This is a genomic window from Erwinia sp. E_sp_B01_1 (genome assembly GCF_036865545.1).
Taxonomy (GTDB): domain Bacteria; phylum Pseudomonadota; class Gammaproteobacteria; order Enterobacterales; family Enterobacteriaceae; genus Erwinia.
The window spans coordinates 4,081,545-4,312,230 of record NZ_CP142208.1 but is presented as its reverse complement, the minus strand read 5'-3'; the positions used below and the strand labels follow the sequence as shown (position 1 = coordinate 4,312,230).

190 protein-coding genes, 7 tRNA genes, 9 pseudogenes and 1 riboswitch (2 of these 207 only partly in view) are annotated in these 230,686 nt (G+C 53.1%); of the genes and pseudogenes, 110 read left to right on the top strand and 96 right to left on the bottom strand.

The window, feature by feature from the left end; genetic code table 11:
- Positions 1-926 carry the 3' portion of an elongation factor P--(R)-beta-lysine ligase gene (gene epmA / locus VRC33_RS20055; protein WP_338558750.1) on the top strand. The gene continues 52 nt to the left of window position 1, outside the view, so only the last 926 of its 978 coding nucleotides appear in the window; the start codon falls outside the window, past its left edge; the stop codon is at positions 924-926.
- A 34-nt stretch (positions 927-960) separates the two neighbouring features.
- On the opposite strand, the gene mscM is transcribed toward epmA, so the two are convergent.
- From mscM to rsgA, 3 genes are all read right to left on the bottom strand, one after another.
- Positions 961-4,299, bottom strand: a complete 3,339-nt coding sequence (mscM, locus tag VRC33_RS20050) for a miniconductance mechanosensitive channel MscM (protein ID WP_338558748.1) — start codon at positions 4,297-4,299, stop codon at positions 961-963.
- A gap of 9 nt (positions 4,300-4,308) precedes the next feature.
- Positions 4,309-5,208, bottom strand: a complete 900-nt coding sequence (gene asd, locus VRC33_RS20045) for an archaetidylserine decarboxylase (RefSeq protein WP_338558746.1) — start codon at positions 5,206-5,208, stop codon at positions 4,309-4,311.
- Between the two features lie 107 nt (positions 5,209-5,315).
- Positions 5,316-6,374, bottom strand: coding sequence for a small ribosomal subunit biogenesis GTPase RsgA (gene rsgA, locus VRC33_RS20040; RefSeq protein ID WP_338558744.1), 1,059 nt, complete (start codon positions 6,372-6,374; stop codon positions 5,316-5,318).
- Positions 6,375-6,469: 95 nt separating this feature from the next.
- On the opposite strand from rsgA, the gene orn reads away from it, so the two are divergent.
- From orn to VRC33_RS20020, 4 genes are all read left to right on the top strand, one after another.
- Positions 6,470-7,015 carry an oligoribonuclease gene (orn, locus tag VRC33_RS20035; RefSeq protein WP_338558742.1) on the top strand — a complete coding sequence of 182 codons (546 nt, stop codon included), beginning with the start codon at positions 6,470-6,472 and terminating at the stop codon, positions 7,013-7,015.
- A gap of 235 nt (positions 7,016-7,250) precedes the next feature.
- Positions 7,251-7,326 (top strand) — tRNA-Gly (locus VRC33_RS20030).
- A 31-nt stretch (positions 7,327-7,357) separates the two neighbouring features.
- Positions 7,358-7,433: transfer RNA gene (locus VRC33_RS20025), tRNA-Gly, on the top strand.
- A 32-nt stretch (positions 7,434-7,465) separates the two neighbouring features.
- Positions 7,466-7,541: transfer RNA gene (locus VRC33_RS20020), tRNA-Gly, on the top strand.
- Positions 7,542-7,923: 382 nt separating this feature from the next.
- On the opposite strand, the gene VRC33_RS20015 is transcribed toward VRC33_RS20020, so the two are convergent.
- On the bottom strand, positions 7,924-8,376 hold the full coding sequence (locus tag VRC33_RS20015) for a winged helix-turn-helix domain-containing protein (RefSeq protein WP_338558740.1): 453 nt from the start codon (positions 8,374-8,376) through the stop codon (positions 7,924-7,926).
- 803 nt (positions 8,377-9,179) lie between these two features.
- Between VRC33_RS20015 and VRC33_RS20010 the strand changes: the two genes are divergently transcribed.
- Positions 9,180-9,255 (top strand) — tRNA-Gly (locus VRC33_RS20010).
- A gap of 314 nt (positions 9,256-9,569) precedes the next feature.
- On the opposite strand, the pseudogene queG reads toward VRC33_RS20010, so the two are convergent.
- A pseudogene (gene queG, locus VRC33_RS20005) lies at positions 9,570-10,705 on the bottom strand (tRNA epoxyqueuosine(34) reductase QueG).
- On the opposite strand from queG, the pseudogene nnr reads away from it, so the two are divergent.
- From nnr to VRC33_RS19930, 15 genes and pseudogenes are all read left to right on the top strand, one after another.
- Positions 10,704-12,226 (top strand): annotated as a pseudogene (gene nnr, locus VRC33_RS20000) (bifunctional ADP-dependent NAD(P)H-hydrate dehydratase/NAD(P)H-hydrate epimerase). The pseudogenes queG and nnr overlap by 2 nt on opposite strands.
- Positions 12,223-12,699: a tRNA (adenosine(37)-N6)-threonylcarbamoyltransferase complex ATPase subunit type 1 TsaE gene (tsaE, locus tag VRC33_RS19995; RefSeq protein WP_338558738.1), complete on the top strand. Its 477-nt coding sequence runs from the start codon at positions 12,223-12,225 to the stop codon at positions 12,697-12,699. The pseudogene nnr and the gene tsaE overlap by 4 nt, the downstream one beginning before the upstream one ends.
- Entirely contained in the window at positions 12,696-14,363 is a 1,668-nt protein-coding gene (gene amiB, locus VRC33_RS19990; RefSeq protein WP_338558736.1) for an N-acetylmuramoyl-L-alanine amidase AmiB, read from the top strand. The genes tsaE and amiB overlap by 4 nt, the downstream gene beginning before the upstream one ends.
- 17 nt (positions 14,364-14,380) lie before the next feature.
- Positions 14,381-16,282: a DNA mismatch repair endonuclease MutL gene (mutL, locus tag VRC33_RS19985; RefSeq protein ID WP_338564592.1), complete on the top strand. Its 1,902-nt coding sequence runs from the start codon at positions 14,381-14,383 to the stop codon at positions 16,280-16,282.
- Positions 16,275-17,224: pseudogene (gene miaA / locus VRC33_RS19980) on the top strand (tRNA (adenosine(37)-N6)-dimethylallyltransferase MiaA). Before mutL ends, miaA begins: the two are co-directional and overlap by 8 nt.
- Positions 17,225-17,325: 101 nt before the next feature.
- Positions 17,326-17,634, top strand: a complete 309-nt coding sequence (gene hfq / locus VRC33_RS19975; RefSeq protein WP_338558734.1) for an RNA chaperone Hfq — start codon at positions 17,326-17,328, stop codon at positions 17,632-17,634.
- A 199-nt stretch (positions 17,635-17,833) separates the two neighbouring features.
- Positions 17,834-19,114, top strand: a complete 1,281-nt coding sequence (gene hflX / locus VRC33_RS19970) for a ribosome rescue GTPase HflX (protein WP_338558732.1) — start codon at positions 17,834-17,836, stop codon at positions 19,112-19,114.
- A gap of 70 nt (positions 19,115-19,184) precedes the next feature.
- The gene (gene hflK, locus VRC33_RS19965) at positions 19,185-20,435 is read left to right on the top strand and encodes an FtsH protease activity modulator HflK (RefSeq protein WP_338558730.1); all 1,251 of its coding nucleotides are present in this window, start codon (positions 19,185-19,187) and stop codon (positions 20,433-20,435) included.
- Between the two features lie 3 nt (positions 20,436-20,438).
- Positions 20,439-21,443, top strand: a complete 1,005-nt coding sequence (gene hflC / locus VRC33_RS19960; protein ID WP_338558728.1) for a protease modulator HflC — start codon at positions 20,439-20,441, stop codon at positions 21,441-21,443.
- Positions 21,444-21,507: 64 nt separating this feature from the next.
- Positions 21,508-21,708: a DUF2065 domain-containing protein gene (locus tag VRC33_RS19955; protein WP_338558726.1), complete on the top strand. Its 201-nt coding sequence runs from the start codon at positions 21,508-21,510 to the stop codon at positions 21,706-21,708.
- 97 nt (positions 21,709-21,805) lie between these two features.
- The gene (locus VRC33_RS19950) at positions 21,806-23,104 is read left to right on the top strand and encodes an adenylosuccinate synthase (RefSeq protein ID WP_338558724.1); all 1,299 of its coding nucleotides are present in this window, start codon (positions 21,806-21,808) and stop codon (positions 23,102-23,104) included.
- 190 nt (positions 23,105-23,294) lie between these two features.
- The gene (gene nsrR, locus VRC33_RS19945) at positions 23,295-23,738 is read left to right on the top strand and encodes a nitric oxide-sensing transcriptional repressor NsrR (protein ID WP_338558722.1); all 444 of its coding nucleotides are present in this window, start codon (positions 23,295-23,297) and stop codon (positions 23,736-23,738) included.
- Between the two features lie 19 nt (positions 23,739-23,757).
- A complete protein-coding gene (rnr, locus tag VRC33_RS19940; protein ID WP_338558720.1) occupies positions 23,758-26,265 on the top strand; it encodes a ribonuclease R in 2,508 nt (835 codons plus the stop codon).
- Between the two features lie 11 nt (positions 26,266-26,276).
- Positions 26,277-27,014, top strand: a complete 738-nt coding sequence (gene rlmB / locus VRC33_RS19935) for a 23S rRNA (guanosine(2251)-2'-O)-methyltransferase RlmB (RefSeq protein WP_338558717.1) — start codon at positions 26,277-26,279, stop codon at positions 27,012-27,014.
- A gap of 101 nt (positions 27,015-27,115) precedes the next feature.
- Positions 27,116-28,741: an isovaleryl-CoA dehydrogenase gene (locus tag VRC33_RS19930; protein WP_338558715.1), complete on the top strand. Its 1,626-nt coding sequence runs from the start codon at positions 27,116-27,118 to the stop codon at positions 28,739-28,741.
- Here VRC33_RS19930 and bsmA read toward each other — a convergent pair.
- A complete protein-coding gene (gene bsmA / locus VRC33_RS19925; RefSeq protein ID WP_338558713.1) occupies positions 28,718-29,044 on the bottom strand; it encodes a biofilm peroxide resistance protein BsmA in 327 nt (108 codons plus the stop codon). The two genes, VRC33_RS19930 and bsmA, sit on opposite strands and share 24 nt — an antisense overlap.
- Before the next feature lie 54 nt (positions 29,045-29,098).
- The gene (locus VRC33_RS19920; RefSeq protein ID WP_338558709.1) at positions 29,099-31,033 is read right to left on the bottom strand and encodes a Cache 3/Cache 2 fusion domain-containing protein; all 1,935 of its coding nucleotides are present in this window, start codon (positions 31,031-31,033) and stop codon (positions 29,099-29,101) included.
- Positions 31,034-31,199: 166 nt separating this feature from the next.
- Here VRC33_RS19920 and yjfP point away from each other — a divergent pair, with 166 nt between their 5' ends.
- Positions 31,200-31,943 carry an esterase gene (gene yjfP, locus VRC33_RS19915; RefSeq protein ID WP_338558706.1) on the top strand — a complete coding sequence of 248 codons (744 nt, stop codon included), beginning with the start codon at positions 31,200-31,202 and terminating at the stop codon, positions 31,941-31,943.
- A 29-nt stretch (positions 31,944-31,972) separates the two neighbouring features.
- On the opposite strand, the gene VRC33_RS19910 is transcribed toward yjfP, so the two are convergent.
- Positions 31,973-32,182, bottom strand: coding sequence for a hypothetical protein (locus tag VRC33_RS19910; protein WP_338558702.1), 210 nt, complete (start codon positions 32,180-32,182; stop codon positions 31,973-31,975).
- 356 nt (positions 32,183-32,538) lie between these two features.
- Here VRC33_RS19910 and rpsF point away from each other — a divergent pair, with 356 nt between their 5' ends.
- Genes rpsF through rplI form a run of 4 tightly spaced genes read left to right on the top strand, consistent with a single transcriptional unit; the run spans position 32,539 to position 33,982 of the window.
- A complete protein-coding gene (rpsF, locus tag VRC33_RS19905; RefSeq protein ID WP_067704133.1) occupies positions 32,539-32,934 on the top strand; it encodes a 30S ribosomal protein S6 in 396 nt (131 codons plus the stop codon).
- Positions 32,935-32,940: 6 nt separating this feature from the next.
- Positions 32,941-33,258: a primosomal replication protein N gene (gene priB, locus VRC33_RS19900; RefSeq protein WP_338558695.1), complete on the top strand. Its 318-nt coding sequence runs from the start codon at positions 32,941-32,943 to the stop codon at positions 33,256-33,258.
- A gap of 4 nt (positions 33,259-33,262) precedes the next feature.
- On the top strand, positions 33,263-33,490 hold the full coding sequence (gene rpsR / locus VRC33_RS19895; protein WP_002210155.1) for a 30S ribosomal protein S18: 228 nt from the start codon (positions 33,263-33,265) through the stop codon (positions 33,488-33,490).
- Positions 33,491-33,529: 39 nt separating this feature from the next.
- Positions 33,530-33,982: a 50S ribosomal protein L9 gene (gene rplI / locus VRC33_RS19890; protein ID WP_338558692.1), complete on the top strand. Its 453-nt coding sequence runs from the start codon at positions 33,530-33,532 to the stop codon at positions 33,980-33,982.
- 75 nt (positions 33,983-34,057) lie between these two features.
- Here rplI and VRC33_RS19885 read toward each other — a convergent pair whose 3' ends face one another.
- A complete protein-coding gene (locus tag VRC33_RS19885; protein WP_338558689.1) occupies positions 34,058-34,318 on the bottom strand; it encodes a helix-turn-helix transcriptional regulator in 261 nt (86 codons plus the stop codon).
- Between the two features lie 309 nt (positions 34,319-34,627).
- Positions 34,628-35,599, bottom strand: coding sequence for an octaprenyl diphosphate synthase (gene ispB / locus VRC33_RS19880; RefSeq protein ID WP_338558686.1), 972 nt, complete (start codon positions 35,597-35,599; stop codon positions 34,628-34,630).
- A 255-nt stretch (positions 35,600-35,854) separates the two neighbouring features.
- On the opposite strand from ispB, the gene rplU reads away from it, so the two are divergent.
- From rplU to fepB, 4 genes are all read left to right on the top strand, one after another.
- Positions 35,855-36,166 carry a 50S ribosomal protein L21 gene (rplU, locus tag VRC33_RS19875; RefSeq protein ID WP_338558684.1) on the top strand — a complete coding sequence of 104 codons (312 nt, stop codon included), beginning with the start codon at positions 35,855-35,857 and terminating at the stop codon, positions 36,164-36,166.
- 15 nt (positions 36,167-36,181) lie between these two features.
- Positions 36,182-36,439, top strand: coding sequence for a 50S ribosomal protein L27 (gene rpmA / locus VRC33_RS19870; protein WP_338558681.1), 258 nt, complete (start codon positions 36,182-36,184; stop codon positions 36,437-36,439).
- Between the two features lie 315 nt (positions 36,440-36,754).
- The gene (cgtA, locus tag VRC33_RS19865) at positions 36,755-37,942 is read left to right on the top strand and encodes an Obg family GTPase CgtA (protein ID WP_338558678.1); all 1,188 of its coding nucleotides are present in this window, start codon (positions 36,755-36,757) and stop codon (positions 37,940-37,942) included.
- A gap of 151 nt (positions 37,943-38,093) precedes the next feature.
- On the top strand, positions 38,094-39,065 hold the full coding sequence (fepB, locus tag VRC33_RS19860) for a Fe2+-enterobactin ABC transporter substrate-binding protein (RefSeq protein ID WP_338558675.1): 972 nt from the start codon (positions 38,094-38,096) through the stop codon (positions 39,063-39,065).
- On the opposite strand, the gene fes is transcribed toward fepB, so the two are convergent.
- Positions 39,048-40,283 (bottom strand): enterochelin esterase, encoded by a 1,236-nt coding sequence (gene fes / locus VRC33_RS19855; RefSeq protein WP_338567433.1) that lies wholly within the window; start codon positions 40,281-40,283, stop codon positions 39,048-39,050. The genes fepB and fes overlap by 18 nt on opposite strands.
- 161 nt (positions 40,284-40,444) lie before the next feature.
- Here fes and VRC33_RS19850 point away from each other — a divergent pair, with 161 nt between their 5' ends.
- Positions 40,445-42,658: a TonB-dependent siderophore receptor gene (locus VRC33_RS19850; RefSeq protein ID WP_338558667.1), complete on the top strand. Its 2,214-nt coding sequence runs from the start codon at positions 40,445-40,447 to the stop codon at positions 42,656-42,658.
- A 32-nt stretch (positions 42,659-42,690) separates the two neighbouring features.
- Here the strand turns inward: VRC33_RS19850 and pmrB are convergent, their stop codons facing one another.
- Genes pmrB through dacB form a run of 3 tightly spaced genes read right to left on the bottom strand, consistent with a single transcriptional unit; the run spans position 42,691 to position 45,850 of the window.
- Complete coding sequence (pmrB, locus tag VRC33_RS19845; RefSeq protein ID WP_338567432.1) at positions 42,691-43,749, bottom strand: two-component system sensor histidine kinase PmrB; 1,059 nt, start codon at positions 43,747-43,749, stop codon at positions 42,691-42,693.
- Entirely contained in the window at positions 43,746-44,408 is a 663-nt protein-coding gene (pmrA, locus tag VRC33_RS19840) for a two-component system response regulator PmrA (RefSeq protein ID WP_338558664.1), read from the bottom strand. The genes pmrB and pmrA overlap by 4 nt, the downstream gene beginning before the upstream one ends.
- A gap of 5 nt (positions 44,409-44,413) precedes the next feature.
- Positions 44,414-45,850 (bottom strand): serine-type D-Ala-D-Ala carboxypeptidase, encoded by a 1,437-nt coding sequence (dacB, locus tag VRC33_RS19835; RefSeq protein WP_338564373.1) that lies wholly within the window; start codon positions 45,848-45,850, stop codon positions 44,414-44,416.
- A gap of 248 nt (positions 45,851-46,098) precedes the next feature.
- Between dacB and greA the strand changes: the two genes are divergently transcribed.
- Positions 46,099-46,575, top strand: coding sequence for a transcription elongation factor GreA (gene greA / locus VRC33_RS19830; RefSeq protein WP_338558661.1), 477 nt, complete (start codon positions 46,099-46,101; stop codon positions 46,573-46,575).
- 124 nt (positions 46,576-46,699) lie between these two features.
- On the opposite strand, the gene yhbY is transcribed toward greA, so the two are convergent.
- On the bottom strand, positions 46,700-46,993 hold the full coding sequence (gene yhbY / locus VRC33_RS19825; protein WP_338558659.1) for a ribosome assembly RNA-binding protein YhbY: 294 nt from the start codon (positions 46,991-46,993) through the stop codon (positions 46,700-46,702).
- Positions 46,994-47,120: 127 nt separating this feature from the next.
- Here yhbY and rlmE point away from each other — a divergent pair, with 127 nt between their 5' ends.
- The 16 genes from rlmE to VRC33_RS19745 all read left to right on the top strand — a co-directional run bounded on the left by rlmE (position 47,121) and on the right by VRC33_RS19745 (position 65,141).
- On the top strand, positions 47,121-47,750 hold the full coding sequence (gene rlmE / locus VRC33_RS19820) for a 23S rRNA (uridine(2552)-2'-O)-methyltransferase RlmE (RefSeq protein WP_338558657.1): 630 nt from the start codon (positions 47,121-47,123) through the stop codon (positions 47,748-47,750).
- A gap of 56 nt (positions 47,751-47,806) precedes the next feature.
- Positions 47,807-49,741, top strand: coding sequence for an ATP-dependent zinc metalloprotease FtsH (ftsH, locus tag VRC33_RS19815; protein ID WP_338558655.1), 1,935 nt, complete (start codon positions 47,807-47,809; stop codon positions 49,739-49,741).
- Positions 49,742-49,849: 108 nt separating this feature from the next.
- A complete protein-coding gene (folP, locus tag VRC33_RS19810; RefSeq protein WP_338558652.1) occupies positions 49,850-50,686 on the top strand; it encodes a dihydropteroate synthase in 837 nt (278 codons plus the stop codon).
- A gap of 4 nt (positions 50,687-50,690) precedes the next feature.
- Positions 50,691-52,025 carry a phosphoglucosamine mutase gene (gene glmM, locus VRC33_RS19805; protein ID WP_338558650.1) on the top strand — a complete coding sequence of 445 codons (1,335 nt, stop codon included), beginning with the start codon at positions 50,691-50,693 and terminating at the stop codon, positions 52,023-52,025.
- 261 nt (positions 52,026-52,286) lie between these two features.
- A complete protein-coding gene (secG, locus tag VRC33_RS19800; RefSeq protein WP_338558648.1) occupies positions 52,287-52,619 on the top strand; it encodes a preprotein translocase subunit SecG in 333 nt (110 codons plus the stop codon).
- Positions 52,620-52,675: 56 nt separating this feature from the next.
- Positions 52,676-52,762 (top strand) — tRNA-Leu (locus VRC33_RS19795).
- A gap of 59 nt (positions 52,763-52,821) precedes the next feature.
- Positions 52,822-52,898 (top strand) — tRNA-Met (locus tag VRC33_RS19790).
- A 211-nt stretch (positions 52,899-53,109) separates the two neighbouring features.
- Positions 53,110-53,562: a ribosome maturation factor RimP gene (gene rimP, locus VRC33_RS19785; RefSeq protein ID WP_041692438.1), complete on the top strand. Its 453-nt coding sequence runs from the start codon at positions 53,110-53,112 to the stop codon at positions 53,560-53,562.
- Between the two features lie 24 nt (positions 53,563-53,586).
- Entirely contained in the window at positions 53,587-55,074 is a 1,488-nt protein-coding gene (nusA, locus tag VRC33_RS19780) for a transcription termination factor NusA (protein ID WP_338558641.1), read from the top strand.
- A gap of 24 nt (positions 55,075-55,098) precedes the next feature.
- Entirely contained in the window at positions 55,099-57,786 is a 2,688-nt protein-coding gene (infB, locus tag VRC33_RS19775) for a translation initiation factor IF-2 (RefSeq protein WP_338558639.1), read from the top strand.
- 68 nt (positions 57,787-57,854) lie between these two features.
- Positions 57,855-58,256 (top strand): 30S ribosome-binding factor RbfA, encoded by a 402-nt coding sequence (rbfA, locus tag VRC33_RS19770; RefSeq protein WP_338558636.1) that lies wholly within the window; start codon positions 57,855-57,857, stop codon positions 58,254-58,256.
- Positions 58,256-59,200, top strand: a complete 945-nt coding sequence (gene truB, locus VRC33_RS19765) for a tRNA pseudouridine(55) synthase TruB (protein WP_338558633.1) — start codon at positions 58,256-58,258, stop codon at positions 59,198-59,200. Before rbfA ends, truB begins: the two co-directional genes overlap by 1 nt.
- Before the next feature lie 108 nt (positions 59,201-59,308).
- Positions 59,309-59,578: a 30S ribosomal protein S15 gene (gene rpsO / locus VRC33_RS19760; protein WP_013204013.1), complete on the top strand. Its 270-nt coding sequence runs from the start codon at positions 59,309-59,311 to the stop codon at positions 59,576-59,578.
- 302 nt (positions 59,579-59,880) lie between these two features.
- Positions 59,881-62,019: a polyribonucleotide nucleotidyltransferase gene (gene pnp, locus VRC33_RS19755; RefSeq protein WP_338558624.1), complete on the top strand. Its 2,139-nt coding sequence runs from the start codon at positions 59,881-59,883 to the stop codon at positions 62,017-62,019.
- A gap of 126 nt (positions 62,020-62,145) precedes the next feature.
- Positions 62,146-63,030, top strand: a complete 885-nt coding sequence (nlpI, locus tag VRC33_RS19750; RefSeq protein ID WP_338558621.1) for a lipoprotein NlpI — start codon at positions 62,146-62,148, stop codon at positions 63,028-63,030.
- A 176-nt stretch (positions 63,031-63,206) separates the two neighbouring features.
- Positions 63,207-65,141 (top strand): DEAD/DEAH family ATP-dependent RNA helicase, encoded by a 1,935-nt coding sequence (locus tag VRC33_RS19745; RefSeq protein WP_338558618.1) that lies wholly within the window; start codon positions 63,207-63,209, stop codon positions 65,139-65,141.
- Between the two features lie 118 nt (positions 65,142-65,259).
- Here VRC33_RS19745 and VRC33_RS19740 read toward each other — a convergent pair whose 3' ends face one another.
- From VRC33_RS19740 to VRC33_RS19730, 3 genes are all read right to left on the bottom strand, one after another.
- A complete protein-coding gene (locus tag VRC33_RS19740; RefSeq protein WP_338577008.1) occupies positions 65,260-66,219 on the bottom strand; it encodes a luciferase-like monooxygenase in 960 nt (319 codons plus the stop codon).
- 251 nt (positions 66,220-66,470) lie between these two features.
- Entirely contained in the window at positions 66,471-67,349 is an 879-nt protein-coding gene (locus tag VRC33_RS19735; protein ID WP_338564372.1) for a U32 family peptidase, read from the bottom strand.
- An 8-nt stretch (positions 67,350-67,357) separates the two neighbouring features.
- Positions 67,358-68,353, bottom strand: a complete 996-nt coding sequence (locus tag VRC33_RS19730; RefSeq protein ID WP_338558613.1) for a peptidase U32 family protein — start codon at positions 68,351-68,353, stop codon at positions 67,358-67,360.
- 205 nt (positions 68,354-68,558) lie between these two features.
- On the opposite strand from VRC33_RS19730, the gene VRC33_RS19725 reads away from it, so the two are divergent.
- Positions 68,559-69,086: an SCP2 domain-containing protein gene (locus VRC33_RS19725; protein ID WP_338558610.1), complete on the top strand. Its 528-nt coding sequence runs from the start codon at positions 68,559-68,561 to the stop codon at positions 69,084-69,086.
- The gene (locus VRC33_RS19720) at positions 69,080-69,583 is read left to right on the top strand and encodes an N-acetyltransferase (RefSeq protein WP_338558608.1); all 504 of its coding nucleotides are present in this window, start codon (positions 69,080-69,082) and stop codon (positions 69,581-69,583) included. The genes VRC33_RS19725 and VRC33_RS19720 overlap by 7 nt, the downstream gene beginning before the upstream one ends.
- Here VRC33_RS19720 and VRC33_RS19715 read toward each other — a convergent pair.
- A complete protein-coding gene (locus VRC33_RS19715; protein ID WP_338558606.1) occupies positions 69,570-69,887 on the bottom strand; it encodes a GIY-YIG nuclease family protein in 318 nt (105 codons plus the stop codon). The genes VRC33_RS19720 and VRC33_RS19715 overlap by 14 nt on opposite strands.
- A 73-nt stretch (positions 69,888-69,960) precedes the next feature.
- Between VRC33_RS19715 and VRC33_RS19710 the strand changes: the two genes are divergently transcribed.
- Positions 69,961-70,389: a YhbP family protein gene (locus tag VRC33_RS19710; RefSeq protein WP_338558604.1), complete on the top strand. Its 429-nt coding sequence runs from the start codon at positions 69,961-69,963 to the stop codon at positions 70,387-70,389.
- A 30-nt stretch (positions 70,390-70,419) separates the two neighbouring features.
- On the opposite strand, the gene VRC33_RS19705 is transcribed toward VRC33_RS19710, so the two are convergent.
- The gene (locus VRC33_RS19705) at positions 70,420-70,941 is read right to left on the bottom strand and encodes a type 1 glutamine amidotransferase domain-containing protein (RefSeq protein ID WP_338558602.1); all 522 of its coding nucleotides are present in this window, start codon (positions 70,939-70,941) and stop codon (positions 70,420-70,422) included.
- A 167-nt stretch (positions 70,942-71,108) separates the two neighbouring features.
- Between VRC33_RS19705 and VRC33_RS19700 the strand changes: the two genes are divergently transcribed.
- Entirely contained in the window at positions 71,109-71,756 is a 648-nt protein-coding gene (locus tag VRC33_RS19700; protein WP_338558600.1) for an NAD(P)H-binding protein, read from the top strand.
- A gap of 72 nt (positions 71,757-71,828) precedes the next feature.
- On the opposite strand, the gene nrdG is transcribed toward VRC33_RS19700, so the two are convergent.
- On the bottom strand, positions 71,829-72,296 hold the full coding sequence (nrdG, locus tag VRC33_RS19695) for an anaerobic ribonucleoside-triphosphate reductase-activating protein (protein WP_338558598.1): 468 nt from the start codon (positions 72,294-72,296) through the stop codon (positions 71,829-71,831).
- On the bottom strand, positions 72,293-74,425 hold the full coding sequence (gene nrdD / locus VRC33_RS19690) for an anaerobic ribonucleoside-triphosphate reductase (RefSeq protein ID WP_338576827.1): 2,133 nt from the start codon (positions 74,423-74,425) through the stop codon (positions 72,293-72,295). The genes nrdG and nrdD overlap by 4 nt, the downstream gene beginning before the upstream one ends.
- A gap of 322 nt (positions 74,426-74,747) precedes the next feature.
- On the opposite strand from nrdD, the gene VRC33_RS19685 reads away from it, so the two are divergent.
- The gene (locus VRC33_RS19685; RefSeq protein ID WP_338558596.1) at positions 74,748-77,324 is read left to right on the top strand and encodes a DEAD/DEAH box helicase; all 2,577 of its coding nucleotides are present in this window, start codon (positions 74,748-74,750) and stop codon (positions 77,322-77,324) included.
- On the opposite strand, the gene VRC33_RS19680 is transcribed toward VRC33_RS19685, so the two are convergent.
- Positions 77,313-78,983 (bottom strand): alpha,alpha-phosphotrehalase, encoded by a 1,671-nt coding sequence (locus VRC33_RS19680; RefSeq protein ID WP_338558593.1) that lies wholly within the window; start codon positions 78,981-78,983, stop codon positions 77,313-77,315. The genes VRC33_RS19685 and VRC33_RS19680 overlap by 12 nt on opposite strands.
- A gap of 194 nt (positions 78,984-79,177) precedes the next feature.
- Between VRC33_RS19680 and VRC33_RS19675 the strand changes: the two genes are divergently transcribed.
- Complete coding sequence (locus tag VRC33_RS19675; RefSeq protein WP_338558590.1) at positions 79,178-81,568, top strand: family 20 glycosylhydrolase; 2,391 nt, start codon at positions 79,178-79,180, stop codon at positions 81,566-81,568.
- A 114-nt stretch (positions 81,569-81,682) separates the two neighbouring features.
- Here VRC33_RS19675 and ridA read toward each other — a convergent pair whose 3' ends face one another.
- The 4 genes from ridA to argF all read right to left on the bottom strand — a co-directional run bounded on the left by ridA (position 81,683) and on the right by argF (position 84,865).
- Positions 81,683-82,069 (bottom strand): 2-iminobutanoate/2-iminopropanoate deaminase, encoded by a 387-nt coding sequence (ridA, locus tag VRC33_RS19670; protein ID WP_338558587.1) that lies wholly within the window; start codon positions 82,067-82,069, stop codon positions 81,683-81,685.
- A 100-nt stretch (positions 82,070-82,169) separates the two neighbouring features.
- Complete coding sequence (gene pyrI, locus VRC33_RS19665; protein ID WP_338558584.1) at positions 82,170-82,634, bottom strand: aspartate carbamoyltransferase regulatory subunit; 465 nt, start codon at positions 82,632-82,634, stop codon at positions 82,170-82,172.
- A gap of 11 nt (positions 82,635-82,645) precedes the next feature.
- Positions 82,646-83,578 (bottom strand): aspartate carbamoyltransferase, encoded by a 933-nt coding sequence (pyrB, locus tag VRC33_RS19660; protein WP_338558580.1) that lies wholly within the window; start codon positions 83,576-83,578, stop codon positions 82,646-82,648.
- A 276-nt stretch (positions 83,579-83,854) separates the two neighbouring features.
- A complete protein-coding gene (gene argF / locus VRC33_RS19655; RefSeq protein ID WP_338558578.1) occupies positions 83,855-84,865 on the bottom strand; it encodes an ornithine carbamoyltransferase in 1,011 nt (336 codons plus the stop codon).
- 159 nt (positions 84,866-85,024) lie between these two features.
- Between argF and rraB the strand changes: the two genes are divergently transcribed.
- Both rraB and miaE read left to right on the top strand, forming a co-directional pair.
- Complete coding sequence (gene rraB, locus VRC33_RS19650) at positions 85,025-85,444, top strand: ribonuclease E inhibitor RraB (protein ID WP_338558576.1); 420 nt, start codon at positions 85,025-85,027, stop codon at positions 85,442-85,444.
- Between the two features lie 103 nt (positions 85,445-85,547).
- Complete coding sequence (gene miaE, locus VRC33_RS19645; RefSeq protein WP_338558574.1) at positions 85,548-86,315, top strand: tRNA isopentenyl-2-thiomethyl-A-37 hydroxylase MiaE; 768 nt, start codon at positions 85,548-85,550, stop codon at positions 86,313-86,315.
- 290 nt (positions 86,316-86,605) lie between these two features.
- Here the strand turns inward: miaE and VRC33_RS19640 are convergent, their stop codons facing one another.
- The 4 genes from VRC33_RS19640 to pepA form a co-directional block, all read right to left on the bottom strand.
- On the bottom strand, positions 86,606-87,109 hold the full coding sequence (locus VRC33_RS19640) for a GNAT family N-acetyltransferase (RefSeq protein ID WP_338558571.1): 504 nt from the start codon (positions 87,107-87,109) through the stop codon (positions 86,606-86,608).
- 153 nt (positions 87,110-87,262) lie between these two features.
- Positions 87,263-90,118: a valine--tRNA ligase gene (locus VRC33_RS19635; protein ID WP_338558568.1), complete on the bottom strand. Its 2,856-nt coding sequence runs from the start codon at positions 90,116-90,118 to the stop codon at positions 87,263-87,265.
- 5 nt (positions 90,119-90,123) lie between these two features.
- Positions 90,124-90,582, bottom strand: coding sequence for a DNA polymerase III subunit chi (locus tag VRC33_RS19630; protein ID WP_338558566.1), 459 nt, complete (start codon positions 90,580-90,582; stop codon positions 90,124-90,126).
- A 5-nt stretch (positions 90,583-90,587) separates the two neighbouring features.
- The gene (gene pepA / locus VRC33_RS19625; RefSeq protein WP_338558564.1) at positions 90,588-92,099 is read right to left on the bottom strand and encodes a leucyl aminopeptidase; all 1,512 of its coding nucleotides are present in this window, start codon (positions 92,097-92,099) and stop codon (positions 90,588-90,590) included.
- A 257-nt stretch (positions 92,100-92,356) separates the two neighbouring features.
- Between pepA and lptF the strand changes: the two genes are divergently transcribed.
- Together lptF and lptG are read left to right on the top strand one after the other, a co-directional pair.
- Positions 92,357-93,457 carry an LPS export ABC transporter permease LptF gene (lptF, locus tag VRC33_RS19620; RefSeq protein ID WP_338558561.1) on the top strand — a complete coding sequence of 367 codons (1,101 nt, stop codon included), beginning with the start codon at positions 92,357-92,359 and terminating at the stop codon, positions 93,455-93,457.
- Positions 93,457-94,533, top strand: a complete 1,077-nt coding sequence (gene lptG / locus VRC33_RS19615; protein ID WP_338558558.1) for an LPS export ABC transporter permease LptG — start codon at positions 93,457-93,459, stop codon at positions 94,531-94,533. The genes lptF and lptG overlap by 1 nt, the downstream gene beginning before the upstream one ends.
- A gap of 181 nt (positions 94,534-94,714) precedes the next feature.
- On the opposite strand, the gene VRC33_RS19610 is transcribed toward lptG, so the two are convergent.
- The 4 genes from VRC33_RS19610 to VRC33_RS19595 form a co-directional block, all read right to left on the bottom strand.
- Complete coding sequence (locus tag VRC33_RS19610; protein ID WP_338567430.1) at positions 94,715-98,491, bottom strand: S6 family peptidase; 3,777 nt, start codon at positions 98,489-98,491, stop codon at positions 94,715-94,717.
- 460 nt (positions 98,492-98,951) lie between these two features.
- Positions 98,952-100,241, bottom strand: coding sequence for a DUF445 family protein (locus VRC33_RS19605; RefSeq protein ID WP_338558556.1), 1,290 nt, complete (start codon positions 100,239-100,241; stop codon positions 98,952-98,954).
- Positions 100,242-100,286: 45 nt separating this feature from the next.
- Entirely contained in the window at positions 100,287-101,789 is a 1,503-nt protein-coding gene (locus VRC33_RS19600) for a helicase HerA-like C-terminal domain-containing protein (protein ID WP_338558552.1), read from the bottom strand.
- Positions 101,790-101,953: 164 nt separating this feature from the next.
- Positions 101,954-102,463: a DUF2501 domain-containing protein gene (locus VRC33_RS19595; RefSeq protein ID WP_338564370.1), complete on the bottom strand. Its 510-nt coding sequence runs from the start codon at positions 102,461-102,463 to the stop codon at positions 101,954-101,956.
- 408 nt (positions 102,464-102,871) lie between these two features.
- Between VRC33_RS19595 and VRC33_RS19590 the strand changes: the two genes are divergently transcribed.
- Both VRC33_RS19590 and VRC33_RS19585 read left to right on the top strand, forming a co-directional pair.
- Positions 102,872-102,956: transfer RNA gene (locus tag VRC33_RS19590), tRNA-Leu, on the top strand.
- A gap of 148 nt (positions 102,957-103,104) precedes the next feature.
- A pseudogene (locus VRC33_RS19585) lies at positions 103,105-104,356 on the top strand (integrase arm-type DNA-binding domain-containing protein).
- A gap of 71 nt (positions 104,357-104,427) precedes the next feature.
- Here VRC33_RS19585 and VRC33_RS19580 read toward each other — a convergent pair.
- The gene (locus tag VRC33_RS19580) at positions 104,428-106,329 is read right to left on the bottom strand and encodes a DUF262 domain-containing protein (protein ID WP_338558550.1); all 1,902 of its coding nucleotides are present in this window, start codon (positions 106,327-106,329) and stop codon (positions 104,428-104,430) included.
- A gap of 394 nt (positions 106,330-106,723) precedes the next feature.
- Positions 106,724-106,975 (bottom strand): ogr/Delta-like zinc finger family protein, encoded by a 252-nt coding sequence (locus VRC33_RS19575; protein ID WP_338558546.1) that lies wholly within the window; start codon positions 106,973-106,975, stop codon positions 106,724-106,726.
- Positions 106,976-107,084: 109 nt separating this feature from the next.
- On the opposite strand from VRC33_RS19575, the pseudogene VRC33_RS19570 reads away from it, so the two are divergent.
- Positions 107,085-108,542: pseudogene (locus VRC33_RS19570) on the top strand (primase-like DNA-binding domain-containing protein); the annotation flags it as partial.
- Between the two features lie 147 nt (positions 108,543-108,689).
- Here VRC33_RS19570 and iteS read toward each other — a convergent pair.
- The gene (gene iteS, locus VRC33_RS19565; RefSeq protein WP_338558544.1) at positions 108,690-110,954 is read right to left on the bottom strand and encodes a S8 family anti-phage peptidase IteS; all 2,265 of its coding nucleotides are present in this window, start codon (positions 110,952-110,954) and stop codon (positions 108,690-108,692) included.
- Entirely contained in the window at positions 110,929-112,083 is a 1,155-nt protein-coding gene (gene iteA, locus VRC33_RS19560) for an anti-phage ATPase IteA (protein ID WP_338558542.1), read from the bottom strand. Before iteA ends, iteS begins: the two co-directional genes overlap by 26 nt.
- A gap of 1,040 nt (positions 112,084-113,123) precedes the next feature.
- Here iteA and VRC33_RS19555 point away from each other — a divergent pair.
- From VRC33_RS19555 to VRC33_RS19540, 4 genes are all read left to right on the top strand, one after another.
- Entirely contained in the window at positions 113,124-113,567 is a 444-nt protein-coding gene (locus VRC33_RS19555; protein WP_338558539.1) for a hypothetical protein, read from the top strand.
- Entirely contained in the window at positions 113,561-113,911 is a 351-nt protein-coding gene (locus VRC33_RS19550) for a DUF1493 family protein (protein ID WP_338558536.1), read from the top strand. Before VRC33_RS19555 ends, VRC33_RS19550 begins: the two co-directional genes overlap by 7 nt.
- A gap of 287 nt (positions 113,912-114,198) precedes the next feature.
- Positions 114,199-114,558 carry a type II toxin-antitoxin system RelE/ParE family toxin gene (locus VRC33_RS19545; protein ID WP_338558534.1) on the top strand — a complete coding sequence of 120 codons (360 nt, stop codon included), beginning with the start codon at positions 114,199-114,201 and terminating at the stop codon, positions 114,556-114,558.
- A complete protein-coding gene (locus VRC33_RS19540) occupies positions 114,542-114,865 on the top strand; it encodes a DNA-binding transcriptional regulator (protein ID WP_338558531.1) in 324 nt (107 codons plus the stop codon). Before VRC33_RS19545 ends, VRC33_RS19540 begins: the two co-directional genes overlap by 17 nt.
- 169 nt (positions 114,866-115,034) lie before the next feature.
- On the opposite strand, the gene VRC33_RS19535 is transcribed toward VRC33_RS19540, so the two are convergent.
- Positions 115,035-118,352, bottom strand: a complete 3,318-nt coding sequence (locus VRC33_RS19535; protein ID WP_338558527.1) for an AAA domain-containing protein — start codon at positions 118,350-118,352, stop codon at positions 115,035-115,037.
- A 131-nt stretch (positions 118,353-118,483) separates the two neighbouring features.
- On the opposite strand from VRC33_RS19535, the pseudogene VRC33_RS19530 reads away from it, so the two are divergent.
- Positions 118,484-118,636, top strand: a pseudogene (locus tag VRC33_RS19530) (DNA methyltransferase); the annotation flags it as partial.
- A gap of 252 nt (positions 118,637-118,888) precedes the next feature.
- Here the strand turns inward: VRC33_RS19530 and VRC33_RS19525 are convergent.
- Together VRC33_RS19525 and VRC33_RS19520 are read right to left on the bottom strand one after the other, a co-directional pair.
- Positions 118,889-120,301 carry a carbohydrate porin gene (locus tag VRC33_RS19525; protein ID WP_338558525.1) on the bottom strand — a complete coding sequence of 471 codons (1,413 nt, stop codon included), beginning with the start codon at positions 120,299-120,301 and terminating at the stop codon, positions 118,889-118,891.
- A gap of 637 nt (positions 120,302-120,938) precedes the next feature.
- On the bottom strand, positions 120,939-121,307 hold the full coding sequence (locus tag VRC33_RS19520; RefSeq protein WP_338558523.1) for a TonB family protein: 369 nt from the start codon (positions 121,305-121,307) through the stop codon (positions 120,939-120,941).
- 163 nt (positions 121,308-121,470) lie between these two features.
- On the opposite strand from VRC33_RS19520, the gene VRC33_RS19515 reads away from it, so the two are divergent.
- Positions 121,471-122,766, top strand: a complete 1,296-nt coding sequence (locus VRC33_RS19515; protein WP_338558521.1) for a colicin-like pore-forming protein — start codon at positions 121,471-121,473, stop codon at positions 122,764-122,766.
- A gap of 372 nt (positions 122,767-123,138) precedes the next feature.
- Here VRC33_RS19515 and VRC33_RS19510 read toward each other — a convergent pair whose 3' ends face one another.
- Entirely contained in the window at positions 123,139-124,014 is an 876-nt protein-coding gene (locus VRC33_RS19510) for a LysR family transcriptional regulator (RefSeq protein ID WP_338558519.1), read from the bottom strand.
- A 123-nt stretch (positions 124,015-124,137) separates the two neighbouring features.
- Here VRC33_RS19510 and VRC33_RS19505 point away from each other — a divergent pair, with 123 nt between their 5' ends.
- Positions 124,138-124,359, top strand: coding sequence for a hypothetical protein (locus VRC33_RS19505; protein WP_338558517.1), 222 nt, complete (start codon positions 124,138-124,140; stop codon positions 124,357-124,359).
- Positions 124,360-124,424: 65 nt separating this feature from the next.
- Complete coding sequence (locus VRC33_RS19500; RefSeq protein ID WP_338558515.1) at positions 124,425-125,108, top strand: HAD family phosphatase; 684 nt, start codon at positions 124,425-124,427, stop codon at positions 125,106-125,108.
- A 131-nt stretch (positions 125,109-125,239) separates the two neighbouring features.
- Here VRC33_RS19500 and VRC33_RS19495 read toward each other — a convergent pair whose 3' ends face one another.
- Together VRC33_RS19495 and VRC33_RS19490 are read right to left on the bottom strand one after the other, a co-directional pair.
- Positions 125,240-125,821 (bottom strand): class I SAM-dependent methyltransferase, encoded by a 582-nt coding sequence (locus VRC33_RS19495; RefSeq protein WP_338558511.1) that lies wholly within the window; start codon positions 125,819-125,821, stop codon positions 125,240-125,242.
- Entirely contained in the window at positions 125,821-126,834 is a 1,014-nt protein-coding gene (locus VRC33_RS19490; protein ID WP_338558508.1) for an HNH endonuclease, read from the bottom strand. Before VRC33_RS19490 ends, VRC33_RS19495 begins: the two co-directional genes overlap by 1 nt.
- A gap of 566 nt (positions 126,835-127,400) precedes the next feature.
- Here VRC33_RS19490 and VRC33_RS19485 point away from each other — a divergent pair.
- Entirely contained in the window at positions 127,401-128,363 is a 963-nt protein-coding gene (locus tag VRC33_RS19485) for a hypothetical protein (RefSeq protein WP_338576824.1), read from the top strand.
- Between the two features lie 323 nt (positions 128,364-128,686).
- Here the strand turns inward: VRC33_RS19485 and VRC33_RS19480 are convergent, their stop codons facing one another.
- The 9 genes from VRC33_RS19480 to VRC33_RS19440 all read right to left on the bottom strand — a co-directional run bounded on the left by VRC33_RS19480 (position 128,687) and on the right by VRC33_RS19440 (position 135,825).
- The gene (locus tag VRC33_RS19480) at positions 128,687-128,989 is read right to left on the bottom strand and encodes a type II toxin-antitoxin system RelE/ParE family toxin (protein WP_338558502.1); all 303 of its coding nucleotides are present in this window, start codon (positions 128,987-128,989) and stop codon (positions 128,687-128,689) included.
- A complete protein-coding gene (locus VRC33_RS19475; RefSeq protein WP_338558500.1) occupies positions 128,989-129,369 on the bottom strand; it encodes a type II toxin-antitoxin system prevent-host-death family antitoxin in 381 nt (126 codons plus the stop codon). The genes VRC33_RS19480 and VRC33_RS19475 overlap by 1 nt, the downstream gene beginning before the upstream one ends.
- Positions 129,370-129,386: 17 nt before the next feature.
- Complete coding sequence (gene symE / locus VRC33_RS19470; protein ID WP_338558498.1) at positions 129,387-129,740, bottom strand: endoribonuclease SymE; 354 nt, start codon at positions 129,738-129,740, stop codon at positions 129,387-129,389.
- Positions 129,741-130,191: 451 nt separating this feature from the next.
- The gene (locus tag VRC33_RS19465) at positions 130,192-130,692 is read right to left on the bottom strand and encodes a hypothetical protein (protein ID WP_338558495.1); all 501 of its coding nucleotides are present in this window, start codon (positions 130,690-130,692) and stop codon (positions 130,192-130,194) included.
- The gene (locus VRC33_RS19460; protein WP_338558493.1) at positions 130,689-131,051 is read right to left on the bottom strand and encodes a tlde1 domain-containing protein; all 363 of its coding nucleotides are present in this window, start codon (positions 131,049-131,051) and stop codon (positions 130,689-130,691) included. The genes VRC33_RS19465 and VRC33_RS19460 overlap by 4 nt, the downstream gene beginning before the upstream one ends.
- Positions 131,052-131,098: 47 nt before the next feature.
- Positions 131,099-131,575 carry an Hcp family type VI secretion system effector gene (locus VRC33_RS19455; RefSeq protein ID WP_338558491.1) on the bottom strand — a complete coding sequence of 159 codons (477 nt, stop codon included), beginning with the start codon at positions 131,573-131,575 and terminating at the stop codon, positions 131,099-131,101.
- Positions 131,576-131,888: 313 nt separating this feature from the next.
- Positions 131,889-132,719 (bottom strand): hypothetical protein, encoded by an 831-nt coding sequence (locus VRC33_RS19450; protein WP_338558488.1) that lies wholly within the window; start codon positions 132,717-132,719, stop codon positions 131,889-131,891.
- The gene (locus VRC33_RS19445) at positions 132,716-134,320 is read right to left on the bottom strand and encodes a hypothetical protein (RefSeq protein ID WP_338558486.1); all 1,605 of its coding nucleotides are present in this window, start codon (positions 134,318-134,320) and stop codon (positions 132,716-132,718) included. The genes VRC33_RS19450 and VRC33_RS19445 overlap by 4 nt, the downstream gene beginning before the upstream one ends.
- 14 nt (positions 134,321-134,334) lie before the next feature.
- Complete coding sequence (locus VRC33_RS19440; RefSeq protein WP_338558484.1) at positions 134,335-135,825, bottom strand: OmpA family protein; 1,491 nt, start codon at positions 135,823-135,825, stop codon at positions 134,335-134,337.
- 839 nt (positions 135,826-136,664) lie between these two features.
- Here VRC33_RS19440 and VRC33_RS19435 point away from each other — a divergent pair.
- Both VRC33_RS19435 and VRC33_RS19430 read left to right on the top strand, forming a co-directional pair.
- Positions 136,665-137,018 carry a DUF2778 domain-containing protein gene (locus tag VRC33_RS19435; protein WP_338558481.1) on the top strand — a complete coding sequence of 118 codons (354 nt, stop codon included), beginning with the start codon at positions 136,665-136,667 and terminating at the stop codon, positions 137,016-137,018.
- Positions 137,019-137,145: 127 nt separating this feature from the next.
- Positions 137,146-137,385 (top strand): hypothetical protein, encoded by a 240-nt coding sequence (locus VRC33_RS19430; RefSeq protein ID WP_338558478.1) that lies wholly within the window; start codon positions 137,146-137,148, stop codon positions 137,383-137,385.
- A gap of 74 nt (positions 137,386-137,459) precedes the next feature.
- Here the strand turns inward: VRC33_RS19430 and VRC33_RS19425 are convergent, their stop codons facing one another.
- Positions 137,460-138,785, bottom strand: a complete 1,326-nt coding sequence (locus VRC33_RS19425) for an MFS transporter (protein ID WP_338558475.1) — start codon at positions 138,783-138,785, stop codon at positions 137,460-137,462.
- 181 nt (positions 138,786-138,966) lie between these two features.
- On the bottom strand, positions 138,967-139,959 hold the full coding sequence (locus VRC33_RS19420) for a LacI family DNA-binding transcriptional regulator (RefSeq protein WP_338558473.1): 993 nt from the start codon (positions 139,957-139,959) through the stop codon (positions 138,967-138,969).
- 308 nt (positions 139,960-140,267) lie between these two features.
- On the opposite strand from VRC33_RS19420, the gene idnO reads away from it, so the two are divergent.
- Positions 140,268-141,029, top strand: coding sequence for a gluconate 5-dehydrogenase (gene idnO / locus VRC33_RS19415; RefSeq protein ID WP_338558471.1), 762 nt, complete (start codon positions 140,268-140,270; stop codon positions 141,027-141,029).
- A gap of 237 nt (positions 141,030-141,266) precedes the next feature.
- On the opposite strand, the gene VRC33_RS19410 is transcribed toward idnO, so the two are convergent.
- Genes VRC33_RS19410 through VRC33_RS19400 form a run of 3 tightly spaced genes read right to left on the bottom strand, consistent with a single transcriptional unit; the run spans position 141,267 to position 144,916 of the window.
- Positions 141,267-142,670 (bottom strand): cytochrome c, encoded by a 1,404-nt coding sequence (locus VRC33_RS19410; RefSeq protein ID WP_338558469.1) that lies wholly within the window; start codon positions 142,668-142,670, stop codon positions 141,267-141,269.
- Entirely contained in the window at positions 142,667-144,322 is a 1,656-nt protein-coding gene (locus tag VRC33_RS19405) for a GMC family oxidoreductase (RefSeq protein ID WP_338558467.1), read from the bottom strand. Before VRC33_RS19405 ends, VRC33_RS19410 begins: the two co-directional genes overlap by 4 nt.
- Before the next feature lie 27 nt (positions 144,323-144,349).
- The gene (locus VRC33_RS19400; RefSeq protein WP_338558465.1) at positions 144,350-144,916 is read right to left on the bottom strand and encodes a sugar dehydrogenase complex small subunit; all 567 of its coding nucleotides are present in this window, start codon (positions 144,914-144,916) and stop codon (positions 144,350-144,352) included.
- Positions 144,917-145,418: 502 nt separating this feature from the next.
- Here VRC33_RS19400 and VRC33_RS19395 point away from each other — a divergent pair.
- From VRC33_RS19395 to VRC33_RS19380, 4 genes are read left to right on the top strand one after another with little or no spacing between them, the layout of a single operon-like run.
- The gene (locus VRC33_RS19395; RefSeq protein ID WP_338558463.1) at positions 145,419-146,315 is read left to right on the top strand and encodes an ABC transporter substrate-binding protein; all 897 of its coding nucleotides are present in this window, start codon (positions 145,419-145,421) and stop codon (positions 146,313-146,315) included.
- Positions 146,312-147,238: an amino acid ABC transporter permease gene (locus VRC33_RS19390; protein WP_338558461.1), complete on the top strand. Its 927-nt coding sequence runs from the start codon at positions 146,312-146,314 to the stop codon at positions 147,236-147,238. Before VRC33_RS19395 ends, VRC33_RS19390 begins: the two co-directional genes overlap by 4 nt.
- Entirely contained in the window at positions 147,231-147,992 is a 762-nt protein-coding gene (locus VRC33_RS19385; RefSeq protein WP_338558458.1) for an amino acid ABC transporter ATP-binding protein, read from the top strand. Before VRC33_RS19390 ends, VRC33_RS19385 begins: the two co-directional genes overlap by 8 nt.
- Before the next feature lie 24 nt (positions 147,993-148,016).
- Positions 148,017-150,314 carry a molybdopterin-dependent oxidoreductase gene (locus VRC33_RS19380; protein WP_338558456.1) on the top strand — a complete coding sequence of 766 codons (2,298 nt, stop codon included), beginning with the start codon at positions 148,017-148,019 and terminating at the stop codon, positions 150,312-150,314.
- 42 nt (positions 150,315-150,356) lie between these two features.
- Here the strand turns inward: VRC33_RS19380 and vapC are convergent, their stop codons facing one another.
- The 5 genes from vapC to VRC33_RS19355 form a co-directional block, all read right to left on the bottom strand.
- Complete coding sequence (gene vapC / locus VRC33_RS19375) at positions 150,357-150,755, bottom strand: tRNA(fMet)-specific endonuclease VapC (protein WP_338558453.1); 399 nt, start codon at positions 150,753-150,755, stop codon at positions 150,357-150,359.
- Positions 150,755-151,003, bottom strand: coding sequence for a type II toxin-antitoxin system VapB family antitoxin (gene vapB / locus VRC33_RS19370; protein WP_338564369.1), 249 nt, complete (start codon positions 151,001-151,003; stop codon positions 150,755-150,757). Before vapB ends, vapC begins: the two co-directional genes overlap by 1 nt.
- Before the next feature lie 187 nt (positions 151,004-151,190).
- Entirely contained in the window at positions 151,191-152,690 is a 1,500-nt protein-coding gene (locus VRC33_RS19365; RefSeq protein ID WP_338558450.1) for an MmgE/PrpD family protein, read from the bottom strand.
- Between the two features lie 94 nt (positions 152,691-152,784).
- Positions 152,785-153,951 carry an amidohydrolase gene (locus VRC33_RS19360; RefSeq protein WP_338567424.1) on the bottom strand — a complete coding sequence of 389 codons (1,167 nt, stop codon included), beginning with the start codon at positions 153,949-153,951 and terminating at the stop codon, positions 152,785-152,787.
- Positions 153,948-154,487 carry a GNAT family N-acetyltransferase gene (locus VRC33_RS19355; protein WP_338558447.1) on the bottom strand — a complete coding sequence of 180 codons (540 nt, stop codon included), beginning with the start codon at positions 154,485-154,487 and terminating at the stop codon, positions 153,948-153,950. Before VRC33_RS19355 ends, VRC33_RS19360 begins: the two co-directional genes overlap by 4 nt.
- A 320-nt stretch (positions 154,488-154,807) precedes the next feature.
- On the opposite strand from VRC33_RS19355, the gene VRC33_RS19350 reads away from it, so the two are divergent.
- The 3 genes from VRC33_RS19350 (at position 154,808) to VRC33_RS19340 (ending at position 158,585) form a co-directional block, all read left to right on the top strand.
- Positions 154,808-155,878, top strand: a complete 1,071-nt coding sequence (locus VRC33_RS19350) for an iron-containing alcohol dehydrogenase family protein (protein WP_338558444.1) — start codon at positions 154,808-154,810, stop codon at positions 155,876-155,878.
- Positions 155,879-155,930: 52 nt separating this feature from the next.
- Positions 155,931-157,238 (top strand): LLM class flavin-dependent oxidoreductase, encoded by a 1,308-nt coding sequence (locus VRC33_RS19345; protein WP_338558441.1) that lies wholly within the window; start codon positions 155,931-155,933, stop codon positions 157,236-157,238.
- A 126-nt stretch (positions 157,239-157,364) separates the two neighbouring features.
- A complete protein-coding gene (locus tag VRC33_RS19340; protein WP_338558438.1) occupies positions 157,365-158,585 on the top strand; it encodes an aminotransferase class I/II-fold pyridoxal phosphate-dependent enzyme in 1,221 nt (406 codons plus the stop codon).
- A gap of 98 nt (positions 158,586-158,683) precedes the next feature.
- On the opposite strand, the gene fucO is transcribed toward VRC33_RS19340, so the two are convergent.
- On the bottom strand, positions 158,684-159,835 hold the full coding sequence (gene fucO / locus VRC33_RS19335; RefSeq protein ID WP_338558435.1) for a lactaldehyde reductase: 1,152 nt from the start codon (positions 159,833-159,835) through the stop codon (positions 158,684-158,686).
- Positions 159,836-160,059: 224 nt separating this feature from the next.
- On the opposite strand from fucO, the gene VRC33_RS19330 reads away from it, so the two are divergent.
- Entirely contained in the window at positions 160,060-160,764 is a 705-nt protein-coding gene (locus VRC33_RS19330) for a tetratricopeptide repeat protein (RefSeq protein ID WP_338576821.1), read from the top strand.
- A gap of 79 nt (positions 160,765-160,843) precedes the next feature.
- On the opposite strand, the gene ampH is transcribed toward VRC33_RS19330, so the two are convergent.
- From ampH to VRC33_RS19300, 6 genes are all read right to left on the bottom strand, one after another.
- On the bottom strand, positions 160,844-162,037 hold the full coding sequence (ampH, locus tag VRC33_RS19325; protein ID WP_338558429.1) for a D-alanyl-D-alanine-carboxypeptidase/endopeptidase AmpH: 1,194 nt from the start codon (positions 162,035-162,037) through the stop codon (positions 160,844-160,846).
- Positions 162,038-162,419: 382 nt separating this feature from the next.
- A complete protein-coding gene (locus VRC33_RS19320; protein ID WP_338558426.1) occupies positions 162,420-163,982 on the bottom strand; it encodes a methyl-accepting chemotaxis protein in 1,563 nt (520 codons plus the stop codon).
- A 104-nt stretch (positions 163,983-164,086) separates the two neighbouring features.
- Positions 164,087-166,384, bottom strand: a complete 2,298-nt coding sequence (gene opgB, locus VRC33_RS19315; protein ID WP_338558424.1) for a phosphatidylglycerol--membrane-oligosaccharide glycerophosphotransferase — start codon at positions 166,382-166,384, stop codon at positions 164,087-164,089.
- A gap of 357 nt (positions 166,385-166,741) precedes the next feature.
- Complete coding sequence (locus VRC33_RS19310) at positions 166,742-168,247, bottom strand: FGGY-family carbohydrate kinase (protein WP_338567423.1); 1,506 nt, start codon at positions 168,245-168,247, stop codon at positions 166,742-166,744.
- Positions 168,248-168,260: 13 nt separating this feature from the next.
- Positions 168,261-169,106, bottom strand: coding sequence for an aldolase (locus VRC33_RS19305; protein ID WP_338558420.1), 846 nt, complete (start codon positions 169,104-169,106; stop codon positions 168,261-168,263).
- On the bottom strand, positions 169,078-170,856 hold the full coding sequence (locus tag VRC33_RS19300; protein ID WP_338558418.1) for a glycerol-3-phosphate dehydrogenase/oxidase: 1,779 nt from the start codon (positions 170,854-170,856) through the stop codon (positions 169,078-169,080). Before VRC33_RS19300 ends, VRC33_RS19305 begins: the two co-directional genes overlap by 29 nt.
- 330 nt (positions 170,857-171,186) lie before the next feature.
- On the opposite strand from VRC33_RS19300, the gene VRC33_RS19295 reads away from it, so the two are divergent.
- Positions 171,187-172,338, top strand: coding sequence for an autotransporter domain-containing protein (locus VRC33_RS19295; protein WP_338558415.1), 1,152 nt, complete (start codon positions 171,187-171,189; stop codon positions 172,336-172,338).
- A gap of 165 nt (positions 172,339-172,503) precedes the next feature.
- The gene (locus tag VRC33_RS19290) at positions 172,504-173,652 is read left to right on the top strand and encodes an alanine racemase (RefSeq protein WP_338558413.1); all 1,149 of its coding nucleotides are present in this window, start codon (positions 172,504-172,506) and stop codon (positions 173,650-173,652) included.
- 167 nt (positions 173,653-173,819) lie between these two features.
- On the opposite strand, the gene VRC33_RS19285 is transcribed toward VRC33_RS19290, so the two are convergent.
- Complete coding sequence (locus tag VRC33_RS19285; RefSeq protein WP_338558411.1) at positions 173,820-174,209, bottom strand: tautomerase family protein; 390 nt, start codon at positions 174,207-174,209, stop codon at positions 173,820-173,822.
- Between the two features lie 140 nt (positions 174,210-174,349).
- On the opposite strand from VRC33_RS19285, the gene VRC33_RS19280 reads away from it, so the two are divergent.
- Positions 174,350-175,273, top strand: coding sequence for a LysR substrate-binding domain-containing protein (locus VRC33_RS19280; protein ID WP_338558409.1), 924 nt, complete (start codon positions 174,350-174,352; stop codon positions 175,271-175,273).
- A gap of 133 nt (positions 175,274-175,406) precedes the next feature.
- The gene (locus VRC33_RS19275; protein WP_338564578.1) at positions 175,407-176,360 is read left to right on the top strand and encodes a WD40 repeat domain-containing protein; all 954 of its coding nucleotides are present in this window, start codon (positions 175,407-175,409) and stop codon (positions 176,358-176,360) included.
- A gap of 95 nt (positions 176,361-176,455) precedes the next feature.
- Here the strand turns inward: VRC33_RS19275 and rpoD are convergent, their stop codons facing one another.
- The 3 genes and pseudogenes from rpoD to rpsU form a co-directional block, all read right to left on the bottom strand.
- Positions 176,456-178,294: an RNA polymerase sigma factor RpoD gene (gene rpoD / locus VRC33_RS19270; RefSeq protein WP_338558407.1), complete on the bottom strand. Its 1,839-nt coding sequence runs from the start codon at positions 178,292-178,294 to the stop codon at positions 176,456-176,458.
- A gap of 181 nt (positions 178,295-178,475) precedes the next feature.
- Positions 178,476-180,220 (bottom strand): annotated as a pseudogene (gene dnaG, locus VRC33_RS19265) (DNA primase).
- Between the two features lie 112 nt (positions 180,221-180,332).
- On the bottom strand, positions 180,333-180,548 hold the full coding sequence (gene rpsU / locus VRC33_RS19260; RefSeq protein WP_001144069.1) for a 30S ribosomal protein S21: 216 nt from the start codon (positions 180,546-180,548) through the stop codon (positions 180,333-180,335).
- A gap of 303 nt (positions 180,549-180,851) precedes the next feature.
- On the opposite strand from rpsU, the gene tsaD reads away from it, so the two are divergent.
- A complete protein-coding gene (gene tsaD / locus VRC33_RS19255; RefSeq protein WP_338558404.1) occupies positions 180,852-181,868 on the top strand; it encodes a tRNA (adenosine(37)-N6)-threonylcarbamoyltransferase complex transferase subunit TsaD in 1,017 nt (338 codons plus the stop codon).
- A 99-nt stretch (positions 181,869-181,967) separates the two neighbouring features.
- Here the strand turns inward: tsaD and plsY are convergent, their stop codons facing one another.
- A complete protein-coding gene (gene plsY / locus VRC33_RS19250; RefSeq protein WP_338558402.1) occupies positions 181,968-182,585 on the bottom strand; it encodes a glycerol-3-phosphate 1-O-acyltransferase PlsY in 618 nt (205 codons plus the stop codon).
- Between the two features lie 107 nt (positions 182,586-182,692).
- Between plsY and folB the strand changes: the two genes are divergently transcribed.
- Together folB and bacA are read left to right on the top strand one after the other, a co-directional pair.
- Positions 182,693-183,052: a bifunctional dihydroneopterin aldolase/7,8-dihydroneopterin epimerase gene (folB, locus tag VRC33_RS19245; RefSeq protein ID WP_338558400.1), complete on the top strand. Its 360-nt coding sequence runs from the start codon at positions 182,693-182,695 to the stop codon at positions 183,050-183,052.
- A 143-nt stretch (positions 183,053-183,195) separates the two neighbouring features.
- Entirely contained in the window at positions 183,196-184,014 is an 819-nt protein-coding gene (gene bacA / locus VRC33_RS19240; RefSeq protein WP_338558397.1) for an undecaprenyl-diphosphate phosphatase, read from the top strand.
- Positions 184,015-184,060: 46 nt separating this feature from the next.
- Here bacA and VRC33_RS19235 read toward each other — a convergent pair whose 3' ends face one another.
- Complete coding sequence (locus tag VRC33_RS19235; RefSeq protein WP_338567422.1) at positions 184,061-185,287, bottom strand: multifunctional CCA addition/repair protein; 1,227 nt, start codon at positions 185,285-185,287, stop codon at positions 184,061-184,063.
- A gap of 133 nt (positions 185,288-185,420) precedes the next feature.
- Positions 185,421-186,041, bottom strand: a complete 621-nt coding sequence (locus VRC33_RS19230) for a TIGR04211 family SH3 domain-containing protein (RefSeq protein ID WP_338558395.1) — start codon at positions 186,039-186,041, stop codon at positions 185,421-185,423.
- 295 nt (positions 186,042-186,336) lie between these two features.
- On the opposite strand from VRC33_RS19230, the gene VRC33_RS19225 reads away from it, so the two are divergent.
- From VRC33_RS19225 to hldE, 3 genes are all read left to right on the top strand, one after another.
- A complete protein-coding gene (locus VRC33_RS19225) occupies positions 186,337-187,641 on the top strand; it encodes an inorganic triphosphatase (RefSeq protein WP_338558392.1) in 1,305 nt (434 codons plus the stop codon).
- A gap of 64 nt (positions 187,642-187,705) precedes the next feature.
- Positions 187,706-190,540 (top strand): bifunctional [glutamate--ammonia ligase]-adenylyl-L-tyrosine phosphorylase/[glutamate--ammonia-ligase] adenylyltransferase, encoded by a 2,835-nt coding sequence (glnE, locus tag VRC33_RS19220; RefSeq protein WP_338558388.1) that lies wholly within the window; start codon positions 187,706-187,708, stop codon positions 190,538-190,540.
- Positions 190,541-190,630: 90 nt separating this feature from the next.
- Positions 190,631-192,058, top strand: a complete 1,428-nt coding sequence (gene hldE / locus VRC33_RS19215; RefSeq protein ID WP_338558386.1) for a bifunctional D-glycero-beta-D-manno-heptose-7-phosphate kinase/D-glycero-beta-D-manno-heptose 1-phosphate adenylyltransferase HldE — start codon at positions 190,631-190,633, stop codon at positions 192,056-192,058.
- 72 nt (positions 192,059-192,130) lie between these two features.
- On the opposite strand, the gene VRC33_RS19210 is transcribed toward hldE, so the two are convergent.
- Complete coding sequence (locus VRC33_RS19210; protein WP_338558384.1) at positions 192,131-192,433, bottom strand: accessory factor UbiK family protein; 303 nt, start codon at positions 192,431-192,433, stop codon at positions 192,131-192,133.
- A gap of 147 nt (positions 192,434-192,580) precedes the next feature.
- Positions 192,581-192,733, top strand: a riboswitch (FMN riboswitch).
- A gap of 109 nt (positions 192,734-192,842) precedes the next feature.
- On the opposite strand from VRC33_RS19210, the gene ribB reads away from it, so the two are divergent.
- On the top strand, positions 192,843-193,499 hold the full coding sequence (gene ribB, locus VRC33_RS19205) for a 3,4-dihydroxy-2-butanone-4-phosphate synthase (RefSeq protein ID WP_338558381.1): 657 nt from the start codon (positions 192,843-192,845) through the stop codon (positions 193,497-193,499).
- 53 nt (positions 193,500-193,552) lie between these two features.
- On the opposite strand, the gene zupT is transcribed toward ribB, so the two are convergent.
- Positions 193,553-194,320, bottom strand: coding sequence for a zinc transporter ZupT (gene zupT, locus VRC33_RS19200; RefSeq protein WP_338558379.1), 768 nt, complete (start codon positions 194,318-194,320; stop codon positions 193,553-193,555).
- A gap of 195 nt (positions 194,321-194,515) precedes the next feature.
- Here zupT and ygiD point away from each other — a divergent pair, with 195 nt between their 5' ends.
- Complete coding sequence (gene ygiD / locus VRC33_RS19195) at positions 194,516-195,301, top strand: 4,5-DOPA dioxygenase extradiol (protein WP_338567421.1); 786 nt, start codon at positions 194,516-194,518, stop codon at positions 195,299-195,301.
- A 31-nt stretch (positions 195,302-195,332) separates the two neighbouring features.
- Here ygiD and VRC33_RS19190 read toward each other — a convergent pair whose 3' ends face one another.
- The 3 genes from VRC33_RS19190 to tolC form a co-directional block, all read right to left on the bottom strand.
- Complete coding sequence (locus VRC33_RS19190; RefSeq protein WP_338558374.1) at positions 195,333-196,493, bottom strand: glutathionylspermidine synthase family protein; 1,161 nt, start codon at positions 196,491-196,493, stop codon at positions 195,333-195,335.
- A 2-nt stretch (positions 196,494-196,495) separates the two neighbouring features.
- Entirely contained in the window at positions 196,496-197,164 is a 669-nt protein-coding gene (locus VRC33_RS19185; RefSeq protein ID WP_338558371.1) for a DUF1190 family protein, read from the bottom strand.
- Between the two features lie 142 nt (positions 197,165-197,306).
- Entirely contained in the window at positions 197,307-198,785 is a 1,479-nt protein-coding gene (gene tolC, locus VRC33_RS19180; protein ID WP_338558368.1) for an outer membrane channel protein TolC, read from the bottom strand.
- A gap of 213 nt (positions 198,786-198,998) precedes the next feature.
- Here tolC and nudF point away from each other — a divergent pair, with 213 nt between their 5' ends.
- The 7 genes from nudF (at position 198,999) to VRC33_RS19145 (ending at position 205,469) form a co-directional block, all read left to right on the top strand.
- Positions 198,999-199,634, top strand: a complete 636-nt coding sequence (gene nudF, locus VRC33_RS19175; protein WP_338558365.1) for an ADP-ribose diphosphatase — start codon at positions 198,999-199,001, stop codon at positions 199,632-199,634.
- Entirely contained in the window at positions 199,631-200,056 is a 426-nt protein-coding gene (locus VRC33_RS19170) for a DUF1249 family protein (RefSeq protein WP_338558363.1), read from the top strand. The genes nudF and VRC33_RS19170 overlap by 4 nt, the downstream gene beginning before the upstream one ends.
- Positions 200,057-200,094: 38 nt before the next feature.
- Entirely contained in the window at positions 200,095-200,922 is an 828-nt protein-coding gene (gene cpdA, locus VRC33_RS19165) for a 3',5'-cyclic-AMP phosphodiesterase (protein ID WP_338558360.1), read from the top strand.
- Positions 200,923-200,924: 2 nt separating this feature from the next.
- Positions 200,925-201,506: an esterase YqiA gene (gene yqiA / locus VRC33_RS19160; RefSeq protein ID WP_338558358.1), complete on the top strand. Its 582-nt coding sequence runs from the start codon at positions 200,925-200,927 to the stop codon at positions 201,504-201,506.
- Positions 201,507-201,559: 53 nt separating this feature from the next.
- Positions 201,560-203,455: a DNA topoisomerase IV subunit B gene (gene parE / locus VRC33_RS19155; protein ID WP_338558356.1), complete on the top strand. Its 1,896-nt coding sequence runs from the start codon at positions 201,560-201,562 to the stop codon at positions 203,453-203,455.
- Positions 203,456-203,610: 155 nt separating this feature from the next.
- Positions 203,611-204,246 carry a carbonic anhydrase gene (locus VRC33_RS19150; RefSeq protein ID WP_338558354.1) on the top strand — a complete coding sequence of 212 codons (636 nt, stop codon included), beginning with the start codon at positions 203,611-203,613 and terminating at the stop codon, positions 204,244-204,246.
- Positions 204,247-204,569: 323 nt separating this feature from the next.
- The gene (locus VRC33_RS19145; RefSeq protein WP_338558352.1) at positions 204,570-205,469 is read left to right on the top strand and encodes a LysR family transcriptional regulator; all 900 of its coding nucleotides are present in this window, start codon (positions 204,570-204,572) and stop codon (positions 205,467-205,469) included.
- Here the strand turns inward: VRC33_RS19145 and VRC33_RS19140 are convergent.
- From VRC33_RS19140 to VRC33_RS19130, 3 genes are read right to left on the bottom strand one after another with little or no spacing between them, the layout of a single operon-like run.
- Positions 205,464-206,393 carry a nucleoside hydrolase gene (locus VRC33_RS19140; RefSeq protein WP_338558350.1) on the bottom strand — a complete coding sequence of 310 codons (930 nt, stop codon included), beginning with the start codon at positions 206,391-206,393 and terminating at the stop codon, positions 205,464-205,466. The genes VRC33_RS19145 and VRC33_RS19140 overlap by 6 nt on opposite strands.
- A gap of 22 nt (positions 206,394-206,415) precedes the next feature.
- Entirely contained in the window at positions 206,416-206,724 is a 309-nt protein-coding gene (locus VRC33_RS19135; RefSeq protein WP_338558347.1) for an antibiotic biosynthesis monooxygenase, read from the bottom strand.
- 33 nt (positions 206,725-206,757) lie between these two features.
- On the bottom strand, positions 206,758-207,339 hold the full coding sequence (locus VRC33_RS19130; RefSeq protein ID WP_338558344.1) for an NAD(P)H-dependent oxidoreductase: 582 nt from the start codon (positions 207,337-207,339) through the stop codon (positions 206,758-206,760).
- 150 nt (positions 207,340-207,489) lie between these two features.
- On the opposite strand from VRC33_RS19130, the gene VRC33_RS19125 reads away from it, so the two are divergent.
- From VRC33_RS19125 to ftsP, 4 genes and pseudogenes are all read left to right on the top strand, one after another.
- The gene (locus VRC33_RS19125) at positions 207,490-208,257 is read left to right on the top strand and encodes a transporter substrate-binding domain-containing protein (protein WP_338558342.1); all 768 of its coding nucleotides are present in this window, start codon (positions 207,490-207,492) and stop codon (positions 208,255-208,257) included.
- Between the two features lie 142 nt (positions 208,258-208,399).
- Positions 208,400-210,673 carry a DNA topoisomerase IV subunit A gene (parC, locus tag VRC33_RS19120; protein ID WP_338558339.1) on the top strand — a complete coding sequence of 758 codons (2,274 nt, stop codon included), beginning with the start codon at positions 208,400-208,402 and terminating at the stop codon, positions 210,671-210,673.
- A gap of 196 nt (positions 210,674-210,869) precedes the next feature.
- Positions 210,870-211,606: pseudogene (locus tag VRC33_RS19115) on the top strand (1-acylglycerol-3-phosphate O-acyltransferase).
- 104 nt (positions 211,607-211,710) lie between these two features.
- Positions 211,711-213,132 carry a cell division protein FtsP gene (gene ftsP, locus VRC33_RS19110; protein ID WP_338558336.1) on the top strand — a complete coding sequence of 474 codons (1,422 nt, stop codon included), beginning with the start codon at positions 211,711-211,713 and terminating at the stop codon, positions 213,130-213,132.
- An 80-nt stretch (positions 213,133-213,212) separates the two neighbouring features.
- On the opposite strand, the gene dkgA is transcribed toward ftsP, so the two are convergent.
- Entirely contained in the window at positions 213,213-214,037 is an 825-nt protein-coding gene (dkgA, locus tag VRC33_RS19105) for a 2,5-didehydrogluconate reductase DkgA (RefSeq protein WP_338558334.1), read from the bottom strand.
- A 255-nt stretch (positions 214,038-214,292) separates the two neighbouring features.
- Between dkgA and VRC33_RS19100 the strand changes: the two genes are divergently transcribed.
- Positions 214,293-215,186 (top strand): AraC family transcriptional regulator, encoded by an 894-nt coding sequence (locus VRC33_RS19100; protein WP_338558332.1) that lies wholly within the window; start codon positions 214,293-214,295, stop codon positions 215,184-215,186.
- A 172-nt stretch (positions 215,187-215,358) separates the two neighbouring features.
- Here VRC33_RS19100 and VRC33_RS19095 read toward each other — a convergent pair whose 3' ends face one another.
- Together VRC33_RS19095 and metC are read right to left on the bottom strand one after the other, a co-directional pair.
- Positions 215,359-216,015, bottom strand: coding sequence for a DedA family protein (locus VRC33_RS19095; protein WP_338558330.1), 657 nt, complete (start codon positions 216,013-216,015; stop codon positions 215,359-215,361).
- A 113-nt stretch (positions 216,016-216,128) separates the two neighbouring features.
- A complete protein-coding gene (metC, locus tag VRC33_RS19090) occupies positions 216,129-217,319 on the bottom strand; it encodes a cystathionine beta-lyase (protein ID WP_338558327.1) in 1,191 nt (396 codons plus the stop codon).
- A 248-nt stretch (positions 217,320-217,567) separates the two neighbouring features.
- Between metC and exbB the strand changes: the two genes are divergently transcribed.
- Positions 217,568-218,302: a tol-pal system-associated acyl-CoA thioesterase gene (gene exbB / locus VRC33_RS19085; RefSeq protein WP_338558325.1), complete on the top strand. Its 735-nt coding sequence runs from the start codon at positions 217,568-217,570 to the stop codon at positions 218,300-218,302.
- Positions 218,303-218,307: 5 nt separating this feature from the next.
- Positions 218,308-218,730 carry a TonB system transport protein ExbD gene (gene exbD, locus VRC33_RS19080; RefSeq protein ID WP_338558323.1) on the top strand — a complete coding sequence of 141 codons (423 nt, stop codon included), beginning with the start codon at positions 218,308-218,310 and terminating at the stop codon, positions 218,728-218,730.
- 50 nt (positions 218,731-218,780) lie between these two features.
- Here exbD and VRC33_RS19075 read toward each other — a convergent pair.
- From VRC33_RS19075 to VRC33_RS19050, 6 genes and pseudogenes are all read right to left on the bottom strand, one after another.
- A pseudogene (locus VRC33_RS19075) lies at positions 218,781-220,108 on the bottom strand (MFS transporter).
- 119 nt (positions 220,109-220,227) lie between these two features.
- Positions 220,228-221,214 carry a spore coat U domain-containing protein gene (locus tag VRC33_RS19070; RefSeq protein WP_338558321.1) on the bottom strand — a complete coding sequence of 329 codons (987 nt, stop codon included), beginning with the start codon at positions 221,212-221,214 and terminating at the stop codon, positions 220,228-220,230.
- The gene (locus tag VRC33_RS19065; RefSeq protein WP_338558319.1) at positions 221,211-223,634 is read right to left on the bottom strand and encodes a fimbria/pilus outer membrane usher protein; all 2,424 of its coding nucleotides are present in this window, start codon (positions 223,632-223,634) and stop codon (positions 221,211-221,213) included. Before VRC33_RS19065 ends, VRC33_RS19070 begins: the two co-directional genes overlap by 4 nt.
- A gap of 3 nt (positions 223,635-223,637) precedes the next feature.
- Positions 223,638-224,351: a molecular chaperone gene (locus tag VRC33_RS19060; RefSeq protein WP_338564367.1), complete on the bottom strand. Its 714-nt coding sequence runs from the start codon at positions 224,349-224,351 to the stop codon at positions 223,638-223,640.
- Positions 224,352-224,381: 30 nt separating this feature from the next.
- Complete coding sequence (locus VRC33_RS19055) at positions 224,382-224,888, bottom strand: spore coat U domain-containing protein (RefSeq protein ID WP_338558317.1); 507 nt, start codon at positions 224,886-224,888, stop codon at positions 224,382-224,384.
- 37 nt (positions 224,889-224,925) lie between these two features.
- Entirely contained in the window at positions 224,926-225,492 is a 567-nt protein-coding gene (locus VRC33_RS19050; protein ID WP_338558315.1) for a spore coat protein U domain-containing protein, read from the bottom strand.
- A 546-nt stretch (positions 225,493-226,038) separates the two neighbouring features.
- Here VRC33_RS19050 and VRC33_RS19045 point away from each other — a divergent pair.
- On the top strand, positions 226,039-228,180 hold the full coding sequence (locus VRC33_RS19045) for an EAL domain-containing protein (protein ID WP_338558313.1): 2,142 nt from the start codon (positions 226,039-226,041) through the stop codon (positions 228,178-228,180).
- A 47-nt stretch (positions 228,181-228,227) separates the two neighbouring features.
- Positions 228,228-229,637, top strand: coding sequence for a PLP-dependent aminotransferase family protein (locus tag VRC33_RS19040; protein ID WP_338558311.1), 1,410 nt, complete (start codon positions 228,228-228,230; stop codon positions 229,635-229,637).
- Positions 229,638-229,662: 25 nt separating this feature from the next.
- Here VRC33_RS19040 and VRC33_RS19035 read toward each other — a convergent pair whose 3' ends face one another.
- Positions 229,663-230,145, bottom strand: coding sequence for a YlaC family protein (locus VRC33_RS19035; protein ID WP_338558309.1), 483 nt, complete (start codon positions 230,143-230,145; stop codon positions 229,663-229,665).
- Positions 230,146-230,410: 265 nt separating this feature from the next.
- Here VRC33_RS19035 and VRC33_RS19030 point away from each other — a divergent pair, with 265 nt between their 5' ends.
- Positions 230,411-230,686, top strand: partial view of a hypothetical protein gene (locus VRC33_RS19030; protein ID WP_338558306.1) — the 5' end (the start) only. The gene runs 312 nt beyond the window's last position; the window shows 276 of its 588 coding nt (coding positions 1-276); its start codon is at positions 230,411-230,413; its stop codon lies off the right edge, out of view.

Here is a 230,686-nt window from a genome sequence, read left to right as displayed (position 1 = left end):
AGCGTGCGGCGATTATGGCTGAGATTCGGCGGTTTTTCGCCGATCGTGGGGTATTGGAAGTTGAAACCCCGGCGATGAGCCAGGCCACGGTGACCGATATCCATCTGTTTCCTTTCCAGACCCGCTTCGTCGGGCCAGGTGCGGCTCAGGGGCTCGATCTCTACCTGATGACCAGCCCGGAATACCATATGAAGCGCCTGCTGGCGGCAGGCAGTGGACCGATTTTCCAGCTTTGCCGAAGCTTCCGTAATGAAGAGGCGGGGCGTCATCACAATCCTGAATTCACCATGCTGGAATGGTATCGTCCCCATTACGATATGTACCGGCTGATGAATGAGGTGGACGATCTGCTACAGCAGGTGCTGGAATGCGCGCCTGCCGAAACGCTTTCCTATCAGCAGGCTTTCCTGCGTCATCTGGAGATCGATCCGCTGTCTGCTGATAAAACCCAGCTACGGGAAGTGGCGGAGAAGTTGGGGGTTGGCGATCTGGCTAACCGTGAAGAAGATCGTGACACGCTGTTGCAGCTGCTGTTCGTGATGGGTGTTGAGCCGCAAATCGGCAAAGATAAACCCGCTTTCGTTTACCACTTCCCGGCCAGTCAGGCTGCTCTGGCGGAGATCAGCACTGAAGATCACCGCGTTGCAGAGCGCTTTGAGGTTTACTTCAGAGGCATAGAGCTGGCGAACGGTTTCCGCGAGCTCACAGACAGCCGCGAGCAGCGTCAACGTTTTGATCAGGATAACCGTAAGCGTGCGGCCCGTGGCCTGCCTCAGCAGCCGATTGATACCAATCTGCTGGATGCGCTCGCACATGGTATGCCGGACTGCTCCGGCGTGGCGTTAGGCGTGGATCGCATCGTGATGCTGGCGCTGAAGGCGGAATCGCTCAGCGAAGTCATTGCATTTTCAGTGGACCGTTGCTGATTTGCCGGGGCGGCATCACGCCGCCCCTTTGATATTACAACCCACCCGCTTTGTAAGTTCTTGCCGCCGGGGCGCCATTCTGGGTCGGCGTTTTACGCCCGATAGTCTCCATTCGCACCTGGAACGGTGGGAAAGGCATCTCCAGCCCGTGTTCCTGATATCCCCGCAGAATCAGCTGATGTAACTCATGCCGCAGTGGCATGCGGTGCCCCATCTCTGCAGCATGAATACGCAACTCAAACAGCTGAATACCCTGTTGCAGGTCAACCAGATAGGCTTCCGGCGGCGGGGTTTCCAGCACGTACTGGCAGCGTTTCGCCGCCGTCAGCAGCACATTAGTCACCTCTTCACTGTTTGCTTCAGCAGACGCCGGGATCGTCAGCACCACGCGGGTAACCGAATCCGACAGCGACCAGTTGATAAACTGTTCGGTGATAAAGGCCTTGTTAGGGACAATAATCTCTTTGCGGTCCCAGTCGGTAATGGTGGTGGCGCGTGTATTGATTTTGGTGATGCTACCGGTCAAATCACGGATCGTCACGGTATCGCCAATGCGGATCGGCTTCTCAAAAAGAATAATCAGACCAGAAATAAAGTTGGCGAAGATTTCCTGCAAACCAAACCCCAGCCCTACACCCAATGCGGCGACCAGCCATTGCAGTTTTGACCAGTCGACCCCAATCATTGAAAATCCGGCCAGTCCGCCCACCAGAATCAAAATGTATTTGGTCAGGGTGGTAATGGCATAACCGGTTCCGGGCGTAAGATTCAGGTGTTGCAGCAGGGCCAGCTCCAGCAGGGCAGGCATATTACGCACCAGTTGGGTGGTAATGATCAGGACCAGAATGGCTATCAGCACGGCCCCTAAGGTGATGGGTTGAAGACTCTCTACGCCCTGTACCGAGGTGCTGGCATCCCACAACCGGATGTTTTCCAAAAAACCAAACGCCGAATGAATTTCAGACCACAGAACAATGACCGAGATGAAGGCGATCAGCGTCAGAATCGAGCGAACCAGCCGCAGTGACTGGGCGCTGATAGCATCCAGATCGATAACCGGCTCTTCCACTTCCAGCGTGTCGGAGTTGCTCTGAGGAGCAACAGCGTCCTCTTCGCCTTTGGCGCGCTGAGCAAGAATTTCTGCGCGGCGGTTTCGGGCCCGATCAAAAGCAATGCGCCGCCGCTGAATCAGCATCCAGCGGCGAATAATATGGTAAATCACCAGCAGCAGGAACCAGATAGCTACGGAGGTTTCCAGCCTTGCCAGCAGTGCCTGGGCAGTAGCCAGATAGCCAATGCACGAGGCCAGCGCCGCGAACAGCGGAATGCAGATCATCAGATTCCACAGCAGGGTATTGATCAGGTTTTCGCCATTGCCTTCTTTATCGAGGTGCAAGGGTATTCCCGCGCGCTTCAGGCTTACGGTAACCAGGCTCAATGCCCCACAAATCAGGATAAAACAGAGCCGCCCCAGCGTGGAGGAGAACTGCCGGTCATCAAGGTTATCAAAGCTTATCAGCAACATGATCAGCGGCACGACCAGACCGATACAGAGCGTATAGAAGCGCATAGCTCGGGCCACACGAGCCTGTGGCCAACGGAAGTGAACGATGAACAACCCCTGCGATTGGGCAAAAGCCGCACTGATCATAAAGGCCCAAAGCAACGGCACCGTGGCGGTCACACCATCGCCAATCGCTACCGCAATGGGATAAGGCCAGGCATGTTGCAGGCCATAACCCAGCGCCATCCACAGCACCGGTAGCGGCAGGGCAACCAGAATTGACCAGAATACCGTGCGCATTGTCAGACCAAAGCGATCCTGCGTGACTTTGCCCACTTTACTGGCCGAACGGCTCATGAAATCGCGGTAGTGGCGGCGTGAACTCAGACTGAAGCCGACCAGCAGCACGGCAGCAATAATCGGAATGACGGTTTCCCTGCTGGTGAACATCATCACCATCGCGCCACCCAGCTGCCCCAGCGTATCCAGTGACAGCAGACTTTTAAGATCCCGCGCCAGATCGAACGGGAAGTTCAGGCTCAGGGCGTTGACGTCCGCAGTCCAGAACAGATAACGGTGCGTCGCTTCTTTCACCTCGTTCAGTGCATCTTCCAGCTGACCGTTAGCCACTTTCAGTTTGGTGACTTCCAGAATCAGGTTGTCACAGCCTGAGAGCAGCGAGCCAATCAGTTCGCGCTGGGTTTTGATTTGCGCATCGAGAATACGTTTTTGCGCAGCTGTCAGTGGGCTGCCATCATCCTGTTTGATCTGACGCAGTTGCTGCTGGCGCTCGATCAGATCTTCATAATGCAGACGCTGAACGCGCAGTTCGCCCATCTCATTATCAAGCTGCTGCGGTTTAGGCATATCCGGCAGGCGGGCAACTTGTGCCCGCAACGCTTCACCCAGAACGTTGGAGACGCCGAGCCATTGCGACTGCTCGCGAATGGTACTCAACGCCTGACGAACCTGAATTGTCTGATTGGTGGCCGTGCGCTGCTGCGAGGCAACCAGATCCATGCGCTGAGCCTGCTGGTTCAGATCGTTAGAGAGTTCACGGTTAACGCGAAACTGTTTACTGATATTTTCTGGCAAATCACCGCTGTTTTCTGCCAGTTGTTCCGTCCGTTCCAGCGCCAGCTCTGCTTCACGCTGTCGGCGGTTGTTGAGCTGATTACGTAAATCCTGCAGATAAGTATCAAGCTGGGAGGCTTTACGCTGATGCAGCTCACTGCGCATACGCGCCAGCTCCTGGCGATTGTTGGCCGAGAGTTGCGCCAGTTCCAGCTCGTCAACTTTGGCTTTTTGCGCCGCCGATTCGGCCTGGCGGGCAGCAAGCTGGGCCTGAGCTAACGGCGTGGTGGCGGAGGGTTGTCCCTGCAGGCGGCGCTCAATCTCGTTTAACGCCCGGCGAGCTTCCGTCTGCTGCTGTGGCAGTTGCGCCAGAGAATCACTAATCTCCCTGGCGCGATCCTGCTCCTGCTGAGCGAGACGGCCTTCTTCCAGTAGCTGACTGCTGACCTGCAGGATCTCCTGATCAAGCTCGGCAGCTGTCAGGGTATTGCCTGGGGTTTTCGGATTATCGGCCAGCGCCACGATCTGCTGGCGGAGATCGCGGGAGAGTTTGGGGAAACCGTCAATCACCTGCTGATAGTCATCTGAATTGGCCAGAGATTTTTGCCTCTCATCCAGCCAGTTCAGTGTGGACGTCAGGGCATCCACAGTTTCCGCCTGATTCGGCGTATTTTTGTCTGACTTCGCCTCATCAAGCTGCTGCTTGATTTGTGCGGAGTCGGGTGCGCTGGCGGCCCAGGCGGGCGGCTGGAGAAGAACCCAGCCTAACAAAACAGTAAGAATCAGGCGTAACATGCGTATCTGCTATGGGTGGTGTAAAACTTCTTCTGCACTGGTTTTCTGCAGTGCAATGGCAAGCGTCTGGCCCAGGCGCGTTTTGGTTTCTGGCGTCAGGCTCTCTGCCAGTTTGACTCTGTCCCTGGCAAACAGGTTGATCACTGTGGAACCAAGCTTGAAACGACCCATTTCCTGGCCTTTGAGCAGCACGACGGAACCTTCTTCCTCTGCACCTGGCCAGCTCCAGCGTTTGATCACGCCTTCGCGTGGTGGCGTGATTGTCCCGGCCCAGACCGTTTCGATGCTGCCTACGATGGTGGCACCGACCAGAATCTGTGCCATAGGGCCAAATTCAGTATCGAACAGGCAAATCACGCGCTCGTTACGGGCAAACAGATTAGGGATGTTCTGCGCGGTCAGCGGGTTAACGGAGTAGAGATCGCCCGGCACATAAATCATCTCGCGCAGGATGCCATTACACGGCATATGGACGCGGTGATAATCCCTTGGAGCGAGGTAAGTGGTGACAAACTCCCCATCAAGGAACATCTCTGTCATGGCCGCGTTGCCAGCGAGCAGCGCTTCCAACGAGTAAGTATGGCCTTTAGCCTGAAAAATCTGGTCGCCTTCAATATGTCCCAACTGACTGATTGCGCCATCGGCAGGCAATACCAGCAGATTGGGATCGGTTTCGATCGGGCGGGCTTCATCCTTTAATGGACGAACAAAAAAGTCATTAAAAGTGCGGTAGGTCGCCGTATCCGGTTTCTGCGCCTCGTTCATGTCAACTTTATAGAACCAGACGAAGGTGTCGATAACAGCTTTGGTCAACCAGCCTGCGCGCTTGCCTGCGCCCCAGCCAGCCAGTTCAGTCAGGCCTTTTTTAGGCAATATAGTATTCAGGCCGAGTTTAAGACGATCCAACACAGTAGCCTCCTGGCTTGATCAGACAAATAGAGAAACGGGGGCGGATTGTAACAGTGCCCTGGTGATTAGGCTATGTTGCCTGCCCGGGATGACCGGGCAGGCCAATATCAGTCACTGTTTTCTGAAAAACTACGCCGTGTTTTCAATTGCATATCAGACATGCTGTCCAGAATACGGTGGTAGCTGTCAAAGCGTGCTTCATCGATTTCACCCTTTTCAACAGCTTCGCGGATTGCGCACCCCGGATCGGTACCGTGTTTGCAATCGCGGAATTTGCAGTAACCTAAAAACTCACGGAATTCGACAAATCCCCGGGTGATTTGTTCCGGCTCAAGATGCCATAAACCGAATTCCCGGACGCCGGGGGAGTCAATGACATCACCGCCGTGTGGGAAATGATACAGACGGGAAGCGGTAGTGGTGTGTTGTCCCAGCCCGGAAACGTCAGAGACGTCGTTGGTAAGGATTTCACCCGCACTGAGTTCCAGCCCCAGCAGGGCGTTGAGTAAGCTGGATTTGCCGACGCCAGATTGCCCGGCAAAAATACTGATACGACCCGTCAGGGCGGTTTCGAGCTCTTCGAGTCCGTTTTTTTGATGGCTTGAAACCATCAGCACGCCGTACCCAATTTTGCGATAGATATCCATCTGCTCGTCAACGAACTTACGGCCTTCCTCATCCAGCAAATCCGTTTTGTTGAGCACCAGCAGAGGTTCAACGTCCAGCGTTTCACAGGCAACCAGATAACGGTCGATGATATTTAGCGACAACTCAGGCAGGATTGCGGAAACCACCACAATCTGATTGATATTGGCGGCGATCGGCTTAACGCCATCGTAGAAATCCGGGCGAGTCAGCACCGACGTCCGCTCATGGACAGCTTCGACGATGCCTTTAACGGTTGCTCCGCCTTCCACGCCCGGACGCCAGCGCACCCGGTCACCAGTGACCAGTGAGCGAATGGTACGGCGGATATTACAGCGGTGCACTGAACCATCCGCATCTTCCACATCGGCGTGCATACCAAAACGGCTGATCACTATGCCATCACGCACATCGCCAAACAGGCTGTCGTCGGGTTCTGGCTTATCCGCTCGTTTAAGACGGCGGTCGTGATTGGCACTGACGCGACGTTGCTGACCTTTGGACAGTTTGTTTTTACTCACTCTTCCTCACACGGTTGGCAGGCTTCGCCCTGACAGGGCAAAACGTTTATGATACACCCTAATGTTTGATGATATAAGCCACGGCGAGAATCCCTATGACTGCAAATGCCAATAACCTGATTTGGATTGACCTTGAAATGACCGGGCTGGACCCGGAGCAGGATCGTATTATCGAAATCGCCACCCTGGTGACCGATGCCGATCTTAATATACTGGCGGAAGGGCCGGTGTTTGCGGTGCATCAAAGTGATGCGCAGCTGGCGCTGATGGATGACTGGAATGTGAATACGCACACCAACAGCGGCCTGGTGGAGCGGGTGAAAGCCAGCCAGTATGACGACCGTGCGGCAGAACTGGCTACCATTGAGTTCCTCAAAGAGTGGGTACCCGCTAACAGCTCGCCAATTTGCGGCAACAGTATCGGGCAGGATCGCCGTTTCCTGTTCAAATACATGCCGGAACTGGAAGCTTACTTCCACTATCGTTACCTGGATGTCAGCACCCTGAAAGAGCTGGCGCGCCGCTGGAAGCCCGGAATTTTACCCGGCTTTAAAAAGCAGGGCACTCATCAGGCGATGGATGATATTCGCGAATCCGTAGCCGAACTGGCTTATTACCGTGAGCACTTCATCCAGCTTTAAGCGCTAAGCGAAGCGCGTCCGGTCAATGTTGTTGAGCTGTGAGGTCGGTTGCCGTTGATGAAATGACCTGGCTCAGGCCTGCTGGCGTTGAACTGCTGATTAAATTGTCATTTTGCCGATTTAATCAGCAGTCGGATAAGAAACCGCAAGTTTTTATCTCTACAGTCTTGCAGCAGATTTCATTTCTCGTATAATGCGCACCCCGTACCGAGAGACTTTTTACTCGTTACGCAGAGCGGGAATAGCTCAGTTGGTAGAGCACGACCTTGCCAAGGTCGGGGTCGCGAGTTCGAGTCTCGTTTCCCGCTCCAAATCGATTTACCGTAGTAAACCAGTACCCAAGCGGGAATAGCTCAGTTGGTAGAGCACGACCTTGCCAAGGTCGGGGTCGCGAGTTCGAGTCTCGTTTCCCGCTCCAAATCGATTTACCGTAGTAAACCAGTTACCCAAGCGGGAATAGCTCAGTTGGTAGAGCACGACCTTGCCAAGGTCGGGGTCGCGAGTTCGAGTCTCGTTTCCCGCTCCAGATTCTGGTTCCAGGCATGCTCCTGGTACCATCAGACCCCAAATCTCTCCCTTTTCGTAGTGCCATCCCCTGTAGAAAGTTTACGCTCGTGGTCCGATCTTACTGCCGTTACCCTGTAAAAATTTTACGCTCGTGATCCGATCTTATTACCGCCCCCTATAGCAAGTTTGCGCTCCTGGTCCGTTCTTAGTGCCTTTCCTCCTGGCAAGCTGAGCCCATGCTTCGATCAATTTGTTCCACGGGTTGTCAAAGTATGATGAATATGAAGAGCCTTTAGCCCTTCACTAAGCCGGGTGACCCGGAAGGTTTCGCCGGCAAACTCCTCTCAGGCATCACAGACAACGCAGATATCACAGACATTGCAGGGACATGAGTGTATGCGCTAGTTCTTAAGAAAGAATTGGCTGAGTCTCCGGTAGAGTTTTATGAAGGGATGCGGTTCTGCAGGCGTGATTGGAAATTCATTTTTTTCTTGCGGGGATATCTGAATCTTTTTAATCTCGGTCCCCTCAAATATTCCCCAACCCCTGCGCGGGTAAGTTTGAATGATATTCTGCTTAATACCAGCTTTATTCAACTGTTTACGCAGCTCAGAAATAGTCTGATAAAGGGTATTTGGGGTAACATCTTTCCCCTGATTTTCCCAGCCTGCTTCATAAAGAAGTTTATGGGTCACAATATTGTCAGAATGTGTAATAAAAAGGTCAAGACAACGAGAAGCAGTGCCATACATGCTGTATTCCCTTTTTGTCTCGCAAGAAATCAGTTTGTTTTGTTCTGGAAGAAAATCCACAACATTGTTAATGCGGTATCGGAAATTCCTGTTGTTTTCCATGACGTTAATTCTCCTTTGTACAACCTGACAGGGCGAGATTTTCTTACGATATTTCTGTGATAGCCTTATTCATTCACCTGCCACACCGGCCCCTGGTTTAATAAAACTTATAGATTGCAGGGGCACGCTGTCACTTCATTTTCTTTTGACGCAATTAAATTCAGGCAGTCTTGCTTAAAATAACTGGTCGTTATTGGGTTAAAGGAAGCCTATCGCTCTCTGGACACACCCTTTTCTTTTAAGTCATTCAGGTTAAGAGCATTTACCTTAAGTGGCTTTCTCCTGGCGTACTGTCATCAGACATTATCGGTAGGATCCTCTGAAACGTTAAGGATAAATCCCTTAATTAAGTTTAACTCAGAGGTTTCGCCGCGTGGCGGGAAGAATGAGGGGATAACTTAAGATTAAATTTCCTGAGCTTCATTTTTTAACTCAGAGGTTGTCCGCACAATTTCGAGTTTATCCTGAAAGGGCTATCCAGTCAGCCACTGGCTTTTGTATAAACGACGGGTTAACTCTGGTGCTGACAAAGGGGTTAAGTTCAGAATATCGCCGGGAAAGATAAAACTCTGCTGTTAAGGCTGCCTTAGAACCTGAGATCCCGGTTTGTCCGGTAAGTCACTGTTTTCCCGAGTTTCAGGACAGGCTTTCTTCCGGGATCCTGAAAAAGATCTTGTGATCCTGTAGTGAAGAGTCCATAATCAACTCCCTGTCGAATGAGTTCACCGATATAACCTTTAAAATCAACAACTTACAGCAAGTGCGATTTTTTAAGGTGGTTGAGTACAGGCAGAAATATCCAGGCGGGAATAGCTCAGTTGGTAGAGCACGACCTTGCCAAGGTCGGGGTCGCGAGTTCGAGTCTCGTTTCCCGCTCCAGATAATAATTTTTCTCACTTTCAGGGTTTTTTATCCACAGCGCCGGGTTTCATGCGCTATGGTTTTATTCGCCCTCCTCAAAAGTTCTTTAACAGAGTTATCCACAAGCCCAGGATCCGTTTCTGCTTTGCATAGACTGCGAAAAATCTCAGGTCTTTTTGGTATCTTGTTGTTATTATTGAAAATATTAATATTTCAAAATGTTATCCTGATCGCTTGCGCTTTCTGTGACACTTGAATGACAACAATTTTTTAATTTTATGCACAGCATGTGGACAACCTTTCTCACGGGCAAAAAAGCGCTGTTTGTTCATTTATGCATCGCGTGGTAATCCTTTTTCTACTGCCCTCACCAGTCTTTTCTGCTGCCCCTGTATTTCAATCGCATTTTCGCTTCTTTTTGCAAGCTGTCTGGTCATTGCCCAGCTGATATGCTCATCCAGCATGGCATTCTCTCCCTGACGGGCGTTTAGCGCGGCCACATTCTCTTCAGACCAGGGGGCATTGCCCAGGGCAACTGCAATGTTGCGTAGCCAGCGGAGATGGCCGATTCGTCGGATGGCTGAACCCTCAGTTATCCGTAGAAATTTGGCTTCATCCCAGCCAAACAGCTCGCTGAGAGGGGGGCATGGAGTACCGCGCGCGGGCTGAAGTCTTCTTCATCAGTCAACTGACCATAGCGGTTCCAGGGGCAGATCAGCTGACAATCATCGCAGCCGTAGATCCTGTTGCCGATAAGCGGGCGGAACTCCTCGGGAATTGCACCCTCCAATTCGATGGTCAGATAAGAGATACAGCGTCTGGCATCTACTTTGTATGGCTCTACAATTGCGCCGGTGGGGCAGATGGTCAGACAGGCGACACAACGTCCACACTGCTCTTCCTGCGGTTTATCAACCGGCAGTGGAAGATCGATCAGTAACTCCCCCAGAAAAAACCATGATCCAGCTTCACGGTTCAGGATCAAAGAGTGTTTACCGGTCCAGCCCAGGCCAGCCTTCGCTGCCAGCGGTCTTTCCAGTACCGGCGCTGAGTCGACAAAAGGGCGGAATTGCGTTTCAGAACAACGCTCACGGATCATGTCGCCGAGCTTTTTCAGGCGATTGCGTAATACTTTGTGATAATCACGGCCAAGAGCATAACGGCTGACATAGCCTAACTGAGGATTTTTTAAGGTGCTGGCGAAGGCCGCTTTGGCGGGCAGGTAATTCATGCGTACGCTGATCACCCGCAGCGTGCCGGGCAGTAATTCATGGGGACGGGCGCGCATCATACCGTGGCGCGCCATCCATTCCATCTCTCCATGGTATTGATTGTCCAGCCATGCCTGCAGACGAGGCTCTTCCAGGGTTAAATCGGTATCACAGATACCGACCTGCTGAAAGCCGAGTTCCTGCCCCCACTGTTTAATATCCCGGGCAAGTTGATGGAGATCGAGAGGATGCGACATGACTAACCTAAACAAACAAAGAAACCCCACCAGTTTACCCTATTCTGTCTGGCCTGTAGAGGCGATGGCCTCGCTGGAGCGTGAAGGTGCAGATACCTTGGGGCTGACGCTGTACGAATTGATGCAGCGGGCGGGGGAAGCCGCGTTCAACAAACTTCGGACTTTGTGGCCGGAGAGCGAGCATTGGCTAATTCTCTGCGGCCACGGGAATAATGGCGGTGATGGGTTTATCGTTGCCCGGCTGGCGCTTTCCGCTGGCCTCACCGTCACCGTTATTGCCTGCGAGGGAAGTAAGCCCTTACCTGAAGAAGCTGCGCAGGCACGAGAAGCCTGGCTGGCTGCAGGGGGGCCCCGCACGATCCCTCCTTTACCTGGCCAGATCGGGTAGACGTTATCGTAGATGCGCTATTGGGGACGGGTCTGAATCAGCCTCCCAGGGCTCCGTATGACGCGCTGATTGATCAAGCCAACCAGCACCCCTCTCCCGTGTTTGCTGTAGATATCCCCTCCGGGTTAGTGGCTGCTAACGGCACTGCTCCCGGTGCGGTAATGAATGCTGAGCATACCCTGACGTTTATCGCGTTAAAGCCAGGATTACTGACAGGCAAAGCCCGCGATTACACCGGCCAGCTGCATTTCCATGCTCTGAGTCTCGATCCCTGGCTTGAGGGACAGGTTGCGCCCATGGCCCGATACGACGCTTCTGCGTTGTCCCGGTGGCTCAGGCCACGCAGACCGACCTCGCATAAAGGCGATAATGGTAAGCTGGTGATCATTGGCGGAGACCATGGCACCGCAGGCGCCATCCGCATGACCGGTGAAGCGGCGCTGCGGGCTGGAGCAGGTCTGGTGCGAGTGCTTACTCACAAAGACAACATTACGCCCTTACTGACGGCACGCCCCGAGTTGATGGTGCAGGAACTGAATAATCAGGCTATCGATCAGGCGCTGGAATGGGCTGATGTGATTGTGATCGGTCCCGGGCTCGGACAGGGAGAATGGGGCAAGAAAGCGCTGCAAAAGGTAGAAAACTCTCAGAAACCCATGCTTTGGGACGCAGATGCGCTTAACCTGCTGGCAATCAGTCCCGATAAACGTCAAAATCGGATTATCACCCCCCATCCTGGTGAAGCCGCCCGCTTGCTAAACTGCAAGACCAGCGATATTGAGAGTGACCGCTTACATTCCGCCAGAGAACTGGTGAAACGCTACGGTGGCGTGGTGGTATTAAAAGGCGCGGGCACGCTTATCGCCAGCGAAACGGGCGATTTAGCCTTTGCCGATGTGGGCAACGCGGGAATGGCTTCTGGCGGCATGGGTGATGTCCTCTCTGGCATCATTGGCGCATTGTCAGGTCAGAAGCTTTCACTGTTTGATGCAGCCTGTGCCGGATGCGTAGCTCACGGTGCCGCCGCCGAAGCCGTTTCAGTGCGCTATGGCACGCGAGGCATGTTAGCGACCGATCTGTTTTCCGAGCTATATCTGTTTGTTAATCCTGAGATGCTGAATAGAAAAGAATGAAGACCTGTGTATTTGCATTGTCCGATGAAGCGGCAACCCTGACCCTGGGAGCCAGCCTGGCCCGTACCTGTGAAGGTACGGCAATGATCTATCTCTATGGCGATTTGGGTGCGGGAAAAACCACCTTCAGCCGCGGATTTCTGCAGGCGCTGGGGCATCAGGGTAATGTAAAAAGCCCGACTTACACGCTGGTAGAGCCTTATCTCCTGCCTGAGCGTCAGGTTTATCATTTCGATCTGTACCGGCTGGCCGATCCTGAAGAGCTTGAGTTCATGGGTATCCGTGACTATTTTGCCGGGGATAGCGTCTGTCTGGTGGAATGGCCACAGCAGGGAGCGGGGTTCCTGCCGGTGCCCGATATTGAACTGCACCTGAGCTATCAGGGCAAGGCGCGCCAGGCAGAGCTTAAAGCCTGCTCGGCCGCTGGCGAAAAGATGATTCAGCAGGTTGCCATGGAAAAGGGTTGTCAATGAGGATGCGCATGAAGTTTGGTTTGATACTGGCCCTTTTACTCACCACATTTACCAGTCTGGCCGCCAATTTATCTGATATCCAGGTTTCGAACGGGGATGATAAAGCGACAGTGACGCTAAGCTTCAACGGTCAGCCTGTTTACGGTTTTTTCCCGTTGCACAATCCTGAACGCGTAGTGCTGGATATTCGTCAAAGTGGCGTGGTGCAGGGGCTTCCTTTGAGTTTCAGCGGTGAAAACATCGTTAAACGCATTCGCTCAAGTACGCCAAAAGACAGTCAGAGTATACGCCTGGTGTTTGAACTGACCCAGTCAGGGAAAACGCGCGCGGTAACCCAGCGTAATGGCAACAACTACAACGTGGTGTTCACCATCAACGGTACGCGTCCGGCAGCCACCGCTGCGCAGCGTCGTCCGGCGGAAGTCAGTTCGGCATCCCGTTCCTCTTCTGCACCTAAAGAGAACCCGTTCAGCGGCAATCCGGTGACGGCTGTCAGCAGCGGTAATGAGGTTGCGGCACCTGGCCGTGCAGCCCGTTCAGTGGATGAATCAGTGATTGTGGCAATTGACGCGGGCCACGGAGGGCAGGACCCTGGTGCCATAGGCGCTGGTGGCCTCAAGGAGAAGAACGTCACTATTGCTATCGCGCGTAAACTGAAAGCGTTGCTGAATGTCGATCCTATGTTTAAAGGGGTGATGACGCGCGATGGCGACTACTTTATCTCGGTGATGGGGCGCTCAGACGTTGCCCGCAAGCAGAATGCTAACGTTCTGGTCTCCATCCATGCTGATGCGGCACCAAACCGCAGCGCTTCCGGCGCATCTGTCTGGGTGCTGTCAAACCGTCGTGCTAACAGCGAAATGGCCGGCTGGCTGGAGCAGCATGAAAAACAGTCTGAATTGCTGGGCGGAGCAGGGGATTTGCTGGCTAACAGCCAGGCCGACCCTTATCTGAGCCAGGCGGTGCTGGATCTGCAATTCGGTCACTCTCAGCGGGTAGGCTATGATGTGGCAGTAAAGGTTATCTCGCAGTTACAGCGCGTGGGTTCGCTGCATAAACGCCGGCCTGAACATGCCAGCCTGGGCGTTCTGCGCTCACCAGATATTCCGTCCCTGCTGGTGGAAACCGGCTTTATCAGTAATCCTTCGGAGGAGCGACTGCTTGGCAGTAGCGCATACCAGCAGAAGATTGCCGAGTCGATTTACAAAGGACTCCGCAACTACTTCCTGGCGCATCCGCTGCAATCCATCCCAAAGGAGGAAAACCGCCCCTTGCAGTCAGCATCGGCGGTTAATGTAGAACCCAATCCGGCCCCGGCCACGACGCAATACACTGGAGCGACTCAGCGGCACGTAGTAAAGCGGGGAGAGACGCTTTCCGGCATCGCGGCTCACTACGGCGTAAGCATGGCGATGTTACGATCGCTGAATACGCTGAAAAAGGATGTTGTATGGGTCGGTCAGAGGCTGAAAGTGCCGGCGGGTAGCCAGACTGCCAGCGTGGCAAAAGCGAATAAGCCGGTCAGACACAGAGTGGTGCGGGGTGATTCATTAACCGCCATTGCAGTGCATTACGGTGTCAGTGCGAAGTCCATCCAGCAGGCGAACAACATGCGATCGCAAAATGTCATGCTTGGACAGACGCTGACCATTCCAGCTTCTTAAACTATCAAGGAATTCTTATGCCGATTCAGGTCTTGCCTCCCCAGCTTGCTAACCAGATAGCTGCTGGTGAAGTGGTGGAGCGGCCAGCATCGGTAGTCAAGGAGCTGGTGGAAAACAGCCTGGACGCCGGGGCCACGCGTATTGATATTGAAATCGATAAGGGCGGCGCTAAGCTGATCCGCATCCGCGATAACGGCAGCGGCATCGGTAAGGACGAATTGTCGATGGCGCTGGCCCGCCATGCGACCAGCAAAATCACTTCGCTGGACGATCTTGAGGCCATTATGAGCCTGGGTTTTCGCGGGGAGGCGCTGGCCAGTATCAGCTCGGTTGCAAGGCTTACACTGACGTCGCGCACTGAAGCGCAGACTGAAGCCTGGCAGGCCTATGCGGAAGGGCGCGATATGGCGGTCACGCTGAAGCCGGCAGCGCACCCTGTGGGCACCACGCTGGAAGTGCTGGATCTGTTTTATAACACGCCAGCCAGGCGCAAATTCATGCGCACCGAAAAAACCGAATTCACCCATATTGATGAAATTATCCGCCGCATTGCGCTGGCGCGATTTGACGTGGCATTTTCGCTGACCCACAACGGTAAGCTGATCCGTCAGTATCGTGGCGTGACGGAAATCAGCCAGCGTGAGAAAAGACTGGGGGCGATCTGTGGTGCCTCTTTCCTCAATCATGCGCTGGAAATAGAGTGGCAGCATGGTGATCTGACTCTGCGGGGATGGGTTGCCGACCCGGCAGGGTCCCGTGCGATCACAGATTTGCAATATTGCTATGTGAATGGGCGCATGATGCGCGATCGTCTGATCAATCATGCTATTCGTCAGGCGTATCAGGACAAGCTCGGCGATTCCCACCAGCCAGCCTACGTGCTCTATCTGGAAATCGATCCGCATCAGGTGGATGTCAATGTTCATCCGGCCAAACATGAAGTTCGTTTTCATCAGTCACGACTGGTGCACGATTTTATCTATCAGGGCGTGGTCAGCGTGCTGCAGGAAACAGGAGTTGAAACCCTGCCTGCGGTTGACTCAGCTGCGCCTGCTGAGCGCTGGCAGCCTGAAAATCGTCAGGCGGCGGGCAGCAATCACTTCTCTGTGCCAGCGCCAGCGAAAACCCCTGGCGCTGGAGGCAGTTCAACAGCGGCCTCTTTTTCAGGAGCAGGGGAGCGTTCAACGCCTGCCTCCCGCTCCGGAGGAGGAAGCAGTGCCGCTTCTGGTGCAAACTGGCAGCATCAGGCGCCTGTTTATCAGAAGAAAGAAGGCAAGGTCTATCAGCAACTGTTACGGACGCCGGAAACCCCCAAAGTCCGCGAGCCTGCCGCCCAGGTTAATGAGCCACCTCTGAGTGGCCATAGCCAAAGTTTTGGTCGGGTCCTGACGGTGATACAGGACCATTTTGCCCTGCTGGAGGTCACCGGAAGACTGGCACTGATCAACCTGCCAGTGGCCGAGCGTTGGCTGAAGCAGGCGCAGTTAGATCCGGGCGAAGAGGGGCTCAAATCGCAGCCGTTATTAATTCCGGTTCGGGTTAAAATGGATAAGCCAGAGCGTGAGGCCGTCGGCCAGCATGCCAGGCTGCTAATCAAGATGGGGATAGAGTTGCAGGCTGATGCCCATCATGTGACCCTACGCGGTGTACCTTTACCATTACGCCAACAAAATTTACAAAACTTGATTCCAGAACTGTTAGGCTATCTCGCCCGGCAGCAGGATGTCTCCGCAACGCAGGTGGCGCAATGGTTAGCGCGTCATTCGGTAGCAGAACTTCCGCACTGGAATCACTCGCAGGCGATTGCATTGCTGGCCGAAGTTGAAAGGCTTTGTCCGCAGTTAATGAAGTCGCCACCTTCTGGATTATTACAGCACATCGATATTGAACTGGCGATGAACGCCCTGAAGCATGAGTGAAACATCCAAGGCTGGCCGGCCAAAGGCAATATTTTTGATGGGGCCAACGGCTTCCGGTAAAACCGCTCTGGCAATTTCATTACGTCAGACGCTACCGGTTGAGTTGATAAGCGTTGATTCCGCTCTGATTTATCGCGGTATGGATATTGGCACAGCCAAACCTTCCGCAGAAGAACGGCAGCTTGCGCCCCATCGTTTACTGGACATCCGCGACCCTTCTGAGGCCTACTCCGCCGCAGAATTTCGTCGGGATGCGCTGGCAGAAATGGCGGAGATTACCCAAAGCGGTCGTATTCCGTTGCTTGTTGGTGGCACCATGCTCTATTACAAGGCTTTGCTTGAAGGATTGTCGCCGTTGCCCCCGGCCGATCCGGAAGTGCGTCAGCGTATTGAGCAACAGGCGAGTGAACTGGGTTGGGATGCCCTTCACCGTCAATTATGTGAGATAGATCCCGTTGCGGGAAATCGTATTCATCCGAATGATCCCCAGAGACTCTCGCGAGCACTGGAAGTTTTTTTATTTCGGGTAAAACTTTAACGGAACTGACTAAAACTTCTGGCGAAGCGCTGCCATACGATGTTGTCCAGTTCGCGATTGCACCTCAGCAACGCGAAGTCATTCATCAACGTATTGAACTGCGTTTTCAGCAGATGTTAGCCTCAGGATTTGAAGCGGAGGCTCGGGCGTTATACGCACGAGGTGATTTGCATACGGACATGCCTTCCATTCGTTGTGTCGGTTATCGCCAGATGTGGTCATTTCTGGCTGGTGAAATCGATTACGATGACATGGTTTATCGGGGAATTTGCGCGACCCGGCAGTTGGCTAAACGGCAGATAACATGGTTGCGTGGCTGGAAGGATGTTCACTGGCTTGACAGCGAACAACCCGAAGCAGCCCGCGAGACCCTGTTACAGGTTCTTAGTGCGAAGCCTGGGTGATTGTGTACAATTAGTGCGTTATCGTGCGCAAATTTTTACGCAGTTTTCAGAGCGTTCATGCTCTTAAGTAGTAAACAACAAGCATATAAGGAAAAGATAGAATGGCTAAGGGGCAATCATTGCAAGATCCGTTCTTAAACGCGCTGCGTCGTGAACGTGTTCCGGTTTCGATTTATTTGGTTAATGGTATCAAACTGCAGGGTCAGATCGAGTCGTTTGATCAATTTGTAATTTTATTGAAGAACACTGTTAGCCAGATGGTGTACAAACACGCTATCTCGACTGTTGTTCCGTCCCGTCCGGTCTCCCACCATAGCAACAATGCGGGTGGCGGAAGCAGCAACTATCATCACGGCAGTAACCAGGGGGCTTCTACTCAGCCTCAGCAAGAGAGTGACGACGCAGAGTAATCACTGCTCTTTCAGGACGGGGAAGCTGTTCGTTCAGGTTCCCCGTCCTGGCAATCAGCCCGAACTGCTCTTCGCCGGATAGCGAGGCCAGCTCGCGCAAAAAATCGCCGCCCTTTTATGGGCGTGCATTTAAAATCTGATATTCACGCAGTACGCCCATCCGTGTCGCAGGTTTAATAAGGTTCTGAGAGGTTTTAGTTTGTTTGACCGTTATGATGCCGGTGAGCAGGCCGTATTAGTACACATCTATTTTTCCCAAGACCGGGATATGGAAGATTTGCAGGAATTCGAAACCCTGGTCTCTTCTGCGGGTGTTGAAGCGCTGCGTGTGATTACCGGCAGCCGGAAAGCCCCCCATCCCAAATATTTCGTCGGTGAAGGAAAGGCAGTTGAAATAGCAGAGGCCGTTAAAGCCAGTGGCGCTACAGTGGTGTTGTTCGATCACGCCCTTAGCCCGGCGCAGGAGCGTAATCTGGAAGCCCTTTGCGAATGCCGCGTCATCGATCGTACCGGTCTTATCCTGGATATTTTTGCCCAGCGCGCCCGTACCCATGAAGGTAAATTGCAGGTGGAGCTGGCACAGCTTCGCCATCTTGCCACGCGTCTTGTCCGTGGCTGGACCCACTTAGAGCGTCAGAAAGGTGGGATAGGTTTACGTGGTCCGGGTGAAACGCAGCTTGAAACGGACCGCCGTTTACTGCGTAACCGCATTACTTTAATTCTTTCGCGGCTTGAACGGGTTGAAAAGCAACGCGATCAGGGCCGTCAGGCGCGTAACAAAGCTGATGTGCCGACATTGTCGCTGGTAGGCTATACCAACGCCGGCAAATCCACTTTGTTTAACCGTATTACTTCGGCGGATGTCTATGTCGCCAACCAGCTCTTCGCCACCCTTGATCCGACGCTGCGTCGGATTGATGTTCGTGATGTGGGCGAAGTGGTGCTGGCTGACACCGTAGGCTTCATTCGCCATTTGCCACATGACCTGGTCGCCGCGTTTAAAGCCACGCTGCAGGAAACTCGTCAGGCCACGCTGCTGATTCATGTTATTGACGCTGCGGATTTGCGTGTCGATGAAAATATCGAAGCGGTGGAAGAAGTGCTGGAAGAGATCGAGTCCGATGAGATCCCAACGCTTCAGGTCATGAACAAAATCGACATGCTGGAAGATTTTGTTCCACGTATCGATCGTGATGAAGAAAATTTACCGGTCCGTGTCTGGCTTTCAGCCCAGACAGGGGAAGGCATTTCACTGCTGTTCCAGGCGCTGACCGAGCGGCTGGCGGGTGAAATTGCGCAGCATGAATTACGTCTGCCGCCAGAAGCAGGGCGGTTACGTAGCCGTTTTTATCAGCTTCAGGCGATAGAAAAAGAGTGGAATGAGGACGATGGTAGCGTAGGTTTGATTATACGTATGCCGATCGTTGACTGGCACCGTCTGTGTAAACAGGAGCCGGAGCTGGTGGATTACATTATTTAACTGATTTTGCCTGACACGCGTATCCCGGCCTTGGGATACCACCGCACACACAATTATATGGAGTATAAACATGGCGTGGAATCAGCCCGGGAATAACGGACAGGACCGCGACCCGTGGGGAAGCAGCAATAATCAAGGCGGCAACTCTGGGGGAAATAAGGGAGGGCGCGATAAGGGGCCTCCTGATTTGGATGATATTTTTCGTAAGCTGAGCAAAAAGCTTGGCGGTTTTGGCGGTGGTGGTAAAAACGATAACAACGGCGGGCAGCGTACGCCAGGCCGCAGTGGTCGTCTGATCGGTATTGTTGCTGTGGCAGCGGTAGTGATTTGGGCCGGGAGTGGTTTCTACACTATCAAAGAAGCTGAGCGCGGTGTGGTAACACGCTTTGGTAAATTCAGCCATCTGGTTGAGCCAGGCCTGAACTGGAAACCGACTTTCATCGATCAGGTTCGTGCGGTGAACGTTGAAGCAGTCCGCGAGCTTTCCGCTTCCGGCACCATGCTGACTTCTGACGAAAACGTCGTGCGCGTCGAAATGAACGTGCAGTACCGGGTGACCAACCCTGAGCGTTATCTGTTTGCTGTCACCAGCGCAGATGACAGCCTGCGTCAGGCCACAGACAGTGCTCTGCGTGGCGTCATTGGCCGCTCAACGATGGATCGCATTCTGACTGAAGGCCGTACCGTGGTGCGTAGCGATACTCAGCGCGAGCTGGAAGAGACCATTCGTCCGTACGATATGGGGATCACGCTGCTGGACGTTAACTTCCAGACGGCACGTCCACCGGAAGACGTGAAAGCCTCCTTCGATGATGCCATTGCCGCCCGTGAAAACCGTGAGCAGTCAGTTCGTGAAGCAGAAGCTTACGCGAATGACAAACTGCCTCGTGCACGTGGTGATGCGCAGGGAATTTTAGAAAAATCCCGTGCGTATAAAGCCCGTGTCACTCTGGAAGCCCAGGGTGAAGTAGACAGCTTTGCGCGTATCCTGCCGGAGTATAAAGCTGCGCCGCAGATTACCCGTGAACGTCTCTATATCGAAACCATGGAACGCGTGCTGGGTCATACCCGTAAAGTGCTGGTTAACGACAAAGGCAACAGCCTGATGGTGCTGCCACTGGACCAGATCATGCGTGGCCAGTCTGGCGGAGCTACTGGCAACAGCCGTGATGGCGGCAGCAGTTTACTGCGTATGCCTCCAGCGTCGGGCAGTAACAATGACCGCGCCACGGGCAGTTCGTCGTTCAGTCCGGACGACATCATGGATCAGCGCCGGGTAAATGCTCAGCGTAACGATACCCAGCGCGAAGGGAGAGAGTAAGCGATGCGTAAGCCATTAATCGTAGTATTGATTGTTGTGCTGGTGGTGCTGTACGCGTCACTGTTTGTGGTACAGGAAGGCCAGCGCGGCATTGTGATGCGCTTCGGTAAGGTCCTGCGCGATGACGAAAACAAGCCGCTGGTTTATGCGCCAGGTCTGCACTTCAAGATCCCGTTCCTGGAATCTGTGAAGTCGCTGGATGCCCGTATCCAGACTATGGATAACCAGGCTGACCGTTTCGTCACCAAAGAGAAGAAAGACCTGATCGTTGATTCTTATATCAAATGGCGTATCAGCGACTTCAGCCGTTACTACCTCGCTACTGGCGGCGGTGACGTGTCTCAAGCTGAAGTGCTGCTGAAACGTAAGTTCAGTGACCGTCTCCGTTCTGAAATTGGTCGCCTGGACGTTAAGGATATCGTCACCGATTCCCGCGGCCGTCTGACCACGGATGTGCGTGATGCGTTGAACACCGGTAGTGCTGGTCAGGACGATGAATTAGCCACGCCAGCAGCAGATGATGCTATTGCCTCTGCAGCAGCCCGCGTAGAGCGTGAGACGACGGGTAATGAACCCGCTATCAATCCGAACAGTATGGCGGCGCTGGGTATTCAGGTGGTGGATGTGCGCATCAAGCAGATCAACCTGCCAACTGAAGTTTCTGATGCGATCTATGCCCGTATGCGTGCCGAGCGTGAGTCCGTAGCCCGTAGCCAGCGTGCTCAGGGTGCGGAAGAAGCCGCGAAGGTGAGAGCGCAGGCAGACTATGAGGTTGAACGTACTCTGGCGGAAGCTCGTCGTCAGGCGTTGATCACTCAGGGTGAAGGGGATGCCGAAGCGGCGAAACTGTTTGCTGATGCGTTCAGCCAGGATCCAGACTTCTACGCCTTTATCCGTAGCCTGCGTGCCTATGAAAACAGCTTCAACAGCAACCAGGATGTAATGGTGTTGAGCCCGGACAGCGATTTCTTCCGCTTTATGAAATCGCCTTCTAACGCCACACGCTAAGAATCTGTTATAAAACCAGGGGCCGGATATTCCGGCCCCTTTTTTTGTTCTGGTGGAAAACACAATGAACCCAACCATTTGGATGGCACTGGCGCTGGTGCTGGTTTTAGAGGGTCTGGGCCCGATGCTGCTGCCGCGCATCTGGCGCCGGATGATTTCATCGATGACCCAACTGCCTGATACCCTGCTTCGTCGTTTTGGCGGTGGCCTTGTGGTGGCAGGAGCGGTTATCTACTACATGATAAGCGCACACAGCGGCAGTTAAATTTCGGGAAAAAAGTACGCAATCGTATGCTAAAAGAGCTGAAAGACGGATTTTACGGTGGTAGAATCCATTTTTAAGCAATCGGTGATTTTGAGAAATGGGTAAGAACGTCGTCGTACTGGGCACCCAATGGGGTGACGAAGGTAAAGGTAAGATTGTTGACCTCCTGACTGAACGTGCAAAATACGTTGTTCGTTATCAGGGCGGCCATAACGCTGGCCATACGCTAGTCATCAACGGTGAGAAAACCGTCCTCCACTTAATTCCATCAGGTATTCTGCGTGATAACGTGACCAGCATCATCGGCAACGGTGTGGTGCTGTCTCCTGCTGCGCTGATGAAAGAGATGAAAGGTCTGGAAGATCGCGGCTTCCCGGTACGTGAACGTCTGTTTATTTCTGAAGCCTGTCCGCTGATTCTTGAATACCATGTGGCGCTGGATGTTGCGCGTGAGAAAGCTCGCGGCGCGAAAGCAATCGGCACCACGGGTCGTGGTATCGGCCCGGCCTACGAAGATAAAGTAGCCCGCCGTGGCCTGCGTGTGGGTGACCTGTTCAACAAGGAAACCTTCGCCGCCAAACTGAAAGAAGTAATGGAATATCACAACTTCCAGCTGGTGAACTACTACAAAGAAGAAGCGGTAGACTACGATAAAGTGCTGAGCGATGTGATGGCTATTGCCGACATCCTGACCGGCATGGTAGTGGATGTTTCTGAACTGCTGGACGGCGCGCGTCAACGTGGCGACCTGATCATGTTTGAAGGTGCTCAGGGTACGCTGCTGGATATCGACCACGGGACTTATCCGTACGTGACCTCTTCCAACACCACTGCAGGTGGCGTGGCAACAGGTTCAGGTATCGGTCCTCGTTATGTCGATTACGTGCTGGGCATCGTGAAGGCTTACTCCACCCGCGTGGGTGCAGGTCCTTTCCCGACTGAGCTGTTCGACGAAACGGGCGAGTTCCTGTGCAAGCAGGGTAACGAGTTCGGTGCCACTACTGGCCGTCGCCGTCGTTGCGGCTGGCTGGATGCGGTTGCTGTTCGCCGTGCCGTACAGATCAACTCCCTTTCCGGCTTCTGCATGACCAAACTGGACGTGCTGGATGGCCTGAAAGAAGTGAAAATTTGTGTTGCTTACCGCATGCCTGATGGCCGAGAAGTGACCACCACGCCGCTGGCAGCAGAAGGCTGGGAAGGTATTGAGCCGATCTACGAAAGCATGCCTGGCTGGTCTGAAACGACCTTCGGCGTAAAAACGCTGGAAGGCCTGCCGCAGGCAGCGCGCGATTACATCAAGCGTGTAGAAGAAGTAACCGGTGTTCCGATAGACATTATCTCTACCGGTCCGGATCGTAGCGAGACGATGATCCTGCGTGACCCATTTGACGCATAAGTTATCTCAGGCCGGGCATTGCCCGGCCTTACTCTACCCGCCCGTGCTTCCCGCCTTTTTTCACATTATCAACACTTGCTTAAATAAATGGCCTCAATTGCAGAGGCTGGTTTATCATCATTGATAACATTCTCATTTTTGAGCGGATTACGGCAGCGCTTCTGGCGTTAGTCATGCTTCCGAGGTAACTGTGCAGCTAACGAGCTTTACCGACTATGGTTTACGTGCGTTGATTTACCTGGCTGCATTGCCTGAAGGGCAGCAGACCAGCATCACCGAAGTAACAGAGGCTTACGGTGTCTCACGTAATCATATGGTTAAAATAATCAATCAGCTTAGTCGGGCTGGCTATGTGGCTGCCGTGCGCGGCAAAAACGGCGGGATCCGCTTAGGTAAACCCGCCCGGGAAATCGTGATCGGTCAGGTCGTACGTGATATGGAACCGCTTCAGTTGGTGAACTGTCACTCCGATTTTTGCCACATCACTTCAGCCTGCCGCCTGAAGAAGGCGCTGCACGATGCGGTACAGAGTTTTCTGGCCGTGCTGGATGGCTACACGCTGGAAGATTTGCTGAAAGATAACCATCCGCTCTACAAATTATTGCTTGTGGAAAGACCTTCACTAAGCAATTGATGACAACGGAGGAACCGCTATGTCAAAAGATCCTTTTAAGGAACGGGAAGCTGAGAAATACGACAACCCCATTCCCAGTCGCGAATTTATTCTGGCTCACCTGGATAAACGCGAAAAACCTGCCAGCCGCGAAGAGCTGGCTGACGAACTTTCTATCTCTGGCGAAGAGCAAACCGAGGCGTTACGCCGCCGGTTGCGCGCTATGGAGCGTGATGGCCAGCTGGTCTTCACCCGCCGCCAGTGTTATGCCCTGCCAGAACGTCTGGACCTGCTACGCGGAAAGGTGATCGGCCACCGTGATGGCTTCGGTTTCCTGCGTATTGAGGGCAGTAAAGACGATCTCTATCTCTCTGCTGAACAGATGAAAATGTGCATGCATGGTGATGTTATCCTGGCACAGGCCATGGGTGCTGACCGTAAAGGCCGCCGTGAAGCGCGCGTGGTTCGTGTGCTTGAGCCACGTAACAATCAGATCGTCGGACGCTACTTTACCGAAGCTGGTGTGGGTTTTGTGGTCCCTGACGACAGTCGTCTGAGCTTCGATATTCTGATCCCGGCGGAAGAGCTGATGGGTGCCCGCATGGGCTTCGTGGTCGTGGTGGAGCTGGTTCAGCGTCCTACCCGCCGCAGTAAAGCCGTGGGCAAAGTGGTGGAAGTGCTGGGCGACAATATGGGCACAGGGATGGCCGTTGAAATGGCCCTGCGTACTCATGATATCCCCCACTCCTGGTCCCCAGAACTGGAGCGCCAGATTGCCAGTCTGAAAGAAGAAGTGCCGGAAGAAGCTAAAAAAGGCCGTGTGGATCTCCGCGATCTGCCGCTGGTCACCATTGACGGTGAAGATGCCCGCGACTTCGATGATGCTGTGTTCTGTGAAAGAAAACGGGGCGGCGGCTGGCGTCTGTATGTAGCCATTGCTGATGTCAGCTACTACGTTCGTCCGGGCACACCGCTGGATGATGAGGCGGTAAACCGTGGAACTTCAGTTTACTTCCCCTCTCAGGTTATCCCGATGCTGCCAGAGGTGCTTTCTAACGGACTCTGTTCACTGAACCCGCAGGTAGACCGCCTCTGTATGGTCTGTGAGATGACCATCTCTGCTACCGGTAAGCTGACCGGCTACAAGCACTACGAAGCGGTGATGAACTCCTGGGCGCGTCTGACTTACAACAAAGTGTGGAGCATCCTTCAGGGTAACCAGGAGCTGCGTGAACAGTATCAGCCACTGGTAAAAGACCTGGAAGAGCTGCACCGTATGTATCTGGTGCTGGAAAAGTCTCGCGAGCAGCGCGGCGGTATCTCTTTCGAAACCGATGAAGCCAAATTTGTCTTCAACGCCGATCGCCGCATTGAGCGTGTTGAGCAGGTTTCCCGTAACGATGCACACAAACTGATTGAAGAGTGCATGATCCTGGCGAACATCGCCTCCGCTCGTTATGTTGAGAAAAACAACGAGCCGGCCCTGTTCCGCGATCACGATCGTCCTGGCGAAGAAAATATCAAAAGCTTCCGCTCCGTTCTGAACGAGCTGGGCCTGACGCTGGGCGGTGGTAACAAGCCGCATCCGCTGGATTACGCAGAATTGCTGACGCAAATCTCCAGCCGTCCTGATGCTGAAATGTTGCAAACCATGCTGCTGCGCTCCATGAAGCAGGCGGTTTATGATCCGGAGAACCGGGGCCACTTCGGTCTGGCACTGGCGTCATATGCGCACTTCACCTCGCCAATTCGCCGCTATCCGGACCTGCTGCTGCACCGCGCAATTAAGTATCTGCTGGCAAAAGAGAACGGTACGCTGCAGGGCACCACTACGCCGACCGGTGGCTACCATTACGAGATGCAGCAAATGCTGCAACTGGGCCAGCACTGTTCCATGACCGAGCGTCGGGCAGATGAAGCGACCCGTGATGTTGCGGACTGGCTGAAATGTGACTTTATGCAGGATCATGTTGGAGAAAGCTTCTCCGGTGTTATCTCCAGTGTCACCGGCTTTGGCTTCTTTGTTCGCCTGACCGATCTGTTCATTGATGGTCTGGTACACGTCTCCACGCTGGACAATGACTATTACCGCTTTGATGCGGTGGGTCAGCGTCTGATCGGCGAATCCAGCGGTAAAACCTACCGCCTGGGCGATACCGTAGAAGTTCGCGTTGACGCTGTGCATATGGATGAGCGCAAGATTGATTTTGCGATGATCTCCAGCAGCCGTAAACCTCGTGGCGAAGGCAAAACCGAACGCGATCGCGCCAAGAAGCCCGCTTCTCAGAACAGCGGCAAGCGCCGTCGCGATCAGAGTAAAAAGGCTAACTTTGAGCCTGACAGTTCTTTCCGCGCGCCAAAACCTCAGGCAGCCCCGGCAGAAGAAGCCGGTGCGAAAAAAGAGAAGAAGCCGAGAAAACCTTCTGATAAAACCCGTAAAATCGCGGCCGGAACCCGGTCACGTCGCGCGGCAAAGAAAAAACTGATACCTCAGCCTAAACCTGTTGGGGCAGAAGGCTTCTGCCCCGGCATTAAAATGAATTTTTGAGTAACACATCAATGAGTGAAATTGTATTTGGACTCCACGCTGTTAAGGCGCTGCTCGACAGCAATCCTCAGCGCTTTCAGGAAGTGTTTATCCTTAAAGGGCGTGACGACAAGCGTCTGCAACCGCTGGTAAAAGAGCTGGAAGCACAGGGCATTGTGGTGCAGGTAGCCAGCCGTCAGTGGCTGGATAGCCAGGTTGAAGGCGGCGTGCACCAGGGCATTGTGGCGCGGGTGAAACCTGGCCGTCAGTATCAGGAAAATGATCTGCCGGATCTGCTGGCCAGTCTGGATTCGCCTTTCCTGCTGATCCTGGATGGTATTACCGATCCGCATAACCTGGGCGCCTGCTTACGTAGCGCAGATGCGGCAGGTGTTCATGCGGTTATCGTGCCACGCGATCGTTCGGCACAGTTAAATGCCACGGCCAAAAAAGTGGCCAGCGGGGCGGCAGAACATGTTCCGTTGATCACCGTAACTAACCTCGCCAGAACTATGCGCGTGCTGCAGGAAGCCAACGTGTGGATTGTCGGCACAGCAGGCGAGGCAGACCACACTGTTTATCAGAGCAAAATGACCGGCCCAATGGCGCTGGTGATGGGCGCGGAAGGAGAGGGTATGCGCCGTCTCACCCGCGAGCATTGTGATGAGCTAATCAGTATTCCTATGGCAGGTAGCGTCTCTTCACTGAACGTATCAGTAGCAACGGGCGTCTGCCTGTTCGAAGCGGTACGCCAGCGCAGCAGTAAGTAATTTCTCCGGGGCGTGACCTGCGCCCCGAATTTCCCCTCCATTTCTCGCCTGTTCTTCTCTGTCTCTCATACTGAATGAGTGTTAATGAAAAGGATGCCGCTATGGACTGGAAAACGCATACCGTTTTTAATCAGCCGCTTCCGCTGGCTAACAGCAATCTGTTTCTTTCGGATACTCCTCTGCGCGAAGCCGTACAGCGTGAGGGCGCCGGCTGGGACAGTGATTTACTGGCTTCAGTAGGGCAGCAACTGGGCAGTGCAGAATCGCTGGAACTGGGCAGGCTCGCCAACAACTACCCTCCCGAACTGTTACGTTACGATCCCTGCGGAGAACGGCTGGACGACGTGCGTTTCCATCCTGCCTGGCATTTGCTGATGCAGGGCCTGTGTGCCAACCGTGTCCATAATCTTCCCTGGCAGCAAAATGCACCAGAGGCGGCCTTTATCGCCCGTGCTGCCCGCTTTATTTTGCATGGCCAGGTTGAGGTGGGAAGTCTCTGCCCGGTGACGATGACTTTCGGCGCTATCCCGCTGTTACAGCAGTACCTTCCCGCCGTTTTCCAGGAGTGGCTCAAGCCGCTGATGTCCGATCGTTATGATGCCCATTTACAGGAAGCGCCGCTGAAGAAAGGGCTGCTGATTGGCATGGGAATGACAGAAAAGCAGGGAGGCACGGATGTGTTAAGTAATACCACTCGTGCAGAGCCTGTCGCCTCGCGCGGTAACGGCGAGTGTTACCACCTCACCGGGCATAAGTGGTTTTTCTCCGTTCCGCAAAGCGATGCTCATCTGGTTCTGGCTCAGGCAAAAGGCGGTTTATCCTGCTTTTTCCTGCCGCGTCTGCTGCCTGGTGGCGAGCGTAATGCGGTGCATATTGAAAGACTGAAAGAGAAACTGGGAAACCGTTCCAACGCCAGCAGTGAAGTGGAATTTTTCGCGGCCAGCGGCTGGCTGTTGGGGGAAGAGGGCGAGGGGATCAGGCAGATCCTTAAAATGGGAGGCTATACCCGGTTCGACTGTGCGCTCGGCAGCCACGCCATGATGCGACGCGCGTTTTCCGTCGCCCTGTATCATGCGCATCAGCGCCAGGTGCAGGGCAAGAATCTGGTAGATCAACCGCTGATGCGGCAGATGTTGTGCTCTCAGGCCTTGTTGCTGGAGGGTCAGACGGCCTTGCTGATGCGCCTTGCCCGTGCCTGGTCACAGGGCGGTGAGGAAGGGAAAATATTCAGCCGACTTTTTACCCCCGCCGCTAAATATGGGGTATGCAGGCGAGGGGTGAGTTTTGTGGCCGATTCGATGGAGGTGCTGGGAGGAATTGGCTATTGCGAAGAGAGCGAACTGCCCCGCCTCTACCGTGAAATGCCGGTCAACAGTATCTGGGAGGGATCCGGCAATGTGATGTGCCTGGACGTGCTGCGGGTGTTGAGTAAACAACCTGGTGTGATGGATCTTCTTACCGCTGAGTTTGACGAGGTCAAAGGAGTTAACCGCCACTTCGACACGTTGTGGCGGCAAACTAAATTAAGATTACGAAGACCGCAGGAAGCTCAGGCCCGACAGATTAGTGAAGGTCTCCTGGCGTTAGCCAGTGGTGTCCAGGTGATGACGCATCTGGAACCCGGGCTGGCGGATGCCTGGTGTGCTCAGATGCTGGACCGGCGGGGGCAGTCCCGCCTGCCAGAAAGCGTGGCGGCCCGCCTGTTATTGCGTGCCACCGGCGGTTGACGGGCCATAAAGAATGGCGGAGGAATACCACAAGCCCGGCATAACGGTCTCACTCACCATCTGGATATAATAATACGTTGCACCAGCCGCATTGGCTCTGGCCGCTATGGCGCGTTCAGCATCGTCGGGTGAGCCGCGTTCGGTTACGGTGATCGTCCCCAGTCTGGCCGTCAGGCTGAGGCTTTGTGCGCGGGTCACTTCCTGGGCCTGAGACGTCGGAGGCGGAGGGGGCTCAGGCCGGGTTTGCAACTGGCTACAGCCCAGGGTCAGCGTAACAAACAGTACAATCAGTAACCGGCTCATAGAGTGATCTCAGTGGTGGGATAGCTCATAGTGTAAGCTATCCCGGCATGTTTTTTAGCCTTTGAGCGTAAATACGCTGACCAGATGCGTAAGATGATGGCCTTTCCGGCTCAGCTCCTGGGCTGTCTCTTCTGAGGTGGAGACCAGTTCGGTGTTCTGATGCGTCGCCTGGCCGATTTGCGTCATGGCGATATTCACCTGACCGATGCCGGCGGACTGCTCTTTCGAGGCGATATTGATTTCGCTCATCAGCACCTTCACCTGCCCGATACGGCCAACAATATCCTCCATTGCCTGGCGGGTCTGTTCAGACAGGGCGTGACCCTGAACCACCTTACTCAGCGAGTTCTCGATCAGGCCATCAATTTCTTTGGCGGCCTGTGCACTGCGCTGGGCAAGAGCACGAACTTCTGCGGCTACTACGGCAAAGCCTTTACCGTGCTCGCCTGCTCGTGCCGCTTCCACGGCGGCGTTCAACGCCAGGATGTTAGTCTGGAAGGCAATGGACTCAATGACATGCGTGATATCAGCAATGCTTTGCGAGGCACTTTTAATATCGGTCATCGTCACTACAGAGCGGGAAACGGTTGCCCCTCCATTCTGTACGGCAGAGGCCGCCTCATCCACCAGCGTCAGGGCCTGCGAGACATTCGCGGCATTCTGCGCAACCGTAGCGCTCAGCTGTTCCATACTGGCTGAGGTCTCTTCCACGCTGCTGGCCTGGCGGGAAATCTGCTCGCTGATATTCTCGCTGCTGATGGCGATGGCATCCGTGCCGTTGCTGATCTCCTGCGCCGCTTCACGCACCTGGGAGACAATACGTTCCAGCCCATCGCCAATGCCGTTGATAGCCGTAATCAACTGACCTACTTCATCATAACGTCGGGTGCTTAGCGTAGCCTGCAGATTACCGGCTGAATAATGTTGCGCCAGTTCGATCACTTCCTGCAGTGGCTTGCTCAGCCATTTGCGGGTGGCGAAAACAAACCCCAGCGCGAAGATCAGCACCAGCGCGGCGCCAATCAACAGGAACATATTACGTGTTTGTTTGATCGGTGCCAGCAGGCTGGCTTTGTTGACTTCGCCCAGGATGACCCAGTTCCACTCTGGCAACTGATGCCAGGTCATAATTTGCGTTTCTCCCTCTTCACCCTGAGCTTCCACCGTTCCCGCTTCGCTGCTCATTAACTGCTGCTGCAGGGCGTCTGACCAGCGAGGCTTTTTGCCTTCTGCCGTGTTGTGGAACACGAAGTTACCGTGGTTTTTGCCTGCCGCTTTATCCAGCACGACAAAGTGACCGGTCTCCCCCAGTTTCTTATCCAGTACTTTCTGGCGGATTTCAGCATACTGTTTGCTGATGTCCACACCGACAAACAGAATGGCAATCACCTTGCCACTGTCATCTTTAACAGGCTGGTATTGGGTGATGTAGCGCTTGCCGAACAGCATACTCACACCCTGATAAATTTCGCCCTTCTGCACTGGCTTCCAGGCCGGGCTGATGTGATCAAGACGGGTACCGATAGCCCGTTCGCCATTCTCTTTGCGTAACGAGGTGGAGACACGCACAAAGTCATCGCCCAGCCGCACGAAGATGGTAGAAATGGCGCCGGTGCGCTGCTGAAAATCATCAACCAGCACCTGGTCCAGATTGAGGGTTTTCAGCCCGGCCCGTAAGGTGGGAGTCTGTTCAGCTCCTACGGTAATTTGCTGAGTCTCATCCAGCGTAAAACGCTTGGGTAAGAAACTCTGGAAAAGGGCGGTGTAGTTAGCCACCTCTTCACTTAATGTACTGTTAAACATGGCGGCCATATCGCCTATGCCACTGACCTGGTTATCCATATTTTCCTGAGTCAGGGTTTCGAGTTGTCTGGCAGCATTCTGGGTGAGCGCCAGCGTAAGAATGATGAACAGCACAGCGACACTAAATGAGGTGATCACTGAGAGCTTTACGCCAAGGCTCCAGCGTCGGAAAGCGATGAGATTCATGGTTTGCCTGTTAGAAGTTTAGGGGGCTTGAAACGGTTAACGGCAACATTCGTGAAACATTTAACATTTAATTTTGTAAGCAGGCTAAGGATTTTGCGAATAAACTCAAATACAAAGATTTTAAAATATTTTTTTAGATCCGTACCCAGGGTGTAAGGGAGGCTTAATGATTGAAATCGCCACAGAAATGTTCGCCGGTATTGAATGCCTGCACGCCACGCCTGCGGGCAAACGTCATACGCCTTTGCCCACGATTCTTTTCTGGCATGGTTTCACCTCATCAAAAGAGGTATATGCCTATTTTGCTGTAGAACTGGCGCAGGCTGGTTTTCGTGTGGTATTGCCCGATGCAGATATGCATGGTTCACGTTATAACGGTGACGCTGAGCTACGGTTCACCCGGTTCTGGGACATTCTGAAAGGAAATATTGACGAAGTGGAGCCCCTGGAAGCTGCACTCCGGCACCTCACCGAAGAGGGGCGGTTTGCCGTGGCGGGGGCATCAATGGGTGGCATGACGGCTCTGGGAGCGATGGCCCGCTACAGTCACATTGCCAGCGTGGCCTGCATGATGGGCTCGGGCTATTTTATGTCGCTCTCGCAGACGTTGTTCCCGCCGCTGGTGGCTACAACCCCGGAGCAGAAAAAAGAACTGGCTGAAAGAGTGGCCCACCTTGCTGAATATGATGTCAGTCACCAGCTGGAAAAAATGGCCGATCGGCCTTTGCTAATCTGGCATGGTGAAGCGGATGAGGTGGTCCCTGCTGCAGAAAGCAGCAGGCTGGAGAAGGCGATGCGTGAAGCGAAGCTCGATGCCAGGTTGACGTACATTACCGAAAAAGGCATCGGGCATCGCATCACTCCGCCAGCGTTGTCAGCAATAGCGGCATTTTTCAAACATCATCTATAAGTTCCGGGGGCATCCTGACGCCGTCACTGCTATAACTGTTTAGACAGTTGTCCTGCAACGGTTGAGGGATTGTCCTGCGAGGTTTTGTCTAACGGAGACGCAATCCGGTTTATATAGACGTAACTGTTCGCCGCTTCGCTGGTGTAGCTTTTCACCTGCTGCGCGCAGCCAGTTGTGCTGGCAAAGGCGGATGTGGAAAGGAAGAGACCTAGTAAGGTGGCGATTGCGATGGATTTCATAACTCATCTCCACAATCTGGTAGTTCAGTCTGACGCGAACGCCAGGGTCTTGTCATAAGCAACAGATATAGTTTAGTCCACCCTGGGCTAAAAGGTATTAGTAATTCTTGCTATTTCACATCTGCTTTTTTGACCACTTTTGAGAGTAAGTCAATGATATTGCTGATTCATGATGAACTCCCCCCAAAACTGACAAATAATTTACACCCGGCCACGACTTTACCTTGAGTTTGTCCGGTCCCGCCAGTATGATTACGCGTCAATTTTTTCGACCGCACAAACATACACGTTCCTTGCTTCCATGGGCCGCGGTTGACCCTGACAGGAGGCTGAATAATCCGTAAGGAGCAAATTCGATGCGTCATTACGAAATCGTATTTATGGTTCACCCTGACCAAAGCGAACAGGTTCCGGGCATGATCGAGCGTTACACTGGTGCTATCACTGGTGCAGAAGGCACGATCCACCGTCTGGAAGACTGGGGCCGTCGTCAGCTGGCTTACCCGATCAACAAACTGCACAAAGCACACTACGTTCTGCTGAACGTGGAAGCTCCGCAGGAAGCGATCGATGAGCTGGAAACTAACTTCCGCTTCAACGACGCCGTTATCCGCAGCATGGTTATGCGCGTTAAGCACGCGGTAACTGAAGCATCTCCGATGGTTAAAGCGAAAGACGAGCGCCGTGAGCGTCGTGAAGATTTTGCTAACGAAACCTCTGATGATGCAGATGCTGGGGATTCTGAAGAGTAATTTACCGTGACGGCTAATCGGCTGACGCTGTCTGGCACTGTGTGCAAGACGCCGATGCGTAAAGTCAGCCCGTCAGGTATTCCACACTGCCAGTTCGTGCTTGAGCATCGTTCAGAGCAGGTGGAAGCCGGTTTTACCCGGCAAGCCTGGTGTCGAATGCCGGTGATTATCAGCGGCAAAACCCATCAGGCCATTACTCAAAGTATAACGGTCGGCACGCTTCTTACCGTTTCAGGTTTCATTAGCAGCCATCAAGGGCGCAATGGACTGAATAAGACGGTGTTGCATGCCGAGCAGATTGAATTGATAGATTCTGGAGACTAGCCTAATGGCACGTTATTTCCGTCGTCGCAAGTTCTGCCGTTTCACCGCGGAAGGCGTTGTTGAGATCGATTACAAAGACATCGCAACGTTGAAAAACTACATTACCGAAAGCGGTAAAATTGTCCCGAGCCGTATTACCGGTACTCGTGCCAAATACCAGCGTCAGCTGGCTCGCTGCATCAAGCGCGCTCGCTACTTGTCCCTGCTGCCATACACTGATCGTCATCAGTAATCGGCCGCTGTCTATTAACGACTTTAAGAGGATAAGGTAATGCAAGTTATTCTGCTTGATAAAGTAGCAAACCTGGGCAGCCTGGGTGATCAGGTTAACGTTAAAGCGGGCTACGCTCGTAACTTCCTGGTTCCACAGGGCAAAGCTGTTCCTGCTACCAAGAAAAACGTTGAGTTCTTCGAAGGCCGTCGTGCAGAACTGGAAGCCAAACTGGCTGACGTTCTGTCTGCAGCTAATGCACGCGCTGAGAAAATCAACGCACTGGGCACCGTTACTATCGCGTCTAAAGCAGGCGACGAAGGTAAACTGTTCGGTTCCATCGGTACCCGCGACATCGCTGATGCAGTTACTGCAGCTGGCGTTGAAGTGGCTAAGAGCGAAGTTCGTATGCCGAACGGCGTTCTGCGCACCACCGGTGAGCATGAAGTGGACTTCCAGGTTCACAGCGAAGTCTTCGCTAAACTGACTGTAAACGTGGTTAACGAAGCTTAATCGCTGACTTTACCGCATAAAAACGCCGGCCTTGTGCCGGCGTTTTTGTTTCCGCTTTCCAGCATCCCGGCGCTTTTACTGCCTGATTAAGCGTTTACGATCGATCAACGTTTTCGTAGTGGCATCATAGTAGCGGCTTGGCCATATTTCAGCAGGATGGATGTTAAGCGCCTCTGCAATCAACCATTCTCCTTTCGGCCAGGGGCGAAACATGGCGTTTGCCAGCGTCGATGAACTTAATCCTGCCTTACGCGACAGCCCGGCAAGGCTGGTACCCCTCTTACGTAAACCCGCAATAATATCGGCGTTGTGCCAGTCTTTTTTACTGCTTACCATGCGTGTCTCCTCCATGTACACAGGTTTCCAAATGGGGCTAAACCCTGCCTTCCGGGTGTCAGTCAGAGAGTGACACCGGCTATGCAATCAAGACCGGGAAAAAAGTAGACCCCGTGTTTTATAGCAATAACTGGCTATAAATTTCTTATTATTTCTCAATAATGGCAGGATTTTGTGTGATGGTACGCAAAAGCCAAACGGCGATATCAGCCCTGACATTTTGTCGGACAGCGGGGAGGAAACTCAGCAGGGAGGGAGGAATAAATGGGAAGGAAGCTGGATAAAGCGCGGTCTCCCGCGCTCAGAGCATCAAAATTCGCGTTGAACTGACATATGGGCAAGCGCTTCAAGCGCGCTTCGCCAGGGGGACTCTGGTAAGGCTTTCAGCGCGGCGATAGCTTTATCAGCTTCGTTTTCCGCAGCCTGACGGGTCCATTCCAGGGAACCACACTGGTTCATGGTTTCCAGAACGGATTCCAGTAAATGACGACCATTTCCCTGCTCAATCGCTTCACGGATCATCTGTGACTGCTCAGGATTACCATTGCGCATCGCATGCAGCAAAGGCAGAGTCGGTTTTCCTTCGCTAAGATCATCCCCGACGTTTTTACCCAGAGTCTGGCCATCAGCGCTGTAATCCAGTAAATCATCGATTAGCTGGAAAGCCGTGCCGATATAGCGTCCATAGTCCTGTAACGCTTTCTCCTGCTCTTCAGAAGCTGAAGCCAGGATGGCTGAGGATTGGGCAGCAGCTTCAAACAGACGGGCTGTCTTGCTGTAAATCACCCGCATGTAACTCTCTTCGGTGATATCAGGGTCATTGCAGTTCATTAACTGCAGCACCTCGCCCTCAGCAATGACGTTTACCGCTTCCGACATCAGAGCCAGCACCCGGAGAGATCCCAGGCTGGTCATCATCTGGAAAGCACGCGTGTAGATGAAGTCGCCAACCAGTACGCTGGCCGCGTTGCCAAAGGCGGCGTTGGCTGTGGCTTTGCCCCGTCGCATATCTGATTCATCCACCACATCATCATGCAAAAGCGTGGCGGTGTGGATAAATTCAATCAATGCTGCCACGGTAACGTGTTGTTTTCCCGAGTAGTTTACGGCGCGTGCCGCCAGGACAGCGATCATCGGGCGGATGCGTTTACCGCCTCCGCTGATGATGTAGTATCCCAACTGATTGATGAGGGAAACCTCAGAATTCAGCTGTTCGAGTATGGTTGCATTGACGTCCGCCATATCCTGCGCGGTGAGTTCGTTTATCTGTTCTAAGTTCATCAGTCTGTTCAGCTATTGCTCAGTATGCTGCTATGATAAGCGTCTTTACCCGTGCCTGCGGCATGTAATGTATAACAGATTGTACTGGAAAATCGTCGCAACGAAACAATTGCCTGTGCTTTGCGTTTTTTTTCTGCAATACCCCGCATCAGGCACTTGTCATTACTCCGGAACTTGCGTAGAATTCGCGCCCTATTGTGAATATTTATAGCGCAGCCTGAAACCAAGACGGCAAGCGCGAGAGCGGAGTTTTATATGTACGCGGTTTTCCAAAGTGGTGGTAAACAACACCGAGTAAGCGAAGGTCAGACCGTTCGCCTGGAAAAGCTGGACATCGCAACCGGCGAAACGATTGAATTCGACCAGGTTCTGATGATTGCCAACGGTGAAGACGTAACAATTGGCGCGCCTTTAGTTTCAGGTGGCCTGATCAAAGCTGAGATCGTTGCACACGGTCGTGGCGACAAAATCAAGATTGTTAAATTCCGTCGTCGTAAGCATTATCGTAAGCAGCAGGGTCACCGTCAGTGGTTCACTGATGTGAAGATCACTGGCATCAGCGCCTAAGAGGAGAACTGACTAATGGCACACAAGAAAGCTGGCGGCTCCACTCGAAATGGTCGCGACTCCAATGCAAAACGCCTCGGCGTTAAGCGTTTCGGCGGCGAAGAAGTTCTGGCAGGTAGCATCATCGTTCGTCAGCGTGGCACCAAATTCCACGCGGGCACCAACGTAGGCTGCGGCCGTGACCACACTCTGTTTGCAACTGCAAACGGCAAGGTCCAGTTCGAAGTGAAAGGCCCGAACAACCGTAAATACATCAGCATCGTTGCTGAGTAAGGTTTTCGTGCCTGAAAGCGGTACCTGATACCGCTTTCTGCAGCGAATCAAAAAGCCCCGCTATGATTGCGGGGCTTTTTACATTCTGCATTTAACCCCGGCCACAGGCCTGTGGGTTCACAGCAAACCCCATTTTTGCTGTACACTTTATATTCAGCTGCACGATGTCTTTAGGCGGATTCCTGTAAGGGACTACGACGCAAAGGCAGGTTTGCGGCGCCAGACACCCTGTTTCCGTCATCGGGCACAAGACGGATCACACCCGGACAAGCGTTATCCTGCCAGTACCGGGCGAATGATTTACGGAGAAGTAACATGAAGTTTGTTGATGAAGCGACGATCCTCGTTGCTGCGGGCGATGGCGGCAATGGCTGCGTCAGTTTCCGTCGTGAAAAATATATCCCCCGTGGCGGGCCAGATGGCGGCGATGGTGGAGACGGTGCTGATGTTTACATGCAGGCTGACGAAAACCTCAACACGCTGATCGACTACCATTTTGCAAAATCTTTCCGTGCTGAACGTGGTCAGAATGGCCAGAGCCGTGACTGTACCGGCAAGCGCGGCAAAGATATCGTCATCAAAGTGCCTGTAGGTACGCGTATTATCGACCAGGGCACCGGTGAGACCTTGGGCGACATGATGACGCATGGCCAGATTCAGATGGTGGCCAAAGGCGGCTGGCATGGCCTGGGCAATGCCCGTTTTAAATCATCCATCAACCGTTCGCCGCGTCAGAAGACGATGGGAACGCCGGGCGAGAAGCGCGATCTGCAGCTTGAGCTGATGCTGCTGGCCGATGTCGGTATGCTGGGTCTGCCTAACGCCGGTAAATCCACTTTCATCCGTGCTGTTTCGGCTGCAAAACCTAAAGTGGCTGATTATCCCTTTACTACCCTGGTGCCGAGCCTGGGCGTAGTGCGTATGGATAATGAAAAAAGCTTTGTAGTGGCAGACATTCCCGGTTTGATCGAAGGCGCTTCTGACGGTGCTGGTCTGGGCATTCGCTTCCTGAAGCATCTGGAGCGTTGCCGTGTGCTTCTGCATACCATCGATCTGGCACCGATTGACGAATCCGATCCGGTTGAGAATGCGCGCGTTATTCTTGCCGAGCTGGAAAAATACAGCGAGAAGTTGTTCAGCAAGCCACGCTGGCTGGTCTTCAACAAAGTGGACCTGTTGGATCAGGAAGAAGCTGAATCACGCGCTAAAGCCATTGTTGAAGCGCTGGGCTGGACAGATAAATATTATCTGATCTCTGCAGCTAACCGTGCTGGCGTGAAAGACCTCTGCTGGGATGTAATGTCCTTCATTATCGCTAATCCAAAAGAAGCGGAAGAAGAGCAGAAGCAGCCTGAAAAAGTCGAGTTCATGTGGGACGACTATCACCGTCAGCAGCTGGAAGAGGCCGAAGCCGAGTCTGCTGTTGAAGTGGAAGATGACGACTGGGATGACGACTGGGATGAAGAAGACGACGAAGGCGTCGAGATTATCTACAAGCGTTAAACCAGAAGGGGACACTGTATGTGTCCCTTTTTTTGCCTGCCACAAAACCTGCCGTAATTAGCGCTTTCAAGTAATAAAGATAATCATTATCATTTGAATAATGCCCGACCGCTGTTTCCTGCTGTCGGTACCCTGTCGATGAGCCCTGATAATGATGAAACCTGCTTCTGCCCTGCGATACATGTTACTTTCCAGCCTGTTCTGCTGCGCCTTTAACTCCCATGCCGTTACCACTGAAGGGTGGCCGCGCAAGTTGCCCAGCCCCAAAGGTGAAGTTGTGCTGCAGCAGCAACCTCAGCGTATTGTTTCAACGAGTGTTACGCTGACGGGCTCGTTACTGGCCATTGATGCGCCAGTGATTGCCAGCGGCGTGACTCAACCAGGGCAACGTCTTGCCGATGAGCTGGGTTTCTTTCGTCAGTGGAGTGAGGTTGCCAGAACCAAAGGCGTTAAGCCGCTCCCCGTGGGGGAAGCCAGCCTTGAATCCATTGCTGGCCAAAACCCCGATTTGATTGTGGTCAGCGCAACGGGCAAAGACTCAGCGCTGGCTTTATACGATCGTCTTTCGCTGATAGCGCCCACGCTGGTCGTTAATTACGATCGACAAAGCTGGCAGCAGATAGAGCTGCTTCTGGGCCGGGCCACTGGTCATGAAGCCGGGGCTGAGAAATCAGTACGGTCTTTTCAGCGTCAGGTTGAGAAAGTCAGAGGAACTCTGGCTTTGCCGCCGCAGCCTGTGACGGCGCTGGTTTACAATCCGCACAGTCGTATTGCCAATCTCTGGACCCGCGATTCTGCTCAGGGACAACTGCTGAAATCGCTGGGTTTCACCCTTGCTCAGGTTCCCGTTGTGGTGGCTGATGCCCGTAAGCGGCTACAACGGCGGGATATCATCCCGCTCAGCGGAGAGAATCTGGTCACCGGAATTACAGGGCAGTCGGTGTTGATGTTTGCTACTGACGAGTCAGGGAAAGCGGCATTTTTGTCAGAGCCTTTACTGGCAGCTTCCCACGCGGTTCAGCATCAGCAGGTTTACACGCTGGGCAATGACAGTTTCCGTCTTGATTTCTACAGTGCGACGCATCTTGTGACGCGGATTGAACAGTTATTTACCCTTCACTGAATCAGACCAGAGCCATTTCAACCCGTCGGTGATCCCGCCGCGCCAGCACAGGGCATCGTGCCCACCATCGATTTCACGGTAACGGACGGTTTGTCCGGCTTTGATCAGTAAGGGATACAGTTGCCGGTTTGCTTGCAGAATGATTTTTTCATGCAGGCCGGCGTCGATCCCAATGCGTAAGGAGGGGTTTCCGGCCAGGCCTTGCTCAATTTGCTGGATCAAAATGCCCGGAGGCTGGTCTGGTTCAGAATACCGGTGCGGCCACCAGAAAGATCCAGACTGACTGAGTACGCAGCCAAATCGCTGCGGCCAGTTTACCCCTGCATAGAGCGCTGCCAGGCCACCAAAGCTCTGCCCAATCACCACTGTCTTTGCTGCTTCCTGTGAAAAAGCCAGCTCCTGCTGAAGCTGGGGCAGGAGTTCTTGCTGGATAGCCTCCCAGAATGCGGGGTAGCAGGGAAGTTCTTGTGACCGTAATTTATTACTGACTGAATCAATAAACAGATAAACGGCTTCAGGGATCTCTTCTCTCAGGGTCATCGCCCAAAGAGGGGCGGACAGCGGCTGGATTTTGGCCCAGAACATGCCATCCAGCAGGATAATCAGCGGACGCTGCGCGGGATTTTTATTGCCTGTGCAGAGAATCGCAACGTCTCTGCTGTTGCCAAGGACATCACTTTTCCAGCGACAGTACCTGAGTTGTTCCGATGGGCTCTCTTCAGGCAGGGTGCTCTGCTGCCACTCTGGCTGGGCAGGAGCGGCTGGCATATGCAAGGGAGAGACCCAGTGGCCGCGCGCGCTTTTCCAGCTACCCTGCGGATTAAACACATCGCGCTGAGTCAGCAAGAATTTATGCTTCCACCAGTTGCGAAGGGCATTCATCGTCAGGGGCTGCTCAGGGGTTTCTGTAGCGCTGTCGGGCATCAGAGAGTAGCTGCCTCGCCAGCATTCGCTGAGCGACAAATTGATTTGCCAGACATCAGTGCCCGTCACTCGTTCTAAAGAGGGGGGCAGAATGCCGCGGTGATGGTCAGTAATGCCGGTGATATTCAGCCAGACTTTGCGGGTGGAAGAATGCTTTTCATCTCCTTCGGGATCGCGCCAGAGGAAGGTCACTCCGGCACAGCCATTTTTCGTCTCTGCCACTACGGGGGTTCCCTGCTGAGCAATCCCCTGCCACCAGGCTGCGGAACCCATGGGGTGAATGGGTATTGTCATATATTTTTTCCTGTTACGGCGTGAACTTCTTGCTCAATATGAGAATGATTTAAATATCGTATTGATAAGTATTATCGTTTGCAATAGTCTGTTTCCGCGTATTAACACTTTCACCCCCTTCGGCTGGCGAAGGCGGGTCTTTTCGCAGGGAAATAGCTTCGATGTTCAAATTATCACGCCTCTCGCTGGTAGCGCTGGCTGGATGTGGGTGGGTGTCACTGGTACAGGCAGAGAATGGTGGCACTAACGAAGGTACGCTGATGGTCACCGCCGCAGAGCAGACGCTTCAGGCGCCTGGGGTCTCTACCATCACGGCTGATGAAATCAAAAAACACCCTCCCGCACGCGACCTTTCCGAAATTATTCGCACCATGCCGGGCGTTAACCTGACCGGCAACTCTACCAGCGGGCAGCGCGGAAATAACCGGCAGATTGACATCCGGGGGATGGGACCAGAAAACACGCTGATCCTGATTGATGGTATGCCGGTTTCCAGCCGAAATTCCGTACGGTTAGGGTGGCGCGGGGAACGCGATACGCGAGGCGATACCAACTGGGTTCCCCCTGAAATGGTTGATCATATCGAGGTAATCCGGGGCCCGGCGGCGGCAAGATATGGCAATGGCGCTGCGGGGGGAGTGGTAAATATCATTACTAAACAGACGCAAAATACATGGCACGGTTCATGGAATACTTATCTGAATCTGCCAGAGCACAAGGCTGAAGGATCCACAAAACGCAGTAACTTCTCTCTGACCGGTCCGCTGGCAGAAGATTTCAGTTTTACGCTTTATGGCAACCTCAGCAAAACTCAGGCTGATGCCCAGTTTATCAACAAAGGCCATCAGTCACTGCGTACCGGCACCTATGCGGATACGGTGCCTGCGGGCAGAGAAGGGGTAGAGAACAAAGATATTCACGGCAAACTGCGCTGGGTATTTGCGCCAGGGCAGGCACTGGAATTCAGCGCAGGCTACAGCCGTCAGGGAAACCTTTACGCTGGTGATACTCAGAATACCAATACCAGCGCGCTGGTTCAGGACAATTACGGCAACGAAACCAACCGGCTTTACCGTCAGGATTTTGCGGTGAACTGGACAGGCGTCTGGGATAATGGCGTCAGCACGCGAAGCTACGCGCAGTATGAAAACACCCGTAATTCGAGAATGAATGAAGGGTTAGCCGGGGGAACCGAGGGGATATTCTCCGACAGTGGATTCTCTACCATCCAGCTTGATGACGTTCTGTTGCACAGCGAAGTCAGCGTACCTTTTGAATGGCTGGTCAATCAGACGGCAACCCTGGGTACAGAATGGAACCAGCAGCATATGAAGGATGGCGCCTCTAATACTCAGGCCTTGTCCGGAGGAGGCATTGAAGGGATCGACAGCGCCAACCGCAGTCCGTACTCATCAGCAGAAATCTTTTCGCTTTTTGCAGAAGATAATATGGAGCTGACTGACAGTACCATGTTGGTGCCGGGCCTGCGTTTTGATCACCACAGCATTGTAGGAAATAACTGGAGCCCTTCTCTTAACCTTTCGCAGTCGCTCAACGATGACTTCACGCTAAAACTGGGTATCGCCCGCGCTTATAAGGCCCCCAGTCTGTACCAGACTAACCCAAATTATGTGCTTTACAGCCGTGGCCAGGGATGTGCGGACAGCTCAGGGGCCTGTTATCTGATGGGCAACGAGGATCTTAAAGCGGAAACCAGTATCAACAAGGAAGTGGGGATTGAGTATAAACATGAAGCCTGGCAAGCCGGTCTGACCTGGTTCCGTAACGATTACCGCAATAAAATCGAAGCGGGATATCTGCCCAGCGGCGTGTCCACTACCGGCAGCGCTGATATTTATCAGTGGGAGAATGTGCCAAAGGCGGTGGTGGAAGGGCTGGAAGGGACAGTGAATTTCCCGGTCAGCGAGTCCGTGACCTGGAATAATAACCTGACCTATATGCTTAAGAGTAAAAACAAAACTACCGGCGATCGCCTCTCCGTCATCCCCGAGTATACGCTGAATTCGACTCTTGCCTGGCAGGCTACAGAAGCGCTGTCCCTGCAAACCACCTTAACCTGGTATGGCCGACAAACGCCGAAGAAGTACAACTACAAGGGAGAGCCGGTGAGCGGTACGGAGAAATCCACCGTCAGCCCTTACTCCATCGTCGGCCTGAGCGGCACCTACGATATCAATAAGTACGCCAGCATCACGCTGGGACTTGATAATCTGTTGGATAAAAGGCATTACCGGGAAGGCAATGCGCAGACTACCGGCAATGCCAACACCGGTTCCTATATGTATGGCGCAGGAGCCAATACTTATAACGAATCTGGCAGAACCTGGTATATGAGCCTTAACACGCATTTCTGAGTATGCAGAACGGTGGGGAAGGATCCCCACCCTTAGCCATTCAGATTCTGCGGCAGCAGGCAGGTGGCATTCAGCCCACTGCGATCGCTGCGATTGATTAAACGCAGTTCACCATGATGAAGTTGTGCGATTCGCTGCACGATATTCAGCCCTAAGCCACTGCCGCCATAACGTTGATCCATCCGCCTGAATGCCTTCGTCAGATCTCCGGCGGTTGCAGGATCGATACCTGGCCCCTCATCCCGCACGGTCAGACTGCTTCCGGCATTTTCACGTTGCGCGATCAGGCAAATTTCACTTCCCTCCGGGCTGTATCTGGAGGCATTTTCCAGCAAATTACGCAGCATCAGGCGGAGCAAAACGGCATCCCCCTGCATTTCCTGAGCGAAGTCGCCAGATACGACCAGCGTTTGCTGACGCAGGGAGAGCATCTCCAGCATTTCACTCTCCAGCGGCCTGAAAATGGTTTCCCAACTGATGATTTGATAATGCCCGCTCGCCAGTGCCTGCCCGGCACGTGAAAGCATCAACAGCTGTTCAATCACATGCATCAGCTGGTCAATGCGCTGCACCAGCATAGGCCCCTGAGAGACCCCCTGTTGTTCAAGCAGCTCCAGATGCAGCCGCAGGCCGGCAAGAGGCGTACGCAATTCATGTGCAGCATCAGCCGTGAAAAGCCGTTCCTGCTGAAGGGTGTGGTCAAGCCGTCCCAGAAGCTGATTCAGTGCGCGCGTGACGGCAGCGATTTCGTCCATGTCTGAAAAGTGAGGCAGGGGGGTAAGGTTATCGGCGGAACGTTCAGAAAGGCTGTCCTGCAGGGATTTTAAAGGGCGGATAATCCAGCTGATAGCCCAGAAGGAGAGCAGTAAGGTAAAGCAAACCATTACTACGGAGGGCAGCAGCAGTGAGGCAATGGCTTCGCGGATTTCGCCCTCAACCCGTTCATTACGGGCATGGGCTGAGAGGGTCTCATTGACCAGAAAGCCAATCTGTTCCTGGCTTTCATGCCACAGCCAGGCCGCACTCATCATCTGGCAGCTTAGCAGGATCAACGCCAGCATAATTAACAAACGCCGACGCATACTGTTCAAGTACGTTCCTCCAGCCGGTAACCCACTCCGCGAACGGTTATGATGCGATCCTTGCCTAATTTCCTGCGCAGGTTGTGGATATGCACTTCCAGCGTGTTGGAGCCATTATCATCCTGCCAGCTGTAAAGATCTTGCTGTAACGTTTCGCGGTGTACCGTCTGGTCAATTCGCATCAAAAGCCGGGTAAGTAAGGCAAACTCTTTGGGCGTTATCTCGACGGAAAGACCGTTGAGATAAACCTGCTGTGAAGAAAGATTGAGCGAGAGATCCCCCTGCTGGAGCAGGTTATCGCTGTGTCCCTGATAGCGGCGGATCAACGCCCTGACTCTGGCCTTAAGCTCAGCAAGAGCAAAAGGCTTCACCAGATAGTCATCCGCTCCTGCATCCAGCCCTTCAACCCGGTCTTCAAGAGCATCCCGGGCGGTCAGAATCAATACCGGCAGATCGATATTCTCCTTACGCCATTGTCGCAGCAGCAGCCCGCCATCGCGATCGGGCAAGCCTAAATCGAGAATAATCAGGCTGTACTGGCTACTCTGGAGCAGGGCACAGGCCTCTGCTCCTTTGGTGGCGGCATCAACAGCGTAACCGTCGCTGGTTAATGCCTGTACCAGGCCACCCAGCAGCAGAGCGTCATCTTCAACAATCAGCAGTTTCATTAGCGTCAGTTGTTTTGATAAACATCTTTGTAAAGCCGGCTCTCAAAGCGTACCAGGGGGATACGGCGCTGACGCTGATCTTCCGGCGGAACGGCATAGCCCGAGAGGAACTGGACGAATGCCACACGTTGCCCGCTCGCTGTGGTCATAAAGCCTGCAAGGTTATACACACCCTGCAATGAACCCGTTTTAGCGGAAACTTTACCATCCACGCCTGCTTCATGCAGACCACCGCGATAGCGCAAGGTTCCGTCGTAGCCTGCCAGCGGTAACATGGAGATGAAATTCAGCTGTTGGTCATTTTGGGCAATGTACTGCAATACCTGCATCATAGTAGCGGGTGAGATCAAATCGTGCCTTGAGAGACCTGAACCATCGACCTGAATACTGTTGCCCAGGTCGACATTCGCTTTCTGACGCAATATCTGACGGACAGCATCAGATCCCGCCCGCCAGGTGCCCGGCACGCCAAACCGCTCATGGCCGATGGTGCGAAACACGGTATCGGCAATCATGTTGTCCGATTTCTTCAACATAATCTTCAGCAGGTCATGCAGCGGAGCAGACTGGGTTTGCGCCAGCACATTGCTGGCAGGCGGAGTAGCCCGGGCCTGACGAAGCAGATGGCCGGAATAATCGATATCCGCCGCCTGAAGTTCAGACTTCAGCAAGGCTCCTGCATAGCTTGCGCCATCCTGAATCGCAAAGGCCAGCGGCAGGGGCTCTGCTCGTTGCGTCATACACCCTGTCAGAGTGAAACGATTAAGTTCGCCCGGTACCACATCCAGTTCGCAATACTGCGCATCCGGCGAGCCCTTAGCCAGCGTTCGAACCTGGCTGAACATGTTCACTGGATAATAGGACGCCACGCGAATAAACGCATTGTCACCCGCATTGGGAGCACTGTAGAGCGAAACTGAGAAACAGTTACGATCGACAATAGCCGCGGCTGGCGGGGCGCTGAAGCACTGGGTCATATCATTCCAGGGCCAGCCCGGCGCTTTGTCATGGCTGGCGAACACGGAGGTATCAATCACCAGATTGCCCTCAATATGCTTTACGCCCTGTTTTTTCAGGGCAGTCACCATATTGCGCAAATCCTGACGCGTAAAGGTAGGGTCGCCGCCAAAACGCGCCACTAAATCACCCTTTAATGTGCCATCACTGATCGAGCCTTTGCTTTCAAATTGAGTATGGAAACGGTATTCCGGGCCCAACTGCAGCAAAGCCGCCAGTGCGGTTATCACCTTCATGGTACTGGCCGGTAGCGCCATCTGCTTACTGTGGTAATCAATCGAGGGTGTGGTCGCACCTATTTTTTGTACAACCAGCGCCAGGTTTGCGCCATCAGGTAAATACTGGGTGTAGTCTTCAACCGAAGCAGCATGGGCATTCAGCATAAATGCACAGGCTAAACCGGTAACAATTCGTGAAAATCGCATAATCTCGCGTTTACTGACAGGTGATGCTGACATACTACGGTGCATCGTTGTGGAAAGTAAACGATGACCCATAAGGAACTCTGGGTTAAAATACGTATCAAAATGCAAAACCGCCAGGCCCTGGGTCGCCCTCCGGGTCTGGTTTGTTTCGTTTTAAATTCAGTGGTCAGCGCCGCAGAACGCTTTTTCTGCATTAACCTGTCAGGATGACGAAATGTTGCACAGGACAGAGTTTACGAGGTATTGAGATGAATCAGATTCCGATGACGTTAAGGGGCGCGGACAAGCTGCGCGAAGAGCTCGATGAGCTGAAAACCATTAAACGCCCCAGAATTATTGCCTCAATTGCAGATGCACGCGAGCATGGTGATTTAAAAGAAAACGCGGAGTATCACGCAGCGCGTGAAGAGCAAGGTTTCTGTGAAGGTCGTATTCAGGAAATCGAGGCTAAGCTGTCCAATGCTCAGGTTATTGATGTGACTAAAATGAACGCGAATGGTCGGGTGATCTTCGGTTCAACCGTCAGCGTATTGAATATTGATACTGACGAAGAGTCGACTTATCGCATCGTTGGCGATGATGAGGCTGATTTTAAGCAAAATCTGATTTCTGTGAACTCGCCAATGGCGCGAGGCCTTATTGGCAAAGAAGTTGATGATGTGACCATCGTAAAAACGCCGGGCGGCGATGTAGAGTATGAAATTCTGAAGATAGAATATCTCTGATTTCTGCTACGCTGAGCTTCACAGGCGTATTGTAAAGAAAGGAAAAAGGCCGCTATGCGGCCTTTTATCAACATCAGGGGCGTGTCACCTTCTGCACACTAAGTTTCAGAACTGTTACTGATTCTTAGCGCGGGAGAGCGATCTTACGTTCCTTCGTTGGACGGTACAGTACCAGCATCTTGCCGATAACCTGCACGTTTGCTGCTTTGGTTTCGCGCACGATAGCCTCAACAACAAGTGCTTTCGTTTCACGGTCTTCCGTGGCGATTTTCACTTTGATGAGCTCGTGGTGCTCCAGTGCCTGTTCGATCTCGGCCAGCACCCCTTCGGTCAAACCATTGTTGCCCAGCATAACCACGGGCTTCAGCGGGTGGGCCAGTCCTTTCAGGTGCTGTTTTTGTTTGGTACTCAGATTCATCGTATTTTTTACTTACATTGGGATTGAAAACGGGTCATTCTACCGCCATCTCTGGTGTATCACCAAATCGGCATTGCTGATTTGCGCGGTTTTTTATCGCATACGTCGAATCATAGTTGGAAATTGTATGACTGGTAAAAAGCGTTCGGCCAGTTCCAGCCGCTGGCTACAGGAACACTTTAGCGATAAATATGTGCTTCAGGCACAGAAAAAAGGGCTGCGCTCGCGCGCCTGGTTTAAACTTGATGAAATACAGCAAGGCGACAAACTGTTCAAACCGGGGATGACCGTTGTCGATCTTGGCGCTGCACCCGGTGGCTGGTCTCAATATGTGGTAACGCAGATTGGATCAAAAGGTCACGTTATTGCTCTCGATCTTCTGCCGATGGATCCTATCGTTGGTGTCGATTTCCTTCAGGGCGATTTTCGTGATGAACTGGTTTTGAAAGCCCTGCTGGAACGGGTGGGTGACAACAAAGTTCAGGTTGTCATGTCCGATATGGCACCCAACATGACTGGAACACCCGCGGTAGATATTCCCCGGTCGATGTATTTAGTTGAGCTTGCGCTGGAAATGTGTCGAGATGTACTGGCACCTGGCGGCAGTTTTTTAGTGAAAGTGTTTCAGGGAGATGGTTTTGAAGAATACCTCCGGGAAATTCGCTCCCTGTTTACGAAAGTAAAAATTCGTAAGCCGGACGCTTCGCGCTCTCGTTCGCGTGAAGTGTACATTGTAGCGACAGGGCGCAAACTATAGTACCCTACGCTGTCTGTTAACACAGTTGTAATAAGAGGTTAATCCCCTTGAGTGACATGGCGAAAAACCTGATTCTCTGGTTAGTCATCGCAGTCGTGCTGATGTCTGTATTCCAGAGCTTTGGGCCCAGCGAGTCGAATGGCCGTAGGGTTGACTACTCAACCTTCCTGTCAGAAGTGAACCAGGATCAGGTCCGCGAGGCACGTATTAACGGGCGTGAAATCAACGTTGTCAAAAAAGACAGTAACAAATACACAACCTACATCCCCGTCAACGATCCTAAGTTGCTCGATAACCTGTTGACTAAAAATGTAAAAGTGGTTGGCGAGCCGCCTGAAGAACCGAGCCTGCTGGCATCGATCTTCATCTCATGGTTCCCAATGCTGTTGCTTATCGGTGTCTGGATCTTCTTCATGCGCCAGATGCAGGGCGGGGGTGGCAAAGGCGCGATGTCCTTTGGTAAAAGCAAAGCCCGCATGCTGACGGAAGATCAGATCAAAACTACCTTCGGTGATGTTGCTGGTTGCGACGAAGCGAAAGAAGAAGTTGGCGAGCTGGTGGAATACCTGCGTGAGCCAAGCCGCTTCCAGAAACTGGGCGGTAAGATTCCGAAAGGCGTTCTGATGGTCGGCCCTCCGGGTACCGGTAAAACGCTGCTGGCGAAAGCTATCGCTGGTGAAGCCAAAGTGCCTTTCTTCACTATCTCCGGTTCTGACTTTGTAGAAATGTTTGTCGGTGTGGGTGCATCCCGCGTCCGTGACATGTTCGAACAAGCCAAGAAAGCCGCGCCATGTATCATCTTTATCGATGAGATCGATGCCGTAGGCCGTCAGCGTGGTGCTGGTTTAGGTGGTGGTCACGATGAACGTGAGCAGACGCTGAACCAGATGCTGGTTGAGATGGATGGTTTTGAAGGTAATGAAGGCATCATCGTTATTGCCGCAACTAACCGTCCTGATGTTCTTGACCCTGCGCTGCTGCGTCCGGGCCGCTTTGACCGTCAGGTGGTAGTAGGCTTGCCAGACGTTCGTGGTCGTGAGCAGATTCTGAAAGTACACATGCGTCGTGTGCCGCTGGCTACCGATATTGATGCATCAGTAATTGCTCGTGGTACACCTGGTTTCTCCGGTGCTGACCTGGCAAACCTGGTGAACGAAGCGGCTCTGTTTGCTGCTCGTGGTAACAAGCGCGTTGTGTCGATGGTTGAGTTTGAGAAAGCGAAAGACAAAATCATGATGGGTGCGGAACGCCGCTCCATGGTGATGACGGAATCGCAGAAAGAGTCGACTGCCTATCACGAAGCGGGCCATGCAATTATTGGTCGTCTGGTGCCAGAACACGATCCGGTTCACAAGGTGACCATTATTCCTCGTGGCCGTGCGCTGGGTGTGACTTTCTTCCTGCCTGAAGGCGATGCAATCAGCGCAAGCCGTCAGAAACTGGAAAGCCAGATCTCCACGCTTTATGGCGGTCGTCTGGCTGAAGAGATCATCTACGGTGTGGAGCGTGTTTCTACTGGTGCCTCTAACGACATCAAGGTAGCAACCTCTATTGCACGTAACATGGTCACGCAGTGGGGCTTCTCAGAGAAACTTGGCCCGCTTCTGTATGCTGATGAAGACGGTGAGGTATTCCTCGGCCGTTCAGTTGCTAAAGCGAAGCACATGTCTGATGAAACCGCACGTATCATCGACCAGGAAGTGAAATCACTGGTTGAAGGTAACTACCAGCGTGCCCGCCGTATTCTGAATGAAAATATGGACATTCTTCACGCGATGAAAGATGCGCTGATGAAGTATGAAACCATCGATGCTCCGCAAATCGATGACCTGATGGCACGCCGTGAAGTGCGTCCGCCAGCGGGTTGGGAAGATCCGGGTAGCACGAATAATTCTGACAGTAACGGCACGCCTAAGGCGCCGCGTCCGGTCGATGAACCGCGTACGCCGAACCCTGGCAACACCATGTCAGAGCAGCTGGGCGACAAATAATCTCTTTGTTGAACTGAGCTCTCTTCAAACCCCGGCTAAGTCCGGGGTTTTTTATATCTACGAACCGGTCAGACTGACCAGTAAAACCTCGTCTGGAGACGCATTTTTATGAAGCTTTACGCCAGAGATACCGTGCTCGATTTATCTCATCCTCATGTAATGGGGATCCTGAATATGACGCCGGACTCCTTTTCTGATGGCGGTAAGCATAACGACCTGGTTCAGGCGCTGACGCATGCCAATGAAATGATCAATGCTGGCGCCACCATTATCGATATCGGTGGCGAATCAACCCGGCCCGGTGCCGATGATGTCAGCGTGGAGCAGGAACTGGACAGAGTCATTCCGGTGATAGAAGCCATCGGCCAGCGATTTGAAGTCTGGATATCGGTGGATACGTCTAAAGCGGAAGTGATTCGCGAAGCGGCAAGGGCGGGGGCGCATATCATTAACGATATCCGCTCCCTGCAGGAGCCTGGCGCACTGGCGGCGGCGGCGGAAAGCGGTTTGCCCGTTTGTCTTATGCATATGCAGGGCGAGCCGAAAACCATGCAGCAGGCCCCCAGGTACACAAAGCTGCTGCAGGATGTTGAGACCTTTTTTGTCGAAAATATTGCCCGGTGTGAAGCGGCTGGGATCAAAAAAGAGCAGTTGATACTCGACCCGGGATTCGGTTTCGGTAAGAATCTCTCCCACAATTATCAGCTGCTGGCTCATCTGGCCGATTTTCACCAGTTTGGCCTGCCGCTACTGGTCGGTATGTCGCGAAAAAGTATGATTGGCCAGTTACTGAATGTCGGCCCGTCGCAACGATTGACTGGCAGTCTGGCCTGCGCGGTGATTGCCGCTATGCAGGGCGCGCAGATCCTGCGTGTCCATGATGTTAAAGAAACCGTCGAAGCGATGCGCGTCGTCGAAGCAACACTGTCAGCGAAGGAAGAATAACGCTATGAGCAACCGTAAGTATTTTGGTACCGATGGCATCCGCGGCAAAGTGGGTGAGTCGCCTATTACGCCTGATTTTGTTCTTAAGCTGGGCTGGGCTGCGGGTAAAGTGCTGGCGCGTAACGGCTCAAAGAAAATCATTATCGGTAAGGACACGCGCATTTCAGGCTACATGCTGGAGTCAGCGCTTGAAGCTGGCCTGGCGGCGGCGGGATTGTCTGCGGCATTCACCGGTCCGATGCCTACTCCGGCTATTGCCTACCTGACCAGAACCTTCCGTGCTGAAGCGGGGATTGTTATCTCTGCTTCACACAACCCGTTCGACGATAACGGCATTAAATTCTTCTCAGTCGACGGCACGAAATTGCCGGATGATGTGGAAGAAGCGATTGAAGCAGAGATGGAAAAACCCATTACCTGCGTCGAATCTGCAGAGCTGGGACGTGCCAGCCGCATTGTGGATGCTGCGGGTCGCTATATCGAATTCTGTAAAGGCACCTTTCCAAGTGAACTGAGCCTGAATGGCCTAAAGATTGTGGTGGACTGCGCGAACGGTGCGACTTATCACATCGCTCCTAACGTTCTTCGTGAGCTGGGTGCCACGGTTATCACTATTGGTGTTCAGCCAGACGGAATGAATATCAATAAAGAGTGTGGCGCTACCGACGTGCGCCAGCTTCAGGAACGCGTGCTTTCTGAAAAAGCGGACATTGGTCTGGCTTACGATGGCGACGGCGACCGTATCATGATGGTGGACCATCTTGGCTATAAGGTGGATGGCGACCAAATCCTCTATATCATTGCCCGTGAAGGCTTGCGTCAGGGACAACTGCGCGGTGGCGTAGTAGGGACGCTGATGAGCAATATGGGCCTTGAGCTTGCGCTTAAACAGCTTGGCATTCCCTTCGCGCGTGCGAAAGTGGGTGACCGCTATGTGCTGGAAAAACTGCAGGAGAAGGGCTGGCGTTTAGGCGCTGAGAACTCAGGCCACGTTATTCTGTTGGATAAAACCACCACGGGTGACGGTATCGTTGCAGGGTTACAGGTGCTTACAGCGATGGTGCGCAACCATATGAGCCTGCACGATCTTTGCAGCGGTATGAAGTTGCTGCCTCAGATTCTGGTCAACGTCCGCTTCAGCGGCGCTACAGACCCTCTGCAGGACGAAACCGTGAAGTCAGTGACTGCTGCTGTGGAAAAAGAGCTGCAAGGCCGTGGACGCGTATTGCTGCGCAAATCTGGCACAGAGCCGCTGATCAGGGTGATGGTCGAAGGCGAAGATGAAGCTCAGGTCACAGAACTGGCCCATCGTATTGCAGATGCAGTGAAAGCAGTTTAAGCAATTAAATCAGGACGGGGCTTCGGTTTCGTCCTGATAAAAAGGGGCTGAAGATAAGGGGCTTACGGCTATTTTTTCAGCTTAAAGGCCCTGGTTGACGGTTTTTTCCGCAATCAACCGCGCCCTGGTAAATTGCTCTTGCGCAGTCAGGCGGCTTTGGTTAGTATTCACACCCGCTTCTGATGGGTAGTGAAGACGCTATCTCTCTAACTGGTTTGAAGCTTTTGATGTGCGGAAAACGCGCAAGGAAACAGGTTGATTATGTACGAAGCTCTCTTGGTAGTTTTCCTTATTGTGGCAATCGGCCTTGTTGGTCTGATCATGCTGCAGCAAGGTAAAGGCGCTGATATGGGCGCGTCATTCGGTGCTGGCGGTTCGGCAACACTGTTCGGTTCTAACGGTTCAGGTAACTTCATGACCCGTATGACTGCAGTGCTGGCGACATTGTTCTTCATCATCAGCTTGATTCTGGGTAACCTCAACAGCAACAAAACTCAGAAAGGAAGCGAGTGGGAAAATCTGACTCAGCCTGCACAGTCGCAGCAGAGCCAGCCAGCTAAACCGGCAGCGCCGGGCAGCGATATCCCGCAGTAAGCAGTTCAGCAGTATGTGTTTCGACGCGACAGAAATAAAAAAGTCGCCTATTGAGTGCCGTGGTGGTGGAATTGGTAGACACGCTACCTTGAGGTGGTAGTGCCCGCATGGGCTTACGGGTTCAAGTCCCGTCCTCGGTACCAAACTTCAGTATTGCTTGCATTTTATGCAAGATCGGCGTAGTATTTGCCACGTTTTCGGACGCGGGGTGGAGCAGCCTGGTAGCTCGTCGGGCTCATAACCCGAAGGTCGTCGGTTCAAATCCGGCCCCCGCAACCACTTTCCCTTAGAGTTCTTTTTCAAATATACTGTATGCATCGATAGGCGCGTTACAGCGAATTTTGAAAAAAATTCTTTTGGATTGTGCCGAACCGCCAGATTTTGGCGTACAGGGTCCAGTCGCATTAAGCCCCGATTTATCGGGGTTTTTTGTTATCAGGAAACAGCATACTGGGCTATTAAGCCCTTTTTTTATGTCTTGGGGGTGGCCTTGTCCACATTAGAGCAAAAATTAACAGAGCTGATCACAGCACCGGTAGAAGCGCTGGGCTACGAACTGGTCGGTATTGAGTTTGTACGCGGTCGCACATCCACGTTGCGCATCTATATTGATAGTGAGAACGGCATCAATGTTGATGATTGTGCTGATGTCAGTCACCAGGTAAGTGCCGTATTCGATGTCGAAGACCCGATTACCGTAGCTTACAACCTTGAAGTTTCCTCACCAGGCCTTGAGCGCCCACTCTTTACCGCTGCGCATTACGCACAATTTATTGGCGAAGAAGTGAGCCTGGTGCTGCGTATGGCCGTTCAAAACCGCCGCAAATGGCAGGGCATCATTAAATCTGTTGAAGGTGAAATGATCACTGTTGCTGTTGAGGGTAACGATGAAGTGTTCGCGCTGAGTAACATCCAGAAGGCGAACCTGGTTCCCCACTTTTAAAAGTCCGGATTGAGGCATACCAGGATGAACAAAGAAATCTTAGCTGTAGTTGAGGCTGTGTCGAACGAGAAATCACTCCCGCGCGAAAAGATTTTCGAAGCGCTGGAGAGCGCACTGGCAACGGCTACCAAGAAAAAATATGAGCAGGAAATCGACGTGCGTGTCAGCATTGACCGTAAAAGCGGCGATTTCGATACGTTCCGCCGTTGGGTGATTGTTGACGAAGTGACTCTGCCAACGCGTGAAATCACGCTGGATGCAGCTCGCTACGAAGATGAATCACTGAATCTGGGCGAATTTGTTGAAGACCAGATCGAATCCGTGACTTTTGACCGTATCACTACTCAGACGGCAAAACAGGTTATCGTGCAGAAAGTGCGCGAAGCTGAACGTGCGATGGTGGTTGATCAGTTCCGTGAGCAGGAAGGTGAGATCATCACCGGCGTGGTTAAAAAAGTTAACCGCGACAACATCTCTCTGGATCTGGGCAGCAATGCTGAAGCCGTGATCATTCGTGAAGACATGCTGCCACGTGAAAACTTCCGTCCGGGCGACCGTATTCGCGGTGTTCTTTACGCCGTACGCCCTGAAGCACGCGGTGCTCAGCTGTTTGTCAGCCGTTCCAAACCGGAAATGCTGATTGAGCTGTTCCGCATTGAAGTGCCAGAAATTGGCGAAGAAGTGATTGAAATTAAAGCCGCTGCGCGCGATCCAGGTTCTCGTGCCAAGATTGCAGTGAAGACCAACGACAAGCGTATCGATCCGGTCGGCGCCTGCGTGGGTATGCGTGGTGCGCGTGTTCAGGCGGTATCCAGTGAGTTGGGTGGCGAGCGTATTGATATCGTGCTGTGGGATGACAATCCTGCGCAGTTCGTCATCAATGCCATGGCCCCGGCGGATGTCGCCTCTATCGTGGTGGATGAAGATAATCACACCATGGATATCGCTGTTGAAGCCGGTAACCTGGCTCAGGCGATTGGCCGTAATGGTCAAAACGTGCGTCTGGCATCTCAGCTGAGTGGCTGGGAGCTGAACGTGATGACGGTCGACGATCTGCAAGCGAAGCACCAGGCTGAAGCCCATGCTGCCATCGACGTCTTTACCAAATATCTCGACATTGACGAAGAGTTCGCCACTGTTCTGGTTGAAGAAGGTTTCTCTTCACTGGAAGAGATGGCTTATGTCCCAATCAACGAGCTGTTGGAAATTGACGGTCTGGATGAAGAGACAGTAGAAGCGCTGCGCGATCGTGCGAAAAATGCGTTAACAACCCTGGCGCTGGCGAAAGAAGAGAGCCTGGGCGATAACCAGCCGGCAGAAGATTTGCTGAATCTGGAAGGTCTTGATCGTGAGTTAGCATTCAAGCTGGCAGCGATTGGCGTCTGTACGCTGGAAGATCTTGCCGAACAGGGTGTTGACGACCTGACAGATATTGATGGCCTGAACGATGAAAAGGCCGGTGAGCTGATTATGGCTGCACGTAATATCTGCTGGTTCGGCGACGACGCGTAATAAACTGTAGCAGGAAGGAACAGCATGACAGATGTAACTGTAAAATCGCTGGCCGCAGAAATTCAGACACCGGTAGAACGCCTGGTACAGCAGTTTGCTGATGCAGGGATCCGCAAGTCTGAAACTGATTCTGTGACGCAGCAGGAAAAAGAAACGCTCCTTACCCATCTGAATCGCGATCATAACGGCGGTTCAGGTAAACTGACTCTGCAGCGCAAAACGCGCAGCACCCTGAGTGTTCCCGTTACCGGGGGTAAAAGTAAGTCGGTGCAAATCGAAGTCCGCAAAAAGCGCACCTATGTAAAAGGCGATCCTGCAGAAGCTGAACAGGCTGAAGCAGAAGAGCAGGCACAGCGTGAAGCGGAAGAACTGGCTCGTCGCGAGGCTGAAGAAAAAGCCCAGCGCGAAGCTCAAGACAAAGCGAAGCGTGAAGCCGAGGAGCAGGCCAAACGTGAGGCAGCTGATAAAGCCAAACGTGAAGCAGCGGAAAAAGATAAAGTGAGCAATCAACATACCGATGAAGTATCCCGGGCATCGCAGTCTGATAAAGCCCGTCGCGAAGCAGAAGCTGCAGAACTGAAGCGCAAAGCCGAAGAAGAAGCGCACCGCAAGATTGAAGAAGATGCGAAGCGCGTAGCGGAAGAGGCTCGTAAAATGGCTGAAGAAAAAGGTACCGAGTGGACCGAGGCGAAAGAAGTGGAAGACACTTCTGATTACCACGTGACCACATCTACCCATGCTCGTGCGGCTGAAGACGAGAACGACGCGCAGGTTGAAGGCGACCGTCGTACCCGTGCAGCTCGCCCGGCTAAAGCACCACAGCGTAAGAAAGGCAATAAGCATTCTGAAGCGAAAACCGACCGTGAAGAAGCGCGTGCGCAATTCCGTGGCGGTAAAGGTGGCAAGCGTAAACCTAGTTCCCTGCAGCAGGGCTTCAACAAGCCGGCTCAGGCTGTTAACCGTGACGTTATCATTGGTGAAACCATCACCGTGGCGGAACTGGCTAACAAAATGGCGGTGAAAGGTTCTCTGGTCATCAAAGCGATGATGAAAATGGGTGCTATGGCAACCATCAACCAGGTGATCGATCAGGAAACTGCCCAGCTGGTCGCGGAAGAAATGGGTCACAAAGTGACGCTGCGCCGTGAGAATGAGCTGGAAGATGCGGTAATGAGCGATCGTGATACCGATTCTGCACAGGAATCCCGTGCACCGGTTGTGACCATCATGGGCCACGTTGACCACGGTAAAACCTCACTGCTGGATTACATTCGCTCCACCAAAATCGCCTCCGGCGAAGCGGGTGGCATTACCCAGCACATCGGTGCTTACCACGTTGAAACTGACACCGGTATGATCACCTTCCTGGATACCCCAGGCCACGCCGCGTTTACCGCAATGCGTGCCCGTGGTGCTCAGGCAACGGATATCGTTATCCTGGTTGTGGCTGCTGATGATGGCGTGATGCCTCAGACTATCGAAGCTATCCAGCATGCTAAAGCGGCGAAAGTGCCGGTTGTGGTTGCTGTGAACAAGGTCGATAAGCCAGATGCGGATCCGGATCGTGTTAAGAACGAACTGACTCAGTACGGGATCATCCCGGAAGAGTGGGGCGGCGAAAACATGTTCGTTAACGTTTCTGCCAAAGCGGGTACCGGTATTGATGACCTGCTGAACGCCATCCTTCTGCAGGCTGAAGTTCTGGAACTCAGCGCTGTTCGTCAGGGTATGGCAAGCGGCGTAGTGATCGAATCCTTCCTGGATAAAGGTCGTGGTCCGGTAGCTACTGTTCTGGTTCGCGAAGGTACGCTGAACAAAGGCGATATCGTGCTGTGCGGCTTTGAATATGGCCGTGTCCGTGCGATGCGTGATGAGTTAGGCCGTGAAGTGATGGAAGCGGGTCCTTCTATTCCTGTGGAAATCCTGGGTCTGTCAGGCGTTCCTGCAGCCGGTGATGAAGCGACCGTAGTGCGTGACGAGAAGAAAGCCCGTGAAGTTGCACTGTATCGTCAGGGCAAATTCCGCGAAGTTAAGCTGGCTCGTCAGCAGAAATCTAAGCTGGAAAACATGTTTGCTAACATGACCGAAGGCGAAGTTTCTGAACTGAACATCGTGCTGAAAGCTGACGTTCAGGGTTCTGTTGAGGCTATCTCCGATTCTCTGCTGAAACTCTCCACTGATGAAGTGAAAGTTAAAATCGTGGGTTCTGGCGTGGGTGGTATCACTGAGACTGATGCAACACTGGCCGCAGCGTCTAACGCTATCCTGATTGGCTTCAACGTTCGTGCCGATGCTTCTGCTCGCCGCGTAGTGGATTCTGAAAGCCTGGATCTGCGTTACTACTCCATCATCTATAATCTGATTGATGAAGTGAAACAGGCGATGAGCGGTATGCTGGCGCCTGAGTACAAGCATCAGATCACCGGTCTGGCAGAAGTGCGTGACGTATTCAAATCACCTAAATTTGGCGCTGTTGCAGGCTGTATGGTGACTGAAGGTAACATCAAACGTCACAACCCAATCCGCGTACTGCGTGACAACGTGGTTATCTATGAAGGCGAGCTGGAATCCCTGCGCCGCTTCAAGGATGACGTTAACGAAGTCCGTAACGGCATGGAATGTGGTATCGGCGTGAAGAACTACAACGATGTGCGTGTTGGCGATATGATCGAAGTGTTCGAGATTATCGAAATCCAGCGTACTATCGATTAATGGTCGCCTGACAGCGTGACTTATTTGGGAGGCCGTTGTGCCTCCCGAATTATTTGGAGAGTATTATTATGGCGAAAGAATTTGGTCGCCCGCAGCGTGTCTCTCAGGAACTGCAAAAAGAGATCGCCATCATCTTACAGCGTGAGATCAAAGATCCGCGTCTGGGCATGATGGTTACCGTATCGGGTGTGGATCTTTCTCGCGACCTGGCTTATGCCAAAGTCTTTGTGACTTTTCTGAACGACAAAGATGAAGACGCTATCAAAGCTGGCCTGCGTGCGCTGGGTGATTCCACTGGCTACATCCGCTCGCTGCTGGGTAAAGCGATGCGTCTGCGTATCGTGCCGGAACTGACCTTCTTCTACGATAACTCGTTGGTGGAAGGGATGCGCATGTCTAACCTTGTGACTAACGTGGTCAAAAACGACGCTGAGCGCCGTGGACCGCAGGAAGAAGACAAGGAGGACTGATGAGCCGTCCTCGTCGTCGCGGACGCGACGTCCACGGTGTCCTGCTGCTGGACAAACCGCAGGGGCTTTCCAGTAACGATGCCCTGCAAAAAGTTAAACGGTTGTTCACAGCAAATCGTGCCGGCCATACCGGCGCGTTGGATCCTCTGGCGACCGGCATGCTGCCGATTTGCCTGGGAGAAGCCACCAAGTTTTCCCAGTATCTGCTGGACTCCGATAAACGCTACCGTGTCATTGCCCGTCTTGGCCAGCGTACAGATACCTCTGACGCCGATGGTGCCGTTATCAGCGAACGTCCCGTTACCTTCACCCAGGAACAACTGGACAGTGCATTAGAGAGCTTCCGTGGGGAAACCCAGCAGGTGCCCTCTATGTACTCTGCGCTGAAGTATCAGGGGCGTAAACTGTATGAATATGCCCGCGAAGGTATTGAAGTACCGCGTGAAGCACGCAGCATTACAGTTTACGAGCTGAAGTTTATCCGCTGGGAAGGCAATGAACTTGAGCTGGAAATCCACTGTTCTAAAGGCACCTACATCCGCACAATTACGGATGATCTGGGTGAAATGCTGGGCTGCGGAGCGCATGTCACTTACCTGCGACGTCTTCAGGTTGCCACCTATCCCATCGCAAGTATGGTGACGCTGGAGCAGCTCAATGCCCTGAGCGAGGAAGCCTTCCGCAGTGAACGTACGCCGGCAGAGTTGCTGGATGCGCTGCTAATGCCTATGGACAGTCCGGCTGCGGCTTACCCCGTGGTAAACCTGTTGCCTGCTGTTGCTGCTTACTTCCGACAGGGTATGCCTGTTCAGGCTGCCAATGCTCCATCCTCAGGGCTGGTGCGGGTAACTGAAGGCGATGAAAACAAGTTTATCGGCATGGCAGAAATTGCTGATGATGGTCGCGTGGCGCCGCGCAGACTGGTTGTAGAATATTCCGACTAGCTATTTGCGTAAGCAACAGGCTAAGAGTAGAATGGCGCGGCTTTACCATTGGGTTGCTGAATTAGAGATCGGCACCTGTACATTTATCTTATAATTTGGAGTTGTATCATGTCTCTAAGTGTTGAATCTAAAGCGCAGATCGTTGCTGATTATGGTCGCGATGCGAATGACAGTGGTTCTACCGAAGTTCAGGTTGCTTTACTGACCGCACAGATTAACCATCTGCAGGGTCACTTCTCTGAGCACAAGAAAGACCACCACAGCCGTCGCGGTCTGCTGCGTATGGTTTCTCAGCGTCGTAAGCTGCTGGATTACCTGAAGCGTAAAGACGTTGCACGTTACACCAGCCTGATCGAGCGTCTGGGTCTGCGTCGCTAAGTCTCATAATCTGCCTCAGTCATTTCGGCGCATTTTCATGCGTGAAAAGAGCTAAAGGCAGATTTGTGCGAGTTTCGCTAAAAAGGGGCCTTTATGGCCCCTTTTTTCAGGCGAGCGGCAGCAATGCAAGCCAAACTATTGTATTGTTGCTGAGTGTGATCTTCAGTTGCAGAGGTTCGCGCGGCTAATGAGAGGCTTTATCCCAGGGGGGATTAGGGTTGTCATTAGTCGCGAGGATGCAAACGAGGATTTAAAAATTAACGGCGGGGCCGCTGCCTTGCCAGCAAGTAAAGGACATAATTTTGCTGAACCCGATCGTAAGAAAATTCCAGTATGGTCAGCATACCGTCACGCTTGAGACCGGTATGATGGCTCGCCAGGCAACGGCAGCCGTAATGGTTAGCATGGACGACACCGCTGTGTTCGTTACCGTTGTAGGCAAGAAAACCACCAAGCCAGGCCAGGACTTCTTCCCGCTGACCGTCAACTATCAGGAGCGTACTTATGCTGCTGGTCGTATCCCGGGAAGCTTTTTCCGTCGTGAAGGCCGTCCAAGCGAAGGTGAAACTCTTACTTCGCGTCTGATTGACCGCCCGGTCCGTCCTCTGTTCCCTGAAGGGTTCATTAACGAAGTCCAGGTTATCGCAACCGTGGTTTCCGTTAACCCACAGGTTAACCCTGATATCGTGGCGATGATTGGTGCTTCTGCGGCTCTGAGCCTGTCAGGCCTGCCATTCAACGGTCCAATCGGTGCCGCTCGTGTGGGCTACCTCAACGACCAGTACGTGCTGAACCCAACGACCGACGAGCTGAAAGAAAGTAAGCTGGATCTGATCGTTGCTGGTACTCAGGGCGCCGTGCTGATGGTTGAGTCTGAAGCTGAACTGCTGAGCGAAGATCAGATGCTGGGTGCTGTGGTGTTTGGCCATGAGCAGCAGCAGATCGTTATCAACGAAATTAACGCTCTGGTCGCTGAAGCAGGTAAACCACGCTGGGACTGGCAGCCAGAAGCTGTCAACGAATCGTTACAGAACCGTATCGCTGCGCTGGCTGAGTCCCGCCTGAGCGACGCTTATCTGATTACCGAAAAGCAGGAGCGTTACACTCAGGTTGGCGTGATCAAATCTGAAGCTACAGCTGCTTTGCTGGCTGAAGATGCTACCCTGGACGAAGGCGAAATCAGCGATATCCTGCATGCGCTGGAGAAAAACGTTGTTCGTAGCCGCATTCTGCGTGGCGAGCCGCGTATCGATGGTCGCGAAAAAGACATGATTCGTGGTCTGGATGTGCGTACAGGCGTACTGCCACGTACCCACGGTTCAGCGCTGTTCACTCGTGGCGAAACTCAGGCACTGGTTACCGCAACTCTGGGCACTGCCCGTGATGCGCAGAACCTGGATGAGCTGATGGGCGAGCGTACCGACAACTTCCTGTTCCACTACAACTTCCCTCCGTACTGCGTAGGTGAAACCGGTATGGTTGGTTCACCTAAGCGTCGTGAGATCGGTCACGGCCGTCTGGCGAAGCGTGGCGTACTGGCTGTTATGCCTAAAGGCGACGCCTTCCCGTACACCGTACGTGTAGTGTCAGAAATCACCGAGTCCAACGGTTCTTCTTCCATGGCTTCCGTTTGTGGTGCTTCTCTGGCACTGATGGACGCGGGCGTGCCAATCCAAGCTGCCGTAGCCGGTATCGCGATGGGCCTGGTAAAAGACGGTGAGAACTTCGTCGTTCTGTCCGATATCCTGGGTGATGAAGATCATCTGGGCGACATGGACTTCAAAGTAGCCGGTAGCCGTGAAGGTATCACCGCGCTGCAGATGGACATCAAAATTGAAGGTATCACCCGCGAAATCATGCAGGTGGCTCTGAATCAGGCTAAGGGCGCGCGTCTGCACATCCTGGGCGTGATGGAACAGGCTATCAGCACCCCACGCGGCGATATCTCTGAGTTTGCCCCACGTATCCATACCATCAAGATCAGTCCGGACAAGATCAAAGATGTTATCGGTAAAGGCGGTTCTGTTATCCGTGCGCTGACCGAAGAAACCGGCACCACCATCGAAATCGAAGATGACGGTACGGTGAAAATCGCAGCAACCGACGGCGATAAAGCAAAATATGCTATCCGTCGTATCGAAGAGATCACCGCAGAAATCGAAGTAGGCCGCATTTACAACGGTAAAGTGACCCGCATCGTAGACTTCGGCGCCTTCGTTGCTATCGGTGGCGGTAAAGAAGGTCTGGTTCACATCTCTCAGATCGCTGACAAGCGCGTTGAGAAAGTGACCGACTACCTGCAGATGGGTCAGGAAGTACCTGTGAAGGTTCTGGAAGTTGATCGCCAGGGCCGTGTGCGTCTGAGCATCAAAGAAGCGACCGAGCAGACTGCTGAGCAGCCTGCAGCGGAAGCGGCACCAGCAGCTCCTGAAGCAGAATAACGTCAGACCATTAAGCTCTCCATCTCTGTATGGAGAGCTGTTTCATCGCGAGGGCAGGAAGACACCTTGTGCAGGGCAGGCGGATGAAAGGAATGTCATCCCATTGTTTGTATTCGGGAGTGGGAAATGAAGCCTTATTTGCGCTGGTGTTTCGTTGCGACAGCTTTAATGCTGGCAGGATGCAGCAACTCGGATTGGCGTAAGGATGAGGTTCTGGCTGTTCCGCTTCAGCCTACGCTGCAACAGGAAGTCATCCTGGCGCGCATGGAACAAATTCTTGCCAGTCGATCCCTTAGCGATGATGAACGCGCACAGCTATTATATGAGCGCGGAGTGTTGTATGATAGTTTAGGTTTGAGAGCACTGGCGCGAAATGATTTTTCACTAGCGTTATCTGTCAGACCCGATATGCCTGAAGTATTCAATTACTTAGGCATATATTTAACGCAGGCAGGCAATTTTGATGCTGCCTATGAAGCGTTTGATTCTGTACTTGAGCTTGATCCAACTTACAATTATGCGCATTTAAACCGCGGTATCGCACTTTACTACGGTGGAAGGTTTAAATTAGCGCAAGATGATCTGCTGGCGTTTTATCAAGACGATCCTAACGATCCTTTCCGTAGCTTGTGGCTGTATCTCGATGAAAGAGAGATGGACAGTGACAAGGCTAAAGTAGCGCTCCAACAGCGTTATGACAAAGCGGTCAGAGACCAATGGGGATGGAATATTGTCGAGTTCTACCTGGGAAATATCAGCGAAAGTACGCTGATGGACAGTCTCAAGGCAGACGCAACGGATAACACCTCGCTCGCTGAACATCTCAGTGAAACCAACTTCTATTTAGGTAAACATTACCTAAGTCTGGGGGAGAAGGACGACGCAGAAGCGTTGTTCAAGCTGACGGTCGCAAACAACGTACATAACTTCGTTGAGCACCGATATGCATTGTTGGAGCTGGCCCTACTCGGCCAGACACAAGACGATTTATCAGAATCCGACCAGCAATAGCTGACGAACTACTATCGCCCTTTTTTCGAAATGTCATCATCTTAGCGGATGAGGGCTTTCTTGTTCGTCGAAACCACTAATTTGAGCCGGTTCACACTTTTTGATGAAAATGACTGAATGTTTTCACGACGAGTTATGTAGACTGGCCGCCGCAATCTAAGAGGCACGTGTACTACATGACTGATATTGAAACCACTTTTGCTGACCTTGGCCTGAACGCCGACCTCCTCGAATCTCTGAACGGTATGGGCTACGTTAAGCCTTCTCCAATCCAGGCTGAGTGTATTCCTCACCTGTTGGCTGGCCGTGATGTTCTGGGTATGGCACAGACCGGTAGCGGAAAAACTGCAGCGTTCTCGCTGCCACTGCTGAACAACATTGATCCTACCCTGAAAGCACCTCAGATTCTGGTGCTGGCACCAACGCGTGAGTTGGCGGTTCAGGTAGGCGAAGCTATCACCGAGTTTGCTAAACACATGCGCGGTCTTAACGTGGTGGCCCTTTACGGCGGCCAGCGTTACGACGTACAGCTGCGCGCTCTGCGCCAGGGTCCACAGGTTGTTGTGGGTACGCCTGGTCGCCTGCTGGATCACCTGAAACGCGGCACGTTAGACCTTTCTAACCTGCGCGGCCTGGTGCTGGACGAAGCCGATGAAATGCTGCGTATGGGCTTCATCGAAGACGTTGAAACTATCATGGCGCAGATCCCGGACGGTCATCAGACCGCACTGTTCTCTGCCACCATGCCAGAAGCGATTCGTCGTATTACCAAACGCTTTATGAAAGATCCGCAGGAAGTGCGTATCCAGTCAAGCATGACCACTCGCCCTGACATCAGCCAGAGCTACTGGACTGCTTTCGGTCGTAAGACTGACGCACTGACTCGCTTCCTGGAAGCTGAAGATTTTGATGCTGCGATCATCTTCGTACGTACCAAAAACGCCACGCTGGAAGTTGCTGAAGCGCTGGAGCGTAGCGGTTATAACAGTGCTGCCCTGAACGGTGACATGAACCAGGCTCTGCGTGAGCAGACTCTGGAGCGTCTGAAAGATGGTCGCCTGGACATTCTGATTGCTACTGACGTTGCGGCCCGTGGCCTGGACGTTGAGCGCATCAGCCTGGTGGTCAACTTTGACATCCCTATGGATGCTGAATCTTACGTTCACCGTATCGGCCGTACCGGTCGTGCTGGTCGTGCTGGCCGTGCTCTGCTGTTCGTTGAGAACCGTGAGCGTCGTCTGCTGCGTAACATTGAACGCACCATGAAGCTGACCATTCCGGAAGTTGAACTGCCTAACGCAGAACTGCTGGGTGAGCGTCGTCTGGCCAAGTTTGCCGCTAAAGTTCAGCAGCAGCTGGAAAGCAGCGATCTGGAACAGTACCGCGCACTGCTGAGCAAAATGCAGCCTGCAGAAGACGAACTGGATATCGAAACGCTGGCCGCAGCTCTGCTGAAAATGGCTCAGGGTGAACGTCCTCTGATCGTTCCTGCCGATGCACCTCAGCGTCCTCGTCGTGAGTTCAAAGAGCGTGACGACCGTCGTGGTGATCGTCCGGACCGCGGTCCACGTGAACCACGTGGTGAAGCTGGCGATCGTCCACGTCGCGAACGTCGTGACGTTGGCGATATGGAAGTTTACCGCATTGAAGTGGGTCGCGATGACGGCGTAGAAGTTCGTCATATCGTTGGCGCAATTGCCAATGAAGGTGACATCAGCAGCCGTTACATCGGTAACATCAAGCTGTTCGGTACTCACTCCACCATCGAGCTGCCGAAAGGCATGCCGGGTGACATTCTGTCCCACTTCACTCGTACGCGTATTCTGAATAAACCTATGAATATGCAGCTGATTGGCGATGCAGTGCCACACAGCAAAGAGCGTAGCGGTGGCGGCGAACGTCGTGGCGGCGGTGCTCCAGGCCGTGGTGGCTTCGGTGCCGCTGGCGGCGCAGCACGTGGCGATCGTCCTGAAGGCGCTCGTCGCTTCAGCAACGACCGTAACGGCGGCGGTGAGCGTCGTGGCGGCAACTTCAGCCGTGATGGCGGTGGAAACCGTGGTCCACGTCGTGAAGAAAGCGGCAGCGCACCAACTCGTCGTCGTGATGCATAATCACTGAGTGACGATCAAAAAAACCAGCCTTCGGGCTGGTTTTTTTATGCCTGCTCTCCGGAGAATAGCTGGCGTTACCTGTCAAAGCTCCCCAGTAAAACGGGGAGGTTCATCCGGCTTAGAGAGTGTTATTTGCTTCCATCGCCAGCTCAAAGGAGCGCAGACGAGCCTGGTTGTCAAAAATCTGCCCATTGACCATGATTTCATCCGCCTGAGTTTCGCGGATCAGTGAAATCAGACCCTGACGGACTTTCTCTTTGTCACCAATAATCGACATGCTCAGTGCCTGCTGCACACCATACTGCTCTGAGGGTGACCACAGGTTATCCATGTTCTCCACCGGAGCCGGAAGCGGGCCGGGTTTACCGCGGCGCAAATTGATAAACTGCTGCTGCATTGAGGTAAACATAAAGCGGGCATCACGCTCGCTGTCAGCGGCAATCACGTTGACGCAGACCATCGCATGAGGTTTTTCCAGCCGGACGGAGGGTTTGAAATTCTCACGGTAGAGATGCAGAGCCTGTAGCAGCATATCCGGTGCAAAATGCGAGGCGAACGCAAAAGGCAGGCCAAGCTGAGCCGCAAGCTGTGCACTGTAGAGACTGGATCCAAGCAGCCACACCGGGATTTTCAGGCCCAGACCAGGCACGGGTTGAACCGCAGGTTGCACGCCTTCTTTTGCATCAAACCAGCCAATCATCTCCGACACATCGGCAGGGAAGTTGTCGACGTGGCCGCCCATATGCCGGCGTAGTGCCATCATAGTGCGCTGATCGGAACCTGGCGCACGGCCCAGACCTAAATCAATTCGACCCGGATAAAGGGATTCCAGCGTGCCGAACTGCTCAGCAATCACCAGTGGGGAATGGTTAGGCAGCATTACGCCACCGGAACCTAACCGCAACGTTGTGGTATTGGCAGCCAGGTAACCAATCAGAACCGAAGTGGCCGCGCTCGCAATCCCGGTCATATTGTGGTGTTCAGCCAGCCAGTAGCGGTTGTAACCTGATTTTTCAGCTTGCTGTGCGAGAGCCAGTGACGCGTGAAAAGCATCGCGTGCAGTGGCGCCCTGCGGAATCGGGGCTAAGTCGAGAACCGAGAGCGGGACATTTTTTTATCAGACATAGTTGCTCACTTATGCGAAGGGCGGGATTAGCGCCAATACAAATAGCTATCCTGGACGAAATTTTGTCAGAGGGATTGGCAATTTGAAGCACTTTTACGCTGACAGGGCCAGTCGCAGGATGTGGCCTCAGTATTACCCAACATTCCCTGCATTAAAACTGCAATCAACGCAAAGGGCATTAAGCGCCTCTGAAAGACGCATTATCAGCTGACCCGTTCCAGGCCTGCTACCTGCCACCAGTAGCCGTTGCACTGATGTCGGGAAAGCACCGGCAGAGGTTGTGTGCCTGTTTCATTAGCGCGGAACGCCTCTATGACGGCAAGGGTAGCCGTATCCTGAGGAGAGAAGCGTACAACATCCACCAGCCCCTGCATCGAAATCAGATCGTTGCCCAGGTTATAGCAATAGCCGCTCATCGTCTGAATACCGTTCAGCACAAATACCTGCTGATCTTCCTGGGTACGCAGCATCCTTCCCTGTGGATACTCAATGCAGCAGGTCTGACAGTCATCTTTACCCCGATTTTCTGCCCTGGCGGTAAAGCAGCGCGCTGAATAAGCCAGTGGCAAATAACCATAGCTCAGGACTTCCACTTCAAACTGCCCGCGGATACCCAGCTCGTCGCATTGGGTCAGAAGATTGATCAACCACTCGCGTGACAGCTCTACCGGCATACACCAGCGGGTCATGCCCATCTTAAGCAGCAGACGCAGCGTCACGGCGTTGTAGCAGTTAAGCGCATGCCCGGCGACAAAAGGCAGCCCGGCACCCGCCGCCATATTCACCGTGCCCATATCGTTGGCTTCGATCAGGAACTCACCGTTATCGACATACCTTTTCAGCTCGGTGAGTTCAGAGGGAGACTGCACCAGGGCCAGGGTGCTGAGCACTACCTGTTTCCCGGCGCTGGCCACCTCTCTCGCCATTGCCAGCCAGTCGCCATTTCGGGTTGCCCGGCGTTTACTGCATACCGCTTCACCCAGATAGATAATATCTGCCTGGCTCTCTGCGGCGGCCTGATAAAAGGCCTGAAGCTTCTGATTTGACCAGTACCAGAGGACCGGTCCTAACGCATATTTCATCATAATCCTTACTGCCATTCCCGGTGATAAGCACCCAGCGTGGTTTGTGTGCCTTCACTCAGCGCGCTCAGCGCCGTCATCCAGTTTTGCTGCGCGGTAAAATGCTCAGGATCCGCTTTACAGCGATCAATCGCCTGGCGCCAGATACGGGCAATCTGTGCCACATAGGCGGGGCTGCGCTGCCGTCCTTCAATTTTTACTGAGGCAATATTGGTGGCCAGCAGGGTAGGCAGCAATTCCAGGGTATTGAGGCTGGTTGGCTCCTCCAGCGCATGATAGGGCAGATCACCGACTTTATAGCGCCCTTTGCACAAGGTTGGATAGCCGGCGTTCTCGCCGGGGCCATAGCGATCGATCAGCACTTCATTTAAACGTGACTCCAGCCCTGTGGGCGTCTGTTGCCAGCGAACGAAACGGGCAGGTGAGCAGGCTCCGACGGTGTTAGGAGATTCGCCAGTAAGATAAGAGGAGAGATAGCAGCGTCCCTCGGCCATGATACAAAGGCTGCCGAAAGCAAAGACTTCCAGTGGCACGGTGGTTGCCCGTGCGAGCTGGCGAACCTGATGCATGGAAAGCACCCTTGGAAGCACAACCCGCGCGACCTCAAAATGACGCTGATAGAAATCGATCGCTTCCGCATTCGTGGCGGAGGCCTGTACCGAAACATGGCGCTCAATGTGGGGATAGCGATTTGCCGCGTACTCCAGCATCGCAATATCCGCCAGAATCAGCGCATCCACGCCAGCCTGTGCGGCCATATCTACCGCACGTTCCCAACGCTGATACCCCTCCGGATGGGCAAAAGTATTGATCGCAACATGCAGTTTACGTCTATGCTGATGAACGTAGCGGGACGCTTCTTTCAGACGCTTTTCGGTAAAATTCAAACCGGCAAAATGACGGGCATTGGTATCGTCTTTCAGACCGATATAGACGGCGTCCGCACCATTCTCAATCGCCGCCTTTAACGCAGGTAAATTTCCTGCAGGACAAAGCAGTTCCATATAAAGAAATTCCGGATAATCAGATGAACCGTTGAGTTTAGTCAGCCTGAAGCGGACAATTTTTGATTTAAGGCAGCTAATGGCGTATTGATGAGAAGAGTTTTGGCCGACAAAATCCCGGAAGTTCGCGCACTTTGTTGATCCAACTGCCCGAGGCGTTTTGTCAGTCTGGCAAAATAGCCGAAATTATCTCAAAAGGAGTCAGATGGTGTTGAACCCGTTACGCGCCCAACTTGTGCGAAAAGGCCCGCAATTGTTACGGATCCCACTGCAGTTTGCCCCGTTCATGTTGAAGAAACAGGTCCTGCAACGCATTCTTGCCTGGCAATTTAACCATGCTCTTGCGGAAGGTGAGTTAGACTTTCTACAAGGGCGCTGGGCAGGAATTGAGATCCGTGACCTTGGGCTGCGCTGGGCAATGACTGTTGAACAGGGAGCATTATGTGTTGCCGATCGGGTAGAAGCGGACGTCTGGTTCCGTGGCGATGCCAACGATTTGCTGCTGGTGGCAGCCCGCAGGCAGGATCCCGATACGCTGTTTTTCCAGCGTCGTCTGAGCATTGAAGGAGATACTGAACTGGGGCTTGAAGTGAAAAATTTGATGGATGCGATTGAGCTTGAATCTATGCCGGCGCCGTTGCGCTTTGGCCTTATGCAACTGGCGGATCTGGTTGAGGCAGGACTGACTGAGGACGCGAATTCCCCAGCGGATCGCGCAGGTGAACCATGTTAATTCGTAGTGAGATAGGGATAGACGCAGCCAGTATAGACAGTTTGTTACGCCGCTGTTTTGAGACCTCAGCAGAGGCTGAGCTGGTTCAGCAACTGCGTGAAGATGGCTTACTGACGCTGGGTGTTGTAGCCACAGATGATGAAGGCCAGGTGCTGGGGTATGCCGCGTTCAGCCCGGTGACGCTGAAGGGCGAAGATAAACAGTGGGTGGGGCTGGCGCCGTTAGCCGTAGACAGCAGCGTCAGGGGGCAGGAGCTGGGTAAACAGCTGATCTATGAAGGTCTGGATACCCTGAATGAGTTTGGCTATGCCGCAGTCGTTGTAGTGGGGGATCCGGCCTATTACGGACGATACGGTTTTGAACCGGCGGCCAGGCATCAGCTGCGCTGCCGCTGGCCGGGAACCGAAGCCGCGTTTCAGGTTTATAAGCTTGATGACAACGCGTTTAGCGGGGCCGGAGGCCAGATTGACTTTTCTGCACCTTTTAACCGCTTTTAAGCGACTGTAGCCAGGCGCTTAAACTCACAGGCTGGTGTTCAACCAGCCTGATCTTCTCCAGCCTTTTCAACTGCTTCACCTGGTATTCCAGTTGTGATGCCATTGAGCGATCGCCCGCTTCACAGTGAAATAACAGCTCAAGAGGGCCTTTGCCACGCAGGGCTTTAGCGCCTTTGCCGGACTGATGCTGCATAAAACGTCTGGCCACGTCATTGGTGATGCCGGTATAAAGCATCCCGCTGGCGGTGCGCAGGATATAAAGGCGCCACGGCGCGGGGGCGGTTACCCTCAATTGTTCTGTCATCTCAGTTCCTCTGCCCGCAGCATAGCAAAAACCGCTGGAAATGTGGCAAAGTAGCTCTTTTCAGGGAGGCTGTATGTCCGGAAGTGAACCCCTTAACGCGATTGCCCGTTACCTTAAAAAACAACATGTCCTCTCCCTGTGCAGTGGGGAGCCCGTCTGGTGTGCCAACTGTTTTTACGTTTTTGACGCCGGCCGGGTGGCATTCTGGCTGATGACCGAGACAGAGACCCGTCACGGCGCGCAGATGCTTGGTAATCCGCTGGTGGCGGGTACGATTAATGGCCAGCCAAAATCGGTAATGCTGATCAAGGGCGTGCAGTATTCAGGCCGGATAAGCCTGCTGGCGGGCGAGGAGGAGCAGGTGGCACGTAAAGCCTATATTAAACGCTTTCCGATAGCCGCAAAAGTGACGGCTCCGCTATGGGAAATCCAGCTTGATGAGCTGAAAATGACGGATAACACGCTGGGATTTGGTAAGAAGCTGAGCTGGATTCGGGGATAAAAGGCCGGGGAGATCCCGGCCAGAGTGTCATCAGACGGATTCAAGAATACGCACTGATTCACGGTTGAACGCGGGAAGATCTTCCGGCGTCCGGCTGGTCACCAGCTTATCGTTGTCCACCACCACTTCTTCATCGTAGAAGTCGGCGCCCGCATTTTTCAAATCAATGGCGATGGCTTTTACCGACGTCATTTTACGTCCGCGTACGGCATTGGCGCTGATTAACAGCTGCGGGCCATGACAGATGGCAAATACCGGTTTGCCCAGCTCAACAAAACGTTTGGTGAAATCGACGAAACGATCGTCCCCTCGCAGGCTGTCCGGGGAGTGCCCGCCGGGCAGCAGCAGCGCATCAAATTCTTCTGCATTAACCTCATCGATGGCTTTATCGATGGTGATTGTCGCTTTGCCCTGCTTGCCCGTGACGGTATTCCCGGCTTTTTTCTCAATGGTCACCACCTGGTGCCCTGCTTTGGTATAGGCTTCAGCAGGGGACGTGAATTCTGAGTCTTCAAATTCATCGGTAATCAGTACCGCAATCTTCTTGCTCATTTTTTCCTCCGGTGATTATGTTGAACAACGCCCTTAAGTGTGGTGGGTCATTCTGAAAAATCAAGTCGGCATGCCAGATTAACCTGCATGTAGCTGAATGCGTGGCTGTTCATCTCTCCCTGCACGGCAGCACAAGCCGCCGCGGAGGGCCTCAAAAGGAGCAAATTATGAGTCGGGTGTTACTGACCGGTGCGACCGGGCTGGTGGGAAATAAACTGCTGCGTATGCTGATTGAGGATCGCCGCGTCAGTGAGATTATCGCGCCAACGCGCCGCAAGCTTCCGGCGTTGAACAAGGTAACCAATCTGGTCGAGGCAGACCTCACTGACGTACTGGGGCCGCTGCAAACTTCCGTTGATGTGGTGTTCTGCTGCCTCGGCACGACAAGGCGGGAGGCGGGCAGCAAAGAAGCCTTTATTCATGTTGATTACACGCTGGTGGTTGATACGGCGATTGCCGGACAGCGTCTGGGGGCGAATCACCTGCTGGTGGTCAGCGCGCAGGGTGCCAGTACCCATTCGCCTTTTTTCTATAACAGGGTCAAAGGTGAAATGGAGCAGGCTCTGCAGAATGAGCAGTGGCCACGCCTGACGCTGGTCCGGCCTTCGCTGCTGCTGGGCGATCGCGACAGGAAAAGAGGCGGGGAATCGATGCTGGCCCCGCTGTTTAAACTGTTGCCCGGTAATCTGCGGGCCGTGTCAGCGCGGGATGTCGCCGCCGTAATGATGCAGGAAGCCTTTGATCGCAACGGGCAGGGGGTGAAGATCATCCAGTCTGCTGAAATACCGCGAGGCGTAACGCAGGCTGAAGCCTGACGGGGTTCACTTCAGCGGATAACACCGCCGCCAGGTTCACGTCAGTGAAAGATACCGCCCGACAGGGACGATTCACTTCCGCAGATAGTGGATCACCTGGTTGCTGCTTCCGCGCCAGAGCAGCGCCGGATCTTTTAAGTCGGCGACAAATTTGCCGTCAATCAGCACATCAATCAACGCCACCACAGCCTGCTGTTCTCGGGTCAGCTCTGCCAGCCGGTACCCCGTCCACAGCCAGATATCCTTACCCTGGCATTCACGACGCACCCGCTTAACCAGCCGCAATACTTCCGCCACGTTAGCGGGATGCAGAGGATCGCCGCCCGACAGGGATAACCCCTGGCGGGGAATGCGTGTATCGTTCAGATCGGCAATCAGCTGCTCTTCCTGCTGCAGGGTCAATGGTCGTCCGGAGTTAAGCCGCCAGGTACTTTTGTTGTAACAACCTGCGCACTGATGCTCACAGCCAGCGACAAACAGCGTACAGCGGGTACCCGGCCCGTTAATGATGTCGACCGGGTAATAGGCATGGATATTCATCCCAGCGGGCCAGCCAGATGCTTAACGCGGCGTTTAACCTCTTCCTGCTTGCCGGCGTTAAAGGGACGGGCATCGGGGCTGCCAAGATAGCCACAGACCCGGCGGGTTACAGAAACCCTGGCGGCGTCATGGTTGCCGCATTTCGGGCAGGTAAAGCCTTTGCTGGTGCAGGAAAACTCACCGGTGAAGCCGCACTCGTAGCACTCATCAATCGGCGTATTGGTGCCGTAATAGGGCACCCGGCTGTGGCTGTAGTCCCAGACGTCTTCCAGCGCTTTCAGGTTATGCTGAACGTTGGGATATTCGCCGTAACAGATGAATCCGCCATTGGCGACAGGGGGATAGGCCGCTTCAAAATCGATCTTATCGTAAGGGTTCACCTTTTTTTCCACATCCAGATGGAAGCTGTTGGTGTAGTACCCTTTATCCGTCACGCCGGGCACCACGCCAAATTCCGCCGCATCCAGACGGCAGAAGCGATCGCACAGGTTTTCGCTGGGGGTACTGTAGAGGCTGAAGCCGTAGCCGGTTTCCGCTTTCCAGCGTTCCGTTGCCTGGCGCAAATGGCTGACGATAGCCACGGCTTTTGCGCGGAGTTGTTCGTCGTCGTAAACGTGTGTTTCCCCGCCGCTCAGGGCATTTATCGTTTCGTGCAGGCCAATATAGCCCAGCGAGATCGAGGCCCGGCCATGCCGGAAGATCTCTGCCACATCGTCATCGGCTTTCAACCGCACGCCGCAGGCTCCCTCCATATAGAGAATGGGCGCCACGCGGGCTTTCACATTTTCCAGCCTGGCGATGCGGGTCATCAGCGCTTTTTTCGCCAGCGTCAGACGCTGGTCGAGCAGTTCCCAGAAGCGGGGTTCATCGCCTCTGGCTTCCAGCGCAATGCGTGGCAGGTTCAGGCTGATTACCCCGATATTGTTGCGGCCTTCGTGCACCAGCTCACCGTTCTCTTCCCACGGCCCCAGGAAACTGCGGCATCCCATCGGCGTTTTAAACGAACCTGTGACTTTCACCACCTGCTCATAGTTAAGGATATCGGGATACATCCGCTTGCTGGCGCACTCAAGGGCCAACTGCTTGATCTCGTAATTGCGATCGCCCGGCAGGCGGTTCAGCCCTGCTTTAATGGCAAACACCAGCTTAGGGAAGACCGCCGTTTTATGATTTTTACCCAACCCGGCGATACGATTACGCAGTATGGATTGCTGAACCAGTTTTGCAGACCAGCTGGTGCCCAGGCCAAAACCAAAGGTGACAAAAGGCGTCTGTCCGTTAGCGGTATGCAGCGTATTAACTTCATATTCCAGTGACTGGAAGGCGTCGTAACACTCTTTTTCGGTGCGTTCCAGGGCATAAGCTTCAGCATCCGCTATCTGCCAGCGTAGTGCGGTTTTGCGGTGCTTTTCCAGACTGGCTTCAACAAAGGGAGCCAGCACTTCATCAATGCGGTTAATGGTGGTGCCGCCATAAATATGGCTGGCGACCTGGGCAATAATCTGCGCGGTGACCGCGGTAGCCGTGGAGATCGATTTCGGCGGCTCAATCTCCGCATTGCCCATCTTGAAGCCCTGGGTCAGCATGCCTTTCAGATCGATCAGCATGCAGTTGAACATCGGGAAGAAGGGCGAGTAATCCAGATCGTGATAGTGGATCTCGCCACGTTCATGGGCCATCACGATATCGCGGGGCAGAATATGCTGCGTGGCGTAATGTTTGGCGACAATACCGGCCAGTAAATCACGCTGGGTAGGGATCACTTTGCTGTCTTTGTTGGCATTTTCATTCAGCAGGGCTGGATTCGTTTGCTCGACCAGACCACGAATGGCTTTGTTCAGCTTTCCCCGTAGCTCGCGGGCGAGATCGCGGTCGTGACGGTATTCAATATAGGTGCGGGCCAGTTCGGGATAACGGCCCGCCATCAGATGATTTTCTACCGTGCGCTGAATATCACTGATATCCAGCCGATCGTGTTGCTGCAGCTGCTGGCAAATCTGGCGGGTGATTTCCGCGCAATAGTTTTCGTCGTCTATTTTTGCCGCACGGGCGGCGCCCAGAATGGCCTCCCCAATGCGCGTCTCGTCGAATGCCACATTACACCCATCGCGTTTAATTACCCTCGCCACTGTGTCGCCCTCATCCCGATATCTATATGTAGAAAGTGAAGTGCATGATAGACGCTATATGTAGTGTTTTGGTGGATATAACTGCGGCTTTGTTGACCTGGAACAAAGATTGGCAAAGGGAGTGGAATAGCGGGTCGGTTGTCACCTGAAGGCGGACATTCTGTGGGCGAAGGTGAAATAAAGGGCTGAAGCAGGGGATGGAAAGCATTTTTTGCTGACGGATTTTCCCGTGAAAGTTGCATTCATGGCGGTGGAATTCATATTATTGCCTGTTATGCAGAGCGAACATGTTTTTGCTCAGGAGATCCCGGGATACTGTCTGATGCCTTCTGTAACATATAACGAAAAACAGGTCAGCCGATGGATCGGTGCGCGCACCGTTGCCAGGGCAAAAAGCCTGGTGGAAAAAGCGCAGAATATTCAGTGGCAGAACAACCTGCTGACCGGTGAAGTGCCGGGCAGAAAGGTGGAGCCGTTTCAGGTTATGGTGCATTTCAGTCTGCCGCAGGGCAGGCTGCTCGCCAGCGGTGAGTGCACCTGCCCGGTGAAGAACAACTGTCGCCATGTGGCTGCGGTAATGCTGGCGAATCTTCAGCAGCAGCCGGAAGCCCAGCCGGCAGAGGCTCCCACAGATCGCATCATTGCTGACCCTGTCCCCACTCTCAGGCTGGAATCCCGGGCCAAATTTGTCAGTGGGTTTGGTCGTTACGGGCACCGGCAAAAGAAACTGGATTTCGCCGCCGTGCATTTCGACTACGCTGGCGTTAGGGTGGCCGCCGGGAGCACCGGCGAGCGGTTTTCCGATCGTCACGGCACGCCTTTTTTGATCCTCCGCCAGCAGGAGCGGGAACAGCACTGGCTGGCTGAAATCAACGCCGCCGGGCTGGATACCATTCCTGCCGGCCATATCTACACGCCCGAATCCGCGCCTTTGCCGCCCTCTATTTTTGCGCCGGAAACGCCCACCCAGTGGCGTGATTTTATCCGCACTCAGCTTCCCCGCCTGCGCAGGCGCGGCTGGAAAGTGAGCATGGATGAGGACTTCACCTGGAACGTCACCGACATTACGGGAGTAGAGGGTAAAGCTATTCAGGGCCAGGATGGCTGGTTCAATCTGGAGCTGGAAGTCAGCGTGGGAAAACGCCAGGTGCGTATGCAACCGCTGCTGGCAGGCCTGTTCCAGAAAGATCCCCGCTGGTTTTCCGGCAACCTCAGCCAGATCCCGGATGAGGAGGTGATCGAACTCAGAAGCGATCGCAACGAACGGCTACATATCAGCGCCAGCGTGATGAAGCCGCTGGTGGGCAATCTGATTGACCTGTTCGCGCTGGGCATGAGCACGCCATTACGCATTGCGCCTTACGAGGCGGGCAGGCTGACCGCGCTGAGCGACACCGGTCGCTGGCAGTTTCATGGCGACAGCGGCGTCCATCAGCTGGCTGAACGTCTGCGTTCCAGTGAAGGAATTCTGCCGGTTGAGCCACCAGCAGGGCTACGGGCACAGCTGCGTGACTACCAGCAGCAGGGGCTTAACTGGATGCAGTTTCTGCGTGCGCAGGATCTCTCCGGCATACTGGCGGATGACATGGGGCTGGGCAAAACCATCCAGACGCTGGCGCATCTCCAGCTGGAGAAAGAAGCGGGAAGGCTGGATCGCCCCGCGCTGATCGTCGTGCCTACCACGCTGGTCTATAACTGGACTCAGGAAGCCAGCCGCTTTACGCCAGACCTCAAAGTGCTGGCGCTGACCGGCCCGGCGCGCAAAGACTTCTACGAGCAGATCGAAAATTACGATGTGGTGCTGACCACCTATTCGCTGCTGTGGCGCGATCAGCCGCAGCTGCTGGCCTACAGCTATCACCTGCTGATTCTGGATGAGGCGCAGTACGTAAAAAACAGCGCCTCGCGGGCGGCTTCGGTGATCCGTTCACTCAAGTCACGCCACCGCCTCTGTCTGACCGGCACCCCGCTGGAAAACCACCTCGGCGAACTCTGGTCACAGTTTGATTTTCTGCTGCCCGGCTTTCTGGGCAGTGAAAAAGAGTTTACTCAGGAGTGGCGGGTGCCCATCGAACGCAACGGCGATCGGGTGCGTCGGGAGTTGCTGGCACGGCGCGTCAGGCCGTTTATGCTGCGGCGGCGCAAACAGGAGGTGGCTAAAGAGCTGCCGCCGAAGAACACCATCGTACGGTCTGTGGAGCTGGAAGGAAGCCAGCTGGAGCTGTATGAGTCGGTACGCGGTGCCATGCAGGATCGCGTGCGCCTCGCGGTGCAGCAGCAGGGGGCAGGCCGGAGCCATCTGCTGGTACTGGATGCCCTGCTGAAGCTAAGGCAGATTTGCTGCGATCCGCGTCTGGCAAAAATGGATAAAGCGGTGAAGGTGAAGCAGTCGGCAAAGCTGACGCTGCTGCGGGAAATGCTCAGCGAACTTTTGGAAGAAGATCGCCGTATCCTGATCTTCTCACAGTTCACCACCATGCTGTCGCTGATTGCCGAAGAGCTGCAAAAAGCACACATTCCCTTTGTCAGCCTCACCGGCAGCACGCGTGACAGAACCGAGCCGGTACGACGTTTTCAGGAAGGTGAAGTGCCGGTGTTTCTGATCAGCCTGAAGGCCGGAGGAGTAGGACTGAACCTGACGGCGGCAGACACGGTTATCCACTACGATCCCTGGTGGAACCCGGCCGCCGAAAATCAGGCCACCGATCGTGCCTACCGTCTGGGGCAGGATAAACCGGTCTTCGTCTACAAGCTGATTGCTGCAGGCACTATCGAAGAGAAGATAGTGGCGCTGCAGCAGCAGAAAGCCGAACTCGCCGGCGGTATTCTGGAAGATGAATTAACTGAACCGGCCAGCTTCACCAGTGACGATCTGGCCGCGCTGTTCTCACCGATGTAACTCGCGCTTCTGATACCACCAGACCGCTTCCCACGGGCGTAACATCACTTCGCCCGGTGTGACGTGAGTATCGGGGTAATTACTGATCAGAACTTCCCATTCGCCGCGATAGGCCGGGGGATGCCAGACCTGGGTTTCAGAGCTGAAGTTGGTGGCAACGACCAGCGTCTCGTTTTCGTAGCGTCGGCCATAACACCAGAGATAGGGATGATCCGGCAGCAGATCGAGATAATTACCCCAGGTGAGGATTGGGTACTTTTTACGTAGCTTAATCAGCTTTTGATAGGTGTAAAACACCGAATTTTCATCCGCTAAGGCCGCTTCCACGTTGATCGTTTCCATATTGTCGCACATCCCTATCCACGGCGTGCCGCTGGTAAATCCCCCATTCTCTCCGGCGTTCCAGGGAATGGGCGCGCGGCCATTATCCCGCGATTTGCTGGCGAGAATTTCCAGCAGATTATCGCTGTCACGCCCCTGAGAACGCAGTTCGGCATACATGTTGTGGCTTTCGATATCGCGGTAATCAATGATGCGGGTGTAGTGCGGGTTGGTCATTCCCAGCTCTTCTCCCTGGAAGATATAGGGCGTGCCCTGCATACCGTGCAGCACCAGCGCCAGCATTTTGGCGGACTGCACGCGATAGCGATCCTCATCTCCCCAGCGTGACACCACACGCGGCTGATCGTGGTTACACCAGAACAGCGCGGTCCATGCCTGATTGTGCATACCATGCTGCCAGTGGCTGAAAATCGCCTTTTGCGCCACCAGATCCAGCGGCGTCAGCGTCCATTTCTGGCCGTTGTAAAAATCCACCTCAACGTGATCGAAGCTGAACACCATCGACAGCTCTTCACCGCTCAGGGAGCCGTAGCGCTGGCAGTGCTCCAGCGTGGCGGAAGACATTTCACCCACGGTCACCAGCTCACGCGGGCGGAACACATCCCGGCTCATCTCCTGCATATATTCGTGAATGCGCGGACCATCGGTATAGAGCCTCAGCCCATCGCCATTGGGGTCGTCAGGGAAATCCTGATGCTTGGACACCAGGTTCACCACGTCCAGCCGGAGTCCGTCGATACCACGATCGGCCCAGAAGTTAACAATCTGCTTTAACTCCGCGCGTAAATTTTCGTTTTCCCAGTTCAGTTCGGCCTGTTCCGGTGCCCACAGGTGCATATAGTACTGGGCACTTTCCGGGTGCCAGCGCCAGGCATTGCCACCAAACTTCGACAGCCAGTTATTCGGTGGCTGGCTGGGGGTGCCGTCCCGCCAGATATAATAAGAGCGGTAGGGGCTTTCAGGATTCAGCGCTTCATGAAACCAGTGATGCTGCGTGGAGCTATGGTTAAACACCATATCCAGAATGATCCGCATTCCACGCCGGTGTGTCTCTGTCACCAGATTATCGAAATCGTTCATCGTGCCAAAAATCGGATCGATAACCGTGTAGTTCGCCACGTCATAACCATTATCCACCTGCGGCGAAATGTAGAACGGCGTCAACCAGATGGCATCCACGCCAAGTTCTTTAAGGTAATCCAGTCGCTGGATTACACCCGCTAAATCGCCGGTTCCACTGCCGGTCGTGTCCTGAAAACTTTTGGGATAAATTTGATAGATAACGCCGTTCTGCCACCAGTGTGGAATTTTAGTCATTGCTCAATCCTGATTATCAGGTGAAGGGGAGCTAACGCATTGTTGTTCTTCCCTAAGATTAGCCATTAACTCGCAAGGTGTCACAAAACCAGAGAGAGCCTATGCGCGCTGAGCGTTGTAACTTGATGTGTACCGCGAATTATGTTTAATGGGTTTTTGCCTTTTTTGCCCGTCACGCTTATGGAGAAGTTTTGATGCCTGCAACTCTGCGCTATTCGTTTCTTGCTACCTCTCTTTTCATCTCACTTTATGCGCAAGCCACACCCGCTGGCAACCTGCCGTTGATGCCCTGGCCACAACAGGTTGAGCAGCCTGCCAGCGGCGGCAGTCTGGCTCTGGATAACCGGCTTTCTCTGAGGATCGAAGGGGATGAAATGCCGGGTGCCGCCGACCGCTGGCGTCAACGGATTGGCCTGCAAACCGGCTGGCAAATGTCTCCGGGACAGGATGACGTGGCAAAACCAACGATTCTCATCACCATTGCAAAACGCGTGGATCCTCTTCCGCAGCCGGACAGCGATGAAAGTTACAGCCTGAAGGTCACCGGCGAAGGCGTGAAGCTGGATGCCGCCACCCGTTTCGGCGCGATGCGCGGTATGGAAACGCTGCTGCAACTGGTGCAGAACGCCGGGCAGAAAAGCGAGATCCCCTTTGTGGAAATCCATGACAGCCCGCGTTTTCCCTGGCGTGGGATCCTGATCGATTCTGCCCGTCACTTTATGCCGCTGGAGACCATCCGCCGCCAGATCGACGGTATTGCCGCCGCCAGAATGAACGTCTTCCACTGGCACCTGACCGACGATCAGGGCTGGCGCTTTGCCTCCAGCCACTTCCCGCAGTTGCAGGAGAAGGGCAGCGACGGCCTGTTCTATACCCAGGATCAGATGAAAGCGATCGTCCGGTATGCGGCGGATCGTGGCGTGCGCGTGGTGCCAGAGATCGACTTTCCGGGCCATGCTACTGCACTGGCGGTGGCGATGCCGGAGTTGCTCAGCGCCCCTGGCCCTTATCAGATAGAGCGGGGCTGGGGGGTGTTTAAACCCTTGCTGGACCCCAGCAATGAACAGGTTTATGCCTTTATTGATACCCTGCTTGGCGAAGTCACTGCTATCTTCCCTGACCCCTGGCTGCATATCGGCGGCGATGAAGTGGATGCCACCCAGTGGAAAGCGTCAGAGCATATTCAGGCGTTTATGCGGGCTAAAGGGCTGAAGGATGAGCACGCGCTTCAGGCTGATTTCAATCAGCGGCTGGAAAAGATCCTGGAGAAGCACCACCGGCAGATGGTGGGCTGGGATGAGATTGCCCATCCGGATCTGCCCAAAAGCATCCTGATCCAGTCCTGGCAGGGTCAGGATGCGCTGGGGGACGTCAGCAAAAATGACTATCGGGGCATTCTCTCTGCCGGGTTCTATCTGGATCAGGCGCAGCCCGCTTCCTATCACTACCGCAACGAAGTGTATCCCGTCGGGCTAAACGGCGAGGATCGCATCCGCAAAGGCGAAAATGCCCAGAGCTGGGAATTCACTATGCCGAGGCTGAAAGGCAGCGCGGTTAAGGGCAGCTTCACGCTGATTGAGCACAACGGCCAGTGGCGGGGCTTTATCGACTTTGCCGGTAAGTCGCGTCGGCTGGTACAGGAAGTTGACTGGCTGGCACCGGATCAGGTGACCTTCAGCGTGGATACCTGGATGGGGCGCTTTAAACCGGTGGTTTCCCTGACGGGCAATAAGCTGACGGGCTACATGCTGGTGGGCAATGTCCGCTATCCTGCGCAAGGCAACAAGCTGAAAGCACCACCCGCAGGTAGCCAACCCAGCGTCCCCAGTGAGCAGCAGATGAAGGCTAATCTGTTGGGCGGCGAAGCCGCGTTGTGGGCAGAAATTGTCAATCCGCAGGTGACAGATGTGCGCCTGTGGCCACGGGCTTTTGTCGTGGCGGAGCGGCTCTGGTCCGCAAAAGATGTTACCGACGTGCCGAATATGTATCGGCGTCTGGCGGCCGTGGACAGCTGGTCTGTGGTTTCGGTGGGTCTGCAACAGCATGCCCAGACCCAGACTCAGATGATCCGTCTGGCTAACAGCAGCGACATCGTTCCCCTGCAAATCTTCGCCGAAGCGCTGGAGCCTGCCCAGTATTACACTCGCCAGCATCTTAAATTCCAGGCCGGGCATTACGATCTTAACGAACCGCTGAACCGGCTGGCCGATGTGCTGCCGGCGGAGAGCGACAAGATCCGCGAGCTGACCAGCCAGGTGGATGCGCTGGTGGAGAACCGGGGGGACAAACAGGCGATGCAGGCGATCCGCCATCAGTTGACGCTGTGGCAGCAAAACGTGCCGGAAGTGATGCCGTTGCTGGCGCAGAACTACCAGCTTCAGCCGTTACAGCCTGTAGCGCAGCAGCTACAGGAGATCAGCAGCATGGGGCTGTCGTTACTGGATGCGTGGGAAGCGCACCGCACGTTTGGCGCACATGATGTGGCCGCGATGCATGCGAAGCTGGATAAGGCGGCGGCCACTCAGGATGAAGTGGTCCTGGCGCTGGTCTATCCGGTTGAGAAGTTACTGCAGGCAGGACGCTAGGCTGAAAGGCTGCTTCAACAGGTGACAGAACGCATTCTCCCGCAGGCTACAGATGAAACCTGCTCTCGCGGGCAGCAGTGAAACCCTCTCCCGCACGCGGGAGAGGAGGGCCGTTTAGCGACGAACGGCGATTGCTTCGATTTCGATCTTCACATCTTTAGGCAAACGGGCCACTTCCACGCAGGAACGCGCCGGGAAGCTGGCCTGGTGCTCAGTGAAAAAGGCTTCATAAGCGGCATTCACCGTGGCGAAGTCGTTCAAATCCTTGACGAACACCGTGGTTTTCACAATATCACCTACTTTCAGGCCGGCGGCTTCAACGATAGCCCTGACGTTCTCCAGCGACTGACGCGCCTGAGCGGTAACGTCCTCAGCCACGGTGCCGGTTTTTGGATCGACCGGGATCTGACCGGAAGTGATGATCATGCTGCCAAGATCGACGCCCTGCACGTAAGGGCCGATGGCGGCTGGTGCGTTTTCAGTGCTGATTTCGCGAGACATACTTTCTCCCTTTTAAGTGAATGCTGGCTGACAGGCCAGTGCCTCAGGGCGGGGTGATTTCCGCCCTGAATCCGGCCCATTATAGGCCGCTGACCCGTGATTACCAGTTCGCCAGCACCACGTGGTGAGCAAAGGATTTTTCGCAGTATTTGCAGGTTAAACGCACGTCATCCTGACGTTTTTTCACCGCAAAGCTGGAGCTCACCGGCTCGCTGCGGCTGATGCAGTTGCTGTTCGGGCAGGTCAGCACATGCTCGATTCGCTCTGGCATCTCCGGCGAAATTTTGCCAACCACTTCATAATTGTCGATGCGGTTCACCGTGGCGTGCGGGGCATAAACCGCCAGCTGGTTGATCTGATCTTCAGTCAGGAAAGTGTTCTCGATCTTGATCAAATCTTTGCGGCCCATCTCGCCGGAAGGCAGATTCAGGCCGATGGTAATACGCTGATCGGTTTCGGTGAGGCGGAACAGCGACAGCAGCTTAAAGCCGATCTGCGCCGGAATGTGGTCGATTACCGTGCCACGTTTAATCGCTTCAACCTGCAATTTATTGTCTTGCGTCATCGTCATACCCCTTACAGAACCGTTTCGCTAAGCACCAGCGCCAGCAGCGCCTGCCGTGCGTAGATGCCGTTGCCCGCCTGCTGGAAATACCAGGCGTAAGGCGTTTTATCCACATCGGTGGTGATTTCATCAATGCGCGGCAGCGGATGCAGCACTTTCATATTATCCTGAGCACCGGCCAGGTCAGCCGCGCGCAACACAAATTGCGCCTTAACGTTGGCGTATTCTGACGGGTCCAGACGCTCTTTCTGCACGCGCGTCATATAGAGAATATCTACCTGAGGCACCACTTCTTCGATGCTGTCGTGGCGGCTCCAGATAATGCCTTTTTCATCCAGTACATCCGTGATGTAAGCAGGCATCGCCAGCGCGTCCGGGGCGATAAAGTAGAAGCGGTTGCCATCGAACTTCGCCAGCGCCTGCGCCAGGGAGTGAACGGTACGGCCATACTTCAGGTCGCCGACCATAGCGATACTCAGGTTACTGAGGCGCCCCTGCGTTTCCTGGATGGTAAACAGATCCAGCAGCGTCTGCGTCGGATGCTGGTTAGCGCCATCGCCGGCATTGAGGACAGGCACGCCGTTGGATAACTCGGTCGCCAGGCGGGCAGCGCCTTCCTGCGGGTGGCGCATCACGATGGCATCCACATAAGTCCCAATCACCGAAATGGTGTCTGCCAGCGTCTCGCCTTTTTTGCCCAGCGAAGTGTTGCTGCCATCGGCAAAGCCGACCACGGAAGCGCCCAGACGGTGCATCGCCGTTTCAAAAGAGAGACGGGTGCGCGTGGAAGCTTCAAAAAAACAGCTCGCCACCACAATATGCTTCAGCAGTTCCGGCTGAGGAGTTGCCTTGAGACTGGCCGCCGTTTGCAGCACCAGTTCCAGCTCCTCACGGTTAAGGTCGTTAATGGAAATGATATGTTTGTGAAATAATGGATTAGCCATCGTCTCTCCTGAGCGTGCCGGTTAGCTGAAAAACGGGCAAAAAAAAGCCCCTCAATGAGGGGCTTCTTTTTATGATCGGTGATGCCAGGGAAGGAAAACGGCGCTGCCAGCCTGGTATCAGGCTTGTCACTCCGGCAATGTTAACGCTACTCAGTTTCATGCATCCTCCTGGCAAATCGCCGCAAATTATACTCGTATTGCTGATGACTTCAAGATGCAATTCCCGGTGGTTTTGCCGCTGTGTGACTGACAGCCAATCGTCATCTGAACCGGGATTTAGTGTGAATTGGAAAGCGTGGCAACCATCACCGCTTTGATGGTGTGCAAACGGTTTTCCGCCTGATCGAACACCACGCTGTGGGCAGATTCGAACACCTCGTCGGTGACTTCCATGCCGCCGTGCAGATCGTACTGCTCAGCCATCTGCTGGCCCAGCGTGGTCTGGTCATCGTGGAAAGCGGGCAGGCAGTGCAGGAATTTCACCTTTGGATTACCGGTCAGCGCCAGCATGGCGCTGTTCACCTGATAGGCGCGCAGCAGCTCAATCCGCTCCTGCCACACTTCTTTCGGTTCACCCATCGATACCCAAACGTCGGTGTAGATAAAGTCTGCGCCCTTTACGCCTTCAGCAATATCTTCGGTCAGGGTGATTTTACCGCCGGTCTTCACTGCGGCTTTACGGCATTCTTCAACCAGAGCCGGATCGGGCCAGCAACCCTTAGGGGCAACCAGGCGTAAATCCAGTCCTGTCAGCGCGGCGGCTTCCATCATGGTGTTACCCATGTTGTTGTGAGCATCACCCACATAGGCAAACGTCATCTGGCTGAACGCTTTTTCCGGCAGATGCTCCTGCATGGTCAGTAAATCTGCCAGCAGCTGAGTCGGGTGGAATTCGTTAGTCAGGCCGTTCCAGACCGGTACGCCAGCATGTTCAGCCAGGGATTCAACCAGCGCCTGACCGTGGCCACGGTACTGGATGCCGTGATACATGCGGCCCAGAACGCGGGCGGTATCTTTCATCGACTCTTTATGACCAATCTGGCTGCCGCTTGGGCCGAGATAAGTGACGTTGGCACCCTGATCGTAAGCGGCAACTTCGAAAGAGCATCGCGTGCGGGTCGAGTCTTTTTCGAAGATGAGCGCAATATTCTTGCCTTTCAGGTGCTGAACTTCTTCGCCATTCTGTTTATCTGTTTTCAGCGTGGAGGCCAGCGCAAGGAAAGCGGTAAGTTCTGCGGGGGTGAAATCCAGAAGCCTGAGAAAATGACGTTGATATAACTGACTCATAAAGCACTCCAGGTGACATTTATTGAATTAAAATTCAATTTAACCGTATGAATATGCATTTTCAACCCCGGCGTGCAGAAACTTTTGTTTAAAGGTAGTGGCGGGATGAGCACTGTGGGAAAATACTAACAAGAGATGCCACACACAGAGGAACGGATCATGGCAAACGAAGCCTTGCTGGAAGAGCAGCGTGAAGAGACGCGGCTGATTATTGAAGAGCTTTTAGACGACGGCAGCGACCCGGATGCACTTTACACCATTGAACACCACCTCTCCTGCGACAGTTTCGACGCGCTGGAAAAGGCGGCGGTTGAAGCGTTTAAAATGGGTTACGAAGTGACCGAGCCGGAAGAGCTTGAGCTGGAAGACGGCAGCAAAGTGATGTGCTGCGACATTCTCAGCGAAGGCGCACTGAACGCTGAGCTGATCGACGTTCAGGTCGAGCAACTGGTGGATCTGGCTGGCAAGTTCAACGTCGATTACGACGGCTGGGGCACCTACTTTGAAGACCCGGATGCTGAAGATGAAGACGAAGATGGTGATGCTGATGATGAAGAAGATGACGGCATCCGTCACTGATTCAAGCCGTTGAACATAAAAGGCCTGCACTCTGGTGTGGGCCTCTTTTTATTCCGTAGCCGGACGGCTCATCCTCCTCTTTCTTCACGGAACGTAAGCCCGCATGAACAACGATCGTCTTCTTGCCCCTGTTCACGAATTTCTGCATTGCCGCACCCCACAGGCCTGGATTGAACAGGCCCGTAAACCTGAACATCTGCCGCTGCTGTTAACGGACCACCTTGTCTGCGAGCTGAAAGCGGCGCAAACCGCTATGTGGCTTATTCGCCGGTATGTGGCGGACAAAGAGAGTGGTGAGGCGCTGCTGGCCTGGCTGAAGCCCTGGGAGATGTTTGTGCATTGTGAAAATGCCGATCTCTCCTTCCTTGAGCAGCATAAAGCCTTGTCAAAAACGGTCATCAGTCGGGCGGATGTTCTCTATGGTGACATCCTCGTGGATAAGATGGTGCTGCTGATCAAAGAGGAGCTGCATCATTTTTACCAGGTGCTGGAGATCATGCAGGCGCGTGGCATACCTTACGTTAAAATCACCGCCAGCCGTTATGCCAAAGGCCTGCTGCGCGAAGTCGCAACTCATGAGCCGCAAACGCTGGTGGACAAGTTAATCTGCGGCGCCTATATCGAGGCCCGTTCCTGCGAACGCTTTGCCAGCCTGGCCCCTTATCTGGATGACGAACTGGCTGCTTTTTACGTGTCGCTGTTACGCTCTGAGGCACGCCACTACCAGGATTACCTGGCGCTTGCCGCGCAGATCTCCCCTGTGGATATAACGCAACGCGTTCAAAAAATAGGGGAAACCGAAGCAAAACTGATTAATGAGCCTGACCCTGAGCTGCGCTTTCACAGCGGTGTGCCGGTAACAGAATGTTGACCCACTCTTTTCCGTAGAATTAAGCCTGGTGCGGAGGGTTGTTGTCAGCTAACCCGCATTTTTACCGCCGGGCCGGGGTGATTTTATTAAGTGTTAATCCGATCACAAATCAATTCTCTTCTGCCCTTTGGGGCCGGTGGATTGGCTATACTTTTTAATCGCGTGAAAGGGGATTGTTACCTCGGGCAAAACCTGATGCCGGATGTTCAGCTAAACATGCTGCCATCCCGAATCAGGTTTTTTTGCCTGAATTTCGCCGTGCCGGGCGGAAGGGAAATAAATTAATTCGCTTACAGCGTTTTCAGCATCGTCACTTCACAGTCCACATGTCCGGTGCAGCCCATCGGGCCGTCGATATGCTCAAACCCTAAATGCTCATACAGACGTACGGCACGAGTCAGCGAAGCAGTGGTTTCCAGATAGCAGCGTTTGAAACCGCGCTCGCGGGCAAAGTCCATCGCCTGCATGGCCAGCTCACGCGCCAGCCCCATACCGCGCACTGCGGGCATAAAGTACATCTTCTGCAGTTCGCAGATACCTTCCTCGCTGCACTTCAAGGGCGCTACGCCGCCGCCGCCGACAATCTTGCCTTCCAGCTCAATCACCCAGTAAGCACTGTCGGGTTCGCTGTAGAGCTCAAACAGATGATCGAGGTTAGGGTCGGCCACGGTAAAGCCTTTGTCTGCCGTCAGGCCAAACTCAGCGGAGACGTCGCGGATCACCCGGGCGATATGCGGATTATCATCGGACTGCATCGGGCGAACCCGCAGGGTAGTGGTTGAGAGCGTTGTCATAGCGGTGCCGTTTTTTTCTGCCTGGCAGGCAGTGTAATAACTTTAAGTAGCCTTATGCAATATCCGCTTTTTCAGCGGCTGTTACAGAGAACCTGACCATAAAAAAAGGCCCGGCGAGAATCTCTCTGCCGGGCCTTTAAGACGCAGTGATTATTACAGTGCGGCGATCACAGCCTGCTGTTCAATCAGCTTGATTTTAGCCTGCTCAAACTCGGTCATGCGCTCGCGCTCTTTCGCCACTACGGCTTCCGGAGCACGGGAGACAAACCCCTCGTTCGACAGCTTGCTCTCAATCTTACCGATTTCCACTTCCAGCTTGGTGACTTCCTTCGCCAGACGCTCCAGCTCGGTCGCTTTATCCACCAGATCCGCCATTGGGATCAGCAGCTCGGCACCGTCGATGATTTTGGTCACCGATACCGGTCCTTTTTCCGCCGCTTCCAGACAGGTAATGCTGTCCAGACGTGCCAGGGTTTTCAGGAAGCTGTGGTTTTCGGTCACGCGACGTACCACGTCAGCGCTTGCGCCACGCAGCAACACTTCCAGCGGTTTGGACGGTGACAGGTTCATTTCCGCACGGATATTACGCACGGCAACGATAGCCTGCTTCAGCCATTCCGTATCGCTCAGTGCGGCCTGGTCCACCTTCGCCGCGTCAAACGCCGGCATTGGTTGCAGCATAATGGTGTCAGCACTGATGTTTTTCAGCACTTTCACCCGCTGCCAGATGGTCTCGGTGATAAACGGAATGATGGGGTGCGCCAGACGCAGCAGCGCTTCCAGCACGGTAACCAGCGTATTACGGGTTCCACGCAGTTGCGCTTCTGAACCGCCCGTCATCACCGGTTTGGCCAGCTCCAGATACCAGTCACAGAACTGGTTCCAGGTGAACTCATACAGGATGTTGGCAGCGATATCGAAGCGATAGCTGTCCAGCGCTTCACGGTAGGCTTTCACCGTCTGGTTGAACTCGGCCAGGATCCAGCGATCGGCCAGCGACAGCTCAAGCTCGCCGCCGTTGAAGCCGCAATCCTGATCTTCGGTGTTCATCAGCACAAAGCGGCTGGCGTTCCACAGCTTGTTACAGAAGTTGCGGTAGCCTTCCAGGCGCTTCATATCCCAGTTGATGTCACGGCCCGTAGAGGCCAGTGCCGCCAGGGTGAAACGCAGCGCATCGGTGCCGTGCGGCTCAATGCCGTTCGGGAACTGCTTCTCGGTGCGCTTGCGGATCTTCTCGGCCATCTGTGGCTGCATCATGTTGCCGGTACGCTTCTCCAGAAGATCTTCCAGAGAGATGCCGTCAACCATATCCAGCGGATCGATCACGTTACCTTTTGACTTGGACATTTTCTGCCCTTCGTCATCACGGATCAGACCGGTCATGTAGATGGTCTTGAACGGGATCTGCGGCTTGCCGTTTTCATCTTTGATGAAGTGCATGGTCAGCATGATCATGCGGGCAATCCAGAAGAAGATGATATCGAAGCCGCTGACCATCACGCTGGTCGGGTGGAAAGTACGCAGCGCTTCGGTGTTCTCAGGCCAGCCCAGCGTGGAGAAGGTCCACAGGCCGGAGGAGAACCAGGTATCCAGCACGTCTTCATCCTGATTCAGGGCAACTTCGGCCCCCAGGCTGTTCTCGGCACGCACTTCATCTTCAGTGCGGCCAACGTAGACGTTGCCGTTGTTGTCATACCAGGCCGGGATACGGTGACCCCACCACAGCTGACGGGAGATACACCAGTCCTGAATATCGCGCATCCAGGAGAAGTACATGTTTTCGTACTGCTTCGGCACGAACTCAATGTCACCCTGCTCAACAGCTTCCACCGCAACTTTCGCCAGCGGGGCAGTGCGCACGTACCACTGGTCGGTCAGCATAGGTTCGATAACCACGCCGCCACGGTCGCCGTAAGGCACGGTGAGATCGTGTGGCTTCACTTCTTCCAGCAGGCCCAGCGCGTCCACGGCGGCCACAATCGCTTTACGCGCGGCAAAACGCTCCAGCTTCTGGAACTCAGCCGGGATAGCGGCGCTGTAGACTTCAGACTCTTCGCCGTTGCAGTCGTAAACCTGAGCCAGATCGCGGATATCGCCATCGAAGGTCAGAATGTTGATCATCGGCAACTGGTGGCGACGGCCCACTTCATAGTCATTGAAGTCGTGCGCCGGGGTGATTTTCACGCAGCCGGTGCCTTTCTCCATATCGGCATGCTCATCGCCGACGATGGGGATGCGACGATCCACAAATGGCAGCACGACAAACTTGCCGATCAAATCTTTATAGCGTGGATCTTCCGGGTTTACGGCCACGCCGGTGTCGCCCAGTACCGTCTCAGGACGGGTAGTGGCCACCACCAGGTAATCTTTACCGTCAGCGGTTTTCGCGCCGTCAGCCAGCGGATAGCGGATATGCCACATCGAGCCTTTAGACTCACGGTTTTCCACTTCCAGATCGGAGATAGCGGTGCGCAGTTTTGGATCCCAGTTAACCAGGCGCTTGCCACGGTAAATCAGGTTCTCTTTGTACAGGCGTACAAATACTTCATTGACGGCATGAGACAGGCCATCGTCCATGGTGAAGCGCTCGCGCTCCCAGTCCACGGAGTTACCCAGGCGGCGCATCTGGCGGGTGATCGTGCCGCCGGACTCTGCTTTCCATTCCCAGATTTTGTCGATAAAGGCTTCGCGACCGTAGTCTTTACGCGTCTTGGCTTCTTCTGCGGCGATCTTACGCTCAACCACCATCTGCGTGGCGATGCCCGCATGGTCAGTACCAGCCTGCCACAGGGTATTTTTCCCCTGCATGCGCTGGTAGCGGATCATGGTGTCCATGATGGTTTGCTGGAAGGCGTGACCCATATGCAAGCTGCCGGTAACGTTCGGCGGCGGGATCATGATGCAGAAGCTTTCCTTGCTGGTGTCGCCGTGGGGCTTGAAGTAGCCCTGCTGTTCCCAGTGCTCATAAAGCGGCTGTTCGATCTCTTGCGGGTTATATGTCTTTTCCATGTCTACTATGTCGTTGGCGGCACGGGCGGCGTGGCCGTATTCAAGTGGAATCCAACGCTGCGATACGCTTTATAGCGGTCGCGCGCCAGCTGTTTCAATTCTTCTTCGTAAGGGACGAAGTCTACCACTTCATGGAAAGCAGTAGCAAAATCTGCAAACTGGGGCAGCAGGCTGATCAGCAGATCGCGCGGCGAATTGCCACGACGCTGTGGCCAGGCCAGTTCGACAGGAGCGCCGTATTTCGGCCCTTCGCCCGCCAGATTATGCGGCACAAAGGCGCTGGCCGGACGCTGCCACAGGGCCTCGTCCAGCCGGATAGCCTGCGCTTCATCCTCACAGGCTATCAGTACGCGTTTCCCCTCGCGCCAGCGCGCTTCTGCTATATCGCAAACCAGCGCCTCCAGGGCGCTGATCCCGTCAACCGGTGTATCGGTTTCAATCAGCCAGAAGGTTGCGTTTTTCATCACTGTTAATCGTCGCCGTTGAGGCCAGCGCGGTTCAGCAGGAACTGAGACAGCAACGCCACAGGACGGCCGGTGGCCCCTTTGGCTTTGCCGGAACGCCACGCTGTACCTGCGATGTCCAGGTGTGCCCAGTTATACTTACGGGCGAATCGGGCCAGGAAGCAGGCTGCGGTAATTGCGCCGCCAGGACGGCCACCAATGTTCGCCATATCGGCAAAATTGGAGTCCAGCTGCTCCTGATACTCATCCGCCATCGGCAGACGCCATGCGCGGTCACCAGCCTGTTCAGACGCGCCGATCAGCTCGTGTGCCAGTGGATTATGGTTCGACAGCAGTCCGCTGACATGGTGGCCCAGCGCAATCACGCAGGCACCGGTCAGGGTGGCAACATCAATCACCACATCCGGATCGAAACGTTCGACGTAGGTCAGCGCATCGCACAGCACCAGACGGCCTTCAGCATCGGTATTCAGCACTTCAACGGTCTGGCCGGACATAGTGGTCAGTACGTCACCCGGACGATAAGCACGACCACCCGGCATGTTTTCACAGCCCGCCAGCACGCCCACCACGTTCAGCGGCAGGTTCAGCTCGGCCACCATGCGCATTACGCCGTAAACAGAAGCGGCGCCGCACATATCGTATTTCATCTCGTCCATGGCTTCGCCTGGCTTAAGAGAAATACCGCCGGAGTCAAAAGTCACCCCTTTGCCGACCAGCACGATGGGTTTGCTGTCTGCATCCGGACTGCCTTTGTATTCAATAACCGACATCAGCGACTCGTTCTGCGAGCCCTGACCCACGGCCAGATAGGCGTTCATGCCCAGCTCTTTCATCTGCTGCTCGCCGATAACGCGGGTAGTGATGTTTTTGCTGAAGGCGTCCGCCAGCTGGCGAGCCTGAGAAGCCAGGTAAGCCGCATTACAGATATTCGGCGGCATATTGCCGAGGTCTTTCGCTGCTTTCACGCCGGAAGCCACGGCCAGGCCGTGCTGAATCGCACGCTCGCCGCTGGTCAGCTCACGGCGCGTTGGGACATTGAAGACCATTTTACGCAGCGGACGACGCGGTTCAGTTTTATTACTTTTCAGCTGATCGAAGCTGTAGAGTGTCTCTTTGGAGGTTTCAACCGCCTGACGCACTTTCCAGTAGGTGTTGCGCCCTTTAACGTGTAGTTCGGTCAGGAAACAGACGGCTTCCATTGAGCCGGTATCATTCAGGGTGTTGATGGTTTTCTGGATGACCTGCTTATACTGGCGCTCATCAAGCTCACGCTCTTTTCCGCAACCAATCAGCAAAATGCGCTCAGAGAGGATATTTGGCACATGATGCAACAGCAAAGTCTGGCCGACTTTTCCTTCCAGTTCGCCGCGACGCAGCAGGGCGCTGATGTAACCATCGCTGATTTTATCCAGCTGTTCAGCAATCGGTGACAGCCTGCGCGGCTCAAACACGCCAACCACGATACAGGCACTGCGTTGTTTTTCCGGGCTACCGCTTTTTACACTGAACTCCATGCACTCTCCTGAATCTTAAAGACAACGGCGCTTGCTGCGGCTAGAATGTAGCGCTTTCGTCAAGCTCGGTGCCAGGCACTACGCCGTGGGCGTCTGAATTAGTCATGGTGATAATAATTTTTTTTGCATCACCAGAACCCGATAGTTGTCATACTATTTTAGCTATGACGGAGGCCATTGATGAGAAAAAATGGCGTATAAGCGATGAAACTAGCGATTTTCCTGCAAAAAGACAAGTTTTCACAGGCGTACTCAGCGTGATCATCATTAGATATCTGGTAAGGGAAACGCTCAAAAGCCAGCTGGCTATCCTCTTCATCCTGCTACTGATCTTCTTTTGTCAGAAGTTAGTCAGGATTTTAGGAGCCGCGGTGGATGGCGAGATCCCAACAAATTTAGTCCTGACCTTATTGGGCCTTGGCGTGCCGGAAATGGCGCAGCTTATTCTGCCACTGAGCCTGTTTTTAGCCATTTTGATGACGCTTGGGCGGTTATACACCGAAAGCGAAATCACGGTGATGCACGCCTGCGGCTTGAGTAAAGCCGTGCTGGTGAAAGCCGCGATGGTGCTGATGCTGTTCACCGCCATTGTTGCGGCTGTCAATGTGGCCTGGCTTGGCCCCTGGTCCTCACGCTATCAAAGCGAAGTGACCCAGAACGCCAAGGCTAACCCTGGTGCTGCGGCGCTGGCGGCGGGGCAGTTCCAGCAGTCGGGAGACGGCCAGTCGGTGATGTTCATTGAGAACGTCAAAGGCAACAATTTTGGCAACGTCTTCCTGGCGCAGCTGCGGCCAAAAGGCAATGCCCGTCCCTCTGTGGTGCTGGCGGATAAAGGCCATATGACCCAGAGGCCGGACGGCTCTCAGGTGGTGACCCTGGATAAGGGAACCCGCTTTGAGGGCACAGCAATGCTGCGCGACTTCCGCATCACCGATTTTGTGAACTATCAGGCGATTGTCGGGCATCAGGATGTGGTGCTGGACCCGAACGATGCCGAACAGATGGATTTCAAAACTCTGGCCCAGTCCGACAAGCCGGACTTCTCCAGCGAGTTCCACTGGCGGCTGACCCTGGTGTTCTCGGTGCTGGTGATGGCGCTGATGGTGGTGCCGTTGAGCGTGGTGAACCCGCGTCAGGGCCGCGTGCTGTCGATGCTGCCTGCGATGCTGCTCTATCTGATCTTCTTCCTGCTCCAGAGCTCATTGCGTTCCAGTGGCGCAAAAGGACGACTGGATCCGGCAGTCTGGATGTGGGTGGTGAACCTCTCCTATCTGGCCCTGGCAGTGATGCTTAACCTGTGGGATACGGTGCCGATGCGGCGTATTCGCGCACGCTTCAGCAAGGGAGGCTCCTTCTGATGTTTGGCGTACTCGACCGATATATTGGTAAAACCATCTTCAACACCATCATGGCGACGCTGTTTATGCTGGTGTCGCTCTCCGGCATCATCAAGTTTGTCGATCAGCTGCGTAAAACCGGGCAGGGCGAATATACCGCGCTGGGTGCGGGTCTTTACACCATACTCAGCGTGCCAAAAGATATCGAAATCTTCTTCCCGATGGCCGCGCTGTTAGGGGCGCTGTTGGGGCTGGGCACCCTGGCACAGCGCAGTGAGCTGGTGGTGATGCAGGCTTCCGGCTTCACCCGGATGCAAATAGCGGCTTCGGTAATGAAAACCGCCATTCCGCTGGTGTTGCTGACCATGGCCATTGGTGAGTTTGTCGCGCCGCAGGGCGAGCAGATGGCGCGTAACTACCGTGCGCAGCAGCTGATGGGGGGCTCACTGCTCTCCACGCAGAGCGGCCTGTGGGCGAAGGATGGCGACAACTTTATCTTTATCGAACAGATCAAAGATAACAGCGAACTGACCGGCATCAGCATCTACAACTTCAATAAAGAACGTCGTCTGCAAACCGTGCGCTATGCGGCTTCAGCCAAATACAACGTGGATGAAAAAGAGTGGGATCTGGCCCAGGTGGAAGAGTCCAATCTGACCAATCCTAAGCAGGTAACCGGCAGCCAGACGCTGAGCGGGCAGTGGAAAACCTCCCTGACGCCGGATAAGCTGGGTGTGGTGGCGCTGGATCCGGATGCGCTGTCGATCAGCGGCCTGTATAACTACGTGAAGTATCTGAAGCAGAGTGGTCAGGTTGCCGGACGTTATCAGCTGAATATGTGGAGCAAAATCTTCCAGCCGCTCTCGGTGGCGGTGATGATGCTGATGGCGCTGTCGTTTATCTTCGGCCCGCTGCGCAGCGTGTCGATGGGGATGCGAGTGGTCACCGGTATCAGCTTTGGCTTCCTGTTTTACGTGCTGGACCAGATATTCGGTCCACTGAGCCTGGTTTATAACATTCCGCCAGTGCTGGGAGCGTTACTGCCAAGCGCCGCGTTCTTTGCCATCAGCGTCTTTATGCTGCTGAAACGGCGATAACAGGCTGAGTTCCGCTGTAACTAAAAACCCCGCCTTCTGGCGGGGTTTTTGATCTTACGGGTTTACCCTAAATCATGCTTTCCGGATATTAACAATGGAGAGTGATCTCACTGCACTGGTATTGCGTTTATGTCTCCTGACAACAACAATTCCGCAGCGTTGCTCATTATCCGGACATCGATCAGAAGTGATAATTAATCCCCGCGATACCGCTGTAATCTGTACGGAAGTTGCCGCCAACGCTGGTTGCGGCTTTCACGTCCATCGACAGGTTATCGGTAATCTCTCCTTCCAGACCTGCCTGTACCCGTAAACGGTTGTCTGACCATGCGCTGAAAGTACGGCTGGACTGACTGTCCGACAAGGTCACGCTGGAGCCTGCACTGCCCGGTGAATACTGATATTCCACTCCGGCTGACACTATCAGGCTGGGGTTACTCTCCCACAGGCCGCGTTTCTTCACCTCCAGTCCGACAGTGGCATAGTAAGGCGTACTGGAACTGAGATCGACGCGAGCGTAGTCACCCTCCAGCCCATAACCCGGCAGATAGCCGCCACTCAGGCCAACATAAGGCGAAATAAACAAGGACGCCTGGTCAGCCTTAAACTGATAACCGCTTTTGATGCTGGCGGCCAGAATATGGCTGTTCACCTTGCCGTGATGGATGCCCGTCAGGGGATCAAAACTCAGATCCTGACTGAGGTACATGTAGCGGCTGGCGGCATCTGCAAACCAGCCCTGAGGGGATGACCAGCCGTAATCCACACCCATACTGGTCAGGTGGTGAGTCCCTTTTCCATGACCTTTGGTGGTTCCCTGAGCGAAGCCGGCACTGAGGCCAAACCGCTGCTCCTCCACGACCTTGTCCCAGCCCAGATTCAGCGCCTGCTGAGCGATCTCAACGCCCTGGAAACTGCCTTTGGTATGCTCAATTGTGGCCCATTCGCCGCTTTTTTCTGGCGCAACACGCAGCAGCGAGGCACGGCCCTGCATCTGAGCAATCGCTTCACTGATGAGGTACTGGCGTGAGGCGAGTAAGGCGCGGGTACCACGAATTAACGGTTGGTTGTCGCCGACGGTGAACCAGCCCGAAGGCTCTGAAGGCGTAACCGGCGTTTCAGTATCAGGCGCAGGGTCCGGGACAGGATCTACATCCGGGATTGGGTCAACATCAGGTGCGGGGTCCGGATTGGGCGTGGGATCTACATCCGGAATTGGGTCAACATCAGGTGCGGGGTCCGGATTGGGCGTGGGATCTACATCCGGGATTGGGTCAACATCAGGTGCGGGGTCCGGATTGGGCGTGGGATCTACATCCGGGATTGGATCTACATCAGGTGCCGGGTCAGGGTCTGGAACAGGGCCCACGTCTGGCGCAGGGTCGGGAACAGGGCCCACTTCCGGTTCGGGGTCTGGAATCGGGTCCGGCTCCGCATTGTGCGCCAGCACCCACCGGACGCGGCCCTGTTCTTCAATCACCTGATAGTTTGGGGTGAACAGGCTGAATCCCCTGGCAATCGTCGGCACGGTAAAATAATCATGAGCCGTGCCACCAGGCGCATCCAGCAGCACAAGGTCAGTCAGCAACTTCACCTCTTCGGATGCCTCAGTAAGCACGCTGATATCCAGAATATTATTGCTGCCGGTCGCAGAATCCTTAATCACCACTTTGTCGCTTTGCTCAGTAGCAGGCGAGGCAGCCAGGCTGAGGGTGAGTTCGTTCGCCTCCAGCGATCCCAGCGTAAAGAGTTTGGGCGTCCAGGCTTCACCTTCTCCGGCCAGCAGAGAGATATGTGAACCAGATAACGCCTTAGAAGCACCCACGCGGCTGTCGCTTTTTATCTGCCAGAAAGCCCCTGAATCAAGAGTAATGGAGCTGGTGCCAGAGGTGTTAATCGTTCCCTGATAAAACACTTTCCCCATAACAAGGCTGGCGTTGTCGCCCAGTGTGATATCCCCTGAAACGGTGCTGGCAGGCAGCGTATTTTCTTCAACAGCACTACGCACAGGCTTGTTACAGGAAGTGGTGTCGGTATTGATTACCGAGTAGCAGCGCCAGAGACGTTCTGCCTTTGCTTCGCGTGAGTTATAACCCAGCACCACGTAAGAGTTTTCATCAGCGACGATATCGGCTTTAACCCGGGCATATTCACCGACCTGCAACCTGCTCGCTTTTCCGACGGTAATCTTACCGGCACTGAATAGCGCAGTAGCCCAGTCATCATCAATGATCACACCGGCAGCATGAGGAACGGGTTGGCCAGAGAGCAAAACGGTGCCCTGTTTCACGTGAAAATCACTGATGTTCATTCCGCCCGTCAGCGCGACAAGTGCAGAGGAGCCAGCTGCATCTACGTTAACGTTAAGTACGCCCTGAGTTTTGCTTTCGCTGCTACCCAGAAAACCGCGAAACACCTGCTGATTAAATTGGCCCGAGGGGTTATGTTCATTGCCCGTTAACGTCAGGGATGCCGCTTTAGTGCTGTTGTGATTCACCAGCGTGGCACCGCTGTCGGTGTGATTGATCGCTTTGAAGGAGAGATCGTTGCCATTGAGATCCAGCGTGCCGCCCCGGTAACCAAAAAAGATATTCTCTGTGGCGACCTGATTAGCATCCTTCAGTACCACGGTGGGCCGGGCACTCACCAGAGTGACGGAAGAGAAGGCCTGCTTATTGCCATCGACATCAGCCTGCTGATCGAGGATGACCGTGCCATCGCCGGTATTGAGGCTACCCTGATTGATGCCCGTGGCATTAACATGCAGCGTGCCCGCCCCAATTTTATGCAGTGCATCTCCAGCGAGGCCATTGACCTGCCACAGGACCCGCTTGCCGGAATCGACTTCGATGCCACCGCCGACCCAGGTACTTTGCGCGCCCTCAGCCGACTTCACCTGATAATCACCGGAGAACCGCAATTTACCTGCGCCCAGATTAACTGCCTGATCCAGTACCAGCGCGCCGCCTTCTCCGTTGAAGCGCAGATCTTTTGACGCATCAAGCTCTTCATTCGTGGCCCCGCCGGGTATTGCAGTGCTCACTCCATGCCACGCCCAGCTTGTTTTACCCTGAGTGATTTGAGTCTTACCCCAGTTTAGCTGGCCCTCTTCACTGATATCGGTGATATCGGGATCGCTGTAACCGGCGATGATTTGCTGAATAAAGTCATCCTGGATGTAATAGGAATTGGTGTTCAGTCCATAGGGATAATGACCAGAGATAGACACGGTTACGGACGCCAGCTTCCAGACTTTTTCCAGATTGTCATACACCAGCACCGGGCTGCCGCTGTCGCCAGCCTGACCACCGCCGTCCAGCGGCATAACCAGGGGATTATCCGGAGCATATGTGGTCCAGGAAAGATAATTAGCATTGAACCGTGGGGATGGAAGGGTACCGCCCGTTCTCCATGAATAGGCTCCCGCCAGCTTTGTAAGTGCCTGCGTTTCAGCATCGACTTTATACTGCGTGCCGCTCCCCACCCGGGTATACCAGGTATAGCGACTGGTGTCTTTCAGCTCTTCTTTGGTCGCAAAGGCTATAGCAGCGGTTTCTGTTACGACCTTATTTAAACGGGGAACATGAAAATCATGCACCGGAGAGTTATTACGGGCGATCAGGCGATAAACAGTGCTGTACTTGACATCTTTATTGCCAAAAACAACGTTTTTATAGCCGCCATTGTGCCTGACACCCGTAAGGTAAGAGGGAGAAATAAGCGTTGAAATACCCAGCGAGTCCGAAACGCTAAAATCAGGCATGGGGAAATTCAGTAAGCCAGCCAGAGATCCATCATTCTTATTGACGGCAATGTTTTGCGTGCCCGGTGTGTATTTCCCTAAATTATCACCAAAGTCACGGTACTCCTGAGTATTGATGTCTTCCCGCATCACCGATGCGTCAGCGCTCAGGCAGAGAAAAAAAGTAAAACAAATCACAGCGTGTTTATTATGCATAACACAACTCCTGTAAGTACATTCCATTTTGATAACAATCAGATCGGTGGTCTGTTATTATTTTGATTTTATAACGTGCAGGGTAAATAATTACAATGGCTGTGATTTTTATTATTTAAGAGGGGAGGGTTTAGATAATTAGTGGATCTACTAATAATCTACTCTGAGGTTACATTATTGTAATTATCATCTTTTATGGCAGCTTCAGGGTTCTTAATGCTCTGATATTATTTAATTATTTCATTTCTTTCTGATTCAGGGCTACGAATGTCATGGTATTATTTAATTATTATCCGAGTCGATGTCTGTAAGTTATTGGATAAAACGTGCTGATTATCTGTCGAAAAACAGGGGTGAAAAATTCAGAGATGTTTAAATAATAAATTTCAACCGGGGATGAGTTTGCCAGACAATTTAGTAAGACGGCATAAGGTTAAGAGGGGCAAATTTGCCCCTCAATTCAGCGCAGATGCTCAATCGCCATCGGCAGCAGCGACAGTGAATACAATATCAATCCAATTACGCCACCCACTACCGTGCCATTGATGCGGATGCGTTGCAGATCCTTACCGATATTCAGCTCAACCTGATGCGACATATCTTTGGCGTCCCAGCTTTTCACCGTATCGCTGATATGGCTGCTGAGGAAAGCCGAAAACTCCGGTGCCGCGCTGGTGGCGGCTTCTTCCATATGCTGGTTAAGCGAGGCGCGAAGGTTGGCATCCTGCATCAGCGTCTCGCCCAGCCATTGCCCGGCGGCGCTGACTTTAGCGTGCAGCACCGAATCTTTCTTATCCAGGTCTTCCTTCAGCCAGCTACGCAGATCGCCCCAAAGCTGGCTGATGTAAGTATTCAGCGCCTCATCCTGCTTGAGATAATCTTTGATCTCTTCCGCTCTCAGATGCATTTCCGGATCGTTACGCAGCCGCTCGATCAGCCTTTGAACCGCATGGTTAAAGCCCTGACGGATCTCATGCGCGCCATCCTGCTCTATATCGTTGAGGATCGACTTCACCGCGTCAGCCGCCAGTTGGGCGCTCTTTTCGCCAACCCATTCGGTGGGCAGCATCTTCTCCTTGAGGGGATGCTCACGCTTGAGCCAGCGCATCACCTGCTGGGCGATAAACTCATGCGTGCCGGGCTTGTTCACCAGATGCAGCACCTGGGCTATGGCATCGTCCAGCAGCGCCTGATGACGGTTATTTTTGGTCAGACTCTCCAGCACCATTGCTGCGGACTGGGACAGGTCGACCTTATCAATTGCTTTATGGATAGCACGTCGCATAAACGCCTGGATGCGCTGGTCATCCGCCAGGTCCAGAAAGCCCCGGACAATCTTCAGCAGATAGCCACCCAGCCGTGAAGCATTGTCGGGCTGGCTCAGCCAGTTAGCGATGATTTGCGCGGGATCGTGACGCCGGATCAACGTCAGCAATGAATCCGTATTCAGAAATTTATCCTGAACAAACAGCGCCAGGTTATCGGCAATCCGGTCTTTGTTACGGGGAATAATCGCCGTATGACGGCCCACCAGGGGGATTGGCACCCGGCGGAACAGCGCGCTGACCGCAAACCAGTCGGCCAGTGCCCCGACCATCGAGGCTTCAGAGATGGCTTTCAGTGCGCCAACCCAGTGGTTTGGCGGATACCACAGCGGGTAAAGCACCGTGGCAATAAAGAGAAGTGCCGCGCCGCAAAGAAGCAGCAACGGCGTGCGTTTGGCTCTGATCAGTTCAAGTTCTTTATCCATTAACCCTCTGTATCTCCAGTTTGTTCACTGCTTAATTCCCTGACATCAGCGTTTACGGCCTCCCATAATGCTGCCCAGCATGCCGCGAATAACCTGGCTGGTAATCTGTCGCGCCGCGCTTTTAGCCACGCTCTGCACCATGCCTTCACGCTTGCCGCCGCGTGGCCCGGTGCTGCCAAACAGAATATCCTTCAGCCCGCCGAGAATGCCGCTATCAACAGCTACCGTATTGCCTTTAGCCGGTGGTGCGTTGGCCTCTTCGGCAGCACCCTGAACGCCTTTGCTCAGCATCTCATAAGCGGATTCACGATCCACCGCTTCTTCATATTTTCCGGAAATAGGAGAGTGATTAATCAGCCCGTTGCGCTCATCATCGGTAACCGCACCCATCCGCGAGAACGGCGCAATCACCGACGCACGCTTCACCATTGAAGGACTGCCTTTCTCATCCAGGAACGAGATTAGCGCTTCGCCGGTTCCTAATTCCTGAATAGCCGCCACGGTATCAAACGCCGGATTGGCACGCATGGTTTCTGCCGCGACTTTCACCGCCTTCTGATCCTTAGGCGTGAAGGCACGTAAAGCATGCTGCACGCGGTTACCCAGCTGGCCGAGCACCGAATCGGGAATATCCGACGGGTTCTGCGACACAAACCAGACGCCCACGGCTTTAGAACGGATAAGACGGATAACCTGCTCGATTTTATCCAGCAGCACCTGTGGCGCATCGCTGAACAGCAGGTGCGCCTCATCAAAGAAGAACACCAGTTTCGGCTTATCCCGATCGCCCGCTTCCGGAAGCTGTTCATAGAGTTCCGAAAGCATCCACAGCAGGCTGGTGGCATAGAGTTTCGGCATCTGGTAAAGCTTCTCTGCCGAGAGAATGTTGATGATGCCCCTGCCGTTGCTGTCGGTGCGCATCCAGTCTTTGATATCCAGCATCGGTTCACCAAAGAAATACTCTGCGCCTTGCTGTTCCAGCGTCAGCAGCCCGCGCTGGATAGCCCCGACCGAGGCGCTGTTGATATTGCCGTACTGAGTCTGAAACGCTTTGGCGTTCTCGCCGATGTACTGAGTCATCGCGCGTAAATCTTTAAAATCGAGCAGCAGCAAACCCTGATCGTCCGCCACGCGGAAAATAATATGCAGCACGCCGCTCTGCACCTCGTTAAGGTTCAACAGACGCGCCAGCAGCAGGGGACCAAGGTCGGAGACCGTGGCACGCACCGGATGGCCTTTCTCACCGAAGATATCCCACAGCACCACCGGATTGCCCTGCGGCGACCAGTCCGTCACGCCAATATTCGCCAGACGCGCCAGCAGCTTCTCAGAGGCAACGCCTTCTTGCGCAATGCCGGTGAGATCGCCTTTCACATCGGCCATAAACACCGGCACGCCGATAGCCGAAAAACTCTCCGCCAGCTTTTGCAGCGTCACGGTTTTACCGGTTCCGGTTGCGCCAGTGATCAGCCCGTGGCGGTTGGCCATGCCGGGCAACAGGTTCAGCGCCAGGTCGGCAGATTTGGCAATCAGCAGGGGTTCAGTCATCGTGATTATCCGTTAAGTAGTGGAAAGGCGAGGACAAAGGATTGAAATAAGAATAGCAACCCGCAAGCAGCGAAGCGGAACCAGGGCAACCTTTGACCATAATAAAAACGGGCCACACAATGGTGGCCCGTGGGAAGGACGGTGAGGGGACAGCCTCGCCGTTATTAAGAGATAAACTGTTTGCCCTGCTTCAGGACCAGATCACAGGCTTTGGTTTTCACCTTCTTGCCCATCGCGGTATCGCCCAGGCTGCTCAGGTTCACCTGCTGATTGTTGCCGGTGTTCAGCAAGCCCATCAGGCCCTGTTTGTAATCGGTGGTTTCCTGCGCCTTGGTGGTATCGGTCAGGCCCAGTTTGCCCAACAGCTGGTCTTTCACCGAGCTGACTTTGTTATCCACCAGATTGTTCTTCATGCAGTACTGCAACACACCCGTGGCGTTGGTCATGGTGCTGGAACTCAGCGACTGATTGCCGCCATTCAGCAGACCAGTCAGCGCACCCAGCGAGGTGCCGGTAGCCTGTGGGGTAGTGGTGGAACCCGAAGAGTTAGAATTCTGGCTGAGCGTAGTGGCCGCGCTGCTCAGCTGATCCTGCCAGCTTGCCGCCGAGGCCGCGCCAGCGAACAAGGATGTTGAAACCGTCAATGCCAAAACCATCTTAGAAACTTTCATAATGTACCCTTTCAGTTTTTATCCGGCGCGCCGCCTCCCTGGTACCACGCCATATCTCCCCTTTGGGACTACCGTATTGCAGGGGAGTTCCCGCTTCGCAGGCTGGAATAGGGCCAGGGCAGGGGTTTGAGATTAATCCTGGGGAAAAGTCTTAGTGGAGTTGGGGGAGGGCGATGGATATAAAAAGTGGTTCAGTGACTTCTCTGTGTCTGGTGGGGTGGCGCCTAAGACTGACATTCTTGCCATGTTGTTGAGAAGCGGCAGAGATTGGCATGGAAAAGTAGAGAAGGGTGGGGAGGTAGTTAGCTCAGCGCTGATTTTTTCAGCACTTGCATCACATCGGTGCGGATAGTAGTTGCGTGCAGAGAGGGTAACGGTATAATCCCCAACGTTTTCCGCATACCCTTCAGTGCCGAAGTGGCGAAATCGGTAGACGCAGTTGATTCAAAATCAACCGCCGCGAGGCGTGCCGGTTCGATTCCGGCCTTCGGCACCATATGTATGTTCGAGAACGTCCGTAACAGTCCATAAGTTACTGAAAAGAAGCCGAGAGGCTTTTTTTTGCTCTAAATTCGTCCGGGCACATCCGTTGCAATCCGGACATCGCTGGGGGCATCCTCACTTCGATAGAAAATGTCCTCCCAATGAAGCTCAACGCCCGCCAGGTCGAAACTGCAAACCCCAAGAAAAAAACTATAAAATGGCCGACGGTGGCGGTTTGTATCTTGAGGTAAAGACCAAAGGATCAAAGTACTGGCGTTTGAAGTACCGACGGCCAGCCGACAAAAAAGAAGACCGGCTTGCCTTTGGCGTCTGGCCGACAGTAACGCTTGCTGAGGCACGTGCTAAGCGCGATGAAGCTAAAATGATGTCAGGACAGGGGATTGCCCCAAAGCTGAACAGAAAGAAACCCAGGCTGAAAATGCAGGGGCTTACACCTTTGAAACTATCGCCCGCTAATGGCCTGCGAGTAACAAGCGCTGGAGTGATGACCATCGTTCACGGATCCTGCGCTATCTTGAACTGTACATTTTCTCTCATATCGGTTCGGCAGATGTTCGTAAACTGAAAACCAGCCAGCTCTTAGCACCCATTAAGGCCGTTGATGCCAGTGGCAGGCATGATGTAGCTCAGCGCCTTCAGCAGCGTGTTACAGCGATAATGCGCTATGCCGTGCAGAACGATTACATTGAGTCTAATCCTGCTGTTGATATGGCCGGTGCACTTTCTACGGTCAAGGCTCGTCATTATCCCGCATTACCCTTCAGCCGTTTTCCTGAGTTTCTTGCACGGCTTGCCGCATACCGTGGCCGTATCATGACGCGCATAGCCGTCGAGCTTTCATTACTGACTTTTGTACGCTCCAGTGAGCTGCGCTTTGCCCGGTGGGATGAGTTCGATTTTGAAAGGGCCTTGTGGCGGGTTCCTGCACAACGCAAAGAGATAGAAGGAGTTCGTTACTCTCACCGTGGTATGAAAATGAAAGAGGAGCATCTTGTACCGCTAAGCCGTCAGGTTTTAGCCCTCCTGGAAAAGCTGAAGCAGTTAAGTGGAGACAACGAGAGGTTATTTCCCGGCGATCACGATCCTAAAAAAGTCATGAGCGAAAACACAGTTAATAATGCCCTGCGCTCTATGGGATATGACACAAAGACAGAGGTTTGTGGGCATGGCTTCAGGACAATGGCACGAGGCGCGCTGGGTGAGTCAGGATTGTGGAGTGATGATGCGATAGAGCGGCAGTTGAGCCACTCCGAGCGTAATAATGTGCGTGCGGCTTATATTCATACCTCTGAGCATTAAGATGAGAGACTTTTAATGATGCAGTGGTGGGCTGATTATCTTGACGCATATATTTATGAAGCCGTAACGCCATTTGATTTCGTAAAGAAATAAACAATCGCTATGGTTATTAATTTTCAATGTACTCAGGGGGGCACGCGCACCCCTGAGTTTAATTTGAGAAATTATGCCGGGAATATAGTATTCATCGCATCTAAACTCCACAATTTGTGAGCGATGGTTTTATAAAGATTTGCACGAGTTATTACATTATCTTTATCTATGACAGGGATTGCAGTACAATCAATTCCTGTTTGCTCTCTAAATCTAGTGTAATTCGGCTGGTTTAAATAAAACTGTTCGCACAATGTCTGCGCTAATATATTTTCACCACTATAGCGTTCCAATTTCTCAGTATACATCATATCCTTCATAGACCGATTGCGGCCACGAGGGAGTAATATCAGACCACCAATATTATTTCTCACAACATTGAATTCCGATGAGGTAGCGAATTCTACATTACCTGCTGTGCGTAGCATCCCGTTTACTTGAGCGAACTGATCTGATATTAAATGCTCAATATCAAATGTCCTATTATCCAATGTTCGATCTGCATATGTTTTAAAACCCACCGCAGAAGTTGAGTCAATGCCTCGTTCTAAATAATCAGCGAACCGTCCTAAAAGTCTCAGTAATTCTTGTCGTTTAATACTTTCGAAATCAACTTCAGTTATTCTGGAGATAATCCCTTCAATATCACTAATCTTAGTTAATAAAAGTTGTCTAATCTGAGCGTAATTCTTACCTCTTAGTTCAAGGCAAAGATTAAACATAATATCTCTTACATTATCATATGTATTTGCTTTACCTTCCAAAGTTCTTGCTGTTGCCCAGAAATCAAGGTAGTAGGACAAAATTTTCATCTTATTGTTTTTTTCAGTGGTTGAATCAGAATGATTTAAAGCACTAAGTATTACCATTGCCTGAGATGTGAAATCTCTCGCACCATTGAAGAAAATATATGGATATTCTTGATTGTATTCTTTCTCACATTCTTTGATGAAAGAAAATGTATCTACATGGTATTTAACTTCTTTAGTAATTATATCGAAAAAGTCATCGCTATTGTTTAAATTTAGACGCTCTTTATTCTCAATGACCCATCTGTGATAACTATCTGAAATTATCTCGAAATCACCTGACTCATCGCCTTTCTTCTTACCTCGCATGGTTTCTGCATATTTAGAACGCAACCATGTTTTAAAAAAGTTAGAGTCCTCGTCAATTCCAATTTTATTAAGTTTGTTTATGTTTTCTGTCCATATATTATGGGCTTCTTGGTTTTGTTCATCTTCTAAAATTCCTGAGAGGAGGAAGCCCTTTAGAAGATCAATAGGACTGAGCTTAAGACCTCGGTCGTTCATCGTTACAAAAACTTTATGACCATCTCGCTCTTTGTCAACCCCAATTTGGAAGAGGTAAACACATTCTGTCAAGTAATCAACAAAGTGAGGTAGCAAGTTGTTATCTTTTATTCTTGAGTCAATAAGTGAATCTATTTTTTGATAAAGCGCCCATATTTTTACTGTGCCAGGATCTTTATCGACAATCGAATCGACTTTTGAGTAAAACTCTATTTCATCTTTGCAATCATCCATTAAAGCATCGAACAACTGCTTTCTTGCACCTTCCGCACTTAAATTAAATGAGTTTTCTCCAGCAACTTGTCGTCTGATTGTGTTGTCAATAGAGGATATGTTTAGAGCAGGGTTCAAATTTTTCATTCGATGAAAGTAGCAAAGAATATAAGTTAGGGTTGTTATTCTTTGCTGTCCATCAACTATTAAATTTGCGCCTTCAGCAACTGGGGTGACGATTATAGTTCCTAGGAAATAGGGTGCATAACCTAAAATCGTTCTTCTGCCGTGGTCAGGCTCCCAATTGTCAAAAAATGAATCTTGAATATCTGACATGAGGTCTTGGAGATGTTTTAACTCCCATTTATAGTCACGCTGAAAAGTCGGTAATACAAAATTCTGTTGCAAGCAGTTTGTTATTGTTTTTCTATCGAATGAAATTTGCATGTGAAGTCTCTCTTGATAAAGCGGTTATGTTAGTCCGATGAGTCAAGGTGTTACATGTGAATTTTGTCACCTGCAATGATTACTGACAAGAAGGCTGTGGGATTATTTAGCGTAAAAGTTAACTATTGAAAATTAATATTAATTATCATTTGGCGCGCAATGCTACCCCCGCCTCGCCTGCCCGCTTTATACATCGTTTTTTATGCAGATGCATGAACCGGGCAAAGCCAGGCCGGGCGTGGGCTGACTGGGCATCTGAGGGGCTGCATTCTGCATGCAAATCCATGCACTCTATGCATGCATAGCTCTTTACAAACCGGGCTGGCCAGAAAAAGGGCGTTGAAAGGACGAAACGCAGAAACAATAAAGCCGCTGTTTTCAGCGGCCGTTGTGGTTAATGGAGGGTGCGGAAGGATGAACCGTAGCGCCCGATAGTCTGGCGTTCTTTAATCGGCTCCGGGGTTACTGCGGGAACCGGTTCGGGTTGCGGCGGCGCGGTAATCACCTTCGTGATGCTCTCGCTGGTCTTGAATGTACAGGAGCAGTCAAGGTTGATGCACTGGTGGTAGAGTTCCTTAACCTGTTCGGACATATAGCGGCTTGATTTGGCATGCGCCGGGCTTTTGCAGTACGGACAGTGCATCATTTAGCATTACCCTCTTTCAGGCGTTCGCGTTTTTCCTTCAGCGTTACAGCCAGTCTTTGCCTCGCTGCAGGACTCTGATACAGCTTCATATCCACGCCTGTCAGCTCCAGGCGACTGGAACGACGTCCCTCAGGCAGAAGGAGAAATAACTACTCAGGCAATGCTGACCACCTTCACCCAGCCGAAAGCGCTCAGCCCGTTTGAGTCGGTTAGCGAGGCCGACCTGAAGGCCATGAGCACCAGCCAGAAGGCCGAACTGCTGGCAGAGCACTACCTCAACGCGCTGGCCGTGCCGGTGGTGGGTGAAGACCTGTGCCGCTATGAGGGCGGCGCGTGGCAGGTGCTGCCTTACCGCGTGCTGAGTCGTGAAATTGCCGCGCTGTTCCAGAAGGTGCGCGCGCCATTCTCGGCAACCGGTATCGGCGGCATTGTGGACACGCTCAAGCTGATGGTGCCGCAGATGGGCGCACCGGCCCGTCGGCTGATTGGCTTTCGTAACGGCGTGTTTGACACCGCGACCAGCACTTTTGCCCCGCACCGCAAGGAGAACTGGCTCAGAACCATCAACAGCGTGGACTACACCACGCCAAAAGCGGGCGAGAATCTGGCGGACGACGGCCCTAACTTCTGGCAGTGGCTGACGCGGGCGGGCGGACGCAATGAGGCGAAGCAGGAGCGTATCCTCGCGGCGTTATTTATGGTGCTGGCGAACCGCTATGACTGGCAGCTGTTCCTTGAGGTCACCGGCCCTGGCGGAAGCGGGAAAAGCGTGATGGCCTCTATTGCCCGCCTGCTGGCCGGAGAAGATAACACCACCGCCGCCACCATCGACACGCTGGAGTCGTCCCGCGAACGCGCTTCGGTTGTCGGCTACTCCCTGATTATCCTGCCTGACCAAGAGAAGTGGAGCGGCGACGGCGCGGGCATCAAGGCGATTACCGGCGGCGACGCCGTGGCGATTGACCCGAAGTACCGCGACGCTTATTCAACACATATCCCGGCGGTGATACTGGCGGTGAACAATAACCCTATGCGCTTCAGTGACCGTAGCGGCGGCGTTTCCCGGCGTCGGGTTATTCTGCCGTTCCCGGACGTGATACCGGCGAACGAACGCGACCCGCAGCTGCTGGAGAAGATTGCCAGAGAGCTGGCCGTTATCGTGCGCCACTTGATGCAGCGCTTTCAGAGGCCTGAAGACGCCCGCGAGCTGTTACAGGCGCAGCAGTCGTCAGAGGAGGCGCTGGAAATCAAGCGCAGCGCCGATCCGCTGGTCGACTTCTGTGGCTACCTGACGCCACTGAGTGCGCCAACCGGACTGTTTATCGGCAACGCTAATATCCGGCCCATGAACCCACGCCGCTACCTGTATCACGCCTACCTGTCCTTTATGGAGGCCAGAGGCCATCAGCATCCCATGAGTCTGACGGCGTTCGGGCAGGCGGTGCCGCAGACGCTGAAGGAATACGAGATAGAGTTGCTGAAGCGCAAAACGAAGAACGGCATCCAGACCAGCCTGGAGCTGAGCGAAGACTGCGAGGCCGACTGGCTGCCGCGCTGTGATACATAAGCTAGGTTAATAATGGAGAGCAGGTTAGTAGCCAGCGCCAAAAGATAAGCAATATAAAAAACCCGCGGAACAGCGGGTTTTTTCATTTTGTTAAAATATCAAAGTTGATCTTGAATATGGCATGAAGTGTATTTTTTTAAATCAAGATTAAACTGTCACTGGTACACGCACAGGTAGCGGTGAATTCGCCCAGTTGTTGGCGTTTAAAGCCCTTACACCATCAGCGTAAACTTGTGTGTCTCCATCTAAAGATTTCAATGTAACAATAATAGTTACTGGGAGAGGTTCACTTAAAGCCGGTTCGTTTGCTCTGAGAGTCGCTTTTGCTTGTAGAGCCCAGGTGCCAGAAGCTGTTCCACGCTTAAATGCCTTACGGTGAACTTTAACAGGCGACCACTTTCCACCGTGTTCAATCTGAGCACTTTCAAACCCTGATTGTCCTGTCTCACCTTCCATCGGAACTTTTCCTTTCATGCTATTGTTTTCGATGAGACCAAAACTGAGTTCAACATTAGCGCGAACGTATTCGCTTCCTGCATTCGGATCCAACGGTGGGGCATAAGCGGCAGTAATGATAATTTCGCCCTTAAATTTATCGTTCTGAATTAGTGAGGCGGGGACTGGGTAATTATCTTTTCTCCATCTCATTCCAGGAACAAGGAATGTCTGGAAAATCAGAGTAAATCGGTCATCCGTGTCATGCAGTGTTTCAACTATTTCCTCCGGAATGCCAGCCCCAAAATATCGTCTCTCAGTTGTTGAGTAATCTGGAGATGAAAGTTGTGCCGAATGTATCAAAAGTGCCTTAACTAGCGATGGTGATACATTGAAGTCTGGATGTGTTGCGATCTTCTGCCAAGTATGCGCTGCTAAGCTAGCCACTATAGGAGAGGCAAAACTTGTTCCGAAGCTGGCACATAAACGATTGTCTGGACCAATAACTTTTAAACTACTAGCTCCCGCAGACCAAGGAGCATGAACCCCGCCTCCAGCATGAATGATGTCTGGTTTAGGCGTGAAAACAGGTCCTGGTCCTCGACGAGTATAGGGTGTAGGTGTACCCAAAGTACTCAAGGCGCTGGCAGAATCGATATGAGAAACGGAACCAACAGTTAATGCTCGAACAGACTCACCAGGAGAAGAAACAAGATCAGATCCGCCAAGCAAATCTGGATTTGGCCATGTACGGATTGGCATATCTACGTAGTTACCCGCCGCGACCACGAATAAAATTCCAAATTGGTCGCTAAGTTTGTCTAATGCGATTGCAAAATCGCTGAATATATGCTCACTGCATGGGTCACCACCTAATGAAAGATTCCAAATTTTAATATCTGGTCTCTTTGTAACTGCATCTGTTAATCTTAAAATCAAATCAGATATATATGAACCACCCTCATCTAAACCACATACGTCATGTACTCTGGATGCTGTATTAGGAATCCAGGAATGACTGTCATTTAAAAAATGAGCACCCGACACTAAAGATGAGACCATCGTCCCATGCTCGTACATGGTATCTGGTGGAAGGACATACGTATCTCGGCTTGCTATCCACGGGCTAACCGTCACAGCAACTGGACTGACTCCTGTATCAAACACAGCTACCAAAGGTGATTCATCAGTCGGGGCGGGATAATTATGGACTACCGCTCCTTGAACAAGACTTGCGTTAACAGGAGAGGCAGTATAAATAGGTTCGGGCACTAAGGATCTTACCCCTGGATGATCAATCAAAATATCCAATAGAGGGTCGTGAACGGTGGAAAGATCTTTCAAGCGTACTAAAGGAGGCCCACGCCTTTGTCTGATTAAAGTGTAATCAGCTTCATTGCTTTCAATGATACTGATTACATTTTCATAATTGTCAGATGTTGCATTCTCACCAGTATACTGAAAAAGTCGTACAAGTATATTTGGAGCCTCTAAAAGGGCTTCACGCCCGCTTGGGATTTTTCGTTCTTCATCCCATGGTTCAATACTTTCAATTGCGCTAAGGTTAGCAACAACCTCTTTAATTTTACGGTTTAATAGTACAGACTCCAGCACATCAAAGCTTCCCGCATGCGCCGCAACAAGCATTTCGTCAATTTTTGCATGCCCTGCATTTAGCAAACCTGCTTCTTTTGTGACTTTGTTTGGCCTATGGGACTTCGCTATGCCTTGTTCTCTTAGCTTAAATACAATAGTACCCAAGCTCCCCGGAAAAGCAGAAAGCTTGGTCTGTAAATAATTTTTCGTATTTGTTAGGTTACTGGCTAAACCTTGCCTGTATTCTTCGGTTACTTTAACTAACTCCTTAGCTCCACCACCTGCCGTGTCTAACGAACCTAAGTCACTCCTTGAAAAAGGTATTCTAAGTATTGGATTTGAAACTTTGGCGTTATTAGACTGTGTGCCCCTTCTGCTCATAAGGTCCTGACTCCTTCAGAATATTTGTGATAACTCTCGATGTAAGCTGATACAAACCAGCGAGAACTCTGATTGAAAATGTTTTTTGATCCTTGGAGCGAAGCCAGCGGACCTCATCTTCGTAAGTGCTTAAACTTACACCGTCAATGAGAGACTGTGCAAGATATAAACGCCTATAAAGTTTAGGAACATTAATGTTTTTATTCCCTTCAATCACCGCATCTCTACGAGCATCCAAACTGACCTGTTCTATTGTAGCTCCCGACATACCTTCTGATTTTCTCGCTAGATCGGATAAATCAAGGCCATCATTAAGCATGTTTTTTAGTCTGTTTTTCCAGATGGATTCTCTTTGACATTGATCTGGAAGAGGCATAGGTATCCTAAAACTAAATCTTCTCCAGACTGCCGGGTCTAGGAGTTGTTCATGATTTGTTGAAGCAATAACAACCGTATCATCTGAAGCAGCATCTATGTTTTGCAGAAGCGATATAACTACTCGTTGAAGTTCACCAATATCGCGCTCATTTCCTCTGGCTCCTGCCAACGCGTCAAATTCATCTAAAAAAAGCACGCAAGGCTGCTGATTTACATAATCAAATACTTGCCTTAGGTTCTTACTGGTTTGACCTAATAGGCTACTAATCAATGTATCGCAACGGACTGTGAGCAAAGGATAACTCAATCGAGACGCAATATACTTGGACATCATTGTCTTACCAGTCCCTGGCTTTCCATAGACCAACAGCCGGCTAGGTAGAGCTGCATCAACTTTAAAGAACTCATCAAATCGTTGAACATTTGTTATGAACTCGTCAACACGACTGCTAATGCCTGCGGGCATAAAAAGTTCGTTCTTATCGAGATTTGGATAGCTTACGTCTACTGTATTTAACCGACTATCAATATCTACCGGTAACGATTTTATCGATACACCACCTCCGGCTTTCTGTGCTCCAGCTAAAGCTTGTGGCGCTCTTAAAAGTCGCTCACGAACCATTTTCGCCTGCTTAACTTCTCCAGATTGTTCAAGTTTGTCTGCTAACAAACCAGCATAATTACTGGCCATTGACGCATTTGCTTTAGTTGCGCCCTCAATGATTTTAAGTACTTCAGAAAGATAGTCCATCTAGATCACCTGTGACAAAATTCGGGTAAATGAATCGAAAAAAGCTAATGTTGACTCGTTATTCTTGTCAATCGTAACGCATTTTGCCATCTTTGATGCGATTTTTGTACTTTTATTCGTAATCACTGATTTTGTACACAGAACAAAAAACGCTTGGAATTTCCCTTGCTGTTAACAAGGTTTTTCAGCAAATCTTCGCCAGTGGTGAGAACAACTATGGGCCTCTGCTCATTGCTATTAGCAGCTTTTAACTTAAGGCGATGTGCGGAGTGATGACGTTTTGCAATGCTCTTTGGCCTGACTTCGATTTGCTGAGCCATAAACCTAACTAAGAGCTTAAGGTGTGATAGGTAACCATCTGAAAACGACAGACTGGCTAGAACGAATTTTTTTGCCGAACGAAGAATAGTATTCACCTTAGGTGAACAAAGGTGAAGAGTACACGTACAACTGATCACCTTTAACATAATGATAATAAAGAATAAAAATGAAAGGTGAAGAGAGTGAACACTTTTCCATAAAATCTTTTTTTCTTGGGTAATACTAAAATTCAGGAAAAGTAGCGCCGGTCGGGGTCTACAGCACGGAACCGAACCGAAGGAGTGATTTCAAAAAATAAATGAGTGGTTTTTCATCAATTTAATAACCTTATGTTTTTCAACAGATAACTATAATCTAAAGTGGGGGCGCAAAAAGGGGCATATATGGGTTTTATTCTATTAAAATACAAATAAAACATGTAGTTGTATTGATATTTGAGTCCGGCCTTCGCACCATAAGCGTATGAAAAACTAAGTCACCTACGGGTGGCTTTTTTTTGCCTGAATTTCACTATCCATACATTCATTCAAAGAGAAAGCTGAATACCGTTCTATCATTCACTCCGTTTATTAAAATATCACAATATTAGTTATTTCATTATTAATAACCTAAGAACACTCCTTGAACAGACTTTATATCCCACTCTTGAAATATGGTATGGACTCAAATTGAGTAGGATTATAAAATAAGCCAAATTTTACAAGGGAGAAGTCGTTAGTATGGATACAACGGAAGAACTCAATGAGACATATTTTTACAAGGGGTTAACCAATCTTGCTCCTGGAGAATTGTTCTTTTTTATCTTTCTGGAAGAGGCTCAAAAGCAACTTGGTGTAGATGATGTGGTGGCACTGGCTTTTATTATCTTGGGTCAACCTACTCAGAGCACCAGAGGTAAGCCAGCAGGCGCAACGCCGGGAACCTCGATTCTCAGTGAGAATCTAAGGCGCCGGTTGAAATTTCGTGTTAACCGCTGGCCAACCTTAACCAATGAAAGCATCCGGCATTTAAAATTCAGCTATGTAACCAATCTTGGTGCTTTTGCTGGCCGCTGGATACCAATTCTTGGTATTGCTTTTGTGATGAACGATGTTTCCCGGATTGGCTATAACACGCTTTGTACATACAACCGAATTGCAAGAGATGATGACAAGATATGGTAATTGATACCGAAGAAAATGCTGTGATGGAGTGGTATGAAAAAACCTATAACACCAAGCCACTCTTTGCTAAAAACAAGCCCGTGTTAACCCCTGAAACAAGCCTGTCTACAGGGAAATATCCCTGGGCACGTGAAACGGGCGATGAAATCATGAATGACTATTTTCAGCGGTTTAATGTAGATAGCAGTCACTTTAATTTTCTTACCTACTGGCCATATGAAAAGGGAATACTGCCTGACTTTCTCCGTCCAAAGTCACAAAAAATTCCTGAAGTAGATCCCAAACCGCTGACTCTTCAAATGTTGATTGAGTCAGCGAAAGTAGGGAGATGGTTATATGACTAAGAGACGACGTTTCATGCTGAGAGCAGTTCATCAGCCCTCTAATTTCTCTAAAATCGCCTACAGACATCAGCCTGAAACCTCACTTCAATGCTTATGACTAACCGAATGCGTTTCATCAAAGTTGTTCGTGCCATACTCCAACTGAATCCATAGATGGCTATCATTTACGGCAGTTTGTATGATTGTAAATGCAGCAATTTATGTCGGGTTTACAGACTATCCATAAACGATAAAAAAGAGTAATCTGGCACTTGGTGCTACATTTAAGGTTACAGGATGTCAACCTGATGCGTGTGTTCAAAACTAAATGGTTCAGCAAGGCAGCTAAATCTCACGCTATTAAAGATAGTGAATTATGCCTGGCTATTGAGGCAGTGATGCAAGGGAAGGCGGACGATCTCGGCGGTGGAGTTTACAAGAAGCGCCTTAATCTGAATCGCGATCGCGCCATCATCCTGGCTAAAGGTGGAGCACATTGGTTTTACACGTTCTTGTATGCGAAGCAGGATATGGCGAATATCGATCAAGGAGAACTGGCTGGATTCCGTGCACTGGCAAAGCATTATGCTGTTCTTGGTAATGCAAAGATTGATGCAATGATTGAAAGTAAAGAATTGGTGGAGATCTGTCATGACCGCAAAAAATAAATTCAAGAGTCCTGCATATAAAGCTATCCATAGCGCGGCTTCAGGATTATTCAGCGTTGAAGCTATCCCGCAAGAAACGATGCGCAACTTTGACAAAGCGTGCCTCGACAGCGTGGATGATCTTCAACCTCTTGAGATCAAGGCGCTCCGCGAGGAGCTAAACGTTAGTCAGCCAGTTTTTGCCAGCTATCTTAACACCAGTGTTTCAACGGTGCAGAAGTGGGAAAGTGGCGCAAAGCGCCCAGGCGGATTGGCGCTGAAACTGCTTACCGTGGTGCAGAAGCATGGGTTGAAGGTGCTGGTGTGATCTGTAAAAAATATGGTTATATATAATGTGGTAATTGAATTACTTTTAATGAAAGCATAGAGCACTATTTTAATATATTGATTGAAGGTATTTTATTAATTCCTTTCACCTCACTTATTAGATGTATTTCTCCCCGCAACAGGAATGCCGCAGGGAGAGATATCGACTGTCAGTTAAGCGAGCGTTCAGGCAGACTTGAAGCAACCTGATCAAATCCGGTTTTATCGCCCCATACCCTCAGATCACCAATGACAAAAATATGATTCTTAGCACGAGTCAGCGCAACATTAAGCAGGTTAGGCTTACTCGCAGCCCATTCTGCCCCACCCTGGTGGCTGGTATCACATCCCAGCACAAGAATGACAATGTTATTTTCTTTACCCTGAAAGGTATGAACCGTACCAATATGTTTGCTGCGCCATGCTTTCAACTCGGTTCGTGACATTTCTGCCTGGCGACTGAGTTTGTCCACGGCATCAGGTTGCTGTAAAGCCGTCACCAGTCCAGCACGCACAGCTTTAAAGGGGGTGATGACATAGATATCTGCGAGTTTATAACCCGCATCTGACAGCTTATGCAGCAGTCTTTGAGTATCAAGCGCAAGCTCATTTTTAAATTGTCTGTGGCTGCAATCTCCTTCTGAGGTATACCAGCAATTGCTCAGTCCGCCTTCTAAAGGTTTGCTGAGAATAGCCTGCTCACTTAAACCGTGGATCATGCGATTTTCGTAGGCGATGTGGTTTGCCAGGCTGAACATGGGTTCAATGCAACGGCGGTGAACCCACAATGGAATACCTACCCAGACTGGTTTATCCATTACAGTTAGCGTGCAGCCATAAGGGTTAGCCCGGTCTGCAATTTGCTGTACTGACCATTTTGCAGGCGTCCATTCTTCTGCATCATCCGCCAGTACTGCCTCAGAGAGAAATTTTGTCAGGCGCGGCGGTGTGGCAAACACAGGTTCAATTTGTAAAGGATCGCCCACTACCAATGCGCGTTTAGCGCGCCATAAGGCCCCGACAGCGGCTTGTGGCAGTGCCTGTCCGGCTTCATCTATTAGCAGCCATCCTAATTGTGCTTCTGAAACATGACTAAACATACGTCCCAGTGAAGCAAAGGTTGTAGAAATAACGGGGACTATCATGAACAACAATTGCCACATACCTTGTATGTTATTCGCTGAACCGGGTGAGCTGAGGAAATCGCGAAATTTAAACAAATTATCACGAAAGGATTTGCTTTTAATCGCTTCATTTAACCAGGACTGATGCAATGCCATGGCTGCTACAAATAGTTGAGAGCGTTTGCGATTGATCGTTTCATTTTGCCAGAAGCTATATCGCTGAGTATCCGCATCTTCGATGCTGTGTTCCGGGCCAGGGATGATCACGTCAGGGAAGCTTTTTTTAAGATTCGCATGGCGCTGCTCAGCGTTCTGCAATTCCTTTTGGGCTTCTGATAGCGAGAACTGCGCTAATTGCTCTTTTTTCTGAGCGCTGAGTAACTGATTATCAACACTTGTAATCTGCTCGTGTAGTGCTAGCCGCATTTTGCGCTCTGCAATTAAATTCTGGTTTTTTCCCTGTAATTGCTGAAGATAGATTTGATAAGCAGTGCGCATGAAAAGGCGCTGCCACCAGGCAGGTTTGTAGCTCTGCATAAATTGATATTCATCGTTGAGAATGCTTATCTTCTCATCCAATAATCTGAGACTTTTTTGATATGTTTCCTGATTTTCTTGAGCTTTTTGTCGTTGTGATACTGCCTCATTGAGTCTGGAAGTCAGTGTATTGATAATTCTTGCATCGCTATCGCCCGTCAGTCTGGCAGTCAGTTCAGATAATTGTTGTAACTGAGCCTGCAGTTGCTCAACCTCAGCAAGCACGTTATTAAATTTCTCTTTTGCCTGTGCAAAAGAAATCAGGGTGTTTTTGCTAAAGGAACGCCAACGCCAGAAGTTGAGGAAATTAAATTCATTTGGCCGGTGAGCCTCTTCTGCGCTTTCCTTTTCAAAATGGGATGAGAAGAAGAAACGATCGCTGAATTTCGTGCGATTTCCCTTTTTCCCCATGATTGCTGCAATCACGCCCCAGCACTGCTCTTCGTCATCAAGTGGGAGGAATTCTCCTGCCCGGTTAGTGCGTGCGCTAAGTTGATTTGCTACAGGACGCAGATACTCTGCCTCGCGAAATTCTTGTGCCAAAGACTTTAGCAGGGGAAGCTCGCGCGAAATATTTTCCACTGCGGCATTATTAGAGGAGGCAACCACCATTTCAAAACCGGTCAAGCTGCTTACCAGGTAACCTGCAGTATTAAAAGTTTCGGTCACCTTACCAAAGGATGCGAGTGCTTTAGCGCGTTCCACCACATTGTGGGCAACCAGATCACGGAGCATGGTGGTTTTACCAGTGCCGGGAGGTCCATTTACAGAAAGTAATCCTCCTTCATCCAGCTTCTGTATTGCAGTATTAATTGAGAACTGTTGCATCAACGACATACTGTAGCGAGGATCTGAAGGCCAGCGGCCATGCGGCATCAGGTGAGGTGATAAATGCCGAACGATCGTTTGCAGTCCTTTTGGGGTGTAAAGATCATCATGTCGATTTTGCCTGACTGAAAGATATTGCAGAAGTGCTTCTCCACCTCCCCCTTGTGCAATAGCTATCATTGCCCGTTCAATATCTTCCAGGAAAAAACTGTTCAGGATAGGCAATGTTTCTTCGCTGATTTCATGATCTTCTTCGATCACTTGCAGTGCTGTTTCATTGACGGAAGTATCTTCAGTTTGTGTGGATACCCCGTCCGTTAAGCGAGGAAGATCACTTTCTTCAGTGGGGCCAGGGGCTTTAAGTTGTAGCCAGTCGAGTTGCAGAGCGAAAGGTGAAGAGGGGGAAAAGTCTGCCCAGTCACACAAAATATTTAATAATTCCGTCAGCAGACTTGCAGTTAAATAAGGTTTACCAGAGCCTTGATGGGCAGGTAGTAGTAGTGATAATCGATTGAGTTGCTCTTGCAGCAGTGTCGTGCTCGAATTAAAAGCCGATACTGACAGTTCTGCTGCCGTCCCACGTTTTAGATGCCCCAGAGCCCATGGCAATGTGCTGACTGACATATTTTTGAAATCGGGTGACCCATCTTTATCAACAATCAGTTTTGCAAAACAGGTCATGCCATCGGTATCAAGCCGTTGTTCCTGCTCATAGCGAGCCTGGTCGGATTTATCCTCACCAAACACCTGGTTGCTTAACTGCTCGATCTCATTTTTAGGGAACAGGCCAAGGTGAAGGATATAGCGCACATTGCCATCTTTCATTCCTGCCCGCATTTGTTGAGCTTTGTTAAGCCAGGGAAGCAAAGAGTTGCTGCACCTCTCCAGTTCAGATGCAGTAATTTGAATACTGTGTTCCTCTTCATCCACACTGTAGGTTTGAAAAAACTCAATGAGATGCCAGCTTTTCAAAATCCTTAACGCTTGTTGCTCGTCCATTTCAGCTGTCCTTAGTACTGTGTATAAATACACCAAAATAACAAATAAAATTTATGTGTCAGTAGTGTAAATAACTCTATCATTTCGGGCGAGTGGTTTTGTTGTGGATACCCTACCTTTGAACATCTCTCATGCCTGATAACTATTTCTCCCGTCAGGGGTTGGAAGTGAAAAGGCTCGCTTCTCTGATCGATAGTATTGAGAACATTGATACCCTTGCTAACGAATGCGATCTCACCGAAGAGGACCTGGTGGGCCAGGTCTACGAGTATTTCCCTGGCAGGAGTGGGAAATTTCACACATTTTCCTTCAGTTGCAGAGTCTGCCAGTCAGCGATCTCTATATAGAACTGATGGACATTTACGCTTTACCAGACCAGTGTTTAAACGGTGCAGAAGTATGGTTTGAGAGTGTTGATATAATTTAGCTGCGCTAAATTATCTTTGAGCTGGCTACGTTGACAGGTGTATTTTCCCCAATCAAAAAAGGCATCCCAAAGGGATGCCCTGATATTAAGAACGTTCAGACACTCAACCTTAGAAGAAATATTTAAATCTCGCACGAACCCCATAACGGGTTTCGTTATCGTTATCATGACTGCTCACACCGTTTGCTCCATTACCACCTTCAGTAGCATCCAGCATGGAAGCATAAGCGCCCAGATACAGATTGAAGTTCTGCATATCCATGATGTTCGGGATCAGATATGAAGTGTGGAGGGTGTGAATGTTATAGGTGCCAGTACCGTTGAAGGCATAATCACCGTTATCATTCTGCATAAAGCCGATATCGTTGAATTTCTCAATTTTGTTATGCGCGAAGATATAGCCAAGCTCCACACGTTTCCAGAGAATGTTGCCGCCGATTGAGAAGTCCTTCTCATCCTGTGCATCCAGGAAGGCGGTGCTGAAGTTAGCAACCACGCCGTTTTCAGCATCTGCTTTCTGACCATTCCATGTCATGGTCAGACCATAGCCATTACGCCTGGACTGGTCGACTTTTTCACCCAGTGCATTTTCGTAATAGTAAGCGTTGTTGATAACGTTGCTTTCCATTGCCACAGCGGCAGAGAAGGCATCGCCTTTCCAGGCTACAACAGGGCGCAGGTAGACGGAGTTTTTGTCATTGGTCAGGTTATTGCCATGATAATTCTTGTCAGCAAACAGCGAGCTGCCATCTTCGATCAGCGTATTCAGTTCCAGATAGACGTTGCCAAAGTTTTTGCTCAGATTGAAGTTGCCGCCATCGCTACGGCCACGGCCTTCTTTCATCATATAGATGTAGCCATAACCATCGGCATACAGGTCATTGGCCGTATTACCTGAATACTCAATGAAGGTATCCTGATTGAGTGGGAACATGTCAAAAGCTTCGAAACGGCCCACTTTAACCTGCCAGTTATTCTCTTCACCGAAGAAGAACGCTGCATCATCAACGCCCATGCTGCCATTGATGTTAGCCAGCGGCTGGACGCTAAATCCTGAGAACTGGCCATTTTCATTGCGGCGATAACCGTCCAGTCCAATCAGAATGCGACCGTTAATATCCCAGCGTTCGTTACCGTCTGATTTCCAGTGTTTGTTGGCGGTGGTTTTGGCCGAGGTCAGTCGTCCGCTTCGGCTTGCTCCATCCATGTTCAATTCAACATCGCCATAGAACTTGAGGTGATCAAATCCATTGAGGGTCATCGCTTTCTTGTTGGCGGATTCTTTCTGTTTGATGTCTACGGCGGGAGCCTGCTGTTCCAGCGATTGCTTCAGCGTTTGATCGTCATGCCTGAGTTTTCGAATTTCTTTTTCTGCTTTATCAGCCCGCATTTCGGCTTGTTGCAACCGTTGCTCAAGCTTTTGCAGATGGGCCTCTACGCTATAAGAGGGGGAAGCCAGTGCACAGTTAATACCAGCCACGGCAGTCACTGCTGATAACGCCACAAATGCTAATCTTTTCATGGTAAATTTCCTTTTTCCATTTAAAAAAATAACAAAACAGTCATACTTCTAGCGCGATATAAATCAGATATCTAAGCAGGGAATTCACATTTAATATGTGTTTTGTAGTAGTGGTGAAATTCTTTCCTTACTTACAGGGTAAAGGTTAAATAATTATCGTATATATTGTTATTTAATCAGTGTTGTCACAATCTGCATATATTCAAACAGAGAAATAAATTAATATTGAGTTTCTTTGTAACGAACTTATTACAAACGTATAAAGTCAGTTTCAAAATTAAAGGAATGCCAGAGGTGCCGGTAGACATAATATTTAAATAAATTTACGTTGTCGAGAAAAATGGTTTATTCAACCTGAATCAGCATCGGAAAATCGCAAAGCGCTAATTGTTCACACTCAAACTCTGTAGCTTTATTTCTTATTACCATCATAAAAGCACTGTGCTAATCCTGCTATTCTGGTCGCTTGTCAGATTTACATCATGGCTTTTATGTGAGCCTACTAAGTAAAGAATGATGCCTGTGTCGCAAAGTTAGAAAAATCATCAATCATTTCAGGTAAGGGCGGGCCAACACCCTTTACTATCAGGTCCTGTCTTTGGCGTATAAGAGGTAATGACCACAAAAAGATAACTGTTCAAACAGGAGCGTGGGGTGTCGGCATTATCTTTGATAAGCCTGGATCGTTAATCAAAAAGATCAATTTGAGCTGGATATCTTTTCTGGGCGATCCTTTTTTATATCTCCATTCCGAAACGGCCTGGCGTGCGGCTCCTTCAAATATTATATCGGGTGTGGAATGGAGTCGAATGTTAAAAGTTTCACCATTCTCATTAACATTAAATTCAACTAGTACATACCCCTGAATTTTCTCTTTGAAAGCTTGATTAGGATAAGCAGGTTTTTTTACATGAATTATGTCCTTAAAAGGCAGCGTCGAAGTGTGATTGTTAAATGAGCAGCCGCATAAAACCATTATTAGTAATAACAAGTTAACAATTTTCATAAGCCATCCTTTTCTTAAAGAAAAAATATGTTCCTAAGACAAGAAGATGAAAATATAATATGAATGATAATCATTATCAATAGTGGTTGACATAACATAATAAGGTGTTAATTTAACTAAGCTACATTAAATTCAGATTTTTTTAATAAAAGGATTTAAAATAATGGCATTAGATACAAGGAAATTAATTGAAGCGGGTTATTCCCAGGATAGAAACGGTATCTGGACTTTAGGTACTATGGTTGGTAATGATAATTTAATTACAGATGCATATGATGGAGGAGCCATCATTTCACCATCAGGAAGTTACAGAAGCCGCCTAAACTCCTATGATTTTGCTGGTGGACTGAATGTAATGAGTGAAATCAATCGCGGTATAGCTCTTTTCGAGCAGGGCGCAATTTTTTCTTCACCTAAAACCCCTCAGGAAATCGCTGCTTTTCATGCTCAAGAATTGAGTATTCAAATTGGTGAAAGAATGCAGGATCAGAAGAAGGCGTATGCAAAACTTGATTCTGCGGTTACAGCAAGGTTAAATTCACAAATTACATTTAACAAAACAGATAAAATATCACCAATTAATTATGCTAATGCGACCCTGGCACTTGCAAACTCCGCTAAGGTGGAAACTGATGCAAATGTTTCGGCTCTGCAGGCAACCTGTAACTTACTATTTGCAAAACAAATGTATGTTAAAGGAAGAATTTTTTGGCCAAATAGTAAGGCTGATGCAGCTGCTGCGCAAAAAGAAGTAGATGAGTACGAAAAACAGATAAATGCCGTTAAATCGCAAATCTCAGATTTACAGAAGAACCTCGCTTCAATCAACAAAAACATCACGGATACCAAAAATGGAATCAATTCGATAAAAGGTGGGAAGGTTCCTGCGAGGTTTAAATTTACGCCAGCTCAAGCTCAGTTAGAAGAAGCAATGAAAACTGTTTCTGCGTTTTATGCAGAGGTTTATAAAAAACTTGGTGAAAAGGCTTCAACGAATGCTCAAACGCTTGCTGCTGCCTCAAAAGGTAAGAGAATTCGTAGTTACAATGATGCTATTGCTGCGTGGAATAAATATGGCAATAACATTGAGAAAAAGCTGAGCCTCGCTGACAGGAATGCAATTGTCACCGCATTAAACTCTATGACGCAGGCAGATTTAGCAAAAAACTATCAGAAGTTTGCTAAGGCCTTTGGCGTGACAGCTAAGGCATTAGATCTTCATCGCTTGTATCAAAATATCAAAATGGCGGTTAAAACAGGTAATTGGGCACCTGTAATTACCAATATTGAAAGTTTACTGGCTGGGGCATTGGTTGCAGAACTAACTGCAATCATCTTTGGTGGATTGGTAATTGGACCAGTGACGGCAGTAATGTTTGTAGTTTTGGGTATGTTACTTGCATCATATGTTGATGATAATCATATGAAGTCACTTAATGAGTGGTTTACTAAAAAATAATCATCAGGCCGCTTAGCGGCCTTTTTTAATTATAATGAAAATTAAATAAATTATTGTTATTGGTATAGTTAATAGCGAGACAATCAGCCAGTAAATGGCATATAATCCGCTGCTGCCAAAAGTGGGTAGATTTTTATAATGGTTCCAAAAGTTTTGATGGTTGCTTTCTCTTATAGCGGTCTCAACGGCTAGTATTGCAATTGGGAAAAGAAAGCCATTAATAAAAATAGGGAGGATGAGTAAATAGTTGAGACTTTGTGACAAGATATCATAAGTTAAAAAAGATGGAATTAAAAAACCTATTAACAAATTTTTAAAATAATCCTTTATCATTTATTTAATCCTCAAATAACTATTCACGCAATAAGAGATTTAATTCTTTTTAACCATGGCAATAAATACATCGCGTAATTTATCTTCCTTCAACGTATTCCACACCATCGCAACATCCCATTGTGTATAGGGGCCCTGGAGAGGAATTATCCCTGTACCTTCCGGGGAGACCCTTGCTGCACTTTCGGGTACTAAAGCTATGCCCACACCTGCCGCTACTAATGCCAGTAACGTCTGGATATCTCTGGCCTCCTGCCTGATAGTCATTTTTACTTCATTAAATGCCAGGAACCGCTCTGTATGATGATTCAGGTTTGGCCCACGCGCATTAATGAGTCTCAGTAACGGGTAACCAGACAAAGATTTATAGTCCTCAGAAACAGCCTGCTTCAATAGTTCAAGGTCATCACGCCTTACGGCAATAGCCAGGGATTCACTCTTCAGCGTTAACCCCTTGAGCGGGGGCTCTACGGGTATGCGCATAAAGCCTAACTGTAATTTCCCTTCAAGGAGTCCAATGATCTGTTGAGAGGAGGGGAGATCTTCCAGGCTGACGTTGATATCAGGGTGGATCCTTTGAAAATCAGCAACAAGGTCTGGTGCCAGCTTGATACTCGAAATACCAAAACCGATAGCCAGTTCACCTGTTTTTCCCTTAGCAAGATTGCGGGCCAGATGCATCAGTTCATCAGTGTGATCTACCAACCGATTGACTTTGAAAAGAAGTTGTTCACCAACCGGAGTCAGCGCTGCGCCGTGTCTTCCCCGCACAAAAAGTGTCAGTTCCAGTTCATCTTCCAGTGACTTTATTCGCTTACTTAATGCAGGCTGGGTAATGAACAGCTTTTGTGCAGCTTCGTGGTAATTCTTCACTTCTGCCAGCATGACAAAAGCTCGTAGCAATCGGGTATCCATTCCTGTCAGTTATCACCAGCAGATTAATTTTGATTATATTTTCATTAATTCCTGACTTCTAATAGTGCGGAGTAATTGTAGTGTGATTGTAATCACAACCATCCTTTCAGGGAGAAAATGAAAATGTCAGAAACCTATGTTTTTTTGATAAAAGGGGAAGTCATCGTTCCTCAGGATCTGGAAGAGAACGAGGCTGGTGAAATGATCCGCAGCATGTTGGTGCAGGGGTTTACGCTCTCCCATCTGCATATCCATGCTGATGGCAGTACGGAAGCTATCAAAAGGTTCAATAAGTATAAAAAGATGTATAAGGCAGATGTTATTAAGGAGGTGATTCAATGTTGAACCGTTCATTATTAATGAATCAGGTAAGTATTAAACGTTGAGCTTGTTCTTTCATGGAGAAGATAATGCGCTTGCACAGAATCCCACAGACAGACGCTGTGTTATTTGATCTTGATGGAGTCATTATCGACTCTAACCCTGCGATTATTAATGCATGGACCAGTGTTTCAGAAGAGTATGGCTATACGTTAACCCGGGTGGATGTAGAAAGATTTATTATTGGTGCATCGTATGAATACACTATGAGGAGTCTATTCCCTGGAATGGCCCCGGATGTGAAAAGTGTTTTTCACAGTAAGGTAGATGAGTTGGAGCAGGATGCCTGGTGTGATCTCATACCCGGTGTGGCTAGTTTTATTGAGGATTTGAAAAGCTGCAATATCAAAACAGGCCTGGTAACCAGTAGTTGGCCGGAAAAAATCAACAGGGTTTTACAGCAACACAACCTCGATGGTTTTGACACTATCGTTTTCAGAAATGATGTTCTGAGAGGTAAGCCTGATCCCTTGCCCTATCTGGTTGCAATGGAAGAACTGCATCTGAAGCCGCAAAACTGTCTGATCTTTGAGGACTCAGATAATGGTATACGGTCGGCTTTATCATCCGGAGCCCATTGTATTGCCATTGATAACGACTTTAACAACCTGGTTTCCGTCAAGGATTTTACTGAGCTGGAAATTAGCACTGAAGATCTTATCTTCACATTCAGCAGCGGAGAAAAAGGGATCAGGCTCTACAAAAAATCCTGAAAAATCTTAAATTGTTCACGCCAACTATTTCAGAAACGTCGAGAGAGGTGTGAACAATTTAACTGACTCATCCATGTTTATACACTGCACCATTTTTGTACCAATGGCCGCGACCCCGGTATCGCATGAAGCTAAAAAACCTTCTTCAGCACAGCATTAATCCAGACATCATCACGTTCAGTCCGACGATCCTTGGTAGTCCACATCTCTGTTAACGTTAGCGCTTCTGACTCGCTTGTGATTTCCCGAATCCCTTCTTCATCCATATCTGTAAAGCATCGCCCATCTTTCTCTCGTTCCCCACGTCCATATTTAAATGATAAATACCAGACGCTGCCAGGCTTCAGCGCTATCGCCAATAATTTCATTACTTCCGGCAATTCTTTCTCTGGAACATGCAATAGCGATGCACAGCACCAGATACCGTCGTACTGCTCAACCGCCGTGAGATCCTGAAAGCGCATGACTTTCACGTGTTTGCCGGTAAGCTGCTTAGCGCGCTCAACCAGTTCTGCAGAAGCATCAAAAGCTTCCACTTTAAAGCCCATCTCACTGAAAGCTTTGGTATCGCGGCCAGAGCCGCAGCCGGCATCCAGAATGCGTGCACCGGGTTTAAGGTGTCTCAGGAAAGGCTTATAGACGGCGGACATATCCACGTCCACCGTATCATCGTAGAAGCGCTGCGCATTGTGCTGGTAATAGTCGTCATTCATCAGAAAATACCGTCTCCCTGTGCGGTGGGTTCCCATTCATGCAACAGCGTAAATTTCGCTGTGTCCCAACTGCGTTGCAGGAAATTATGCCGCAGAGTGGCCGTATTACCAGTCTGTCGGATCAGGGTTTCACGCAGAGGGAGGTGGCTGTTGATAAAATATTCGTTCCGGTCATACAGGCGCTGAAGCAATTTTGTCGAGGGGATGCGGGCGAATTTTCCCTTAGCGCCACGGTTACAGCTCTGGCAGGCGAGTACCAGATTCCAGACGCCGTTCAGGTTGCTGATACTGTCATTAAGCATCCACGGCAGGAAGTGGTCGACGTCCGCCAGGCTTTCTTCCCCGCTCACTAAGCTGACAGGGCTGAAGCAGTAAAAGCAGTAGCCTTTCTGGTAACCGTTCAGACTGTCGCGGCAGCTGGTGATGGCGATGCGCCTGTCGTTTCGACGGCTGAACAGCATCTGGCTGTCATCGTCATATTCCACCGCTATCAGATTACGTGACACACTCATCGCCCAGGCTTCTTCAACCAGTCGCCAGCGTGCATCAGTTTCCCGGATAAGGTTTGGAAACTGATCGTTCTCAGTGAGGGAGTAAAAATTATCTGTCAGGCGGATACCCTTTGACGTCTTACGTTCGTCGAGGAAAAAGCGCTTGTCAATTTCAGCCTGATTAACGTTATGAAAGGCATCAATGACGTTAGCAAAGCCTCGTTTGATGGTGATCTCAATCAGTTGTTCTTCGGTAATCTCGCTATTATTGAACTGCACACAGGCTTCCAGAAACTGGCTACGTCTGCTGGTGATCTGCTTAGGCGCTTGCTTGAGGTGCGCGCACAGATGGCGGGCAAAAGGGGCAGCAAGCATCTCCATCGTAATCAGGTCATTATCTGGCTGCTTAAGGTCATACAGCGCATGGGCCAGCGCAAATTTATAAGAAGCGACATTCTTGCCAAAAAGGATCACACCACGCCAGTAATGCTCAAGCTTAGGATCGGCCTGCCAGAAACGCATAAAAGTCCTGTTTTGTGAGGCGGCTCTGAAAAGAGCCTGTTACGCGATCACATAACAGAATGCGGTAAATGTAAACCTTCGGGAGAGAATTGCTTCATTGCGAAAAAATCAGATGATATAAACTTCGCCTGTTCAGCCCCCTTTATTAGACACTATCCTTAGCCATATTCCTTTGTTCACTCCATACTGGGTTTGGCTTCCTGATTCGGGATTTTTAAGGGTGATGGGTAAGGCTTACGTGCTTTCAGGTGCATAAAATTGTTATTTCTAAACCCAACACGGTCGTCGTTTGATGAATACCGAAGAACTACGAGCACTATGGATACGTGATTATGCTGTGGCGCTGCTCCCATAACTGTCCGGTCTGCATACAAGGTACTGAACTGGATTCATTCCTTTTGGCGGAATCGCTGAGGAAATCGTATCGCCTGGCCTCCGGGCCGAAATATTATTATGGTCGTGGATGGTTTCGCTGAAGTTTTAGTTGATGTAGTATAAACTTGTCCGAATTATATTTTCTATATTAATTTAGGGTTTTCATGTGCTATCACAAGGATAAGAGAATCATGCCTGATAAATCAGAAGTTGAACAATTAATTCATGAACTCAGATCTGAGTTAAAAACGGGTTCAATCGCTACAGAAAGTGAAAAAAAACCCATTAAAAAACTTTTGGCGGGAATCTACGATTCAATTTTGTACTTCAAAGAAGAAAAACAAAAATCGACATACGTTAAAAGCTGGGATGTGAACACTGCCCTGAATGCCCTTGCATTTGTAGCTTTCATTGTCTTTATTTTTACAAATGGAAGAGAGTCAGATTCAGATTTTATTGAATCAATAAAATTTCCGGCATATTGTCTTTACGTGATTTTATCCTTAATTTGGGTTGGTGTGCAACTTGAAAGGATAGCTGTATTTAAAGAACTTTGGAGTTTCGGGGTGACTAAGATAGTCTTTTCTTTATCCGTCACTGCCTTATTGGTTTATTGCTCTTCATCGGCATCATCTTTGATAAATGGAATATTTGGAGTTGATGCATCTGCATTACCGTATACTAAAAGCTTCTTGACAGGATTGGTTTTTTTTCAATACATTTACAAGCCGTTAATGGTTTTATTGATATTCATAGGGTTGGCACATTTTCTTCATTTAGGTATATATGCATATTATAAGATTAATGAGGATCAGGAAAAGGGTTTTGAATTCCCTGTGAATTCATTATTTTTTGTTATTTTTATTGCTATAGTGTGTTTATTTACCTGGAAATGGAATAATAACTATTTTGATGTAAGAGTGTTAAATAATAAGATTTATTCGATGGCAAGAAATCTTGATTTTAACGAATCAAATGCATGTAGTAACCTTCGTGGTAAGCATGTCGCACTATTATTCCTTGGCCAGAACCAAAAGGATGTTTTGATGGATTTCAATGTATTTAATTCAATTGATTTAAAAAGCCTCATTACAGACCATGATGTTGTGATTTATGATTCAGAAAAAATTAAGCTTGGCTCTTGTGTACAATGATTCTGTACAACTATTTTTTTCGGGTTTAAGCATTTAATGGCCTATCCCGCGGCCGTTATTTGTCTTTATTATCTGAGATAAGCCGCTTAATCTCAATAGTTAATCCGGGAACATCAACGCTCAATTTTCGCGTTCAGGGGTTAAAATACTGCTGCCAGAAGCCTTCATGCCATTGGTTTACCGATACCAATTCAGGCAGGTGTTTTGAATACGCTCAATGTTGGTAAAGTCGTTAGAAAATGCGAAAGTATAAAATGTAGATGTAATTATCAGGTTACGTGATTAAAGCACTCCAGTATTGAACCGCTATTACAATCATGTAACTACGGCTTGCGTTTCTGCAAGGCTTTAGACAAGCGTGACTGGTGAAGAATGCCGACAACTTGAATGCCAGCCTCGATGCGAAGAAAGAAGATATAGTGGCTTTCGTACGGCCAGAAAAATACACCGGGCCATGTCTCTTCACTGGCGTCCGTACCTACCATGTGTTCGGCCAGCATAGACATAGCGGCCCGCATACCCTCTAAGTAGACTTTGGTCAGTGCGGGCCCAAACTTGTCATTCGAAGCGGTTTTAACGTCTTTTAAATCTTCTTTGGCGTCATCCGTTAACGTGAATTTTCCCATTACAGATCTTTCATCACTTCATCAAATACTGCGTCACCATCGTGAAGCTGGCCATTTTTAGCCTGCTCAATTGAGCGGGCAAGTTTAGCGCGCAAGCTATCCAGCTTTAACTGCTCATATTCTTTAAATTCACTCTCAGGAAGGCACACAAAGGCAGTGCGCCCGTTTTTGGTAACCGTTACGGTTTCGTTCTGCGCTTTAGTCATCAGCTCGCCGAATCGTGTTTTTGCCTGGTTAGCAGTGAAACTAAGCATAGTTGCTCCTGTATGTACAATTTGTGCGAATCGCACCATTCGCACGATAATAGCCCCGTATAGCAGGATCCCGCCACTGGTTTCTTGCAGAAACCAGACTTTTACCGCTCGGGCAAGAATGCTCATTCAGTCATACAACTTCATCAGGAACTCGCCTGGCCCCGTACCCGCCGGGCCCCAACAATCCCGATAAAATCCTGAACCTGGCGTTGTTTGCTGGCAGAGAACTTACACACGCGCTTGAGTGCCTGCATCAGTTCCGGTTCTTCTGGTTCAACCGGACGGGCGGTAAGCAGCAGGCAGCCTGCCATTACCCGTACATCGACAAGCGTGCCGGTCTCAAATCCAGCGGCGGCCAGCCATTTTCCTTTAATGTTTATCGCCGGGATCTGCTGATAATCTGGAAAGGTGTGCGCATAACTTACTTTCAGTCTGCGGAATGCCGGGGCCGTCACTTCTTTTACTGCTGTGTCTGCATTACAATCCTGCTCAGCCATGATTACTACTCCGTATAGTCTTTATGGTTAGCGGTGAGACTGTGTTCGAGCACATTCTCATCGCGAGTAAAATACCCTGTTATTATCTCCAGTCACTGCGCTTAATTCCATAATAAATATCCTGTATGTGCAGGAAACATAATGCTGCTCGCAGAAAAAATGAAAGGGATGTAACAGAGGATATTTTCGGGAAATTAACACTTCTACAAAAAAAATAAAGTTTCTCCATTCATTCCATTACAAACTACGCAATAAGCTGATAATCCTGAAGCAACATTAACATGGGGGGTGGCTTTCAGCTTGCCTGCCCACATATGTAGGGCGCTGCCTGAATTTTATTTAATTGTTCACAATGCCGGAATTAGCACTACGTATAAGTGACGGGAACAAAAACAATAAAGCACCCCTGATCATTTTAGATGAGATTTATTGATTTTTTGGATAATGGTTGTCATTCAGTAGAAGTTTGGATAATTTGTTTTATATTAAGATTTAGAGTATGTAAGCATCTCTCTGCCAGGTGATTCTCTTTTGAAAGGGGAAGTAAAGTAGTACGTGTATTATTGTAATAGGTATAAATTTCCTGGCGGGTTGGTTCAATAAAAGGAAAGCTGCAGATGATGTCTACATTTTTCTTAGTAATGAATTTGAGTGTACTTACCGGATTTATGGACAACGCGTAGGCCATAGAGACATCTAACCCCTCCTGAAACGAAGTTATACCCTGAAAAGTTTTCTCTTTAAACTCCGGATAAAGTTCCAACCAGGGGGCAGACCCTTGCGAGATATAAGTCAGTATTTTGTCGAAATCCTGGTCTGTGAGTGCACTCACGGTATGACTACCTGATGCTGATTGTACTTTTTCATAAAGTCTCTGATCTGTTATTTTTCTTTGATAAGATGAACAGGCGCTGAGCATTATGATGAAAAAAATGAGATGATTTTTTTTCATTTTACGATTAACTCCCGGTCACCGCTTTCAGCTATTTCCAGCCTGGCATCATAAGTTGCAACAATGCAACCGTTAGAGGCGGTTCCCCGACCATTATCACCATGAATTAAGAAACCTGCTCTTCCACACATTTCATTCTCAATATAGGGTGTCAGACGCAAAACAAAGCGACCAGCAGTCTGATGTTTCGCAATAGGTCTGCTTATACGGTATTTACCACGCGGTAAAGAGCCTTTATTGATTTCACATTCGAATTCTGTATTGTTTTTGTAACCTTCAGCGCCAGCATATAGTCCATTAAACTTAAAAGTTCCATTTTGTTCAAATGTATTAGCATTAACATTATATATCCAGGTCATACTTTTCATCCCTGTGTGTTTGAAAAGGCGCTAACGCGCCTGAACATTTATCTGCCTTTCCATGAGTCAGAATATTGGATGTTACCATCACAATATTTCCACGTTATGCGCTCGTATCTTAAAGTTACTGATTCTAAATGATTCTGTTTTTCATTGGTCTTGACGTTATGCATGACAGGACATACAGCAACCACTTTGACATTTTCAAGGAACATATTGAAGTATTCTTTTTCAAATCCCGCATTATTAATCTGATACCATTTTATCTCGGCGCTTTTAAGGTTTTGTCCTGTGGAGACCGCCTTGTATAAATACGAGCTGGATGCATCGAACTCTTTCTCAATTTCCATTGCACTATGTAAACGTGTACCCGTTAACTTGCCCGTATGATTGTCTGTTGGAATGTTAAGTGAATGCATAAAACTTAAAACTTCTATGCTTCCCTCTCTGTCAATTACATCTACGCTGCCTTTGATATCTGCACCACCATCATCTTTCAGCCAGAGATATGCTGGGATTGCCATTTTCAAACTCCTTTTTTAAATATGCAAAACAAATCTACTATTTTAGGTGTTAAAAATTTTGACATTAATCAATTTGAGTGGGGATTTTAATGCTAAATTCATAAAGGTTTAAGTGTGAGGGGTATGTCATTTTTTTCATAGAAAATTTTTCCAGAATCAATGCGGTCATTTAACAGTTACTTCTCGGAATTTTTAAAAAGGAAACGTGAAAATTATTACTGAAGTAATATCGACAGGTTGTTTTTTTGTAAACCGAAAATAAAAAACGCCCCCAAAAGGAGGCGTCAGATAATAATAAAATCAGGGTTAAAAGTTACTTAATCTCGACAGTTAATTCAGGCGCGCCAAAGCTGATAAGCTCCGCGTTTGAGGCGGTGAAATACTGCTGCCAGAAGCCTTCCAGCTGCTGCATGATCTTCCCTGAGCGATAGTTATTCTTCGCTGAGGTATCAATCAATCCCGCGCCCGCCACGTACACCTTCGCACCGTTGAAATCGGCAATCAGGTTTTGCTTAGTGACCCGAGCCAGCTCCTTCTCAGGCGCGATCAGGCGGATCTGATTGTTGCTGTAGAAGCTGCCGAAATCGCTGTTCTCCAGCATATCGGAGACCAGCACCACAGACTTTGTCTGAGCCGGATCGCTCTTCAAATCCTCAGCGATACGCTTCAGGCTGTCGATAATCTCGCTTTTGGCGATGCTGCTGCCTTCAGTAGCAAAGCTGTTTGCCATCAATTTACCGATACCCTGATCGAAGAACTGTTTCTGTTTGACCAGACAGCTGTCCAGATTTTTCAGACTTTCCATGCCCATATTGTTGCGGGCTTTCTGATCGGTAAACAGCGCTTCCAGCCTGCCGTCAAAGACGCGCTTCAGATAGTTATCCTGCAGCAGGGCAGAGAACTGATACAGCACCACGCGGTCGCCAGGCTGAGCGTATCGGATCACGTGCTGCCAGATCGATTTCTTCAGATCCAGCGGCACCTTCACGGTCTGGTCGATGATAATGACCAGCTCGCGCCCACTCTCTACCGGACGTTCAGCATCCAGCTTCGCATAGTGATAGCAACTGGGGATATCGTTGCGTTCGGCGGCCTGAAGGCTACAGCTCAGGCCCAGGAGCATTAGCGCAAGCCAGCCTCTCATGCTTCCCCCTTCGCCCGCGTTTTATTCAGCAACTGTTGCACGCGCTGGCGTTTAAGCACCGCCTCTAAAGGCAACCCCTGATCGTCGGCAATCAGGGCCAGATCTTCTTCATCCAATCCGACCAGATCGCCCAGCGCAATGATGCGCTCTTTTTCGTCATCCTTCGCTGCCTGCACGGGCGCAACGATGTCGGCCGGTGTTTCTTCCTCAGGTAAAACCACATGCAATGCCGCACGGGGTGCTACAGGCTGTTGAGGCTGAGGTGTAATGACCTGAGCAACAGGAGCAGAGGCTGTGTTCTTAAGATGCTCATTGAATTCCTGTTCTGAGCGGGATTTTTCAACACGTTTGCCGCTGACATAATCAGTAAAAGTGGGCAGTTCGTTAAGCTGCTGACTTTGACTGCTGGTACGCTTCATCATCAGGCGATTCTGCAGTGAACTCAGTTTCTCCTGAGCATCACGCTCCACGCGTTCGCGTTTCATACTGTGCCAGGCAGAGAACTCTTCTGACCCACTGAAATTACCGGCGTATTTAGCAGCCTTTTTGGAATCTATCCCGGCAAATGAACGATACAGCCCGATCAGAATACCAATCAGCTGCACGCCCACAAAGATCACCGACAGAATGATAAAAGTGAGTTTGGAAGCAAAGACACGATTATTACCAATCTCTTCGGTAGCCTGGCTGTCAGCTTTGGCGTTATCGGCCACCGCATCCGCTGGCAGATCAAAAGGCGAGCTGGAAGTCTCAGTAGTCTGACTGAAGGGTGTCCCGTTGACGGCCTGAGTATCCATCGAATCAATAGTCGCAGCACGGACGAAATAAGCGCCAACCGCAAAGAACAGAATCAATGCCAGCGCAATGGCAGTTGCCCAGTACTGCGGGCGGCTGTGAACATTGGTGTTAATACGGTTAAACATCTGGATGTACTGCGGATCCTGATCGTCATCACGCGTGTTTTCCAGTGAAATGCCGGTATTTGATGTCAGTCCACGTGCGTTGTTGGCATGGCGAGCGTCGTCATACCAGTAACGGATTTTCTTGAGCAGGCTGTTTTTATGCAGTTCCGCGCCCATCAAATGCGTGGCAGGCACCAGCACAACACCAATCAGTACAGAGATCACAATGGCCGAGAACTCCGCCTGATTAGCTGAGATGTTGTTGGCGATGAAAGGGGAGAGAACCAGCGCGAAGATAAAGGCTTCTAATATCACCAGCGCCACGCTACAGATCCACAACACCGGTCCGGTTGGCTTACGGCCGCGTTCATTCACCTTGTTCAGGTAGTTAACGCAGCGCAGGTAAAAATCGGCGCTCAGATTAAAGGATTTGTGATGCTGCCAGTATTTAGCGCACAGCGCTTCTTCTGACGGATACCAGAACTTGCCGCCGGTACTTGAGCGTCGGGGTTCATTGCTCCGCGAAAGACGAGCGATATATCCCACCACGGGAAAGCTTGTAAACAAATTGAGGAAGAAGTAACTGACCTGTTCCCACCAGCGAATAAAGATAATGACCAGGGCAAGCAAGCCCACTAATGGCCAGAAAATATAGCGATAAAGGGAGATCGCTTCAGCGATGCTCTGAAAAAGTTCCATTGTCTGTTCCTTGATTAACTACGGACCGGTTGATAAGCGGCCATATATGCGCTGCTGTGGCTGGAATAGAAAAGCTGACCCTGCTGAGCTTTAGATGCATTTTTGGGTAGTAGCAGATCAATACAGGAAAGCGGCTGCTCTTTTTCTGTTGGCAGATAGATGCGGTAAAGAATGCTGTCTTCACCTTCCCACGCATTAGCTACAGCACTGAGTGGGGCATCAGCCTTACGGTTTCCGCTGCTTTGATAATTACGGGTAATCCAGACCCGCGGATCGGTTTCCACCCTGGTGTCATCTTTCAGCACTTTAACCGGGGAGATGGTTACCAGATGTTGGTTAACCAGTCCTGCCCATGCATGACCGTTCATATTTGGCAGATAATCTTTGGTATCGTGCGTCTCAAGTGGCTTACCGGTGGCCAGATTTTTGGCCAGTCCTGCCACGCGTGCATTGTCCGTCAGGCAGTTTCCTGTCACCGCACTGGCATTAGCCTCGGAGATCAAACTAAACCCACTACTGACAGGTTTCAGGTTTGCGGCCAGCGGTATGGTTGAGCCGGTGACGGGCTGGCCGCCAAAATCAACCCAGTTTTTGCCATTGGCTGTTCTGGAAGGAGCAGAAGCCGTCTGAACAGTCTCTTCCGTTTTAGAAGCTTTAGTCGGTTTGCTGGTAATTGAAGAAGATTTCTGTTTTGCCGGAAGTGATGCTTTGCGTGTAGATGAGGATGTTTTAGATCTTGCAACAGTGTCCGCTGACTGGGTGCCATAGCGGAGATAGGCGAGGTTATTACCTTCCTGCTCAACACGTTGCTTCAACAACGCCTCGTTAGCCAGACCGACAATTTCTACACGTCGGTTGGCTGCCCGTCCGGTGAAGGTAGTGTTGTCTGCCACCGGGCGTGATGAGCCAGCGCCCTGGAAATAGAGATGCTGAGGATTTAAACCAGCCTGTTGCAGGATACGTCCGACGCTTTGCGCACGCTGTTCAGAAAGCTTCTGATTCCAGCTTGCGTTACCGGTGGCATCGGTATGACCCACAATCAGTACCACGCCATTTTGATCGCCTTGCTTCATAGCCGCAGCAATTTTTCTGACCTGACGCAGCCCGTTAGCCGAAAGCTGAGCGCTGTCTGTGGTAAACATGCCGTTATCTTCAACCTGCGCGACGAGACCGACATTTTCTTTGCCGCTTTTTTCCTGAGACTGCAACGGATGGCTGTCAATTTTCATATGTTCTTCGGCTGCTATCTGGGCCAGTGCTTTTTCGCGATTCTGCCAGACATTCCCTGCAGCACATCCGGCGATCCCTCCGATCAGGCCGCCAGCAACAGCTTTCGTAGCATCTTTGGTGACCAGATAAGTCAGTCCTCCGCCTAATGCCGCACCACCAATACACCCGATGGCCGTGCCATAGTTTTTGCCAGCTTCCTGCAAACTGGCACAGCTTGAAGACAGCATCACCACGGCTGCCAGCAAACAGATTTTCCCTGAATACGTGCGTTCCACTTTCTCTCCTTTATCCTTGTCCATCCCAAAAAGTAAAATTCATCTGGCTTTATCCGCATCTGAAAAGGATAAAGCACTGAATAAAACGCGGTCTGAGTTATAACCAGCATTAAGCCGCATCAGGAGAGTATTCCGGAGCAGAATATAAAAAAGCTGGATAATAAGGTGACTGAATAAAACCCTGTATTAAGTCAAACCAATATGCGTTGTAAAGCCCCGCTATAGAAAAATGCGAGACCGGAAAGTCTGCGATCAGTAGAATGATAACGTGATGTTATTATTACCTATTGATAAACCAGTACATTATTACGATCTGACGACTTAATGTCCAGAAGTAACAAAGGCTAAAAATGAGACTGATATCCATTTTCGGAAGGGGTGCTCATATTATCGTCAGTGCCGGGTTGACCGCCCGGAAGATAAGAGCAGACCGCAGGATGCCATGAGAGTATATAATCCGCTGGATGATGATAATCTATGAAGGAAGTTATCGGCAGTTACTGGTAATTAATTAATCTTTAAAAGGCGAGACGCAATTACAGCCTGATTTTCTCACTCATCAGCAGAAAAAATCAGGCCGGGGGTCTCGCTCCGTCATCTGTTATTCAACGGCATCACCAGGAAATTACCTGGCCCCGTACCCGTCGTGCCCCGACAATCCCGGTAAAATCCTGGACCTGCCGTTTGCTGGCAGAGAACTTACACACGCGCATGTTGAAGGCTGGTTAAGATTTTGAGTGATTTATTTTGTTTGTGTTTTCTTTCATTCTTTTTTATTGCCCTCTCTTTCATTGTAATGATTTAATCCACATCGGTAATCTTATCAAAAAGGAATTGATATGCCGAGAACCTGTCATTTTTCACTCAATGGAATGCCTTCCTCCTTGCTTCAATGCTATGGCATTGGAAGCTTCCCCGCTTTTTCTGGTCAGAAACAAGGTGTTAATAATGCCAGTCTTACAGCCGTTAAAAATATTGGGCCTCTCCCTCAGGGGCGATATTATATTGTAGGTCGCCAGTCTGGAGGCCGTCTGGCGGAATTGCGGGACAGCTTTCTACGATATGGTTATGGGACTAACCGGAAGGAATGGTTTGCACTTTACCGGGCTGATGGGAAGATTGACGACTGGACTTTTATTAACGGCGTAAAACGGGGTAATTTCCGTCTGCATCCAGTTGGCCGATGGGGTTAAGTGAAGGATGTATTACCCTTATTCATATTTCAGATTTTGAATATCTTCGTGTTCAGTTACTCAAAACGAGCATGATTCCTGTGCCGGGGTCGTTTCTTCAGGCTTATGGAACAATACAGGTGGATTGATGAAAAAGTGGGTTTTGCGAATCTGCGGGTTTTTGGTGCTGCTGGTTGCCATGAACTTTGCTGTTGCCTGGGTATTACCCCGGGCTATACCGGATCTGACAGCTTTACTGGGGGAGTGGTGCAACTCTGACGGCGTTGAGCATACTGCCGATCTACTGGTGGAGTTCACTTTTCTTATTGCACTAATTTTCACTGTTTTGATATCGGGATTAATAGCCATGCGTTTACCTCGTAAATAGAACATGGTGATATCGATGGCTAACCTGACTGTACAGCGCCTGCAAAACAGAGCTTCCCTGCTCCGCAGTTATTCTCAGTGATGATGTCCGGACGCTATCTTCGGCATGCTGGCCGGGTCGGCATCTGGCTTCTCCGCTTCAGCCACCAAATCACACTGCTTCGGCAGCGTGGCGGCAATAATCCCCGCAATAATCAGTGAGGCGGCAAGGGCGCAGATAGCGGCACTTTGTCCCCAGAAGGTGATGACAATACCCACCAGGAAAGGACCGCAGAAGCCGCCCAGATTCCCCAGGCCGTTAATCACGCCGCGTGCGCTGCCCGCCAGTTCAGGCGAGGCAATGCGGCCAGGCATCGACCAGAACGGGCTGGTGGCGGCCTTCAGGAAGAAGCCACAGCAGACCAGGGCAATATAGGCGGCGACCACATGCTGGTACAACACCACGGAAGCCAGCAGCGAGGCGGCGAAGCAGAACAGGGAGATCATCACCCACTGGCGGCGCTTGCCGGTTTTGTCGCTGATTAGCGAAATCAGGTAAATCCCGGCGATGGTTGCCACAAAGGGCAGTACCGCCAGCATGCCGACGTTGGCCATGTTGGCTCCGGTCAGGTTTTTCAGAATACTCGGCAGCCACAGCGTGTAGCCGTAATCCCCGGTCTGGTAAAAGAAATTCAGCAGCACCAGCTTCATCAGCCCCCGGTTTTTGAACACGTCGGTGAGTTTTGCTTTGCCCACCGGCGCTTTTTTGCGGCGCTCATTACGTTCGCGGCTCAGCTCTTTAATCAGATACTCTTTTTCACGCGCGGGCAGCCAGCGTGCTTCTTCCGGCCGATCGCTGATCACCAGCCACCACACCAGTAACACTGCCGCAGAGAGCAGGCCTTCGATGATAAACAGCCAGCGCCAGTCAAAGGTATTGATGATCATCCCGGAGATGGGCGCGGTGAACATGCCTCCCAGCGGGGCGAACATCATCACAAAAGCATTGGCGCGGCCCAGCTCTTTCTCCGGGAACCAGTTACTGACCATAGTCAGCACGACCGGCAGCATTCCCCCCTCAGAAATCCCCAGAACAAAGCGCAGCGCCAGCAACTGCCAGTGGTTGGTGACAAACCCGGTGGCGATGGAGACCACCATCCAGGCCGCCAGCGACCAGGCGATAAATTTCTTGCCGCTGCCGTTTACCGCCACCCGGCCACCCGGCACCTGCAGGAACAGATAACCGATAAAGAAGATGCCGCTGGCGATACCGGCCATCTGGCTGGAGATCGCCAAATCCTCCTCCATGCCGCCGGGCAGGGCAAAGCTGATATTGACCCGGTCCATAAACGACACGATGCAGGTGATCAGGATTGGGGCTATTACTCGCAGCCAGCGTGTGCCGGGGATTTTTTCGTTCATCTGAAGCCCTCTGAAACAGGAAGTGAAGCGGCGTTCGTCCAGCAGGAACTGACCACCAGCTGATAAGGCATGCTTACTATTAAAGGGGTTTCTGAGTATTAAGTTGAGAGCCAGCTCACACCAAATCGTGTTAGTAAACTGTGTTACCAACGGCGTGATCGGGGAGGGGAAATCGGGCTGATTAAATGGTCGATCCCATCGACAGCCGGTAATGCAGATCCACACGCTCAATAGTGGGGACATTGTTGATCTTCTTGATCAGGATCTCGGTGGCGGTTTTGCCCATCTCAAAGCGCGGGGTGATTACGCTCGCCAGTTTAGGCGTGGTGACCTGACCAATCTCCAGGCCGTGAAAACCGGCAATTGCCATCTCGTGGGGCACAGCTATGCCAGCCGCCAGACACTCCTGAAGCACGCCAACGGCCAGATCATCGTTGGTGCAGAGGATGCCGTCCATCTCCGGATACATCTGGCGGGCCAGGGTCATCATCCCAGCCCCGGTGGAAACCGAAGAGACTTTTTTCGGGGCGATGCGCCCGGTCGGCAGGCCCGCCGCTTCCATCGCCTGGCAGTAACCGGCATAGCGCTGTTCATCGCGCAGATCGGACATGGAGCCGAAGTAAATGACGCGCCGCTTGCCGCTGCCGGTAAGCATGCTGGTCATATCAAAGCCCGCCTGGAAGTTGTCGAACCCCACATTTATCCGGCCTTCAGTTGTGGTCAGTCCCATCACTTCCGCCACCGGAATGCCCGCTGCTTTAAGGTATTTTTCCGCCCGCAGGGTATGTACCGATTCGGTCAGTAAGAGCGCCTTAACGTTAAAAGCCAGTACGGTGGCGATCTGCTCTTCTTCCCGCTGGCTGTCGTAGTCGTAGTTGACCACCAGCGTCTGATAGCCCATTGCGGAGGTCACGGACTCCACGCCAGCCAGCAAATCGGAGAATATCTGGTTATTGAACGAGGGGATCAGCACGCCGATACGGGGCAGGGCATTACCCGCGATGGCGTGATTATCCGGGTCTGGCTCGTAACCTACCTCGGCAATCACGCTGGCGATGCGTTCAGCCGTGTCCGGTTTGACCTTTTCAGGGGTGCGAAGATAGCGGCTGACGGTCATCTTTGTTACCCCAGCCAGGGTAGCGATATCATGTAAGGTGATACGTTGGTTTTTCATTCTGCTCTGAGGATCGGCCGGGGAAGCCTGACATTATGCCTGCTGCAACCCTTAAAGGAAATTGGATAAAGTGCGGGTTCGGCGCCTCGCCAGCGGACAAAAGCCGTTGCCGATCACAGCAAAGGTAACCTGGTTTAGTAACACGGTTTTAAGTGAGCCGCATCACAGTCTTGCACGATGAAAACCCGTGAGATAGAGCCTTACCCGCGCGAGCCACTGGCTGGTCATCCGGGAGCCCTTCATTTTGCAGGGTGCCACTATCCTGTGAAGTCTGACCGCTTTCGCCCTGAAGCAACGGAGCAGTAACCATGAATTTATTCAGCTTAGATAACAAACGTATTTTAGTGACCGGCGCAGCGCAGGGCATCGGCTTTATCATGGCGCGCGGCCTGGCACAGCATGGCGCGGAGATCATCATCAACGGCACTTCGGAAGAGCGGGCGGAGAAGGCGGCGATGAAGCTGCGCGAGGAAGGGTTTATCGCGCATACCGCCGTCTTCAACGTCTCCGATCCAAAGGCGGTGGAAGAGGGCATTGAAAAGATTGAATCTCAGATTGGGCCAATCGACGTGCTGTTCAATAATGCCGGTATTCAGCGCCGCCATCCTTTTACTGAATTCCCGCTGGATGAGTGGAATGACATCATCGCCACTAATCAGACCGGCGTGTTCCTGGTTTCGCAGACCGTGGCGAAGCGGATGATCACCCGCAAATCAGGCAAAATCGTTAATATCTGTTCGATGCAGAGCGAGCTGGGGCGCGACACCATCACGCCTTATGCCGCGGCAAAAGGCGCAGTGAAGATGTTAACGAAAGGGATGTGCGTGGAGCTGGCGCGTTACAACATTCAGGTTAACGGTATCGCACCGGGCTATTTCGAGACGCCGATGACCAAAGCGCTGGTGGATAATTCCGAGTTCACCGAATGGCTGTGCAAGCGCACGCCTGCCGCCCGCTGGGGCAATCCGGAAGAGCTGGTGGGTGCAGCCGTGTTCCTCTCCTCCAGAGCTTCGGACTTTGTGAACGGGCATCTGCTGTTTGTGGATGGCGGGATGCTGGCAGCGGTATAAGGTGGGATGCTGGCCGCGCGACGGGGATAAAAAGGGGAGTCCATACGGTTCTCCTTCAGACTGCTGACGAACCTGAAGCGATGGGAGCCTGTGCCTTGAGCAAAGCATCACGGGCCATGGACGGCCCGTGCTGAGCTGCCACGGACGGCGCTTTTTGCGTCTTTGCGAGAGGCACAGGCTCCCTGAGCCTGCACTTTGCCCATAGTCTGAAGGGGAGCCCTGCGGCTCCCCTCGTTATCAACCCCGGCTGCGCTTCCTGCGCCACGCCAGCACAATAATCACTATCAGCACCAGCGCGACCAGGCCACCCGGCACTAAATAAGGCTGGGCCTGAGCCAGCAGCGGTGGATGCCCCCCTTTACGCACCCACGCCACATCGCCCGCAGTCACGGTCCCGACCGGATTACCGTAATTCTGACGCACAAAGTTGCTGATATCCGCCACCTGCTGATCCGACAGTTTGTCGACGTAAGAAGGCGAACTGAAGCCCGGCATCAGCACATCGCCATCCGCCGTTTTACGCTGCACCCCAAACAGGATCGCGGAGATCAGGTTGTTGGGATTTTGCAACCCGGTGGCGGTGTTGTGGAACAGCGAAGGGTAAGCCTGATTTTTGCTGCCTGCACCATCGGGCTGATGACAGCTGGCGCAGTTGCCGCTGAACAACGTCGCGCCGTTGGAGAGCGTGTGGTCAGCATTATTCGGGTTACGTCCGCGAATGCTGTCCTCCACATCCATCGGCTTGCCGTAAGAGAAGGCAGGCTGGGTTTCACCCCGATCCCGGATGGCCGGGGTACTTTTCAGGTAAACCGCAATCGCTTTCAGATCGCTGTCCGGCAGATATTGCAGGCTGTTTTCCACCGCTTCGGCCATGCCGCCTGCCGCCTGATTTTTCCCTTCTGCCCGCCCGGTTTTCAGGTACTGCACCAGCTCGTTATCGCTCCAGCCGCCAATGCCACTGACCGGATCGGCAGTGATATTCGGTGCGTACCAGCTCCCCAGCGGCCCGCCAGCCAGCGGATGCGCGCTCTCTTCCTGCATCAGCACACCACGCGGCGTGTGGCAGGTATTACAGTGCGCCAGGCTGTTAACCAGATAGTTGCCCCGGTTCCACTCGTCACTTTTGCTGGTATCAGGCTGATAACGTTGCCGATCGGCAAACAGCAGGTTCCAGAACTTCATGCTGAAGCGCAGGCTGAACGGGAAAGGCAGGCTGGTCTGAGGATTAGCCTGATCCACCGGTTTTACGCCGTGTTCAAAGTAGTAATACAGCGCATGCAGATCTTCATCGGTCATCTTGCTGTAGGAGGTATAAGGCATCGCCGGATAAAGCTGAGCGCCATCGGCACGCACCCCATCCCTTACCGCCGCAGAAAATTCGGCTTCGGTATATTTCCCGATCCCGTCAGCAGAAGGTGTGATGTTGGTGGAGTAAATCACGCCCATCGGTGAAGCAATCGCATAGCCGCCTGAAAAGGCCGTTTTACTGCCGGGTGCGGTATGGCAAGCCTGACAGTCGGAAGCCGTGGCGACCAGCTGGCCTTGTTGCATCAGGCTGGCATCCAGTGTGTCGGCAGAGGCAGGCAGGCTGAATCCCACCGTGGTCAGCGCGGCCAGTACCAGAGAGGTTAAGCGTTTCATATCGCCCCCTTCAAACGCATCGCCATATCCTGCGCGGCTTTCAGGGCAAGCGCCGCCATGGTCAGCGTACTGTTGACCACGCTGGCCGACGGGATAGCGCCGCCACCGGGCAGCCACAGGTTCTCATGGTCGAAGCTTCGACAGTTACCGTCCACCACGCCCACTTTGGCGTTTTTGCCCATGATCACGCCGCCCATAATGTGGTTGTTGGCGTTCAGCCCTTTGCTGATGTTGAACTCTTTGGCTTCGAACAGCTGGCCGATATGCTCCAGCTGCGCATGGGAGGCTTCCGCGCCTTTACGCACGTAGTCGCCCACGTCGTAGTAAATATCGGGGCAGGGCAGACCGTGCGGATCCAGGCGGGTTTTGCTCAGCGTTAAGCGGTTTTCAGGATCGGGCAGCGGCTCCAGGCTGATGGAGAGATCCACGCTGTGTACGGCACGATAGCGGATCTCCTCATCCAGCGCTTTGCCCACCAGCCCTTTCGCCAGCGACTGATTCGTGGCGGCCACCACGCGGGAGATGTTGTTAAGAATGACTTTGTTGGCGGAATAGTCGCGGCGGAACTCACCGTCACGATAGCCGACCATACAGCTGCTCTGCGCCGGGCCGCGACCCAGCCAGACAGGCTCTTTGGTCAGGAACGAGCAGTGGAAGCCGGAGTGATCCATCATATTGCGCCCGACCATATCGGAGCTGTTGGCAATCCCGGTGGGGTTAGCGTCATTGGCCGCCATCAGCAGCAGACGCGGCGTCTCAATGCCGTTGCAGGCCAGCGCAAAGGCTTTACCTGTGGCTTTGTGAGAAGCGCCAGAAGCATCCTTCCAGTGCACTGCCGTAATACGGTTGTTGCTGTCCGTATCAATCCTGTAAACCACCGCTTCGGCCAGCACCACGGCGCCACTGCGTTCCGCGCGTTCGATATGGTGAATGCCGTTGTACATCGCACCAATCGGACAAATCGGCTGACAGTTATTGTTGCCGCAGCAGGTCGGGCGGCCCTCCCACGGACGGGTGCTGCGTCCCTGAGGGATCGGCACCAGGTTATAGCCGTGCGGGTTAACCACGCTGGCGAAATAGCTGTCGCCGTGGGCAAAGGGCACCATGTCCATCGGGTAAGGCTGGCTACGTTGAGAAGGGGACTGACGGGCAGGATCGTGCGGCCCAGCCACGCCGATTTCGTTTTCAGCTTTGCAGTACCACGGCTCCAGTTCGTCATAGGAGATCGGCCAGTCTCGCCCTACGCCATATTTTGACTGCATCACAAAGTCGCTGGGATCGTGACGCCAGCAGGAAGCCGCCCAGTGCCAGGTGGTACCGCCCACGGTGCGCAGATAACCCTGTTGAAAACTGGAGGCGTTCGGGCCGGTGACGTTAACGTAGTTATTGGGCGGAAAATAGAGCGGCGCAGGGGCAAATTTCGACTGGGGATACAATCCCTGGAAATCCGATCCGGCGCGGTTAGCAAACGGCATATTGCGCCAGTTTTCCACCGCCTGAGCGCGTTCGATCCGCAGACCTGCTTCCAGGACCAGCACCGAATAGCCCTGGCTGACCAGTTCATTCGCGACCATGCCACCGACAATGCCTGATCCCACGATCACAATATCCGCGCTGGCATCGCCCTGCGCAGTAAATACGGGTTGTTTCATGTTTTTTTAGTCTTATTTTTAAGAGGTTTACAGGCTGGCAATCAGGCCGTCGTTTTCGTCAGGAAGGGGCGCTGTCCACCAGATCGGGCCGTTGCCGCAATAGGTAGGCACTACCAGGCCATCGCTGACTGGCTGATACATCAGCGCCTGCTTATAGGCGACCAGCGTGCCGTGGTAATCACTGCCCACCGTGCCGGTGTACCAGGCGGTGACGATCTGATAAAGAAACTCGTTGAGTCCGGCCTTGCGGGCTTTGTCCATCAGGGTTTGCGCGCTGTCACCCGGCGTCAGCAGTTGCACCAGACGGTTTACCCTGGCAGTAAACTGCCTGTCGGATGTGGCAAAAACTTCATAGAAACGGGCCGCCAAATCACTGTGGATATGGGTATGTTCGGTGATGGCCTGAGACAGGGTAATAAAGTTTTTTACCGGATCGGCGGCGCTGAGCAGGCTGGCCGAAAAGGCACGGGAGGGCAGACTGAACAACGCGCCCGCTACGCCCAGATTGACCGCGCCCAGCAGGAACTTACGGCGACTGGAACCGGTTCCATTTCTGGGCGCAACAGTGGCAAGGTGAGTTTTAAACAGCGTCATGGATTTCCCTGAAAAACGGTGAGCATAAATTGAGACGAAGGTCACAATTATTACCCGGAAGAAGTGTGTTTGTTAATGGGATTTTGCGAAGGTGTGATTGATTTAGCTCTAAATGATAAATTTGTTACAGGGAAATTCCTTGCCGCTGCCGGGATTGCACAAAGTTTTATCAGATATATTAAAAGACTCATGAAATAACCCTGTTAAATAAGTGGATAATAATTTGTCTTAAGCATTTCATTATTTCAAAAACAAAATATGCCCCAGCCGTAGCTGAATGAATCTTTCCCGCCAAACTCCTGGAAATTATCGCGAAATTCCCCGCTAACCCGTGCTGCACAGCCTTTAACCATTATCCGGCAAAGCTTATCTTATTTTCGCATTTGCCCTGGTTCCGGGGCTTCAGTGAGAATGAATCAGGCGTTCTATTAAATAAGAACCGTTAGCGCTATTTTCCGAATCTCTGAGAGCGGAACTTTTATTTTTTCAGGAGAAAATCTGCATGACATTATCTAAATGGCTGTTCTCAGCGCTGATGGTTGGCAGTCTGCCGGGTGCATGGGCCGCCGATCAGAACGTCCCGACTGAAAGCACACTGCATGTGGAAGCGGACAGCACACTGAAAAGCCAGATCCCTGCGGATATCCTGAAGCGTGGCTATATCGTGGCCGGGACCAACCCGAACACGCCGCCGACCACTTTCTTTAAAGAAGACAACAAAACGCTGGCCGGGCGCGAGATCGACATCATGAATGCGGTGGGAGAGCGCCTGGGCATTCCGGTGCACTGGCAGGATACTGGCGGGTTCGACAACATCATTCCAGGCCTGAAATCTGGCCGTTACGACGTGGCGCTCTCCAACATCAACGCCACCAAAGCCCGCCTCTCTCAGGTTGATTTTGTCGGCTACTACAACGCTTCCCGCCTGGGCATCATCGCGCTGAAATCCGCTGACGTGAAGCCGTTCACCTCCTTCCTGGAGATCTGCGGAAAAACCGTGGGTGCAGGCGCAGGCACCACTCAGTTAACCCGTCTGGAAACGGCCAGCAAAGAGTGTGAAGACGCCGGTAAGCCAGCGATTAAAACCGCGGTATTCCCGGACCGTCCGTCTGGCGTGCAGGCTGTAGTGAGCGGGCGCGTGCCGATGTTCTTCGGCCCCTATGAAGGCCTGACGTATCAGGTCAGCCAGGTGCCGGTGCTGGCATTGCCGGGACAAATTCATGTAGACGATGCGCCGGTTTCCGTGGCGTTCGCTAAAGATTCACCGCTGGAGCCTGCGGTTCAGGCCGCGCTGAACTCGCTGATCAAAGATGGCTCTTACCAGAAAATCCTGGATAAGTGGTCGATTGGATTCGGCGCAGTGAAAGAAGCCAAACGTAATCTGGAAATCTTCGAATGAGTTTTGATGACCGCCACCAGGATCCCGACACGCTGCGGATAGTCGGCAAACGCTACTATGGCCGCTGGATCAGTGCCGTAGTGGTGCTGCTGTTGCTGGCCGCTGCGATCAACTCTATGGTGCAGAATCCCCGCTTTGAGTGGCAGGTGATTGCCGACAGCTTTACGCAGCAATCGATCCTCGAAGGGGTGCTGATGACGCTGGAGCTGACCGCGATCTCCGTGGTGCTGGGCTTTACCGGCGGCACGATCCTGGCACTGATGCGCCTCTCTTCTAATCCGGTGCTGGTCAGCGTGAGCTGGGCTTATACCTGGTTTTTCCGTGGCGTGCCGATGCTGGTTCAGCTGTTCCTCTGGTACAACATCGCCGCGCTCTATCCCACCATCTCGTTGTCACTGCCAGGCGTGGGCGAGCTGTGGAGCGCCTCCTCCAACTCGCTGATCAGTCCGTTCAGCGCGGCGGTGATTGCGCTGGTGATGCATCAGGCAGCCTATGCCGCTGAGATTGTCCGTGCCGGCATACAAAGCGTGGGCAACGGTCAGCTCGAAGCGGCAAAAGCGCTGGGCTACCGTCCGGCGGAGATTTTCCGCTACACCGTGTTGCCGCAGGCGATGCGTGCCATCCTGCCGCCAGCCGGTAACGAAATCATTGGTCAGTTGAAAACCACTGCTGTGGTCTCGGTGATCGCGCTGCAGGATGTGCTGTTCTCGGCGCAGATTATCTATCAGCGCACCTATCAGGTGATCCCGCTGCTGCTGGTAGCGACATTGTGGTATCTGCTGATGACCTCGGTTCTGTCAGTAGGGCAGTTCTACGTTGAGCGCTATTTCGCCCGTGGCGTCACCCGCGCTGAAAAAAAGGTCTGGTTTAAACGCAAGCCGCAGACTTACACCGCAGAGCAGAGGAGTGTGAGCAATGGCTGAAGCGATCTCGTTACGGAAAATCACCAAGCGCTTTTCCGGCGTCACTATTCTGGACAGCATTGATTTAGATATTGCGGCCGGATCGGTGACCACTATTCTCGGTCCTTCGGGATCGGGTAAATCGACCCTGCTGCGCTGCATCAACCATCTGGAAAAGCTGGATGGCGGCACTATCCGCATCGGTGGCGCGCTGGTGGGCTATGAGCAAAAAGGCCAGACGCTGCACGAACTTAACAGCAAGCAGATTGCGGCCCAGCGCAGCCAGATTGGCATGGTGTTCCAGCAATTTAATCTGTTTCCTCATCGCACCGTATTGCAGAACGTGATTGATGCGCCAATGCGGGTGAAAAAGATCGGCCGTCAGCAGGCGGAAGCCAAAGGCATTGCGCTGCTGAAACAGGTCGGGCTGGCAGGGCGTGAGAACGACTGGCCGCAGCAGCTTTCCGGTGGTCAACAGCAGCGCGTGGCGATTGCCCGTGCGCTGGCGATGGATCCGGAAGTGATGCTGTTTGATGAACCGACTTCTGCGCTGGACCCGGAACTGGTGGGCGAGGTGTTGCAGGTGATCAAGAAGCTGGCGCACTCCGGCATCACTATGGTGATCGTCACGCACGAGATCGGCTTTGCCCGTGAAGTGGCGGACAATATCGTCTTTATGGAAGAGGGCAAAATCGTCGCCTCCGGGCCGACGGCGACCGTACTGGATGAAGCGCAAAATCCGCGCGTCCGTCATTTCTTAGCCACGGTGCTTTAACCGTCGCCAGACCCAGGAAAAAATATGACCGCAACCCGTGCCATGCACAGTTCGCACTGGGGGGCGTTCAGCGTCCTCAACGACAATGACACCCTGAAGATCGCCCCGTTCGCGGGCGATCCCGATCCCAGCCCGCTGCTGCAAAATTTTGAAAATGTTCTGCGTCATCCGATCCGCCTTGCCACGCCAATGGTGCGTCGCGGGTGGCTTGAGGATGGCCCAGGCCCGGACGATCGTCGCGGTTCAGATGAATACATTTCGATAAGCTGGGAGCAGGCTTACAGCCTGGCGGCGAACGAGCTGAAACGCGTGGCCGGTAAGCACGGCCCGGAAGGTGTTTTTGGTGGCTCTTATGGCTGGTCCAGCGCCGGACGTTTTCATCATGCCCAGAGCCAGGTGCACCGTTTCCTGAATACCACTATTGGCGGCTACGTCCGCTCAGTAAACAGCTACAGCTCCGGTGCAGCCTCGGTGATCCTGCCGCATATTGTGGGCGACATGAATGAGATCGCCCGACGCGGCGTAAGCTGGCAGGAGATTGCCGATCACAGCGAAGTGGTGCTGTCGTTTGGCGGCCTGGCACTGAAAAATTCTCAGGTAGCCAGCGGCGGCATCAGCGAACACACCGAGCGCGATTATATGCGTCAGGCGGCACAGCGCGGCGCACGCTTTATCTCGGTCAGCCCGTTGCAAAGCGATCTGCCGGAGGAAGCCCGGGGCGAGTGGCTTGCCATCAAACCCGGCACCGATGCCGCGCTGATCCTCGCGGTATTGCATACGCTCTGGCAGCGTCAGTGGAGTGATGAAGCCTTCCTGGCAGAGTATTGCGTGGGCTGGGACCGGCTGGTGGCCTATTTCAACGGCGAAGAGGACGGACAGGTGCGGGATGCCGCCTGGGCTGCGGAAATCTGCGGTATTCCGGCAGAACGCATCGAAGCACTGACCGGGCAACTTCATCATCGCCGGGTCATTGTCACCGTGGCGCACTCGCTGCAACGTGCCCAGCATGGCGAACAGCCGGTGTGGCTGGGACTGGTGCTGGCGGCAGCGCTGGGCCAGCCCGGCCTGCCGGGAGGCGGCTACGCCTATGCGCTTGGCGCGCTGGGCCATTACGGCAAGCAACACAATGTGGTCTCTTTCCCGGCGTTGCCGCAGGGCCAGAATGGCATTGACCGCCTGATCCCGGTGGCGCGTATTTCAGACATGCTGCTGCATCCGGGCGAAAAGTTTCGCTACAACGGCCGCACCCTGACGTACCCGCACATCAAACTGGCCTGGTGGGCTGGCGGCAATCCGTTCCATCATCATCAGGATCTGGCACGGTTGCGTCAGGCGTTTAATACTCTGGATACGCTGATTGTTCATGAGATTGCCTGGACATCCACTGCCCGCCATGCGGATTTGGTGTTTCCAGCCACCCTGACGCTGGAGCGCGAAGACGTGGGCGGTGCGCCTACCGACCGGCATCTGTTTGCCATGCAGCGTGTGGCAGAGCCTTATGGCGAAGCCAGAGACGATTACACCATCTTTGGCGAGCTGGCTCGCAGGCTGGGAAAAGAGCAGGCGTTTACCGAAGGGCGAACGGCCAGGGAGTGGCAGGCGCATCTCTATCTCCAGCTTCAGCAGAAGCTGGAGAAGCAGGGCGTTATCCTGCCGGACTTCGAAGATTTCTGGCAGCAGGGCGTGCTGACCCTGCCGCAAAGTGATGATGCCGGAAGACTGTTGCGTAACTTCCGCCGCGATCCTCAGCAGCATCCGTTACCCACACCCAGCAGCAAAATCGAAATCTACTCTGCCACGCTGGCCGGCTTTAACGATGCCGACTGCCCTGGCCATCCGGTCTGGCTTGAGCCGGTACAGCAACCCGATGAAGCGCATCCCTTCTACCTGATCGCCAATCAGCCCGCCTCACGTCTTCACAGCCAGCTGGATTTTGGCCGCTACAGCGTGAGTCAGAAACGCGGCGGGCGCGAAGTGTGCCGGATGCATCCGCTTGATGCACAGAAGAAAGGGATCGGCGATGGCGACGTGGTGGAGATCTACAACCAGCGCGGCTCGGTGTTGTCCAGCGTGGTGCTGTCTGAGACGGTGCGCGAAGGGGTGATCCAACTGCCTACGGGAGCCTGGTACGATCCGGTGGATCCGCAGGCGACAAAACCGCAATGCCGTCATGGCAACCCCAATGTGCTGACGCTGGATATCGGCACCTCGTCACTGAGCCAGGGTTGCTCCGGGCAGATCACCGTGGTGCAAATCCGGCGCTATGAGGGCGAAGCGCCGGAAGTCCGGGCGTTTGAACCGCCGGTGGTGACAAAAGGGTAAGTGGAATGAGGGGGGCTTATGCGACAGCATCGGCTCATTTGCTTAAACCCAGTCTTCTGCCCGCAAGCCGGAAACGCGGGAGAATTCGCGCATATTATTGGTTACGATAATCAGTCCCCTGCTTCGGGCATGACCGGCAATCATCTGATCATACGGACTAATGGGCTGACCTGTTCTTGCCTGCTCAGCCCGAAACTGTCCGGTGTGCGTGGCCGCGTGCATATCGTAATCCAGTACCTCAAGGCGGGCAGTAAAGCTCTCGATTACCGCCAGATTACGTTCAGGCGCGCTGCTTTTCTCCGCGCCGTAGATAAGCTCCATCAGCGTTATCACACTGATACACATTTGCTGGCGATGCAGGTTAAACTTTTGCCGCACCGCCTCTGGCTTATTTTTGACAGTAAAAATACAGATGTTGGTGTCCAGCATGTATTTCAGCATCAGAAGCTCTCCCGCTCCTGTATTTCCGGCTCTTCGCGGGCTGACATGAAATCATCGGTGACAGATTCTCCGTTAAACCATGCGTCCCAGGATTCCCCTACAGGTGTGATGATGCGGGTTCGCCCTACGGCAACAACTTCAACATGCTTAACACCTTCAGGCATTGCAACGGATTTCGGTAGACGAACGGCCTGACTGCGGTTACTCAGAAAACTGTAGTTTCCATTATCAGTCTCCTTTTGGGATATACGTAATGTATATCCATTATGGTTGCGCGCGTGTAGATGTCATTGGGATATACGTCCTCTCCCATTGAAGAATGAATTCAGAAAGAGGTTAAGATTCGGCGGGATTAAACCCCAGACTAAGAAGGTAATCCAGGGTAATAGTTGAAAAGTGTGCAACGTGCTGGCGTTACTGTTCTTAATTGCCCTTTTAGTTTGCTGAGTCAGATAGTGCCTCAGTAAGGATCGTAGTCAGCCTTGGCAACGAAGCTTTGGTGGCAAGCTGGCAGAGTGATGCAATCTCATGGACCAGACTCTGCGGCGCTGCACCCAGGCAGCTTTTCAGCTTCATCGCTAAATCTGGCGGGTTGGCCAGACTCTCTGATCTGGTCATCCGGCACGTCAGCGGTTCTGTGCCCTCAAACCAGATTGTTACCTGATGGAAACGGGCGGCAGGATTGATTTCGTCCGGCGGAGCCGAGAAATCAGGGTGGCGAGAAACACGTTCTGCCAGGCTGGCGATAACCGGGTTTACCGGGCCTTCTGCCACATCTTCCAGCGCCACGCCGTCATACAGCAGGCAGGAAGCGATCACATATTCCAGGCTGAAACGCGCCTCCATGCCCGTGGCGGGATGGGTGACGTTAGCCGCGATATCTCCACCCGGTGGGAAGGCCACTTCAATCCGGCCGATCGCTGCGGTCATCGCCTCCACGCTGCCCTGAAACTGTGCCAGAGCCAGACGCCGTAAACGGCGGGCCACATCGGCGGCAGTGTGGGTGCCTCCGCAGGTCGCATAAGGTTTGAATTCCAGCCCCGGCGAGACAATCCGCCACGGCTCAGCCCAGTGTTCTGTCAGGCGTGAAGGGTTACTTTGCTCACCGCAGCAGGCCAGCAGAAACGCCTCAATCACGCCCTGTGGCTGCCCTGCGAATCCCGCCAGCGTCAGTCTTGCTGCCACAACCGCTGCCTGAGCCGCCAATCCGGCGTGCAGCGGTTTTACCGCCGATCCAAACTGCGCCCGCAATCCGCTGGCCTGCGTCAGGGCGATGCCCAGCAGCGAGGCGGTCTGCGCTTCGGACGTTTTCAGCAGTCGCGCCACCGCAGCGGCCGCCGCCAGCGTGCCCAGCGTGGCGGTGCTGTGAAAGCCAGCCTTATAGTGCTGCTGCGTTGCCGCCAGCCCAAAGCGGCCCGCCACTTCCACGCCGATCGCATAAGCATCCAGGAAATTGTCAGCACTGACATTGACACCCGTGCTCTCAGTCCCATCATTATCTGCAGCACCAGCACCAGCACCAGCACCAGCACCAGCACCAGCACCAGCACCAGCACCAGCACCAGCACCAGCACCAGCACCAGCACCAGCACCAGCACCAGCACCAGCACCAGCACCAGATCCCGGCTGGGCCTCAGCAGCCAGCGCCAGCAGCGCGGGCAGGATTACCGTGCCGGGATGGCCGCGAAAATCGGGGTGGAAATCATCGTAGTCCAGCGCGTGCCCCGCATAGCCCAGCAGCAGGGCGTGAGTCTGTGCATCCTGCGCCTGATACACCTGACGCAAGGCGGTAAGCCCGCTGTCCTGAATATCGCCGCGCAGGATCGGCAGCGTTACCGCCACATAATCCAGCAATCCGGCTCTGGCCTTGTCGCGTGCTTCGCTGTCCGGCTGGCTGGTGACAATCAGCCGCGCCAGCTGTTGGGTGATCTCCATTAAAACTCCGGGAAGATGTTCATAATATTGCAACCGGTAAGGATCACCTCCGCCTGGCGTTGCAGTAAGTCAGCGGGCAGCGTCACCGTTTGATTCATGCCACGTCCTTACTCAGGGCAATCTTCTCCAGCGCCTGAACCGCCAGTTTCGCCAGATAATCTGAAGTAGGGAACAGCGCACGATCGTCCACCCGAAACTGCGGATGATGCAGCGCGAAGGGGCCGCCGGATCCGATCATTAAAAAGGCGCCGGGGATCTGCTGCTGATAAAAAGAGAAATCTTCGCCGATCGGGCTGGCTTCGATCACTCTGGCTTCGAAACCGGCCAGCGGAGCCTGCTCCAGAGCAAAATCCACCCATGCCCCATCGTTGATCACCGATGGCGGGCCAGCCTGCCAGTCCAGTTCAATGCGCGCTGCGAAAGTTTCACCCAGCCCCTGAGTCACCTGACGGAACCGCTGTTCAATCTTCTCGCGGGTCGCCTGGCTGAAGGTGCGGACGGTGCCTTCAAGCCAGGCACTTTCGGGGATCACATTCCAGGTTGTCCCGCTGTGGATCTGCGTGATCGAGACCACCGCATTTTCGCTGGAGAGCACGTTGCGGCTGATCAGCGTCTGAAGCGTGCCGATCAACTGTCCGGCGATCACGATCGGATCGTTGCCTTCATGTGGCTTAGCCGCATGGCTTCCCGTGCCGGTAATGGTAAGGGTAAAGCGATCGACGCCTGCGGTCAGCGGGCCACCTTTGCTGCCGATCACGCCAACAGGCAGGGAAGGATCGTTGTGGATGCCAAAGATCACCTCCGCCCGATCCAGCGCACCGGTGGCCAGCAACTCTGGCGCGCCCATGCCGGTTTCTTCCGCTGCCTGGAACAGGATCCGTACCCGGCCAGGCAGGCTTTGTTCTTTTTTCTTCAACAGGATAGCGGCACCCAACGCCGCCGAGGCGTGGAAATCGTGACCGCAGGCATGCATCACGCCAGGGTTTTCTGAGGTAAACGCCACGCCGGACTGTTCGTCTATGGGCAGGGCATCAATGTCTGAACGCAGCACAATCAGCGGCCCGCTCTCCGGCCCGACTTCCGCCACCAGCCCGGTGCGCAGCGGCAGATTCAGAATACGGATCTGATGTTTTTCCAGCGCTGCTCTGATACGCGCCGTCGTTTCCACTTCCTGATTTGAGAGCTCCGGGTAGCGGTGCAGCTCCTGACGAAAAGCGGTAATCCACTCAGCCAGCGGCTGATGTTCTTCAGTAACAGTCATGATTTTTCCTGACGGGTCGTTTTGTCGAGCCACTGTTGATGGGCGGCCGGATCGAGGATTTTTTTCATATACAGGGTGATATGGCCTTTGCCCAAATCGGTGAGATGCTGAGGCTCAAAGCCGCGCTGCAGGTACATCTCTTTCAGCCACGGATGGCTGGTGGCGGTGCCGAGGGAGACGGCCGGCGCTTTCAGTTGCCCCCGCAAAACATGCTCTTCCACCCACTCGAGCATCCTGCGGCCAAACTGTTGCCCTTTGTATGCCGGGTCAGTGCCAAACCAGCCAATGTGCGGCAGGCCAAACGGCCCCGGCAGCGGCCCCCAGGGAAAACGTAAGGTCAGCGAACTGGCGAGTTTATCTTCTGCAAACAGGCCATAGACGGCATGCTGCTGCAAATGCTGCGTGACGCGTTCCAGATCGGCGGTGGCGGCATCAAAATGGATGCCCAGCTCGCGGATCGGGGCGTAGGCCGCCAGCATCAGCGCTAAATAATCGTGACGATCGTCAAGCGTGAGCTGACGGAAATGCAGATTCATGCGGTGCTCCCTGTGCTGGAATGAAAGCGAAAAGTTCGGGTCCGGTCTTTTATTATTAAATCTGGTGGCGGATGGAATAAATCAGGCCAGAGTAAATTTTGCCACAGCCTGTCCCCAATCCCCTTAGCTGTTATTTGCATAAGCTCTTGCGAATTTGTCGCATAGGATCAGAAAAGCTCGATTGCTTATGCGGTTTTCTTTGTAGCATGATGAAAGCACTGATCTGTCGCCCCTTCCCGGTAAAGTTTCGCGGATGCTCAAACTATTTACAGGGAATTATTCGGACTTTTCCACGCAGAATAAAATATAAAGGTCACAGCGTGTTTTCTATTAAATCACCGAAAAACTATTCGCAGCTTCCAGGTATCCGCTCGAAAGCAGGGGAATTAATTGCGCCCCTGTCACATCACCTTTTTATTATCTCCAGTCCCAAAGCCTGGCAGGCGGTAAACCCTGAATTAGGGGCCAGCCTGGCGGCCAGCGGGATCCGTTATGAACTGGCAATGCTGACTACCGAATGCACTGAAGAGGCGATAGCCGATTTCACTGCGGCGATGCAGCACAGCACGGCATCGCTGGTGTTGGGGGTGGGCGGAGGCCGCGTGCTGGATGCCGCCAAAGCGGTGGGCAACGCGCTGGAAAACGTCGCTATCGTCACTATGCCCACCCTGGCCGCCACTTGTGCCGCCTGGTCGCCGATCAGCATTCTTTATACCGCCAGCGGCGGTCATCAGCGCAGCCAGCCACTGAGCCGGATGCCGGATCTGGTGCTGGCCGACAGCGAAGTGATCGCCCGCAGCGACGTTCGCTATCTCAAAGCGGGCATCGTGGATGCGCTAGCCAAATGGTACGAGTTCCAGCCTTATCAGCAGAAAAACCCGGACAATTTAGCGCTGAATCTTAAAGCCCTGATGGCACGCCAGGCGCTGGAAGTGTTCCAGAAGTGGGGTGCGCAGGCGGTACTGGATAACGCGCAGGGCGTTGTCACGCCAGCGCTGAGTAAGGTGATTGAAGCCTGCATCGTGCTCGCGGGCATGGCGAACAGTATCCGTGATGCTGACCCGACGCCGGGATTTGCGCACGCCATTCACAATCGCCTTACGCATCAGCCGGAATTACACCGCTGGCTGCACGGTGAGAAAGTCGGCTTCAGCCTGCTGGTGCAGTCGTTTATGCAACATCCCGACGGCCAGCCGGATGCAGAGTTACTGGCTCTGCTGCGTCAGTATGATGCGCCGCTAACGCTCTCTCCGCTCACCGGCAATCGCCCTGAAGCGATTGCCCGCATCGCCCGTGAAATTAAATTTTCTCCAGCCAGCGCGATGAGACTGCCTTTTGAGATCTCCCCGCAGGCGTTAGAGAAAGCGCTGCTGGCCACTGAGATCGGTTAACCCTTTTTGCGCAGGCTACTGAAGCCTGCGCCACTTCATTCCAGGATAATTTATGACTTCTTCAACTTCAGCTTCACGCCAGCTTCGTCTGGGCCTGTTTGTTCAGCCTCTGGGTCACCACGTCAGCGGCTGGCGACTGACCAGCGATTTGGGTTCGCCCACGGACATCGACTGGCTGATCAAAATTGCCCAAAAGGCGGAATCCGGCCTGTTTGATATGTTCTTTGTTGGCGATGCGCTGGCGACTAACGTCCACCGTCTGCCCTCCACCATGGCGCGACTGGAGCCGCTGACGCTGCTTTCAGCGCTGGCCGTTTCCACCAGACATATCGGCCTGGCGGCTACGGCTTCCACCACCTTCAGCGATCCCTTTACCCTGGCGAGAAGCTTCTCGTCCATCGATCATATCAGCCGTGGCCGCGCCGCCTGGAACGTGGTGACCTCATTCTCCGCTGACGTGGCGCGTAACTTCAGCCGCGACGATATGCCAGCTCATGCCGAACGCTACGCCAAAGCCCGCGAGTTCCTGGACGTCTCTTTCAAGCTCTGGGAAGCCTGGGAAGCGGGCGCTGTGCAGCCGGATGCCGCCAGCGGCCGCTATTTTGTCGATGACAAAATCAACGCGATCGATCATCAGGGCGAGCATTTTCAGGTGCAGGGGCCACTGAATATCTCCCGTTCTCCGCAGGGCAGGCCGGTAATTATTGAAGCGGGCTCGTCGGAAGAGGGACAGGCGCTGGCAGCCGCAACGGCTGAAGTAGTGTTTACCGCCTCGGCCAGTCTGGAAGAGGGGCAGGCGTTCTACCGTTCGCAAAAACAGAAGGTCAAAGAGGCGGGACGCAATCCGGACCATTTATTGATTCTGCCGGGCGTGATGCCGATTGTGGGCCGCACGCTGGAAGAAGCCAAAGCGACCTGGAAAGAGCTGAATTCGCTGGTGGATATTGAGAACGGCCTGCGCCAGCTCTCCTCACGCTTTGGTATGGATCTGAGCCAGTTCCCGCTGGATGGCCCGGTCCCGGAAGCGCCAGAGGGCGAAGGGAACAAGAGCCGGGTAAAACTGTTCACCGACATGGCTAAGCGCGACAACCTGACATTGCGTGAGCTGGCCGCCGTTGCAGCCGGTTCCCGTGGGCATCGGGTGGTGGTGGGCACGGCGAAAGAGATCGCCGATGATTTCCAGCAGTGGCTGGAGCAGGAAGGCGCAGATGGCTTCAACATCATGCCGGCGACCATGCCAGAGCAGCTGGATCTGTTTATCGAGCTGGTGGTGCCAGAGTTGCAGCGCCGTGGCCTGTTCCGCGAGGAATATCAGTACCCCACGCTGCGCGAGAATCTGGGCCTGCCAGACTACCAGTAAATACACATTCACCGGGAGCAGATGTTCTCCCGCTGAAGGTCAGAATGGCGCTTCCGGCTTCTACCGGGAGCGCCATCAATATGCCCGGATGTGCAGCCATTTACGCCTTTCAAGCGAGATCTCACTATGACCCTTCAGCTCTCCACGCGCGTACAGCGCGTCTCTCTGTCCGCTAATGCGGCGGCCCGTCAGCTTACCCAGCGCCTGAAAGCGGAAGGGGTGGATATTCTGGACCTCACCCTGGGCGAGCCCGATTTCGATACGCCAGAGCATATTAAACAGGCGGCATATCAGGCGATTGCGCAGGGCGAGACTAATTACACGCCAACGCCCGGCACGGCAGCCCTGCGTGAAGCGGTGCAGCAGAAATTGCAGCGTGAAAATCAGCTGGCTTACGGGGTGAATCAGATTGCGATCGCCAACGGCGCCAAGCAGATTATTTTTAATGCCTTTGCCGCCACGCTGAATGAGGGGGATGAGGTGCTGGTGCCGGTGCCTTACTGGCCGACTTTCCCGGACAGCGTGAAATTCAACGGGGGCGAGCCGGTGTTGCTGAACTGCCCGCTGGAGCAGGGCTTCAAACTTCAGCCGCAGCAGCTGGCTGACGCGATTGGCCCACGCACTCGCTGGCTGGTACTTAACTCGCCGGGGAACCCCAGCGGGGCGGTCTATGATGCCGAAGAGCTTGCCGCACTGGCAGGGGTGCTGCGCCAGCATCCTGATGTGTTAGTGCTGCTGGATGAGCTGTACGAACATGTGCTGTTCGATGGTCGTGAACATCGCAGCCTGCTGAACGTTGCGCCGGATTTACAGGATCGTATTTTGCTGGTGGGCGGCGTCTCCAAAACCTATGCCATGACCGGCTGGCGTATAGGTTACGGAGCAGGGCCGAAAGCGCTGATCGATGCGATGGTGGTGGTGCAATCGCAGAACAGCTCTGGCGCAGGATCGGTGAGCCAGGCGGCAGCGGTGGCTGCATTCAACGGCGGGCTGGATTTCCTGGTACCACAGCGGGAAGCTTATCAGCAGCGCCGCGATATCCTGATCGATGCACTGAGTACGGTAGAGGGGCTGGATGTGGTCTCCCCTGCAGGTGCCTTCTTTGTATTAGGCCGCTGTGCGGGCGTACTGGGCCGCAAAACGCCGCAGGGTAAGGTGCTGGAAAGCGAAGACGACGTGATGGCGTATCTGCTGGAAAACGGTGTCTCTGGCGTGGCGGGCAGCGCTTACGGCCTTTCACCTTATTTCCGCCTGTCGATCGCTACCGATCACGACACAGTGCGTGAAGCCGGACGCCGTATTCAGGAGGCGTTTGCAACGCTCAGCGCGCCTGAAACAGACCGTTAAGCGCCTGAGCTGAGGAGGCCGGAAGTATAGCCCTGCGGAGTCTGGCGTTAATCCTGTCGTTAAGCGGTGCAGGTTTTATCCGCCTGCACCTCATCTGCTTAATAAAGCTGACGATACAGCTCAGTAATATCCGCCAGAGTGGCTTCCCGTGGGTTGCCACCGGTGCAGACATCGTCCAGCGCAGCCTGCGCCAGGGCGGGAATATCCTCCTCCTTCATGCCCACCTCACGCAGCCGGGTGGGGATGCCCACATCGGCTGAAAGCTGTCTCACCGCGTCAACCGCTGCGTAACGCGCTTCGCTCAGGCTCAGGCTGCACACTTTCGCCACCTTCATCGCGCGGGCGATATCGCGGTATTTTTCTCCGGTAAAGTCGGCGTTCCAGGCCATGACGTGCGGCAGAATAATTGCGTTAGCCACGCCATGCGGAACGTTGTAGAACGCGCCCAGCGGATGAGCCATGCCGTGGACTAATCCCAGCCCGACGTTAGAAAAGCCCATTCCGGCAATGTACTGGCCCAGCGCCATATCCTCCACGCCCTGCGCCTCCCCGGCTACCGAGGCACGCAGCGAACGATTGATGATCTGAATGGCTTTCAGGTGCAGGGTATCGGTCAGCTCCCACGCGCCTTTGGTGATAAAGCCTTCAATGGCGTGCGTCAGCGCATCAATACCGGTTGCGGCCTTGAGCGCAGGCGGCATGCTGGCCATCATCTCCGCATCAATAATCGCCACGACCGGGATAGCGTGAGGATCGATGCAGACGAATTTACGGCGGTGCTCTTCGTCGGTGATGACGTAATTGATGGTGACTTCGGCGGCGGTTCCTGCGGTGGTTGGGATGGCAATGATCGGCACGCAAGGATTGCGGGTATTCGCCATGCCTTCCAGACTGCGGACATCGGCAAACTCAGGATTGTTAACGATCGTCCCAATGGCTTTGGCTGTGTCCTGCGGAGAGCCACCGCCAATGGCAATAAGATAATCTGCACCAGAGGCTTTAAATAATTCCACCCCTCGCTGCACTACCGCAATGGCGGGATTGGGCATCACCTCGTCATAAATCATAAACGGCAGTTGATGCCGGGCCAGCAGGGCGGTGACTTTTTCCACCACGCCCGCTTTAATCAGGGCTTTATCAGTGACCAGCAGAGCTTTTTTAAAATCACGCTGCGTCACCTCATTAACGATTTGCGAAAGGGAACCGGCCCCAAACCAGGCGGTTTCATTTAATACCATTCTGTGTTGCATAGTTGCTCCTGTAGAGAAGGATGATGATTGAAAGCGCTGGAGGGAAATATGCGGAGGTCTGAAAAGGGCGATATTGACGGGGATCAGGGAGTCATGCTTCAGGGGTAATAATAAACGTTCCGGGTAGTGGGCCAGGGGATCTGGCAATCAATTCGTCCGGCAGCGGCGCTTTACGCTACTATCCATTGATGACTGATTAACAAGATAAATAAAAAGGATTTACTATGTCTCGCTTAACTCTGGCTGTTGCGCTGCTTTTAGTTTCTGGCACTGCGCTGGCCGATGCGGATCATCCTGAAGCCGACTGCGCAAAAATCAAAAATTATGCCGCAGCGGGCGATCGCGCTTACAAGGCGAAACAGTATGACAAGGCGCGTGACAGCTATATCGAACAGGTGGGCTGGAGTGAAACCTGCCAGCTGCCCGACAGCGTAATAGCCACTGCTTATAACAATGTGGCGCTGACGCTGATTCGTCAGGGGCAATATAGCAAAGCCAGAGCCTGGCTGATGATTCAGGAACAGGATGCAAAATCGCAGTACAACCTGAATCTGATCAAAGAGAAACTGGCGGCGCTGCCTGCTCCGGCTGGGCCGGAAGGTGAGTACTGGCAATATGCCGGACGCGGAATGTGGAACAGTTACGTCATCAAAAAAGCAGGCAAGAAATACACGCTCAACTTCGACGGCGTTTATGCTGGCCTGATGGCGATGTATTACGGCCCGAATATCGGCAGCCTGCAGGGTGATGTGGCTATCGCTGATAACCAGGGCGTTTTCCATCAGGGAAGTGAAACCAGCGCGGAGAGTGAGAGCCAGTGTGATATCAGCCTGACTTTCACTTCAGAGAGCCTGACCACCAGGGTCGGGGGGGATTGTGGCTTTGGGCACAATGTTTCCGCGCAGGGGGAGTATCGTCGGGTGCAGTAATTATAACGGAGAGTTGCAGAAGGATATATTTTACAAAATTAACCGGCGCGGAAAATTATTCCACACCGGTTAATCAGGGTTAATTCGACATAATACTCGCCGCTAACTGGGCGCTGTCCGGGGTATTACCAATTAATTCGGTAAGCAGATTGTTTACGCCATCGCTCATTGGAGTGAAGCGGGTCTGTGGAGAGCGGGTAACCACAATAAACACGCCCACGCTGTACTGCGGCACCATCGCCATATAGGTGATAAAACCGCCGCCGCCACCCGTTTTCTGGATGATGCCAGGCCGGCCACCCTGAGGGGCCATATAAACCCAACCCATTCCCAGCGCCGAGGCTTTGCCCGGCACATCCATGCCGTCCACTCTGGTCAGCTGCGCACGCTGATAAATCATGGTCTGGATGCGGTCTGCCTGCGTAGTGCGCGCATGGACATCAGATGACAGGAACTGCTGCATCCAGCGGCCCATATCATCCGGCGTGGAGTAAACGCCACCGCTGCCAATCGCCGCCAGGGTATTCATACAGGGGCTGGCACCTTTAGCGGCTACCATCAGGCGGCCACACTGGTCTGGCGAAGGAGTGAAGGTGGTGTCTTTCATGCCCAGAGGGCGGGTGATTTCTCGCTGTAACAGCGTCTGATAGGGCACGCCAGCGGCTCTGGAGAGCGCATCACCCAGCAGATCGAAAGCCAGATTGGAATAGGCAGCCTGAGTGCCCGGAGCCGCCTTCAGCCGCGCACTCTCCAGCCAGTTCCAGCGCTGAGTGTGGGTCGGCCAGACAAACACCGGCCGCTGAGGTTTGCCGCCGGGTTGCTCACGGGGCAGCCCGCTGGTGTGCGTTGCCAGGTTAATCAGGCGGATGGTCTGCCCGGCATACGTCGGCACGCTGCTGCCTGAGGGCGCATATTTGCTCAGCGGATCGTCAAGACGCACCACGCCCTGTTCTGAGAGCTTTACCAGCAGTTCGCTGGTCATCAGTTTGGTCAGCGAAGCGATGCGGATAACCGAATCTTTCTGCGGACGGACTTTGCTGCCCGGACGGATTGCGCCCTGGCTGGCAAACACGCGCTGATTGGCATCAATCGCCACCATCGCCATGCCGGTAGCCCTGGTGTTATAGAAGATGTTCTGCGCATAGCGGTCAACAATCTGGGAGGCCAGCAGCGGATCCGGGGCGGTTTTTGCCGCCATGCCGCTGAGCGGAAGGGCAACAACCAGTAGTGCCAGCAAACGGTGAAGAAGGGGTTTCAACGTGCGTGTATCCATCTGAGTCAGGGCTAAGAGAATTCGTATAGTAATCTGTTTTAACCTGGCTTAAAAAGGCATCAGCCCGCTTTTTTTTACCGCGTAGCATGGGATGCACAAGTTGCCGTTTCGCTTGTCTGGTGGGTTTGCGTAAGGCTGGTGCAATGGCAAAAGAAAAAGGGACGAAGTCATTCGCCCTTTCAGACTACTGACGAACCCGAAGCGATGGGAGCCTGTGCCTTGAACAAAGCATCACGGGCCACGGACGGCCCGTGCTGAGCTGCCATGGATGGCGCTTTTTGCGTCTTTGTGAGAGGCACAGGCTCCCTGAGCCTGCACTTTGTTCATAACCTCAAGAGGCGAAGTGATTCGCCTCTTGTTTTGAGGGTAATGCTAAAGACTGTTAAACCAGAGCCGGGTTAACTTTGAACACGCTGATGGCATCAGAAAGCTGCTCTGCCTGCTCCTGCAACGACTGTGCGGCTGCGGCAGACTGGTTCACCAGGGCAGCGTTCTGCTGGGTCACCTGATCCATCTGGGTGATCGCCATGCTGATCTCATCGATACCGGTGCTCTGTTCGGTGCTGGCGATGGAGATTTCACCCATGATAGCGGTGACGCTCTTCACGCTGTTCAGCACCTCATCCATAGTGGTGCCTGCTTTCGCCACCTGCTTGCCGCCTTCATCCACTTTGGCTACGGAATCTTCAATCAGCTGGGCAATCTCTTTGGCGGCTGAAGCGGATCGCTGAGCCAGGCTGCGAACTTCAGAAGCCACTACCGCGAAGCCTCGTCCCTGCTCACCGGCACGGGCGGCTTCTACTGCGGCATTCAGCGCCAGAATATTGGTCTGGAAAGCGATGCCGTCAATGACGCTGATGATATCAACAATCTTTCTTGAAGAGCCGTTGATCATCTCCATGGTGCTGACAACCTGCTTCACTGCATCGCCACTCTGGGTCGCCACTTTGGAAGCCAGCGCCGCCAGTTCATTGGCCTGACGGGCGTTATCCGCATTCTGCTTCACGGTAGAGGTCATCTCTTCCATGGCGGAAGCCGTCTCCTCCAGCGAGCTGGCCTGCTGCTCGGTACGGGAAGAGAGGTCCATATTGCCGCTGGAGATTTCCGTGGAGGCAGTGGTAATCAACTCGGTACCTGAACGCACCTCCGTCACGATGCGCAGCAGGTTTTCATTCATGTTTTTCAGCGCCTGCATCAGCTGGCCCGTTTCATCGCTGGAGGTGACGTTGATCACCGTGCGCAGGTCGCCTGCCGCCACGTTTTCCGCAATGTTTACCGCTTCACGCAGCGGACGGACAATAGAGCGGGTCAGCAGGAAGCCAAGGATCACAGCCACAACCACCGCCAGCGCGGAGAAGATCAGCGTAATCTGAATGGCTGTGGTGCCATCCGCTCCGGCGTGTTCGCCCTCTGCCTGCAACTGCTGTGACTGGGAATCAGCAAAGTCAGTGGCCAGTTTCAGAAACGCATTTTGCGAAGGCGTCAGCTTAACCAGCACGTAATCAGCGGCACCGTCTTCATCGCCGGCACGCACTAAATTCAGTGCAGTTTGTTTGGCATTTTCAAAAGTCTGAGCGGCATCTTTCACCGCCTGGATTTTCTTTTTTCCTACTGCTGTAGTCTGAAGACGGGAGATTTTTTCAATCGACTTGTTCGTATCCTGAGTCGCCTGATCAAGCTGGCCAAACCGTTTTTTATTGAATTCCGGGCGGGAAGTATCAATCACTAACCCGCGCAGATATTTAATTTGATCGTTAACGCCATCACGGACGTCAAAAGCCAGTCTGACCTTGATATAGCGATCGCTGACGATGCTGCTCACCGCATCATTGATGCTGTGAATTTTTACCACTGCTGTTGCGCTTACGATGATTAAAAGCAGGATCACAAGACTGAACGCAGCGCCGAGACGGATCCCGACCTTCATATTTCTCACAGATGCCATTACCTGATTTCCTTTTTATTTCAGGGCTGTTTGCGCCCATTGAAGCAAAGTAAATCGGCACAACTGGCGAAAACTTGACTGAAATCTGTGAGATTGTTCACATTTTATTCGGTGGCGCTGACCTGCAGGCTCACCAGGCCAATGCCCAGTTTACGGGCAGCGAAACCATCAATGGCTCCTTCAGCCGTCTCTTCCGGGGAAGGCGGCAGGATCTCAATCGTCCGGGCCTGAGACGGATTAGAGAAGTGAACTTTCACCGTGCTGTCCGTATTGCCAAGGGTGATTTTTTGCGTGACGTCTCCCACTTTGAGGGTAAACGGCTGCTGGCTGTTTTTACCAAAGGCACGGGCAGTCAGCGTCAGATCAAAGGCCGCAGGCAGCGGTTCAAGGTACTGAATGGTCACCGTTGGCAACAGATTCGCATCCGACCAGCGTCCCGCCCAGGGTTCGATAAAGGACAAGCCAGTGACTTTCTGCACCTGCTTTGGCAGGCCCGGCAGGCCGAACAGGATACGGTCGGAGGTGTAACGCAGATCCTCATCGGTCACTCTCAACCGGGTAACGGTCTGCTGATAGCGATCGTCACTTTGAGTGCCCGTCTGTTTGAAGGTAACAGTCCCGGACGTCATCCCCATTTTTACCGGGGTAATCTGCGGAGGAGAGTTAAGGGTGCCATCCGCAATGCAGAGGTTTGGATTCAGTTCAAGCTTCTGGTCCCAGACATCACCCATCTTAAAGCAGCGATCTATCCAGACAAATTTCTCATCCGGGGCAAACTTCGCCAGCTGCTGTTTCAGCGGGGCCGCCAGATAGACATCAAATTTTGGCTCGATTTTACTTGGCTTCACCGACAGCAGCAGCGGCAGCTTGAAGTGCACGCCAGAGAAGCTGAAGGTGTTTTTACCGGTATCAATTTTGTAATCCGAGATAGATTTCGGGAAGTTCCACAGCTTGATAACGTCCGGCTTCCACTCGTTGATTTTCTCTTTGATGTTCAGGTAGGTTGCCACAAGCGAGGTGGAAGAGAGGCTGCTGCGCCCCAGACCAATAAAGTTATCGCCGCCCATCGCATCCAGCACGGTCGCGCCATTATCCAGGGTGCTGCGTTTCACCGGGAGCACTTTGCTGCTGACGTTATCGCCGCGAACCATAAAGAACAGGTCTTTCCGGTCGTGCTGGGCAAGGTATTTGAAGGCGGTGTTGTTCATCGCCAGATGGTCTGAGCTGACTACAATAATGGTGTTTTTGAAGTAAGGCGTTGCCTGAATCCGCTGGATCAGCCGGGCAATATGCTCCTGGCTACAGGCCACTGCCGCGAATGATTTGTTGGCTTTCCCCTCAAAGGGATAGTCTTTGCGCTGGCAGGATCGGGAGATAAATCCATCAGGGTGATGGGTGTCTACCGTCAGGGCAAACAGTGAGAACGGACGGTTCTGCTTTGCCAGCTCGAGATATTTATCAAACACCACATCCAGCAGCGTATCGTCATACCAGCCCCAGTCATTGCGGTAGTTGGGATCTTTCACCACGCTTTTCAGCTCTTTAAAGCCGTACATATGATCGAAACCGTGGGAAGAAAGAAACAGATCTTTTCCGGCAAAGCTCAGGCTCGCGCCCTGATAGAAATAGTTCTGGTAGCCTGATGATTTCAGGATATCGCCCAGACAGACGTTCTGCGGATAGAAGGTTGAGAGGGAGCTGGAGGCGTTGCCATCAAAAGGCGCAAACAGCGGGATGCCACACTGGGAGGCGACCATGCCCGCAATGGTGTATTCGGTGCCGGGCAACTGCTCGGTATTACTGAAATCATACGCACTGTTTTTTATCTGACTCAGTTCCGGTGCCAGTCCGGGAAAGGCTTTTTCATCAAAATAGGTGCGTTCCAGGCTTTCCGCATAGATATAAACCAGATTAGGCTTATCGCCACGCAGTTGCTTCCCTGGCACTTTGTAATGAGTGTAAAAATCTGAACTGCCTTTGCCTACCTGGGATTTAATCAGGCTGGCAACCTGCTGATAAGCTGGCGTGGTTTTAATTGAAGCCAGCGCCAGGACCACCGCTAACAGGCTGTAAATCTGACTGGCACCCCGGCCTTTGCGCAGACGTAAAATCCAGGAGAGCAGACCAAATAACAGCACCAGGCCAATAATAAGCCCCGCCGCAGGCAGCAGATATTTACTGACGCCCGCACCGCTCAGGCTGCTGGTAATCGTATAAATAACGGCGTCGTTAATTCCCTCGCCGGTAAAATAATTACTCGCAAGCATTGAGGCATTAAGAATGATATAGATGCCAAGGATCAGCAGAATAGCGGTAAACCACAATGCGTTTCTTCCGGCTTTCCAGGTGTAAAGCGATACTGAAGCAGCAAACAGCGCCAGTGAAAGTAATTCTGAACCCATGAGTTATTTTTATCCTCAAACTGGCGCAATCTCTGCCCTGTGCCGGAGATAGTAGTGGTCGGATTTGCGCGGAATAAGCCAATTTAGCGCAGCGAATTATCCCTGGCAATATCGTTACGAGGTAGAGCAATGTCCCCGTGTGCTCCCTTTATTGCAGCCTGTTTACACTTTGTTTAACTTTGCATTAATCCGACATGGCTGACGCTAACGTGTTCTTCTGCCCCGTTTCGCTTTAGTCGGAACAAAACCGGGCCAATGACAGGATGTGGTGGGGTTAAAAGCCGGGAAGGGGGCAGAACTGGTTAATTAAATTAATGTGGCAACCCGCCTTCCGGGCTGCCGGTGGGTTGTCGGAATTCAGATTTCTGTCACATTCTGATCGTTCAGCTCCTGATGCCACAGGCTGTCCATAGCCAGCTCCAGCTTTTTGAACAGCCTGTAACGGGGATCGTGAAAGGCATGGCGGGCCTCATCGGGTTGCAGCGTTTCCGGGTTCAGTTTCACTGCCTGAGCAACCCCCGCAGCCAGATCCGGCCACAGGCCGGTGCCAACCCCGGCGCAGATAGCGGCACCCAGGGCTCCGGTCTCTTTGCACTCCGCCACCCGAATCGGGATCCCAAGCACATCCGCAAACATCTGTGGCCAGATGCAGCTGCGTGTAGCCCCGCCGGAGAGGGTGGCAGAGGTGAAGGGAAGCCCGGCAGCCCGAAGGCGATCGATATGCGCACGGTGGGCAAAGGTGACGCCTTCAAACAGCGCGAACAGCATATCTGCACGGGTGTGCCAGCCGCTTAATCCGTAAAAGCCCGCTTTGGCAGGCTCTTCTTTACGCCCTGAATAGAGGTAGGGATGGTAGACCGGAAGGTGGGCATCGGGCCGGACCTGGGCGACAAGATCGCTGCTGCGTTCTGCACCGCTGCCGCCACGGCCATCGGCAAATTCACGGACAAACCAGTCCAGATTGGCCGCTGAAGTGGCGCTGGCTTCAATCGCCATATAACGATCGCGTTCAACGATTGAGTTCATGAAGATCGGGCGCAAATAGTCCGGGCGCGCCACGATCACCTGATTGATGCTCCAGGTTCCGGCCACAATTGAGGCTTCTCCTGTATTCACCACACCCGATCCCACGGCGCTGGCTACCACATCAAAAATACCCGCCACCACCGGGATCCCCTGCGGCAGGCCGGTTAACTGCGCGGCTTTGGCACTAATGTGCCCCACCACATCACAGGAGTGGTGCAGCGGCGGGAGCAGGGGAAGCGCATCAGCCAGATCGTAAAGCGCCATAAGCGCTTCACTGTATCCCCGGACGCGGTGATCCAGTAGCCCCGACCCGGCTGCATCAGAGTAGTCGCCGCTGATTTCACCGCTGAGAAAATGGGTAATCACATCTTTGGCGCAGAGCAGATGGCCGATCCGGTGATAGCACGCCGGATCGTGATGCTTCAGCCAGCTCAGCAGCACGGGCGTGGAGCTGGCCCAGACTTTTTGCAGCGAGCAGGCATAGATAGCCGCAGCGGCACCGCTCTGCTCCAGCGCCTGCGCCCTGTCAGCCGCCCGGCTGTCAACGGACTGGATGCCGATCAGCGGGCGCTGCTGCCGATCCAGTGCATAAAGGCCGTTGCCGTGGCCTGCGGCCCCCACGGCGATCACCTCAGCATCCGGCATTTGCGCCAAACAGGCTTTGATGGCGGTAGTCACGCCCTGCCAGACCTCGGTGACGGGGCGTTCAGCGTATCCTGGCCTGGGCTGGTGGGTTTCCCCCGCGCAGCTGGCGACAGCGCGGACGGTGCCGTCCAGGTCGAACAATACCGCTTTGATCATGGTGTTTCCGGCATCAATACCCAGCAGCTGGCTCATGGCTTTCTCCGGTTCAGTCGGCGCGCTGGCAGATCGCCAGCGCCTCCTCTCCACTGGCTCCCTGATGAATGATTGCCATCAGGGCTGCGACCACGCGGGCAGGGTGGCTGTGCTGATATACGTTACGGCCATAAACCATGCCGGATGCGCCCTGAGCCATCAGTGCCGCGCTTTTGGCCAGCACCGGTCTGAGTTCTCCTTTGCCGCCGCCACGAACCAGCGTCGGGCAGCGGGCGGCTTCCACTATGCGATAAAACTCTTCAACATTGTCCGTTGGATCGACCTTGATAATGTCCGCGCCCAGTTCCCTTGCCAGCCTGACCAGCGGCACCATTTTTTCAACATCGCCCAGCGAACCATAAGCTGCGCCCTGCCCGGCAGGGGCCATTACGAGGGGCTCAACCATCAGCGGCATGCCGTAACGCTCACAGGCGTGACGCAGGCGGCCAATATTGTCGATGCACTGGCGCAAGATGCCGGGTTCATCCGGGATCAGATAGAGATTGACCACCACGGCGGCGGCATCCAGCTGTAGCGCAGCCAGAATCGGGTCCTCCGGGTTGTGCAATACCGCCCACATTTCGCGGTGGCGGGCGGCGTTATAGGCGTTACCGACATCCGTTCTCAGCACCAGGGCGGGTTTTTGTCGCTGGGGCAACTGCTGGAGCAGATCGGCCTGGCCATAGTTCACCTGAATGGCATCGGGCTGTGCAGCCACCAGGTTCTGCATCACGCTGGTCATATCCTCCAGCCCTGTTAAGAAATCGGGCTCGTTGGCGATGCCGTGGTCGATAGCCACATCCAAACATTTGCCCTGATTAAAAAGCCGGTTAAGCCTGACTTTCTGACTGGCTGGCATTAAGCGGCTCCTTATCAGTGGCCACGGGAGAGAGCCTGCCAAGGCCGTGCAGCCTGGCAAGACGTGAAAGGGTTTCCGAGAGATGCTGCTGCTGTTGCTGAGGCGTCCAGCCACGTTCTTCGGCCATCAGCTGTGCCACTTCTTCAATCAGCGGCAGGGTAAGCTGACCGCTGATGGCGAGCGTGGTACGCCTGACCAGCAAATCTTCCAGCGTCTGGACCTGTTCATGCCGGATCAGGAAAAGCAGCTCATTCTGGCTCCAGTCAGGGTTGTGATGCAGGGGGTGATCGGGGTGCAGTCGCATAAAGGCCATGACTGGCTGAGCATGGGTGCCATAGCGGGAGGTCAGTTGTGTAACGCGGGCAGGAGAGAGGCTGTACTCACTGCTCAGCTCTTTTATCCAGTTTGATTTACGTGAGGAACCCGGAAAATTGCGCCCTCCGCCAATCGCCAGATTGATGGTGCTTACCTTGCGTTTTCGGCCCAGTAACTTCAGCACCCTGTCTGCGGCCTCTTCGCCAAATTTCCGGAAGGTGGTCCATTTACCGCCGACCAGACAGAGCGTGGTGAAATCCCGCCCGGCCTGGGGCGGTAACAGCACCAGCGAATGGTTGCGTGAAATGGTGCTGTTGGTTGCGGCTTCACTGGTGGGCAGCGGACGGACGCCGCTGAAGGTATAAAGGATATCTTCACTTTTTATCGCCAGCCGGGGGAAAACGAAGTGCAGGGATTCAAGAATGTACTGCTGTTCAGCCGCTTCACAAACCACCTCGTCCGGCTCGTCCACCCGGATATCGGTGGAGCCAACCAGCACGTTGCCATACCACGGAAACATGATGCAGACCCGGCCTTCCTGATTTTCGTAATAGACCATTTCACCATCCAGCATCTGCAACAGCTCCGGGCTGCGAATAATCAGATGTGACCCTTTGGTGCCGCCAATCAGTTTACGTTGCGGTAAGGCGGGGCTTAACGTGCCGTTGAGCCGGTCAATCCATGCGCCGGTGGCGTTTACCACCACATGTGGCTTCAGGGTAAAAGTTTCTCCGCTGAAGGTGTCACGAAGGGTAATGGTTTCGCCGTCGCAGCTCTCCAGACTGAGGTAGTTCAGCGCCAGCGATTCAGGCGCAGAGCGCTCGGTATCGTTGATCAGTTCAAAGCCCAGACGCTCCGGGGCGGCAATCCACGCATCATAGTAAGCCACGCTGTATTTCACCCATCCGGCAAAGCCCGGCCAGCGCTGATGCGTCTGTTGCTGATTATGCAGCTGATGTTTGGGCAGGGTGCCGTAGCGGCGGGACCAGGTGTCATACAGCGTCAGCCCGGTTTTAAGCACCAGCGCTCCCCGGCGGCTGGGCGTCTGGCTGAGGCGCATAAAGCGTCTGGCGGCATTGATAAGCCCACCGCCCCAACTGTCGATGGGCACGGTGGTGCGCAGGGGGGCGACGTAGTGAGGGGCATTTTTCAGCAGCCGGTCGCGTTCCTGCACCGACTCTTTGACCAGCGCAAACTCGCCGGTTTCCAGATAGCGTAATCCGCCGTGGATCATGCGCGACAATGCGCCGCTGGCAGCCTGGCACCAGTCTCCTTTTTCCACCATTACCACCGGGATCCCCTGCAGGGCCAGCTCGCGGAAGGTACTGATGCCGTTAATGCCGCCTCCGACAATCAGTACCGGCGTGCGGGTAATCTGCCGCAGGCGCGCCAGCCTGGCCTGGCGATCGTCGGATCTGCTGCTCTCTGATGCCATGTTTTCCTCCTCAACGCTTCCTTGTGAGGTATAGCCAGGCCGGCTGAGAACACCAGGGTGATGTTGCAAAACTGTTAACCAGAACGGCTTTGATCGCAGAGCGATAAAACGTGTTGAGGGAAATCAAGAAAACCACTGCTGGCGCCTGACTTAACTCAAACAGAGCACAAAATGGCTATAATCGTGAGAAAGTAAGTCAGAATACATATTTTGTTAAGTTTTACCCCCGAAAAACCGCACAAAATGGTCAGGAAAGCAGATTGTTTGTAACGGATATCACGCTACTATCTCCGCCTTAAAAAGTAGAACAATTATTCACAGGAATACAAAATGTTAACAAAAATGCGCTTTTTATCTCAGGCCATTGGTCTGGGGCTGCTGGTGGGCAGTGCGTCTTTTGCCGCGAACGCAGAGATTACCGTCCTGAAACAGGACCCGCAGGCGGGCGACCCGTTAAGCCGCCTGAACTTCACCGTGGGTGGCAGTATCCGTCCGCAGTTCAATAACATGACCGGCGGCGGCGATAACGGTTCTTACAAACGTAACGGCTTTGATGGCGGTACCCGTTTCCGTTTCCTGGCTGATTACTACCTGTTCGACGATATCAGCTGGGTGGGTTACTACGAGCTGGGCGTTAATATCCCGGCAGTGTTCGACTGGGATCATCATTACGCTGACGGCGCTAACGACACCAGCCGTCGCATGATGTACACAGGTTTCCAGAGCAAAACCTGGGGTAAACTGACTTTCGGTCAGCAAAACAGCGTTTATTATGATGTAGTCGGTGCGAAAACGGATATCTGGGATTACGACATGCTTGCCCAGGCACCGGGCAACGGCATTAACGGCGACTACGACGGTTCATACCGTTCACGCAAAATGCTGAAGTACAAAAACACCTTCGGTGATGCGGATGTTTACGCCTCATACCTGTTCAGCGATAATGAATACCTGCCGGGAAATGGCCTGCGTTATAAGCGCAAAGGCGGCGGTTCGCTGGGTGTGGATTATCATCTGACCAAAGATCTGACCTGGGGTGCCGCATGGAACTATACCCGTGCTGATATGCGTAACCCTGGTACGACAGAGTCTAAAACCTACGATCAGAATATCTACGGGACCTCTCTCAGCTGGAAACCGGATAACTGGACCTTCAGCTTCGGCGGCGGCTATTACCAGAACTTCCTGACTACCAAACAAGTCGATGTGGATAACTACTTCGCGGGCGATGCCTGGGGCGTTGAGTACCTGGCGGGTTATACCATTCCAGTGGGCCAGTACGCGCTGAAAACCGTGATGCCATACTTTATGGGTGACCGTCTGGAATACGTTAACGGCCGCAATTATCAGCGCATTGATAACGGTGTGGGCGTGACTTTCCAGCTGGATTACGGCTTCCGTGTTGATTACGAACACGTCTTTACCTCCAGCACCGATAACCTGGGCGATATGAACCTGGTTCGTCTGCGCTACGACTTCTGATTTTCTGCCGGATGCTGAAGGGCTGACAGCCCTTCAACCTTCCCGCAAAAACCGCAACGCCCTGGCTTATGCCGGGGCGTTTTTTATTCTGCCGACAATCCCTTCTTTGAAAAACCGCCCTGTGGTAGAAAGTCAGGAGACTGTTTACCACCAGAGGGAGGAAATATGAATTCATTAAAGGCTGAAGGGGAAGGTGAACGCCCGGTTTATGACGATCGGCTGACGCCCTGGCTTGAGCTGGATGCCCGGCGGCTGGAGCGGAATTTACAGCAGATGCAGCAGCATGCACTGGCAGGTGGCGTGCAGCTTCGTCCCCATGTGAAAACCCACAAAAGCCTGACAATTGCCCGCCGACAGATTGAACTGGGCGCGACGGGGATCACCGTTTCTAAACCCAGCGAAGGCGTGGTGTTCATTGATGGCGGCGTGCGTGATGTTCTGCTGGCTTATCCGGTTGTCCGGGCCGACACGGTCAGTGAACTTTTCGCGGCGGCTTCCCGCACAGCAACAAAACTGGGGGTGATTGTTGCCGCAATCGAGGGGGTTGAGGCAATAGCCCAGGCCAAAGCCGCAGTTGAATCACTGAATTTATCCGTCTGGATCAAAGTGGATGTGGGGCTGGGGCGCGTTGGCGTCAATCCTGAAGGCGATGAGGCACGGGTTCTGGCTGAGGCCATCAGCGCCGCCGGGCTGCAATTTGCCGGGCTGCTTTCACATGCGGGCCATGCCTACGGCGCGCAGGACCCGGAGCAGATGGCGAAGATTGTGCAGGCGGAAGCCCGCGCTATGCAGACTTTGCGCCAGCGTCTGCAACAGGCTGGATTCAGCCCTTGCCTGCTTTCTGTGGGATCAACGCCGTCCATCATGGGAGCGCCCTTACCGGCAGGGTATGACGAAATTCGGCCAGGCAACTACTCCCTGCTTGATTTGACCGGGGTGCGGCTGGGGCTTTGTACGCTGGACGATCTGGCGCTGACAATAGTGGCGCGGGTGGTGGCAGTGAACGATCGCTATGCGATTGTTGATGCCGGTTCCAAAGCGCTGAGTTCTGACAAAGGGCCGCATGGCACCTCAGCCGCTGATTTTGGTCTGGCTATCAACGCCCTGAACCATCAACAGTATCGCGTGGAAAAACTCTCCGAGGAGCACGGCTTTATTCCACATAATGGAAATAGGCCGGAACTCGGCAGTTTGATGCGGATCTATCCCAACCACTCCTGTGCCGTGATGGCCTGCTTCAATCAATTTGTGATGCGAAAGGAAGAGGGAGAGGCAGAAATTTATCCTGTGGAGGCCCGCGGGAAATTTCTGTAAAGGGGGCGGCTTTATTCTCCGCACGGAGGAAATTCCTCTGTCACGGAGATAAGGGCGCGCTGTTCGGGCTTGTTTTCAGATCGGGCAGCCAGCTTCCACTCAGGAGGGCGCAGGAGCGATGAAAATCCTCTGCGCCCTGTGACTGAATCACTGGCGGCCAGGACGTTTTACAAATCGCCAGTCATGTATTGCGCAACGCCGTTGCCAAAGCTCCAGTCACCTTTACCGTTACTGATAAAGCTGATCATCACATCGCTTGCCAAAATTCCGCAGCTCTCTTTAAATTCCCGGCAAAGCTCAGCCATAAAGAACTGCTTCTGTTCGTCGCTGCGTGGGCTGGTAAACACCCTGACCATCACCAGATTGTCCGTGCGGGTCAGTCCCAGGCCAGTATCCTCAAAAACCATCTGATATCTTTTGTTTTCGTGAACAATCTGGTAACGATCGCGTTCAGGCACCTTAAACGCTGCCAGAACCGCGCGGTGAGCGGCATCTAACAACGTTTTTGTCTCAGACTCTGAACGACCCTGAATAACATCAAATTGCAGTAATGGCATAATTTAATCCCTGAATAAGTTGAATTAGCTGGCTAACCGTCGTTGTGGCCGTCGACGTTCTGAAGCTTACTTTAGGAGGTAAAAGGGCAGGGAAAAAGCGCTATACTTGAATTGATTATTTACTCTACTGAACAATCAATATGAAAGATGTGAAAACTGATGCGCTGTGGATCCACCTCCACTGGCTGACCGTGCTGGCAGAGCAGGGGAGTTTTACCCGTGCTGCCGATCGCCTGGAAGTCAGTAAAGCGGCGATGAGTCAGAAGATTAAAGAGCTTGAGCATCTGGCCGGCGTGCCACTGGTGACCAGAACCACCCGCAGCGTGCGTCTTACCAGCGCAGGCGAGAAGCTGGTGGAAGAGTTACGCCAGCCTTTTGCCCAAATCGAACAGAGTTTTTTCAGCGTGCGGGACTCCGCAGGGCCGTTACGCGGCCTGGTCAGGGTGACAGCGCCCGTGGCTTTTGCCCGGCAACAGCTGGTTCCTCATATCACCGCTTTTTTACAGGAGCATCCTCAGGTTCGCGTGCAGCTGGAGGTGTCTGACAGGCTGGTTTCCCTTGCCAGCGAGGGGTTCGATCTCGCCATCCGCCACAGTGATACGCTGCCAGAAACCCATGTAGCGCTGCCTCTTTGCGCGACCAGAGCGCAGGTTGTAGCTTCTCCCGCCTATCTGGCGCGGCAGGGTTTTCCAAAAACGCCTGCCTGCCTGAGCGAACACCAGTGCCTCTATTACCCCCGTGGGACAGAAACTCCCCGCTGGACGTTTGCCTCCCGTCAGCCTGATCGGCAGTCGGTCACGGTCAACGTCACCGGTCCTTTTGCTACCAATAACAGTGAATCGATCAGGGATGCCGCTCTGGAAGGGTTAGGGATTGCTCTGCTGCCAGATTTCAGCGCACGCACGGCACTGAGTGAAGGACGCCTGGTTGAAATTCTGCCGGAATGGCAAACCGTGGGGGCCTTTGCAGAAACACTCTATGTGGTGCGCCCCTGGTCTGCTCAGGTTCCCCGTGCGGTAAGTGGCTTTATACACTGGCTCAGGGAAGCATTTCAGTCAGCGTGACAGGCCTTGCACATTAGCATTTGAATTTCATAATATTTTTTGAAAATTAGTTATTAGTGAAGCTGCGGCCCACTTGTGCTGACGTCATGCACTACCTTTAAATGAAATGTTCATTTTAAAGAAGGAATTTGTGATGTCGCACGCTCACTATGGTTTGATCGCGGTTGATAAGCAGGGCAGCAGGGTGCTGTTTCTTAATCCGGAGACGTTTGCTGTTGAACGGGAGCTTAATGCTTTTCCGCCGCGTCCGCATGAGTTGCTGATCCTGCCGGATCAGCATAAAGCCTATGTGCCAATCTTTGGGGATGGCATTCACGGTGATAATCCGCATCCGGGCCATAAAATTGCGGTCATCGATCTGCGCAGCCGGCAGATCAGCGGTTTTATCGATCTCAGGCCTTTTGAGTCACCCCATACCTCCCGACTGGGAAGCGATGGCTATGTTTATCAGTGCTGTGAAAACAGTGCGATGATCCTGGTTATCGATCCCGACACCGACAGGATCGTCTCCAAAATTGCCGTGCCTTCACATAACACCCATCGTCTGACGGTCCTGCCTTCTGGCCGTAAGCTGTTTACCGACAATGAAGAAGATGCCTCCATTACGGTAGTGGCGCTGGCAGAGGGGAAGGGCGAGGTTATCGACACCATCGCTATGCCGGGCCCGATCAATGGGATTGCGGCATCACCCACTTCCCCCTGTCTGGTGGCTACGGATGGCGACCAGCCACGCCTGTACGTGCTGGATACGGAAAGCCATCAGCTCATTGATACTCTCCCTCTTGAGGGCCATCAAAAGGCTTCGCAAATTACCCGGTTCAGTGAGGACGGCTCCCTGCTGGTGGTGATTGGTGACCAGGAACCGGTGATCAGCCTGTTTGATGGCGAGCTGAATCCGCTGGGGCAGGTCAGGGTGGGCAATAAGCCTATGGATGGCTGTTTCAGTCCTGACAACAGCACGCTGCTGATCGCCAACGAGGATGACGGCACGCTTAGCGTTATCGATATTGCCAGCCTGACCGTGACCGCCACGCCTTCGGCAGGGCGGGGATGTGAAGTGCTGAGCTATTTTGCGCTGAGTGGCTGAGTAAGTCAGTTGATGGCCGATCGGGGGCAGGTCAATTGCTGAAAAAAAGCCCCTGTTTTTCAACAGGGGCTTTTTTGCAGATTGACCAGAACGGATTAATCGTCCAGGAAGCTGCGCAGCACTTCAGAGCGGCTTGGATGGCGCAGCTTACGCAGCGCTTTGGCTTCAATCTGACGAATACGCTCACGGGTAACGTCAAACTGCTTGCCCACTTCTTCCAGCGTGTGGTCGGTGTTCATATCGATACCGAAACGCATACGCAGGACTTTGGCTTCACGGGCGGTCAGGCCTGCCAGCACGTCGTGCGTGGCAGAGCGCAGGCTCTCGGAAGTGGCAGAGTCCAGCGGCAGCTCAAGCGTGGTGTCTTCGATAAAATCACCCAGATGCGAATCTTCATCATCACCAATAGGCGTCTCCATGGAGATTGGCTCTTTGGCAATTTTCAGCACCTTACGGATTTTATCTTCCGGCATCAGCATGCGTTCAGCCAGCTCTTCCGGGGTCGGCTCGCGGCCCATTTCCTGCAGCATCTGGCGTGAGATACGGTTGAGCTTGTTAATGGTCTCAATCATATGCACCGGAATACGGATGGTGCGCGCCTGGTCAGCGATGGAGCGGGTGATAGCCTGACGGATCCACCAGGTTGCATAAGTTGAGAACTTATAACCCCGGCGATATTCAAACTTATCAACGGCTTTCATCAGACCAATGTTACCTTCCTGAATCAGATCCAGGAACTGCAGGCCACGGTTGGTGTACTTTTTAGCAATGGAGATAACCAGACGAAGGTTAGCCTCAACCATCTCTTTCTTCGCACGGCGCGCTTTCGCTTCACCGATAGACATGCGACGGTTGATGTCCTTAACCTGCTCGATGGTCAGGCCGGTCTCTTCTTCAATCTGCCCTAACTTCATCAGGCCGCGCTGAACGTCTTCAGAGACGTCTTTCAGCTTTTCAGACCAGGGTTTGTTCATCGCCAGCGCTGCTTTGAACCAGGTTTCGCTGGTTTCATTGCCGGTGAACAGAGTGATGAAGTTCTTCTTCGGCATTTTGCAGATTTCAACGCAGAACTTCATGATGAGGCGTTCCTGGGTACGGACGCGATCCATCATGGTACGCATGCTGTTTACCAGGAAGTCGAACTGCTTCGGCACCAGGCGGAACTGCTTGAATACGTCTGAAAGGGCCTGGATTTCCGCTACGGCATCAGCATGGCTGCGGCCTTTCGCTTTAATAACGGTACGCGCTTTTTCATACTGAACGCGTAAATCGTTAAATTTCTCGCGAGCCAGTTCAGGATCGATGCTGTTGTCATCTTCGCTGTCGTCGTCATCATCGTCTTCGTCTTCTTCGTCATTGCGTTCTTCTTCAGAAAGCTCAGATCCAACGTGAGTGGCGGTAGGGGCGATTTCTGCTTCAGCATTCGGATCGACAAAGCCGGTGATCATATCAGAGAGGCGCGCTTCACCCGCTTCCACACGATCGTACTGTTCCAGCAAATAGGTGATGGCTTCAGGGTATTCAGCGACAGAACACTGTACCTGATTGATACCGTCTTCGATGCGTTTGGCGATGTCGATTTCGCCTTCACGCGTCAGAAGTTCAACGGTACCCATTTCACGCATGTACATGCGCACCGGGTCAGTTGTGCGTCCGATTTCAGATTCAACGCTGGATAGCACCTGAGCAGCCGCTTCAGCAGCATCTTCGTCAGTATCGCTGCTGTTTTCATTCAGGATCAGATCGTCGGCATCAGGTGCTTCTTCCACAACCTGAATGCCCATGTCGTTGATCATCTGAATGATGTCTTCGATCTGATCGGAGTCGACGATATCTTCCGGCAGATGGTCATTGACCTCGGCATAGGTCAGATAGCCTTGCTCTTTACCACGGGTGACAAGAAGCTTAAGCTGTGACTGCGGGTTTTGCTCCATAAGACGGTATCCACACTTCTGTTAATTAGATTGGTGTCGGTCGGCTATGCTGCCAACAATAACAGTGAGGGCGTTGGATTTTTGCCGCTGCCCATCGAGGCGGCTGCCAGGCTCGACCTGGCGGATATTCGGCACTTAAGCCGCGGGTATTCTGATGACGGATGATTTTATCAACCGTATTTTATTTCTTTGCTAACGCCTGGCTCAGCGTCCAGAACTCGCGGCGTTCTTCCGAGTTCAGGCCATGCGTGCGGTCACGCGCAATCAGCTCTTCAAGCCGGCGTTCCAGCGCCGCGTCATACATGCTGGCCAGAGAATCTTTAAACATGGTTTCCACTTCATCTTCTACGATCATGTGGTTCCATGTGGCCAGAGTTTCAAGGCTCTGACTAAATTTTGTTCCACGGTATAACTCTAGTAGCTGTCCGGTGGTCAGGCCAGGATGAGCGACGCAAGTGCTCACTAACTCCACAAACAGGTGAAATCCTGCCAGCTCCGAAGCTTCTAACCCGTCAAGGGGGGGACCATTGCCGCCAGCCCTGGGTTTTGAATCAGCAACCCAATAAGTATACGCATGGTTGTGCGTTTGAGCTGAGGCTGCTGGGGAGGTTTCGCATTCTCACCCTGCTTTGGCATCAACTTTTCTAACTGACTGTCATCCAGAATGCCCAGCTTATTGCCCAGCGTCTGACGCAGATAGATGCGCAGCGTCTCGCCCGGCACCTGACTGATCAGCGGCAGCGCAAGCGTACTGAGCTGCGCACGGCCATCCGGTGAACGTAAATCAACCTGCGGCAGCAAAGAGTCAAACAGGAACGCGGAGAGCGGCATTGCCTGCTCCATCCGGGCTTCAAACGCCTCTTTGCCCTCTTTACGCACCAGCGTATCCGGGTCTTCACCGTCGGGCAGAAACATAAAGCGTAGCTGACGACCGTCATTCATGTAAGGTAATGCGGTCTCCAGCGCACGCCAGGCTGCTTCCCGGCCCGCTCTGTCACCGTCATAACAACAAATAACAGTATCGGTCGTGCGGAAAAGAAGTTGAATATGCTCTGGCGTGGTGGAAGTGCCCAGTGACGCGACGGCATAATCAACACCAAACTGCGCCAGCGCCACCACATCCATATAGCCTTCAACTACCAGCAGCTTCGCCGGTTCGGGATGATTCTTTTGCGCTTCATACAGGCCATATAACTGGCGGCCTTTATGGAAAATATCGGTCTCGGGGGAGTTCAGATATTTGGGTACGGCATCGCCTAACACGCGCCCACCAAATCCTATTACCCGCCCGCGCTTGTCGTGGATCGGGAACATCACCCGTTCGCGAAAGCGATCGTAACTGCGGCCCTGGTCGTTAGTGACCAACATTCCCGCGTCAATCAACGACTGGCGATCGTCCTGATTGCGACCAAATCGCTTCAGGGCGTTATCCCAGCCGGCGGGAGCAAAGCCGATGGAGAAATGCTTGATGACATCGTCACTCAGACCGCGGTTGGCAAGATACTCACGCGCGCCTGAAGCCTGACTTTGAGACAGCGACTGCTGATAAAACTCACTCAGGCCGCCCATTAACTGATAGAGGCTCTGACGCTGATGACGCTCAAGCTGAGTAGGGCCGGTACCGCTTTCATACGGAACTTCAAGTCCGTAGACCGTTGCCAGCTCTTCAATGCTTTCCACAAACTCCAGACGATCGTAGTTCATCAGGAAGTCGATGGCGTTGCCGTGGGCGCCACAGCCGAAGCAGTGGTAAAACTGTTTTTCACCGTTTACGGTAAAAGAGGGGGTTTTTTCATTATGAAAAGGACAGCACGCGTGATAGTTCTTGCCCTGCTTTTTCAGCTTTACGCGGGCATCGATAAGATCCACGATGTCCGTGCGTGCCAGCAAGTCATTAATAAATACACGTGGAATTCGTCCAGCCATAAGCCCCGGTTTATCAGCCCATAAACGAGAACAAGCCGCGCATTCCTTTCGGAAAGCACGGCCTTCTTAACTACTTACTAGTCTGTGAAGCGAGAGGGCGAACCCTCAAAGATTAGTACAGACGAGTGCGGCGTGCGTTTTCGCGAGCCAGTTTCTTCGCGTGGCGTTTTACTGCAGACGCTTTAGCGCGCTTACGTTCGGTAGTCGGTTTTTCATAGAACTCACGACGACGAACTTCAGCCAGAACGCCTGCTTTCTCGCAAGAACGCTTGAAGCGACGCAGTGCTACGTCAAATGGCTCGTTTTCACGTACTTTAATTACCGGCATGTAACTCTCACCTCGATAAATTCGGTTTTGTTGCTGACGTCAGTGCCAGCTTGTTTCAAAATGGTGCGGAATTTTACTCCAACACAGGCTACGTTGTAAAGCACCATAGCATAATGTCACCAACAGATGCGCCTGTGCCACTGCCGGTTTTTTTCAGGCGAAGGAGTATACACCAATGAGCAGGGCGCGGCGAAAATATTTTCCTCAAGGATATCAGGAAGTCACATTTTTAACCGCAAAATTGCCGCGGTGAGTCTGGCCTTCATGTTACACTGCGCGCCGCAAGAATGAGGTGAAAAAGTCATGCGTGTGCTCGGAATTGAAACGTCCTGCGATGAAACTGGTATCGCTATTTATGATGATGCGGCCGGTTTACTTGCCAATCAACTTTACAGCCAGGTCAAACTGCACGCCGATTACGGTGGAGTGGTCCCGGAACTGGCCTCGCGCGATCACGTGCGCAAAACCGTGCCGCTGATTCAGGCGGCATTGAAAGAAGCCGGGCTTCAGGCGCAGGATATTGATGCCGTGGCCTATACGGCGGGGCCGGGGCTGGTAGGGGCTTTGCTGGTAGGCGCGACCATTGGCCGCTCTCTGGCCTTTGCCTGGGACGTGCCTGCGATCCCTGTGCACCATATGGAAGGCCATCTTCTCGCTCCGATGCTGGAAGAGAATCCTCCGGCGTTTCCTTTTGTCGCCCTGCTGGTTTCCGGCGGCCACACTCAGCTGATCAGCGTTACCGGTATTGGTGAATACACGCTGCTGGGTGAGTCCGTTGATGATGCGGCTGGTGAAGCTTTTGATAAAACGGCCAAGCTGCTGGGTCTGGATTATCCCGGCGGTCCGATGCTGTCAAAAATGGCGGAGCAGGGAAAGGAACGGCGGTTTGTCTTTCCCCGTCCGATGACCGATCGTCCGGGGCTGGATTTCAGCTTCTCCGGCCTGAAAACTTTCGCGGCCAACACCATTCGTGAAAACAGCAATGACGATCAGACGCGTGCGGACATCGCCCGGGCGTTTGAAGATGCTGTAGTGGATACGCTGGCGATCAAATGCAAACGGGCGCTGGAGCAGACCGGCTTTAAGCGGCTGGTAATCGCCGGTGGCGTGAGTGCCAACCGGACGCTGCGCAGCAAAATGGCCGATGTGATGAAAGCGCGGGGCGGTGAAGTTTTCTATGCCCGCCCGGAATTCTGCACCGACAATGGCGCGATGATCGCCTATGCCGGGCTGGTTCGCCTGAAAGGCGGAACCCGTGCTGAGCTGAGCGTGACCGTGCGGCCTCGCTGGCCGCTGGCTGAGCTGCCAGCCATTGCTTAGCCTTAGCGCTGAATACAAAAACGCCTGATGAAACTCATCAGGCGTTTTTGGTTATATCAGGCAGCAGCCTCAATCCACGCTCGGTGACTGGCCGTTCATCTATTCCACTGGCCGCTCGTCTTTCTTCTTTTTCTTCTTCCAGATTTTTGTTTCCTGGCCCCGCCACAGACGCTGAATGTTGTCGTGATGACGCAGTAAAACCAGGCATGAAAGCATCGCTACCGGAAAAGTGAGCTGGGGTTTAAACCACCAGACGTAGAAGGGGGCGATCAGCGCGCTGACAATCGCGCCCAGCGAGGAGTAACCACTCAGCAGTACGGTCAGCAGCCAGGTGCCGGTCATCAGGCCGGTCAGGTCCCAGCCGATGGGCGCAATGGCACCAAAAGCCGTGGCCACGCCTTTGCCACCTTTGAAATGAAAAAATACCGGATAGATATGACCGAGGCAGGCGGCGATAGCGACCAGACCAAGCCAGAGTGGCGAGACGCCATAGTGATAAGCAAGCCAGACCGGCAGCATGCCTTTGAGCACATCAAAGACCAGCACCAACACCGCAGGGACTTTTCCGCCAATACGCAGCACATTGGTCGCACCAGGGTTGCCAGAACCGTTAAGGCGGGGATCGGGTAATCTGAACAGTCGGCAAACCAGGATCGCGCTGGAAATGGAGCCGCACAGATACGCGAAAAGAATCATACCAAGCGCGAATACACTCATAACACCGTTCCATCTTGTAGGGGTCGTTTTGTTCTCGTCATCCGTGGATAATACGCATAATCCGCCGGAAGTGATATCCGGCAACCACAAAAACAGAGACAGCCATCATGGATATTGTATTTATCGAACAACTGTCGGTCATCACCACCATTGGTGTTTATGACTGGGAACAAACCATTCAACAGAAGCTGGTGTTCGATGTCGAAATGGCCTGGGATAATCGCCAGGCCGCAGCCAGCGATGACGTTAATGACTGTCTGAGCTATGCCGATGTCTCTGAGACCATCATTAATCATGTTGCAGGCGGAAAATTCGCCCTGGTTGAGCGCGTAGCTGAAGAAGTTGCGGCTCTGCTGCTGACGCGTTTCAACTCTCCCTGGGTGCGGATAAAACTCAGTAAGCCCGGCGCTGTGGCGCAGGCGGCACAGGTTGGCGTAATCATTGAGCGCGGGACTAATCCGAAATAAGTTCAATGTGATTGCCATCACGATGAAACCAAACCACATTATGCTCTGTCTTAAGGTTGGCCTCACATTGTGCTGGCACAATTTGGCGGAAGCGTGAAGCGACCGCCTTTTTACTGATTTTTATACGGATAGGGGTAGATTTGATGGCAGATATTCATCAGCTATGGGTGGCAGCAATACTTGGCATTGTTGAAGGGTTAACGGAGTTTTTACCTGTTTCATCCACCGGCCATATGATCATTGTCGGTCATCTGTTGGGTTTTGAAGGCGAAAAAGCAGAAACCTTTGAAGTGGTAATCCAACTGGGTTCAATTTTAGCGGTTGTGGTGATGTTCTGGCGCCGGCTGTTCGGTTTGATCGGCATTCATTTCGGTCAGGAACCTCACGAAGGCACAGGGACGGGTCATCTGTCGCTGATTCATATCCTGCTGGGCATGGTGCCGGCGGTGGTTATTGGTCTGGTTCTCCACGATCAAATCAAACAATTATTTAATCCGATCAACGTGATGTATGCGCTGGTTGTGGGCGGTGTACTGTTGCTGGCGGCAGAATATCTGAAACCTAAACAGCCAAAAGCAGTGGGCCTTGATGATATAACCTATCGCCAGGCTTTCATTATCGGGTGTTTCCAGTGTCTGGCGCTCTGGCCGGGCTTCTCCCGCTCAGGAGCCACTATCTCCGGCGGTATGTTGATGGGCGTGAGCCGTTACGCGGCCTCTGAATTCTCCTTCATCCTGGCGGTGCCGATGATGATGGGCGCAACGGTGCTGGATCTCTATAAGAGTTATGGCTTCCTGACCGTGGCTGATTTCCCGATGTTTGCAACGGGCTTTATCGTGGCCTTTATCGTCGCGATGATTGCCATCAAGGTGTTCCTGAAGCTGATTCAGCGCATCTCGTTCGTGCCGTTTGCTATCTATCGCTTTATCGTAGCCGCAGCGGTTTATATGATCTTCGTCTAACCGCCCTGTCCCGGAGTCGGCTTTTCTGGCCGGCTCCGGACCAGTATTAACCCTGAGATGCCTTCCACTGAGCCAGTGCCGTAATCCTTCTTCTGGTTAACTCTTCTCTGACTTCTCCGCCTTTGAAACCTGCCGCCACCACGTCTTTTGTCGGGATGCCAAGGGCAATGGCAAAAGCCTGACGCAGGAAATCTCCCTGCGGGTAAGCATTGTTTTCAAAACCTGTCCGTCCACGGGCATCGGCTTCGCTGGTCAGCGCTATCTGCTCTACACGATGCGGCTTACGCCAGGCATCGATACGATCAAACAGGGCAATCAGCGTTTCAGGACTTTGACGCTCAACGGTATGGACCAGATCGTGAAATTCGGTAACCAGCAGAGCCAGATCGCGTATGGCATTGGGTACGCGAAGGCGCTGACAGAGGTTTTCAACCAGTGGGACACCTGCCGGGCCGTGGCCGTGGTGACTGGGCCATTTTTCGGGGGGCGTAAGGGCTTTACCAACATCATGGAACAGGGTGGCAAAACGGATATCCACCTCAGGACTGAGCTGAGCGGCAATGGCCAGCGTCATCAGCGCATGGATGCCGGTGTCGATCTCAGGATGCCACTTTGCCGGTGCCGGTACGCCATAAAGGTTATCCAGCTCCGGGAACAGCACGGCCAGCGCACCACAATCTTTCAGCACCTGGAAATAAACCTGGGGATTAGGGGTTTCCAGCGCTTTTTCCGTTTCTTTCCAGACCCGCTCTGGCGTCAGCGTATTTAACTCTCCGCTCTCAACCATCCAGCGCATCAGCGCCTGGGTTTCGTCGGCCACCACAAAGTTCAGATGGGCGAATCGCGCCGCAAAGCGGGCAACACGCAGGACACGAAGGGGATCTTCGTTGAACGCTTCTGACACATGGCGCAACTGACGTTGTTCGATGTCGGCGCGTCCCCCGTAGGGATCGTAAAAATGGCCTGTCTCGTCCTGGGCAATGGCATTGATGGTCAGGTCGCGACGCTGCAGGTCCTGCTCAAGCGTTACGTCCGGGGCGGAATAACAGACAAAGCCTGTATAGCCACGCCCACTTTTTCTCTCGGTTCGCGCCAGCGCATACTCTTCATGCGTCTCAGGATGAAGAAAAACCGGGAAATCACGGCCTACCTGCTCATACCCCAGTTCCAGCATTGCCGGAGGTGAGGCGCCTACTACTACCCAATCTTTGTCTTTGACCGGCAGATTTAACAGTGCATCGCGTACCGCGCCACCGACAAGGTAAGTCTTCACTACCACGCTCCAGAGTTAAACGTTTAAGACATCATACTTAAAGTGTAGATCCTGTCATACCCAGGCGGAAGCAGTTTGACAGGCAGGCGGAAGAGGGCATCAATGGATGCCCTGAACGGACGGCAGGAGACAATCAGTTCATCCAGCGATCTTTCTTTTTACGGCTTGGGATCATATGAGGTAACAGCAGACCCAGCAGCAGGCCGACACCGGCGACGCCGCCGCCATACATAAACCACTGCATAATGATGGTGCGCTGCTTGTCATCAAGCTGAACGTTGGCGGCATTCACTTTTTTCTGCGCAACCACCAGTTCATTCTTCAGCTTCTGGTTTTCCTGTTTCAGGCCGTTGATCGCGCCGTCGCTGCCTGCGACCTTTTTCTGCATTTCCGCAGTGCGCTGATTCCAGCTACCATCAATGTTAGCCAGCTTGTCGGTCAGGTCTTTGACCTGCTGCTCCAGTTGCGGTACACGAGTACGCAGGCTTGGCTGCTGGCTGAGCTGAGCAAGCGGGATCCAGTTAGTGCGGCCAGTGGCGTCGCGGATCTGCGCGTAATGCGTGCTGTCATTGGTCTGCAGCAGTTCTACCTCTTCCCCGGCGTTCAGGGTTCCAACAAGGCGGTAATCATCACTTGGGCCACTGCGAACCCAGGTCGAAAGCTCGTCGGAAATATAGCGTTTCTCTTCGGCATGAACGGATGCTGCTACGCTAAAAGTCAGTAAAGTAAGGCCAATAAGATGAGTTTTTTTCATTCGATGTCTTTTTAAGGTGAATCCTGGAAAAAAGTAATGGAACAGTCTGGAGATGGCTCGCACAAAGCTGAATGAGAACTTTCCTGGTCTCGGGCCGGTGCGAAACGCGTTATGAAAGCAGAAGAAAGCAGAGACAGTCACGGCGATTCTGCATTACTCTTCTGCTCATATCTGGCCGGCGACCTCCTGATATTTCGCTGCGATGTTACTGCATTACGCATAAAATGACGAAAAATAAGGGGGCCTGACTGGGCCATAATCCCTGTACTGAACCGCTAATCCTGATTAAGAAAATATGACCATAGAAATCGAAGTAAAGTTCATTGCCACGCCGGAAGCCGCTGAAAAACTGCCTTTGCTGATGGCTAACTGGCCGCATCAGCACAGTGCGCCGTCAAAATTGACGAACATCTACTACGAAACGGCTGACAGTCAGCTCCGGCGCTGGGACATGGGTCTGCGCATCCGCGGCTTTGGTGACAGCTATGAGATGACGCTGAAGGCAGCAGGGCAGACCCTGGGCGGCCTGCATCAGCGCCCGGAATACAATGTGGCGCTGGATAAACCCGAACTGGCTATTGAACAGCTACCGGCAGAAATCTGGCCGGCAGGCTGCGACCTGGCGGCGTTGCAACAGCAGTTAAAACCGCTGTTCAGCACGCACTTTAATCGCGAAAAGTGGGTGGTCACTTACCTTAACAGCGAGATCGAAATTGCTTTTGATACGGGCGAAGTCAGTGCCGGTGAGTTGAGTGAACCTCTGAGTGAAATCGAGCTGGAGTTGAAAAGCGGTGAGCGTGACGACCTGCTGGCCTTTGCCAGTGAGCTGACCAGCCTGGGTGGCCTGCGCCTTGGTAGCCTGAGTAAAGCGGCGCGCGGATATGTGCTGGCAAAAGGCAATCCGGCCCGCGAACTGCGTCCGGTTACCCTGCTTCAGGTGAAACCCAAAGCCACGGTGGAAGAGGGCATGCTGGCCGCCTTCACTCTGGCCCTCAGCCAGTGGCAGTATCATGAAGAGCTGTGGCTGCGGGGTAACAGCAGCGCACAGCATGAAGTGCATCAGGCTCTGGAAGCCCTGCGTCAAACCTTCTCTCTGTTTAGCGGGCTGGTGCCTCGCAAGGCCAGCACTGAACTTCGCCAGTCGCTTATCGCTCTGGAAGAAGCGATGCTGGAAGGCAATCTGCAGGCAGAATCATTGTGTTTCAGCCCGCTCTCCCTGCATACCCAGTTAGCACTCACCAACTGGATTGTTACTCAGCGCTGGCGCGGATTTATCAATGCCAAAGCCGACGCCAAATTGCAGGGATCTTTTAAACGTTTCTGCGACATTATGCTGGGCAGAATTTCAGCCGATCTCAAAGAGACTTTTGGCGAAGTGCGCCAGATGAATGACTATCAGGACAAACTGCCGCGCCTGTACCGTCAGCTGCTCGCCGCACGTCTGCTGGCTGGCGCTTACGATCGCGTTGCGGTGGATGCCTGGTTACAAAACTGGCAGCAACTTGCTCAGGCTATAGAAACCAATCAGGAAATCTGGCTTGAAGGTCACAGCCGTCAGGCGCTGAAGCAGCCGACCTTCTGGAAAAATGGCAGCGTCTGAGCCCGGACATAAGCTACGCAGCCAGCCGTAAAAAACAGAGTATCGCGTTCAACAGGGAGTTTTTATGTTGCCATCACCTTCTCAGGCCCTGCCTTCCTTGCTGGCTGAACAGGCTCAACAACTCAGCCCGGCGCTGGGAGAGCTTAATGCTGAACAGCAGGGCGTACTGGCATTCAGCGATTTCATTCATGAAAACCTGACCCGCCATCCCGAATGGTGGCAGGCCCTGCAACTGAACGCCCCTGAGCCGGATGAGTGGCATGCCTATCCGGCGTGGCTGGCGGAAAAACTGGCTGGCGTGGCGGATGAAAATGCCCTGATGCGCGAGCTGCGCCTGTTCCGGCGTCATATGCTGACCCGAATAGGCTGGATGCAGACGCTGGCCGTCAGCAGCACTGAAGACTCCCTGCAACAGCTCAGCATGCTCGCTGAGACGCTGATCGTAGCGGCCCGTGACTGGCTATGGCAGGCGTGCTGTCGTGAATTTGGCACGCCGGTCAATGCGGCGGGTGAGCCGCAGCCGCTGCTGATTCTGGGGATGGGCAAGCTGGGAGGCGGAGAACTCAATTTCTCTTCTGATATCGATCTGATTTTTACCTGGCCGGAAAACGGTGCCACCACCGGCGGACGGCGCGAGCTGGACAATGCTCAGTTCTTTACCCGTCTTGGTCAGCGGCTGATTAAAGTGCTGGATCAACCCACGGCAGAAGGCTTTGTCTACCGGGTCGATATGCGCCTGCGGCCTTTCGGAGACAGCGGCCCTCTGGTGCTCAGCTTCGCCGCGCTGGAAGATTACTACCAGGAGCAGGGGCGCGACTGGGAGCGCTATGCGATGGTCAAAGCGCGCCTGATGGGCGGCACTGACGACCGCTGGAGCCAGGAGTTGCAGCAGATGCTGCGGCCTTTTATCTATCGCCGCTACATCGATTTCAGTGTGATCCAGTCGCTGCGTAATATGAAAAGTATGATTGCCCGTGAGGTGCGGCGGCGGGGCCTGAAAGACAATATTAAACTGGGCGCAGGTGGGATCCGCGAAACGGAATTTATCGTCCAGGTTTTCCAGCTTATTCGCGGAGGCCGCGAGCGTTCTCTGCAACTGCGTTCCCTGCTGCCCACGCTTAAAGCGATCGGTGAACTTAACCTGTTGCCCGCAGCCCAGTTGGGTGAGCTGGAAGGGGCTTATCTGTTCCTGCGTCGTCTGGAGAATCTGCTGCAAAGCATTAACGATGAACAGACCCAGACTCTGCCTGATGACGATCTTAACCGTGCCCGCCTCGCCTGGGCGATGGCAGCGGAAAGCTGGCCCGCTCTGCTTCACCAACTGGAAGGGCATATGGCGGCTGTTCGCGCCATTTTCGACGATCTTATCGGGGATGACACCCCGGAAACCGGTGGCAATACAGAAGCCGATCAGTACAGCGTGCTGTGGCAGGATTATCTGGAAGAAGCCGAGCTGGCGCCGCTGGTGCCCCAGTTGGAAATGGAGTCTCGTCAGCGTCTTCTTCGGGCGATCACCGAGTTTCGTCAGGATGTTGATAAACGCACCATTGGCCCACGGGGACGCCAGGCGCTGGACCAGTTAATGCCTCGCCTGTTAAGCGAAGTTTGCCCAAGGGAAGACGCTGCCGTGGTCCTGAGCAGGCTGACGCCGCTGCTTCTGGGCGTCGTAACGCGTACCACCTATCTGGAGCTGCTGACCGAGTTTCATGGGGCACTGAAGCATCTGATCCGTCTTTGCGCTGCTTCCCCAATGGTCGCCAGCCAGCTGGCACGTTATCCGCTGCTGCTTGATGAGCTGTTGGATCCGGCCACGCTATACCAGCCCACGGCTACCGACGCCTATCGCGATGAACTGCGGCAGTACCTGTTGCGCATTCCTGAAGCGGATGAAGAGCAGCAGCTTGAAGCCCTGCGCCAGTTCAAACAGGCACAGCACCTGCGAATTGCCGCCGCCGATATCGCCGGAACGCTGCCGGTGATGAAAGTCAGCGATCATCTCACCTGGCTGGCAGAAGCGATGATTGAGCAGGTTGTTCAGCAGGCCTGGCAGATGATGGTACAGCGCTACGGGCGTCCCGATCACCTCGGTGAAGGGCACGAACGCGGCTTCGCGGTTGTCGGCTACGGCAAGCTTGGGGGATGGGAACTGGGTTACAGCTCCGATCTGGACCTGGTGTTTCTCCACGACTGTCCGTCAGATGCGGTAACTTCAGGTGAGCGCAGCATTGATGGCAGGCAGTTCTATCTGCGTCTGGCGCAGCGGGTAATGCACCTGTTCAGCACGCGTACCTCCTCCGGCATTCTTTATGAAGTGGACGCCCGCCTTCGCCCTTCAGGGGCTGCAGGCATGCTGGTCAGTACTTTTGATGCCTTTGACGATTATCAGCGCAACGAAGCCTGGACCTGGGAACATCAGGCGCTGGTGCGCGCCCGCATCGTGTTCGGTGAGCCCGCCCTGAGCAGGCGTTTTGATGATATTCGCCGCAATATCCTCTGTCTGCAGCGCGATCCAGACAAGCTGAAAACGGAGGTCAGGGAGATGCGCGAGAAAATGCGTACGCACCTTGGCAGCAAGCAGAAAGGACGCTGGGACATCAAAGCCGATCGGGGTGGGATTACCGATATTGAATTCATTACGCAATATCTGGTCTTACGCTATGCCGCGAGCGAGCCTGGTTTAACGCGCTGGTCCGATAACGTTCGTATTCTTGAGCTGATGGCGAACGACGGCAGGATCGGTCCGGAGGAAGCGCAGGCGCTGACGCAGGCCTACACCACCCTGCGCGATGAGCTTCATCACCTTGCACTGCAGGAGTGGCCGGGGCAGGTTTCGCCCGAGTTGTTCAGCAAAGAGAAGGCGGTCGTCAACGACAGTTGGCAACGCTGGTTTGGTGATTAAGGCCTTTGTTACCGAATGCAAACGTGCGGGATAGCCTGCTTGTGCTATCATCGCGCGCACTATTTTTGACTTCAGCCTGGAGTGTCTGGAATGAAAGTTACGCTGCCCGATTTTAACCGTGCGGGTGTTCTGGTTGTTGGCGACGTGATGCTGGATCGCTACTGGTACGGCCCAACCAGCCGCATCTCCCCTGAAGCCCCGGTTCCGGTTGTCAAAGTGGATAATGTGGAAGAGCGTCCTGGCGGCGCCGCTAACGTCGCCATGAACATCGCTTCACTGGGCGCGGAATCCCGTCTGGTGGGCTTAACGGGCATTGATGATGCGGCGCGTGCGCTGGATGCGACCCTGAGCGGCGTGAAAGTGCAGTGTGATTTTGTTGCCGTCGCCACTCATCCAACCATCACCAAACTGCGTATCCTGTCGCGTAATCAGCAGCTGATCCGCCTTGATTTTGAAGAGGGCTTTGAAGGGGTTGACCCTGAGCCAATGCACGAGCGAATTCGCCGGGCCTTGCCTGAAGCGGGTGCGCTGGTCCTTTCCGATTATGGCAAAGGTGCGCTGGCCAGCATTGAAACCATCATTAAGATCGCCCGTCAGGCGAATGTGCCGGTGCTGATCGATCCCAAGGGAACCGATTTTGAACGCTATCGGGGTGCCACCATCCTGACGCCTAATCTCTCTGAGTTCGAGGCGGTTGTGGGCAAGTGCAAAGACGAAGCGGACATCGTTGCACGCGGTCTGGAGCTGTTGGCTAAGTTTGAGCTTTCAGCCCTGTTGGTCACCCGTTCCGAGAATGGCATGACCCTGCTCCAGCCGGGCAAAAAACCTTTCCATCTGCCGACTCAGGCGCAGGAAGTTTATGATGTTACGGGCGCTGGCGATACGGTAATTGGTGTGCTTGCGGCCGCGCTTGCGGCTGGCAATACCCTGGAAGAGAGCTGCTTTTTGGCTAACGCGGCCGCCGGCGTTGTGGTCGGTAAGCTGGGGACGTCGACCGTTTCCCCTGTTGAGCTGGAGAATGCTATCCGCGCCCGCCCGGAATCCGGTTTTGGGGTGATGGATGAAGCGCAGCTAAAAGAGGCTGTCGCGCTGGCGCGTCGTCGCGGTGAGAAAGTGGTGATGACCAACGGCTGTTTCGACATTCTGCACGCGGGTCACGTCTCCTATCTGGCAAACGCGCGTAAGCTTGGCGACCGGCTGATCGTAGCGGTAAACAGCGATGCTTCCACCAAACGTCTGAAAGGGGAAACCCGCCCGATCAATCCCCTGGTGAACAGGATGATTGTGCTGGGTGCGCTGGAAGCAGTCGACTGGGTGGTGCCTTTTGAAGAGGATACTCCACAGCGTGTGATTGCCGATGTGCTGCCAGATTTGCTGGTGAAGGGCGGTGATTACAAGCCGGAGGATATCGCTGGCAGTAAAGAGGTGTGGGCGAGTGGCGGTGAAGTTCGCGTGCTGAATTTTGAAGACGGCATCTCAACCAGCAATATTATTAAAGCGATCAAATCGAAAGATTGATGCCTTTGCAGAACAGGATGAACAAAAAAGGGGCGATCTGCGATCGCCCCTTTTTTTATAGCGCAAAACGGATTACTGCATATCTTCCGTTTTGATGATCTCTTTGGGTGCCACTTCTGCTTTGGCTGTCACTTCAGTACCACGACTTTCCAGCTCGGCAATCCGCTGCTCCAGCACGGCCAGTTTCTCACGGGTGCGTAATAACACCTGAGTCTGCACATCAAATTCTTCGCGATTGACCAAATCTAAACGGGTCAGCTGCGACTGCAGTGTCTGACGGATTTTTTCAACGTCGTCGCCAAACTCACGGATCCCTTTTGGCATGGACTCATGAACCTGACGGGCGAGTTGTTCAATTTTTTTAGGGTCAATCATAGCGGCTTCCTGGTAGCGGCAAAGTTTCTTTAAGTGTAATGCGATAATCCGAAAGGATAAACCAGAAATCAGTAAAGCAGATAAATGGGCAGCTAATCGCACATTTTGTTCGTTGCCCTGACTTTTTATCGGCGTTATAGTAACCAGGCTTATTCTCAGGGCGGGGCGAAATTCCCCACCGGCGGTAAATCGGCGTCAAGCTGAAAGCCCGCGAGCGCTTCAGACCAGCAGGTTTGAAGGTCAGCAGATCCGGTGTAATTCCGGGGCCGACGGTTAAAGTCCGGATGGGAGAGAGTAACGTATCTGGCCGGGCCTGCGCCCGCCTCGCCGTTATTTTGTTGTCATTGCATGACACTCCTGAGCACGCCCTGATTCTGGTAACCCATACACTTTATAAGGTTTTATTACCATGAATCAGACGTTACTTTCTGAATTTGGCACGCCTCAACAGCGTGTGGAACGTGCTATTGCCGCATTGCGTGATGGACGCGGTGTGATGGTTCTCGACGACGAAGATCGTGAAAACGAAGGTGATATGATCTTCGCGGCCGAAACCATGACCGTTGAACAGATGGCGCTGACCATTCGCCACGGCAGCGGCATTGTCTGCCTGTGCCTGACCGAAGAACGCCGTCGTCAGCTTGAACTGCCGATGATGGTTGAAAACAACACCAGCTCTTATGGCACCGGATTTACCGTGACCATTGAAGCCGCTGAAGGTGTCACCACCGGCGTATCCGCGAAAGACCGCGTGACCACCATCCGCGCAGCTATCGCCGACGATGCCAAACCTGCCGATCTGAACCGCCCAGGCCATGTGTTCCCTTTGCGTGCCCGGGAAGGCGGCGTACTGAGCCGGGGTGGGCATACTGAAGCCACTATCGATCTGGTCACTCTGGCCGGTTTCAAACCTGCTGGTGTACTGTGCGAACTGACCAACGATGATGGAACTATGGCACATGCGCCTGAAGCCATTGTCTTTGCTAAACAGCATGAGATGCCGGTAGTGACTATTGAGGATTTAGTGGCTTATCGCCGTAGCCACGAGACGCGCCAGGCAAGCTGAATCAGCAGCCTGAAGAGAAAACCGGGTAGAGTGGTGCCCGGTTTTTTTTCGTCTTAACTCAACCCACTGCTTTGCAGCAACGTCAGGCTAAGGCCCATTACTGCCATTCCGCACAATACGCCATAGCTGGGGTTGTTATGGGGATCGATCTCTTTCGCCAGCGGCATCAGCTCATCCACGGACAACGCGACCATAATCCCGGCCACGGCGGCCATAATTGCGCCCATGATCACCGGGGAAACCAGAGGCCCGAGCAGCCAGAATGCCATCACTCCGCCAAGGATCTCCGCCATACCGGAAACTCCCGCCCAGAAGATCGCTTTCTTCTTTGAGCCGGTTGCAGCATACATAGGACCCGCAACGGCAAGTCCTTCAGGAATATTGTGGATCGCCACGGCTAAAGCTATCCCCAGGCCCATTTCCAGATCGCTGCTGGCAGTCACAAAGGTTGCCACACCTTCAGGGAAATTGTGCAGGCTGATACCCAGAGTCAGCAGGATCGCGGTCCGGCGCAAATTTCGTGGCGGCTGGCCGGCCATCAGAAGATCCTGCGGATGCTGATGGGGCAACATGCGATCCAGTGCGAAGTAGCCCAACAAGCCGACAACAAACATGCCGTAGCCAAGCACCGGCGACATGCCTTCAGCGTGCAGAGCCGCAGGCAGCATCTCCATCAGTGAGATCAGCAGCATGATCCCGGCGGCAAAACCCAGTGCAAATGCCAGCACCCTGTTTGAGGGTTTCTGGCCCATCACACCCAGCAGCGCCCCGATAAAAGTCGCTCCACCGGCAAACAATGTCAGCAATAGCGGCACGGACATGGTGAACTCCTGAAGAGAAGAATAAAGTATAGCCTTTGCTATACCTTATCAAAAAATCACCAGTTGTAACGTCAAGTTTTGTCTAATTTACCCTTCAAATTTCTTGAATATCTTCATCATGGTTATCCGGGTTCATCACCAGAAAAAAGCGCGTAATGTAGCCGTTATCAAAACCACACGTTCAGGGATACAACGATGAGTCAGATAACAATGCCCGCACTTTTTCTTGGCCATGGCAGCCCGATGAATGTGCTGGAAGAGAACCTTTATACTGAAACCTGGCGCGAGTTGGGCAAGACCCTACCGCGCCCGAAAGCCATCGTGGCTGTTTCCGCACACTGGTATACCCGTGGCACAGCAGTAACGGCGATGGAGAAACCCCGGACCATTCATGATTTTGGCGGCTTCCCGCAGGCGCTGTTTGATACCCACTATCCCGCACCCGGCTCGCCGGATCTGGCCCGGCAGGTCGCTGAAGCTCTGGCACCGGTGAACGTTAAGCTGGATCAGGAGTGGGGCTTCGATCATGGCTCCTGGGGCGTGCTGATTAAGATGTACCCTGAAGCGGATATCCCTGTTGTGCAGCTGAGCATCGACGGCTCTAAACCGCCTGCTTATCACTTTGAACTTGGTCGTAAGCTTGCAGCACTGCGCAGCCAGGGCATTATGATTGTGGCCAGCGGGAATGTGGTGCATAACCTGCGCATGGTGCGCTGGCAGGGCGATGCGGAACCTTATGCCTGGGCAGCGTCATTTAATGACTATGTCCGTAATAATCTGAACTGGGAAGGGGAAGCTGAGCAGCACCCCCTGGTGAATTTTATGCAGCATGAAGGGGCCGGACTCTCTAACCCAACGCCAGAGCACTACCTGCCGCTGCTGTATGTGCTGGGTGCCCGTCTGCCAGGTGAAAAAGTTTCGGTTCCGGTAGACGGTCTGGTGATGGCTTCGCTGAGTATGCTATCGGTACAGGTGGGCTGAATAAGAACGGGGCGGTCATCGCCCCGATTTTTTATTCGATAAATGCGTGCGGATAGAAGCGTGACAGATCCTGAGTGATCAAAGCACGATCCTCGCGCAGACCAATTCCCGCAGGCTGATCGTCAATCAGCCAGCTGCCTATCAGCGTATAGCTGTCGCCAAATTTTGGCAGCGGATGGAACTGCTGAATGATCATCCCTTCTTCGCCATACGGGCCGTCTGCACTGGCGATTTCTTTGCCATTTTCAACGATGCGAATGTTCGCGCCCTCACGGGAAAACAGAGGCTTGACCACGTATTTATCCATAGGGGGGACGTCGTCTTCTGCAAAATAGGCTGGCAGCAGATTAGGGTGGTTGGGGAACATTTTCCACAACATCGGCAGTAACGCTTTGTTGGAAAGAATACTTTTCCACGCCGGTTCCAGCCAGCGAACGCCAGCATCTTCCAGCTTGGTCGAGAAGACCTCCCGCAGCATGTACTCCCAGGGATAGAGTTTAAACAGATTGCCGATCACCTGATCGTGCTGATCGGTGAATTGCCCCTTTTCCCCCAGGCCAATTTCATCCATATAGAGAAATTCGCTGGGTAGCCCCGCTTCCGTAGCGCAATCCTGCAGATACTGTACGGTGCCACGATCTTCATCTGTATCCCGGCAACAGGCGAAATGCAGCCAGCTAAAACCGTGCTGCTGATGCAGAGTGGCGAAGCGTTCGATCAGCTTTTCCTGCAGGCTGTTGAACTGATCGCTGCCTGCCGGCAGGTTGCCAGCCGCAAGCTGCTCTTCCAGCCAAATCCACTGGAAAAAAGCCGCTTCATACAGCGAGGTTGGCGTATCCGCGTTGTTCTCAAGCAGTTTGGCATCGGTTTCACCATCCCAGGCGAGATCCAGACGTGAATAAAGGGAGGGCTGGCCGGTTTTCCAGGAGGCCCGAACGAAATCCCAGGTATGTTTAGGAATGCGAAATTTAGTGAGCAACTCATCGCTGCTCACTACTTTTTCCACCACCTGCAAACACATCTGGTGAAGTTCGCTGGTAACCTCTTCAAGCTTTTCAATCTGCTGAAGCGTGAACTGGTAGTAAGCATCCTCACACCAGTAGGGCTCGCCGTGCATGGTGTGAAAACGAAAACCGTATTCCGTGGCTTTTTCACGCCAGTCCGGACGTTCAGCGAGAGTAAGACGCTTCATGATCAGCCCCCGTAAGAGCGGCTGGAACCGGAAGTGGCGCTGCTACGCTGCATGGAAGTCTGCTTAGCTACGCTGTCACCAAAGCCGCCACGGGTCACCGTGCTGGTGGTGGCAGGTTTAGGTGCCAGCGCCGTTTTCGGTACCGTCATGGTGCGGCCAGGCGTGGCAGTACCAAAGCTTTTGCCAGCGGCATCAACGAACTTGCCGTTTGCCGGACTGTTAGGCGCCCGGGAGGTGAACAACGGCTGCTGGGCAAAGCCCGCGCCACCGCCCATCATCCGGCCCATCATATAGCCCGCCATCAGAGGCATCCAGAAACTGCCGCTCTGCTGAGATTCCGCGTTGGTTGAACCTACGCCAGCCTGAGCAGGAGCCTGCTGACACTGACCCTCACCAAACTCCGCCACACAGTCTTCACGGCTGGCATATTTTGGTGCGGTTTTTTCAGCTTCTTTTTTGGCGTTATTAAACGCCGTGGTGCACTGCTCACTCTTGCCCGGATTGGCACTGGAGCAGTCGTCCGCATTTTGATACAGCGAAACGGTTTCATCCGATTGTTCACAACCGGCAAGCATAAATACCGCGGTGACCGCGAGGGCTACCGGGGTTAAGTGACGTGCGCTCCAGCTCTTGCGGAAGGAGGCGTAATTGATTTGTTTAGTCCGTTTCATCACGTTCTGTCCTGTGCCCAAAGGTAGTGCATAGGATAGGGTAACAGCGGTGAAAAATGAAGCGATGAGGGGCGTGGGAGGAGGTTCTTTACGTAGCTATACGTTTGATTGTGAAGGGGGCAGCCGGGGCTGCCCCACAACCTTATTTACCGAAAGGATTCCGGTTAGTGCTGGCCGGTGCAGTGCTCTGCGCAGCCGGGGTGGCCTGCATGTTTGCAGACGCAGCCTCACCGTTATTCACGGAAGCATTTTGCTCAGGCGTTTCAGGCGCAACGGCTTCTGGCGAAGTCGAAACATCTTTACCAAGATGGGTATTCAGAGCCTGCAAATCCTGCTCGTTAAGCGTACCCAGGGCCGATTTGATGTTCAGCTCATTGATCATGTAGCTGTAACGCGCATCGGAAAGCTGCTGTTTAGCGCTGTACAGGGTGGAAGTCGCATCCAGCACATCAACGATGGTACGGGTACCAACCTGATAGCCCGCTTCGCTGGCATCCAGCGAGCTTTGCGCTGAAACCACCGCCTGGCGGTAAGCTTCGATGCTGCTGATGGAGGCATTCACGTTGTTAAAGGATGAGCGCACGGTCTGCACAGCAGAACGGTGGGCGCTTTCTAACTGCTCGCTCGCAGAGACGAAGGCATACTGGGCCTGTTTAACCTGAGAGGTGACCGACCCGCCGCTGTACAGAGGCAGTGAGAAGCTCAGACCAACCTGGTTAGAACCGGTAATGCTGTCGGCTGTGGAAGCTGTCTGATTAGCACGGCTACCGCCATATTTGCTGTTAGACAGACCGGTAGAGGCAGTCAGATCCAGCGTTGGCATATGGCCGGTTTCTGACAGACGAATCTGCTCGCGAGCCAGATCCTGTGACAGACGGGCTGACAGCAGGCTCAGGTTACGGCTTTCAGCTTCTTTCAGCAGGGCATTTACGGGCTGAGGTTTTTCCGTTTTGAAACGGTCAACGTTCAGTGACGCCAGGCTTGGATAGTAGTTACCGGTGACCTGACGCAGGATCTCAACGTTGTTATCCAGGTTATTACGCGCGGTCACTTCGTTGGCCAGCACGCTGTCATACTGCGCGCGGGCGTTTTGCACGTCGGTAATCGCGACCAGACCCACGTTGAAACGCTGGGTGGTCTGATCTAACTGGCGATAGATCGACTGTTTCTGCGCTTCAGTGTAGGAGAGCGTATCAATCGCGTTCAGCACGTTGAAGTAGGCGGTAGCGGTATTCAGAATCAGCGTCTGTTGAGAGGTCTGATAGGTGACATCCTGAATGCCGGCCGTTTTTTCCTGCAGCGTCAGAGCGCGCCATTTTGACATGTCAAAAATGGTCTGAGTCAGCTGTAAGGATCCGCTGGTGGTGTTGGAATGAAGACCACTGCTGTCGCGATAACCGTTGTTATAGGTATAATCAGCACCCAGACCTAACTGAGGCAGCAATGGGCTACGGGCTTCGTTAATTTTCTCAAAAGCCGCATCACGATCTGCCGCTGAACTGCGAAGGTCGGGATTGGACAAACGAGCCTGCTGATAGATCTGCAACAGGTTTTCAGCCTGGCTGGCGACGCTAAAGCCGCCCAGGCTCAGGCCGATAAGTAACGGGAGCAGTTTCTTCATTTGCATTCCTTGTAGTGCAGCAATATTGCTATGGTAGCGCTGACATAAGCCAAAAAATAATCGCCGATTCTAGCAGAGTAAACAGAACAGTTAAGTTGGCTGAAAGTGCCATGTTGCCTTAATTTACTCAAATAATTCATTAAGAACCACACTCTCTGTGGAATCGGGATTGCTTTTCCCCTTTTCGCCACCAACTTGAAAGGAGCAGTCCTCATGGACAATGGCAAAAAATACCCAGTGACTTTCACCCAAAACGATGTAGAAATTATTGCACGAGAGACGCTTTATAGCGGTTTTTTTTCGCTCATTAACTACCGTTTTCGGCACCGTAAGTTTAACGGTGAGATGAGTGGTGAGGTAAACAGGGTCGTCTTTGAGCGCGGACATGCAGCAGTGCTGCTACCCTATGACCCCGTGCAGGATAAAGTCGTGCTGATAGAACAAATCCGAATTCCCGCTTATGACAGCAGCCAGACACCCTGGCTGTTAGAATTAGTGGCAGGGATTATTGAGCCCGGTGAAACGCCCGAAGATGTTGCACGGCGCGAAGCCGTTGAAGAGGCCGGAATCACTCCGGCTCGTGTTAAACCGGTGCTCAGTTATCTGGCCAGTCCGGGGGGCACCAGCGAGCGGCTGTCGGTTCTGGTAGGCGAAGTGGATGCCAGCGTGGCGCAGGGAAACCACGGTCTGGAGGAGGAGAATGAGGATATTCTCGTACATGTGGTCAGCCGCGAGCAGGCTTACCAGTGGGTGGAACAGGGGATAATAGATAACGCAGCCTCCGTCATCGCATTGCAATGGCTTCAACTGCACCATGAGAAACTAAGAGAAGAGTGGAAACCTGAATGATTAAGCGCTATGTACCTGATTTCCCTGAAATGATGCGGGTGTGCGAAACCAATTTCGCTCAGCTCCGTCGTCTGCTGCCTAAAGAAGACCAGGCAGGAGAGTCAGTGACGTATCAGGTCAACGGTGCCCACTATTCGGTCACTGTCCAGGAGTCGACGCGTTACACCACGCTGGTAGAGATCAAGCAAACCGCGCCAGCCGTCAGCTACTGGAGCCTGCCCGCTATGTCCGTACGTCTGTACCACGACGCGATGGTCGCGGAAGTGTGTTCAACTCAACAGATCTATCGCTTTAAAGCACGCTATGATTATCCTAATAAAAAGCTTCATCAGCGTGATGAAAAACATCAGATAAACCAGTTTCTGGCAGACTGGTTGCGCTACTGTTTAGCGCATGGCGCGATGGCCGTACCAGTGTGCTGAAGCACCTTCTGAGATGGCGTTAACCCTAAGGATTTTGATTGGATAGCCTGTTAAAACTTTCTGCGGCGAGTGGGGCCCGGGTCAGGATTTTACAGATAACGGATACCCACTTATTTGCAGGCAAAGACGAAACGCTGCTGGGTGTGAATACCTGGGCCAGTTATGACGCGGTACTTCAGGCCATCTCGGTCAGCCCTCGTCACTACGATTTGATTGTCGCTACGGGCGATCTGGCTCAGGATCACACGGTTGAGGCCTATCAGCATTTCGCTGAGGGCATTGCGCGCCTGCCTGCTCCCTGCGTCTGGCTTCCGGGAAATCATGACTTCCAGCCCGCCATGTTCAGCACGCTGGCAGAAACCCAGATTGCCGATCAAAAGCATGTTCTGGTAGGCGATCACTGGCAAATTGTCCTGCTGGACAGCCAGGTATTTGGCGTTCCGCATGGTTTACTCAGTGACTATCAGCTTGAATGGCTTGAGAAGACGCTGGAGATTGAGCCGCAGCGGCATACGCTGGTGCTGCTTCACCATCATCCGCTGCCGTCCGGTTGTACCTGGCTGGATCAGCACAGCCTGCGTAACTCCCATATGCTTGAAGCGGTGCTGCAACGTTATCCGCTGGCCACCACGCTGATTTGTGGCCACATTCATCAGGATCTTGATCTGGACTGGAACGGGCGCCGGCTGCTGGCGACGCCTTCCACCTGCGTACAGTTCAAGCCTCATTGCACTAATTTTACGATAGATTCGGAAGCGCCCGGCTGGCGCTGGCTGGATTTGCTGCCGGATGGCAGGGTAGAAACCGAAGTGGAACGCCTGAATTCGCGGGCCTTCAGTCCCGATCCCGATGCAGAAGGATATTGATCGTGGCCACGCTGCTCTATTTGCATGGCTTCAATAGCTCCCCACAGTCGGCGAAAGCAACGCAGTTCCGCGCATGGCTTGCCGCTCACCATCCGGATATCCAGGTTCATGTGCCGCAGCTTCCCGCCTTTCCCGGTGAGGCCGCTGAAATGCTTGAAGATTTCATTCTCTCCTCCTCCGGTGAGCAGATAGGCATTGTGGGGTCCTCACTGGGCGGTTATTACGCCACCTGGCTTTCGCAATGTTTTACGTTGCCTGCGGTAGTCATCAATCCCGCCGTACGGCCTTTTGAGCTGCTTGCCGATTATCTGGGCAACAACGAGAACCCATACACCGGCCAACAATATGTGTTAGAGTCACGCCACATTTACGATCTGAAAGTGATGCAGATTGACCCGTTAGAATCGCCGGATTTGCTCTGGCTGTTGCAGCAAACGGGCGACGAAGTGCTCGACTATCGTCAGGCTATGGACTACTACAGTGCCTGCCGTCAGACGGTTGAAGAGGGCGGAAATCATGCATTTATCGGATTCGAACGCCATTTCTCCCCGATCCTCAGCTTTTTGGGCCTTGCAACTGCCTGAAGTGAGCAGCGGAGAGTGGTCACTCATTTTTAGCCACCTATCAGATTTATACGATGACTCAATCCAGCTATAACGCTGACTCCATTGAGGTACTCAGCGGCCTTGAACCCGTTCGTCGCCGTCCGGGAATGTACACCGATACGTCACGTCCTAACCACTTAGGCCAGGAAGTGATCGATAACAGCGTCGATGAGGCGCTGGCGGGCCATGCTAAACGCGTCGAAGTGATCCTGCATGCCGATCAGTCGTTAGAAGTGATTGACGACGGGCGCGGCATGCCTGTGGATATCCACCCGGAAGAGGGTGTTCCGGCGGTTGAGCTGATCTTCTGTCGTCTGCATGCCGGCGGCAAATTCTCCAACAAAAACTACCAGTTCTCCGGCGGCCTGCACGGCGTGGGAATTTCAGTGGTAAATGCGCTCTCTACCCGCGTGGAAGTGACTGTCCGCCGCAATGCCGAAGTCTACGAAATGGCTTTCGAAAACGGCGACAAGGTTGAGGATCTGCACGTCACGGGCACGGTTGGCAAACGTAATACCGGTACCCGCGTGCGTTTCTGGCCGGACGTTAACTTCTTCGACAGCCCACGCTTCTCCGTTTCGCGCCTGAGCCACCTGCTGAAGGCAAAAGCGGTGCTTTGTCCGGGCGTTGAAATTGTTTTCAAAGACCACGTCAATAACACCGAACAGACCTGGTGTTATGCCGACGGTTTAACCGACTATCTGATGGAAGCGGTAAATGGCCTGCCTACGCTGCCAGAAAAGCCCTTTGTGGGCGCTTTTGCCGGTGATGTTGAAGCGGTTGACTGGGCGCTGCTGTGGCTGCCGGAAGGCGGCGAGCTGCTGACGGAAAGCTACGTTAACCTGATCCCGACAATGCAGGGCGGCACGCACGTCAACGGCCTGCGTCAGGGTCTGCTGGATGCGATGCGCGAATTCTGTGAATACCGCAATATCCTGCCGCGTGGCGTGAAGCTCTCTGCGGAAGATATCTGGGATCGCTGTGCCTACGTTCTGTCGGTGAAAATGCAGGATCCGCAATTTGCCGGGCAGACGAAAGAACGCCTCTCATCCCGACAATGTGCCGCTTTCGTCTCAGGCGTGGTAAAGGATGCGTTCAGCCTGTGGCTGAATCAGAACGTGCAGGATGCTGAGATGCTGGCCGAACTGGCCATCTCCAGTGCCCAGCGCCGTATGCGTGCGGCGAAGAAAGTGGTGCGTAAAAAGCTGACCAGCGGCCCGGCTTTGCCCGGTAAACTGGCCGACTGTAGCGCCCAGGATCTGGCCCGCACCGAGCTGTTCCTGGTGGAGGGGGACTCCGCAGGCGGATCGGCCAAGCAGGCGCGCGATCGTGAATATCAGGCGATCATGCCGCTGAAAGGCAAGATCCTGAATACCTGGGAAGTCTCTTCTGATGAGGTACTGGCCTCACAGGAAGTGCATGATATTTCGGTGGCCATCGGCATAGATCCGGACAGCGAAGACATGAGCCAGTTGCGTTACGGCAAAATCTGTATCCTTGCGGATGCGGATTCCGATGGTCTGCACATTGCCACGCTGCTCTGCGCGCTGTTTGTCCGGCACTTCCGCACGCTGGTAAAAAATGGTCACGTCTACGTCGCCATGCCGCCGCTTTACCGTATCGATCTGGGTAAAGAGGTTTACTACGCGCTGGATGAGGAAGAAAAGGCCGGTATTCTCGACCAGTTGAAGCGCAAAAAGGGCAAACCAGGCGTGCAGCGGTTTAAAGGGCTGGGTGAGATGAACCCGCTTCAGCTGCGTGAAACCACGCTGGATCCCAATACCCGTCGTCTGGTCCAGCTTACCGTCGAAGACGATGAGGTGGATAAAACTATGGCGGTGATGGATATGCTGCTGGCCAAGAAACGCTCTGAGGATCGTCGCAACTGGCTGCAGGAAAATGGCCATACGGCAGAAATCGAAGTGTAATGTTTCTTAAAATAGCTTATAAACTTTCAAAAAATTTATAAGCTTATTCAGTACCACCTCGTGAACCCGCCATACCGGAGAATGCTTAACCTGGAAAAACGTCAGGTGGCCGGTATGATGGGTTGAACATTACACCGAGAAAAAGAGATATCGCTATGCAGCAGATCGTAGAAGGTTTTCTGAACTTTCAGAAAGAGATTTTCCCAAACCAGAAAGAGCTGTTTCGCAGCCTCGCATCCAGTCAAAATCCTAAGGCGCTCTTTATCTCTTGCTCCGACAGCCGGCTGGTCCCCGAACTGGTAACCCAGCAGGATCCAGGCCAGCTGTTTGTCATCCGTAATGCTGGCAATATCGTTCCTTCATTCGGGCCTGAGCCCGGCGGCGTTTCTGCTACCATCGAATATGCCGTGGTGGCCCTGGGCGTGACCGATATCGTGATTTGTGGTCACTCTAACTGCGGCGCGATGAAGGCTATCGCCTCCTGTCAGTGTCTCGATACCATGCCAGCCGTCTCACACTGGCTGCGCTACGCTGATGCGGCGAAAGCGGTTGTGGAGAAGAAGAGCTACGAGACTGAAGATGACAAACTGAATGCGATGGTGCAGGAAAACGTTATCGCGCAGCTCAATAACATGAGAACACATCCCTCTGTTGCTGTAGGTCTGCGTAACAATGCCCTGCGCCTGCATGGCTGGGTTTATGATATTGAAAGCGGCGTGATCCGGGCGTGGGACAAGGACACGAAGACATTCGTTACCCTGTCAGAAAATCCTGGTGTTCATTTCGAATAGTTTCGTTTCTGTTTCAGTCTGGCGCCTGGTTAACTAACCCGGCGCCCGATTCGAATAATTTCGCCTCTTTTCATTCAGTCTGGTGCCATTCACACAACCCTGCTTTTTCATCCCTGATCGTCACAGATGGGATCAATTCTTTGCGCATCCTGTTACCTATTATTCGAATGACCCGCCACTGTGCTGTCGATCTCTGCCGCCGGCCTGCTTTTTTACTGTCGGGCTTAAAAAGCTGCTGGCGGGGCAGGCCAGCGTAAATTGGCAAAAAGAGTTCCACCCGATGTGAGATATTTAGTCGACTCCCTCTACCCTTAAGGCTTTCCTTGAAAATCACGCTTGAAGAGTTGCGCGCCTGGGTTGGCGTGGTCGATACCGGCTCGATCACTGCCGCCGCAGAACAGTTGAGCCAGACCACCTCAGGTATCAGCCGGGCGCTGAGCAGGCTGGAGCACAAGCTGCAAACCACGTTGCTGCACCGCACCACGCGCAGAATAGCTTTGACCGAAGAGGGACAGGTGTTTCTTGAACACGCGCGGGAAATACTGCGTTCGGTGGAAACAGCAGAAGAGCAGATCGCCCGGCGCCGCGAGATCCCTTCCGGGCGGTTGCGGGTTAATGCCGCCACGCCCTTTATGCTGCATGTGATTGTGCCGCTGATGGCCGCTTTCTCCGCCCGCTATCCGCTGATCCAGCTGGAACTTAACACCGATGAAGTGATGATTGATCTGCTTGAACAGCAGACGGACATTGCCATCCGCATTGGCGAACTGCGGGATTCCAGCATTCACGCCCGCCTGTTAGGCAACAGCAGACTGCGGCTGATGGCCAGCCCGGCCTATCTGGCCAAATATGGCACACCCACCAGCGTGGCTGATTTAGCCCAGCATCGCCTGCTCGGTTTCAGCCAGCTGGAGAACCACAACGTCTGGCCCGTCTGGCAGAGTGAAGGGCAGCTGTTGCAGATTAAACCCACAGTTTCAGCCTCAAGTGGTGAAACGCTGAGACAGCTGGCAGTGCACGGGCAGGGCATTGTACGGATTTCTGACTTTATGAGCCGGGGAGACTATTCCGATGGCAAGCTGGTGCCGGTTCTGGAGGCGCTGACGCGCGAAACTTACCTCCCGGTGAATGCGGTCTATTACCGCAATACCACCCTGTCAGTGCGCATCAGCTGTTTTCTGGATTTCCTCAGTGAGCAGTTTGCTACCCAACCTGTGCTATAAGTCGCACTGCGCCAGGCAGCCCAAAAACGCCTGTTTTACCTGCTCGGCCTCCACTTCCAGGCACACAGTCTGGTCACGGCTTCCCTTAAAAGGATCAAAACGTGAAGCAAGCTGGGTCAGCCTGCGCAGCGTCTGGCCCTGGGTAATGCCCTCGGTGACAACGCGAACCGGGGAGTTCACCGCCGTAAACAGCTCGGGATGAGTGAGCCAGGAGATGGTCAGCGTGTCATGCAGCGCCATGCCCTCAAACCCCTCTTTCTCCAGGCTGTACTTCAGATAGCCTGCTGAGATCTTCTCCAGAACCGGCAGGTTCAGATCGCGGATTTCAGCACCGGTAATCAGCACCTCATGCGTCACATCCAGCGGCAGGATGACCACCGGCAAATCGGATGACAGCACCTGATCCGCCGCATGAGGATCTTTCCAGATATTGAATTCACTGTGCGGCGTGACGTTGCCCGCATGGCCGTGGGTACCAAAGGCACCGCCCATGATCACCACCTGTTTAATCAGTGGAATAATTTCCGGGGCCTGATTAATGGCGGCAGCCACGTTAGTCAGTGGACCGATGGCGACCAGGATGATCTCATTGGGATGTGCCTTAACCGTGTTGATAATAAATTCGATGGCGTTGTCGGCATGGCCGTCAAAAGGATTCTCCAGCACATCACCCAGACCGTCGCTGCCATGCACGGCGGCGGCGTTAGTCAGTACGGATAAAGCCAGTGGACGCGAGCAGCCCCGGTAAACCGGCACATCCAGCCCTATTTCCCGTGAGAACAGGCGGGCATTTTTCACTGCCTGGTCCACCGACACATTGCCGAACACGGTGGTGATCCCCAGAATAGTCTGCGTTTTTGCGGCATAGGCCAGCGCAAAAGCATCATCCACACCAATATCGGTATCAAAAATAATCTTGCTCATCGCACAGCACTCCCTGATATCACTATTTAGCCGGTTCCAGCACAAAGATTTTTACCTCCACCACATCAGCCTTGATGTTGGTGCGATGCTGCTCCATGTGCGCGGCCTGCTGGTGCTGCTCAAGGTGACGCAGGGTATCCCAGTGCTCCACCATAAAGATTGAATCTGGCGAATGCTGCTTCCAGGGAACCTGCGCCTTAAAATCGGTCAGCGCCTGATAGCTGCCGCAGCCCTCTTCCTGCAAAACCGTAGGCGTCACTTGTTGAATAGCCTGTAAAACGGCGGTACGGCGGCCTGGCTTGACGCAAATTTCAGCGATTACGGTGAGCATAGTCATTCCTTAGTGAGATGGGCGTCTGACTAGTTAAGCAAAGATTTCGCTCAGATGAGTCCGATAGCGGGCAATATCCGCCGGAATATCGGGCTGCTTAATCACATCGTTACAGATAAAGGTCGGTAAGCCTTCCATGCCCAGGAACTGATTGGCCTTGTGGAAATGCAGGTAAAGACCGTCAACGCCGACCCCTTCAAAGAACTGCTCCGGATCGGTAAAGGCCTGCAGTGGCGCGTTCCAGGTCAGGGAAAGCATGTACTTTTTCCCCTGAATCAGACCGCCAGAACCGTATTTCTTCGCCGCATCTGAACGGGTACGGCCATCGCTGGCGTAGAGTGAACCGTGGCCTTCGGTAAAGACTTCATCAATGTACTTTTTCAGGATCCAGGGCTCGCCCATCCACCAGCCTGGCATCTGATAAATAACGGTATCGGCATCCAGATATTTCTGCACTTCGTCAGCCACAACGTAACCGTCGTCTACCACAGTGACTTCAACCTGATGGCCTGCGTCACGTAAAAAGCTGGCGGCAACTTCGGTCAGCGTATGGTTCAGTTCGCCTTTTGAGTGGGCAAATGCTTTTCCTGCATCGATAATAAAAATCTTACTCATGTGGATTCTCCAGTTCATGAAATTGCGGCCAGTCTACGTGCGTGAGGCGGGGAGAAAAATGTGCGTTTGATCACAACACTTTTGCTTTTTACGCAATAATGCCGTACCACAAGGTAGGATTTCCCCTCTTTGATAACGAGACAGACAACAATGATAAAAACAGGGATTGCCGCTTTATTACTGGTTGCAGGCGGCGCCAGCGCCCAGTCACATCTGGACCGGGTCCTGCAAAGTAAAGTGCTGACGGTGTGCACCACCGGTGACTACAAGCCTTATACCTTCCTGCGTGCAGATGGACAGTACGAAGGGATCGACGTGGCGATGGCTCAGTCGCTGGCCAAAACGCTGGGGGCAGAAGTGAAATGGGTTCCCACCACCTGGAAGACACTCACCCCCGATTTCCTGGCTAAGCAGTGTGATATCGCATTGGGTGGGGTCTCCGTCACGCTAAAACGTCAGCAAACGGCCTGGTTTGCCACGCCGCTTGGCACCGACGGAAAAATCCCGCTGGTTCGCTGTGCGGACAAAGCTAAATACCGCACCCTTGAGCAGTTGAACAAACCCACCGTGCGTCTGATTGAACCGGCCGGCGGCACCAACGAGGCTTTTGTGCACGCGCATCTGCCGCAGGCCGATCTGACGCTGTTTCACGATAACGTCACCATTTTCCAGCAGCTGGTGGACAAAAAAGCTGACGTGATGATCACCGATGCGTCGGAAGCCCTGTTCCAGCAAAAACACTACCCTAAGCTCTGCGCCGTGAATCCTGATAAGCCGATGCAATATGGCGAGAAAGCTTACATGCTGCCGCGCGACGATCTGAGCTGGAAGCTTTATGTCGATCAATGGCTGCATCTGAGCAACGCCACCGGCGAGTATCAGCAGGTTGTCGGTCAGTGGCTTGCCGTCTCAAAATAATCCCCTGCGGCGGGGGGACTCTTCCCCTGCCGGTTTACCCCACGGTTAACTGTGACAGACCCCGTCCTGATAAGGTACTATCCTCGCCAAACGACCCCGATGTGGCGCGCCGGTTGCGCCGCGATGTGAGGAATCAAGAGTAATGAGTGACCTGACGCAGGATGGTGCAGAGCGTCGTGCCCTGCATAAGTTTACGGAAGAGGCTTACCTCAACTATTCCATGTACGTCATCATGGACCGTGCGCTGCCCTATATTGGCGATGGCCTGAAGCCCGTTCAGCGCCGCATTGTCTATGCCATGTCGGAACTGGGGCTGAACAACAGCGCCAAGTTCAAAAAATCTGCCCGTACCGTGGGTGACGTGCTGGGTAAATACCATCCGCACGGCGACAGCGCCTGTTATGAAGCAATGGTGCTGATGGCTCAGCCCTTCTCCTACCGATATCCGCTGGTGGATGGTCAGGGAAACTGGGGGGCACCGGACGATCCTAAATCCTTCGCCGCCATGCGTTATACCGAATCCCGCCTTTCCAAATATGCCGAAGTGCTGCTGGGCGAGCTGGGGCAGGGAACAGTAGACTACATTCCTAACTTCGACGGCACCCTGCAGGAGCCGAAGATGCTGCCTGCGCGGCTGCCGAACATTCTGCTGAATGGCACCACCGGCATCGCCGTGGGAATGGCAACCGACATTCCTCCGCACAACCTGCGTGAAGTAGCTAAAGCGGCGATCACCCTGATCGACTCGCCTAAAACCACGCTGGAAGATCTGCTGGATATCGTGCAGGGGCCGGATTACCCGACTGAAGCCGAAATCATCACGCCACGCAACGAAATCCGTAAAATTTACCAGAGCGGTCGCGGCTCGGTGCGGATGCGTGCCGTGTGGAAAAAAGAAGATGGCGACGTGGTGATCACCGCGCTGCCGCATCAGGTTTCCGGCGCGCGCGTGCTGGAGCAGATTGCTGCCCAGATGCGCAATAAAAAATTGCCGATGGTGGAGGATCTTCGTGATGAGTCTAACCACGAGAATCCGACGCGCCTGGTGATTGTGCCGCGCTCCAACCGGGTTGATATGGAGCAGGTGATGAACCACCTGTTTGCCACCACCGATCTGGAAAAAAGCTACCGCATCAACCTCAATATGATCGGGCTGAACAACCGTCCGGCGGTGAAAAACCTGCTGGAGATCCTCAGCGAGTGGCTGGTTTATCGTCGTGATACGGTACGCCGCCGGCTACAACACCGTCTGGATAAGGTGTTGAGACGTCTGCATATCCTTGAAGGTTTGCTGGTTGCGTTCCTGAATATTGATGATGTGATCCACATCATCCGTAGCGAAGATGAGCCGAAGCCGGTGCTGATGTCGCGTTTTGACATCAGCGAGACTCAGGCTGAAGCGATCCTTGAGCTGAAATTACGTCATCTTGCCAAACTGGAAGAGATGAAAATTCGCGGCGAGCAGGATGAGCTGGCGAAAGAGCGTGACAATCTGCAGGGCATTCTGGCTTCCGAGCGCAAAATGAACACCCTGCTGAAGAAAGAGCTGCAGGCAGACAGCGACACCTATGGTGACGACCGCCGTTCGCCACTGCGCGAGCGTGAAGAAGCGAAAGCGATCAGCGAGAATGAGCTGGTCCCTTCTGAGCCGGTGACCATTGTGCTGTCACAGATGGGTTGGGTGCGTAGCGCTAAAGGCCATGATATCGATCCAGGCGGCCTGAGTTACAAAGCGGGCGACAGCTATCGTGCAGCGGCCAGAGGCAAGAGCAATCAGCCGGTGGCCTTTATCGACTCCACCGGACGAAGCTATGCGCTGGATCCGGTCACGCTGCCTTCCGCCCGTGGACAGGGTGAGCCCCTGACCGGCAAGCTGACGCCACCGCCTGGTGCCGTAATGGAGCAGGTACTGATGGAGGCCGAAGATCAGAAGCTGCTGATGGCTTCGAGTGCGGGCTACGGATTTGTCTGCACCTTTGGCGATCTCGTGTCCCGTAATCGTGCCGGTAAGGCCTTGCTCAGCCTGCCACAGAATGCCAAAGTGATGACGCCGCTGGCGATCCATCATGATGATGACATGCTGCTGGCCATCACGGCGGCGGGCCGTATGCTGCTGTTCCCGGTTGGCGATCTTCCGCAGTTGTCGAAAGGCAAGGGCAACAAAATTGTCTCTATTCCTTCCGCACAGGCGGCCTCAGGAGAAGATACGCTGCTCTGGCTGCTGCTGGTATCCCCTCAAACTTCCGTCACGCTGTACGTGGGCAAACGCAAACTGACGCTGAAGCCGGACGATCTGCAGAAATTCCGTGCAGAGCGTGGGCGTCGCGGCACATTATTGCCACGAGGTCTGCAGCGTATTGACCGGGTTGAAGTGGACGGGCCGGTGAGGCCGCCAGTCGGCGAAAGCGAAGCGTAATTCTCTGCCCGCCAGCAAGGGGTTACCGGGCCAGCGCGCCCGGCTAACCCAGTGAAAAGCGGCGTATTTCGTTAATTCAGGATATACTTCAGCAGTACCCCAGGGACAGGGGCTGGATCCCCGGCTTCTGTCAGGTTCTCCTCTGTTACGCAGTGGACGAGTTAAGGGGGAGTCTGAAAGCAATAACGAGGAAGTAATGCTCTCAATTTTACGCTTTATCGTCGTGGTCGTTTATTCAATACTGGTCTGTATTTTCGGCTGTATCTACTGCCTTTTCAGCCCGCGTAACCCACGTCACGTTGCCACCTTTGGCCATCTGTTTGGCAAATTATCGACTGTTTTTGGGCTTAAAGTTGAAATGCGCCGGCCTGAAGGGGCGGATAACTATCCCAATGCTATCTACATTGCCAACCACCAGAACAACTACGATATGATCACCGCGGCCAAGATTGTGCAGCCGACGACGGTGACCGTAGGCAAGAAAAGCCTGTTATGGGTGCCGTTTTTTGGTTTGCTTTACTGGCTGACTGGTAACTTGCTGATTGACCGCGATAATCGTGCCAAAGCGCATGGCACCATTGGCGAACTTATCGAACAGTTCAAAAAGAAAAAATCTCCTTCTGGATGTTCCCGGAAGGCACCCGCAGTCGTGGACGCGGCCTGATGCCCTTTAAAACCGGCGCTTTCCATGCCGCAATGGCGGCTGGCGTGCCGATCATCCCAATCATTGTCTCTAATACCCACGACAAGATTAAACTGAACCGTCTGAACAACGGTCTGGTCATTATCGAAATGCTGCCGCCAATTGATACGGCTGCCTTTGCCGATCAGTCCGTGCGTAAGCTGGCTACTCACTGTCGTGAGCTGATGTCGGCGAAACTGGATGAGCTCAATGCGGAAGTTGCCGCGCGTGAAGCCTCCGGAAAATTGTAATCCTGGCCGGGCATCGCCCGGCTAATACCACAGCACTCATCAGAATCATAAAAAAATAGTCAGCAGCCCGGCAACCGGACTGCCTTTGGGTTTACGGAGTTTTTATGTCTTTCAGTCGACGTCAGTTTATTCAGGCTTCGGGCATTGCACTGTGCGCGGGGACGATGCCGGTTACCGCTTTCGCCGCCGGTGCTGGCAATGCGCTGCCTGTGCCTCCGTTAGTGGAATCCCGTCGGGGGCAACCTATTTTTCTGACGTTGCAGCGGAGCCACTGGTCTTTTACCGGCGACGGCAGCAAGGCCCAGGTCTGGGGTATCAACGGTCTCTACCTTGGCCCAACGGTACGGGTCTGGAGCGGTGATGACGTTAAGCTGATCTACAGCAACCGACTGAATGAGCCTGTCTCTATGACCATCAGCGGGTTGCAGGTTCCGGGGGCACTCTCCGGCGGCGCGCCACGAATGATCTCCCCAGGCGTCGACTGGGCGCCCGTTATGCCGATCCGCCAGGCCGCTGCTCCCTGCTGGTATCATGCCAACACGCCAGGCCGCATGGCTCCTCATGTTTATAATGGCCTGGCGGGAATGTGGCTGGTGGAGGATGAATTCAGTAAATCCCTGCCGATCCCGAATCATTATGGTGTGGATGATTTCCCGCTGATTATTCAGGACAAGCGCCTGGATAACTTTGGCTCGCCGGATTATGAACCGCCATCCAGCGGCGGTTTTGTCGGTGACACCCTGGTGGTTAACGGCGTGCAGAATCCTTACGTTGAAGTCTCTCGTGGGTGGGTACGCCTGCGCCTGCTCAATGCCTCGAATTCGCGTCGCTATCAGCTTCTGATGAGCGACAATCGTCCCTTCAATGTGATTGCCAGTGACCAGGGCTTTTTACCCGCTCCGGTAGCCGTGCAGCAACTCTCGCTGGCACCGGGAGAACGCCGCGAAATCCTGGTGGATATGAGTCAGGGTGATGAAGTCTCAATCACCGCAGGCACAGCCGCCGGGATTGTGGATCGTCTTCGCGGCCTGTTTGAGCCTTCCAGCATTCTGACTTCAACGCTGATCCTGACTCTGCGTCCTACCGGATTGCTGCCGCTGGTGACGGATAATCTGCCGATGCGTCTGCTGGCGGATCAGGTGCTGGACGGCAGCATAAGCCGCACGCGTGAAATAAATCTGGGCGATTCACTGCCGGGGATTAACGGCGCGCTGTGGGATATGCAGCGCATTGATTTGCAGGCTCAGCAGGGCACCTTTGAACGCTGGATTATTCATGCCGATATGCCGCAGGCGTTCCATATTCAGGGCGTGATGTTTCTGATCAAGAACGTCAATGGCGCGCAGCCGATGGCAGAAGATCGCGGCTGGAAAGATACCGTCTGGGTGGATGGAACCGTTGAGCTCTTCGTCTCCTTTACCCAGTCATCCTCTGAGCACTTCCCGTTTATGTACTACAGCCAGACGCTGGAGATGGCCGACCGGGGCTCCATCGGGCAGATGCTGGTTCAGCCTTCGCTTCAGTAATCTGACAGAGGCGTCCGTCATAAAAAAGCCCCCAACTGCTGTCGGGGGCTTTTTTTACGGACTGTACGTTCCTGAGGCGATCAGTTCAGCTCGTCCGGGTTGGGTCCAAGACGGTTGCCTTTATCCAGTCTGGCGATATCACTGATTTCGGTTTTTTCCAGACGGAAATCGAATACCTTAAAGTTCTCTTCAATGCGCGAAGGGGTCACTGATTTAGGGATCACCACCAGGCCGCTGTCCAGATGCCAGCGAATGACAATCTGCGCCGGGGTTTTGCCATATTTTTTCGCCAGGTTCTTAATGATCTCCTGATCGAACACGCCTTTACCGCCCTGAGCCAGCGGGCTCCAGGATTCAGTCTGGATCTGATGCATGGCATTCCAGGCGTGCAGAGTACGCTGCTGAAGCATCGGGTGAAGTTCAATCTGATTCACCACCGGGCTGACGCCCGTCTCGTCCAGCAGGCGTTTCAGATGCGTTTCCTGGAAATTACAGACGCCAATACTTTTGGTCAGCCCCTGTTTTTGCAGTTCAATCATCCCTTTCCAGGCTTCGACATAATTATCTTTTGCCGGGCATGGCCAGTGCATCAGATAGAGATCGACGCTCTCCAGTTGCAGTTTCTGCAGGCTGCTTTCCATCGCCTGCTCCGCATTAAGCTGGTCATCATTCCACAGTTTAGTGGTGACAAAAATCTGATCGCGGGCAATGTCAGTTTCCTGTAGTGCCTGACCGATGCCTTCTTCATTCTTATAAATTGCGGCGGTATCGATAGAACGGTAACCCACCTCCAGCGCTTTGACGGCGGCTTTACGCGCATCGTCAATGCTGGCCTGCCAGACGCCAAGACCAATCTGCGGCATCATGTTGCCGTCGTGGAGTTTAATTACGGGTTGATCTGCCATGTTGTCTCCTTTGCAGCGGATGAACCGGCGCCTCTGCGCCGGTTAGTGATGTTAAGTCTAGCTGAGAAAAACGTGCGTCCCGATAAATCTTGTCAGGATCGCCAGGTTTTACACATCCTTTCATTCTGTCCGTGGCGGGAAGGGGACTCAATACACATTTCTGCCACATTATTGCCTGATCCTCCAAACGTCTGGAGAATAAGTAAGGATTCCCGCATGATGCTACCGGGAATCTTCTGAAGGTAAGAATTGTCTATGGACCGCAACACGCTTTGTACTCAGCTGGCCAGGCAGGTCGTCCACCTGGTCACCTCCGGGGCCTCGCCTCTGGCTTCCCTGCCCGATGTTCGCCTGATCTACGCAGATAAACCCAGCGGCCGGACACCGGTACTTTACTCCTCCGGCATCGTTATTCTCTTTCAGGGGCGGAAAACCGGCTATCTGGGCAATAATGTTTTTCATTATGACGCCACAGAGTACCTGATGCTGACCGTGCCGTTGTCGGTGGAGTGTGAAACCTTCGCCACATCTGAAGCGCCGCTGGCAGGGATATTGCTGAATGTGGACCCGGTGAAATTGCAGGATCTGCTGATCGATATTGGTGACGATGACAGCTTCCATCCCGAACCTCAGACCCGGGGTATTCACTCCTCGCCACTAACGGAAGAGATGCTGTGTGCCGCTGAGCGTCTGCTGGATGTGCTGGCCAGCCCCAGGGATGCCCGCGTGCTGGGGCCACAGATTGTCCGGGAGATCCTTTATCATGTGCTGATGGGGCCTTGCGGTGGTGCCTTGCTGGCGCTGGTCAGCCGCCAGACGCAATTCAGTCAGATTGCCCGTGCGTTGCGACGTATTGAGCACCATTACACCGATAACCTGAGCGTCGATCTGCTGGCTGCAGAAGTGAATATGAGCGTCTCCGCCTTCCACCATAACTTTAAAGCGGTCACCAGCACCTCCCCTTTGCAGTACCTGAAAAGTTATCGCCTGCATCAGGCCCGGATGCTGATGCTGCACGAAGGGCTGAAGGCCAGCGCTGCGGCCATGCGGGTAGGTTATGAAAGTGCGTCCCAGTTCTCACGCGAATTTAAACGCTACTTCGGGGTGACGCCAGGTGAAGAGGCGATGCGAATGCGGCAGGCTGAATAAGAGAAAAGGCCGGAGAGTCCAGTGCAGGCTCAGGGAGGCTGTGCCTCTTACAAAGAGGCAAAAAGCGCCGTCCGTGGCAGCTCAGTACGGGCCGTCCAGGGCCCGTGATGCTTTGTTCAAGGCACAGGCTCCCCTCGCTTCGGGCCTGGTCAGCCGTCTGGAGCCGGAGAGTCTAAGATGATTTTTTGCGGCGGATTACCAGCATGATACTGCCCAGCAGCCCGGCACAGAGCAGGACCAGCGGCAGGATCATCAGAATGGCCATCACCTGATCTTCATGACGCTTGATAAACGGCACCTGGCTGATGGCATAACCCAGTGAGATCAGAATCCCCACCCATAACAGGCCACTCAGCCAGTTGAACAGCTGGAAACGTCCATTTTTTAAACCTGAAATACCGGCCATTGTTGGCAGAATAGTGCGGACAAATGCCAGAAAACGCCCTACCAGTAACGCCATTAAACCGTGCCGGTGAAACAGGTTCCAGGCGCGCTGGTGATACTGTGCGGGTAAGTGCATCAGCCAGCTTTTCACCATTTTGGTGTTTCCCAACCACCGGCCCTGCAGATAGCTCATCCAGCATCCCAGGCTGGCTGCCAGCGTAAGGATCGCCATCGTCGGGATAAACTCCATTACCCCTTTGGCAATCATCGCCCCCGCCAGTAACAGCAGGCTGTCGCCGGGGAGGAAAGAGGCGGGCAGCAGGCCGTTTTCCAGCAAAAGGGTGGTAAACATAATGCCGTAGACAATCCAAATCACATCCGGATTGGCCAGCGCGGCAAAATCCTGATGCCACAGCGCCTGAACAATCTCATGGAGAACACCCATTTCATTTCCTGTTTACTGCATGAAGTGATCAATTGTACCTGCAAACAGCCCAACATACCTTGATCGCATCCGCGGCCAGGGTGCCGTTGAGCTTTTGTTGAGTATTCCGGGCCTCAGGCACCCAGACGGTCAAAGCCGGCCGCCAGATCCTCAATCAGATCCTCAACATTTTCCAGACCAATATGGACCCGCACTAACGTTCCGGTGAAATCCACGCCGGTTGCCGGACGAATGGCTGCCAGCTCTTCCGGCTGATTAGCCAGGATCAGCGACTCGAAGCCGCCCCAGGAGTAGGCCATGCTGAAGTGGGCAAAGTGGTCGAGATAATCAGCCAGTTGCTTATCGCTCAGACGCGCCTTCAGCACAAAGGAGAAGAGGCCGCTGCTGCCGGTGAAATCCCGCTGCCAGAACTCGTGCCCTTTGCACTGCGGCAAGGCGGGATGATTAACGACGGCAACTTCAGGACGCTCCGCCAGCCAGTGGGCGATTTTGATGCTGCTCTCCTCATGCTGGCGCAAACGCACTGCCAGCGTTCTCAGCCCACGGCTTGCCATATAAGCGGTATCCGCATCGACCATCTGCCCCATCAGATAGGAGTTTTCACGGAGCTGTGCCCAGCAGCGCGCATTGGCGACGGCGGTGCCAATCATCGCATCCGAGTGGCCAATCAGATATTTAGTGCCCGCCTGAATAGAGATATCAATATCAAAATCCAGCGCCCGGAAGAGGATCCCTGCGGCCCAGGTATTATCAATCATGATAATCGCTTCGGGCGCTTTACCGCGCACGGCAGCAACGATCGCCGGGATATCCTGAACTTCCATAGTGATGGAAGCCGGTGATTCCAGGAACACCACTTTGGTATTCGGCTGCACCTGTTCAGCAATCTCTGCGCCCAGACAGTGATCAAACCAGGTGGTGGAGACGTTCATTTTGCTGAGAATTTTGGTGCAGAAGTCCTGCGTAGGTTCGTAAACCGACCCGGCCATCAGTACGTTATCACCGGCGGAGACAAATGACAGGATCGCATTTGCCACGGCTGCCGCACCGCAAGGGTAGAGCACGCAACCTGCGCCGCCTTCCAGCTCCGTCATCGCTTCCTGCAACGAGAAATGGGTCAGCGTGCCACGACGACCATAAAATAGTTCGCCATCGGCCCGGCCTGCCGTGCAGCGTTTCTTTTCAGCCACGCTGTCAAAAACCAGTGAGGAGGCGCGTTGAATCACGCTGTTAACCGATCCCAGGGTGTAACGTTTGCTGCGTCCGGCCGCTATCAGCGCCGTTTCAATTTTTTTACTTGTCATCAGAGTGCTCTGTTTGCAAATGTCTGGTCTTTGTTAACGTTAACACGTCAAACGCCAGGGTGAAATTCAGCAAACAACAGAGTGAGAAAGATTCAGCTAAAAGGTGGCTGAGATGAGGTAAATCAGCAAAGTGTGCAAAAAATGTCACCCGTAAAGTAAATAGTAATGATAACCACTATCAATTCACCTCTGATTTGGTACGATACGCACTGGCTTTTTTTACCCGTTAATGACGTTGGAGACACAGCGTGGCGAATGATTTGATGCAGACGGATCTTTCTGTCTGGGGCATGTACCAGCATGCGGACATAGTGGTGAAAGTGGTTATGATCGGTTTGCTGCTGGCATCGGTCGTGACCTGGGCGATTTTCTTCAGCAAGAGTATTGAACTGAGCTCGGCCAAACGCCGCCTCAAACGTGAACAGCAGGCACTGTCTGGCGCACGCTCTCTGAAAGAGGCAGCGGAGACCTGCACTTCCTTCCAGGATAAAAGTCTGACCACTTACCTGCTGAAAGAAGCGGAAGATGAGCTGGCGCTCTCTCAGGGGTCTGACGACAATGACGGCATTAAAGAGCGTACCGCTTTCCGTCTTGAACGCCGCGTGGCTTTCTTCAGCCGTCATGCCGGTCGTGGCAATGGTTTCCTGGCGACCATCGGCGCGATTGCCCCGTTCGTCGGACTGTTCGGCACGGTCTGGGGCATCATGAACAGCTTCATCGGGATTGCCCAGACGCAGACCACCAATCTGGCCGTGGTGGCACCGGGCATTGCTGAAGCCCTGCTGGCAACCGCTATTGGCCTGGTTGCCGCTATTCCTGCCGTGGTGATCTACAACGTCTTTGCCCGCATGATTGGTAATTACAAAGCCTCAATGGGCGATGTGGCGGCCCAGATTATGCTGCTGCAAAGCCGCGATCTGGATCTGGCCGCCAGTGGTGCAACGCACCGCGCTGCACCGGCTCAGAAACTGCGGGTAGGATAAGCACCATGGCTATGCGATTGAATGAAGATCTCGAAAGCAACGGCGAAATGCACGAAATCAACGTCACGCCGTTTATTGACGTGATGCTGGTGCTGCTGATTATCTTTATGGTCGCCGCGCCGCTGGCTACCGTTGACGTACGCGTTAACCTCCCTGCTTCCACCAGCGCGCCTCAACCGCGCCCGGAAAAACCGGTCTACCTCTCTATCAAGGCGGACAAACAGCTGTTTATTGGCAACAATGCAGTGACGCCGGAAAGCCTGCTGGATGCGCTGAATGGCCAGACAGAAGGCAATAAAGAGACCACCATTTTCTTCCAGGCGGATAAGTCTGTGGATTATGAAACGCTGATGGGCGTAATGGATAAATTACGTCAGGCGGGTTATCTGAAGATTGGTCTGATGGGAATGGAAAGCGCCGGGAAGTAACGCGGCGGTGAAAAAAAGGGGCTGACGTGCAAACGTCAGCCCCTTTTTTATTACATCTGCGCTGCCGGTTCAGCGCTCTGTTTCGCCTGATACTGACCAATCAGACGCTTGATTATCATTGTGCCGATCAGGCCGCAGACCGCGGCGAAGGTCAGCCAGATACCGGGCATCGCTTTATCGCCAGTGGCATGGATCAGGTAGCTTGAGATCGCCGGTGTAAATCCGCCGAACAGAGCGGTTGCCAGACTGTAAGCCAGTGAGAAGCCGGTAGCGCGGACTTCGGCAGGCATCACTTCGGCAAGGTAAACCACCATCGCCCCGTTGTAGCTGGCATACAGGAATGAGAGCCAGAGTTCGGCTTCCAGCAGATGAGAGAAGGTAGGGGAGCCTACCAGCCAGTGCAGCACCGGCCACGCGGTGGCAATCATCAACAGGGTAAAAAGAATCAGCAGCGGGCGACGGCCAAAGCGGTCAGAGACCGCGCCCATCACCGGCAGCCAAATCAGGTTGGAAATCCCGACGCACAGCGTGACGAAAAAGCTCTCTTTATCGCTCATCATCAGTACGGTTTTACCAAAGGTGGGGGTAAAGGCGGTGATCATATAAAACATCACGGTAGTGGTAACCACCATCAGCATTCCGGCCAGCACCAGCGCCCAGTTGCTGGCAACGGAGCGGACAATCTGCTTCATTGAAGGATGCACTTTGCGCTGGCTGAACGCTTCAGTCTCTTCCAGCATGCTACGGATCCAGAACAGGAACGGCACAATCATACAGCCGATCACAAACGGGATACGCCAGCCCCATTCGGTCACCTGCTCTTTAGCCAGCAGGTGATTCAGCCCCAGCCCCAACAGGGCCGCGAAAATTACCGCTACCTGCTGGCTACCAGACTGCCAGCTGACAAAAAAACCTTTACGGTTTTTGGGGGCGATCTCCGCGAGATAGACCGACACGCCCCCCAGTTCCACGCCGGCTGAGAAGCCCTGCAGCAGACGTCCAAGCAGGATCAGGATGGGCGCAGCCGCCCCCAGAGTGTTGTAACCGGGCACCACGGCGATGGTCAGTGTGCCGATCGCCATCAGCCCCAGCGTCAGCAACAGTCCTTTGCGACGGCCATGATGATCAATATAGGATCCCAGCACGATGGCGCCCAGCGGGCGCATCAGGAAACCGGCGCCAAAAGTCATCAGCGTAAGCATCAGCGATGCGAAAGGATCATCGCCAGGAAAAAGGTTTTAGCAATAGCCGTGGCATAATAGCCAAACACCATGAAATCGAACATTTCCAGGAAGTTACCGCTGGTCACATTGAATATGGTTCTGGCATTACCCTGAGGTTTCTTTGAGGGAGTGGCAGGAGAAGTTACAGCATTCATACAGCATCCTTATGGGTTTTCTTCCGTTTTAGCCTGCGGGGAGAGGATTTAATGTGATGGTGATCACCTTACTCCCCGCGGCTTCGCTGTTGATTAGTAACAAATAATTAACAATGTGTTTAAAACGACAAATCTATTACCACGCTGTCGCTGTAGCTGCCCGCCACCGGGGTGCTTTGTGTGGTCAGAATTTTAGCGGTGTAGTTAAAGGTTCGCGTCAGGCCATCTGTACTGATGCTGTTGGCGCCCGTACTGGAGACCCTGTCGGTCCCGGTTGGTCCCCAGCGGGTCGTGGTGGCATTTTTATAAATCTCATAGGCCAGCTGATTGCTGCCGCTGGTCATATAGCGTTGCGCACCCACCGCATGGTTGCCATTGCTCATCCCTACCGTGTAAGTGCTGCCTTTGGTGCAAATCACATTGATGGACTGTGAAACCGTGTTGAAGCTGCTGACCAGCGGAGCGCTGCCAAAGCTGATATCCGGTGAGGTAATGGTGGTGCAGTCATTGGTGACAATCAGGGTAGTGGTGATCGGGATAGTGCCGGAACCGGTCTGCTGATCGCCAAGCAGACACAACCCCAGGGCACCGATGCCGGTACAAATGCTGTAGTTCACCAGAATATTCAGCGTGACCGTATAGGTGCCTGCGGCAACAACCTGTCCCGTTAGCGTGCTCAGGTAGAGAGGAAGGGCGAAGTTTTGGCCTCCTCCCAACCCCAGCAGGTTCAGCAACTGTGCCTGACTGTAAGTGGTTGCAGTGCCGCCTACCGTCAGTTCGGTCGCGCAGGCAGCATCCCTGCAGACTCTGAGCGGAATAGCATCGGTGCTGGCCGTGCCGGTTTTCAGCGCGCCTCTTGTTCCACTGGTGTAGGTGGCGCTGGCTAACTGGAGCCTGATAAAGTCGGTCGATAGCAGCGACAGAATGCTGCCGGCGCCGCAGTTAACGTTGACGTTCGCGGTTACTGCGCTGGCAGTGGTATTTATCGTAAAGGAACTCACCGTGCCAAAACTGGCCGTTGATGAAGGCAGCGTACAGGCGGCCCAGCCCGGCAAGGCGCAGGCCATCAGAAAAATAAACAGCAGGCCGGACAGCAGCTTTTTCATGGTGAAGTTCCTGAAGAGGGGGCTGAAGAGAGTGAGCAGGTCAGCGGACCAAATGTCTCAAGCGATTTAGGGCGGCCACCTGGCACGGTGAGCACCGCCTCACACTGGCGGCCATCCGGCGTTTCGACTCTGAACGGATTCTCCGTAGTGAGGTTTTCCATCCAGGCAATCCCATCCCAGCCAACATATTCGGTCGCCTGGCCCTCGCGGATAATCTGCGAGGAAACAGGCAGAGGATCGCCATTCCGATCGTGCAGAATGACGCTGGCAGCGCGCAGAGGTTCCACCGGGAAGTGCAGCAGGTAGCCACTGTCGCGTTTCACCGCAAAGCGTTGCTCAACGTGGGAGGTGGTCATATCCGCTGGCAGGTCCAGGGTATCAATATCATATTTTGCCGGGTAATAAGAGCTGATGCCCGGCACGAGCAGGTAGCCGTCATCATCCGTTTGCCCCATCAGCTGGTTTTCATAGCGAACCTTGATGTTGGGGTAATCGGTTTTTACCAGCACAAAGGCGTCATTGACCTGATTGGCGGCAAACAGGCTGCCATCCATCAGCACCACCGAGCCGGTTAAATCTGCCCACTCAGTGCTGTATTCATCGTCACCATAGAAGCCAGCCGAGGTTTCAAAATGGGCATTACGCCAGTTCAGGCTGCCCTGGCGGTAATCGCTGCCGCTGCTCTGGTTAGCCCAGGAGGCATCCCAGGAGAGGCCGCCCTGAGAAGGCATGGCGCGCGAGGCGGAGAGGCGCTGCGTGGTGCCGCCCTGCTGATCGCGTTCCATACTGACGCTGGCACTCCCCAGATCGCTGAAGGGGATCAGCAAAGAGAGGGCACCAGACCATTCGCCCTGTTGCTGATCGCGGCTGGCCGAAAGATACAGACTGCTGTTCCCCCAAAGATTTTTACTCCAGGAGAGGTTCCACAGTTGGGTGCGATCGCCGGTGCCGCTGGTGATATCGATAAAAGCTGCCCCCAGGCTACCGTACTGATTCAGCGACAGGCTGGCGCTGTACTGGGCGCTGCGACGGCTGAGGGTGTATTCCGTACCGGCCACGCCACTGTTGCGGTCACCGTACAGGGCCAGGTTGCCAAACCCCGCCGAACGGACGATATGTTGCGTTCCTATGCTGAAACGGCTGTTGTTGTACTGATAACCCCAGCTGTACTGATTCCCCTGCCTGCCGTCCATCTGGCTCTGGGTCAGCGCGGCATTCACCACTCCCAGGGATCCCACTCTTATCTGCCCACCAGCGCCGCCCAGAGCAAGAGATTCAGCCCCTTCAGCGTGACTCTCCAGCGTCAGCCAGTCATTCAGACCATAGCGATATGAGCCGCTGACCGCCGCCGCACCGTAATCGAAATTCTTTATACCGTAGTTTTCACGCAGCGCACCGGCAGAGAAGGAGAAGTCGGACAGCCCCGGCTTCAGTAAATTGCTGGAGACGTAAAAAGGCAGAGTGGTGGTCACGCGACGGCCCACCGCATCCGTGGTCACCACCACCGCGCTGCCCGCCCCGTTAACAAAGGGCATGTTGGTCAGGGACCAGGGGCCAGGCTGAACGTTATTGGTACTGTTTTTATAGCCGTTAACGAACAGGTCTACCGTGGAAGGCACGGCGGCCTGGCCGGAAAAAGAGGGCAGGGGATAGGTAACGAGATCGGGACGTACCGAGAAATCCCGCCCAATCTGCACCCCGCCCAGCCTTACGCTGTTACTCCAGGAGAGCGAGTCCGTTACCAGGTCACCCACCCGCCAGCTCAGCGAGCGATTTTCATTCTGATTACTCCACCAGGTATCGTAGCGCAGGTAGCCTTGATCCTGAGCGCCTGGCATGCCCGACAGCTGCTCCTGATACACGCCGTTGGTGGCGAACTGCCCCTGTGAGCCAAACAGCCGGAACTCATTCCAGGCAGAGAGGCGGGTACCGCTGGCGGAGGTGTGGCTGGTGTAGAGATCGTAATTAAACAGCGCGCCGGGCGTGGTTCTCCCCGGATAGCGCGGACCATTGTTCTCCGCGCTGTTCAGGGTCTGTTTCGGTAACCAGGCGGGAGGCACGGTAAGCAGGATGCGCTGGCGGGGACGATCGTATTCGGCCTTCACGCCCGGCATAGCAGAGACGTCCATCATCGAAGAGGTGATTCTGGCTGTGGGGATCCCTGCCCGTTGCAAATCGCCTGCCCTTATTAAGTAGTGGTCATTGCGGAACTCAACAGGCACCACCTGCCTGCTGTCCTGGTCATTGACCACCAGCCCCAACATATATTGCTGATTCTGCGTTCCTGCGGCGTTCTGCTGCGGAGGTGGCGGCAAAGAGGAATAGGTTTCCGCGTCGCCGGTTACTGGGAACAGGCAACTGACTACGCCAGTAATGGCCAGGGAGCAGCGTCCTAATGACGCAAAGCCTCGCCTGCTCATCGGCTACTGAGAAGAACCGGTGCTACGCCAGCTTTTATTATTTTCCAGCTGCGCGCTCAGTTCAGAACGGTTGGAAGCCGGGAAATTGAGAGGGAAAGTATTGCTGGAGTGAGCCAGCACATAGCCAAACAGGCTACCGGAGAGCACCCGGCCACCCAACGACACTTTACTCAATCTGGCATGGCCATTGCCGCTGTTGGTGATCTTTATGGCGGGTTTACCCGCCTGTTCCGTGATGCCCCAGCTGAGTTTGGGGCTGGCATTACCGGCTTCCAGACCCTGACCGTAGGTAAACAGCGGCACCGAGTAGCGCATCTGGAAATTCAGACCAGCCTGATCCTTGCCTGGCGTTTGCGGTGTGGGAATTTCATCCAGTAAAACGCGGTAGGCCACTTCCTGCCCGGCTGGAGGTGGAGTCTGATTGATCAGACGAACCAGCTGCTTCTGACCTGGTTCAATCCGTACCAGCGGCGGGCTGGCTACCACGGTTTGCTGGGTCTGATACTGCTCTTTGCCTGCTACCTGTTCCCAGGTGAAAACCCTGACCTGCATCAGCGTGGTGGCTTCTCCCCGGTTCTCAAGCCACAGCTCCGTGGCTTTATCGCCGCTGGAGATTTTGGGGTCTATAGGCCAGATGAGTACCGAATTGCCTGCCCAGACCGGCGCCACCAGGGCGCTGCCCACGAAGCTGAACAGCAGGCCGAAAAGTCGTAGCATCTTCATAATTCTGTCCTTCTGATCCCTGTTTTACCAACTCAGCGTCACGGTCAGCGTGTCGCTGTAAGTCCCGGCCCGGTTGACTCCGCTGAGCTGCAGAAGCCCATAAACAGGCAGGGTAATGTTATTTGCGTTGCTGTAAGTCAGCGCCACGTTCTGATTCACCGGTATTGCGCTCGAGGCGCTGTGACTGGCGCTGGTATAGAGCGTATAGGCCACCAGATTGGTATTGTTCGCCACCTTGAGATTACGGCTGGTACCATAATTGCTGCCACCGTTAATACTCATATTCAGCGTGGTGCCGGGCGTACAGGCCAGATTGATGGTTGAGCTCTGAACAAAGCTGGCGCTTGCGGACCTGCTCCCCACGCCCGGTTGCGTACCAAAATCCAGCGAGCCAAAGATACCGGTGTTGGTTCCCGAAATGACGCAGCCATTAACCACGGAAGCCGTGACCTGAAAAGTCTGAGTGGGCAATGACCAGCCGCGGCTGCTGAAAATCAGCAACGTCAGGCACATCAGGCCTCCCCGTCGCATTACCCACTCCGGCACGGTGCTTTCCCTTTCTTTACATTCAGTAATTTACGGCAACGTTGATGGTATCCGTATAGGTGCCTGCCGGGATGGCGGCGTTAAAGCCACCGCCAGTGATACGGCCATAAATCGGATAGTTGTCGCCATTCACCGGATCGGTAGTCCCGGTGCTGGTCAGGTCAGTATTGTTAGCGATTGGCGTGGTGTAGGACGTTGTGCCGTACAGGGTGTAAGCGATCCCCTGCGTGGCATCACTACCCAGAACCAGATAGCGAGGTTGTGCCGTCACGGCGCCAAACACGGTGCCCGGTGCAGCGTTACTGCTGGTGAGCTGAACATTATAGGTCTGGCCGGTGGTGCAACGGACGAAGATCCCGTTGCCCAGCGAACCGACCAGGGTCGCATTCAGGGTATCGAAAGTCGCTGCGCTACTACCAAAGTCCAGGGTACCGAAGTTAACCCCGGTAGTGGCGGACTGTCCGTTAACCAGGCAACCGGTGGTGAGTACCAGTCTTGCGTTCATGGTTCCCGTCGTGGTGGCGGCAAAGCCGGAAGAAACTACGCTGAGGCTAAGGCCACAGCCCAGCAGAAAAAGCTTCATTTTCATAACCATTCCTTACTGATTAGACTGATGAACATGCTTTTTCGCCTGGTAAAAAATTAATATAACTGATGCTAATCGCGCCAATAAAATTTATTGATCGCCATCACAATAAATGTCCGGTGCCAGCGCGCCAGGCATTTGAATTAACGACTTTGTCTTATTTTTCTTTACTATAGATCAGCATGGTACTTGCTGCGAAGCGAAACGTAAAAATAAAGCTTATGATTTTTCAAACTGACCTGTCTCTCTTTGTCAGCCCTTACACCATCTGGTGCGCCAGAAAAAATGGGAGTTTTCTTATTTAGGGCTTCGCAAAAAAAACAGCCGGTGCTATGTTCACCACCACGATTTTTGTAGTTATTAACCCGATAAATTATGGTGATATCAAAACAGGGCCTGAATTATTTTACGGCTAATAACAGGTTTATTTTTTCAGGCATAAAGTTGCCTGGTTTTTAGCCGATACCGTGACCGTTTACGACGGGTTATTTCAACAATTTTGTTTAACTACACGGCGCCAGAAATGGCTTCAGCATCAGAGATTTTCCTATGCTTATGAGCTCCTACGACCAGCTACTGGTCATCGTTTCCATTTTTGTGGCCGTGCTGGCTTCTTATACTGCGCTGGATATGGCGGGCAGGGTGGCCACCTCCACTGGGCGGGTGGCTAAGGTCTGGCTGTTTGGCGGTGGTTTTGCCATGGGCGTGGGCATCTGGTCCATGCACTTTATCGGCATGCTGGCGATGAGTCTGGCAATGGAGATGAGCTACGATCCCACGCTGACCGTGTTGTCGATGGCGATCGCCGTGGCGTCCTCCATCTTTGCTCTGTGGATTGTTTGCCATGAGGCGTTGCCGCTTCACAGGCTGATGACGGGTGCTCTGGTGCTGGGCGGTGGCGTGGTGGCCATGCACTACACCGGTATGGCGGCGCTGATATTTGAGCCGGGTATTGTCTGGGACTGGAACTGGATCATCCTTTCGGTAGCGATCGCGCTGGGGGCGTCAACGGCGGCCCTGTGGCTGGCATTCAACCTGCGGCAGGGAGAAGGCAGGCTGGCCCTGTTGCGTGCCGGTGCGGCCACGCTGATGGGCGCAGCTATCGCCGGGATGCACTATACCGGCATGGCGGCAGCAACGTTCCCGATGAGCAGCCACGCGACCCATATGGGCGTCAACAGCAACTGGCTGGCGGTACTGGTCGTCGTGGTCACACTCTCCATCCTCGGCATTACGCTGGTGGTTTCCACGCTGGATGCCCGCCTTCAGGCGCGTACATCCGTACTGGCCTCCTCCCTTGCCGATGCAAACCGTGAGCTGGCCCAGCTTGCGCTGCACGACAACCTGACCCGTTTACCTAACCGTATCCTGCTGGAGGACCGTCTCGATCAGGCGATGAATAAAGCGATGCGTGAAGGGAACTCCTTTGCGCTGATGTTTATGGATCTCGACGGTTTCAAGGCGGTTAACGACGCCTTTGGCCACCATATTGGTGACAATCTGCTGGTCGCCGTCACCGACAGAATGCAAAACCTGCTGAAAGGTCACCACACCCTGGCAAGATTGGGTGGCGATGAATTTGTTCTGCTGTTGGAAATCAGCGAGCCTAACGATGCGGCGTCGGTGGCCGATATGCTGGTCAAAGCTATCGACCAGCCTTTCGACATCTCCCGCTATGAGCTGATGGTGTCGCTGAGTATCGGCATTACCGTCTACCCTGGTGATGGGGAGGATGAACGCGAGCTGATGTTTAACGCCGATGCCGCGATGTACCACACCAAAAATAATGGACGCAACGGCTATAACTTCTTCCAGCCGTCAATGAACACCATTGCCCAGAACCAGCTGCAGCTGATTAACGATCTCTGGCTGGCTCAGGAGCATGAAGAACTCCGCCTGTTCTACCAGCCAAAGTTCTGCGCACCCCAGGGCCCCATTCTCGGTTTTGAAGCGCTGATCCGCTGGGAACATCCTCTGCGTGGCCTGCTGGCGCCGGATGTGTTCCTGCCGCTGGCAGAAAAAACCGGGCTGATAGTCAGCATCGGTAACTGGGTGATCAACGAAGCCTGCCGTCAGCTGCGCATCTGGCACCTTCAGGGGAATCCGCAGTGGTCGATTGCGGTCAACCTCTCTGCCCTGCAATTCGAGCAGCAGGGGCTGGTTGAAACCGTGGTTAACGCTCTGAAAACGCACCATATCCCGGCTGAATTACTGACGCTGGAAGTGACCGAAACCACCGCGATGCGCGATCCGGATGAAAGTATCCGTATCCTGACGCAGCTGACGGAACTGGGCGTGAAGGCTTCCATTGACGATTTCGGGACCGGTTATTCCAGCCTGCTCTACCTGAAACGTCTTCCGGCCAGCGAGCTGAAAATAGACCGCGCCTTTGTTAATGAGCTGCAGGCGAAGAGTGAGGATGCCACCATCGTCACCGCTATCGTTGCGCTGGCTCAGACCCTTAACCTTAAGGTGGTGGCTGAAGGGGTGGAAACCGAGGAGCAGCAATCTTTCCTCACCAGCCTGGGATGTAACTCATTGCAGGGCTATCTGTTAGGAAGGCCAATCCCGCCGGATCAGGTTGCCAGCCTTGGCAATTTCGTAGGGGAACCTGAAAAGAGTGAAAACCCCTCGCTGAAAAGAGAGCCGAATCCCACTCAACCCTGGCCGGATACTGTTAATCCAGGCTGACCGACCTATAATAGTTGCCAAATCTTACATCCGGATATGTAACAGTTTTGGCAAAATATCAGCAGCTTATCGATCGGCTCCAGCAGCAGATTTCTCAGGAAGTCTGGCTGCCGGGGCAAAAACTGCCCTCGCTCCGCGAACAGGTCGCCCTCAGCGGCATGAGCCTGATGACGGTGATGCACGCCTATCAGGTGCTGGAAAGCCAGGGTTGGATCCAGTCGCGTCCACAGTCGGGGTACTATGTTGCCCCACGGGCGGAATTTATCAGCCAGCCTGCGAGCCATCAGAAGGTGCAACTGGCGGAGTCTGTTGATATCAATGCCTTTATTTTTGATGTTTTACAGGCTTGCCGCGATCCCCGTATTTTGCCCTTTGGTTCGGCGTTTCCCGATCCTGAGCTGTTTCCTCAGCGCCAGCTGATGCGCTCCCTTTCTGCTGTTTCCCACACGCTGAAACCTGCCGATGCTCTGAATAACCTGCCGCCAGGCAATGAAGCCCTGCGTAAAACGCTGGCGCAGCGGTATGCCCTGCAGGGCATTTCGGTGTCGCCGGATGAGATCGTTATCACCAACGGTGCGATGGAGGCGCTGAACCTCAGCATGCAGGCTGTTACCGAGCCGGGCGACTGGGTGGCTATCGAGAATCCCTGTTTCTATGGGGCGTTGCAGGTGATTGAGCGTCTCAAGCTCAAGGCCGTGGCCATCGCTACCGATCCGCAACACGGGTTGGATCTGGATGAGTTGGAGCGGGCGCTGGAGCGCTGGCCGATCAAGGCCTGCTGGATGATGACCAACCAGCAGAACCCGGTCGGGCACACGCTCTCCCGAGCCAAAAAGCAGCGGCTGGTGGAGCTGCTGACGCAGCATCAGGTGACCCTGATTGAAGATGATGTTTACAGCGAGCTTTACTTTGGCAGTGAAAAGCCGCTGCCCGCCAAAGCCTTTGAACAGCAGCAAAGCGTGCTGCACTGCTCGTCGTTTTCAAAAAATCTGGTGGCGGGTTTTCGGGTTGGCTGGGTAGCGGCGGGGAAACATGCTCAGCGAATCCAGCGACTACAGCTGATGAGTACCCTCTCTACCAGCACCCCTATGCAGCTGGCGCTGGCAAATTACCTGATGACCCGCAGCTATGACAGCCACCTGCGCAAATTGCGGATGGTGCTGGAGCAGAGGAAAAATCAGGCCCGGCATTCTCTGAGGCGTCATCTTCCCGCAGAAATCAGAATCAACGACTCGCAGGGGGGCTACTTTCTGTGGATTGAACTGCCACGGCAGGTGAACACCACCGAGCTTTACTATCGCGCGCTGAGGCACAACATCAGTATCGCACCGGGCAAAATGTTCTCTTCAGGTGAACAGTATGCCAACTATTTTCGTTTTAATGCGTCGTGGGAGTGGGGCGATGCGCAGGAGGCGGCGGTAGCTGTGCTGGGTGGGTTAATAGCAGAGATGCTTTAGGGCCAGCCTGGCTGGCCCGCAGAGATTAAACGGTGGAGGCGCGTTTCTGGCCCCAGGTCAGATGATAAACATCGTAGAAATCCACTTTGCCTTTCAGCGACAGCAGTTTCTGAATGCCCTGTTTTACGGTCTCTGCCACCTGGCTGCTGGTCAGGATATCCTGCACGGCCTGCTCTGAGAGGGTGCGATCGTAATACCACTCTCCGTTGTAACAGACACGAAGATCCAGCGTATCGATATCTTCAAAACGGTAGCGTGGATTCACATCCAGCATCATCAGCCCGCTCATCAGCAGCACGAAAATGGTCGCGCCCCAGAACGCAGGCCAGCCAAGGAATTCTGTGGTAAAGATCAGCGCCACGGTCAGCGCATAGCAGACATACATAGATGCCCACAGTCCGGGATGATTTTTAAGAAAGGTAAAGCTCAGGCGAGGCCTGTTATCCCGCTGTTCATTGCGGTTCAGCGTGTCAATCTCACGCAGCAGAATCTGTTTTACATCATGCATTATTTATCCCTCACTCGTGACTGTGAACAGTAAACCATAAAGAGACAAGGCAGAGCAGACACAGTTTTTACTTATTCAGCTATAACAGTTATCCGCTCACAAAAAAACCAGGCTTTCAGCAGGCATAAATGCCGGGAGGCTCATTTGAGTTAAGTCCCGTTAAATTAATGCTTTATGTGATCTGCGGCGCTTCGCAAACATTGCTATTTCTGCACGATTTGCCACAATTCATTAACAAACTTTTCCCAGCACCAGGAGACATCGTATGTTGCCGAACTCAGCCAGTCTGCTTGCCATGATGTCCTTTGCCGCCGGGACTTTTTCTTCGGGCACCTCCACCAATCCCCAATATATGACCTTCCAGCCCGCCAGCAATGTGCCTAATAATCCCCTGCCGCTGATTATTTATCCGCAGGTGGTTCCGCAGGAGGTGGAGGACGTTGCCCGCTACTTCGAAGATCTTTTCGCCCGCCATCAATGGCTGCCGCGCTGGCGTTACCCGGTTTTCCCTTATACCCATTATCACCCTAATACCCACGAG

What these genes read in the sequence shown, in the direction of transcription:
- glmM (WP_338558650.1), top strand. Translation starts at nt 50,691, where the DNA reads ATGAGCAACCGTAAGTATTTTGGTACCGATGGCATCCGCGGCAAAGTG.
- secG (WP_338558648.1), top strand. Translation starts at nt 52,287, where the DNA reads ATGTACGAAGCTCTCTTGGTAGTTTTCCTTATTGTGGCAATCGGCCTT.
- hfq (WP_338558734.1), top strand. Translation starts at nt 17,326, where the DNA reads ATGGCTAAGGGGCAATCATTGCAAGATCCGTTCTTAAACGCGCTGCGT.
- VRC33_RS19450 (WP_338558488.1), bottom strand. Translation starts at nt 132,719, where the DNA reads ATGAGAGGCTGGCTTGCGCTAATGCTCCTGGGCCTGAGCTGTAGCCTT.
- argF (WP_338558578.1), bottom strand. Translation starts at nt 84,865, where the DNA reads ATGAGTCAGTTATATCAACGTCATTTTCTCAGGCTTCTGGATTTCACC.
- VRC33_RS19725 (WP_338558610.1), top strand. Translation starts at nt 68,559, where the DNA reads ATGGTGTTGAACCCGTTACGCGCCCAACTTGTGCGAAAAGGCCCGCAA.
- VRC33_RS19460 (WP_338558493.1), bottom strand. Translation starts at nt 131,051, where the DNA reads ATGACCTGGATATATAATGTTAATGCTAATACATTTGAACAAAATGGA.
- nlpI (WP_338558621.1), top strand. Translation starts at nt 62,146, where the DNA reads ATGAAGCCTTATTTGCGCTGGTGTTTCGTTGCGACAGCTTTAATGCTG.
- ftsP (WP_338558336.1), top strand. Translation starts at nt 211,711, where the DNA reads ATGTCTTTCAGTCGACGTCAGTTTATTCAGGCTTCGGGCATTGCACTG.
- bacA (WP_338558397.1), top strand. Translation starts at nt 183,196, where the DNA reads ATGGCAGATATTCATCAGCTATGGGTGGCAGCAATACTTGGCATTGTT.
- parE (WP_338558356.1), top strand. Translation starts at nt 201,560, where the DNA reads ATGACTCAATCCAGCTATAACGCTGACTCCATTGAGGTACTCAGCGGC.
- pyrI (WP_338558584.1), bottom strand. Translation starts at nt 82,634, where the DNA reads ATGACGCAAGACAATAAATTGCAGGTTGAAGCGATTAAACGTGGCACG.
- VRC33_RS19885 (WP_338558689.1), bottom strand. Translation starts at nt 34,318, where the DNA reads ATGGTAAGCAGTAAAAAAGACTGGCACAACGCCGATATTATTGCGGGT.
- VRC33_RS19700 (WP_338558600.1), top strand. Translation starts at nt 71,109, where the DNA reads ATGAGTCGGGTGTTACTGACCGGTGCGACCGGGCTGGTGGGAAATAAA.
- VRC33_RS19580 (WP_338558550.1), bottom strand. Translation starts at nt 106,329, where the DNA reads ATGCAAATTTCATTCGATAGAAAAACAATAACAAACTGCTTGCAACAG.
- VRC33_RS19225 (WP_338558392.1), top strand. Translation starts at nt 186,337, where the DNA reads ATGACCATAGAAATCGAAGTAAAGTTCATTGCCACGCCGGAAGCCGCT.
- cgtA (WP_338558678.1), top strand. Translation starts at nt 36,755, where the DNA reads ATGAAGTTTGTTGATGAAGCGACGATCCTCGTTGCTGCGGGCGATGGC.
- VRC33_RS19140 (WP_338558350.1), bottom strand. Translation starts at nt 206,393, where the DNA reads ATGAGCAAGATTATTTTTGATACCGATATTGGTGTGGATGATGCTTTT.
- VRC33_RS19135 (WP_338558347.1), bottom strand. Translation starts at nt 206,724, where the DNA reads ATGCTCACCGTAATCGCTGAAATTTGCGTCAAGCCAGGCCGCCGTACC.
- VRC33_RS19045 (WP_338558313.1), top strand. Translation starts at nt 226,039, where the DNA reads ATGCTTATGAGCTCCTACGACCAGCTACTGGTCATCGTTTCCATTTTT.
- VRC33_RS19185 (WP_338558371.1), bottom strand. Translation starts at nt 197,164, where the DNA reads ATGAAACGGACTAAACAAATCAATTACGCCTCCTTCCGCAAGAGCTGG.
- VRC33_RS19060 (WP_338564367.1), bottom strand. Translation starts at nt 224,351, where the DNA reads ATGCTACGACTTTTCGGCCTGCTGTTCAGCTTCGTGGGCAGCGCCCTG.
- ampH (WP_338558429.1), bottom strand. Translation starts at nt 162,037, where the DNA reads ATGGATACACGCACGTTGAAACCCCTTCTTCACCGTTTGCTGGCACTA.
- VRC33_RS19465 (WP_338558495.1), bottom strand. Translation starts at nt 130,692, where the DNA reads ATGAAAAAAAATCATCTCATTTTTTTCATCATAATGCTCAGCGCCTGT.
- VRC33_RS19380 (WP_338558456.1), top strand. Translation starts at nt 148,017, where the DNA reads ATGACCGCAACCCGTGCCATGCACAGTTCGCACTGGGGGGCGTTCAGC.
- vapC (WP_338558453.1), bottom strand. Translation starts at nt 150,755, where the DNA reads ATGCTGAAATACATGCTGGACACCAACATCTGTATTTTTACTGTCAAA.
- VRC33_RS19100 (WP_338558332.1), top strand. Translation starts at nt 214,293, where the DNA reads ATGGACCGCAACACGCTTTGTACTCAGCTGGCCAGGCAGGTCGTCCAC.
- VRC33_RS19405 (WP_338558467.1), bottom strand. Translation starts at nt 144,322, where the DNA reads ATGAAACAACCCGTATTTACTGCGCAGGGCGATGCCAGCGCGGATATT.
- VRC33_RS19300 (WP_338558418.1), bottom strand. Translation starts at nt 170,856, where the DNA reads ATGGCATCAGAGAGCAGCAGATCCGACGATCGCCAGGCCAGGCTGGCG.
- yjfP (WP_338558706.1), top strand. Translation starts at nt 31,200, where the DNA reads ATGATTGAAATCGCCACAGAAATGTTCGCCGGTATTGAATGCCTGCAC.
- ribB (WP_338558381.1), top strand. Translation starts at nt 192,843, where the DNA reads ATGAATCAGACGTTACTTTCTGAATTTGGCACGCCTCAACAGCGTGTG.
- VRC33_RS19305 (WP_338558420.1), bottom strand. Translation starts at nt 169,106, where the DNA reads ATGCCAGCCAGTCAGAAAGTCAGGCTTAACCGGCTTTTTAATCAGGGC.
- tolC (WP_338558368.1), bottom strand. Translation starts at nt 198,785, where the DNA reads ATGAAGAAACTGCTCCCGTTACTTATCGGCCTGAGCCTGGGCGGCTTT.
- VRC33_RS19635 (WP_338558568.1), bottom strand. Translation starts at nt 90,118, where the DNA reads ATGGAAAAGACATATAACCCGCAAGAGATCGAACAGCCGCTTTATGAG.
- VRC33_RS19715 (WP_338558606.1), bottom strand. Translation starts at nt 69,887, where the DNA reads ATGACAGAACAATTGAGGGTAACCGCCCCCGCGCCGTGGCGCCTTTAT.
- VRC33_RS19400 (WP_338558465.1), bottom strand. Translation starts at nt 144,916, where the DNA reads ATGACGCTGTTTAAAACTCACCTTGCCACTGTTGCGCCCAGAAATGGA.
- yhbY (WP_338558659.1), bottom strand. Translation starts at nt 46,993, where the DNA reads ATGAATCTGAGTACCAAACAAAAACAGCACCTGAAAGGACTGGCCCAC.
- VRC33_RS19510 (WP_338558519.1), bottom strand. Translation starts at nt 124,014, where the DNA reads ATGGATACCCGATTGCTACGAGCTTTTGTCATGCTGGCAGAAGTGAAG.
- VRC33_RS19320 (WP_338558426.1), bottom strand. Translation starts at nt 163,982, where the DNA reads ATGGCATCTGTGAGAAATATGAAGGTCGGGATCCGTCTCGGCGCTGCG.
- VRC33_RS19490 (WP_338558508.1), bottom strand. Translation starts at nt 126,834, where the DNA reads ATGCGTTTCTGGCAGGCCGATCCTAAGCTTGAGCATTACTGGCGTGGT.
- VRC33_RS19125 (WP_338558342.1), top strand. Translation starts at nt 207,490, where the DNA reads ATGATAAAAACAGGGATTGCCGCTTTATTACTGGTTGCAGGCGGCGCC.
- VRC33_RS19500 (WP_338558515.1), top strand. Translation starts at nt 124,425, where the DNA reads ATGCGCTTGCACAGAATCCCACAGACAGACGCTGTGTTATTTGATCTT.
- tsaE (WP_338558738.1), top strand. Translation starts at nt 12,223, where the DNA reads ATGAAGACCTGTGTATTTGCATTGTCCGATGAAGCGGCAACCCTGACC.
- VRC33_RS19535 (WP_338558527.1), bottom strand. Translation starts at nt 118,352, where the DNA reads ATGGACGAGCAACAAGCGTTAAGGATTTTGAAAAGCTGGCATCTCATT.
- VRC33_RS19495 (WP_338558511.1), bottom strand. Translation starts at nt 125,821, where the DNA reads ATGAATGACGACTATTACCAGCACAATGCGCAGCGCTTCTACGATGAT.
- folP (WP_338558652.1), top strand. Translation starts at nt 49,850, where the DNA reads ATGAAGCTTTACGCCAGAGATACCGTGCTCGATTTATCTCATCCTCAT.
- VRC33_RS19745 (WP_338558618.1), top strand. Translation starts at nt 63,207, where the DNA reads ATGACTGATATTGAAACCACTTTTGCTGACCTTGGCCTGAACGCCGAC.
- rplU (WP_338558684.1), top strand. Translation starts at nt 35,855, where the DNA reads ATGTACGCGGTTTTCCAAAGTGGTGGTAAACAACACCGAGTAAGCGAA.
- tsaD (WP_338558404.1), top strand. Translation starts at nt 180,852, where the DNA reads ATGCGTGTGCTCGGAATTGAAACGTCCTGCGATGAAACTGGTATCGCT.
- mscM (WP_338558748.1), bottom strand. Translation starts at nt 4,299, where the DNA reads ATGTTACGCCTGATTCTTACTGTTTTGTTAGGCTGGGTTCTTCTCCAG.
- plsY (WP_338558402.1), bottom strand. Translation starts at nt 182,585, where the DNA reads ATGAGTGTATTCGCGCTTGGTATGATTCTTTTCGCGTATCTGTGCGGC.
- iteA (WP_338558542.1), bottom strand. Translation starts at nt 112,083, where the DNA reads ATGGACTATCTTTCTGAAGTACTTAAAATCATTGAGGGCGCAACTAAA.
- fepB (WP_338558675.1), top strand. Translation starts at nt 38,094, where the DNA reads ATGATGAAACCTGCTTCTGCCCTGCGATACATGTTACTTTCCAGCCTG.
- opgB (WP_338558424.1), bottom strand. Translation starts at nt 166,384, where the DNA reads ATGGGTTCAGAATTACTTTCACTGGCGCTGTTTGCTGCTTCAGTATCG.
- exbD (WP_338558323.1), top strand. Translation starts at nt 218,308, where the DNA reads ATGGCTATGCGATTGAATGAAGATCTCGAAAGCAACGGCGAAATGCAC.
- VRC33_RS19720 (WP_338558608.1), top strand. Translation starts at nt 69,080, where the DNA reads ATGTTAATTCGTAGTGAGATAGGGATAGACGCAGCCAGTATAGACAGT.
- VRC33_RS19285 (WP_338558411.1), bottom strand. Translation starts at nt 174,209, where the DNA reads ATGCCATTACTGCAATTTGATGTTATTCAGGGTCGTTCAGAGTCTGAG.
- VRC33_RS19130 (WP_338558344.1), bottom strand. Translation starts at nt 207,339, where the DNA reads ATGAGTAAGATTTTTATTATCGATGCAGGAAAAGCATTTGCCCACTCA.
- VRC33_RS19340 (WP_338558438.1), top strand. Translation starts at nt 157,365, where the DNA reads ATGACCCTTCAGCTCTCCACGCGCGTACAGCGCGTCTCTCTGTCCGCT.
- VRC33_RS19295 (WP_338558415.1), top strand. Translation starts at nt 171,187, where the DNA reads ATGTTAACAAAAATGCGCTTTTTATCTCAGGCCATTGGTCTGGGGCTG.
- VRC33_RS19640 (WP_338558571.1), bottom strand. Translation starts at nt 87,109, where the DNA reads ATGACAACGCTCTCAACCACTACCCTGCGGGTTCGCCCGATGCAGTCC.
- VRC33_RS19190 (WP_338558374.1), bottom strand. Translation starts at nt 196,493, where the DNA reads ATGAAGCGTCTTACTCTCGCTGAACGTCCGGACTGGCGTGAAAAAGCC.
- rlmB (WP_338558717.1), top strand. Translation starts at nt 26,277, where the DNA reads ATGAGTGAAATTGTATTTGGACTCCACGCTGTTAAGGCGCTGCTCGAC.
- VRC33_RS19480 (WP_338558502.1), bottom strand. Translation starts at nt 128,989, where the DNA reads ATGGGAAAATTCACGTTAACGGATGACGCCAAAGAAGATTTAAAAGAC.
- ftsH (WP_338558655.1), top strand. Translation starts at nt 47,807, where the DNA reads ATGGCGAAAAACCTGATTCTCTGGTTAGTCATCGCAGTCGTGCTGATG.
- VRC33_RS19685 (WP_338558596.1), top strand. Translation starts at nt 74,748, where the DNA reads ATGCCTTCTGTAACATATAACGAAAAACAGGTCAGCCGATGGATCGGT.
- VRC33_RS19280 (WP_338558409.1), top strand. Translation starts at nt 174,350, where the DNA reads ATGAAAGATGTGAAAACTGATGCGCTGTGGATCCACCTCCACTGGCTG.
- VRC33_RS19730 (WP_338558613.1), bottom strand. Translation starts at nt 68,353, where the DNA reads ATGGAACTGCTTTGTCCTGCAGGAAATTTACCTGCGTTAAAGGCGGCG.
- ygiD (WP_338567421.1), top strand. Translation starts at nt 194,516, where the DNA reads ATGAGTCAGATAACAATGCCCGCACTTTTTCTTGGCCATGGCAGCCCG.
- VRC33_RS19035 (WP_338558309.1), bottom strand. Translation starts at nt 230,145, where the DNA reads ATGCATGATGTAAAACAGATTCTGCTGCGTGAGATTGACACGCTGAAC.
- VRC33_RS19275 (WP_338564578.1), top strand. Translation starts at nt 175,407, where the DNA reads ATGTCGCACGCTCACTATGGTTTGATCGCGGTTGATAAGCAGGGCAGC.
- fes (WP_338567433.1), bottom strand. Translation starts at nt 40,283, where the DNA reads ATGACAATACCCATTCACCCCATGGGTTCCGCAGCCTGGTGGCAGGGG.
- VRC33_RS19430 (WP_338558478.1), top strand. Translation starts at nt 137,146, where the DNA reads ATGAAAAAGTGGGTTTTGCGAATCTGCGGGTTTTTGGTGCTGCTGGTT.
- VRC33_RS19735 (WP_338564372.1), bottom strand. Translation starts at nt 67,349, where the DNA reads ATGAAATATGCGTTAGGACCGGTCCTCTGGTACTGGTCAAATCAGAAG.
- VRC33_RS19170 (WP_338558363.1), top strand. Translation starts at nt 199,631, where the DNA reads ATGATTAAGCGCTATGTACCTGATTTCCCTGAAATGATGCGGGTGTGC.
- VRC33_RS19420 (WP_338558473.1), bottom strand. Translation starts at nt 139,959, where the DNA reads ATGAAAAACCAACGTATCACCTTACATGATATCGCTACCCTGGCTGGG.
- VRC33_RS19610 (WP_338567430.1), bottom strand. Translation starts at nt 98,491, where the DNA reads ATGCATAATAAACACGCTGTGATTTGTTTTACTTTTTTTCTCTGCCTG.
- VRC33_RS19425 (WP_338558475.1), bottom strand. Translation starts at nt 138,785, where the DNA reads ATGAACGAAAAAATCCCCGGCACACGCTGGCTGCGAGTAATAGCCCCA.
- pepA (WP_338558564.1), bottom strand. Translation starts at nt 92,099, where the DNA reads ATGGAGTTCAGTGTAAAAAGCGGTAGCCCGGAAAAACAACGCAGTGCC.
- hflK (WP_338558730.1), top strand. Translation starts at nt 19,185, where the DNA reads ATGGCGTGGAATCAGCCCGGGAATAACGGACAGGACCGCGACCCGTGG.
- VRC33_RS19050 (WP_338558315.1), bottom strand. Translation starts at nt 225,492, where the DNA reads ATGAAAATGAAGCTTTTTCTGCTGGGCTGTGGCCTTAGCCTCAGCGTA.
- folB (WP_338558400.1), top strand. Translation starts at nt 182,693, where the DNA reads ATGGATATTGTATTTATCGAACAACTGTCGGTCATCACCACCATTGGT.
- dkgA (WP_338558334.1), bottom strand. Translation starts at nt 214,037, where the DNA reads ATGGCAGATCAACCCGTAATTAAACTCCACGACGGCAACATGATGCCG.
- VRC33_RS19210 (WP_338558384.1), bottom strand. Translation starts at nt 192,433, where the DNA reads ATGATTGACCCTAAAAAAATTGAACAACTCGCCCGTCAGGTTCATGAG.
- pyrB (WP_338558580.1), bottom strand. Translation starts at nt 83,578, where the DNA reads ATGGCTAATCCATTATTTCACAAACATATCATTTCCATTAACGACCTT.
- VRC33_RS19390 (WP_338558461.1), top strand. Translation starts at nt 146,312, where the DNA reads ATGAGTTTTGATGACCGCCACCAGGATCCCGACACGCTGCGGATAGTC.
- VRC33_RS19345 (WP_338558441.1), top strand. Translation starts at nt 155,931, where the DNA reads ATGACTTCTTCAACTTCAGCTTCACGCCAGCTTCGTCTGGGCCTGTTT.
- dacB (WP_338564373.1), bottom strand. Translation starts at nt 45,850, where the DNA reads ATGCGATTTTCACGAATTGTTACCGGTTTAGCCTGTGCATTTATGCTG.
- VRC33_RS19330 (WP_338576821.1), top strand. Translation starts at nt 160,060, where the DNA reads ATGTCTCGCTTAACTCTGGCTGTTGCGCTGCTTTTAGTTTCTGGCACT.
- hflC (WP_338558728.1), top strand. Translation starts at nt 20,439, where the DNA reads ATGCGTAAGCCATTAATCGTAGTATTGATTGTTGTGCTGGTGGTGCTG.
- ispB (WP_338558686.1), bottom strand. Translation starts at nt 35,599, where the DNA reads ATGAACTTAGAACAGATAAACGAACTCACCGCGCAGGATATGGCGGAC.
- VRC33_RS19930 (WP_338558715.1), top strand. Translation starts at nt 27,116, where the DNA reads ATGGACTGGAAAACGCATACCGTTTTTAATCAGCCGCTTCCGCTGGCT.
- VRC33_RS19410 (WP_338558469.1), bottom strand. Translation starts at nt 142,670, where the DNA reads ATGAAACGCTTAACCTCTCTGGTACTGGCCGCGCTGACCACGGTGGGA.
- rpsR (WP_002210155.1), top strand. Translation starts at nt 33,263, where the DNA reads ATGGCACGTTATTTCCGTCGTCGCAAGTTCTGCCGTTTCACCGCGGAA.
- zupT (WP_338558379.1), bottom strand. Translation starts at nt 194,320, where the DNA reads ATGTCCGTGCCGCTATTGCTGACATTGTTTGCCGGTGGAGCGACTTTT.
- VRC33_RS19360 (WP_338567424.1), bottom strand. Translation starts at nt 153,951, where the DNA reads ATGACTGTTACTGAAGAACATCAGCCGCTGGCTGAGTGGATTACCGCT.
- parC (WP_338558339.1), top strand. Translation starts at nt 208,400, where the DNA reads ATGAGTGACCTGACGCAGGATGGTGCAGAGCGTCGTGCCCTGCATAAG.
- VRC33_RS19950 (WP_338558724.1), top strand. Translation starts at nt 21,806, where the DNA reads ATGGGTAAGAACGTCGTCGTACTGGGCACCCAATGGGGTGACGAAGGT.
- VRC33_RS19520 (WP_338558523.1), bottom strand. Translation starts at nt 121,307, where the DNA reads ATGAAAATTGTTAACTTGTTATTACTAATAATGGTTTTATGCGGCTGC.
- VRC33_RS19680 (WP_338558593.1), bottom strand. Translation starts at nt 78,983, where the DNA reads ATGACTAAAATTCCACACTGGTGGCAGAACGGCGTTATCTATCAAATT.
- VRC33_RS19550 (WP_338558536.1), top strand. Translation starts at nt 113,561, where the DNA reads ATGGTAATTGATACCGAAGAAAATGCTGTGATGGAGTGGTATGAAAAA.
- VRC33_RS19710 (WP_338558604.1), top strand. Translation starts at nt 69,961, where the DNA reads ATGTCCGGAAGTGAACCCCTTAACGCGATTGCCCGTTACCTTAAAAAA.
- orn (WP_338558742.1), top strand. Translation starts at nt 6,470, where the DNA reads ATGACTGCAAATGCCAATAACCTGATTTGGATTGACCTTGAAATGACC.
- amiB (WP_338558736.1), top strand. Translation starts at nt 12,696, where the DNA reads ATGAGGATGCGCATGAAGTTTGGTTTGATACTGGCCCTTTTACTCACC.
- glnE (WP_338558388.1), top strand. Translation starts at nt 187,706, where the DNA reads ATGTTGCCATCACCTTCTCAGGCCCTGCCTTCCTTGCTGGCTGAACAG.
- VRC33_RS19555 (WP_338558539.1), top strand. Translation starts at nt 113,124, where the DNA reads ATGGATACAACGGAAGAACTCAATGAGACATATTTTTACAAGGGGTTA.
- rpsU (WP_001144069.1), bottom strand. Translation starts at nt 180,548, where the DNA reads ATGCCGGTAATTAAAGTACGTGAAAACGAGCCATTTGACGTAGCACTG.
- VRC33_RS19515 (WP_338558521.1), top strand. Translation starts at nt 121,471, where the DNA reads ATGGCATTAGATACAAGGAAATTAATTGAAGCGGGTTATTCCCAGGAT.
- VRC33_RS19575 (WP_338558546.1), bottom strand. Translation starts at nt 106,975, where the DNA reads ATGATGCACTGTCCGTACTGCAAAAGCCCGGCGCATGCCAAATCAAGC.
- VRC33_RS19095 (WP_338558330.1), bottom strand. Translation starts at nt 216,015, where the DNA reads ATGGGTGTTCTCCATGAGATTGTTCAGGCGCTGTGGCATCAGGATTTT.
- rlmE (WP_338558657.1), top strand. Translation starts at nt 47,121, where the DNA reads ATGACTGGTAAAAAGCGTTCGGCCAGTTCCAGCCGCTGGCTACAGGAA.
- rpsF (WP_067704133.1), top strand. Translation starts at nt 32,539, where the DNA reads ATGCGTCATTACGAAATCGTATTTATGGTTCACCCTGACCAAAGCGAA.
- VRC33_RS19365 (WP_338558450.1), bottom strand. Translation starts at nt 152,690, where the DNA reads ATGGAGATCACCCAACAGCTGGCGCGGCTGATTGTCACCAGCCAGCCG.
- VRC33_RS19920 (WP_338558709.1), bottom strand. Translation starts at nt 31,033, where the DNA reads ATGAATCTCATCGCTTTCCGACGCTGGAGCCTTGGCGTAAAGCTCTCA.
- VRC33_RS19525 (WP_338558525.1), bottom strand. Translation starts at nt 120,301, where the DNA reads ATGAAAAGATTAGCATTTGTGGCGTTATCAGCAGTGACTGCCGTGGCT.
- VRC33_RS19055 (WP_338558317.1), bottom strand. Translation starts at nt 224,888, where the DNA reads ATGCGACGGGGAGGCCTGATGTGCCTGACGTTGCTGATTTTCAGCAGC.
- greA (WP_338558661.1), top strand. Translation starts at nt 46,099, where the DNA reads ATGAATCAGATTCCGATGACGTTAAGGGGCGCGGACAAGCTGCGCGAA.
- hldE (WP_338558386.1), top strand. Translation starts at nt 190,631, where the DNA reads ATGAAAGTTACGCTGCCCGATTTTAACCGTGCGGGTGTTCTGGTTGTT.
- nudF (WP_338558365.1), top strand. Translation starts at nt 198,999, where the DNA reads ATGGACAATGGCAAAAAATACCCAGTGACTTTCACCCAAAACGATGTA.
- VRC33_RS19290 (WP_338558413.1), top strand. Translation starts at nt 172,504, where the DNA reads ATGAATTCATTAAAGGCTGAAGGGGAAGGTGAACGCCCGGTTTATGAC.
- rbfA (WP_338558636.1), top strand. Translation starts at nt 57,855, where the DNA reads ATGGCGAAAGAATTTGGTCGCCCGCAGCGTGTCTCTCAGGAACTGCAA.
- VRC33_RS20015 (WP_338558740.1), bottom strand. Translation starts at nt 8,376, where the DNA reads ATGGAAAACAACAGGAATTTCCGATACCGCATTAACAATGTTGTGGAT.
- rraB (WP_338558576.1), top strand. Translation starts at nt 85,025, where the DNA reads ATGGCAAACGAAGCCTTGCTGGAAGAGCAGCGTGAAGAGACGCGGCTG.
- iteS (WP_338558544.1), bottom strand. Translation starts at nt 110,954, where the DNA reads ATGAGCAGAAGGGGCACACAGTCTAATAACGCCAAAGTTTCAAATCCA.
- rpsO (WP_013204013.1), top strand. Translation starts at nt 59,309, where the DNA reads ATGTCTCTAAGTGTTGAATCTAAAGCGCAGATCGTTGCTGATTATGGT.
- rpoD (WP_338558407.1), bottom strand. Translation starts at nt 178,294, where the DNA reads ATGGAGCAAAACCCGCAGTCACAGCTTAAGCTTCTTGTCACCCGTGGT.
- VRC33_RS19355 (WP_338558447.1), bottom strand. Translation starts at nt 154,487, where the DNA reads ATGAATCTGCATTTCCGTCAGCTCACGCTTGACGATCGTCACGATTAT.
- nrdG (WP_338558598.1), bottom strand. Translation starts at nt 72,296, where the DNA reads ATGAATATCCATGCCTATTACCCGGTCGACATCATTAACGGGCCGGGT.
- VRC33_RS19435 (WP_338558481.1), top strand. Translation starts at nt 136,665, where the DNA reads ATGCCGAGAACCTGTCATTTTTCACTCAATGGAATGCCTTCCTCCTTG.
- nusA (WP_338558641.1), top strand. Translation starts at nt 53,587, where the DNA reads ATGAACAAAGAAATCTTAGCTGTAGTTGAGGCTGTGTCGAACGAGAAA.
- VRC33_RS19065 (WP_338558319.1), bottom strand. Translation starts at nt 223,634, where the DNA reads ATGAGCAGGCGAGGCTTTGCGTCATTAGGACGCTGCTCCCTGGCCATT.
- VRC33_RS19230 (WP_338558395.1), bottom strand. Translation starts at nt 186,041, where the DNA reads ATGAAAAAAACTCATCTTATTGGCCTTACTTTACTGACTTTTAGCGTA.
- ridA (WP_338558587.1), bottom strand. Translation starts at nt 82,069, where the DNA reads ATGTCTCGCGAAATCAGCACTGAAAACGCACCAGCCGCCATCGGCCCT.
- VRC33_RS19605 (WP_338558556.1), bottom strand. Translation starts at nt 100,241, where the DNA reads ATGGATAAAGAACTTGAACTGATCAGAGCCAAACGCACGCCGTTGCTG.
- VRC33_RS19545 (WP_338558534.1), top strand. Translation starts at nt 114,199, where the DNA reads ATGCGTGTGTTCAAAACTAAATGGTTCAGCAAGGCAGCTAAATCTCAC.
- VRC33_RS19445 (WP_338558486.1), bottom strand. Translation starts at nt 134,320, where the DNA reads ATGGAACTTTTTCAGAGCATCGCTGAAGCGATCTCCCTTTATCGCTAT.
- lptG (WP_338558558.1), top strand. Translation starts at nt 93,457, where the DNA reads ATGTTTGGCGTACTCGACCGATATATTGGTAAAACCATCTTCAACACC.
- metC (WP_338558327.1), bottom strand. Translation starts at nt 217,319, where the DNA reads ATGACAAGTAAAAAAATTGAAACGGCGCTGATAGCGGCCGGACGCAGC.
- VRC33_RS19150 (WP_338558354.1), top strand. Translation starts at nt 203,611, where the DNA reads ATGCAGCAGATCGTAGAAGGTTTTCTGAACTTTCAGAAAGAGATTTTC.
- VRC33_RS19395 (WP_338558463.1), top strand. Translation starts at nt 145,419, where the DNA reads ATGACATTATCTAAATGGCTGTTCTCAGCGCTGATGGTTGGCAGTCTG.
- idnO (WP_338558471.1), top strand. Translation starts at nt 140,268, where the DNA reads ATGAATTTATTCAGCTTAGATAACAAACGTATTTTAGTGACCGGCGCA.
- VRC33_RS19505 (WP_338558517.1), top strand. Translation starts at nt 124,138, where the DNA reads ATGTCAGAAACCTATGTTTTTTTGATAAAAGGGGAAGTCATCGTTCCT.
- VRC33_RS19705 (WP_338558602.1), bottom strand. Translation starts at nt 70,941, where the DNA reads ATGAGCAAGAAGATTGCGGTACTGATTACCGATGAATTTGAAGACTCA.
- VRC33_RS19475 (WP_338558500.1), bottom strand. Translation starts at nt 129,369, where the DNA reads ATGAGCATTCTTGCCCGAGCGGTAAAAGTCTGGTTTCTGCAAGAAACC.
- symE (WP_338558498.1), bottom strand. Translation starts at nt 129,740, where the DNA reads ATGGCTGAGCAGGATTGTAATGCAGACACAGCAGTAAAAGAAGTGACG.
- infB (WP_338558639.1), top strand. Translation starts at nt 55,099, where the DNA reads ATGACAGATGTAACTGTAAAATCGCTGGCCGCAGAAATTCAGACACCG.
- bsmA (WP_338558713.1), bottom strand. Translation starts at nt 29,044, where the DNA reads ATGAGCCGGTTACTGATTGTACTGTTTGTTACGCTGACCCTGGGCTGT.
- VRC33_RS19485 (WP_338576824.1), top strand. Translation starts at nt 127,401, where the DNA reads ATGCCTGATAAATCAGAAGTTGAACAATTAATTCATGAACTCAGATCT.
- rpmA (WP_338558681.1), top strand. Translation starts at nt 36,182, where the DNA reads ATGGCACACAAGAAAGCTGGCGGCTCCACTCGAAATGGTCGCGACTCC.
- rnr (WP_338558720.1), top strand. Translation starts at nt 23,758, where the DNA reads ATGTCAAAAGATCCTTTTAAGGAACGGGAAGCTGAGAAATACGACAAC.
- rplI (WP_338558692.1), top strand. Translation starts at nt 33,530, where the DNA reads ATGCAAGTTATTCTGCTTGATAAAGTAGCAAACCTGGGCAGCCTGGGT.
- VRC33_RS19600 (WP_338558552.1), bottom strand. Translation starts at nt 101,789, where the DNA reads ATGACTGAACCCCTGCTGATTGCCAAATCTGCCGACCTGGCGCTGAAC.
- VRC33_RS19850 (WP_338558667.1), top strand. Translation starts at nt 40,445, where the DNA reads ATGTTCAAATTATCACGCCTCTCGCTGGTAGCGCTGGCTGGATGTGGG.
- VRC33_RS19455 (WP_338558491.1), bottom strand. Translation starts at nt 131,575, where the DNA reads ATGGCAATCCCAGCATATCTCTGGCTGAAAGATGATGGTGGTGCAGAT.
- pmrA (WP_338558664.1), bottom strand. Translation starts at nt 44,408, where the DNA reads ATGAAACTGCTGATTGTTGAAGATGACGCTCTGCTGCTGGGTGGCCTG.
- VRC33_RS19310 (WP_338567423.1), bottom strand. Translation starts at nt 168,247, where the DNA reads ATGAGCCAGCTGCTGGGTATTGATGCCGGAAACACCATGATCAAAGCG.
- VRC33_RS19955 (WP_338558726.1), top strand. Translation starts at nt 21,508, where the DNA reads ATGAACCCAACCATTTGGATGGCACTGGCGCTGGTGCTGGTTTTAGAG.
- VRC33_RS19070 (WP_338558321.1), bottom strand. Translation starts at nt 221,214, where the DNA reads ATGAAAAAGCTGCTGTCCGGCCTGCTGTTTATTTTTCTGATGGCCTGC.
- mutL (WP_338564592.1), top strand. Translation starts at nt 14,381, where the DNA reads ATGCCGATTCAGGTCTTGCCTCCCCAGCTTGCTAACCAGATAGCTGCT.
- VRC33_RS19385 (WP_338558458.1), top strand. Translation starts at nt 147,231, where the DNA reads ATGGCTGAAGCGATCTCGTTACGGAAAATCACCAAGCGCTTTTCCGGC.
- VRC33_RS19675 (WP_338558590.1), top strand. Translation starts at nt 79,178, where the DNA reads ATGCCTGCAACTCTGCGCTATTCGTTTCTTGCTACCTCTCTTTTCATC.
- VRC33_RS19540 (WP_338558531.1), top strand. Translation starts at nt 114,542, where the DNA reads ATGACCGCAAAAAATAAATTCAAGAGTCCTGCATATAAAGCTATCCAT.
- truB (WP_338558633.1), top strand. Translation starts at nt 58,256, where the DNA reads ATGAGCCGTCCTCGTCGTCGCGGACGCGACGTCCACGGTGTCCTGCTG.
- VRC33_RS19630 (WP_338558566.1), bottom strand. Translation starts at nt 90,582, where the DNA reads ATGAAAAACGCAACCTTCTGGCTGATTGAAACCGATACACCGGTTGAC.
- miaE (WP_338558574.1), top strand. Translation starts at nt 85,548, where the DNA reads ATGAACAACGATCGTCTTCTTGCCCCTGTTCACGAATTTCTGCATTGC.
- VRC33_RS19910 (WP_338558702.1), bottom strand. Translation starts at nt 32,182, where the DNA reads ATGAAATCCATCGCAATCGCCACCTTACTAGGTCTCTTCCTTTCCACA.
- fucO (WP_338558435.1), bottom strand. Translation starts at nt 159,835, where the DNA reads ATGCAACACAGAATGGTATTAAATGAAACCGCCTGGTTTGGGGCCGGT.